This is a genomic window from Bradyrhizobium macuxiense (assembly GCF_007993935.1).
Lineage (GTDB): Bacteria > Pseudomonadota > Alphaproteobacteria > Rhizobiales > Xanthobacteraceae > Bradyrhizobium > Bradyrhizobium macuxiense_A.
Map to the genome: position 1 here is coordinate 1 of NZ_VITY01000016.1, position 211,619 is coordinate 211,619.

The 211,619-nt window shown below is 60.0% G+C and carries 185 protein-coding genes, 1 tRNA gene, 7 pseudogenes and 2 riboswitches; of the genes and pseudogenes, 138 read left to right on the plus strand and 55 right to left on the minus strand.

Features of this window, described 5'->3' with window-relative positions:
• Positions 1-574 precede the first annotated feature (574 nt).
• From FBZ93_RS33005 to FBZ93_RS33030, 6 genes are all read left to right on the plus strand, one after another.
• Positions 575-1,528: an ArdC family protein gene (locus FBZ93_RS33005; protein ID WP_146991576.1), complete on the plus strand. Its 954-nt coding sequence runs from the start codon at positions 575-577 to the stop codon at positions 1,526-1,528.
• Positions 1,529-1,637: 109 nt separating this feature from the next.
• A complete protein-coding gene (locus FBZ93_RS33010; protein ID WP_146991578.1) occupies positions 1,638-3,755 on the plus strand; it encodes a ParB/RepB/Spo0J family partition protein in 2,118 nt (705 codons plus the stop codon).
• 183 nt (positions 3,756-3,938) lie between these two features.
• A complete protein-coding gene (locus tag FBZ93_RS33015; protein ID WP_146991580.1) occupies positions 3,939-8,258 on the plus strand; it encodes a strawberry notch-like NTP hydrolase domain-containing protein in 4,320 nt (1,439 codons plus the stop codon).
• Positions 8,258-9,319 (plus strand): DUF7146 domain-containing protein, encoded by a 1,062-nt coding sequence (locus tag FBZ93_RS33020; protein WP_146991582.1) that lies wholly within the window; start codon positions 8,258-8,260, stop codon positions 9,317-9,319. Before FBZ93_RS33015 ends, FBZ93_RS33020 begins: the two co-directional genes overlap by 1 nt.
• Positions 9,320-9,661: 342 nt before the next feature.
• Entirely contained in the window at positions 9,662-10,585 is a 924-nt protein-coding gene (locus tag FBZ93_RS33025) for a DUF2493 domain-containing protein (RefSeq protein ID WP_146991583.1), read from the plus strand.
• Between the two features lie 142 nt (positions 10,586-10,727).
• Complete coding sequence (locus FBZ93_RS33030) at positions 10,728-11,210, plus strand: hypothetical protein (protein ID WP_146991585.1); 483 nt, start codon at positions 10,728-10,730, stop codon at positions 11,208-11,210.
• Between the two features lie 19 nt (positions 11,211-11,229).
• Here the strand turns inward: FBZ93_RS33030 and FBZ93_RS41465 are convergent, their stop codons facing one another.
• A complete protein-coding gene (locus FBZ93_RS41465) occupies positions 11,230-11,346 on the minus strand; it encodes a hypothetical protein (RefSeq protein WP_433995463.1) in 117 nt (38 codons plus the stop codon).
• Between the two features lie 421 nt (positions 11,347-11,767).
• On the opposite strand from FBZ93_RS41465, the gene FBZ93_RS33045 reads away from it, so the two are divergent.
• The 3 genes from FBZ93_RS33045 (at position 11,768) to FBZ93_RS33055 (ending at position 13,201) form a co-directional block, all read left to right on the plus strand.
• Positions 11,768-12,088: a DUF736 domain-containing protein gene (locus FBZ93_RS33045; protein ID WP_018454792.1), complete on the plus strand. Its 321-nt coding sequence runs from the start codon at positions 11,768-11,770 to the stop codon at positions 12,086-12,088.
• Between the two features lie 143 nt (positions 12,089-12,231).
• The gene (locus FBZ93_RS33050) at positions 12,232-12,384 is read left to right on the plus strand and encodes a DUF3363 domain-containing protein (RefSeq protein WP_146991587.1); all 153 of its coding nucleotides are present in this window, start codon (positions 12,232-12,234) and stop codon (positions 12,382-12,384) included.
• A gap of 559 nt (positions 12,385-12,943) precedes the next feature.
• On the plus strand, positions 12,944-13,201 hold the full coding sequence (locus tag FBZ93_RS33055) for a hypothetical protein (RefSeq protein ID WP_146991589.1): 258 nt from the start codon (positions 12,944-12,946) through the stop codon (positions 13,199-13,201).
• 16 nt (positions 13,202-13,217) lie between these two features.
• Here FBZ93_RS33055 and FBZ93_RS33060 read toward each other — a convergent pair whose 3' ends face one another.
• Both FBZ93_RS33060 and FBZ93_RS33065 read right to left on the minus strand, forming a co-directional pair.
• Complete coding sequence (locus FBZ93_RS33060; RefSeq protein WP_146991591.1) at positions 13,218-14,531, minus strand: AlbA family DNA-binding domain-containing protein; 1,314 nt, start codon at positions 14,529-14,531, stop codon at positions 13,218-13,220.
• Between the two features lie 94 nt (positions 14,532-14,625).
• Entirely contained in the window at positions 14,626-14,868 is a 243-nt protein-coding gene (locus tag FBZ93_RS33065; RefSeq protein WP_246667748.1) for a helix-turn-helix domain-containing protein, read from the minus strand.
• Positions 14,869-14,974: 106 nt separating this feature from the next.
• On the opposite strand from FBZ93_RS33065, the gene FBZ93_RS33070 reads away from it, so the two are divergent.
• From FBZ93_RS33070 to FBZ93_RS33110, 8 genes and pseudogenes are all read left to right on the plus strand, one after another.
• A complete protein-coding gene (locus FBZ93_RS33070) occupies positions 14,975-15,466 on the plus strand; it encodes a hypothetical protein (protein ID WP_146991593.1) in 492 nt (163 codons plus the stop codon).
• A gap of 578 nt (positions 15,467-16,044) precedes the next feature.
• On the plus strand, positions 16,045-16,260 hold the full coding sequence (locus FBZ93_RS33075; protein ID WP_246667749.1) for a hypothetical protein: 216 nt from the start codon (positions 16,045-16,047) through the stop codon (positions 16,258-16,260).
• A gap of 125 nt (positions 16,261-16,385) precedes the next feature.
• The gene (locus FBZ93_RS33080) at positions 16,386-17,534 is read left to right on the plus strand and encodes a nucleotidyltransferase family protein (RefSeq protein ID WP_146991597.1); all 1,149 of its coding nucleotides are present in this window, start codon (positions 16,386-16,388) and stop codon (positions 17,532-17,534) included.
• Positions 17,535-17,892: 358 nt separating this feature from the next.
• Positions 17,893-18,174, plus strand: a complete 282-nt coding sequence (locus tag FBZ93_RS33090; RefSeq protein ID WP_007594540.1) for a helix-turn-helix transcriptional regulator — start codon at positions 17,893-17,895, stop codon at positions 18,172-18,174.
• Positions 18,175-18,196: 22 nt separating this feature from the next.
• Positions 18,197-18,340: pseudogene (locus tag FBZ93_RS41475) on the plus strand (replication initiator protein A); the annotation flags it as partial.
• Between the two features lie 95 nt (positions 18,341-18,435).
• Complete coding sequence (locus tag FBZ93_RS33100) at positions 18,436-18,900, plus strand: DUF2840 domain-containing protein (RefSeq protein WP_146991599.1); 465 nt, start codon at positions 18,436-18,438, stop codon at positions 18,898-18,900.
• Entirely contained in the window at positions 18,897-19,409 is a 513-nt protein-coding gene (locus FBZ93_RS33105; RefSeq protein WP_146991601.1) for a S26 family signal peptidase, read from the plus strand. The genes FBZ93_RS33100 and FBZ93_RS33105 overlap by 4 nt, the downstream gene beginning before the upstream one ends.
• 173 nt (positions 19,410-19,582) lie before the next feature.
• A complete protein-coding gene (locus FBZ93_RS33110; RefSeq protein ID WP_246667750.1) occupies positions 19,583-20,302 on the plus strand; it encodes a lytic transglycosylase domain-containing protein in 720 nt (239 codons plus the stop codon).
• Positions 20,303-20,473: 171 nt separating this feature from the next.
• Here FBZ93_RS33110 and FBZ93_RS33115 read toward each other — a convergent pair whose 3' ends face one another.
• Positions 20,474-20,692, minus strand: coding sequence for a hypothetical protein (locus FBZ93_RS33115; RefSeq protein ID WP_146991603.1), 219 nt, complete (start codon positions 20,690-20,692; stop codon positions 20,474-20,476).
• A 387-nt stretch (positions 20,693-21,079) separates the two neighbouring features.
• Between FBZ93_RS33115 and FBZ93_RS33120 the strand changes: the two genes are divergently transcribed.
• The 15 genes from FBZ93_RS33120 to FBZ93_RS33190 all read left to right on the plus strand — a co-directional run bounded on the left by FBZ93_RS33120 (position 21,080) and on the right by FBZ93_RS33190 (position 36,535).
• Positions 21,080-22,843: a relaxase/mobilization nuclease domain-containing protein gene (locus FBZ93_RS33120; protein ID WP_146991605.1), complete on the plus strand. Its 1,764-nt coding sequence runs from the start codon at positions 21,080-21,082 to the stop codon at positions 22,841-22,843.
• Between the two features lie 36 nt (positions 22,844-22,879).
• The gene (locus FBZ93_RS33125) at positions 22,880-24,865 is read left to right on the plus strand and encodes a conjugal transfer protein TraG (RefSeq protein WP_146991607.1); all 1,986 of its coding nucleotides are present in this window, start codon (positions 22,880-22,882) and stop codon (positions 24,863-24,865) included.
• Positions 24,866-24,871: 6 nt separating this feature from the next.
• Positions 24,872-25,300 (plus strand): CopG family transcriptional regulator, encoded by a 429-nt coding sequence (locus FBZ93_RS33130; protein ID WP_146991609.1) that lies wholly within the window; start codon positions 24,872-24,874, stop codon positions 25,298-25,300.
• A 129-nt stretch (positions 25,301-25,429) separates the two neighbouring features.
• A complete protein-coding gene (locus FBZ93_RS33135; protein ID WP_146991611.1) occupies positions 25,430-26,764 on the plus strand; it encodes an MFS transporter in 1,335 nt (444 codons plus the stop codon).
• 226 nt (positions 26,765-26,990) lie between these two features.
• Positions 26,991-27,905 carry a P-type conjugative transfer ATPase TrbB gene (gene trbB, locus FBZ93_RS33140; RefSeq protein ID WP_208764094.1) on the plus strand — a complete coding sequence of 305 codons (915 nt, stop codon included), beginning with the start codon at positions 26,991-26,993 and terminating at the stop codon, positions 27,903-27,905.
• 1 nt (position 27,906) lies between these two features.
• Positions 27,907-28,233 (plus strand): TrbC/VirB2 family protein, encoded by a 327-nt coding sequence (locus FBZ93_RS33145; protein WP_146991615.1) that lies wholly within the window; start codon positions 27,907-27,909, stop codon positions 28,231-28,233.
• The gene (locus tag FBZ93_RS33150) at positions 28,233-28,496 is read left to right on the plus strand and encodes a VirB3 family type IV secretion system protein (protein ID WP_146991616.1); all 264 of its coding nucleotides are present in this window, start codon (positions 28,233-28,235) and stop codon (positions 28,494-28,496) included. Before FBZ93_RS33145 ends, FBZ93_RS33150 begins: the two co-directional genes overlap by 1 nt.
• A gap of 10 nt (positions 28,497-28,506) precedes the next feature.
• Positions 28,507-30,948 carry a conjugal transfer protein TrbE gene (gene trbE, locus FBZ93_RS33155; RefSeq protein WP_146991618.1) on the plus strand — a complete coding sequence of 814 codons (2,442 nt, stop codon included), beginning with the start codon at positions 28,507-28,509 and terminating at the stop codon, positions 30,946-30,948.
• The gene (gene trbJ / locus FBZ93_RS33160; RefSeq protein WP_146991620.1) at positions 30,945-31,676 is read left to right on the plus strand and encodes a P-type conjugative transfer protein TrbJ; all 732 of its coding nucleotides are present in this window, start codon (positions 30,945-30,947) and stop codon (positions 31,674-31,676) included. The genes trbE and trbJ overlap by 4 nt, the downstream gene beginning before the upstream one ends.
• Entirely contained in the window at positions 31,673-32,044 is a 372-nt protein-coding gene (gene trbK-alt / locus FBZ93_RS33165) for a putative entry exclusion protein TrbK-alt (protein ID WP_146991622.1), read from the plus strand. The genes trbJ and trbK-alt overlap by 4 nt, the downstream gene beginning before the upstream one ends.
• Positions 32,041-33,276, plus strand: coding sequence for a P-type conjugative transfer protein TrbL (trbL, locus tag FBZ93_RS33170; protein ID WP_146991623.1), 1,236 nt, complete (start codon positions 32,041-32,043; stop codon positions 33,274-33,276). The genes trbK-alt and trbL overlap by 4 nt, the downstream gene beginning before the upstream one ends.
• A 92-nt stretch (positions 33,277-33,368) precedes the next feature.
• The gene (gene trbF / locus FBZ93_RS33175) at positions 33,369-34,052 is read left to right on the plus strand and encodes a conjugal transfer protein TrbF (RefSeq protein WP_146991625.1); all 684 of its coding nucleotides are present in this window, start codon (positions 33,369-33,371) and stop codon (positions 34,050-34,052) included.
• Positions 34,049-35,083 (plus strand): P-type conjugative transfer protein TrbG, encoded by a 1,035-nt coding sequence (trbG, locus tag FBZ93_RS33180; RefSeq protein ID WP_208764092.1) that lies wholly within the window; start codon positions 34,049-34,051, stop codon positions 35,081-35,083. The genes trbF and trbG overlap by 4 nt, the downstream gene beginning before the upstream one ends.
• Positions 35,080-36,291 (plus strand): TrbI/VirB10 family protein, encoded by a 1,212-nt coding sequence (locus FBZ93_RS33185; protein ID WP_146991627.1) that lies wholly within the window; start codon positions 35,080-35,082, stop codon positions 36,289-36,291. The genes trbG and FBZ93_RS33185 overlap by 4 nt, the downstream gene beginning before the upstream one ends.
• A gap of 4 nt (positions 36,292-36,295) precedes the next feature.
• Complete coding sequence (locus FBZ93_RS33190; RefSeq protein ID WP_146991629.1) at positions 36,296-36,535, plus strand: DUF2274 domain-containing protein; 240 nt, start codon at positions 36,296-36,298, stop codon at positions 36,533-36,535.
• Here the strand turns inward: FBZ93_RS33190 and FBZ93_RS33195 are convergent.
• Positions 36,508-36,693, minus strand: a complete 186-nt coding sequence (locus FBZ93_RS33195; RefSeq protein ID WP_146991631.1) for a hypothetical protein — start codon at positions 36,691-36,693, stop codon at positions 36,508-36,510. The two genes, FBZ93_RS33190 and FBZ93_RS33195, sit on opposite strands and share 28 nt — an antisense overlap.
• Before the next feature lie 1,551 nt (positions 36,694-38,244).
• Between FBZ93_RS33195 and FBZ93_RS42010 the strand changes: the two genes are divergently transcribed.
• A complete protein-coding gene (locus FBZ93_RS42010; protein ID WP_433995467.1) occupies positions 38,245-38,877 on the plus strand; it encodes a class I SAM-dependent methyltransferase in 633 nt (210 codons plus the stop codon).
• On the opposite strand, the gene FBZ93_RS33210 is transcribed toward FBZ93_RS42010, so the two are convergent.
• Positions 38,840-39,832, minus strand: coding sequence for a hypothetical protein (locus FBZ93_RS33210; protein WP_146991637.1), 993 nt, complete (start codon positions 39,830-39,832; stop codon positions 38,840-38,842). The genes FBZ93_RS42010 and FBZ93_RS33210 overlap by 38 nt on opposite strands.
• Before the next feature lie 137 nt (positions 39,833-39,969).
• Here FBZ93_RS33210 and FBZ93_RS33215 point away from each other — a divergent pair, with 137 nt between their 5' ends.
• The 5 genes from FBZ93_RS33215 to FBZ93_RS33235 all read left to right on the plus strand — a co-directional run bounded on the left by FBZ93_RS33215 (position 39,970) and on the right by FBZ93_RS33235 (position 47,066).
• Positions 39,970-40,875: a tyrosine-type recombinase/integrase gene (locus FBZ93_RS33215; protein WP_146991638.1), complete on the plus strand. Its 906-nt coding sequence runs from the start codon at positions 39,970-39,972 to the stop codon at positions 40,873-40,875.
• Between the two features lie 813 nt (positions 40,876-41,688).
• Positions 41,689-42,726: a cytochrome-c peroxidase gene (locus FBZ93_RS33220; protein WP_146991640.1), complete on the plus strand. Its 1,038-nt coding sequence runs from the start codon at positions 41,689-41,691 to the stop codon at positions 42,724-42,726.
• A gap of 150 nt (positions 42,727-42,876) precedes the next feature.
• Entirely contained in the window at positions 42,877-43,128 is a 252-nt protein-coding gene (locus FBZ93_RS33225) for a hypothetical protein (RefSeq protein ID WP_146991642.1), read from the plus strand.
• Positions 43,129-43,184: 56 nt separating this feature from the next.
• Positions 43,185-43,850, plus strand: a complete 666-nt coding sequence (locus FBZ93_RS33230; protein WP_146991644.1) for an FkbM family methyltransferase — start codon at positions 43,185-43,187, stop codon at positions 43,848-43,850.
• Between the two features lie 111 nt (positions 43,851-43,961).
• Positions 43,962-47,066: a multidrug efflux RND transporter permease subunit gene (locus FBZ93_RS33235; RefSeq protein WP_146991646.1), complete on the plus strand. Its 3,105-nt coding sequence runs from the start codon at positions 43,962-43,964 to the stop codon at positions 47,064-47,066.
• 181 nt (positions 47,067-47,247) lie between these two features.
• Here the strand turns inward: FBZ93_RS33235 and FBZ93_RS33240 are convergent, their stop codons facing one another.
• From FBZ93_RS33240 to FBZ93_RS33250, 3 genes are all read right to left on the minus strand, one after another.
• Positions 47,248-47,904, minus strand: coding sequence for an anthranilate synthase component II (locus FBZ93_RS33240; RefSeq protein ID WP_146991648.1), 657 nt, complete (start codon positions 47,902-47,904; stop codon positions 47,248-47,250).
• On the minus strand, positions 47,901-49,295 hold the full coding sequence (gene pabB / locus FBZ93_RS33245) for an aminodeoxychorismate synthase component I (RefSeq protein WP_167529325.1): 1,395 nt from the start codon (positions 49,293-49,295) through the stop codon (positions 47,901-47,903). Before pabB ends, FBZ93_RS33240 begins: the two co-directional genes overlap by 4 nt.
• A 114-nt stretch (positions 49,296-49,409) precedes the next feature.
• Positions 49,410-49,769 (minus strand): Dabb family protein, encoded by a 360-nt coding sequence (locus FBZ93_RS33250; RefSeq protein WP_146991766.1) that lies wholly within the window; start codon positions 49,767-49,769, stop codon positions 49,410-49,412.
• Between the two features lie 750 nt (positions 49,770-50,519).
• Here FBZ93_RS33250 and bioD point away from each other — a divergent pair.
• The gene (gene bioD / locus FBZ93_RS33255; protein WP_146991767.1) at positions 50,520-51,161 is read left to right on the plus strand and encodes a dethiobiotin synthase; all 642 of its coding nucleotides are present in this window, start codon (positions 50,520-50,522) and stop codon (positions 51,159-51,161) included.
• Positions 51,152-52,417: an adenosylmethionine--8-amino-7-oxononanoate transaminase gene (locus tag FBZ93_RS33260; RefSeq protein WP_146991652.1), complete on the plus strand. Its 1,266-nt coding sequence runs from the start codon at positions 51,152-51,154 to the stop codon at positions 52,415-52,417. The genes bioD and FBZ93_RS33260 overlap by 10 nt, the downstream gene beginning before the upstream one ends.
• Before the next feature lie 198 nt (positions 52,418-52,615).
• Here FBZ93_RS33260 and fcl read toward each other — a convergent pair whose 3' ends face one another.
• On the minus strand, positions 52,616-53,653 hold the full coding sequence (fcl, locus tag FBZ93_RS33265) for a GDP-L-fucose synthase (protein ID WP_208764093.1): 1,038 nt from the start codon (positions 53,651-53,653) through the stop codon (positions 52,616-52,618).
• Positions 53,634-54,719, minus strand: a complete 1,086-nt coding sequence (gmd, locus tag FBZ93_RS33270; RefSeq protein ID WP_146991656.1) for a GDP-mannose 4,6-dehydratase — start codon at positions 54,717-54,719, stop codon at positions 53,634-53,636. The genes fcl and gmd overlap by 20 nt, the downstream gene beginning before the upstream one ends.
• A gap of 879 nt (positions 54,720-55,598) precedes the next feature.
• Between gmd and FBZ93_RS33275 the strand changes: the two genes are divergently transcribed.
• The 4 genes from FBZ93_RS33275 to glmS all read left to right on the plus strand — a co-directional run bounded on the left by FBZ93_RS33275 (position 55,599) and on the right by glmS (position 61,873).
• Positions 55,599-56,858 carry a glycosyltransferase gene (locus FBZ93_RS33275; protein ID WP_433995464.1) on the plus strand — a complete coding sequence of 420 codons (1,260 nt, stop codon included), beginning with the start codon at positions 55,599-55,601 and terminating at the stop codon, positions 56,856-56,858.
• A 119-nt stretch (positions 56,859-56,977) separates the two neighbouring features.
• Positions 56,978-58,219, plus strand: a complete 1,242-nt coding sequence (locus FBZ93_RS33280; RefSeq protein WP_146991660.1) for an MFS transporter — start codon at positions 56,978-56,980, stop codon at positions 58,217-58,219.
• Positions 58,206-59,057, plus strand: coding sequence for an alpha/beta fold hydrolase (locus FBZ93_RS33285; RefSeq protein ID WP_246667751.1), 852 nt, complete (start codon positions 58,206-58,208; stop codon positions 59,055-59,057). Before FBZ93_RS33280 ends, FBZ93_RS33285 begins: the two co-directional genes overlap by 14 nt.
• A gap of 989 nt (positions 59,058-60,046) precedes the next feature.
• Positions 60,047-61,873, plus strand: coding sequence for a glutamine--fructose-6-phosphate transaminase (isomerizing) (gene glmS, locus FBZ93_RS33290; protein WP_146991768.1), 1,827 nt, complete (start codon positions 60,047-60,049; stop codon positions 61,871-61,873).
• Positions 61,874-61,992: 119 nt separating this feature from the next.
• Here glmS and FBZ93_RS33295 read toward each other — a convergent pair whose 3' ends face one another.
• From FBZ93_RS33295 to nolL, 4 genes are all read right to left on the minus strand, one after another.
• Complete coding sequence (locus FBZ93_RS33295) at positions 61,993-62,379, minus strand: response regulator transcription factor (protein ID WP_146991662.1); 387 nt, start codon at positions 62,377-62,379, stop codon at positions 61,993-61,995.
• A 93-nt stretch (positions 62,380-62,472) separates the two neighbouring features.
• A complete protein-coding gene (locus tag FBZ93_RS33300) occupies positions 62,473-63,150 on the minus strand; it encodes a response regulator transcription factor (protein WP_433995465.1) in 678 nt (225 codons plus the stop codon).
• Positions 63,147-65,816 carry a PAS domain S-box protein gene (locus tag FBZ93_RS33305; protein WP_146991663.1) on the minus strand — a complete coding sequence of 890 codons (2,670 nt, stop codon included), beginning with the start codon at positions 65,814-65,816 and terminating at the stop codon, positions 63,147-63,149. Before FBZ93_RS33305 ends, FBZ93_RS33300 begins: the two co-directional genes overlap by 4 nt.
• Before the next feature lie 363 nt (positions 65,817-66,179).
• On the minus strand, positions 66,180-67,292 hold the full coding sequence (gene nolL, locus FBZ93_RS33310) for a nodulation factor fucose acetyltransferase NolL (RefSeq protein WP_146991770.1): 1,113 nt from the start codon (positions 67,290-67,292) through the stop codon (positions 66,180-66,182).
• Positions 67,293-67,473: 181 nt separating this feature from the next.
• Between nolL and FBZ93_RS33315 the strand changes: the two genes are divergently transcribed.
• The 3 genes from FBZ93_RS33315 (at position 67,474) to FBZ93_RS33325 (ending at position 70,168) form a co-directional block, all read left to right on the plus strand.
• Complete coding sequence (locus FBZ93_RS33315; protein ID WP_146991664.1) at positions 67,474-68,499, plus strand: phospholipase D family protein; 1,026 nt, start codon at positions 67,474-67,476, stop codon at positions 68,497-68,499.
• Positions 68,500-68,717: 218 nt separating this feature from the next.
• Entirely contained in the window at positions 68,718-69,908 is a 1,191-nt protein-coding gene (locus FBZ93_RS33320; protein ID WP_246667752.1) for a tellurite resistance TerB C-terminal domain-containing protein, read from the plus strand.
• A complete protein-coding gene (locus FBZ93_RS33325; protein WP_246667762.1) occupies positions 69,905-70,168 on the plus strand; it encodes a BREX system ATP-binding domain-containing protein in 264 nt (87 codons plus the stop codon). The genes FBZ93_RS33320 and FBZ93_RS33325 overlap by 4 nt, the downstream gene beginning before the upstream one ends.
• Here FBZ93_RS33325 and FBZ93_RS33330 read toward each other — a convergent pair.
• Both FBZ93_RS33330 and FBZ93_RS33335 read right to left on the minus strand, forming a co-directional pair.
• A pseudogene (locus tag FBZ93_RS33330) lies at positions 70,130-71,767 on the minus strand (DEAD/DEAH box helicase); the annotation flags it as partial. The gene FBZ93_RS33325 and the pseudogene FBZ93_RS33330 overlap by 39 nt on opposite strands.
• Positions 71,736-72,923 carry an ATP-binding protein gene (locus FBZ93_RS33335; RefSeq protein WP_246667753.1) on the minus strand — a complete coding sequence of 396 codons (1,188 nt, stop codon included), beginning with the start codon at positions 72,921-72,923 and terminating at the stop codon, positions 71,736-71,738. The pseudogene FBZ93_RS33330 and the gene FBZ93_RS33335, both read right to left, overlap by 32 nt.
• On the opposite strand from FBZ93_RS33335, the gene FBZ93_RS33340 reads away from it, so the two are divergent.
• The 11 genes from FBZ93_RS33340 (at position 72,900) to FBZ93_RS41790 (ending at position 84,373) form a co-directional block, all read left to right on the plus strand.
• Positions 72,900-73,442 carry a DEAD/DEAH box helicase gene (locus FBZ93_RS33340; protein WP_146991665.1) on the plus strand — a complete coding sequence of 181 codons (543 nt, stop codon included), beginning with the start codon at positions 72,900-72,902 and terminating at the stop codon, positions 73,440-73,442. The genes FBZ93_RS33335 and FBZ93_RS33340 overlap by 24 nt on opposite strands.
• A gap of 35 nt (positions 73,443-73,477) precedes the next feature.
• On the plus strand, positions 73,478-76,876 hold the full coding sequence (locus FBZ93_RS33345; protein ID WP_146991666.1) for a TM0106 family RecB-like putative nuclease: 3,399 nt from the start codon (positions 73,478-73,480) through the stop codon (positions 76,874-76,876).
• Positions 76,877-76,940: 64 nt separating this feature from the next.
• Entirely contained in the window at positions 76,941-77,672 is a 732-nt protein-coding gene (locus FBZ93_RS33350; protein WP_146991667.1) for a hypothetical protein, read from the plus strand.
• A 135-nt stretch (positions 77,673-77,807) separates the two neighbouring features.
• A complete protein-coding gene (locus FBZ93_RS33355; RefSeq protein WP_146991668.1) occupies positions 77,808-78,392 on the plus strand; it encodes a hypothetical protein in 585 nt (194 codons plus the stop codon).
• A gap of 37 nt (positions 78,393-78,429) precedes the next feature.
• Complete coding sequence (locus FBZ93_RS33360; RefSeq protein ID WP_246667754.1) at positions 78,430-79,410, plus strand: restriction endonuclease; 981 nt, start codon at positions 78,430-78,432, stop codon at positions 79,408-79,410.
• A 455-nt stretch (positions 79,411-79,865) separates the two neighbouring features.
• A complete protein-coding gene (locus tag FBZ93_RS33365) occupies positions 79,866-80,744 on the plus strand; it encodes a DUF4238 domain-containing protein (RefSeq protein WP_146991669.1) in 879 nt (292 codons plus the stop codon).
• A gap of 219 nt (positions 80,745-80,963) precedes the next feature.
• The gene (locus FBZ93_RS33370; RefSeq protein ID WP_146991670.1) at positions 80,964-81,254 is read left to right on the plus strand and encodes a hypothetical protein; all 291 of its coding nucleotides are present in this window, start codon (positions 80,964-80,966) and stop codon (positions 81,252-81,254) included.
• Between the two features lie 310 nt (positions 81,255-81,564).
• Entirely contained in the window at positions 81,565-82,392 is an 828-nt protein-coding gene (locus FBZ93_RS33375; RefSeq protein WP_146991671.1) for a type IV toxin-antitoxin system AbiEi family antitoxin domain-containing protein, read from the plus strand.
• Positions 82,389-83,372, plus strand: coding sequence for a nucleotidyl transferase AbiEii/AbiGii toxin family protein (locus FBZ93_RS33380; RefSeq protein WP_146991672.1), 984 nt, complete (start codon positions 82,389-82,391; stop codon positions 83,370-83,372). Before FBZ93_RS33375 ends, FBZ93_RS33380 begins: the two co-directional genes overlap by 4 nt.
• 325 nt (positions 83,373-83,697) lie before the next feature.
• The gene (locus FBZ93_RS33385) at positions 83,698-84,222 is read left to right on the plus strand and encodes a hypothetical protein (RefSeq protein ID WP_146991673.1); all 525 of its coding nucleotides are present in this window, start codon (positions 83,698-83,700) and stop codon (positions 84,220-84,222) included.
• A 25-nt stretch (positions 84,223-84,247) separates the two neighbouring features.
• Entirely contained in the window at positions 84,248-84,373 is a 126-nt protein-coding gene (locus FBZ93_RS41790; protein WP_283810869.1) for a hypothetical protein, read from the plus strand.
• Positions 84,374-84,616: 243 nt separating this feature from the next.
• Here FBZ93_RS41790 and FBZ93_RS33390 read toward each other — a convergent pair.
• Positions 84,617-84,692, minus strand: a tRNA-Ile gene (locus FBZ93_RS33390).
• Between the two features lie 1,250 nt (positions 84,693-85,942).
• Between FBZ93_RS33390 and FBZ93_RS33400 the strand changes: the two genes are divergently transcribed.
• Genes FBZ93_RS33400 through FBZ93_RS33410 form a run of 3 tightly spaced genes read left to right on the plus strand, consistent with a single transcriptional unit; the run spans position 85,943 to position 88,740 of the window.
• Complete coding sequence (locus FBZ93_RS33400) at positions 85,943-86,992, plus strand: aromatic ring-hydroxylating dioxygenase subunit alpha (RefSeq protein ID WP_146991674.1); 1,050 nt, start codon at positions 85,943-85,945, stop codon at positions 86,990-86,992.
• A 3-nt stretch (positions 86,993-86,995) separates the two neighbouring features.
• Positions 86,996-87,748, plus strand: a complete 753-nt coding sequence (locus FBZ93_RS33405) for a GntR family transcriptional regulator (RefSeq protein WP_146991675.1) — start codon at positions 86,996-86,998, stop codon at positions 87,746-87,748.
• Positions 87,749-87,759: 11 nt separating this feature from the next.
• Positions 87,760-88,740: a PDR/VanB family oxidoreductase gene (locus FBZ93_RS33410; RefSeq protein WP_146991676.1), complete on the plus strand. Its 981-nt coding sequence runs from the start codon at positions 87,760-87,762 to the stop codon at positions 88,738-88,740.
• Positions 88,741-89,305: 565 nt separating this feature from the next.
• Here the strand turns inward: FBZ93_RS33410 and FBZ93_RS33420 are convergent.
• Complete coding sequence (locus FBZ93_RS33420; RefSeq protein WP_349643274.1) at positions 89,306-90,940, minus strand: NEL-type E3 ubiquitin ligase domain-containing protein; 1,635 nt, start codon at positions 90,938-90,940, stop codon at positions 89,306-89,308.
• 783 nt (positions 90,941-91,723) lie between these two features.
• Between FBZ93_RS33420 and FBZ93_RS33425 the strand changes: the two genes are divergently transcribed.
• From FBZ93_RS33425 to FBZ93_RS33495, 15 genes are all read left to right on the plus strand, one after another.
• On the plus strand, positions 91,724-92,824 hold the full coding sequence (locus FBZ93_RS33425) for a hydrogenase small subunit (protein WP_146991678.1): 1,101 nt from the start codon (positions 91,724-91,726) through the stop codon (positions 92,822-92,824).
• An 11-nt stretch (positions 92,825-92,835) separates the two neighbouring features.
• Complete coding sequence (locus FBZ93_RS33430; protein WP_146991679.1) at positions 92,836-94,626, plus strand: nickel-dependent hydrogenase large subunit; 1,791 nt, start codon at positions 92,836-92,838, stop codon at positions 94,624-94,626.
• Positions 94,627-94,648: 22 nt separating this feature from the next.
• Positions 94,649-95,368, plus strand: a complete 720-nt coding sequence (gene cybH / locus FBZ93_RS33435) for a Ni/Fe-hydrogenase, b-type cytochrome subunit (RefSeq protein ID WP_146991772.1) — start codon at positions 94,649-94,651, stop codon at positions 95,366-95,368.
• Between the two features lie 12 nt (positions 95,369-95,380).
• The gene (locus tag FBZ93_RS33440; protein WP_146991680.1) at positions 95,381-95,965 is read left to right on the plus strand and encodes a HyaD/HybD family hydrogenase maturation endopeptidase; all 585 of its coding nucleotides are present in this window, start codon (positions 95,381-95,383) and stop codon (positions 95,963-95,965) included.
• A gap of 30 nt (positions 95,966-95,995) precedes the next feature.
• Positions 95,996-96,286, plus strand: coding sequence for a HypC/HybG/HupF family hydrogenase formation chaperone (locus FBZ93_RS33445; protein WP_146991773.1), 291 nt, complete (start codon positions 95,996-95,998; stop codon positions 96,284-96,286).
• Positions 96,287-96,499: 213 nt separating this feature from the next.
• Entirely contained in the window at positions 96,500-96,943 is a 444-nt protein-coding gene (locus FBZ93_RS33450; protein ID WP_146991681.1) for a hydrogenase accessory protein, read from the plus strand.
• Positions 96,940-97,800 (plus strand): hydrogenase expression/formation protein, encoded by an 861-nt coding sequence (locus FBZ93_RS33455; RefSeq protein ID WP_146991682.1) that lies wholly within the window; start codon positions 96,940-96,942, stop codon positions 97,798-97,800. Before FBZ93_RS33450 ends, FBZ93_RS33455 begins: the two co-directional genes overlap by 4 nt.
• A 109-nt stretch (positions 97,801-97,909) precedes the next feature.
• Positions 97,910-99,007 (plus strand): nickel-dependent hydrogenase large subunit, encoded by a 1,098-nt coding sequence (locus tag FBZ93_RS33460; protein ID WP_146991683.1) that lies wholly within the window; start codon positions 97,910-97,912, stop codon positions 99,005-99,007.
• Positions 99,000-99,341 (plus strand): hydrogenase maturation nickel metallochaperone HypA, encoded by a 342-nt coding sequence (gene hypA / locus FBZ93_RS33465; protein WP_146991774.1) that lies wholly within the window; start codon positions 99,000-99,002, stop codon positions 99,339-99,341. The genes FBZ93_RS33460 and hypA overlap by 8 nt, the downstream gene beginning before the upstream one ends.
• The gene (gene hypB / locus FBZ93_RS33470) at positions 99,341-100,285 is read left to right on the plus strand and encodes a hydrogenase nickel incorporation protein HypB (RefSeq protein WP_146991684.1); all 945 of its coding nucleotides are present in this window, start codon (positions 99,341-99,343) and stop codon (positions 100,283-100,285) included. The genes hypA and hypB overlap by 1 nt, the downstream gene beginning before the upstream one ends.
• Positions 100,282-102,561 (plus strand): carbamoyltransferase HypF, encoded by a 2,280-nt coding sequence (gene hypF, locus FBZ93_RS33475; RefSeq protein ID WP_146991685.1) that lies wholly within the window; start codon positions 100,282-100,284, stop codon positions 102,559-102,561. Before hypB ends, hypF begins: the two co-directional genes overlap by 4 nt.
• A 1-nt stretch (position 102,562) precedes the next feature.
• Positions 102,563-102,799, plus strand: coding sequence for a HypC/HybG/HupF family hydrogenase formation chaperone (locus FBZ93_RS33480; RefSeq protein ID WP_146991686.1), 237 nt, complete (start codon positions 102,563-102,565; stop codon positions 102,797-102,799).
• Positions 102,796-103,944 carry a hydrogenase formation protein HypD gene (hypD, locus tag FBZ93_RS33485; RefSeq protein WP_146991687.1) on the plus strand — a complete coding sequence of 383 codons (1,149 nt, stop codon included), beginning with the start codon at positions 102,796-102,798 and terminating at the stop codon, positions 103,942-103,944. Before FBZ93_RS33480 ends, hypD begins: the two co-directional genes overlap by 4 nt.
• The gene (gene hypE / locus FBZ93_RS33490; RefSeq protein WP_146991775.1) at positions 103,935-104,981 is read left to right on the plus strand and encodes a hydrogenase expression/formation protein HypE; all 1,047 of its coding nucleotides are present in this window, start codon (positions 103,935-103,937) and stop codon (positions 104,979-104,981) included. Before hypD ends, hypE begins: the two co-directional genes overlap by 10 nt.
• A gap of 485 nt (positions 104,982-105,466) precedes the next feature.
• Positions 105,467-106,609 (plus strand): MFS transporter, encoded by a 1,143-nt coding sequence (locus tag FBZ93_RS33495; protein WP_246667755.1) that lies wholly within the window; start codon positions 105,467-105,469, stop codon positions 106,607-106,609.
• A gap of 182 nt (positions 106,610-106,791) precedes the next feature.
• On the opposite strand, the gene FBZ93_RS33500 is transcribed toward FBZ93_RS33495, so the two are convergent.
• Both FBZ93_RS33500 and FBZ93_RS41490 read right to left on the minus strand, forming a co-directional pair.
• Positions 106,792-108,105: a DUF2130 domain-containing protein gene (locus FBZ93_RS33500; RefSeq protein ID WP_146991689.1), complete on the minus strand. Its 1,314-nt coding sequence runs from the start codon at positions 108,103-108,105 to the stop codon at positions 106,792-106,794.
• A 19-nt stretch (positions 108,106-108,124) separates the two neighbouring features.
• Positions 108,125-108,337: an XRE family transcriptional regulator gene (locus FBZ93_RS41490; protein WP_246667756.1), complete on the minus strand. Its 213-nt coding sequence runs from the start codon at positions 108,335-108,337 to the stop codon at positions 108,125-108,127.
• Positions 108,338-108,690: 353 nt separating this feature from the next.
• Here FBZ93_RS41490 and ald point away from each other — a divergent pair, with 353 nt between their 5' ends.
• From ald to FBZ93_RS33585, 16 genes are all read left to right on the plus strand, one after another.
• A complete protein-coding gene (gene ald, locus FBZ93_RS33510; protein WP_146991690.1) occupies positions 108,691-109,803 on the plus strand; it encodes an alanine dehydrogenase in 1,113 nt (370 codons plus the stop codon).
• A 345-nt stretch (positions 109,804-110,148) separates the two neighbouring features.
• The gene (locus tag FBZ93_RS33515) at positions 110,149-110,343 is read left to right on the plus strand and encodes a 4Fe-4S binding protein (RefSeq protein ID WP_074124755.1); all 195 of its coding nucleotides are present in this window, start codon (positions 110,149-110,151) and stop codon (positions 110,341-110,343) included.
• A gap of 11 nt (positions 110,344-110,354) precedes the next feature.
• Complete coding sequence (locus FBZ93_RS33520; protein WP_146991691.1) at positions 110,355-110,552, plus strand: hypothetical protein; 198 nt, start codon at positions 110,355-110,357, stop codon at positions 110,550-110,552.
• Positions 110,546-112,042, plus strand: coding sequence for a Fe-S cluster assembly protein SufB (gene sufB / locus FBZ93_RS33525; RefSeq protein ID WP_146991692.1), 1,497 nt, complete (start codon positions 110,546-110,548; stop codon positions 112,040-112,042). The genes FBZ93_RS33520 and sufB overlap by 7 nt, the downstream gene beginning before the upstream one ends.
• 69 nt (positions 112,043-112,111) lie before the next feature.
• A complete protein-coding gene (sufC, locus tag FBZ93_RS33530) occupies positions 112,112-112,864 on the plus strand; it encodes a Fe-S cluster assembly ATPase SufC (RefSeq protein WP_146991693.1) in 753 nt (250 codons plus the stop codon).
• A gap of 18 nt (positions 112,865-112,882) precedes the next feature.
• Positions 112,883-114,223 carry a Fe-S cluster assembly protein SufD gene (sufD, locus tag FBZ93_RS33535; protein ID WP_433995466.1) on the plus strand — a complete coding sequence of 447 codons (1,341 nt, stop codon included), beginning with the start codon at positions 112,883-112,885 and terminating at the stop codon, positions 114,221-114,223.
• The gene (locus FBZ93_RS33540) at positions 114,220-115,467 is read left to right on the plus strand and encodes a cysteine desulfurase (RefSeq protein WP_146991694.1); all 1,248 of its coding nucleotides are present in this window, start codon (positions 114,220-114,222) and stop codon (positions 115,465-115,467) included. Before sufD ends, FBZ93_RS33540 begins: the two co-directional genes overlap by 4 nt.
• Positions 115,468-115,938: 471 nt before the next feature.
• Positions 115,939-117,441 (plus strand): nitrogenase molybdenum-iron protein alpha chain, encoded by a 1,503-nt coding sequence (gene nifD, locus FBZ93_RS33545; RefSeq protein ID WP_146991695.1) that lies wholly within the window; start codon positions 115,939-115,941, stop codon positions 117,439-117,441.
• A 69-nt stretch (positions 117,442-117,510) separates the two neighbouring features.
• Positions 117,511-119,067: a nitrogenase molybdenum-iron protein subunit beta gene (gene nifK, locus FBZ93_RS33550; RefSeq protein ID WP_146991696.1), complete on the plus strand. Its 1,557-nt coding sequence runs from the start codon at positions 117,511-117,513 to the stop codon at positions 119,065-119,067.
• A gap of 109 nt (positions 119,068-119,176) precedes the next feature.
• Positions 119,177-120,850 carry a nitrogenase iron-molybdenum cofactor biosynthesis protein NifE gene (nifE, locus tag FBZ93_RS33555; RefSeq protein WP_146991697.1) on the plus strand — a complete coding sequence of 558 codons (1,674 nt, stop codon included), beginning with the start codon at positions 119,177-119,179 and terminating at the stop codon, positions 120,848-120,850.
• A gap of 9 nt (positions 120,851-120,859) precedes the next feature.
• Entirely contained in the window at positions 120,860-122,266 is a 1,407-nt protein-coding gene (gene nifN / locus FBZ93_RS33560; protein WP_146991698.1) for a nitrogenase iron-molybdenum cofactor biosynthesis protein NifN, read from the plus strand.
• The gene (nifX, locus tag FBZ93_RS33565) at positions 122,263-122,658 is read left to right on the plus strand and encodes a nitrogen fixation protein NifX (RefSeq protein WP_146991699.1); all 396 of its coding nucleotides are present in this window, start codon (positions 122,263-122,265) and stop codon (positions 122,656-122,658) included. Before nifN ends, nifX begins: the two co-directional genes overlap by 4 nt.
• A gap of 7 nt (positions 122,659-122,665) precedes the next feature.
• The gene (locus FBZ93_RS33570) at positions 122,666-123,136 is read left to right on the plus strand and encodes a NifX-associated nitrogen fixation protein (RefSeq protein WP_146991700.1); all 471 of its coding nucleotides are present in this window, start codon (positions 122,666-122,668) and stop codon (positions 123,134-123,136) included.
• A gap of 9 nt (positions 123,137-123,145) precedes the next feature.
• The gene (locus FBZ93_RS33575) at positions 123,146-123,346 is read left to right on the plus strand and encodes a CCE_0567 family metalloprotein (protein ID WP_146991701.1); all 201 of its coding nucleotides are present in this window, start codon (positions 123,146-123,148) and stop codon (positions 123,344-123,346) included.
• Between the two features lie 14 nt (positions 123,347-123,360).
• Complete coding sequence (fdxB, locus tag FBZ93_RS33580; RefSeq protein WP_076861925.1) at positions 123,361-123,654, plus strand: ferredoxin III, nif-specific; 294 nt, start codon at positions 123,361-123,363, stop codon at positions 123,652-123,654.
• A gap of 435 nt (positions 123,655-124,089) precedes the next feature.
• Positions 124,090-124,500: a Rieske (2Fe-2S) protein gene (locus FBZ93_RS33585; RefSeq protein WP_167529326.1), complete on the plus strand. Its 411-nt coding sequence runs from the start codon at positions 124,090-124,092 to the stop codon at positions 124,498-124,500.
• A 10-nt stretch (positions 124,501-124,510) separates the two neighbouring features.
• Here FBZ93_RS33585 and FBZ93_RS33590 read toward each other — a convergent pair whose 3' ends face one another.
• A complete protein-coding gene (locus tag FBZ93_RS33590) occupies positions 124,511-125,101 on the minus strand; it encodes a hypothetical protein (RefSeq protein WP_146991702.1) in 591 nt (196 codons plus the stop codon).
• 378 nt (positions 125,102-125,479) lie between these two features.
• A complete protein-coding gene (locus FBZ93_RS33595; RefSeq protein WP_246667757.1) occupies positions 125,480-127,210 on the minus strand; it encodes an ATP-dependent Clp protease adaptor ClpS in 1,731 nt (576 codons plus the stop codon).
• A gap of 273 nt (positions 127,211-127,483) precedes the next feature.
• Here FBZ93_RS33595 and FBZ93_RS33600 point away from each other — a divergent pair, with 273 nt between their 5' ends.
• From FBZ93_RS33600 to FBZ93_RS33630, 7 genes are all read left to right on the plus strand, one after another.
• Positions 127,484-127,804 (plus strand): HesB/IscA family protein, encoded by a 321-nt coding sequence (locus FBZ93_RS33600; protein WP_146991703.1) that lies wholly within the window; start codon positions 127,484-127,486, stop codon positions 127,802-127,804.
• A 17-nt stretch (positions 127,805-127,821) separates the two neighbouring features.
• Positions 127,822-128,109, plus strand: coding sequence for a NifU family protein (locus tag FBZ93_RS33605; protein WP_146991704.1), 288 nt, complete (start codon positions 127,822-127,824; stop codon positions 128,107-128,109).
• Complete coding sequence (nifS, locus tag FBZ93_RS33610; protein WP_146991779.1) at positions 128,106-129,314, plus strand: cysteine desulfurase NifS; 1,209 nt, start codon at positions 128,106-128,108, stop codon at positions 129,312-129,314. The genes FBZ93_RS33605 and nifS overlap by 4 nt, the downstream gene beginning before the upstream one ends.
• A complete protein-coding gene (gene nifT, locus FBZ93_RS33615) occupies positions 129,311-129,535 on the plus strand; it encodes a putative nitrogen fixation protein NifT (protein ID WP_146991705.1) in 225 nt (74 codons plus the stop codon). Before nifS ends, nifT begins: the two co-directional genes overlap by 4 nt.
• The gene (locus tag FBZ93_RS33620; RefSeq protein ID WP_146991706.1) at positions 129,532-130,395 is read left to right on the plus strand and encodes an SIR2 family NAD-dependent protein deacylase; all 864 of its coding nucleotides are present in this window, start codon (positions 129,532-129,534) and stop codon (positions 130,393-130,395) included. Before nifT ends, FBZ93_RS33620 begins: the two co-directional genes overlap by 4 nt.
• Before the next feature lie 409 nt (positions 130,396-130,804).
• A complete protein-coding gene (locus tag FBZ93_RS33625; RefSeq protein ID WP_146991707.1) occupies positions 130,805-131,107 on the plus strand; it encodes a hypothetical protein in 303 nt (100 codons plus the stop codon).
• Entirely contained in the window at positions 131,104-131,547 is a 444-nt protein-coding gene (locus tag FBZ93_RS33630; protein WP_146991708.1) for a type II toxin-antitoxin system VapC family toxin, read from the plus strand. Before FBZ93_RS33625 ends, FBZ93_RS33630 begins: the two co-directional genes overlap by 4 nt.
• A gap of 342 nt (positions 131,548-131,889) precedes the next feature.
• Here the strand turns inward: FBZ93_RS33630 and FBZ93_RS33635 are convergent, their stop codons facing one another.
• On the minus strand, positions 131,890-132,933 hold the full coding sequence (locus FBZ93_RS33635) for an NEL-type E3 ubiquitin ligase domain-containing protein (protein WP_246667763.1): 1,044 nt from the start codon (positions 132,931-132,933) through the stop codon (positions 131,890-131,892).
• 29 nt (positions 132,934-132,962) lie between these two features.
• The gene (locus tag FBZ93_RS41495) at positions 132,963-133,241 is read right to left on the minus strand and encodes a recombinase family protein (protein ID WP_246667758.1); all 279 of its coding nucleotides are present in this window, start codon (positions 133,239-133,241) and stop codon (positions 132,963-132,965) included.
• Between the two features lie 640 nt (positions 133,242-133,881).
• Here FBZ93_RS41495 and nifB point away from each other — a divergent pair.
• The 8 genes from nifB to FBZ93_RS33685 all read left to right on the plus strand — a co-directional run bounded on the left by nifB (position 133,882) and on the right by FBZ93_RS33685 (position 139,105).
• Positions 133,882-135,429 (plus strand): nitrogenase cofactor biosynthesis protein NifB, encoded by a 1,548-nt coding sequence (gene nifB, locus FBZ93_RS33650; protein WP_146991711.1) that lies wholly within the window; start codon positions 133,882-133,884, stop codon positions 135,427-135,429.
• Positions 135,430-135,440: 11 nt separating this feature from the next.
• Positions 135,441-135,665 (plus strand): 4Fe-4S binding protein, encoded by a 225-nt coding sequence (locus FBZ93_RS33655; RefSeq protein ID WP_146991712.1) that lies wholly within the window; start codon positions 135,441-135,443, stop codon positions 135,663-135,665.
• A gap of 428 nt (positions 135,666-136,093) precedes the next feature.
• Positions 136,094-136,417, plus strand: coding sequence for a nitrogen fixation protein NifZ (locus tag FBZ93_RS33660; RefSeq protein ID WP_146991713.1), 324 nt, complete (start codon positions 136,094-136,096; stop codon positions 136,415-136,417).
• Complete coding sequence (locus tag FBZ93_RS33665; protein ID WP_146991714.1) at positions 136,414-136,653, plus strand: nitrogen fixation protein NifZ; 240 nt, start codon at positions 136,414-136,416, stop codon at positions 136,651-136,653. Before FBZ93_RS33660 ends, FBZ93_RS33665 begins: the two co-directional genes overlap by 4 nt.
• A 15-nt stretch (positions 136,654-136,668) precedes the next feature.
• The gene (locus tag FBZ93_RS33670; protein WP_146991715.1) at positions 136,669-137,025 is read left to right on the plus strand and encodes a DUF3024 domain-containing protein; all 357 of its coding nucleotides are present in this window, start codon (positions 136,669-136,671) and stop codon (positions 137,023-137,025) included.
• Between the two features lie 33 nt (positions 137,026-137,058).
• On the plus strand, positions 137,059-137,328 hold the full coding sequence (locus FBZ93_RS33675; RefSeq protein ID WP_146991716.1) for a hypothetical protein: 270 nt from the start codon (positions 137,059-137,061) through the stop codon (positions 137,326-137,328).
• Positions 137,329-137,393: 65 nt separating this feature from the next.
• Entirely contained in the window at positions 137,394-138,527 is a 1,134-nt protein-coding gene (locus tag FBZ93_RS33680) for a DegT/DnrJ/EryC1/StrS family aminotransferase (protein ID WP_246667764.1), read from the plus strand.
• 356 nt (positions 138,528-138,883) lie between these two features.
• On the plus strand, positions 138,884-139,105 hold the full coding sequence (locus FBZ93_RS33685) for a hypothetical protein (protein WP_146991718.1): 222 nt from the start codon (positions 138,884-138,886) through the stop codon (positions 139,103-139,105).
• Between the two features lie 514 nt (positions 139,106-139,619).
• Here FBZ93_RS33685 and FBZ93_RS33690 read toward each other — a convergent pair.
• Genes FBZ93_RS33690 through FBZ93_RS33705 form a run of 4 tightly spaced genes read right to left on the minus strand, consistent with a single transcriptional unit; the run spans position 139,620 to position 142,353 of the window.
• The gene (locus FBZ93_RS33690) at positions 139,620-141,098 is read right to left on the minus strand and encodes a ThiF family adenylyltransferase (protein WP_146991719.1); all 1,479 of its coding nucleotides are present in this window, start codon (positions 141,096-141,098) and stop codon (positions 139,620-139,622) included.
• Positions 141,095-141,628 (minus strand): hypothetical protein, encoded by a 534-nt coding sequence (locus tag FBZ93_RS33695; protein WP_146991720.1) that lies wholly within the window; start codon positions 141,626-141,628, stop codon positions 141,095-141,097. Before FBZ93_RS33695 ends, FBZ93_RS33690 begins: the two co-directional genes overlap by 4 nt.
• Complete coding sequence (locus tag FBZ93_RS33700; RefSeq protein ID WP_146991721.1) at positions 141,621-142,076, minus strand: hypothetical protein; 456 nt, start codon at positions 142,074-142,076, stop codon at positions 141,621-141,623. The genes FBZ93_RS33695 and FBZ93_RS33700 overlap by 8 nt, the downstream gene beginning before the upstream one ends.
• The gene (locus FBZ93_RS33705; RefSeq protein WP_146991722.1) at positions 142,069-142,353 is read right to left on the minus strand and encodes a hypothetical protein; all 285 of its coding nucleotides are present in this window, start codon (positions 142,351-142,353) and stop codon (positions 142,069-142,071) included. The genes FBZ93_RS33700 and FBZ93_RS33705 overlap by 8 nt, the downstream gene beginning before the upstream one ends.
• A gap of 362 nt (positions 142,354-142,715) precedes the next feature.
• On the opposite strand from FBZ93_RS33705, the gene FBZ93_RS33710 reads away from it, so the two are divergent.
• Positions 142,716-143,972: a helix-turn-helix domain-containing protein gene (locus tag FBZ93_RS33710; protein WP_146991723.1), complete on the plus strand. Its 1,257-nt coding sequence runs from the start codon at positions 142,716-142,718 to the stop codon at positions 143,970-143,972.
• A gap of 44 nt (positions 143,973-144,016) precedes the next feature.
• Entirely contained in the window at positions 144,017-144,481 is a 465-nt protein-coding gene (locus tag FBZ93_RS33715; protein WP_146991724.1) for a hypothetical protein, read from the plus strand.
• A gap of 748 nt (positions 144,482-145,229) precedes the next feature.
• On the opposite strand, the gene FBZ93_RS33720 is transcribed toward FBZ93_RS33715, so the two are convergent.
• From FBZ93_RS33720 to FBZ93_RS33740, 5 genes are all read right to left on the minus strand, one after another.
• Entirely contained in the window at positions 145,230-146,789 is a 1,560-nt protein-coding gene (locus tag FBZ93_RS33720) for an ABC transporter permease/substrate-binding protein (RefSeq protein WP_146991725.1), read from the minus strand.
• The gene (locus FBZ93_RS33725) at positions 146,786-147,586 is read right to left on the minus strand and encodes an ATP-binding cassette domain-containing protein (RefSeq protein ID WP_146991726.1); all 801 of its coding nucleotides are present in this window, start codon (positions 147,584-147,586) and stop codon (positions 146,786-146,788) included. The genes FBZ93_RS33720 and FBZ93_RS33725 overlap by 4 nt, the downstream gene beginning before the upstream one ends.
• Before the next feature lie 768 nt (positions 147,587-148,354).
• Entirely contained in the window at positions 148,355-149,092 is a 738-nt protein-coding gene (locus tag FBZ93_RS33730; protein ID WP_283810871.1) for an OmpW/AlkL family protein, read from the minus strand.
• A gap of 389 nt (positions 149,093-149,481) precedes the next feature.
• Positions 149,482-149,895, minus strand: a complete 414-nt coding sequence (locus tag FBZ93_RS33735; RefSeq protein WP_146991728.1) for an ArsC/Spx/MgsR family protein — start codon at positions 149,893-149,895, stop codon at positions 149,482-149,484.
• Between the two features lie 7 nt (positions 149,896-149,902).
• The gene (locus FBZ93_RS33740; RefSeq protein WP_146991780.1) at positions 149,903-150,337 is read right to left on the minus strand and encodes a hypothetical protein; all 435 of its coding nucleotides are present in this window, start codon (positions 150,335-150,337) and stop codon (positions 149,903-149,905) included.
• Positions 150,338-150,772: 435 nt separating this feature from the next.
• Between FBZ93_RS33740 and nifH the strand changes: the two genes are divergently transcribed.
• The 8 genes from nifH to FBZ93_RS33780 all read left to right on the plus strand — a co-directional run bounded on the left by nifH (position 150,773) and on the right by FBZ93_RS33780 (position 158,381).
• Positions 150,773-151,657, plus strand: coding sequence for a nitrogenase iron protein (gene nifH / locus FBZ93_RS33745; protein ID WP_146991729.1), 885 nt, complete (start codon positions 150,773-150,775; stop codon positions 151,655-151,657).
• A 142-nt stretch (positions 151,658-151,799) separates the two neighbouring features.
• Positions 151,800-152,510, plus strand: coding sequence for a nitrogen fixation protein NifQ (locus tag FBZ93_RS33750; RefSeq protein WP_146991730.1), 711 nt, complete (start codon positions 151,800-151,802; stop codon positions 152,508-152,510).
• Positions 152,511-152,822: 312 nt separating this feature from the next.
• Positions 152,823-153,971 (plus strand): homocitrate synthase, encoded by a 1,149-nt coding sequence (gene nifV, locus FBZ93_RS33755; RefSeq protein WP_146991781.1) that lies wholly within the window; start codon positions 152,823-152,825, stop codon positions 153,969-153,971.
• Between the two features lie 222 nt (positions 153,972-154,193).
• On the plus strand, positions 154,194-154,550 hold the full coding sequence (gene nifW, locus FBZ93_RS33760) for a nitrogenase stabilizing/protective protein NifW (RefSeq protein ID WP_146991731.1): 357 nt from the start codon (positions 154,194-154,196) through the stop codon (positions 154,548-154,550).
• Positions 154,551-155,031: 481 nt separating this feature from the next.
• Positions 155,032-155,589: a hypothetical protein gene (locus FBZ93_RS33765; protein ID WP_146991732.1), complete on the plus strand. Its 558-nt coding sequence runs from the start codon at positions 155,032-155,034 to the stop codon at positions 155,587-155,589.
• Between the two features lie 14 nt (positions 155,590-155,603).
• Positions 155,604-156,713 carry an electron transfer flavoprotein subunit alpha/FixB family protein gene (locus FBZ93_RS33770; protein ID WP_146991733.1) on the plus strand — a complete coding sequence of 370 codons (1,110 nt, stop codon included), beginning with the start codon at positions 155,604-155,606 and terminating at the stop codon, positions 156,711-156,713.
• A 9-nt stretch (positions 156,714-156,722) separates the two neighbouring features.
• Positions 156,723-158,030: an FAD-dependent oxidoreductase gene (locus tag FBZ93_RS33775; RefSeq protein WP_146991734.1), complete on the plus strand. Its 1,308-nt coding sequence runs from the start codon at positions 156,723-156,725 to the stop codon at positions 158,028-158,030.
• A gap of 51 nt (positions 158,031-158,081) precedes the next feature.
• Positions 158,082-158,381, plus strand: coding sequence for a ferredoxin family protein (locus tag FBZ93_RS33780; protein ID WP_146991735.1), 300 nt, complete (start codon positions 158,082-158,084; stop codon positions 158,379-158,381).
• 1,143 nt (positions 158,382-159,524) lie between these two features.
• On the opposite strand, the gene FBZ93_RS33790 is transcribed toward FBZ93_RS33780, so the two are convergent.
• The 6 genes from FBZ93_RS33790 to FBZ93_RS33815 all read right to left on the minus strand — a co-directional run bounded on the left by FBZ93_RS33790 (position 159,525) and on the right by FBZ93_RS33815 (position 169,189).
• Positions 159,525-160,073 carry a carboxymuconolactone decarboxylase family protein gene (locus FBZ93_RS33790; RefSeq protein WP_146991737.1) on the minus strand — a complete coding sequence of 183 codons (549 nt, stop codon included), beginning with the start codon at positions 160,071-160,073 and terminating at the stop codon, positions 159,525-159,527.
• 6 nt (positions 160,074-160,079) lie between these two features.
• Positions 160,080-160,634: a peroxiredoxin gene (locus tag FBZ93_RS33795; protein ID WP_146991738.1), complete on the minus strand. Its 555-nt coding sequence runs from the start codon at positions 160,632-160,634 to the stop codon at positions 160,080-160,082.
• 389 nt (positions 160,635-161,023) lie between these two features.
• A complete protein-coding gene (locus FBZ93_RS33800; RefSeq protein WP_146991739.1) occupies positions 161,024-162,241 on the minus strand; it encodes a TIGR02679 family protein in 1,218 nt (405 codons plus the stop codon).
• Complete coding sequence (locus tag FBZ93_RS33805) at positions 162,238-166,368, minus strand: TIGR02680 family protein (protein WP_146991740.1); 4,131 nt, start codon at positions 166,366-166,368, stop codon at positions 162,238-162,240. Before FBZ93_RS33805 ends, FBZ93_RS33800 begins: the two co-directional genes overlap by 4 nt.
• On the minus strand, positions 166,365-167,672 hold the full coding sequence (locus FBZ93_RS33810; RefSeq protein WP_076862005.1) for a TIGR02678 family protein: 1,308 nt from the start codon (positions 167,670-167,672) through the stop codon (positions 166,365-166,367). The genes FBZ93_RS33805 and FBZ93_RS33810 overlap by 4 nt, the downstream gene beginning before the upstream one ends.
• Positions 167,669-169,189, minus strand: coding sequence for a TIGR02677 family protein (locus tag FBZ93_RS33815; protein WP_066503903.1), 1,521 nt, complete (start codon positions 169,187-169,189; stop codon positions 167,669-167,671). The genes FBZ93_RS33810 and FBZ93_RS33815 overlap by 4 nt, the downstream gene beginning before the upstream one ends.
• Positions 169,190-169,728: 539 nt before the next feature.
• Here FBZ93_RS33815 and FBZ93_RS33820 point away from each other — a divergent pair.
• The 3 genes from FBZ93_RS33820 to FBZ93_RS33825 are packed head-to-tail and all read left to right on the plus strand — an operon-like array spanning position 169,729 to position 173,184.
• Positions 169,729-170,712 (plus strand): AAA family ATPase, encoded by a 984-nt coding sequence (locus tag FBZ93_RS33820; RefSeq protein WP_066503906.1) that lies wholly within the window; start codon positions 169,729-169,731, stop codon positions 170,710-170,712.
• 14 nt (positions 170,713-170,726) lie between these two features.
• Entirely contained in the window at positions 170,727-171,530 is an 804-nt protein-coding gene (locus FBZ93_RS41880) for a hypothetical protein (RefSeq protein ID WP_349643275.1), read from the plus strand.
• On the plus strand, positions 171,478-173,184 hold the full coding sequence (locus FBZ93_RS33825; RefSeq protein WP_349643276.1) for a S8 family peptidase: 1,707 nt from the start codon (positions 171,478-171,480) through the stop codon (positions 173,182-173,184). The genes FBZ93_RS41880 and FBZ93_RS33825 overlap by 53 nt, the downstream gene beginning before the upstream one ends.
• 613 nt (positions 173,185-173,797) lie before the next feature.
• Here the strand turns inward: FBZ93_RS33825 and FBZ93_RS33830 are convergent.
• Entirely contained in the window at positions 173,798-174,001 is a 204-nt protein-coding gene (locus FBZ93_RS33830) for a hypothetical protein (RefSeq protein WP_146991741.1), read from the minus strand.
• Positions 174,002-174,019: 18 nt separating this feature from the next.
• Positions 174,020-176,371, minus strand: a complete 2,352-nt coding sequence (gene metE, locus FBZ93_RS33835) for a 5-methyltetrahydropteroyltriglutamate--homocysteine S-methyltransferase (protein WP_146991742.1) — start codon at positions 176,369-176,371, stop codon at positions 174,020-174,022.
• Positions 176,372-176,483: 112 nt separating this feature from the next.
• Positions 176,484-176,683, minus strand: a riboswitch (cobalamin riboswitch).
• Positions 176,684-176,817: 134 nt separating this feature from the next.
• A riboswitch (cobalamin riboswitch) is annotated at positions 176,818-177,039 on the plus strand.
• A 115-nt stretch (positions 177,040-177,154) separates the two neighbouring features.
• On the opposite strand from metE, the gene FBZ93_RS33840 reads away from it, so the two are divergent.
• Entirely contained in the window at positions 177,155-180,031 is a 2,877-nt protein-coding gene (locus FBZ93_RS33840; protein ID WP_146991743.1) for a ribonucleoside-diphosphate reductase subunit alpha, read from the plus strand.
• A gap of 21 nt (positions 180,032-180,052) precedes the next feature.
• Positions 180,053-181,198, plus strand: coding sequence for a ribonucleotide-diphosphate reductase subunit beta (locus FBZ93_RS33845; RefSeq protein ID WP_146991744.1), 1,146 nt, complete (start codon positions 180,053-180,055; stop codon positions 181,196-181,198).
• Between the two features lie 417 nt (positions 181,199-181,615).
• On the opposite strand, the gene FBZ93_RS33850 is transcribed toward FBZ93_RS33845, so the two are convergent.
• Positions 181,616-181,900, minus strand: a complete 285-nt coding sequence (locus FBZ93_RS33850) for a hypothetical protein (protein WP_146991745.1) — start codon at positions 181,898-181,900, stop codon at positions 181,616-181,618.
• 187 nt (positions 181,901-182,087) lie between these two features.
• Between FBZ93_RS33850 and FBZ93_RS40865 the strand changes: the two genes are divergently transcribed.
• Complete coding sequence (locus tag FBZ93_RS40865; RefSeq protein ID WP_167529328.1) at positions 182,088-182,228, plus strand: hypothetical protein; 141 nt, start codon at positions 182,088-182,090, stop codon at positions 182,226-182,228.
• A gap of 97 nt (positions 182,229-182,325) precedes the next feature.
• On the opposite strand, the gene FBZ93_RS33855 is transcribed toward FBZ93_RS40865, so the two are convergent.
• A complete protein-coding gene (locus FBZ93_RS33855) occupies positions 182,326-183,228 on the minus strand; it encodes a host specificity protein (protein WP_246667759.1) in 903 nt (300 codons plus the stop codon).
• An 831-nt stretch (positions 183,229-184,059) separates the two neighbouring features.
• On the opposite strand from FBZ93_RS33855, the pseudogene FBZ93_RS33860 reads away from it, so the two are divergent.
• Positions 184,060-184,635: pseudogene (locus FBZ93_RS33860) on the plus strand (inner membrane-spanning protein YciB); the annotation flags it as partial.
• A 598-nt stretch (positions 184,636-185,233) separates the two neighbouring features.
• The gene (locus FBZ93_RS40870; protein WP_167529329.1) at positions 185,234-185,374 is read left to right on the plus strand and encodes a hypothetical protein; all 141 of its coding nucleotides are present in this window, start codon (positions 185,234-185,236) and stop codon (positions 185,372-185,374) included.
• Positions 185,375-185,404: 30 nt separating this feature from the next.
• Here FBZ93_RS40870 and FBZ93_RS33865 read toward each other — a convergent pair whose 3' ends face one another.
• Positions 185,405-185,593: a hypothetical protein gene (locus FBZ93_RS33865; protein ID WP_146991747.1), complete on the minus strand. Its 189-nt coding sequence runs from the start codon at positions 185,591-185,593 to the stop codon at positions 185,405-185,407.
• 956 nt (positions 185,594-186,549) lie between these two features.
• Here FBZ93_RS33865 and FBZ93_RS33875 point away from each other — a divergent pair.
• Positions 186,550-186,840, plus strand: a pseudogene (locus FBZ93_RS33875) (ATPase, T2SS/T4P/T4SS family); the annotation flags it as partial.
• A 48-nt stretch (positions 186,841-186,888) separates the two neighbouring features.
• Here the strand turns inward: FBZ93_RS33875 and FBZ93_RS40875 are convergent.
• Both FBZ93_RS40875 and FBZ93_RS40880 read right to left on the minus strand, forming a co-directional pair.
• A complete protein-coding gene (locus tag FBZ93_RS40875) occupies positions 186,889-187,101 on the minus strand; it encodes a hypothetical protein (protein ID WP_167529324.1) in 213 nt (70 codons plus the stop codon).
• An 844-nt stretch (positions 187,102-187,945) separates the two neighbouring features.
• On the minus strand, positions 187,946-188,110 hold the full coding sequence (locus FBZ93_RS40880) for a hypothetical protein (protein ID WP_167529330.1): 165 nt from the start codon (positions 188,108-188,110) through the stop codon (positions 187,946-187,948).
• A gap of 96 nt (positions 188,111-188,206) precedes the next feature.
• Between FBZ93_RS40880 and FBZ93_RS33880 the strand changes: the two genes are divergently transcribed.
• Positions 188,207-189,025, plus strand: coding sequence for a hypothetical protein (locus FBZ93_RS33880; RefSeq protein ID WP_146991749.1), 819 nt, complete (start codon positions 188,207-188,209; stop codon positions 189,023-189,025).
• A gap of 11 nt (positions 189,026-189,036) precedes the next feature.
• Positions 189,037-189,387, plus strand: coding sequence for a hypothetical protein (locus FBZ93_RS33885; RefSeq protein WP_146991750.1), 351 nt, complete (start codon positions 189,037-189,039; stop codon positions 189,385-189,387).
• A gap of 179 nt (positions 189,388-189,566) precedes the next feature.
• On the opposite strand, the gene modC is transcribed toward FBZ93_RS33885, so the two are convergent.
• Entirely contained in the window at positions 189,567-190,733 is a 1,167-nt protein-coding gene (modC, locus tag FBZ93_RS33890; RefSeq protein WP_146991751.1) for a molybdenum ABC transporter ATP-binding protein, read from the minus strand.
• Positions 190,730-191,287, minus strand: a complete 558-nt coding sequence (locus FBZ93_RS33895) for a substrate-binding domain-containing protein (RefSeq protein WP_146991752.1) — start codon at positions 191,285-191,287, stop codon at positions 190,730-190,732. The genes modC and FBZ93_RS33895 overlap by 4 nt, the downstream gene beginning before the upstream one ends.
• Before the next feature lie 382 nt (positions 191,288-191,669).
• Here FBZ93_RS33895 and FBZ93_RS41795 point away from each other — a divergent pair, with 382 nt between their 5' ends.
• The 3 genes from FBZ93_RS41795 to dctA all read left to right on the plus strand — a co-directional run bounded on the left by FBZ93_RS41795 (position 191,670) and on the right by dctA (position 197,344).
• Positions 191,670-191,801, plus strand: coding sequence for a hypothetical protein (locus tag FBZ93_RS41795; protein ID WP_283810872.1), 132 nt, complete (start codon positions 191,670-191,672; stop codon positions 191,799-191,801).
• 1,566 nt (positions 191,802-193,367) lie between these two features.
• A complete protein-coding gene (locus tag FBZ93_RS40885; RefSeq protein WP_167529331.1) occupies positions 193,368-193,523 on the plus strand; it encodes a hypothetical protein in 156 nt (51 codons plus the stop codon).
• A 2,507-nt stretch (positions 193,524-196,030) separates the two neighbouring features.
• Positions 196,031-197,344, plus strand: a complete 1,314-nt coding sequence (gene dctA / locus FBZ93_RS33905) for a C4-dicarboxylate transporter DctA (protein ID WP_146991753.1) — start codon at positions 196,031-196,033, stop codon at positions 197,342-197,344.
• A 368-nt stretch (positions 197,345-197,712) separates the two neighbouring features.
• On the opposite strand, the gene FBZ93_RS33910 is transcribed toward dctA, so the two are convergent.
• The 3 genes from FBZ93_RS33910 to FBZ93_RS33920 all read right to left on the minus strand — a co-directional run bounded on the left by FBZ93_RS33910 (position 197,713) and on the right by FBZ93_RS33920 (position 200,274).
• Positions 197,713-198,153: a VirK family protein gene (locus FBZ93_RS33910; protein ID WP_146991754.1), complete on the minus strand. Its 441-nt coding sequence runs from the start codon at positions 198,151-198,153 to the stop codon at positions 197,713-197,715.
• 639 nt (positions 198,154-198,792) lie between these two features.
• Positions 198,793-199,464: a hypothetical protein gene (locus FBZ93_RS33915; RefSeq protein ID WP_146991755.1), complete on the minus strand. Its 672-nt coding sequence runs from the start codon at positions 199,462-199,464 to the stop codon at positions 198,793-198,795.
• Positions 199,465-199,524: 60 nt separating this feature from the next.
• The gene (locus FBZ93_RS33920; protein WP_146991782.1) at positions 199,525-200,274 is read right to left on the minus strand and encodes a hypothetical protein; all 750 of its coding nucleotides are present in this window, start codon (positions 200,272-200,274) and stop codon (positions 199,525-199,527) included.
• A gap of 636 nt (positions 200,275-200,910) precedes the next feature.
• Here FBZ93_RS33920 and FBZ93_RS33925 point away from each other — a divergent pair.
• Both FBZ93_RS33925 and FBZ93_RS33930 read left to right on the plus strand, forming a co-directional pair.
• On the plus strand, positions 200,911-202,245 hold the full coding sequence (locus FBZ93_RS33925; RefSeq protein WP_146991756.1) for a hypothetical protein: 1,335 nt from the start codon (positions 200,911-200,913) through the stop codon (positions 202,243-202,245).
• A 1,314-nt stretch (positions 202,246-203,559) separates the two neighbouring features.
• Complete coding sequence (locus FBZ93_RS33930) at positions 203,560-203,904, plus strand: hypothetical protein (RefSeq protein WP_246667760.1); 345 nt, start codon at positions 203,560-203,562, stop codon at positions 203,902-203,904.
• A gap of 448 nt (positions 203,905-204,352) precedes the next feature.
• Here the strand turns inward: FBZ93_RS33930 and FBZ93_RS33935 are convergent.
• Positions 204,353-205,022: pseudogene (locus FBZ93_RS33935) on the minus strand (transposase); the annotation flags it as partial.
• 534 nt (positions 205,023-205,556) lie between these two features.
• On the opposite strand from FBZ93_RS33935, the gene FBZ93_RS33940 reads away from it, so the two are divergent.
• From FBZ93_RS33940 to FBZ93_RS33950, 3 genes are all read left to right on the plus strand, one after another.
• Positions 205,557-205,973: a hypothetical protein gene (locus FBZ93_RS33940; RefSeq protein ID WP_146991758.1), complete on the plus strand. Its 417-nt coding sequence runs from the start codon at positions 205,557-205,559 to the stop codon at positions 205,971-205,973.
• Positions 205,974-206,000: 27 nt separating this feature from the next.
• Positions 206,001-206,861: a MaoC/PaaZ C-terminal domain-containing protein gene (locus FBZ93_RS33945; protein WP_146991759.1), complete on the plus strand. Its 861-nt coding sequence runs from the start codon at positions 206,001-206,003 to the stop codon at positions 206,859-206,861.
• 1,003 nt (positions 206,862-207,864) lie between these two features.
• Positions 207,865-208,797 carry a TauD/TfdA dioxygenase family protein gene (locus FBZ93_RS33950; RefSeq protein WP_146991760.1) on the plus strand — a complete coding sequence of 311 codons (933 nt, stop codon included), beginning with the start codon at positions 207,865-207,867 and terminating at the stop codon, positions 208,795-208,797.
• 124 nt (positions 208,798-208,921) lie between these two features.
• Here FBZ93_RS33950 and FBZ93_RS41505 read toward each other — a convergent pair.
• Positions 208,922-209,832, minus strand: a pseudogene (locus tag FBZ93_RS41505) (transposase); the annotation flags it as partial.
• Positions 209,833-210,324: 492 nt separating this feature from the next.
• Here FBZ93_RS41505 and FBZ93_RS33960 point away from each other — a divergent pair.
• Positions 210,325-211,101, plus strand: a complete 777-nt coding sequence (locus FBZ93_RS33960; protein WP_146991761.1) for a class I SAM-dependent methyltransferase — start codon at positions 210,325-210,327, stop codon at positions 211,099-211,101.
• A 79-nt stretch (positions 211,102-211,180) separates the two neighbouring features.
• On the opposite strand, the pseudogene FBZ93_RS42015 reads toward FBZ93_RS33960, so the two are convergent.
• Positions 211,181-211,324, minus strand: a pseudogene (locus tag FBZ93_RS42015) (IS630 family transposase); the annotation flags it as partial.
• Between FBZ93_RS42015 and FBZ93_RS42020 the strand changes: the two are divergent.
• The gene (locus tag FBZ93_RS42020) at positions 211,265-211,441 is read left to right on the plus strand and encodes an MFS transporter (RefSeq protein ID WP_146991762.1); all 177 of its coding nucleotides are present in this window, start codon (positions 211,265-211,267) and stop codon (positions 211,439-211,441) included. The pseudogene FBZ93_RS42015 and the gene FBZ93_RS42020 sit on opposite strands and share 60 nt — an antisense overlap.
• The last annotated feature ends 178 nt before the right edge of the window (positions 211,442-211,619 follow it).

The window sequence follows — 211,619 nt, forward strand, 5'->3', positions numbered from 1 at the left end:
CTGGTCCCGTTCCTCTTTCGAGGTCTCAGTCGTTTCCGACACCGGTAAGTCGGGCAAGTAAGAGCCAAACCAGTAGGCTCCATTCTTTCGAACACTCCCTTCTTCTTCACGCCACAACGGCGCACGCCATCCGGCTTCGATCCCGCGCGCAGAGACTGCGGAGCTCCTCGCCGGGGACACTCGGGAAAGGGGCTCGCCTTCGGCGATCGCTATCACTGCCCCTGTCCCGGGTGCCGCTGTTAACCGGTCTCGTCGCTGCACTCGGACCCGCGTGCCCCTTCGGGTCGCTATGCTCACGCTCTCCGGGTGCCATTTCAGTGGGACGATGCGCGTTCGCGCACGCCTGATCAGGGCCTGCGGCCCTAAGAAGTCAAGGCCACATCCCATGAAGAAAGGGGACGTTAGGTGGGTCGCTCCGCAGATTGTCGCATTCTCTCACTTGCGAGCGAGCGGCGGGGCGTCACGCGTCGTCGTTTCCGCGCAAGAGGCCGAGAGTAAGAGAGCTGAATGGGGTTTGCCGTGACGGGTCACAGGCTGCGAGAGAGGCTCGCGGCGCCCGTCGCGGAGACCGGCGATGTCCAGACACTATCCTCGGGTGCGTACCGGTGAGGACCGGGCAAGCCTTTATGACGAAATCACCAACAAGATCATCGGTGAACTTGAGGCCGGCCGAGTGCCGTGGGTCCAGCCTTGGGGCACCACCGCGAAGGCGTCTTTGGCCATGCCGAAGAGCGCCGCGACCGGCCGTCAATACAGCGGCATCAACATTCTGATCCTCTGGGGTTCTGCGACCGAACGCGCATTCACAGGCCAGAGCTGGCTTACTTTCCGCCAGGCTCTGTCGCTCGGTGGTCACGTCCGCAAGGGCGAGCGCGGGACGACCGTTGTCTATGCCGATCGCTTTGTACCGGTCGACGAAAAGCGGCGCGCGAGCGAAACCGGCGACGAAGCGCAGGCCATCCCATTCCTCAAGCGCTTCACGGTGTTTAATACTGATCAGTGCGACGACTTGCCTTTAGAGATCGCAACGACGGCGCCGACCCCGCCGCCAGGCCTGATCGAGCCGCAGGTCGAATCCCTTATTAAGGCGACTGGGATCGATTTTCGTATTGGCGGCAACCGCGCATTCTATGTGCCGGCAGAAGACTATGTGCAGGTGCCGCCCCCGCAAGCCTATTTCGAGCCGATCAATTGGCATCGAACGGCCTTGCATGAGTTAGGGCATGCCAGCGGCCATCCGTCGCGTCTCAACCGTGACTTATCAGGGGACTACGGTACCAAGAAATACGCCTTCGAGGAACTCATCGCCGAGATCTCGTCTGCGTTCAGTTGCGCTTCGCTCGGTATAGTGCCGACGGTGCGCCACGCCGACTATATCGGCTCCTGGCTTGAAGTGCTGCGAGAGGACAATCGCGCGATTGTGCGAGCTGCTTCACAAGCCAGCAAGGTCACGGACTATCTCCTTGGATTCTTGCCGGAACGTGCTGTCGACATGACGACCGAGAGAGCGGACCAGGAGGCTGCGTGAACCTCTCACCAGCCGGGTCGAACAAGAGAGTGAGAGGGAAGCTGTGGTTTTTCGCGACGGGTTGGAGGCCGAGAGAGAGGCTCCCGGCCGCCCGTCGTGGAGATCAGACATGACGAAGGCTATCCAAAAGATCACGCTGTCACCCTCGCGCGACATCCCCTTCAACAAGCTGGTGCTCAGCCAGTCGAACGTGCGGCGCGTCAAGGCAGGCATTTCGATCGAGCAGCTCGCCGAAAGTATCGCGCAGCGTACGCTCCTGCAAAGTCTCAGCGTGCGGGCGGTTGTGGACGCGGAAGGTGTTGAGACCGGTATGTTCGAGGTGCCGGCGGGCGGCCGGCGTTATCGCGCGCTGGAACTTCTCGTCAAGCAGAAGCGCATGGCGAAGACGCAGGCCGTTCCTTGCGTGGTCCGCGAGGGCGGAATCGCTGAAGACGACTCGCTTGCCGAGAATGACGAGCGGGTAGGGCTTCATCCGCTCGATCAGTTCCGAGCCTTCCAAACCTTGAGTGGCGCCGGCATGTCCGAGGAGGATATCGCGGCCCGGCACTTCGTGACGCCGGGCGTCGTCAAGCAACGACTGCGGCTGGCGTCCGTGTCGCCAAAGCTGCACGAGATCTATGCCGAAGACGGCATGACCCTCGAGCAGCTCATGGCCTTCTCTGTCACAGCCGACCACGCCAGACAGGAGCAGGTCTGGGAGAACGTCAGCCGATCCGGCTATGATGAGCCATATCAGATCCGCCGATTGCTGACGGAAAATACCGTGCGGGCGTCCGATCGCCGCGTGCAGTTCATTGGCCTGGATGTTTACGAGCAGGCAGGCGGAGGCGTTTTGCGGGACTTGTTCGAGCACGATGATGGCGGCTGGCTTCAAGACGTCGCTTTGCTCGATCGCCTCGTGACGGAAAAACTCAAGGCCGAAGCCGAGACGATCGCTGCCGAGGGATGGAAATGGATCTCAGTGGCAGTCGATTTCCCCTATGGCCACACCAATGGCTTGCGCGAACTCGAAGGCAAGCCTGTCGATCTCACCTCCGAGGAGCAGGCCACCATCGACGCTCTCAACGTCGAGCAGGCAAAGCTTGAATCCGAGTATCAGGATGCGGATGAGCTGCCCGAAGAGGTCGACCAGCGCCTCGGCGAGATCGAGGCGGCACTGCTGGCGTTCGAAGACCGGCCGGAAACTTACGATCCGGCCGGGATTGCCCAAGCCGGCGTCTTCGTCAGCATCGATTCCGAAGGACGGCTTTCCGTCGATCGGGGCTATGTTCGGCCTGAGGATGAGGCGCCTGCGGCCGATTTCGATGTCGAGCGGGGCACCGATGCGTCGCCGGATGAAGGGCAGAAGGTTGGTGCTTCCGCAACTCGCACGGCGATCTCGGTCGCCGGCGCATCGACCGAACCGGAGGAAGATGATGAGGACCCGGCCAGGCCGTTGCCCGATCGGCTCATCATCGAACTGACGGCGCACCGTACGCTGGCATTGCGGGATGCGCTGGCGGAAAATCCTGAGGTCGCGTTCCAAGCGGTGCTGCACAACTTCGTGCTGACGGCCTTTTACCGGTTCGCCTCGTCCGGGAGCTGCCTTGAGATCGGGCTGCGCACGCCGACCTTTCCCGCTCAAGCCCCAGGATTGAGGGAGAGCGTGTCTGCCAAAGCCGTCGAGGCGCGACATGAGTCATGGAAAGCGCGGTTGCCGAAGAGCGAGAACGATCTCTGGGACGCGCTCACGGCCCTCGATGGCACCGCGCAGGCGTCCCTGTTCGCTCATTGCGCGTCTTTTGCAGTCAACGCCCTCTATGAGCCGGAAAACCGCTACAATCAGGGCCGTGTCTCCGCCCATGGCGTTCGCACGCGGCTCGACCAAGCCGATGTCGTGGCGCGCGCAGTCGGGCTCGACATGGTGGAGGCTGGCTGGAGACCGACCGTTGACAGCTATCTCGGCCGGGTCACCAAGCCTCGCATTCTCGAAGCGGTGCGGCAAGCCAAGGGCGAATCTTCCGCGCAACTGATTGACCACCTGAAGAAGGCCGACATGGCCAAGGAGGCCGAGCGCCTTCTCGATGGCTCGGGCTGGTTGCCGGAACCGCTGCGTCTCGTCGACTCCAGTGCGGCGTCGCTGGAGCAGGAGGGCGAAGCGGGCCCGCTGCCAGAATTCCTGGACGACGAGGAGGATCCGGTGAACGCCCGCAACGACGATCCGCAACAGCTCGACGCAGCTGAATAACCTCGTGGAGCGGGATGGCCCCGGCCGTTCCGCAGTTGCGTGGGGACCGGTGTGCAGCACCGGTCCCCATTTTTTTGAGAACGGTTGAGAGGAAGAGTGGGGCCGGGAAGGGTTTGAATCGCCGCGGTCTTAAGGAGAGCACCGGGCGGTTCGACCCGTTCCTGCTCTCCGAAAGAAATCCCCATGACCGAATCCCTCGCCGGCGGCCCTGCCGCCGCGCCGCTCTCGATGCGTGCCGCTGCATCTATCACCTCCGCTGTGGTCAGGGCTGCGCGACAGCTCTTGACCGATCTCGAACGCGGTCGCCGCATCGATGCCGCCGTCCTGCGCAGCGTCATGGAGGCGGCCTTCGGCGCCTCCGACGCGGACGGCGCCTGGAACTGGAAGACTGCCTATGACGCCTGCGAGGCGGCAACCGTTCTCTTCCTTCGCAAATTCGGTCCGGCCATGCGGACCAAGGCTGGTTCGACGGCCGCGATGCTGCCGATGCTCGCGAAAATCGCGAGCTGTCTGCCGACCCATACGCGGCGTTCCGAGGACAGCCAGGCGCTTCAACAATTCTCGACGCCGATCCCGCTGGGGCTGGCCGCATGTACCGCAGCCGCCATTACGTCGGCCGACCGCGTTCTAGAGCCCTCCGCCGGGACTGGCTTGCTCGCCATCTTTGCCGAGCTCGCCGGTGGCGCTCTGGTGCTGAACGAGTTAGCCGAGTCCCGCGCATCGCTGCTCGATCATCTGTTCGCCAACGTTAAGACCACGCGCATCGACGCTGCCCAGATCGATGATCATCTCGAAGCAGGCGTCCTGCCGAGTGTCGTCTTGATGAACCCACCGTTCTCGGCGCTGGCGAACGTTGACCGACGAATGGTGGATGCCGCGCTCCGGCATGTCGCTTCGGCTTTGGCGCGTCTTTGCGACTGTGGGCGTCTGGTCGCCATCACCAGCGCAAGCTTCGGGCCGGACAATCCGGCATGGCGAGATGCCTTCGTTCGCCTTCAGGAACGCGGGCGAGTTGTTTTCTCTGCCGCGGTCGACGGAGCCGTTTACGCGAAACACGGAACGCAAACCGACACAAGGCTGCTTGTCATTGACAAGCAGCCGGCGACAGACCCGAACGTCTTTCCGGCCTCGCTCGGCATGGCGGGCGATGTCGCTACCTTGCTCGGCTGGGTGATCCAGCATGTGCCTCCGAGGCTGGCTGTTGCCGCCCCCGTCGTGATCGACGTCGCCAGGCGCCCTGCGATGTCACGATCCCTCGCCTCTGCATCACGCCCATTGTCTACTTCGAGTCGCGCCGCGTCAGAAGGTGTAGAATTCCCATACGAGACAGTCGAATGGTCGCCGCCGGAAGGCGCCCGGCTCACAGATGCGCTTTATGAGGAATACGGATTGCAGTCGATCCGCATTCCGGGCGCGCAGGCGCATCCGACCAAACTCGTGCAGTCGGCCGCAATGGCGTCCGTCGCGCCGCCAAGACCTTCCTATCGGCCCCACCTGCCGGCCAATCTCGTGGCGGATGGCACCCTGTCGGACGCCCAGCTTGAGAGCGCCATCTACGCCGGTGAAGCGCATTCCGAATTTCTCGCGGGCTCCTGGACGGTGGACGCGACCTTCGATGTCGTGGTGGCTGCGCGCGACGACGCGGAAAATGCTGTCCGCTTTCGCCGCGGCTGGTTCTTGGGCGATGGTACCGGCGCGGGCAAGGGTCGGCAGGTCGCCGGCATCCTGCTCGACAACTGGCTCAAGGGCCGCCGGCGGGCAGTCTGGATCAGCAAGTCCGACAAGCTGATCGAGGACGCGCAGCGCGACTGGTCCGCGCTCGGCGTGGAGCGGCTGCTCGTGACGCCGCTGTCTCGATTTCGCCAAGGCACCCCGATTCGGCTTTCGGAAGGCGTCCTATTCACCACCTACGCTACGCTGCGCATCGATGAGCGCGGCGAAAAGCTTTCGCGCGTCAGGCAGATCGTCGAATGGTTGGGCTCCGACTTCGACGGAGTAATTGTCTTCGACGAGAGCCACGCCATGCAGAATGCGGTCGGGGGCAAGGGCGAACGCGGTGACCAGGCCGCCTCTCAGCAGGGACGTGCGGGCCTTAGGCTCCAGCACGCCTTGCCAAATGCTCGCGTGGTTTATGTATCAGCGACCGGGGCCACCACGGTCCACAACCTCGCTTATGCCCAACGCCTCGGCCTGTGGGGCGGCGCTGACTTCCCGTTTGCCACGCGTGCCGAATTCGTCGAGGCGATTGAGCAGGGTGGGGTCGCAGCCATGGAGGTGCTGGCGCGCGATCTCAAGGCACTCGGTCTCTACGCAGCCCGTTCACTCTCCTACGAGGGCGTCGAGTACGAACTCGTCGAACACCAGCTTGTGCCCGAGCAGGTTCGCATCTACGACGCCTACGCCGACGCGTTCGGCATCATCCATAACAACCTTGACGCCGCGATGCGGGCCGCCAACATCACCGGCGAGACCGGAACGCTGAACGGACAGGCCAAATCCGCGGCACGATCCGCCTTCGAAGGCGCGAAGCAGCGCTTCTTCGGACACTTGCTGACCTCGATGAAGACGCCGTCGCTGATCCGCTCGATCGAGCGCGATCTCGAGGCTGGCCACGCCGCCGTCATCCAGATCGTTTCGACAGGCGAGGCGCTGATGGAGCGCCGGCTCGCCGAGATCCCGACCGAGGAGTGGGGCGACGTCCGGGTCGACATCACGCCGCGCGAGTATGTCCTCGACTATCTCGCCCATTCCTTCCCGGTCCAGCTCTACGAGCCCTTCACCGACCAGGAAGGCAATCTCTGCTCCCGGCCTGTCCATCGTGACGGCCAGCCGGTCGAGAGCCGGGAGGCCGTCGCCCGCCGCGACCGCTTGATCGAGAAGCTCGTCTCGCTCCCGCCGGTCCCTGGTGCGCTGGATCAGGTCGTGCAGCGCTTCGGCACCGACATGGTCGCCGAAGTGACCGGCCGATCGCGCCGCATCGTTCGCAAGGGCGATCGGCTGGTGGTCGAAAACCGCGCCGGTTCGGCCAACCTCGCGGAGACTTCGGCCTTCATGGACGACCTCAAGCGGATCCTCGTGTTCTCCGACGCGGGCGGCACGGGGAGGAGCTACCATGCCGAACTGTCCGCCCGAAACCGTCGCTTGCGGGTCCATTATCTGCTCGAGCCCGGCTGGAAGGCCGACGCCGCGATCCAGGGTCTCGGCCGGACCAATCGGACCAACCAGGCTCAGCCGCCGCTGTTTCGCCCCATCGCGACCGATGTGAAGGCCGAAAAGCGCTTCTTGAGCACAATCGCCCGCCGGCTCGACACGTTGGGCGCCATCACGCGCGGCCAGCGCCAGACCGGAGGGCAGGGCCTATTCCGGCCCGAGGATAACCTCGAAAGCCAGTACGGCCGTGACGCATTGCGTCAACTCTACATGCTGCTGGCGCGAGGCAAAGTCGACGGCTGCTCGCTCGAGAGATTCGAGGATGCGACCGGCCTGAAGCTGACCGATACCAACGGGCTCAGGGACGACTTGCCGCCGATCACGACCTTCCTGAACAGGTTATTGGCCCTCACCATCGAGCTACAGAATATCCTGTTCACCGCGTTCGAGCAGCTATTGACGGCTCGGATCGAGGGTGCGGTCGCCTCCAGCACCTATGACGTCGGGCTGGAAACGCTCCGTGCCGAGAGCTTTGTCGTCACCGACCGGCGGACAATTTATGCGCATCCGGGCACCGGGGCCGAGACTCGGCTGCTCACGATCGCCCAGCGCCAGCGCAACCAGCCTGTGGATCTGGATGACGCTTTCGCTCGTCTTTCCGATCGTCATGCCGTCCTGCTGATCAATGAGCGCTCGGGACGATCCGCCGTGCAGGTGCCAGCGGCGAGCTTCATGCTCGACGACGGCGAGGTCGAGCGGCGCGTCCGCCTGATACGGCCGATGGAGCAGCACAGCGTCTGCCTCAACATGATGGCGGAAAGCCACTGGGTCGAAGCCGATCGCGAACGCTTTGCTGCCGCCTGGCGGGCGGAGCTCGCCGAGGTACCCGAGTTCACGGAGAGCACGATCAACGTCGCGGCGGGCTTGCTGCTACCTATCTGGAAAAGCCTCCCGAATGAGTCGACCCGGGTTTATCGGCTCCAGACCGACGCTGGCGAACGCATCATCGGCCGCAAGGTCTCCGCCGCCTGGGTCGCAAACGTCCTTGCGGCGGACGCGCCGGCGCTGGCGCCGGCCGCTGCCTTTGCCGCGCTGATGGAAGGACGCACCGTCCTCGATCTCGCGGAAGGGCTCCAGCTTCGGCGTGTTCGGGTGATCGGCGCATACCGCATCGAGCTGTCGGGATTCAACGACACGATGCGCGATCGACTGCGGGCCTACGGCCTCTTCGGGGAGATCATCTCCTGGAAGCTGCGCATGTTCGTGCCCACGGACGCATGCGGCGTCGAGATCCTGTCGAAGGTGCTTGAGTACTATCCGGTTGCGCGCATCAGCGGGCGGGAGGCCGCGTGATGCCTCGCGAGCCTTGCGAACTGGCATGCCGCCTCGCGCGCGAGGCCGAGGCGGTATGCCGACACTATCTCTCCAATGGCAAGCGGGAGGGGCGTTACTGGCTGGTCGGCGACGTCCATAACGCACCGGGCCGCTCGATGTTCGTGCGGCTCCAGGAATCGCGGAAAGGACCCGCCGGCAAGTGGACCGATGCTGCCACCGGCGAGCATGGCGATCTCCTCGATATCATCCGCGAAAGTCTTGGTCTGCGCGACTTCCGCGAGGTGGCCAAGGAGGCGAGGCGCTTTCTGGGACTGCCTCGTACCGACCCGGAATTCGTCTCGAAGACTGATCGTCCAGCGATGCCAGCCGGATCGCAAGCGGCCGCCCGCCGGCTCTTTGCGATATCCAGCCCGATCCAGGGGACCGTGGTTGAGGCATATCTTCAGCGTCGCGGGATAGCCTATGTGCACCATGGCGGCAGCCTGCGCTTTCACCCACGCTGCTACTATCGACCGGACGAGCACTTGCCGACCGAGACCTGGCCCGCGATGATCGCCTGCGTCACCGATCTCGATGGACGGATCACCGGCGTGCACCGGACCTGGCTCGATCCCGACGGCTTCGATCGGATTCGGCTCGGAAAGGCTCCGATCGATACGCCACGACGCGCGATGGGCGACCTCCTCGGTAATGCCGTTCGCTTCGGCGTGTTGGATGACGTGCTCGCCGCTGGCGAGGGGATCGAGACCATGCTGTCGTTACGCTGTGCGCTACCGACCATGCCGATGGCTGCTGCGCTTTCGGCCAATCACCTCTCAGCCATGTTGCTCCCATCTGGCTTGCGTCGTCTCTACATCGCACGCGATGCCGATGCTGCCGGAGATGTGGTGCACGCCGTTCTGACCCAGCGCGCAGCAGACGCCGGCATTGAAGCGATCGCGCTGTCCCCCCGGCTTGGAGATTTCAACGAAGATCTGCACGTCTTCGGTATCGAGGCTCTACGAGCGGCCTTGGGCATTCAGCTCGTACCGGAGGATGTCGCCCGTTTCCTGCATGCGTCAACGGTGGCGGCGGAATAAGCCACCGTCATTCGCTCGATCGTGATAGGTCTGTCAAAGGCGAGTCCAATGCCGGAAGAGGACGCGACCTCGGCCTTCTAGAGGGCGATCGGACCGCAGGCGGCCCGGGCCGGCAATGGCTGCATCCGGCTATTTTCCGCCGCGCGCCGGCTATGAGATGACACTTTAGCCATCGGACCGGCGCGCTTTGCATCGCGAGGCAAAATAGCCGGCCTCCGCCATCCTCCGCTGCCGCTTCGGCCCTCCGTTTCACTCCGGGTTCTGGTCCGTTCCGCCCGCCGTCTGAGTGATCGCCACGAAGGCCGCGATGGGCGCGGCCGATCCGGCAGAGGGCCTCTTCCCATGACTGACCATGACGACATCGAGCCGCCGCACGCCTCGTCTCCAACCGACCACGTCCTGAGTGAATTGCAGCTCTTCGGCTATCGTCCGTTCGACGACCAACCTGATCCAAGACCGCTTCCCGAGAGCAGAATGATCGCCGGTGCGGTTGCCGATATCTTCGACGCCTTGGTTGCGACCTTGAGCGACACGCGGCTTGAGCCGGATCTCAACGAGCTGCTTTGGTCGACCGTCAACCTGTTTCACCGTGCCGTCGATCGCATCGAACGCCAGCTCGACGACAACGAACAGATGCAGCACAAGAGCCAGCGCGAGCAGAATGGCTCCGAGGTGCGATCGGTCGAACTCGAGCGTCTGACCGCCGAAGGCATCACGTTCATGGAGCGCCGCAATTGCCTGGAACTCTTCCGCGACCAGGCGATCGAACGATTTGAGGCCCACACCGGCTCGTCATGGCGACCGCGATCTGGATCACTGGTCAACCACCGCACGCTCACCGTAGCGATGATCGACTCCCGCGACTTCATCGCCGCCAAGCGTCGTTCCGAGACCGAGGTCATGTTGCCGCCAGGGCCGAAGGTCGCCCTAACCGGTGGGCTCGACTTCAATGACCATCACCTCATCTGGGATCGTCTCGACAAGGTTCATGCCAAGCATCCCGACATGGTTCTGCTCCATGGCGGCTCGCCCAAGGGCGCTGAACTGGTCGCCTCCAAATGGGCGTCTACTCGGAAGGTGCCACAGATTGCCTTCAAGCCGGACTGGACCAAGCACGCCAAAGCGGCGCCCTTCAAGCGCAACGACGTCATGCTCGAACTCCTGCCGATCGGCGTCATGCACTTCCCGGGCACGGGAATCCAGGACAACCTCGCCGACAAGGCGAAGCGCCTCGGTATCCCCGTTTGGAAGTTCGGCGGCGCGTGAGCGCCGTCTTGCTCGCTCGAACGCAACCGAGGCCGGGTTTCAGGCGCCGCAACTCCGCCTCGTTTCGACAATATTTCAACGGTTGCGCCGTGGTGGTGGTGGAAGGCGCGACCGTTACACCTTTGCACATGGAGCCACCACCATGCTTGCCCTTGGGCTCGTCCTCAACACCGTCGGCATCGGCTTGTTCTGCTGGCTGGTCTTTGCGCTGGCGGTATATGCCTTGCCGTTTTTCGTCGCACTGAATATCGGAATGATGGCGTTTCATGGCGGCGCCGGCGTCGTCGGCGCGCTGCTCATCGGAATTGCCGCCGGCGCACTGACACTTGCCTTTGGTCAGACCGCCCTCGCTGTTACTCGATCCGTGGCCTTGCGCGTTGCGATCGCAGCCGCATTCGCTGTTCCAGCCGCCATCGCCGGCTACAATGTGGTGCTTTCGCTTTCGCAGTTCGGGGAGCCTTCGTCCGCTTGGCGGGAGGTCTGGGCTTGCGTGGGCGCGATTTGCGTCGGCGGCACGGCGTGGACGCGCCTGACCGTGTTTGCGGAGACCCGCTCGTCCGAGCCAGCTAGGCTGGTGAAGCAACCGTCTCAACCTATTCTCACAGCCGCCGCGCGCGAGGCATGATCCTTCGTCGCTTTCCTCGTCAAACAGGCTCTCCTAGATCGGTGCGTTCAACGAGGGGGCGTCGAGCTTGAACGAGGTAATCGCGGCCCTCTTCGGCGCACTTCGACCAGGCTGCGCCCAATTCGGTTCGGCCCACATAGCTGCGGTGGCGCGGAGCTCCGCTCCGCCTCGATCGTTCTTTCGCGGACGATACCGTCCTTTGCGGCAGATTGTTTCCCTTTCTACGCCTAATCGTTCCGACCTCTTGTGCAGCTCAACCGGGATTCGCCAAATCTTCTCCCGAGATTGCGGTTCAGCACGCGGACGCACGTGGCCTCTTTGATGGCTTGATCTGGCCGAAGACCGGCTTCGCCTCGATCGTCTGAGCCGCAACGCCGTTGATGCGACTTTCTTCCCCTGGGCTTACGCCCATTCCTCGCGAGGCAAGAAAGTCGCCACAACGGCGTCTTCCGCTGCGCTCCAGCCCGCAAGCGGGTGCGTCGCCGATCGTCCTCGGCCTTTAGATCGCCATCGAGGCCGCGGTGGTCGCGGGCTCGAAACACAACAGGAGAAGTGACATGGCTAACATCGGTTCGTTCAAGAAGGTGGGCAACGATTTCCAGGGCGAGATTGTCACCCTGAGCCTGCAAGCCAAGGGCGTACGCATCGTCGCCGAGACCAACCGCTCCAACGACAACGCTCCCAGCCACCGCATCTACGTGGGCCGGGCCGAGATCGGCGCAGCCTGGTCGAAGCGCTCCGAAGAGGGCCGTGATTACCTCTCGCTCAAGCTCGATGACCCCTCGTTCAACGCACCGATCTACGCGAACCTGTTCGACGACGAAGGCGGTGAGGGCTACACGCTCCTCTGGTCGCGGCCCCGCAAGAACGGCGAGTAAGATCGCTCCACCAAAGCCCCGCCCGACGATCGGGCGGGGTCTCCTAATCCGAAGCAAGAGGCTTCGATCAAGTCGAACCGGCGGAAGAGGCCGGTCCCGGCCGTTGGCGGCTCAGCGCCGAGCTTGAGACATAGCTCAGGCGCATGGGCGAGCGCGGCGACATCATCAAGACCATGCATCGCGAACTCGCCATCGCGGGAATATCGCGAAGCCCGACGGCTACCATCTTCGATCCGGAACAGGGCGGCAAGCGCCTGGTGGGGCGCGTCGTCCGTGAAGGTTTTCGGATGAACTGAGAGAGCGCCGCTATGTCTTGCTCGATGGCGTCGACGGGTGAACGGATTACGTTGAGATCGGACGTCTCTCGGGTGTGTCCCAGCTAGGACACTCGCTCGCCCCATGTCCGGGCCGAACGTTGTGTCAGTAGCAAGCGCTTCGAAGTCCGGAAGGTCGGCGAGTCCGGCGCCTTGGTGCGCGGTTCTAGTCAAAACGTCAATCTGCTTCGTTACCTAATCGGGATTGCCAGAGCTAGTTGCGGGAAGGCGGGCGGGTGAACGATGCAGCCATTGTCCGGTGCTGTCAGACAATCGGTCGAACCGGGCTCGATCGCAACCATTCCGCCCATCGATGCTCCGCCGGCCGGGCAGAAAAGGCCGTCCATGGGTCTTTCGCGGCGGTGGTGATCTCTTGCGGCATCGGTCGCCTCGAATGGTCGACAAGCTCTCTAGATAGAGTCTAACATGGCATTCGACAAAAAACGCCAATGGACCGGCGCACTAGGGTGCCACCCATGGGCTCGGTAATCATTGATGGTGCGGAATCGCCAAGGACTTCGCGGGGCCGCTAGCTACTGCGTTGGCAGCAACCACGGCTGCCGCCATCACGTATCGCTTCGCGAAGATCCAGGCGGGTATAGCGGCCTCTCAAAGGGACATTGCGCGGTCCCAGCGCGACATTGCTTACGATAAGTTCAAAGGCGATCTGTTTGCCAGGAGATACGAAATCTACTCCACCGCAGAAGAGTTGATTGACTTCATTTTGCCGAGCCCACCGGAACGGCCAACGGGCGGGGCAGATAGCGCGGCGCGCAAAACGACAAAATCGAGCAAGTAGCCCTCCAACGGCTCTGTCAGTTTTGCAAATTGTCCCACGGCGCCTCACACCTTTGGTTCCAAGTCGAGCCGCAAGCATCATAGAGGTCCCTCACAATCATCGTGAGAAGCTCATCGCGGGGCGTATCGGACGCAAGCGAATAGCGCGGGAGGGTCAGAGGCAACTCGTCTTTCACAACTGCTCCCCGGTATTCCCGGTCTCCCCAAAAGACGCTCAGAGGAGCGGCAGTCCAAACCTCAATTTCTAATCCGTACTCGACCGCGTCCCAAGCGAGATGTTTTCGAAGATGGTCTACCTGGCAAATAGCCCCGACCGTCAGACCCACCAACCATCCGACATAGATGCGCGCTGCTGTACTTCCTTGATACGCGTCCTGTCTGTGTTCGCACATCAGAAATTCAACGACGCCATCAGATCGCAACAAGCGAGAGATATAATCGTAATTCGGATCGATGTCGGCCACCAAAGACCTGAGTCGAACTCGTGGCTCGCCGCCGCATTGGCGAAGTGGGAAACCACAATCCACTTCGCCTTGGTCGACCTTCAAACGAAAACCCCGACCCTTCCACCACAGTGGATGCCTACGTGTCAGATCAGGAACGGTCTGCGGCGTCGTAGGAGCGGCCGTAACACGGAGGACTAAAGGAGGAATTCCAATTGGTGTGCCCTGTGCTGTTCGCAGCAATCGTTGATATTCCGCAGACGCGTTCGTCCGCCTTTCCGCAAAGGCTACTTCCAAACGATCGGCGAAGCGCAGCGTTTCAAGGGTGTGATCCTTGATTTCGCGGACGGTCATTCTGGCTGCTCGTTCCCCACGGCGCACATAGAATTCTCTCGTCGTGGTTAAACGATGCGGCCCGGCCAGCGACTTGCCGACTCGCAAAACGACATAGCCTGATCCATCTTTACTGACGGATATCGCCCGAGCGTTGATCGTAGGAAGTCTCGGCTCGATGACGTCTTCCGCGGCATCAAGGAGGCGGCGAGTAAGACCTTCGCAATTGGGGAGAGCTTCAAGTGACTCTGCCCGCCTGGGTTCATCCTTTGTCTCGTGAATGCCAACTATAAGCGTGCCACCATCTGCGTTCGCGAAGGCAACGACTTCCGCTAGGAGTTGATCCCGTGCATAGTCACCTAACCGGTCGCCCTTTTCTATCCAGCGATCCGCCGCTGCCGGCTGTCCTTTCGTAGGCACGAACGGCAAAGAACCTTTAAATTCAAGCTCGCCCGTTTCGCGGGCCTCCGACGCAATCAAAGCATCAAGGTCTGCTATCGATATTTCAGTCAAAGACTTGCGAAGAATAGACAGGGTGCGCCTCTCAAAATACACGGTTCAAAATATTACCCAGCCCTTTTTGTCCGCCGTGCAGCTTGTAACACCTGCACGCTACGGTTCAAAGTACGCGTTCGATGTGCCATTAGCTCTAGGGTCGTCGAAGCCTCACACCTTTTCCTTTTTGATCTGCGTCCAAGAATTCCACGCCTGCCTTGATCGGCGCTTTTTGGATGGCCTGCACCGTGCTCAGCCGGGAATCCACGATGCCCTTTTCAAGTCTGGCAACGGCATCGAGCGAAACGATGGCCTTGTCTGCAAGCTGCTGCTGACTCCGGCCGAGAAGCGCCCTAGCGGCTCGAATCTGTCGAGGGGTGATCATAAAGACCACCATCGACCCACCTTAAGGGTATAAATCACCCTTATTAGGTGTAATTGGCGTTGGCCCGGTTTAATCGTCCGTGGATAACGCGAGCGACGCTCGATCAGTGAGGCAAAACATGCATTTCTTGGTTGGTTTGGGAATACTCGCGGGCCTCGTATGGTTCGCGTTCGGCACGGGCCCGGCTCGCATCCTTGTCGGAGCAGCGTTGCTGGTCGCAGTCACGTTTTTCGGGTTTATCGTCTATGTCGCGATGCTCGACGGTCATCGTCAGTCGGTGGAGCAGCCCGCATCGGCGGTCCCGGAGTTGGGCTCCCCAGAACACAAGGCAGTAGTAGGGCGGACCCCCGCCTCGGATGACGATTACTCAAAGCGTGCCGACCGTGAGTACGACGACCAGATGGTGTTGAATGCGGTCGAACGCGCGCTGGATGCCGTCAGGACCGACGCTGACCGCGCAAGTTTGGAAGACGCTCTGGCACGAGCGGCGAGCAGCGCTATGAACAGTGCGATCGTGAAGACGGGCGAGCTTGGTGCCGTACAGGCAATGTGCAGGGCGAAGCACATCGCGAATTGCACGTACGATGCGGCGGTGGCGTACAAGAAGTAGAGTCCTGATACGTGAAGACACTACTCGGAATGACACGAAGACCGAATCCGGTCTGCGACCCGGGCTGCCAGCGACGGGCTGGAGTCAGCAGAAGACGCGGGGTCCAATCGAGTCCTTCTCCGAGCGGGCTAATTTTCTTCGATAGCGGCCTTGTTTTCGAAACCACTCGACCGCGCGCTGTCTTCTTTTGCGCGTTCCGCCGTCGTCCACAGAAGTTGGCTTGCTGTTTAGGAGCGTCGTGAAGTGGCGCTCCTCCTCCATAACCTGTAGCGTGGTCCAGCCGACCTCGTCGACGTGCCGCTTGCGCCACCCCTCCATGAACGCGCCATCAACTAGTTCAGCGGCTCTCGCGTGGTCTACGTTGGCGACGACAATTCTGAGGGCGAGAGGCCGTGCAACTCTCTTGGCGTGCGTGGCGCATCTGCTCGGTTTAGGCTTCTGTCGCTCGACTTGGCCGATGCGGATTGTGAGAACGAGGCGGCTCGCAATCACCTCTTCGCGGATTGGGATGCCGTCCGTCTCGGCTTGAGCATCACGACGTCGGATCCGGTGACAGTCTAACGGAGGTCTATCGGTGCATGCTGACGCTGAACAGCAGTCGGTTCGCCTTGATCGAGCGGTCCCGCGATTTCGCGTTGCCTTTGCGCCCCGTTCTGGAGAGGGCATATGACCAAGTGGTCACCGGCAGCGTCGGCGGGGGCACTATCCTGGTCGGTCGGCATGAAGCGCCGAATCGGAAGCTGAAGGGACTGGATTGCCGGACCGGTTCCTCCTTCCCGCAAGGTTGTTCGTAGGGTGCGCGTGCAACCCATTGAAATACTAATAGTTATACTAATTTGGCGATTTTAGTATAACTTCCTTTGCATTCGGTTCTCATAGTTATACTATTTCCACGAAAGTAGTATAACGGAGGCCTGCCATGGCGCCGAGCCAACGTCTCGATATCACCTACCAGACGCTCTATTCCGAGCTGGTCCAGCGCAGCCTCGATGAGAACTTCATCTCGGAATTCTCTTCGAACGGCCGATTCGTGGCTGTCGAGGTCAAAGGCAAGAAATACTGGTACTTCGACACGCCCAAACCCGACGGCGGCGGCCAGGATCGCCGCTACGTGGGTCCCGTGGACGATTCCGAGATCACCAAGAGAGTCGAGGCGTTCAAGGATCTGAAGGCCGACCTGAAAGGACGTCGCCGCCTCGTTTCCACATTGACGCGAGAGGCCTATCTTCCGCGCCCCTTGCCAGTGACGGGCCAAGTGGTGGAGGTGCTCGGGAAGGCCGGCTTCTTCCGCATGAGGGGAGTGCTCATCGGCACCGTTGCCTATCAGTGCTACTCCGCTGTGCTCGGCAGACGACTTGACGCGGTCGCGATGCAGACCGGTGACGCCGACTTTGCGCAGTTCCATGAAACTTCGGTGGCCATCAAGGACTCCATGCCACCCATCCTGGAGGTGCTTCGCCAGGTCGACCCGACGTTTCGCGAGATTCCGAGCCAGGCCGACGGTAGGGTCTCCACGCAATTCGTATCGAGGGATAACTTCAAGGTCGAATTCCTGACACCGAACCAGTGGTCAGACGACCAGGCAGGAAAGCCTGTCCCGATGCCGGCGCTCGGCGGCGCCGCGGCGTCTCCGCTCCGCTTCCTCGACTACCTGATCTATCAGCCCGTCCGCGCGGTACTGCTGCACGGTGCCGGCGTGCCGGTCCTTGTCCCGTCGCCAGAACGATACGCCATCCACAAGCTCATCGTCGGATCCCGCCGGAAGGAGGATCGCGATGCGACCGCAAAGAGCGCGAAGGATCGGCTTCAGGCCAGATCGATCATCGAGGCGATGACCGCAAACCGGCAGCATGCCGATATTGCTTCTGCCTTTACGGAAGCTTGGGATCGCGGCGATCAGTGGAGAGCGGCGATCCGCACAAGCATCGCGACCTATGACGATGACTTCCAGAGCTCGCTCCGCACCGAACTAGCCAAGGGGGTGATCGAACTCGGCTCCGACCCCGCCGGCTACGATCTTTCGGACGAACTCGCCAAAGCGGAAGCCTCTCAGCCCCGCCCAAAATGAATTGCGGGCCGATGCAGCGCGCGCACACGCTGCGACGCAGCCGTGCCCATTTCGCCGCAGCGACCTATTGCAACATCGCAGCGACTCTGTTCGACGAAAAGGGCATACCGGCTGGTGCGGGGACAACGCACGATTTGCGCAGCCAAACCATCCGTCTCGCACAATGCGGCCTCGCGTTGGCGCGCGGAGGCGCAACTTCTGCGGCCCAAGCGCAAAGACGAGGAGCGGCATCCCTAAGAGGTGTCGAAAACCGACTCCCCGATATTCGGCATCCCCCTCCGAGAACTTGCTTCTCCATGATGACCGCGCACACGCCGGCGTCGCCATGCGTGATGCACTGTCACCTTGGAGTTCTCAAATGCCCGATCCAATGGCTGGTCTACCCCCGCGCTTCCTGCGTACGCCGGAGGCCGCGCGTTATCTTGGTCTCTCGGGTCGCACGCTTGAGAAGCACCGGACGTACGGTACCGGGCCGACGTATCGGAAGATCGGCGGACGTGTCGTCTACGCCGTAGATGATCTGAAAGCGTGGGCCGACCTCGGCGCCAAGACGTCCACGTCGGATCCCGGCAAGGGCACTGTGCTGCCGGCCAAGAAGCATCCGGTCCTACGTCCCTATGCAGGCCAGGAACGTCGCTGATCGACGCATGAGAGCAGTAACAATGCGGTGCAGGCACAATTCCGAGCGCGGCCAGCTTGACCTCTTTCGAGCGCTGCCCAGCGATCCGGCGCCCCGCGAGGTGCAGGATCTGATGGCTTTTCCGTTCTTTTTGCTCGCAAAGACGAAGCGCATTGTGCCAATCGATTTGGTCACCAGTGTTGCTTGCCTTTGCACGCAGCACATGCAATTCGCCGACCCCAGAGCTCACGGCTCCCGGTTTCAGCTTCAGGGAGCCTCGGCATGAACGATCTCACCGAAGTGGAAGTTCTGTGGCTCGAGAAGCGCATCGAAAACCGCGTTCGGTTCGGTCGTATCGTGAAGGAACGCAGGCTTGACCGTCACCGGCGTGTCCTGTCATTTGCGCCCGGCAGCATCTTTGCCTTCGTCCGGTGGACTTCCAACGACTTTGGCACGATCATTTCGCGGATCGATATTCTGCGCGCGGTCGCACCGGGACAGCGCTGCTCGACCGTGCCGTATGTGAGACCCGGCGGCCAGATTTTGCTGCGTCTGTCTGGCTGGCCGAAGGTCGAGAGGGTGCTGCAGATGACCGATTCCGTGGAGGCGCTCGGGATCGATCCGGCCGATGTAGCGCCCGATCACTGGCATCACGTTCATAACCGTCTGTCGGTCAACGAAAAACCGCGTCCCTACACAAAGGCGCGCCACCAAGCCTGGCTCCATCGTCAGAGAGTGATGCGATGACGGGCCGCTTGAAGATTTTGACCGCAACGCTTGGGATCGCTGCTGGGCTTGTCGCGACAATCACCCTGGAGCCGCCCCCGCTCTACATTTGGAATGCCTCGGCGAGTGCGCCGATCGGTCTCTATCGCTTGCGGCCAGCATTGCGCTTCGACGTCACCGAGCTCCTCGCCTTTCGACCGCCGGAGCCGCTTGCGACCTTTCTCGACCTGAACGGCTATCTGCCCATCGGCGTCCCCATGCTCAAGCGGGTATTGGCGCTGCCCGGGCAGACGGTCTGCAGAAACGGGCTCACGATTTCGGTCGACGAGATTGCGGTCGGCGAGGCCCGGGATCGCGACGGACGGGGCCGGCCGCTGCCGAAATGGCAGGGCTGCCACGTCGTCGGGAAGGGCGAGCTCTTTCTCATGAATTGGCAGTCGGACGACTCTCTTGATGGCCGATATTTTGGATTTCTTCCGGCGTCGGCGGTGATCGGCCGCGCGCTCCCGGTGTGGACGTGGGAGGAGTGAACGTGCGTGTTCCATGTGTTCACCCCGCCATTGCTCTGTTCGATCGATTGCGGGGTCATTCCTCCGTCCCGGCCAATGTTTGCAAAGCCGACGCGCGCAGCAGCGGTCTAGGGCGGCCGAATGGCCGACACCAAGCAGCTTTACCCTGGGCGCGCGCGAGCACGACAGCATGCTTGGCTCGGTCGGGCGTGCGTGCTTGGGCTGTCGCGTCGCTGCTGTTCATTTTCGCTCCGTCGTATAGTGGTGCTTTGGCCGAGAACGGACCGGCGGCTCGAGCGGTCCATCAAGCGGAAAGCCCGTTCGCCGCCTTTATGGAAGAAGCGTCACGACGTTTTGCGATCCCGGTGGACTGGATCGGGTTTGTGCTGGACAGCGAAAGTTCGGGGCAAGTGCACGCCAGATCGCTCAAAGGTGCGATGGGCCTTATGCAAGTCATGCCCGCGACTTGGGCCGAACTGCGCCTGCGCTATGACCTAGGCAATGATCCGTTCGATCCGCGCGACAACATTCTGGCAGGCACGGCATATCTGCGTGAATTGCTCAATCGCTATGGCTCGCCTGGTGTGTTTGCCGCATACAACGCGGGACCAATTCGCTACGAGGAGTTTCTCGCGGGCCATTCCCTGCCTGATGAAACGCGAGCCTACGTGATCAAGCTTGCAAGCCGCCTGGGCATCGAACTACCTCCGACGTGGATCGCTGACCGGCAGGCGTCGGCAGCTGCAATGTTGTTCATCACACGATCTGATCCCATGCATAGGGGCGATCGGCAGCCAGCGCTCGTACCTTCGAGCGACACAACGACTGCATTCTCGTCGCGAGATATTTTGCAGATGGGCCCCAAGTCCACTGGGGTGTTTGTCGCCCGATCAGGTTCGGGAGCATCGCGATGATCAGGGCAGGTCGGCAAGCGGTGGCGAGCTTCAAGGAACGATTGGCGAAACGGCAAGACCAGTGCGCAAACGCGACGTATGTATCCGAGGCCTGCACATGAGGTCGGATATCAACGAGCCTGATGCTCTCGCGCTGGGTATATGCTGGCAATGCGCCTACCGCACGAGCTCCTATTCCGTACGGGGAACACCTTTGGGAGCTTTCGCGATCACTGCTTCGGCACGTTCGATCGCGGCACTGAACTCTGCGCTCTTCCACGTATCGACCGAATGGCCGTCATCGAACGACTCATCGGAAGCTTCCCGCGCTCGTGCGACCAACTCACGAAGCGCGGCAAGGGCTTCCGAGAGCAGTTTGGCATCCGCTCTGTTTCGGGAAGATTGCGTCACCTCTCTATCTCCATCTCATCGCGATTATGGATCGTCAGGCAGTCTCGTTACAATAGATCACCGTCGCTATTGCGCCGGGTCTGATCTCGAGTGCTTCGCAAACCTCTGCTCAGGCGGCGGCAGCGCCAGGTTCTGCGCATATTCAGTTCCACGGCAGCAGTTCGTCAATTCGGCTTACGGGCTGCCGGAAAGGCGGAGAGCGAGCACGAGCACGACAGGTCGACGGCGAGATAAAAGGGGCTCGCCGGTCGAACCGCAAGCCATTGGCATGGCTTGGGTTTCGGCGTGCCGGTCGGTCGGGGCGCGTGCCGCGCCTCGCATTTTGACGAATGCAATCAATGGCTTTTTCGGCACGGCGTGCGCTCTTGATTGCTGGGAGGTCCGGTCATGACCGCAGGCGACAGCGATCTGCGTGTTCGGCCCGGGCGCATCCGCAGCACGCGCGCGCCGAAGCAAAAGAGCTTCATCAACCAGGTGTTGCGCGCAGCAAAGAAAGCCGGACACACCTCGGGACAGGCCGCGGCTGGTAGGCGTTCTGTGGCCTATGGGCGCTCGACATTTGGCCGCGGCCGGCTCGCCTTTAGTCGCTGCCGGTTGTTCAGCCCGACAAGGCGCGTCGTGGTAAAAGCGCGCGTCGTTCGCCACAAAGGGCGAGCCTTCCGCTCAGCGCCACTGACCGCCCATCTTTCATATTTGAAGCGCGATGGCGTGACTCGAAGCGGCGGGAGGGCCGAGATGTTCGAAGTCCGCAGCGACCGTGCTGACGGCGCGGCGTTCGCGGAACGCTGCAAGGACGACCGCCACCATTTCCGGTTCATTGTCTCGCCCGAAGACGCTGGTGATATGACCGATCTCAAGGCCTTCACCCGCGATCTTGCCGGGCAGATGGAGACCGATCTCGGCACGCGGCTCGATTGGGTGGCCGTCGATCATTGGAATACGGACAACCCTCACGTCCATCTTCTCGTTCGTGGCGTAGATGAGGAGGGAGCCGATCTCGTGATCTCCCGCGACTACATCAGCCGGGGTCTGCGCTCACGCGCCGAGGAACTTGCCGCCATTGAACTAGGTCCGAAACCGGAGCATGAAATCCGCATTTCGCTGGAGAGGGAAGTCACGGCAGAGCGATGGACGCGGCTCGATCAGGAGATCCGGCTGGCAGCCGACGAAACCGGCTATATCGATCTGCGTCCTGAGAATCCCGGCAGGTCCGATCCCGAAATCCGCCGCCTGATGGTCGGCCGCCTTCAGCATCTGGAGAAGACCGGCCTCGCTGCACCCGCGGCACCAGGGGAATGGACGATCGGGCTTGAGGCTGAGCGTAGTCTGCGCGACCTCGGCATGCGCGGCGACATCATCAAAACCATGCACCGCGCCTTTACCGAGCGTGGGGAACCGCGCGGTGTTGCCGACTTCGTCATCGAAAGTGGACAGCCGACGTCCCAGATCATCGGACGGCTGGTCGATCGGGGATTGCATGACGAACTGACTGGCGAGGCCTTCGTCCTGATCGACGGAACGGATGGACGTGCACACCACGTCCGCTTCCGTGGAATCGAGGCCTTTGAGTATGCACCACCGACCGGTGGTATCGTCGAAGTCCGACGCTTCGGTCCTGCCGGCGATCCGCGCCCCACCTTGGTCCTCGCGACTCGTTCCGATCTCGATCTTGCTGAGCAGGTCGCCGCGAAAGGCGCGACCTGGCTTGACCACCGCCTGGTCGAACGCGAGCCCATGCCGCTCGCCATGGGTGGTTTCGGCCGCGAGATCCGCGACGCCATGGAAGCCCGTACCGAGCATCTGATTCAGGAGGGGCTGGCGCGGCGGCAGGGCCAGCGCATCATCTTGCAGCGCGACCTGCTGAACACGCTCCGCCGACGCGAACTGGACGAGCTGGCAGCAAAAGTCTCGGCCGACACCGGCCTGCCTCATATGAAGGCTGCCTCCGGAGAGCATGTGGCGGGCGTCTATCGCCAACGCATCACGCTCGCCTCGGGTCGCTTCGCCATGGTCGATAACGGACTTGGCTTTCAGCTCGTGCCCTGGTCTCGCGAACTTGAAAAGAGGCTGGGCAAGAACGTCGCCGGCGTCGTGAGGGACGGCGGCGGCATCGAATGGGGTTTTGGTCGGAAGCGCGACCTCGGCCTCTAGCTATCTCAGCATTTTAGTTGCGGAAAGGCGTTCGGGATGTCCGGAACCAAGATCCTTTGGGGACAGGTGATCGTTGTCGGCCTGATCGTTTTGCTCGCAATCTGGGGAGCAACCGAGTGGGCGGCTTGGCGGCTCGCATATCAACCGGAGCTTGGGCGGCCCTGGTTCGAGCTATCAGGCTTCAAAGTCTATTACCCGCCCATCTTCTTCTGGTGGTGGTTCGTCTACGATGCCTATGCACCACAAGTCTTTGTCGAGGGTGCCTTCATCGCAGCGTCGGGGACCTTCGTTTCGATTGCCGTGGCGATCGGCATGTCGGTTTGGCGAGCGCGCGAAGCCAAGAACGTCGAGACCTATGGTTCGGCGCGCTGGGCCGATGTACGGGAGGTGAGAGCGGCCGGACTTCTCGGTCCGGATGGCGTGGTGCTGGGCAAGCTCGACCGCGACTACCTTCGCCATGACGGACCAGAACACGTGTTGTGTTTTGCGCCCACCCGGTCGGGTAAAGGTGTCGGTCTCGTCGTTCCCTCGTTGCTGGCTTGGCCGGGCTCGGCCATCGTCCACGACATCAAGGGCGAAAACTGGCAGCTGACCGCGGGCTTTCGCTCGCGGCATGGCCGCGTCCTCTTGTTCGACCCGACCAACCCAAAATCCTCGGCCTACAATCCGCTGCTCGAGGTCCGGCGCGGCGAGTGGGAGGTTCGTGACGTGCAGAACGTCGCCGACGTCCTGGTCGACCCCGAAGGATCCCTCGATAAGCGGAACCATTGGGAGAAGACCAGCCATTCGCTGCTGGTCGGCGCCATCCTTCACGTCCTCTATGCTGAGGCAGACAAGACTTTGGCAGGTGTGGCCGCCGTTCTGTCCGACCCGAAGCGGCCGATTGAGGCGACGTTGAAGGCGATGATGACCACGCCGCACCTTGGTGAGCAGGGGTCTCATCCCGTGGTCGCCTCGACCGCGCGCGAGCTCCTCAACAAGTCAGAGAACGAACGCTCGGGCGTCCTGTCCACTGCGATGTCCTTCCTGGGTCTTTACCGCGATCCCGTCGTGGCTCAGGTGACCTGCCGTTGCGACTGGCGAATCGCCGACCTGATTGCGGATGCCAGCCCCACGACGCTTTACCTCGTGGTTCCGCCCTCCGACATCTCGCGGACAAAGCCGTTGATCCGCCTGGTGCTGAACCAGATTGGTCGTCGCCTGACCGAGGACCTGCATGCCCGCGACCGCCGGCATCGCATCCTGATGATGCTTGACGAGTTCCCGGCGCTGGGGCGGCTTGATTTCTTCGAGTCTGCACTCGCCTTCATGGCGGGGTATGGCATCAAGAGCTTCTTGATCGCGCAATCGCTCAATCAGATCGAGAAGGCCTACGGGCCCAATAACGCGATCCTCGACAACTGCCACGTGCGCGTCAGCTTCGCGACCAATGACGAGCGGACCGCCAAGCGGGTATCCGACGCGCTGGGCACGGCGACGGAGATGCGCGCGATGAAAAACTATGCGGGACATCGGTTGAACCCCTGGCTGGGGCACCTCATGGTCTCGCGGCAGGAGACGGCAAGGCCGCTCTTGACGCCTGGCGAGGTCATGCAGCTTCCGCCGATGGACGAGGTCGTCATGGTGGCGGGTACGCCACCGATCCGGGCGAAGAAGGTTCGCTACTATGAGGATCGGCGGTTTACTGAGCGTGTCTTGCCGCCACCCGACCTGCCGGCATCCGGGCGATCATCGCGAACGGACGGATGGTCAACGCTTGAAAGGCTCAAGCCAGCGCCGCTTCCAGGGGACAGGGAGCAAGGAGAGGAAGACACGGCGAATAGCGGTCTCCGTCGTGAGCCCGAACTCCCCGATCACGTCGCGATCGTCAAGGAGAAAACCGAACCGACGCCGGCAGAAGAATTTTCCGTCGTCCTTGACGACGACGAGGATGCGGTCCGCCAGTCCCGGCTCATACGCCAACAGATGCGCGGTGTCGCGCGTCAAGTCGCCATGGATCCGAATGACGGTATGGAGCTCTGAGGAAATATGCGCGACCGGATGAACGTATATTTCCCGCCAGAGCTTCTGAAGCAGATTTCGGATCTGGCGGACCGCAAGAACCTTTCCCGGTCTGCAATCGTTGAAGCGGCTGTCGCTTCATTTCTGTCGCCGGACGGCGCGGACCGGCGGGAGGCAGCGTTCACTCGGCGTCTGGACCGGCTGTCACGTCAGATGCAGAGGCTGGAGCGTGACGTCGGTCTGACGGCCGAGACTTTGGCCCTCTTCATTCGCTTCTGGTTGACGGTCACGCCACCGTTACCCAACGACGCGCAGGCGGCCGCGCAGCTTAAGGGCAGGGAGCGTTTTGAAGGATTCGTCGAGGCGCTCGGCCGCCGGTTGCAAAAAGGGCAGAGCTTCCTGCGTGAGATTCCAGAAGAGATCGTCCGTCAGGAACCAGTCGGCGAAGCTGACTGAGGCCCTCGGCACCTTATCGGCCACCCCCTCCTTTTTCTACGCCAGCCTGCGACCGCAGCAATTTAGCTGAGCCGACAAAAAGCTGGACGCGCTATCGGCCCGAATGAGCTGAGAGCAAAAGGGGCCAGCATGCAAATCTCAATAGCATGGCGTCGAACTGCGCGCGTTTTTCTCCCTTTTGCTGCTGGATACTATCTTTCGTACCTGTTTCGAACGATCAACGCTTTGATCGCCGACCATCTCAGCTCGGATACCGGGCTTGGGACTGCTGACCTCGGGTTGCTTACGTCAGTCCATTTCCTCATTTTCGCGGCGGCTCAGATCCCCATCGGCATATTGTTGGACCGCTTTGGTCCGCGTCGCGTCCAGAGTGCTCTGCTCTTGCTCGCCGCGGTGGGGACCGGACTTTTCGCGGTATCGACAGGCTTCCTGTCACTTTTGATTGCGCGTGCAATGATCGGGCTCGGCGTGGCGGCGTCGCTCGCAGCAGGGCTGAAGTCCATCGTTCTTTGGTTTCCCAGGGAACGAGTTGCCTTGCTTAACGGCTACATGATCATGCTGGGATCGCTAGGAGCGGTGACCGCTACGGCTCCTGTCGAACACCTACTCGCTTGGATGGGTTGGCGGCAGCTATTTGAGATCCTGGCGGCCGCTACCGGTGCGACGGCAATCCTCATCTATTTCGTGGTTCCTGAACGAGGCATTGTCCCATCGACAGCGTCAATTCCGGTCACCCTTAGCTCCGTTTTCGCCGATAGGCGTTTCTGGCGTATTGCTCCGTTGTCGGCGACTTGCATTGGATCGGCCTGGTCTCTGCAGGGATTGTGGGCATCGCCGTGGCTGATGGACATAGAGGGGCTCGATCGCGCAAATCTCGTCAGACAGCTCTTCATAATGTCGATCGGACTTTGCGGCGGTGCTTGGTTGTTCGGTACGACGGTCCATCACATCAAACGGAGAGAAGTTGGGGTGGAGACGATACTGGCGATGGTTGCGGTGCTGTTTATCGCAGCCGAGTTAGCATTGATCCTGCGAGCCCCTCTGCCATCCATCTTGCCCTGGTCCGTTGTCGCAATTGTCGGAACGGCAACCGTGGTCAGCTTCGCGGTGATAGCGGATTACTTTCCGCCAGAGTTTGCCGGTCGCGCCAACGGCGCCTTGAACGTTCTGCATTTCGGTTGGGCATTTCTCGCACAATACGCAACGGGCCTTATCCTGGAGCAATGGTTCACGACCGATGGACATAGGCCCATCATCGCCTATCAAGTCGCGTTCGGTCTCAACGTGGCAGTGCAGATCGCGGCATTACTCTGGTTCGCGCTTCCCTGGCTCCGATGCTCCGCTTCGTGGATAAGTTCGTTTTCCTTCTTCGTGCCGGCTAACATTTCCGACGCCATCGAATCGGTGGGTTTGTATGAGAGTTCGGTCGTACTAATTCCTACGGATGACGATGGTGAGTGGTGAGCAGCGACTCACAGCGAGCTATCCGATCGCGTAGGTCTCAATTTTCAGTTCAGTGGACTTTCTTTTTCTACGCCGGTCTACGATCACCGAAAGGGCTTGTTGCGCCAAGTCCACTGCTGCCCTTGTAATTATCCCATCTGAGGGCGCTCTGTGGAGCCCTCGTTCGTTGGGGACAGCGGTGGCAATCCATTCCTTTCAATCGGAAGCGAATTCGCGCGGTGCGAGAATGCTGCGTAGCGCACTTGGCGCGGCGATTGCCGGCTACCTCGAAGATGAAATGATTATCGAGGTCATGCTCAATCCAGATGGGCGGCTGTGGATTGACCGGTTGTCAAACGGCCTGATCGATACCGGCGAAACTCTGTCCGCAGCGGATGGCGAGCGCATTGTTCGCCTGGTAGCGCATCACGTTGGTGCCGAGGTGCATGCCGGCGCACCACGGGTTTCTGCCGAACTGCCTGGCAACGGGGAGCGCTTCGAAGGTCTCTTGCCTCCGGTCGTTGCTGCACCGGCCTTCGCTATCCGCAAGCCTGCGGTCGCGGTGTTTACGCTCGACGATTACGTAGCCAAGGAGATCATGACCTCGGAGCAGGCCAGGATCCTCAAGAGCGCGGTCGCCGCACGTAAGAACATCCTCGTCGCCGGCGGGACATCGACGGGCAAGACAACGTTGACAAATGCGCTCTTGGCCGAGGTGGCGAAGACGTCCGATCGGGTCGTGCTGATCGAAGATACCCGAGAACTCCAGTGCAAAGCGCCAAATCTCGTAGCTTTGCGGACAAAAGATGGTGTCGCCACACTATCAGATCTCGTTCGGTCCTCGCTGCGACTGCGTCCGGATCGTATCCCGATCGGTGAAGTCCGCGGTGCCGAAGCACTCGATCTGCTCAAGGCCTGGGGCACCGGGCACCCCGGCGGCATCGGCACCATTCATGCGGGCACTGCGCTCGGTGCACTGCGCCGGCTCGAGCAACTCATCCAGGAAGCGGTCATCACGGTTCCGCGCGCTCTCATAGCCGAGACTATCAATCTCGTCGCCGTCCTTGCGGGTCGCGGTGCCGATCGCCGCGTCGCCGAGCTAGCCGTCGTGTCAGGGCTCGGGGCCGCTGGCGACTACAGCCTTTCATCAGCAGGAGACTGACATGCGTCAGCAATTTCGCTTTCTTCGGGATGCGGCCTCGCTTGCCGCGTTCGGCACGGTTCTTTTGGCGGCAGCACCGGCATGGGCGGCTGGCTCGAACATGCCGTGGGAGCAGCCGCTCAATCAGATCCTGCAATCGGTAGAAGGCCCGGTCGCCAAGATCATCGCCGTCATCATCATCGTTGTGACCGGGCTGACGCTCGCGTTCGGAGATTCGTCGGGCGGCTTCCGTAGACTGATCCAGATCGTGTTCGGTCTGTCGATTGCGTTCGCGGCGTCGAGTTTCTTCCTGTCGTTCTTCTCCTTCGGCGGCGGCGTGGTGATTTGATGGATGAACCTGTCGTCGGCTTTGTCGTGCCCGTTCACCGTGCTCTGACCGAACCAATCCTGATGGGTGGAGCACCGCGATCGGTCGCGATTGTCAACGGTACGCTTGCCGCGGCCCTTGGGCTTGGATTGCGGCTCTGGATCGCGGGCCTCGTCCTCTGGTTGCTCGGCCACATGGCCGCCGTCTGGGCCGCCAAGCGCGATTCAGCCTTTGTCGATGTGGTGCGCCGACATCTGCGCATTCCCGGTCATCTCAACGCCTGAGCCCTTGATCATGATGAATCTCGCCGAATATCGCCATTCTAACGCCCGGCTCGCCGACTTCCTGCCATGGGCTGCCCTCGTCGACGAGGGAATCGTCTTGAACAAGGATGGCTCGTTCCAGCGGACAGCTAAATTCCGGGGACCTGACCTCGACAGCGCGGTGCCGGCCGAACTTGTCGCCGTCGCCGGCCGTTTGAACAACGCCTTGCGGCGGCTGGGATCAGGCTGGGCCGTCTTCGTTGAAGCGCAGCGTCATTTTGCGGGCGCCTACCCGCCGAATAGCTTTCCGGATGTCGCGTCAGCGCTGGTCGATGCCGAACGCAGGGCTCAGTTTGAAGAGGCAGGCGCCCACTACGAGTCCAGCTATTTCCTGACCTTCCTCTATCTACCGCCTGAGGAGGGGGCCGCGAGGGCAGAACGATTGCTCTATGAGGGTCCCGATCGCGCCGTTGGAGCCGACGCGCGCGAGCTGCTTCGTGGATTTGTCGATCAGACCAATCGCGTGCTGCAGCTTGTTGAAGGGTTCATGCCCGAATGCGCCTGGCTCGATGATCAGGACACGCTGACCTACCTGCACTCAACGATTTCGACCAAGCGTCATCGCGTTCGAGTGCCGGAAATTCCCATGTACATCGATGCGCTGTTGGCCGACCAGCCGCTGACCGGCGGGCTCGAGCCGATGCTGGGTTCGGCCAATGTCCGGGTTCTGACGATCGTCGGCTTTCCGGGCGCGACGACGCCGGGGATTCTGGACGACCTGAATCGCCTCGCATTCTCGTACCGCTGGTCGACCCGCGCGATCATGCTCGACAAGACTGATGCCACGAAGCTCCTGACCAAGATTCGCCGCCAGTGGTTCGCGAAGAGAAAGTCCATCGGCGCCATTCTCAAGGAGGTCATGACCAACGAGGCGTCGACGCTGCTTGATACTGACGCTCACAACAAGGCGCTGGACGCCGATGCGGCGTTGCAGGAACTCGGTTCGGATCAGATTGGGCAAGCCTTCGTCACAGCGACCATCACCGTGTGGGACGGCAATCCCCATGCTGCCGATGAAAAGCTCCGCCTGGTCGAGAAGGTCATTCAGGGTCGCGATTTTACCTGCATGATCGAGACGGTGAACGCAGTGGAAGCCTGGCTCGGCAGTCTGCCCGGGCACGTCTACGCCAATGTGCGGCAGCCACCGGTTTCGACGCTGAACCTCGCTCATATGATTCCGATGTCGGCCGTGTGGGCGGGCGAGATGAGGGATTTGCACTTCAAGGGGCCGCCCCTCCTATTCGGCAAGACCGAGGGCTCTACACCGTTCCGATTTTCGCTCCACGTCGGTGATGTCGGACATACTCTCGTGGTGGGGCCGACGGGGGCTGGCAAGTCCGTGTTGCTGGCACTGATGGCGCTGCAGTTCCGCCGCTACCCGAATGCTCAGGTCTTTGCGTTCGATTTCGGTGGTTCGATCCGGGCGGCCGCGCTCGCGATGGGCGGCGACTGGCATGATCTCGGCGGCGCATCGTCAGACGGAGCCGGCCAACCGGTTGCGCTGCAGCCGCTGGCCTGGATCGACGATCCTTCCGAGCGTGGATGGGCGACGGAATGGATCGGTGCGATCCTTGCGCGGGAAAAAATCGAGATCACGCCGGAGGTCAAGGATCATCTGTGGTCGGCTCTGACGTCGCTCGCCTCGGCGCCGATGCAGGAGCGCACCCTGACGGGCCTGTCGGTCCTGCTGCAATCGAACTCCCTGAAACGTGCGCTGCAACCCTACTGCCTGGGCGGTCCGTCCGGACGCCTGCTCGATGCCGAATTCGAGCGCCTTGGCGAGGCCTCGGTCCAGGCGTTTGAGACTGAAGGGTTGATTGGAACGAGCGCGGCCCCGGCCGTGCTGGCCTACCTGTTCCATCGTATCGGGGACCGCCTCGATGGCCGGCCGACGCTTCTGATTGTCGACGAGGGTTGGCTCGCCCTCGACGACGATGATTTTGCCGGTCAGCTCCGCGAATGGCTGAAGACACTGCGAAAAAAGAATGCGTCTGTCATCTTCGCCACCCAATCGCTCTCAGACATCGATGGGTCCGCAATCGCGCCGGCGATCATCGAAAGCTGCCCAACGCGCCTGTTGCTGCCGAACGAACGGGCGATTGAACCGCAGATTACTGCCATCTATCGCCGCTTCGGCCTCAATGACCGGCAGATCGAGCTTCTGAGCCGGGCAACGCCAAAGCGCGACTACTACTGTCAATCGCGTCGCGGCAACCGGATGTTCGAACTTGGCCTTGGTGATGTCGCACTCACATTTACCGCCGCCTCTTCCAAGACAGACCAGGCTGCGATCGCGCAGCTCCTCGCCGAACACGGACCTGAGGGCTTCGTGCCGGCCTGGCTTCGGCACCGTGGCGTCGCCTGGGCCGTAGACTTGATCCCCAATCTTGCAAATCTGGAGAGATCGCTATGAGGCGTCTTGGCCTATTGGCGGCCGCTGGCACCATTGCGCTGGTGCTTGGCGTCGCGGTGCCCGCACGGGCGCTCATCGTCTTTGATCCCAACAACTACATTCAGAATGTCCTGACCGCCGCGCGGGAGCTCCAGCAGATCAACAACCAGATCACATCGTTGCAGAACGAGGCGCAGATGTTGATCAACCAGGCAAGAAATCTGGCAAAGCTGCCGTATTCATCGCTGCAGCAATTGCAATCGTCGATCCAGCGCACCCAGCAATTGCTGAGCCAAGCCCAGCGGATCGCCTACGACGTTCAGCAGATCGATCGCGCGTTCTCGACCAGCTATGCGCCGGTCACCGGCAGCCAGTCCAGCCAATTGCTGATCACAAACGCTCAATCGCGATGGCAAAATACTTATGCGGCAACGCAAGACGCGCTCCGGGTTCAGGCCGGCATCGTTGGCAACCTCGATACCAATCGCATCCAAACGTCCGCACTCGTAACTTCAAGCCAAAGCGCCAGCGGTGCCTTGCAGGCAACGCAGGCCGGCAATCAGATTCTCGCGCTGAGCGCGCAGCAGCTCGCTGACCTCACCGCAGTCATGACCGCACAAGGTCGGGCGCAGAGTCTTGAAGCGGCGCAGCGCGCCGCGGCCCAAGACCAAGGCCGAGAGCAGCTCCGACGGTTTTTGACACCGGGCCAGGGCTATCAATCCCAAGACGTGCGGATGTTCCACCAATGACCGACGTAAACGCATTCAAGGCGTTGTCGCTGCTTACGACAATCGGCGTATTGGTCGCCGCTGCCTGCACGATTCAGCTTCGTGGTGGCAACGAGTCTCCGCCGCTGCCGGAGACGTCGCCGACGACAGGTGCAACCAGTTCCGACCTCGTACGCTGCCGCGGTGTCACCTCGGAGGAGGCGGCGGGTTACCGGCATTGTAAGCAGGTTTGGGACGAAAACCGGCGTCGTTTCTTCGGCAGGAAGGATGGCGCCGCAGTTCCTGGCCAGGATGATTCCGCCGCGAGCTTAGCGCCCGCCCCAAAGGATCAGAGCCGGATCCTACAAGGATATCCGCCCCTGGCAACACCTGAGGCGAGCAAGCCATGACTGGTACCGGGATTATCGACCAGTTCCTGGAAACGTTTACGCGCTATATCGATAACGGCTTCGGGCTGCTGGGTAGCGATGTCGGATATCTCGCGACGACCCTTGCCGCGATCGACATTACGCTCGCCGCGTTGTTCTGGACTTGGGGAACAGACGAGGACATTATCGCGCGCCTCGTCAAGAAGACGCTCTTCGTCGGCGTTTTTGCCTACCTCATCGGCAACTGGAACAGCCTTGCGCGCATCGTCTTCGAGAGCTTTGCCGGTCTTGGATTGAAAGCGTCCGGCTCGAGCTTATCTGCGTCGGATTTCCTGCGACCAGGGAAGATCGCTCAAGTCGGCCTCGACGCCGGCCGACCGTTGCTCGATTCGATCTCGAACCTGATGGGTTACATCAGTTTTTTCGAGAATTTCGTCCAGATCGTCGTTCTCCTGTTCGCCTGGGTCGTGTTGCTCCTCGCCTTCTTCATTCTGGCGGTCCAGCTCTTCGTGACCCTGATCGAGTTCAAGCTGACGACGCTGGCGGGCTTCGTCCTCATTCCTTTCGGCTTGTTTGGCAAGACCGCGTTCGCGGCAGAGCGGGTGTTGGGCAATGTCATATCATCCGGAATCAAGGTCTTGGTCCTGGCCGTCATCCTCGGCATTGGATCGACCCTGTTCTCTCAGTTCACCTCTGGCTTTGCTGGCGGCCAGCCAACCATCGAAGACGCGATGACGTTGGTCCTTGCGGCGCTCTCCTTGCTCGGCCTCGGTATCTTCGGTCCGGGAATCGCAAACGCCCTGGTCTCTGGCGGACCGCAGCTCGGCGCCGGTGCCGCGGCCGGTACGGGACTTGCCGCTGGCGGTGTCGTTGCCGCCGGTGCGGGCCTCGCCGCCGGAGGTGCTGGTCTCGCTGGCGGCGCGATTGCAGGCGCTGCGCGCGGTGGCGGCGCCGTCTTGAGTGGAGCATCCGCGGCCTATCGAAGTGGCGGCCTTGCTGGCGTCGCGGAGGCGGGCGCTTCGGCGGCCATGAGCCCGTTGCGTCGTGCAGCGGCTACGCTCGGCGGCGGTGGGCAGGCAGACGGGCAAGCCGCAAGCACTTCGGCAGAAGGGAAAGCGCAGCCCGATTGGGCGCGGCGCATGAAAAGTGCCCATAGCATTCGGCATAGTGCGTCGACAGCCGGCCGCGCGGTGCGCTCCGGCGACCACGCTGGCAGCGGTTCCTCCGTCGACCTGTCCGAAGGAGAGCACTGACACGCGGCATGCGCCTTACCACACACCGCGGGCCGATGCCTAATCCCGGACACCGCATGACTCGAAACCGATCACTTAGGGGGCAGTTATCAATGTTCAAACGACCATCCGTTCACTACGGGCGCATGCCCGTGCCGATTACGCCTTACCAGAAGGCTGCGCAGGTTTGGGACGAACGCATTGGGTCTGCCCGCGTGCAGGCCAAAAACTGGCGCTTGATGGCGTTCGGCTGCTTGATGCTGTCCGCCGGCCTTGCCGGGGGCCTCGTCTGGCATTCCAGCCGAGGATCGATCACGCCTTGGGTGGTTGAAGTCGATCATCTCGGTCAAGCCCAGAGGGTTGCGCCCGCCAACATTGACTATCAGCCGAACGACGCGCAGATCGCCTACCACCTCGCGCACTTTATCGAGGATGTCAGAGGCCTGCCCTCGGACGGTATTATTCTGCGCCAGAACTGGCTTCGGGCGTACGATTTTACGACCGATCGTGGGGCGGCAGCGCTCAATGACTATGCGCGCAACAATGACCCTTTTGCCAAGTTGGGTAAGGCGCAGATCTCCGTGGACGTCTCGAGCGTCATTCGCGCGTCGTCTGAAAGCTTTCGGGTCGCGTGGACGCAACGCAGTTACGACAACGGCTCGTTGAGTTCGACCGAGCGCTGGACTGCAATTCTTACCATCGTGATCGAGACGCCGCGCGACGCCGAACGCCTGCGCAAGAATCCTCTTGGCATCTACGTCCGCGCCATCAACTGGTCAAAGGAGTTGGGTCAGTGACCAAGACGCCGTCTGACACTCATTCGAAACCTCCTATCCCGCACAGCAGGCTAAATTTGCCTTGGTCCGCGTTCGTGACCTCGAAGCGAGCAATTCTGGCCGCTCTTCTGCTTTGCTCATCGGCGCTCGGTGGGTGTGCGACCTACATTCCGCCGCAGATCAGTTATGATGCCGAAGTCCCTTCGTTGCCGGCGCCTCCAGCGCCTCTCGATGACACATCGCGACCGCTTCACGTTCCACCGCTCTGGAAGCCGGCTCTCGGCGGCAAGTCGGGAGGAAAAGAAGAGCCCGAACCTGTGAGCCGGGTTGAGACGGCAAACAGCGCGGCCCGGGTCGAACCGCGCAAGCGGGGGTATTTCAATGCAGCGCAAATCTACGCTTACAGTCCCGGGGCGCTTTATCAGATTTACGCCGCACCGGGGCAGATCACGGATATTGCGCTCGAGGAAGGAGAGCAGTTGACGGGATCCGGACCGATCGCGGCCGGCGACACCGTCCGCTGGGTCGTGGGCGATACTGAGAGCGGGAGTGGCGACACGCGACGGGTCCATATCCTGGTCAAGCCGACCCGCGCATCGATCGAAACTAATCTTGTCATCAATACCGACCGCCGCACCTACCTGATAGAGCTTCGCTCCCGCGAACGACCATACATGCCATCCGTCGCTTGGTACTATCCAGAAACCGTGCGCGAACGATCGCGTTCAGTTGCCCTAAGACCCGTTCTTCCGGATCAGGCGCACCGCATCGCCCGCTACGCGATTGAAGGGGACAGCCCGCCCTGGCGACCGGTCGCTGCATATGACGATGGCCGCAAGGTCTATGTCGAATTCCCGCAGGGGATCGTGCAAGGCGAGATGCCGCCGCTCTTCGTCATTGGGCCTGATGGCAAGGCTGAGCTCGTCAATTATCGCGTCCACGGCAACGTATTGATTGTCGACCGGCTGTTTGCAGCGGCCGAACTCCGGCTAGGCGGCGAGCATCCGCAGAAGGTCAGGATTGTCAGGACTGACGGGAGGCCGTCGTCATGAATACCTCGAGTGGAAACGAACACGAACAAGCCATTCCGCCGCAGACACAAGACGAGCAATCCAGAAGCTTTCGGTTGAGAGCAGAGCATCCGCGTGTGACGCGGTTGTCGCGGAAAGTCCTGGCGGGAGGGAGTGCTGTTGCATTGCTCGTTATCGGCGGAGCCGTCTTGTGGTCGCTGCAGAATAGTCGTCCTCGAAACCAAGCGGCCGATGAGCTCTACAGCACCGACCATCACAACGTTGCCGAAGGCATTACCACGCTGCCGAAGGACTACACCGGCGTTCCACGTCAACCGATACCGCAGCTTGGTCCGCCGCTTCCTGGGGACCTCGGTCGACCGATCCTCGCGGCTCAGGGCCAGTCGCCGACGATGGGCGGTGATCCGGACCAACAGCGCCGGGACCAGGAGACCGAAGCAGCCCGTATCAGCCATTTGTTCGCTTCGAGCAGCGGGAGAGAAATGCGGCCGACCTCATCTACCGCTCCGGGAAGCGACCGTGTCCCGCCGCCGAGCTCAACGAGCACCAGCGGCGACGGATCTGCGCAGAACGGTCAAGATACGAAACTCGCCTTCGTGAACGCATCCGTAGATCGTCGCACAGTGAGTCCTGACCGCATCACTAAGCCAGCTTCGCCGTATCTCTTGCAGGCTGGCACTGTGATTCCGGGTGCCCTGATCACAGGAATCAGATCTGACCTTCCAGGTCAGGTCACGGCGCAGGTGACGGAGAATCTCTACGATACTCCCACCGGACGGTTCTTGCTTGTGCCCCAGGGGGCCCGTTTGATCGGTATCTATGACAGCCAGGTCGCTTTCGGCCAGTCCCGGGTACTGCTGGTTTGGACCCGTCTGATCATGCCCAACGGTCGCTCGATCGTACTTGAGCGACAGCCTGGTGCGGACAACGCAGGTTATGCAGGTCTAGAAGACCAAGTCGACAATCATTGGGGCGAGTTGTTTAAGGCAGCCGCCCTATCGACTTTACTTGCTGTCGGAACAGAGCTTGGCTCCGGCTCCGACACGAACAGCAACGACAGCGCAATCATCCAGGCGTTGCGGCACGGTGCAGGGGATTCGTTGAACCAAACTGGCCAGCAAGTAGTTCGGCGCAGTCTCAACATCCAGCCGACATTGACCATCCGTCCAGGTTTTCCGGTTCGGGTGATTGTCAACCGCGATCTTCAGCTCGAACCATACAAAGGATGATGCCGTGCCAAAGCTTAGAATCTCGGAAATTCCAAGTGACAGGCCAGTCAGAGTAACTGCCGAACTGCCCGCAGCGGTTCATCGCGATCTTCTCGCGTACGCGGAAGCGCTAGCGCGTGAGACCGGTCAGGCGATTGATCCACTTAAACTGATTGCGCCGATGCTCGGGCGTTTTATGGCCACTGATCGTGGCTTCACGAAACTGAGGCGTCTATCTCAGGCACGCGATACGAGCCTCGGATAGCGTTCGGTCAGCAAGTCAATAAAATTGAGCACGTCGGGTTCTTCGCTCTCTGCTCCACAGTGAGCGAAATAATCGATGCCATGATCGTGGCCAGCCAGGATGTTGCCGAGGTTGAGAAGACAGCGCGCCGAACGTCCTTCGCCGAACATGAAAACCATGCAGTCTCCACTCCGCATGCGTCGCAATGTATCGCTTAGGGGGGCGAGAACGCTGGGCGCTCGATCGCGAGCACGGCAGGCACGATGTCGTTCTCGCCCGACCCGCCGAGAGCGCGGCAAGTTTGCATATTTCCTCCGCCAAGTCGCGTCTCCTAGAAGCTTACCGCCACGCGCGGATCTTGCGGTGATCCGACGAGGCATCAAAGACATTTATGGGGGTATCAGTCGGACGAGAGTAATACGAATGAGTGCTTGTCGACTGCCGTGGACCTACTGATATTCGGTCGTGGCTCTCCGCACGGGGACCTCGGTTTCGCGCCGCGAGCGGAGCTCATTGGTATTGACGCCGACAATTTTGGTCGGCTCCGCCATCGCCGCACACCGCATTCCGCTTCTCGGCCTCCTACGAACGATTAGCTCGCATTTTTGCGCGAGTCTCAATTGGTCCACGAAACCTTCAGAGAAGGCGTGTAGGAAGGGCTCGGTACGACCGATGTTGAGGGATCAAGGATGTACTTCGTTGCGTGTGTTTCGGTTACGGAAACCGACGTTTTGCTGGCTCATAGATTGGATTATCGCAAAGGACATCGAGAGGGAAATTTTCTGCTGCCTGTCTGTTCGCAAACCGCGCGGAATCCATGACCTCTGCTGAACGGCAGGTAATGGTTCGAGAGTGAACTCCTCGCCCAATCGAAAATAATTCCAGTGAGCGAAATTTATTTGCGATTAGCGGAGAGAGTGCCAACAACTGGCGCATGTGTAACGTTCTGCTCGCATTCTCAAACTGTGCTGCAGACGTGGACACGCGCATATATTGGCCCGGAGTTCACTCAACCAGATTCGATCCCGCCACGCACCGGCAGATTATAGTGTTGTGAGACTGAGGGCACTCAAATGGTCGACTCCGAATTGGCTGCCATATTGCGTGCGGTTCTGGACGAGGTTTGTGAAGGTGTATCCCGTCACGAGATCGGCATCCGAACTCACGTCGCCTGTAAACTCCTCGAAGCAGCGACGCACGGAGAGACATCGGTCGATGTCCTCAGGCAAATTGGCCGAGCGGCGTTGACCGGGGCGCCCACGATGTGGCGGTAGCCGATTGTCTTGGTCGGCTCCGTCCAGACTTCCGCGAAGTGGGGCACAATTCCACGGGCGGGCGACAAGGTACTGTTTGTACATTCCGTACAGAGCTTGCGCTTCAACTCGGATCTTAAACTTGGCCGGCTGGGCGCTTTCCTCGCCGAATAGAAGGGCGTTTGGGAGATATTGCTATCGGCAGGACTATAGCGCGGTGAACGGATTTTACCTCCAACGTGCCGATTGGTGTGTGCCGCGGCAGATCTGCAACGTTATGTCGACCTCCGTGACCAGCGGTTGTTCTATTGTCTTTTCTTCTCGGACTAGTAGTATAAGTGCTTTCGGCTATCCAACAGCACATAACTCGGAATTATTGACGCTACACCGGTGACTGCAGGATTCAGACGCGACGAATTACGGAACCGCTATAATGTCGATGCTATCGAAGAGGATCCGTGGCACACTTACACTGGGATGAAGACGGCTAATCTTCTAGCCAGCCTTCTTCCCAGCATTGGTTCGTCGGGCGCCCGCGTCCTAAACGCCGGGGCCGGAGTGTACGCCATTCCGGTCGCCTCAGAAGATCAGTTCTTTGTGGACCTCTTTGCCGCTCCCTTGAAGGGACGCAAAAACGCCGTCTGCGCCACAGTCGAACAGCTACCCTTTAGGGGGGCAGCTTTTGAGTGCGTTGTATGTGTCGGAGAGGTTTTGTCTTATTGCGATCCAGCGGCCGCTCTTCGTGAATTCGCTCGTATCCTCTCTCCAAGGGGGCATCTGGTACTCGATTTTGGAAGCACGCGCAGCATCGCTCATTGGCGCACCGAGCTCTTTGGCCGAGCTGCCGATATTATAACGGATCAATACAATGGTTCGTCTGAGAAAGTGTGGCGTTATAGTCCACTCTACATTCGAGATCTTCTTAGAAAGAATGGCCTTGATGTTCGCCAGACCCACGGGATCCACACATGGTCGACGCTCGCAAAGCGTCTCGGAGCGAGCGAGGCACGAGCGTTGAAGCTGCAAAGGTGGCTTGAAATTGTGAAACTTCCATCGGGCTGGGCCGACATACTCACGATCGTTGCCGTGAAAGAGACATCCGGGAGATAATGACCAGGAGAAGGCGCCTGGATGTATCTGTATCTTCTCCAAGGCAATAGACCGCAGCTACCGCGAGCACAAAAGGGACGAGCATCCAGCTGCTGCCCAGTAGCGACTGAGCTCCGAGCATAACAAGGATAACGATCAGGACCCTGGGCATCTTTGGTCCGAATATCTTTCCCAGCAAAGCAGTGATTTGCGGCTGACGTTTGGCAATGCGAGTCAGCAGCGAACGCCTGTCGTCCCCCTGCGTACCGAAGGTGTCATCACCGCCGATTTTAGAGACCTCAGAGGAGTACAACGCATTGATTAGCAGCTCCCGCTCGCGGAATCTCTCCGTATCCAAGAATGGGCGATCCCAACGTAGATAGTGCTTGAAGTAGATGCATCTAAGAATGGTTCTGAGTTCGAAAGAAGACAAATCCTTTCGCCCGCTAGGTAGCGAGACCATCAAGTCTGCGGGGTAGCTGATCGCGCCATCGTAGCTTTGAAGGACCGGATATCTATAGGAGAAATCGACGCATCTAAAGCCTAGCCGTTTGAAGTACGAAATCAGCTTCTTGTCGGCGACCCACTCGTCTGAGGCAATTCGCTTTCTGGCGACCTCAAACACAATGCTGAACTCCGGGCGGTAGTTCTGGGCCAAGTGATCCCTGATGCTTTCGACCGCCTCACTCGGCAGCAGACCTGAACGGCTCTGGTCTCTCAAGCAGAGATACTCGAAGAAGAAGATGTGCTCTTCCCGGAAGTAGCTGTACTGCAAGTATCCGATCACGTCGCCTTCGTTTTGAATCGCAAAGCAACGAAACTCGTCCGCCAGCGCCTCTCTGCTATGGTCGATCCAATAAAGTATCTGGCGCTCTGGATTTTGCGCTTCGGCCAATATGCTTTCTCGGTAAATGCTGAGAGCTGCATTAAGCCGACGGACACCTCGGTCCGTTCTGTCGATCGCCTTGAGCTCCATAGGAACAATAATTCCGAGTTATGTGACTCTCGGATGGCAGTTGTGATCGCGTTTACCATGAACCAATCTCAACCCATCACAATGTGGGTCGTCTTGCGGTAGAGACGGCCTTCACTACGTGAATGGAGTTATGTCCGATGCTGATCAGCACGGCAGTTGCCGAATTCTTGCGGTATTGCGCGATCGACCGGCAGTTGTCGGTGCACAGCATTGAAGCCTATGCTACGGATCTGAACGATTTTCATCGATTTGTGGGTGTCGGTCGTTCGGTGGAATCGGTAAGCAGCGCGGATCTAGGAGCGTTTCTTTCCGATCTGCTGGAACGTCGGTGTCTTTCGATTTCGACTGCGCGTCGACGCTTTGCTTGCCTGCGAACTTTCTTTCGACGGATGGTTTCGCAGGCCGCGGCAAATCCCTTTGATGGCTGGCGTCTCGAACTTCCACGACGAAAGCGATTGCCCCGCTGTCTCTCGCGGTTGGAAGTTCGGGGGCTGCTATCAAATTTGGCAAGCTCACGCAGGGGGCGCTCCTCGTCGTCAGCGTCGGTGCTAACCGCGGTTCGGCTAATGATCGCAACCGGTATAAGAGTGGGTGAACTCTGTAAGATACTCATTTCCGATGTCACCCCGGAGGGGACAAGCGTCAGGATTCGTGGAAAAGGATCAAGGGATCGGCACGTGTATGTGAGTGACGCTGCGCTTCGCCATGAACTGTTGCAACTTCTCAAGAGCCAGACGAAGCAGCCGACCCGCGACGGGCACCTCTTTGTGAATAGGCTTAGGCGACCGATGCGACCTCAATCGGTGCGAGTTGCGCTCCGCCGGCACTACGAAGTCTCTAGCAGCCGACGACGCGTTACGCCGCACATGCTGCGTCATACGGCTGCGACTCTATTGATCGAGCGCGGCGTCGACATTCGTTTCGTTCAAAAGCTGCTTGGGCATTCAAGTATCTCAACAACTGAGATTTATACCCACGTATCGGATGAAGCGCTCAGAACTAGTCTGGAGAGGGCGGACGTCCTGGCTAACCTGGCAGCCTGATCTCATCGAAAGTGGACGGTTAGGGTCGAACGAGCAGACTTATGAAGGGCAACGTCTCAGGCAAAGGCGAATGAGCCGTGTCGGTGCGGTCGTGCCGAACGTTTCCCAACATTCGCGCTGTAAGGTCCTCCTGGGTCATTCAGACGGAGCTTGATCGGATTGGCTGTTCGCCGATCTCCGAACGGAACGCCGGGCGGTCCGGGTGTTATGGCAACTACACCATGGCGGCCGGTCGGTCCGTCAAGTCTCGGCCTCACTCGCGTACCGGTGTGGCTTTAGATCACAACTATCAACGTTTGCCGGCGCTCGCAACGTCGCGCCGATAGTCGGAAAAAGTGACCAACTTTTACAAACGTCGCTAACCGCGATCTCCGGATTAATAAGGCATTGCGTCGCTGCTGCGAGATAGACGCGGCAGCAAGCCCGGCGTTTGTACGAAAGCTCACGCCTCCGAGTTGTGAAGCTTCCAAACGTTGTCGCATGCCGACACCCGAGAAAGACACGCTGCAGCGATGCTCCTCTGCGGCTTGGCTCAATTCCTGCAATGGCTGCAGGAAAAGATGTGGTGGGTGCGTGTTTCAGGAAGGATGTTCAGTAGCTTGGCTTACCTCCGACAGCCCGCTGATCCTCTCACGGGCAGAGCCGGCTCCGATCTCGCAGCTCACGCCAACGGTCGCGAGAAGTCTGAGATCAGGATGTGATGTGGGGGCGCCCTCGAGAGGTCCATGGTCGATGATGGAGGTGCGGCCGCTGCCGCCTGACCTACCAATGAAGTTTGCGGAATTAATCCGGAGAGCTGGAGGCCTTTACATTATGCGTAGACTATCTGCCGCTACGGCTGTGCTGCTGGTCGCATCCCAAGCTATCGCACATGACGATGTGATGTTGGCTGCAGGACGAATTTTCAAGCCGATTCCCTCGGCTACGCCAGCAGTTAACGACAATCCCGTCACTGACGAGAAAGTCAAGCTCGGCAAGATGCTGTTCTTTGATCCCCGCCTTTCGGCCAGCGGAATCATCAGCTGCAATACGTGTCATAATCTTGGCACCGGCGGCGTAGACGCTGGACCGACCTCGGTCGGTCACGGCTGGAAAAAGGGCGCGCGTCGCGCGCCGACCGTCTATAATGCGGTTTTCAATGTTGCGCAGTTCTGGGACGGACGCGCGCCAGACCTCAAGGAGCAAGCCAAGGGACCGGTGCAGGCGACAGCGGAAATGAATGCAACGCCGGATCACGTCATGAGTACGCTAAACTCCATGAACGTGTATGTCGCTATGTTCAAGACGGCCTTCCCGGATAGTACGCCGCCGGTCACCTTCGAAAATGTCGCCAAGGCGATCGAGGCTTTTGAAGCGACTCTTACGACGCCGGCGGCGCCGTTCGATCAGTACCTCAACGGCGATGGCAGCGCTCTCAACGATCAGCAGAAGGCTGGATTGAAGCTGTTCATGGATAAGGGGTGCTCGTCCTGCCACAATGGGGTTAATATTGGTGGGCAGGGCTATTTTCCATTTGGTGTGATGGAGAAGCCAGATACCAAACTGCGCCCTACAGCCGATAAGGGGCGGTTCGCGGTTACCAGGGTCGCTAGCGACGAATACGTGTTCCGCGTTGCGCCCTTACGGAATGTCGCTTTGCGAGCCCCATATTTCCATTCGGGTCAGGTTTGGAGTCTCAAGCAGGCTGTGGGCGTTATGGGCGAGGTCCAGCTCGGTGAAAAGCTTAGCGACAAAGAGGAGAACGATATTGTTGCGTTTCTGAATTCGCTGACCGGGCAGCTACCTAAGATCGAGTATCCGATACTGCCAACGCGAACCAACGAGACGCCACCACCCTCCTTAGGCAGATAGTGTCGTTCTTCAACCAAGGGAATCGTACGTATTGTCAATTGATCGACCTGTCAGGTCGATCCATTCTCGGCAGGCTGTGGCCCGAGCTGATCCAGCATACTCCGGTCTCTCAAAGCTGTCCGAACTTCCGTGTGCGGCAGGATCTTGATCGTGAGCGACGAAGCTATCGATCAGCAAGGTCAGGGTTTCGGCAATCACCTGGCGGCCGAACGCTGGCATCACGCTGTCCTCAAGCTCAGGCTGGCTTCCGTTTCTACAAACCTTGGTATAGGTTTTGCAACCCGTTCTATATCGCCCGCTTACCTCAGTAGAATTGAGCCACTCGTCTGGTTATTTGTACCTTCGACGTCGAAGCTGGATCATTCGAGGGCAGTCGGTGGTCGGCACAAGGCCGCAATCTGACTTGATGCGTTTGATGGATCTTGTTGCGTGCCATTGAGGGGTGAGGACGGAGTAAAATGGAAACACGTGAGCCCGCGTCCGCGTTGGAGGTCCATCAGCGTATTGTTTCGTTCCTTCAGAAGCCAGATCCTGTGATCTTGGACATTGGCAGCTACGACGGAACTGATTCGTTGCGCTTTCTTCAGCTTTGCCCAGAAGCTCATCTCTACTGCTTCGAACCGGATCCGCGGGCAATCGCTCGCTTTAAGAATAACATTGGTCTCTATCTCGAGAAGATTCGTCTATTCGAGATCGCGATCAGCGACAAGAATGGCAGGGTCGACTTTCATCCAAGCAACGGAGATGAAGAAGCAAAGGATTGGGCACTCTCTGGATCGATACGGCGACCAAAGAATCATCTTGCCGAGTATGATTGGGTTCGGTTCGATAGCCCGATATCGGTTGAAACGCGACGCCTGGACGACTGGTGCGCCGAGGCCAATCTGAACAAGATTGATTTGATCTGGATGGATGTGCAAGGAGCGGAGGCTGATGTCTTCGCTGGCGGCAGGCAGACCTTAAACAATACGCGCTTCATCTACACCGAATACAGCGACAAGGAGCTTTACGAAGGTCAGCTGACCCTTCAAGCCATGCTAAAGCTTCTACCATCATTCGAAGTGGTCGCCCAATATCCTCGCGCAGTTGAGGGTGATGTGTTGCTTAGGAACATGAGCCTTTAGAGCAGCCGATTCCGCTTCCCTCACGCTACAGGCCTTAGCCGCAGTCGCCGCATTGATGATAGAGCGCTGACTTGGCGAACTTGCGTCGGTCTATTGAATGCGAGCGCCGCGATGGCATTTACCGATCTTTTCATCAAACGTCCGGTGTTGTCCATCGTCGTCAGTCTGCTGATCCTGCTGATTGGCCTTCGCGCGGCCGCCGTTCTGCCGATCCGGCAGTTTCCCAAGCTGTCGAATACAGTCGTCACTATCACGACGTCTTATCCTGGCGCCTCTGCGGACATGATCCAGGGGTTCATCACCACCCCCCTGGAGCAGGCGGTCGCTTCGGCCGAGGGCGTCGACTACATTACGTCCTCCTCGGTCCTCGGCACTTCGACGATCCAAGTCTACATCAAGCTCAATTTCGATTCCAACGAGGCGCTCACTGAAGTGCTCTCTAAGGTCAACTCGGTCAAGTATCTGATCCCGAAGGAATCCAACGATCCTGTCGTCACGAAGTCGACCGGCCAGACGACCGCTGTCATGTATATCGCCTTCTCAAGCGAGGAACTGACGGCCAGCGCGATATCCGACTATCTCTCGCGCGTGGTGCAGCCGATTATGTCAACCGTAGATGGTGTCGCAGCGGCAGACATCCTGGGCGGCCAGACTTTTGCGATGCGGCTATGGCTCGATCCTGCAAGATTGGCGGGACACGGAGTGTCGCCAGCTGAGGTTTCGGCTGCAATCGTCGCCAACAACTTCCAGGCCGCGGCCGGTCAGGCCAAGGGCTATTTCATCCTTTCCGATATCACGGCCGACACTGATTTGCGAAGCGTCGAGGACTTCAAGCGCATGATCGTCAAAGCCAATGACGGCGGCTTTGTGCGCATGGAGGACATTGCGACGGTCGAGCTTGCCGCGCAGACCACGGACGTCAGCGTCGCCATGAATGGCGAGCACGCGATCTTCATCGGCGTGCAGCCGAGCCCGCAAGGAAATCCGCTGAACGTCGTGCGAGGTGTTCGAGCGTTGTTTCCCGAACTCGAGCGCAATCTGCCGCCGTCGCTGAAGATGAAAGTGGCCTACGACTCCACCAAGTTCATTCAATCGTCGATCGATGAGGTGGAGAACACGCTCATTGAGGCCGTCGTGATCGTTGTACTGGTCATCTTCCTGTTCCTGGCTTCGCTGCGGTCGGTCATCATTCCCGTCGTCACCATTCCGCTGTCGCTTATCGGCGTCTGCAGCATGATGCTGGCGCTGGGATTTTCATTCAATCTCCTGACCCTCCTCGCGATGGTGCTCGCGATCGGTCTCGTGGTGGACGACGCGATCGTCGTGGTGGAAAACATTCATCGCCATCTGGAAAAAGGCGCGCCGCCCATGCAGGCCGCTACGAAGGGCGCGCGCGAGATTGTCGGCCCCGTTGTCTCCATGACGATTACGCTGGCCGCCGTGTATGCGCCCATCGGCTTTCTCGGCGGCCTCACCGGTGCGCTGTTCCGCGAATTCGCACTTACGCTGGCGGGTTCGGTGATCGTGTCCGGCGTGATCGCTTTGACGCTGTCGCCGATGATGTGCTCGGTCTTCCTGAAGAGCGCTGAGGAGGGGCGCGTTGCAGCATTTGTGAATCGCGTGTTCGACGCCATGACACGCTGGTACGGCCGCAAGCTCGACCGCTCGCTCGACTATCGCCCGATTACCGGACTATTTGCGCTGACCATGCTGGGCCTCGTCGGCTTTCTCTACACGCATATTTCCAAGGAACTTGCACCTGAGGAAGACCAAGGCATCGTATTCGCAATATCCAAGGCGCCGAAATACGCGAACATCGACTACCTGGACCACTACGGCACCAAGCTCGACAACGCGTTCCAGAAGTTTCCCGAGACCGACTTGCGCTTCGTGCTCAACGGCATTAGCGGTCCGCAAGGCGGCATGGCCGGCATGCTGCTCAAGCCTTGGTACGAGCGCAAGCGGTCATCGATCGCGTTAAAGCCGTTAGTCCAGGCCGAGTTGTCTAAAATCGAAGGCATCAACGCATTTGCTTTCAGCTTGCCGCCGCTTCCGGGTGGTTCGGGTGGCCTACCAGTGCAGATGGTGATCAACTCGACGCGTGGTTTCCAGTCCGTCTATGAGCAGATGTCGAAGCTGAAGGATGCGGCGCGCAAGAGCGGCCTGTTCATGGTCAGCGACTCCGACCTTGAATTCAACCAGCCGGTGGTACGAATCAAAGTCGATCGCTCCAAGGCTAACAACCTTGGCATCACCATGCAGAATGTCGGTAGCGCGCTCGCGACCCTACTTGGCGGGAACTACGTCAATCGCTTCAATCTGCAGGGCCGCTCCTACCAGGTGATCCCGCAGGTGGCGCGCGAGAAACGCCTGACGCCGGAATCACTGGGCAGCTATTTTCTGAAGACTGCGACAGGCTCGATGCTGCCGCTGTCAACCGTAGTTTCCATCGAGACAGGAACTGATCCGAACGTGCTCACCCACTACAACCAGCTCAATTCCGCAACCTTCCAGGCTGTACCGATGCCCGGCGTCACGATCGGTCAGGCTGTGGACTTCCTGGACGGGGAGGCAAAGAAACTACCCGCAGGCTTCAGCCACGACTTCCTTGCCGACGCCCGCCAATATGTGCAGGAGGGCAATCAACTCGCCATCACCTTTGCATTTGCACTCATCATCATTTTCCTGGTGCTTGCGGCGCAGTTCGAAAGTCTGCGCGATCCCCTCATCATCATGATCAGCGTACCGATGGCAATCGTTGGCGCCTTGATTCCGCTATTCTTTGGTGCTGCGACCATGAACATTTACACCCAGGTCGGCCTGCTGACACTGGTCGGGCTGATTGCCAAGCACGGTATCCTGATGGTCGAGTTCGCTAATGAGCTGCAGCTCAAGGAGAGACTCGATCGCCGCGCGGCCATCGAGATGGCAGCGCGCGTCCGACTTCGTCCAATCTTGATGACCACAGCGGCGATGGTGATGGGCCTCTTACCCTTGTTGACCGCAACCGGGGCTGGCGCCGCGAGCCGCTTCTCGATCGGGCTCGTGCTCGTCGCGGGCATGTCGATCGGCACGCTGTTCACGCTCTTCGTGCTGCCGGCGGTCTATGTCGCGATCGCGTCCGATCATCGCGCCGACGCGAGTGTCGACCACGCCAAGAGCGCCGCCGAACTCGACCTCACCGGGGCAGCCGATGCCCATCTGGCCAATCGATGACGCTGACACTACAAGCGCAGCAGCCGCGGACAGCTCTTCCTGTTCGCCCGCGCCACGAATTGCTACCGCCAGTGCGACCCGGGGTCGCTCGATTGCTGCGCTAGAGCGATCAAGTCACCAAGGTTACGAGCAGAACTCCTACTAGCCGGCCAGACTGAACCAGCGGCTGCAGTGCGCGCGATCATATCCTGGGCCGCGGCTCGGATGCGTCCTTCAAAAGAGTTGTTGCCAACGCTTCGTGGGCGTCGATCCTCCTGCTTGCGAAGGCGTTTGCGATTTGCAAGAAGCTCATCAGCAGCATGGACCCATGTTGGGTCAATATCGATTCCGGATGAAACTGTACGCCATAGGTTGGCTGATAGCGATGGGCGAGGGCCATGATCTCGGTTTCGTCGGAACGTGCCGTTACCTCGAGATGTTGCCTGGATGCTTCATCCAGCTCGACAACGAGCGAATGGTAGCGACCGACGCAAAGTGGGGACGGGAGTTGGCTGAACAGCCCTCGGCCGTCATGCGTTACGCAGGAGGACCGACCATGCATAGGACGACGAGCGCGCACCACGCGTCCGCCGAAGACGCTCCCTATACACTGATGTCCAAGGCAAATGCCGAGAATTGGGACGCGACCTGAAAGTTCGCGCACCACAGCGGTCGATATCCCAGCCTCCATTGGCGTGCAGGGACCGGGCGAAATGACCACTGCGCACGGCCTGAGGGCGACAATGTCGGTAAGGCTGAGCGCATCGTTCCGGATTACCTCCGTTGCTTCACCAAGCTTACGGAAATAGCGGGCGATATTGAAGACGAACGAATCGTAATTGTCGATGATAACAATCAAAATGCACCGGGTGTTGTGCCCTGAAAGGCCTCAAAGATTCGCTGTGCCTTGGCGAGCGTCTCCTCGTATTCGGCCTCTGGATCCGACATCGCCGTTACCCCGCCACCAGCATGAAACACAGCCAGATCATGATCGATCGTTACAGTGCGGATCGCGATGTTTGTATCCATGTGCCCGTTGAAGCCGATGAAGCCGATCGCCCCACAATAGACCTCTCGCGCTACCTGCTCGATGTCCGCGATGATTTTCATCGCTTGCACTTTTGGAGCGCCGGTCACGGAGCCGCCCGGAAAGCAGGCACGAAGCAGACTAACCGCGTCCTTGCCTGCCGCAAGTTCGCCCCCCACGATCGAGACGAGATGATGCACTGAAGCGTACGATTCGAGGTCGCACAGCGCTGGAACCTCGACCGAATCCGCAGTGCAAACGCGCGACAAATCGTTGCGCAGGAGGTCGACGATCATAATGTTCTCGGCACGGTCTTTTTCGGATGCAAGGAGGATTTCAGCGCGGCGCTGATCTTCTTTCGAGTCGGCGGAGCGCGCGATCGTGCCCTTGATGGGACGCGTTTCAACCTGTCGTCCATCAAATTGCAGGAATCGCTCCGGGGAGCTCGACGCAATGGTCAGTTCGCCATAGCGCAGGAGGGCTGCAAAGGGCGCCGGGTTCAATGACCGCAGCTGGCAGTAGAAGGTGAGGGGGTCGAACAGGGGCGACACCCTGGCATTGAAGCGTTGCGCAATGTTCGCCTGGAATACGTCGCCGGCTAGAATCAGCTCGACGACGCGCTGGACCGCCGCAATGTAGCTTTCACGGCTGAAGTTCGAATGCCATGCGCCCGCCGTGCCAGGGAGTATAATTCGGGGAGACTTTGGCCTGGCAAGCAGTGCCGCAAACTCGTCGGCGCGACGACGCGCGCGCTCGGTTCGTCGAGCGGGGTCTTGCTCCGGCCATCCGGTGGAGACGATCCAGCACCTGTTGTGGTGGTGGTCGAAGCTGACGACCACGTCGTAGAAATGCAGAACCGACTGGGGCAAACGCTGACCGGGATCTGCCGGCGCCGGCAATCGTTCCAATGTCCTGTTCAGATCGTAGGCAAAAAAGCCGGCCGCACCTCCCTGGAAGGGCGGCAGATCGGGGCGATGCTCTTCTCGGTATCTGGCGAGAAGGGTGCGAAGCACTTCCCACGGGTCACCCTTAAGGGTCTCTCCATTCCAACTTGCCTGTCCATCGGTGACCAAATAGGTGCTGAACGGTTCGCAGGCCAGATATGAATAACGCCCAAGTGCCTCATGCCGCGCCGCGCTATCAAGAAAGGCAAGGTGTGGCCGCTGCGCAAGAGATCGCAGCGCCTTGATAGGCTCGATCCACTGCAATTCGCGGACGTCCATAATGCTACCGATCACCGACGGCTGGCAGACTCTGAGGCTCGAACCGATCGTGATCGCGTCCCGAGAAAAGCCAGGTTTCGTCCGAAGCGTACGAACCCTCGGCTGATCATCAAATCAGTGCGTGCCAGCCGGTCGGCTGCGCCGAGCAATTTGACTTAGCCCTGCTGTTCCAGCGAAATGCACGTCCGTTGATAGTTCGTAATCAGCGGCAAAACGCAACTCCCGAAGTGGTCGTACGCACCGGATCGCTTCCAGATATAGATCGTGCGCTTTGTACGCTGCGAGATCCCGCTCGCTGTCGAATTCACCATAGACAACGACATCGATATCGTTGCCGAGTTGATCGCTCTTGCGGTTACGTGCAATTTCGAGTCGGCGTGCATGTGGAATTGTAGTTAGAACCGATAGACCTTCGATGATTTGGTCGATATCGGCCTTATCCTTGGCCGTGAAGAACACGATGTGACGGATCATGATGCCCGAAAAGATGACGCTGCAAGTCGGCCGCATCCTTAGCTCGGGATCAAGCTCAACGCAATGCTGGCGCTGCCGCCTTGCGTCAGAAGCGTTTGACCCTCGTCTCGTAGCTGGAGCCTGCGACAGAAGCTCGCAAGAAACTTCTTCTTGATCAGGCATGGGAATTGCCTGGCGCCAAATGGTCTGAATGTGGCGCGCGAGCAGGTGACAGGCTGGATCGACGTTGCGCGCTCGTCCTTTCGACAGCACCAAAGAGTGCACTCAACGCATCAAAGGTGGTTCGTGGCCGCTTGTGGTACGCATCGTACTGTTCTGAGGCCCTTAGGACACACCTTTCGAGCGCGTGCGCAGATCGGTCCGGTTCGTACGGCGATGGCACGCCTACGGCGAGCTAAATCTGTCAAACAACTATTGCGTTTGACGAAATGGTCCTCGCTGCGAGGTTCGATGGTCAACGTTAGGTTCACATTCGAGGTATGTCGAGAAAGGTTTGACTGCGAAGGGATCATTCCGGAACAGTTGAGTGGCCGTCGTTGAGGTAAAACGATTGGAGAGCGACTGTGAAATAACGAAGAGCCCTCTGCTCGGCTTTTGGCGGTAGACACTGATCGCTCCAGGTGGAGCGTAGTCTGCCGATATCCTCGCCAAGACCTGGGGACGGCGCTTCTGGCGAATTTCAATGACACTCAATGTCGTCGAGGATGACGTCTATGCTCGACGTTCTGGTCGAGGAGATAAGAGGTGAAGGTGAGGCTGCAGCAGATCGTGGTGACTGGCACGGATACCGGAATTGGAAAGACGGTTTTCTGCGCGGGGCTCACCAATCTCCTCGGCGCGAGCTACTGGAAACCGATTCAGGCGGGCCTCGAAGGAGAGACCGACACCGAGGTTGTTGCACGGCTCGGCAGTCTCACGTCCGATCGCATCGTGCCGGAGCTTTACCGCCTGCGAACCCCCACTTCGCCCCATTACTCCGCCGAAATCGATGAAGTTCGCATCGACACGGATTCGCTCGATGTGCCTGACACCGGGGAGCGGCCGCTTGTGATCGAGGGTACCGGCGGGCTGATGGTGCCGCTGAGTGGCGGCGCATTTTACATCGACATCTTCGAGCGATGGCGGCTTCCAATCGTGCTTTGCGCGAGCACTGCGCTGGGAACGATTAACCACTCGCTGCTCTCAATAGAGGCTCTCCGAAAGCGTAACGTCGACATTCTCGGAATAGCTTTCGTTGGTGAAAAGAACCCGGAAGCTGTGAGGGCAGTTTGCGAGATGGGCCGGGTGCGTTGGTTAGGGCGCTTGCCCTGGATTGCTCCTCTGTCGTCAGACACGCTGCAGGCCGCGTTCAACGCCTCATTCTGTCGAGATGATTTCAAGCCATGGGGCTAAAGAAGAGGTCGCCGATCTGGCATCCGTTCACGCAACACGCGCTTCAAGACGAGATGATCAAGATCGTGCGCGGTGATGGAGCTTATCTTTACACCTCAGATGGGCACCGCATCGTAGATGCAATCTCCTCCTGGTGGGTCGTAACCCATGGCCATTGCCATCCGCATATCGTCAGCGCGATTCAGGAGCAAGCTGGCAAGCTCAACCAGATCATCTTTGCCGGGTACTCCCATGATCCGGCCGAGGAGGTTGCGGCGCTGCTGTTGAAACTCGCGCCGCGCGGCCTCGACCATGTCTTCTTCTCCGACGGTGGTTCAGGCAGTGTGGAAGTCGCCTTGAAAATGGCGCTCGGCTATTGGCATAATATTGGCAAGCAGCGCATACGCATTGTCGTGATGCAACATTCCTATCACGGCGACACGGTTGGGGCGATGTCGGTTGGCGCCCGCGGCGTATTCAACGTGGCCTACGGGCCTCTACTGTTCGACGTGACCTCGGTTCCGTTCCCAGCAAGTGGTCGTGAACAGGCGACTCTCGATGCGCTCGAGTCCGTATGTCGAAACGAAATTCCTGCAGCCTTTATCGTCGAGCCTCTCGTGTTGGGGGCGGGCGGCATGTTGATGTACCCCGCCTGGGTGCTCAAGGAGATGAAACGGATCTGCGAAGCATCTGAGGTTCTGTTCATCGCCGATGAGGTTATGACCGGTTGGGGCCGCACCGGATCTTTATTCGCCTGCGAGCAGGCCGACATCACGCCAGATATCGTTTGCTATTCGAAGGGAATCACCGGCGGTGCGCTTCCACTCGCGGTGACACTTTGCCGCGGCGACATTTTTGACGCGCACTATTCGAAAGATCGTACGCGTACCTTCTTTCATTCGAGTTCATATGCCGCGAATCCGGTAGCCTGCGCTGCAGCAAAGGCCAACCTGGATCTTTGGCAGGATAGCGCATCTCGTGATCGCTTGGCATCGGTCGCCACGATGCAGGAGCAAGCGATTGAGCCATTCCGCACTGATCCGCGCTTTGCAAACGTCCGCCGGACCGGGACCATCACAGCACTCGATCTGGGGGCGGGGGATACGGGCTATCTCGCGACCATCGGTCCGAAGCTTCAGGCCTTCTTCGAGGCGCGAAATCTGCTGCTGCGCCCGCTTGGTAACACCATCTACGTGATGCCGCCGTACTGCATTGCGGCATCAGACCTCGACGACATCTACACCGGCATTCGCGAAGCAGCCGATGCGTTGATTTGAGGACGCCCAGCGCGTCGCGACATGGGCTCTCGCAACTCCGGCGATCGTGGGATGATGACATTTTCGAATCCTCATCTCGGCACCCGGTAAGCGTTCTGCGCCCGACCGCATGCGTCTGGACGGCGACGATCTCCAGGTGCGCCATTGCGGTCGTGAGACGATTATGCTCGGCGGCGGATCCGCAGCGCCTTTGCTGCGCTACTCTTTGATGGCGCGGGATTTTGCCAAGTCAATCTCGCTGCGAGCGACATAGTTATTTTGTTCCGGACGAGCAAAACGACTTTGGCGGCATCTCTGTTTCTCATCGAGATACGCCCGGTACGCGAGGGCGATGCCATCCTCGAGCGAGGTGGTGGCACGCCAGCCGAGCTTGGCCAGACGGCTGACATCGAGCAGCTTGCGGGGCGTGCCGTCCGGGCGCGAGGGGTCGAAGCTGATCTCGCCCCGATAGCCGACGACAGCCGCGACCACGAGGGCGAAATCGGCGATGGTGATGTCCTCGCCGGTGCCGATATTGACCAGCTCCGGCGACGAATAGGTCTTCATCAGATGGATGCAGGCGTCGGCGAGATCGTCGACATAGAGGAATTCGCGGCGCGGCGTGCCGGTACCCCACACCACCACGCTGCCAGCGCCCGAAACCTTGGCCTCGTGGAAACGGCGGATCAGCGCGGCGACGACGTGGCTGTATTCGGGATGATAATTGTCGCCGGGACCGTAGAGGTTGGTCGGCATCACGCTGATAAAATCGGCGCCGTACTGGCTGCGATAGGCCTCGGCCATCTTGATGCCGGCGATCTTGGCGATCGCATAGGGCTCGTTGGTCGACTCCAGCGGGCCGGTCAGCATCGAATCCTCGCGCAGCGGCTGCGGCGCCAGCCGCGGATAGATGCAGGACGAGCCGAAGAACATCAGCTTCTCGCAGCCATTGGCATGCGCCGCCTGGATCACGTTGGTTGCGATCGCCAGATTGTCGTAGAGGAACTCGGCCCGCAGCGTGTTGTTGGCGACGATGCCGCCGACCTTGGCGGCGGCGAGGAACACCGCCTGCGGCCGCTTCGCGGCGAACCAGGCATTGACCGCGGCCTGATTGCGCAGATCGACCTCGCTGCGCGACACCGTCAGCAGATCAGCCTGTTCGCGCGCCAGCCGGCGCATCAGCGCCGAACCGACCATGCCGCGATGGCCGGCGACGAAAACCGTCTTGCCCTTCAGGTCAAACGCCGTGCTTGCCATTGGCCGCATCCTGCCTGGCCTCGAGGAGATCGCTGGCGACCATTTCCTTCACCAGTTGCGCGAACGGCGTCTTCGGCGCCCAGCCGAGCTTGGCGCGCGCCTTGCTGGCGTCGCCGATCAGAAGATCGACCTCGGTCGGGCGGAAATAGGTCGGGTCGATCTGCACCAGCGTCTTGCCCGACGCCTTGTCGACACCGATCTCCTCGACGCCCTTGCCGCGCCACTCGATGCTGCGGCCGACCTCGGCAAACGCCAGCTCGACGAATTCGCGGACCGATCGCGTCTCGCCGGTCGCCAGCACAAAATCGCCGGGCTCATCCACCTGCAAGATCTTGTGCATGCCCTCGACATAGTCGCGGGCGTGGCCCCAGTCGCGCTTGGCGTCGAGATTGCCGAGATAGAGTTTGTTCTCCAGGCCGACCTCGATGCGGGCCACGGCGCGGGTGATCTTGCGCGTCACGAACGTCTCGCCGCGGATCGGGCTCTCATGATTGAACAGGATGCCGTTGCTGGCGAACATGCCATAGGCCTCCCGGTAGTTCACCGTGATCCAGTAGCCGTACAGCTTGGCGACGCCATAGGGCGAGCGCGGATAGAACGGCGTGGTCTCCTTCTGCGGCACCTCCTGCACCAGCCCGTAAAGCTCCGAGGTCGAGGCCTGATAGAACCGTGTCTCCTTCTCCATGCCGAGGATGCGGATCGCCTCCAGCAGGCGCAGCACGCCGATGGCGTCGGCATTGGCGGTGTATTCCGGGCTCTCGAAGCTGACCGCAACGTGGCTCTGGGCGGCGAGGTTATAGATCTCGGTCGGCCGGATCTGCTGCACCAGCCGGATCAGATTGGTCGAATCCGTCATATCGCCGTAGTGCATCAGGAACGGCACATTGCCGGCATGCGGATCCTGGTAGAGATGGTCGACGCGCGCGGTGTTGAACGAGGACGACCGGCGCTTGATCCCGTGCACGGTATAACCGAGGCCGAGCAGGTATTCGGCGAGGTACGCGCCGTCCTGCCCGGTGACGCCGGTGATCAGCGCAACGCGCCGCTTTGAGTCCTGAGCCGTCATTGCCTCTCCGGTTGCGCGGACAGGCGTCCTTAGCAACGTCATTTGCGAAGTAATTTTCGAAAAGATCTAGATAGGCGGGCCTGCTATCACGTGCACATGGAGGGGAGCGATATTTCACTCTAACCATACACATCATATCGGCGTGTACATCATATACATTGATTTATATGGCATTTGTTGAGGCGTCAGGAGCGAGGATATCGCGGTTGTGGCGCCAGAGGCCAACATGCAACAAACGTATCTCAGTGCGCATGCGTTTTTGGCCGTTTCGAACGATGTGATCATGCCCGAGAAGCGCCCAAGTCCGCAGCAAAATCTTCTCCGAATTAATCGGGCGGCGCGGCGGAATTGTTTCGCAGTTGCAGGCGATGTCTGCATTTGGCGCGCAGTGCCCTCCCGAGAATCGGGCTTAGGAGCGGGGGCGCTTCACTCCAGCAGAATAAAATCAAGTCTGCGAAACCACTAAAAAACAGCTTGAATCTCACGCAGCGTTAGGTTGTAGGCTTGAAACTATGCCCAAAACAACACGCTGGCGTCAACAATTCGTGGGCGGGTTCACAGTCGAACTTCACGCCTCACTTGAGATGCATACCTCGAACGCAGCAAGGCGAAGGCGCCGTAGCGAAGCAAGAGTCGAGTTGCTCTCGAGCGGTTGCCTGCGCCAGATGGTCCGAGGCAGATCCGGATTTAACACGCCGAGAAGATCTCGCCAGCGAAAGCAAGCTAATGTGGAAGCGGTGTAGCTGGGCGCGACGGGTTATGACCGAAGCACGCGCGGCAATGAGCGTCTAGATCATGTGTGTCAGAGACGTTTCTGTCTCTCGGGCTGCGCGGCGAGGGCCGCAGACCTTCAAATGCGAGACGGTTACGGAGATGCCGGTGACTTCTTATGACTTTCTCCTCGCCTCGTGGGGTACGTTGGGAAATCTCAGTCCGTTGCTCACAGCAGGCCGTCGATTGCGCCAGCGTGGTCACCATGTTCGGGTGATGGCCGATCCGACCATGCGAACTGAAGTCGAAGCCGCCGATTTCGAATTCGTGACATGGCTCCGCGCTCCCATGGGTGAGGCCGCAGACCCAACAGATGTCTCGGACATACGAGATCGGATGCGCAGGGTCGTCTTTGAACCCTGCTCCGCTTATGCGGCTGATATTCGGGACGAGATTGGCCGCGCGCCAGCGGACGCTGTGCTCGGCCTCGATCTGCTGTTTGGTGCGGCGCTCGGAGCGCGAGCATGTGGCGTGCCATTCGCATTTCTCTCGCCTCACGTCAGTATTCGGGTCCTGCCGGGGGTGCCGCCGGCTACTTCAGGATTGACGCGACCGAAAACGCCGGAGGAGCGCAACGAACTCAACGCAGCCTCTGCAGCTCTCTCTACGGCGATGAATGCATCTCTTTCTATCCTCAATCGAGCCCGGGTCGAATTGGGTCTTCATGTTCTTGCAGACGCTATGGATCTGTTCGACGAGGCTGATCGAGTTCTGCTGGCGGTCAGTCGGGCTTTCGATTTCGAGGCAGATTTTCTTCCGGATAACTTCCGTTATGTCGGGCCCTTGCTCGATATGCCGAATTGGTCAAAATCGTGGAAGGCGTCCTGGCCGGCGCTCCAGGATCGTCCCCACGCGCTGATCGCTTGCAGCACGGGGGCGCAGGGCCAGCGTGACGTGTTTCAACGCGTTATCAATGCCGTTGGGACTATTGATGTGGAAGCCGTTTTCACAACGGGTCCGAGTCTGGATGTGTCCGAACTTCACGCTCCGAAGAACGTGCATTTGGTGTGCGGTGCTCCCCACGACTGCGTCATGAGGGACGTGTCTCTGGTCATATCCCAAGGCGGCCACGGAACTGTTACCCGTTCACTGATCAACGCGTTGCCGCAACTCATTCTGCCAATGGGACGAGACCAATCGGCTAACGCGGCGCGAGTCGAGGCGAAGGGAGTAGGGCTTCGGTTACCACCGACGGCCTCCGAGCCAGAGATAGCGGCAGCGATCAAGCGGCTGATCACGGAACCGGAATTCAAAGTCGCAGCCCGTAAGCTCGGCGAAGCCATCAAGGCCGATATCGATCGATCGCGCCTCGTCAACGAGATGGAGTTCCTAGCCGCTGTTGGGCGCCGGCGACGCGGCAGCTCATGAAAACCACGTCGAGTACTGATCCCACGTTCAGCGAGGCAGACCGCGATCGATGCATTGTCTCTAGCGGATGAACATACTGCGCTGGCGCTAGCTCTAAGCCCATCAAGAGAAACCTAACCTTGCTCATTCATCGCAATTCGTTCTCTTGCACCTTGTTGCTGGCTCTTATGGCGTCATTGTCGACGTTTGGCATTGACATGATCGCTCTAAGTCTCCCGGCGACAGGAGCTTATCTCGGGGCGACAGAAGGCGACGTCATTCTGGCGATGAGCGCCTATGTCATGAGTTTTGGAATGACGCTTCTCGTTTGCGGACCGATATCGGATTGCTTGGGCCGCAAGCCGATCGTTCAGTTCGGTTGCGTACTCATGGTAACTGCAGGCATGGGGTGCGCCTTCTCCAATTCCCTGTCGCAGCTCATGTTCTTTCGCACGCTCCAGGGAATTGGTGCTTCTGCTGCCGGGATTGCTGCAATCGCAATTGTCAGGGACCTCTTCGACGGCGAAACCGCAAGGAGAGAGATGACCAACCTCGTTTTGGCGATCTACGTTGTTCCGATGATTGCACCAATCGCCGACATTGCCTTCCTTGCACACGGTTGGCGGGCCATATACGTCGTGCCTATCGTCGGAGGATTGCTGCTGCTCGCGGCAATGGCCTGCTTCAGCGAAAGCGCAAGGGTCGATCCGAACGTTAGGCTTGGTCTTGCGACAGTTGTCCAGAATTATCGTCGCGTGCTGCGCCATCCTGTCTGCGTCGGCAGCATCCTTTGCGACGCTGCGGCGGCAGGAGCCGTATTCGCCTGCGTCACCGGATCATCGCTGTTCTTCTCCAATATTTTCGGTCCCAACGCGTATGGTGCGATCGTTGGAGCGAGCTCGATGTCGATTGTGACCGGCGCCTGGCTCAACAGGAGCCTCTGCGGTCAGGGGGCGTCGTCCACGCAACTGCTTGCGGCGGGACTCGCACTCTCGACGAGCATGGCGATAGCTTTGCTTTTCATGGCGCTTGTTGGAGACAAATCGGCTGTTGTCGTCGTGTTGATATTGGTTGGTGTAGGGTCGTCGTTCGGCTTGATCGCGCCTCACGTTATCCACGAAGCGCTGCGGCCCATGCCAGGAATCGCAGGATCTATCAGCGCTGCAAGAGCATTCGTACAGATGGCATGCGCCGCGTTGTCCAGCGCCTTGGTCGTCGCGCTCTTTGACGGGCATTCGCTACATTCGATGGCGGTGGTGATGCTTGCTTTTTCGTTATTGGCGGTCGGCGCCTACATGGGTGTCGTTCGTCCCGCCAATGCGTCGTCGTGGTCGGGCCGAATGCAAGCTCGGTTCAGGAGGAAAGACCGTGATCTCCCATGAGTTCAAGCCTGCTTTGTTGAACCGCGATGGTGTACGTTTGGGGCATGTTGAGGTCGGACCTGCAGTCGCGCAAGACCCGCCGCTGCTCCTGATCAATGGTTGGACAGGTGACCACGGCATCTTCTCGCCACAGCTCGTCCATTTCGCTCAAAAACGGCGGACCGTGGCGGTCAACCTTCGGGGACATGGCTCCAGTGATGCACCCGATCAGGAGTATACTGTCGCAGGATTTGCGGACGATATCGCTTGGCAATGCGCTCAACTGGAGCTGCTCAAGCCGGTCGTGATCGGCCACAGTATGGGAGGACGGATTGCGCTCGAACTGTGCGGCCGCTATCCGGACCTGGCCGCGGGGTTGGTCATGATTGATACAATTGTCATGCCGTCTCCGATCTTGCGCAAATCTCGCCAGGTTAAAGCGCTCCTGGACGGCGTAGGCGGATCCGACTATCTGGCGATCTTAAAGGCGAACGCGTGGGAACTGGGCTGCGATTTCGATGATGCCGCTCGACGAAAGGCGATCTATGAGACCTATGTGCTTCCGCCGTGCTTGAGAATAGCACAGCATGTGGCCTATTCGGTGATACGGAACGCCATTTTGGACTATGACCCGATGCCCGCCGCAAAAGCCTGCCGGGTTCCCATGGCCTATATTGCCGCTGATGTTCCGCTGGTGAATATGGCGCGCGGCCTCGATCGGCTGAAGGAGATCTGTCCACAGCTGGTCACAGCGAAGACGATGCTCGCTGGACATTTCAACACGATCGAGGTTGCAGATCAGGTCAATGCCATGCTCGATCGCTTCTTGGATGTCGGTCTCCGCAGACGCAGAGGTTGATTTAGAAGCCTTAAGTCAATCTGGAAAAGCTGGTGCGGCGAGGAAGCCGCGACCGTCTGCCTTCAATCTCACCTGGCTGAGTGAGATCGGATTTGACAGCATTTGCGTGTGTCTGCACGAGAAGTATAGCGCCGGTGCCATTCCGCAGGGAGCGCGAAGGCGTCCCTATGGCTTGGCCCTGTGCGCGGTACGGCTGGCGTCAGTAGGAGGCGGTGACAAACGCTCGTATAGTTCTTCAAACTTTTCGATATCGGAGCATTACCTCCGTACAGTTGAGCCGTCGTTCTCAATTGACGTAGTCTCGTCCCTATCGAACTGGCACGGCTTGCATCAGTCCTTAATGCCACCTTCCTTAAGGGCCGGATCCCGCCAAAAAGGTTATTCGCGATACGCATGACGAGACGCATAGCGGTCACGCCATTCAGCCGCAGAACATATCCGGAGAGAAGATGAGAAGCGGAGTGTTCTTGAGATATCTGGCGGGAGCACCATGAATGGCGCTTGATGGGGCAAGATGAGGGGGCTGCGATTATGAAGTTCTATTGCAGGACAAGCGGTTCGCGGCCCTCCATCGAGTCCCGCCCATCCCAAGGGCCAGTCGACTTGCAAGACGTGTCCACGCAGCCCGTCCAATGCGACCCTGACTGCCACCTTCCTTATCGCGCAAAGGATCTGGTTATGCCCGAACTGGCTGTCATGCGCGATCATCGAGACTTACCTGAACGTTCGGCTCATCTCGGACCCGCTCTCGTCCGCTGCCGTGTCTCGGCTTAGCCAGCGGTGTGCGCCAAAGCAGCGGAGAGGCTGATTGAGCCTAGATGGCTAAAGCCTGTCATGTAGCTCGCACTTTACACGACGCTGAGGGTTGGATGAGAACATACAGCCCGGGTGCACCCGCGCCAGCCTTCCACAGCGAATCCGCTATCAATTAATTGTTCCATGGTTCTGAAGTTAACGTCGTGGTTTGAAGTTGGGGCGCATTGGTCAGTATGTGCGGAGTTATTGGCATCCTAGGTCGTGGTCCGGTCATCGGACATTTGGTCGATTCACTTCAGCGACTGGAATATCGCGGATATGATTCAGCGGGCGTTGCGACGCTCGAGGGTGGCCATCTTGAGCGCAGGCGCGTCGAGGGAAAGCTGAAAAATCTTGCGGAGAAGTTGCACTGCGATCCGCTGTCGGGTCACGCCGGTATTGGCCACACGCGCTGGGCCACCCATGGCAAGCCCACCGAGCGCAACGCACATCCACATATGGCGGACAACGTTGCAGTCGTCCACAATGGAATCATCGAGAATTTCCGTGTGCTACGTGCCGAACTGGAACAGAATGGCGCGGACTTCACCTCCGAGACCGATACCGAGGTGGTGGCACATCTCGTCGAATCCTATTTGAAGAATGGTTACTCGCCGCAGGACGCGGTGAAGGCATCGTTGCCGCGGCTGCGCGGTTCCTACGCGCTGGCGTTTCTGTTCAAAGGCCACGAGGACCTCATGATCGGCGCGCGCAAGGGATCGCCGCTTGCGATTGGGTATGGTGATGGCGAAATGTATCTGGGATCGGATGCTATCGCGCTTGCGCCCTTCACCGACAGCATCATGTACCTTGAAGACGGCGACTGGGCCGTGCTTACCCGTGCGAACGGCGTCATTTATGACTCGAGCGGCAGTATCGTCCACCGCGAAGCGTCAAGCCATGGCACGTCGTCGCTCCTGGTCAACAAGGCGAATTATCGTCACTTCATGGCCAAGGAAATACACGAACAGCCGGAAGTCGTCGGGCAGACCCTGGCGCACTATGTCGATATGGCCGGCGAGCGCATAGAACTGCCTTCCAAATTGCCGTTCGACTTTAACGCCATACAGCGCATTTGGATCACGGCTTGTGGTACGGCGAGCTATGCCGGCCAGGTTGCCAAATACTGGTTCGAGCGACTGGCGCGCCTGCCGGTCGAGATCGATGTGGCCTCCGAGTTCCGCTATCGCGAGGCGCCTTTGCGCAAGGGGGATCTCGCGATCTTCATCTCGCAGTCTGGGGAGACCGCCGACACGCTGGCCGCGTTGCGCTACGCCAAGGCGCAGGGTCTGCACACGATCTCTGTGGTCAACGTGTCGACGTCAACGATCGCACGCGAGAGCGAAGTCGTGCTGCCGACCTTGGCGGGGCCGGAGATCGGCGTTGCGTCGACCAAAGCCTTCACCTGCCAACTGATGGTGATCGCGGCGATTGCGGTCGCAGCAGGCAGAGAGCGAGGCGAGTTGTCCAAAATCGAGGAAATCAAGCTTGTCCACGAGCTGATCGAAGTGCCGCCGCTGATAGCGGCAACACTGGCCATCGAGCCGCAGATCGAGAAGCTTGCGCATGATATCGCCAAATCGCGCGATGTCGTCTATCTCGGCCGCGGTACGTCGTCTCCCCTAGCGATGGAGGGCGCGCTCAAGCTGAAGGAAATCTCCTATATTCATGCAGAGGGCTATGCCGCCGGCGAGCTCAAGCATGGTCCGATTGCGCTGATCGACGAGACCGTGCCGGTGGTGGTGATCGCGCCTTACGATCGGCTCTTCGAAAAAACCGTCTCGAACATGCAAGAAGTCGCGGCTCGAGGTGGTAACGTCATCCTGATAACTGATGCGAAGGGAGCCTCGGAAGCTGCAATGGGCTCCATTGTAACAATTGTGCTGCCGGACATGCCCGCAACCTTTACGCCCATGGTCTATGTTATTCCGCTGCAGCTTTTGGCCTACCACACTGCCATCCTGATGGGCGCGGACGTTGATCAGCCACGCAATCTCGCGAAATCGGTCACGGTCGAATAAGCGGATAGTCGCTGGAAGCGCTCCTTGCGGCTTGTGCATGTTCAATTGTTCGTTCGGGCGCGCATGCCGGCAAAGCGGTGCTCAGATCAGATGCAGGGTAGAGCGGACGGCTCGTTGGCTCAGCTTCCGGCGCCGCCGCGGTGCTTCTCCAGTGCGGTATCAAGGCACTTGATCAACATATGTGCGGCGAAGGGCTTTGCCAGGAACCCGATCGCTCCGGCACCCAGCGCAGCGGCACGAACCCGGTCATTGGGAAATGCCGTGATGAGAATGAAAGGCGCGTCGTAATCCCGAGCCCGCATCTCCGCGACTAGATCCAAGCCGCTCATCACCGACATCTGCACATCCGTAATTACACAGGACGTTTCATCCAGCTGAGGCGACTCCAGGAACTCCTTGGCCGACGCAAACGTATGGACGATGTAGCCGCGCGACTTGAGCAGGTTCTCTATCGCAGCACGGACTGAGGCGTCATCATCGACAACGGAAATCAAAGGCGTTGACAAGACCAGCCCTCCTGACGCTGGAAAGCGCTTGCCGACGGCATCAGCACCTTGGACGATAAAGTGGGCATGAGGGGCGAGCTTGTAAAATCATACTTAGGTTTGTTCGCCGCGGTTGGCATGAAGTCCGAGTTTCTCAGCCATTCTGATCAAATCGGCGAGCGACCGCGCACGCATCTTTTTCATCACGTGTCCCCGATAGATCTTCACGGTAATCTCGGCGAGCCCGAGCTCAGCGGCTATTTGCTTGTTCATTAGGCCAGTAGCTACCAGTTTCAATACCGCTTGCTCGCGTGGGCTTAAGGTATCGAACAAAGACCGCAGGTTCGCGACCGTCTGCTCGGCCTCCCGTCTCTTGCGATCCCGTTCGGTCGCCGCCACCACCGCATCAAGAAGTTCCTGCTCGCGAAACGGCTTGGTGAGAAAATCGACCGCTCCCCCCTTCATGGCCCTGACGCTCATGGGAATGTCGCCATGGCCGGTGATGAAAATAATCGGAATATGAATGTTCGACTTTGCCAGCTCAGCCTGGAACTCAAGCCCGCTCTGTCCCGGTAGACGGATGTCAAGAACCAGACAGCTGACAACATCCGGAACGTTGCTCTGCAGCATTTCGTGGGCTGATCCGAAAGCCACCACGTCCAGACCCACCGATTGAAAAAGGTTCGCGAGCGACCGACGCATCGAAGCGTCATCCTCGACAACGAACACGATCGCACTTGTCGGCCCCGCAGCCTTCCTGCTTTCTCGCGGCGAGTCAAAGCGCCCAATCACGATACGACCTCCTCATGCAATGGCAGAACAAATTGAAAGGTCGCGCCCGGCTCCTGCTTGCGAACGATTGACAGGCGCCCTCCATGAGCTTCGACAATGGAACGGCAGATCGAGAGACCCATTCCAAGGCCGCTCGATTTGGTGGTGAAGAATGGATCCAAGATGCGGTCGGTGTCATCCTCGGCGATCCCGACGCCGCAATCGGTCACCGAGAGCTGCACCCGCCCCATATCATCCCGGGATGACTGAATCACGAGTTCGCGCGTGCGGTCATCAACCGCTTGCATGGCTTCGATCCCGTTCATCACCAGATTGATGATCACCTGCTGCAGTTGAACCCGGTCCGCCAGAATCGCGGGAAGCGACGGCGCCAACTCGGTCCGCAAGGTGACTTGGTGATTAGCCAACTCGCGCGTCACCAGTGTGATGGCATCCTTAACGACGTCGTTGATATCGATCGTGACCATCTCGATCTCACCTTTTTTCGCATGTGCGCGGACGCGGCGGATCACTTCGCTTGCTCGGATCGCATCTTCGATGATCCACTCCACCGAGCTGCGCGCGGCAGGAAGGTCAGGGGTCTCGCGACCCATCCAACCGAGGCACGCATCGGCGTTGCTGATGATGGCGGCGAGCGGCTGATTTACTTCGTGGGCGATGGAGGCTGTCAGCTCGCCCAGCGTCGTCACGCGCGTCACATGCGCTAGCTCCGCCTGGGCCTTCCGCAGCTCTTGTTCGGCCTGATCTGCCCGAATCATCGCGGTGATGTCGGTGGTGACGCCCCTATAGCCAAGAAAGTTGCCGCTGATGTCAAAAAAGGGCTTGCCGCTGGTCCGGACATAGGTCGGAGAGCCGTTTCGGTTGACGGTGCGATAGATCAGATCTCGAAATGGGAGATGTGCGTCTAGCGTCGCCTGATGTTGTCGCCACTTCTCGGGTTCTTCTTCGACGTCGCGCGCAATTTCCCGGCGGGGCAGGCCGATGAGCCCTTTAGCCAAGACGCCGGCGGCGCTGGCGTGCTCCAAAAATTGGGTAAGCAGGTGGTCTGGTCCGGTTTCCCATAGCCAGTCGGACGCCGTTTCGGCGTAGTCGCGAAAGCGTTGTTCGCTTTCGCGTAGCGCAGCAAGAGTGTTTTCTAGCCGTTCCCTGGCTGCGTGCTGCTCGGTGACATCCATGTGCGTTCCGATGAGCTCGACGGTGGAGCCATCGCTTCCCACCACGGCGTGCGCAATTGCGTGTATGTGCCTTATCCCGCCATCGGGAAGGCAGATCCGGAAGTCATATTCGAAGTTCCCTGTCCTCTGTTCGATAGCCAGGCGCTGCACGTCCTGCTGCAGCGCCAAGTCGTCTGGATGGATACGCGACCGGATGGCCTCAAGCGATACAGGCTCTTCCGGATCGAAGCCAAATAGACGGCTCACTTCGGCGGAGCGGTATGCAAAACAGCGGCGGTGGCAGTCCCAGGACCAGGTGCCCGTGTGACTGAGCTGCTGCGCGTCGGCCAGATAGGCTTCGCTCCGGCGCAGCTGCTGTTCGACCTGCTTTGTTGCGGTGATGTCCGTTGCTGCCCCGACAAACTCGATATCGCCAGTCGGAGTTCTCGTGGCCCGTGCCAGCGCGTGAATGTGCTTTACCGACCCGTCAGGCATCAGCAGTCTGTATTCGTGCTCGAAATCCTCGCCTTGAAACGCTCGATCGAGAACGTCTTGAACGGAAGCCTTATCTTCCGGGTGGGTGCGGTCAAGGACGAGCTGCTGTGTCGGTGTGGCCTCAGGGTCGTATTCAAAAATACGAAAATTCTCCCTGGACCAGAAGACCTCGCCGGTGGCGACGTTCCAGCCGAAGCTGCCGGTGTGGCTCAATTCCTGCGCCTGGGCCAAATGGGCTTCGCTCCGGCGCAGAGCAAGTACCGTCCGCTTTCGCTCAGTGATATCTTCGCAAGCGATGAGGACGATGGGCTTGTCGTCAGCCCACAGCATGGCTTTGGCGTTTTCGCGCACCCACAGAACCGAGCCGTCCTTCCTGACCTTCTGGATGTCCCAGGTGTGCGATTGGCCGATATCTGTAAGGCACGCTTCGATGCATTTGCGGACGACCTCGCGATCTTCGTCCCGAAAGATCTTCAGCACGGATAGGCCGACTATTTCCTCGGGCGCATAGCCGAGTTGTGTCGCACCGAAGGTGTTGACGTTGAGGACCGTTCCGACTTCATCGACCATGAAGTACATGACCGGATTATGCTCAAAGATCGCGCGCCAGCGTTTCTCGCGGTCGCGCAAATCGGCCTCGCTGTGCCGTAGCTTGGCTGCGATCTCACGCGCAGTCTCCCTTTCGTGGCGAACGTTTCTGATCAGGTGCGTTCCGACAATTGATGCGGTAAGGAAAGCGACAAGCACCAGAAGGTCTTGGGGGTCATCGATCCGGAGACTGAAGGTTGGTGGCGTAAACAAGTAGGCCAAAGCCGCGACGGAGACGATGGAAAGCGCGGACGATGCGATGAAGCTGCCCATTAGCGAAAACAGCAATATCACCACCAGATAGGCAAACGCCGTCGCTGCGAAGTGGCTGTGAACGTATGCGGAAGCTAGCGTCACCGCCGCCAGCGTAATGCTTCCGAAAATAAGCTGCGTTACTGAATGTCCGAACTTGCTGAGCTGGTTATACATGCTTGTAGCCGTCCGCCCTTCTCTGGCGGAAGAGATTAACATGTTGGGCAAAAATGCGGCAGTTCCTTTCGCCCCGAACAGCACTTGTGGGCGGTGCCGAGAACGGTCGGCGGTCACTGAACTCAGCATGAGCCGAAGGAAGGTGCATTACAAACGTTCGTATAGTTCTCTTAAACCTTTCAATATCAAATGCTCAGAATGGTGCCTGAGCGTGCGTCTCAAGCTTTTGGCCCGCATCTCCACCCCGCCCCGACCGATTGCTGGAACGGATCGTCGTGGACTGGCCTGCTGTAAACGTGGTTACACGGGCGCCCGCGGTGTTGCGCAGATTGATGCTTCTGTCACAGAGCCGAAAGGACTTGATTAGTTGGTTGCCGACTGAGCTTTGACTGCTTCCGAGCGTGGCGACGTTCCGGCCACAATCCGAGACAACCATCCGAGGTCGCGCACAAGGAAGCGAACGGTCATCGCGATGACAACGATGGACACCCCAAGCATGCCGGCAACGGAGAGTCTGGTCGAGAGATCCCATAGTTCTCCGAACTGAACGAAATCCATGAGACGAAAAACGGTGCCCTGGAGCAGGTAAAGAAGCAGCGTACTCTGGCCCAGCTCCACCGCGACAAAACGAGCCACTCGATTTGAGGAACTGAGTTTCCAGAGCTGAACGATTATTTCAAACGCGATCCAAGAGGCCGCTGCAGAACCAGCGAACATCAGCAACACTTGCTCAGCCGAGGCAGTGTCGTGAATCAGAGCGAGATTGTTGTAGACGTAAGTCTCTTTGCTCCAAGCAAGAAAGCACGTGCAAGCCATTGCAGCGAGGAAGAACATCAAGAGAGATTTGTTGCGTGGAAGAATGCGCGTCCGACATTCGGTCGACTGGGAGAGCAAGAATCCGAGGCAGAAGAACGGGTAAGTGTACCTTATCGAGGGCGCTATCGAAACGGTGACGGGCAAGACTGCGACCGCAATTGCAGACATGCATACGATCCACATCGCTAGGCGACGGAAAATCGTTAGAAGAACCTTTACGACAAGGAAAGAAGCAAATGTCGCCCATATAAACCAGTAAGAGCCGACTAAATCGTTCAAGAAGTCTCCGCCAACTATACTGCTCGAGGGCAAAACCACCGCCGCTTTGGCCGCCTCCAAAAGGGCCCACCAGAACAGTGTTGGCAGCAGCAATTGTGTTGCGCGCTCATTGACGCTACGGGCGAATGATTTTCGCAGGAGGGCTCTCGAAGACAGATATCCGCTTATCGCCATAAAGAGCGGCATATGAAACATGTAGATCGACTTGAAATACGGCGAATCCCAATAGCCATTGCCTCGGTAGATGACGTATTGCAGCAGATGTCCAACGATCACCAAGATAATGAGTATGCCTTTGGCAAAATCGAAGCTTAGATCTCGCTTGTCTGCTCCGGCCGCGTGTGAGCTGTGGCCGGTCGATAGAATTGCGTGATAAAGCATAAAACCCCTGGCTTGGTTGTGCCGCAGCATTGTTGCGGACTACCGTTCCTGAAAGATAGTTGTGCGGTCTCTAGGCAGACGACTTCGCATCAAGGTGTTTACTTAGACGGGGTAGGGGTGTCCACGGCCTGCGGTCGCGGGGATTCGCGCCACGATCGGGCCGACCTGATATCGAGAGAAAATGGCGAAATTTTACGATGAAAAGAGCGTCATTGCCCCGATTCGGAAGATCGCGAAAGGGGGCAGGGACCTGCGGGTCGCTGTTGCCTTCTGGGGAGCCGACGGAGCCAAAACGCTGTCGCTGAAAGGCGCCAGGAACGGTCGCATCATCTGCAATCTCGAATCTGGCGCCTGCAACCCCAAGGAAATCCGGAAGCTTCGTCGGGCGTCCAAAAAATTCAAGATGAAGAGCCACCCGCGACTGCACGCGAAGATCTATTGGTCGCCGCAAGCGGCGGTGATCGGCTCGTCGAACGTTTCCGCCAACGGTCTGGTCGTCGGGGCCGCCGAGGCGAAGGGATGGCGCGAGGCGAACCTTTGGGTCGATCAGGCGGATCTGCTTTGCGACGTCGGAAAGCGGTTCAACGATCTTTGGAAGGAAGCGAAGCCGATCACCGACCAGGGCCTCAAGGATGCCGGGATAAAGTGGAAGGAGCGGGCGAAGGAAACGAAGATCCTTTCGATCGAGAACAAGACGCTGCTGAAGGCGTTCGTCGAGGATCCTGCGGCCTTCCGCGACCAGAAGATATTCCTCGCGATGTATGACGAGGATGTCAGCGAAGAAGCGGCTGCGGCCGAAAGAAAATGGAAGTCGCTCAAGTCGACGGAGCGTTTCGCCGATGGGCTGGTCGTGAAGTCGAGCGGAATGGCCGCCTACGAGGACTGGCGCAAGATGCCTGCGGGGGCCTGGCTCATCGACTGCTCGTACATGGATCAGAAGAGGCCGAGGTACGAAGGCATCTTCCGCGTGTGGGAGGGCGGCGTCGTGAAGCTGTCCGAAAGCAACGTGCAGTTCGCCTACCGGACACGTTCCGTGCTCGTCGGCTCCAGATCTTTCAGGCTGTCGGATGACGAGAAGCGAGCCATCGAGGAGCACGGAAAGCGTCTCTTTAGGGCGACACGCCGGCGGCCTGGTCTGTTGCTCGAGCTGGAAGCGGTGGCAAGGATCTGCGGACTCTCCCGCAATGCGGCTTCTCGGCGCCGCTGATCGGCGGAGCCAGGTTGCCGCCGCGGACTAGCGATGGCCTTCCTTTGCAGAAATTCCCATGACCTCGACGGTGCCGGTCTTCCAGCCAGGTTGGTCCTCAAGCACGACGGAAGGCGACGAAATCTCCCGAACCATTGAGGCAGCTCGTGCAGGATTGTACTGACGAACTCGATAGCTTCAGCCGATTGCTGGGAAAACGGCCAGACGCGAGAAATTCGGTGCAGGCTGCGCTCATGCTTCCGCCCGATCTCTTGTCGGAAACGGGTTTCGAGGCATTGAACCAGTTCAAGGCCCGCCTGTCGGAGGTGATGGGCGGCCAGGGTCGCGCCAGCACCAAGATGCGGACGGTCCTTCAGGCGGCGAATTTCGAGGTTCAGGAACAGGGCAAGGTATCGCCGGGGCTCGCCGACCAATTGAGCCAGGTGCTTGACCTCGTCGATGTCGCCATCGAGCCGGATCGCCGGTTCGGGAGCGCCGTCCCGCAGTTGGACGATCAGGTCTTCCTGTTCAGCGCTCCCGGCGGCGGGCATGTCGATCCCGAGCGTCCGGCTTATCGGACGATGAAAGCTCAGGTCGAAGTCGCCGTACTCGCTGCAGCAGCGGACGGCCAAACGTCCGGAGACGAGATGTCGCGCGTGATCGCCGGCATCCGGGACGGGAAAGAAGACCTCAGCGCGATCGAGCGGGCCCGTCTTATTGCCTTCGCCGTGACGACCTTCAACAGCCCGCCGAAGCTGTCGAGGGTGATGAAACGATTGGCGGAGCGAAGCGACGCCGAGCGCGAGGCGATTGCCAACGCCGCGCTTGCCGTCGTAAGGGGCAGCGGCAGCGTCGACCCGGACGAGGTCAGATTCCTCGAGCGGCTCCACAAGGCTTTGGGCCTACCCAAGGAGCGCGTCTATTCCGAGCTGCACCGAGCGGCACCGCGAAACGATGAACCGGTAGCGATCTCGGAAGAAAGGCGCGAAGCCGGAATACCGATTCCCAAGGAGGCGCCTCCGAAGCCCGATTTCACGGCAGGCGTGAAGATCGACGCCGTGCGTCTCGCCCGAACTCAGCGCGAAACGGCGGTGGTTTCCGAGCTGCTCGCGAACATCTTCGAGGAAGAGCCGGCGCCTTCCACGGTCGAGACGCCGGTCGCCTCTGCGGCGAACGGCGCATCCTTCGAAGGCCTGGACGGGCCGCATACCGAGCTGCTGGAGCTGATCGAACTGAAGGGATCCATACCGAAGGTCGAATTCGAGGAGCGGGCTCGCGCGATGAAGCTCCTCCCCGAGGGCGCACTGGAGCGGATAAACGACTGGTCCTTCGACCGCTTCGACGAACCTCTTTTGGAAGAGGGAGACGAAATCGTCATGGCGCCGCAACTGCGACCGCGATTGGCTGAACTGAGAGAGACGACGACATGAGCAAGGCTCCGAAGGCGATAAAGCCGAAGGAACGGGATACGATCATCCAGGCGCTGAGCGCGGGCGTCGTTCCGCGAATAGGTCTTCCGCATATCCAGGTCGGCAGAGCCGCGGAGATCGGAGCCCTGCTGCGCGACATCGACCGCATCGCCGACGGCGGAGCCGCCGTCAGGTTCGTGATCGGCGACTACGGCGCCGGCAAGACTTTTTTCGCGAACCTCATCCTTGTGGACGGGATAGGTGATCGGCAGAGTCCCTAGCGTCCGTCCGCCGACCGTCAGTCGCCATTCTTCGCCGGACTCGAAGACCGCGAAGAAGTTGCGCGACTGCGCGGTCTTTTCGCCCTCCTGTCCGAGCATCAGCGTGCCGTCCTCGGCCTGCTCGACGAAACGCACGTCGCGGGATCCGAGATGGCGCAGCAGGTTCGCGAAGTCGGCGGGAGCGATGGACGCGAAGGGCCCGGGCCCGGACAGAAGATCGTATAGCGGTTTGGGCCTGATTCCTCCCCGCTCAACGATCACAGAGAGTATCTGATGGATCAACGTCGATGCGATCTCGGGCGACGTGCCGGCCTCTTCGACGAATCCCTGAAGAAGCAGTCTGACGACGGCGACCGACCTGATCGTGTTGGGGCGAAGACGGTCGAGAATTCCGGACTTCTGGTCGATGTTGGGCTCTCTCAGGTAGATGCGCAGGACCGACGGGGTGCCGCGGCGTCTGCCGGTCCGGCCCAGCCGTTGCCTTAGCGACGCCAGCGAACGCGGCGCCCCTATCTGGGCGACCGACTTCACCGAGCCGATGTCGACGCCAAGCTCCAGGGTCGAAGTGCAGACCGCCGTCGTAGGCAGCCTCCCGTCCTTGAGGCGGTCCTCCAGCTCCTCCCGCAATACTTTCGAAAGACTTCCATGGTGGGGATAGAATTCGTTCGGCACGTTCAGCTTTTCGGAGCGTCGTCGTAACCGGTCGGCGGTCGATTCGACGGTTCGCCTCGATCCGCCGAAGACGAGATTGTTTTCGCCTCGCAGCGTCTCGAAAAGATGGTCCGAGATCGAATCTAGTGCGATCCGACGGGGCAGATCTTGTTCGCTCCCTGTCCCGCCCTCGGCGTGATCCGGATCGTCCAGATCGAGTGGCTCGACGTATCCTCTGACCTGAAGCCTCAACTCGGGCGCATCAGACTTCGCCAGAAGTTCTGCGACGCGATCTGGATCGGCCGGTCGCAGCCAGGCGCGCGCTTGTCCCAAATCGCCGATGGTCGCCGAAAGACCCACCCTACGCGCAGGGCGCGCCGCCATCGCGTCGATGCGCCGGAGCAGGCTCGCGACGTGAAGGCCCCTCGGCCCCTGCAGGAACGAGTGGAGTTCGTCGACGACGATGAAGTCGGCGGCCGAGAGCAGCCTTTTGGCGTCCGCAGGGCGACGGACGAACATCGCTTCGATGGACTCCGGCGTGATGAGCGCGATCCCGTCTGGTTTGCTCATCGCTTTCTTCTTGTCGGCTTGCGGCGCGTCGCCGTGCCACCTGACGACCGGGATCTCCATGCTTTCGCAGAGCTCCTCCAGACGCCGGAATTGATCGTTGATGAGAGCCTTGAGCGGACTGACGTAGAGAACCGAGAAGCCCGAAGCCTTCCGGTCCGCGATCGAAGTCAGGATCGGCAGAAACGCCGCCTCTGTCTTGCCGGCGGCGGTCGTCGCCGCGATAAGGATATCGCGGTCGCCGTCGAGCACCTCCATGATGGTGCGGGCCTGGATCTCACGCAGTTCATCCCAGCCCTGGTCGCGAATCCAGCGGCGGATCTTCGGATGGAGCCTGTGATAGGCGGATTCAAGTCCCGATGCGGAGGCTGGTGAGCTCATCGCCATCTCCCGCTTGCGGGCCCCCCTCCGGGACCATCTCCTCCTGACCGTGGAGGTCGGCCGCGACTTGCACCTGCCCCAGCAGATCCTGCCATCTGGCGCCCGGATTCTGTTCCAGGACGGACAGCAACTGGACGAACGCCTTGACCGTCGTCCGTGGCGTGCGGAAATAGGCTTCGCCGATCCGGCGGTCGCAGTGATGCATGAACGCGGGCAACGCCTCGTCCGGGACCAGATATTTGGAAGGATCGCCGGCCGCGAAGACGTTTCTGATGTTCGACAGCAGGACGAGAAGATCCTCAGGCGTCAGACTCTGAAGATTGATGACCGGTCCCGAAAGATCGACCAGGCCTCCCGTTGCGAACTGGTTCTCCGCGAGCCGCGACTGCAACGCTTCGTAGCTGTACAGCCCTCGTCTAGTGTCCATCAGGAACTGCGGCGTGCCGCACATCATGAAGCCGATGCTGGACGTGTTGCCCTGCAGCGCGTCGTTGACGATGCGGAGGATCTGCTCAAAATTCAGCTTCCGCGCCTGGGCGCTCTGCAGCTTGTAGATGTTCACCATCTCGTCGAACATGACGAGAAGCCCGGCATAGCCCGCCACCTTCGTCAGGCATGCGAGGGATTTCAAGGAATCGTACACGCTGTCGTCGTCGACGATCGTCCTGACGCCGAGCGATTTGTTGGCTTCCGTCTTGGTCGAGAATTCCCCGCGCAGCCACCGCAGCGCCGCCGTCTTGAGGTCCTCGTTCGACGTCTCGCTGCCGCGCCAATATGCCTTCAGGACGGTGGCGAAATCGTAGCCGCCGACGAATTCCTGTATCGGCGCCAATTTTTCGTCGATGACCTTTTCGACCGCGATCTGCCGTTCTCCCGCTTCCTTCACGCCGTCCGTCACCAACCGTTCCACGACGGCCGCCAACGCGCCGCCTTCCGGCTTCGTCCGCGTAGCCATGTTGCGGACCGCTTCGGAATACAGTGCCCTGGCCTGGCCACCGCCGGCATGGATGCGCCGGTCCGGTGCCAGATCCGCATGGACGGTGACACACTTCCGCTCCAGCGCGATCAATCTGATGGCCTGGTCGTCTTCGCCGGACGACGGTGGGTCGTACTGGAGCTGGACGAACAGACGATGACGTTGGTGGTCGCGCCGCATCCGGGCGGTGTCGTGCCACGCTTCGAGCCTGCGGCCGGTGAGCCGGCGCACGACCGCCTGGTTGCGGAGATGCGATCGGTCTATCTCGCGAACGATGTCCCGCCTTACCTCGACGAGAAGGCTAGAGGCCTGCTGTCCGACGGGCGCGAGATGTTCAGAAATCTGGATCTGGAACACCGATGGCTCGTCCCCGAGGATCGGGACATGCACGTTTTTCTCTGGCGAGGTTCTCAGGCGACGGCCGTCTTCAGTGCGGCCTTGGCGATGGCCGGCCTCAAATCCGGCGTTCACGAACTGGGCGTGTCGGTGTCCAAGATAAAACAGGAAGAGCTCCGGCCGATCTTGGACAAGCTCGCGCAGATGCGGGAGATTGATCCAGAGGACGTTTCGGAATTCGTCGCCAATATCAAGGTCGGAAAATTCAGAGAGCAGGTCCCCGAAGGATTGGCGCGGTCGCTCTGGGCCAAGCAGAACCGCGCAAAGATAGCCGACATATCGGCGATGGCCGGCGGCAGGTAGCCGTCCGAGCTTCGGCCGCGAGGGGGAGGGACAATATGTACCGAACGAGCGGGAATCTTTTTCTCAGCGCCGGCGACCTCGTCGGGCACTTGAATTGCCGGTACCTGACCGCGCTCGACGTCAAGGTGGCGAACGGCGAACTGACCAAGCCGAAGATCTGGGACCCGGTGCTCGAAACGCTGGCGGAGCGCGGTGCCTTGCACGAGCGCGATTACGTCGATCATCTGACTTCGACCGGTACGGTCGCGACCTCGATCGACGGTGTGGGCGTTGACGCGACGGCGGTCGCTGCCACCCGCGAAGCTCTTGGCAGGGGCGACCCCATCATCGTGCAGGCGGCGCTGCAAAGCGGCGTGTGGAGCGGCAGGGCCGACGTCCTTCGCCGCGTCGAGAAGCCCAGCAGGCTAGGCGCGTGGTCGTATCAGGTCACCGACACGAAGTTGTCCCGCGAAACGAAGGGCAACACGATCCTGCAGATATCGCTGTATTCCGATCTCCTTTCCGAGATGCAAGGTTGCGAAGCGGACTCGGCTTTCGTCGTCACTCCGGGAACGGATTTCACGCCTGAGGAATACCGGGTTGCCGACTACGCGGCCTATTACCGCCATGTCAGGGCCAGCCTCGAGAAGGCCGTGTCGGGTCAGGACGCCGTCGCCGCCTATCCGGAGCCGATCGAGCATTGCGAAATCTGCCGTTGGCGCGTTCATTGCGACGAGAAGCGGAGGGCCGACGACCACATGTCGCTGGTCGCGGGCATCAGCAAGTCCCAGATCGGCGAATTGGAAAGACGAGGGGTCCGCACGACCACGGAGCTCGCGGCGGTGCCTCTGCCGCTGCAATGGAGACCCGATCGTGGGGCTGCCAAGAGCTTCGAAAAGATACGCGAGCAGGCGAGAATCCAGATCGAGGGGATCAAGGCCGGCAGAACCCTGTACGAGACGCTCGCTCCTGCGGCAGGGTTCGGATTGGCGCGTCTTCCGGAGCCGTCGGCGGGCGATATCTTTTTCGACTTCGAGGGAGATCCGTTCGTCGGCGACGGCGGCCTCGAGTTCCTGTTTGGATACGTCTACGCCGATGCGGACGGGTCGGAGCGATACGTCGGAGACTGGGCCTCCGACAGGCAGGAGGAGCGGGCGGCCTTCGAGCGTTTCGTCGACTTCGTGACGCTGCGTCTGAAGCAATATCCGGACCTGCACATCTATCACTTCGCTCCGTATGAGCCGGCGGCGATGAAGCGCCTGATGGGTCGTTACGCGACGCGCGAAAACGAGGTCGACAATCTTCTTCGCGGGGAGATCTTCGTCGATCTCTTCTCGGTCGTACGTCATGCCATCAGAGCCAGCGTGGAAAGCTATTCGATCAAGAAGCTCGAGCCGCTCTACGGCTTTGTCCGTAACGTGCCGTTGGCCGACGTCGGAGCCGTGATGACCCGGACGCAGGCGCGTCTCGAACTTGCGGATCCTTCAGGCATTCCCGAAGCCGACAAGATCGCCATCAAGGGCTACAATTGTGACGACTGCGTCTCCACAAAGGGTTTGCGGAACTGGTTGGAAATGGTTCGAACGGCCGTGGTCGCCGACGGGGCGACCATCGAAAGGCCGGCGGCCCCGACCGCCGAGATCAGTGCCGAGCTCGACGAGTGGCAGAAGAAGGTTGCCGCGCTCGTGGCGAGGCTTACCCTCGGCGTGCCGGACGACATATTACAACGTAGCCCGCAACAGCAGGCCCGCTGGCTCCTCGCCTTCATGCTCGACTGGCACGGCCGGGAGAAGAAGGCCGTCTGGTGGGAATACTTTCGGCTTCGCGACCTGTCCGCCGAGGACCTGCTTCACGAACGCGATGGCCTGTCGGACATGACATTCCTGAAACAGGTCGGCGGCACGGCCAAGGTACCCGTTCATCGATACGGGTTCGCGCTCCAGGACACGGACATCCGCGATGGCGACGAACTCAGGAGCATCGGAGGCGACAAGTTCGGGCGCGTCGTGGAGATTTCGCTCGAAGAACGCACCATCGATATCAAGAAGCGAGGAGATACCGCCACGTTGCATCCCGAGGCCGTCTTCGCCCATAGCTACGTCGACACCCAGGTGCTTTCCGATTCCCTCATGCGGCTCGGCGAGTATGCCGCGGACCACGGCATGGAGGGCGTCGGCGAGCACAGAGCGGCCCGAGATCTGCTGATGGGCGTCGCACCCCGCCTGCGCGGACAAGCGCTCCAGATCGCGGGAGAGGAGACCCTCGCCGCGGCCATTCGAGCCGCGCTGAATCTCCAGGAAAGCGTCCTTCCGGTGCAGGGACCGCCCGGCGCGGGCAAGACCTACACGGGTGCTCGCATGATCTGCGCACTGGCGAAGGGCGGCAGGTCCGTCGGTGTCACCGCGAACAGTCACAAGGTGATCCGCAATCTTCTCGACGAGGTCGTCGTGGCGGCCCGCAGCGAGGGTATTTCGATCGGATGCATCCAGAAGGTATCCGACCGAGAGGACGACCAGCCGCCGCTAAGGTTCACGACCGACAATGCGGACTTTCTCGACGCCCTGCATTCGGACTGCAAGGTCGGCGGAGCGACGGCTTGGTTCTGGGCGAGAACCGATGCCGCGAGCAGCGTCGACGTTCTTTTCATCGACGAGGCCGCTCAGATGTCGCTTGCGAACGTCCTGGCCGTGTCACAGGCCGCCAAGAGCATCGTTCTGCTCGGAGATCCCCGGCAACTCGAGCAACCTATCCAGGGCAGTCATCCGGACGGCGTCGACGTCTCTTCCCTCGATCACATTCTCGGCGTCCACGCGACCGTACCGGTCGACCGCGGCCTCTTTCTGCCGGAAACGTGGCGACTTCATCCTTCGATATGCCGCTTCAATTCGGAGATGTTCTACGAAAGCCGTCTATATCCTCGCCCGGGACTGGATAACCAGTCGATTCGGTCCAGCGGGCGATTGCAAGGAACGGGTCTTCGCTACCTTTCCGTGGAGCACGAGGGCAATCAGAGCTCGTCGCGGGAAGAGGCCGACTGCGTTCGCGACCTCGTCATGGACATTATGGGAAGCGGGACGACCTGGATAAACCGCGAAGGCATCGAAGCGCCGGTAGGCTTGGGCGAGATATTGATTATCGCTCCCTACAACGCTCAGGTGTTCGAGTTGCAGGAGCGCCTTCCCGGCGCCCGCATTGGCACCGTGGACAAATTCCAGGGGCGAGAGGCCCCGATCGTGATCTATTCGATGACGACGTCAAGTCATGCCGATGCACCCCGCGGTATGGAGTTTCTGTACAGCGCCAATCGCTTGAATGTCGCGACCTCGCGCGCGAAGTGTATTTGCGTGATCGTTGCATCGCCACGACTATTCGAAGCGGAGTGTCGAACGCCGAAACAGATGCAACTGGCGAATGCGTTTTGTCGATATCTGGAATTGTCGATACGACTGAATTAACAACGAAGCGTGTCTTGCGTCGAATATGCGAAGGTCGTCGCGTATGCGGATAACGGGACGCCCCATGGCCAAACCATCTGCTCTAAAGCTTGACCTCGTGCCTCGCACCTTGTGGGGTCACAATCTTCGCTCGTCGGAACACGGGCTTGGTCCACAGCGATGGAAAGCGCTTCGCCGCCGCTTATTGAACGAAGCTGGCGGTAAATGCTCCATCTGTGGATCCAGCGATAGGCTGCACGGTCATGAAGTGTGGAAGTATGAGGAGGGATTGAAGCGCGGCAAAGCAACGCTGGTTCGCGTCGAGATCATTTGCTGGTCTTGCCATGCCATTGCTCATTGGGGAAATACGGTTCGCCTGATCCTCAGCGGCGCGATAAGCCACGAGACTCACATGGCGCTCCGCAAACACTTCCGCCGGGTCAATCGCTGTCGGCAGGTGGATTTTGACCGTCGCACCAAACGCGCGCTGTCCATCCACCAGCGGCGTTCAGAGGTCGAGTGGGACATCGATTGGGGACCGTATCAAGATGCGGTGGCTGAGGCGAAGGGCGCAAGAACTCGCTGGAGGGAGCGCCAGTCCACTTCTGAGCAGCCGCCAACGCGAAACGATTCTGACGCTGGACCAGGGCATCATTCACCTGCTCGTTGCCCAGCGTGCAATGCCGCGGACTCGTTAGACCTTATTGACGAAGATTCCGACGACATGAGCGAGGGCCAGGCTTCGGATTACCTAGCCGGAATGTTCGGCTCATCCGTCTGTCGCGAGTGCGGCCATGTCGTTGATTGGGAAATCTGATGTCCGCTCCGCCTCCGACTCTTTGACGGAATTCGCGGCCTGCGCGACCGCAAGTCGGACATATCCCTCTCGACAACCTGGCGTTTTGGCGTCAATTTTGGCGTAAGAAACTCCGTCCTGCCCGAAGGAGATGCAATGAGACCGCTTCTCGTGATAGCTGCGCTAATTTCGAGTTTGGCCCCCGCTCAGGCTGACGATGCGCCCAGCCGGATCGACACCATCACCAAATCGGCGCGGGACATGATACCCGCGATGCGTTCATTGCCATCCGTCTCGATGCCATCGATGCCAGATTTGCCGCTGCCTGATTTTTCCGACACGACCGGCAAACTCATGACCGAGTTCAATACCTTCACGCAACAAGTTGGCGATGCACTGCCGCTCCTCGAACAAATGGGTTACGAGGTCACGACTTTCAAAGTGACCTGGGGACTTCCGCCGAAGGCAAGGTTGCGGTTGAAATCGAATGGCAACGCGGAAATCCAAAGAGTGAACGCCATCGCCGCAAAGGGCACGAGCGGCGGCGCTCTGATCTCTGCTCTCATTACGAGCGCCGCAACGGCGAAGCGCATCCAGAACACCATGAAGCTCGGCACAGCTTACCTCGATGTAGATTTCGCCATTCCGCCTCGGGTCAATATGAAATTCGTAAGCCTAAAGGCGAATGAGAAAGGGGAATTGCCGCGCGATACGGACGATTTAGAGATCAGTTGCAAATAGAGTACCTACATCGCAGCTATGCCCGTTTGGAGGGGCCGTGTTCGACAATGTAACTGACGGCATTAAAAAGTGGCTGATTGGCGTCTTCGCCGCGGCAATCAAACACACTTCCCGGCCGGAGGATCGGGTGATTGCGATCCGATGGCTCAGCCAGTCGCGCGATGTTGTTGCGAGCGACATCGGCACCATCGACAAATTCAAACGACTGAACGCGCTCATCAATTCGCGCACGGCCATCGTAGCAGTTGCGAACAGTGTCTCGGAGGCAGTCTCGAGCTACCGCAAATCGAACCTGCCTTGGTCCATGAAGATCGCGCTGCCTGCAACCCTCGCCGCGATTCCGTTGGTTGGTGGTCATGCGGCCGGGATCGCAGCATTTGGCGGCGCTCTCGGCGTCCCGGTGCTTCTACTGATTTTTCTCGGAACCGCGGGCATCACCTCAATCATTGAAGCTGTCGTGACAAGCCCAGAGGCCCAAACTCACGTTGCGGAAATTATCGACGTGATTATTTCAGATGAACGGTTGCGTCGCACCAGCGCTGAAATGAAGGCTGCGATGAAAGAGCAGCCGATGGATCCCACCCGTTTCGCAATGCCGAAGGAGGAGATGGCGCTGCGACAGCATTTGCTCGACATGGATCCGTTCAATTTTGAAAGACATAGCATGAGCTTTTTTCAAAGGGCGGGACTCGAAGCGTGGGCTACACGAAAATCGAACGATTTTGGCGTGGACGGTTTTGCCGTCCACCCTGACGGATTGATTATCGTGCAATGCAAGCGAAACTCGGCGGAAAACAAAGTGGGCCGTCCAACCGTCCAACAATTCAAGGGAGTCGCTGAAGAACAAAGCGCTCACCGTGGTTTCATCATTACGACATCCAGTTTCACCGATGACGCCATCCACTCAGCGGCTCTGACAGACAGGATCGTGCTTATTGCGATGGATGATCTGGTGCGCTGGCACTTAGAACCACCGTCATTCGATTTCCACCCGCCCGTTGGGGACATTTCAGCTTAGTCGAGACTGGCACCAATTGATATTGGACGGGCGACAGGCATCTGCCGCGAGCCGACACAGCGAGGACAAATTGGAGCGCCATACCGAAAAGCATCCTTACAGCTGTCTTGAGGCAATGCGAGGCGCGTGCATAACAAAGGATCGTCGCCAATCGGTGGGACGGTCAACAATCGGTGGTTGCTCCCAGCCGGCCAGTGGGGTGCCGCTGTTCGAATTGGTCTACTTTGCTTCGGTCCGGTGGACGGAGGCCGTCCGCATCAACATCGCACGATTTCAAATCATGAGCGAAATTGTTGCTCTCAAGCTACCGCGTCAAATCATGAAGTGGGACGAGGAGACATCAACGCGGGAGTACCGATAGAGGCTGTTGATGACTCTCCATCGTGTCTATCAACGACCGATATCTGCAAGACCTCGTCTCAACGTCTGAGAAGTGAGCGCTAAGGATCTCTCTCATGAACACGACAAAGAAGCAGCACTTCATACCTGAAATGCTTTCAAAGCGCTTCGCCCGCCCGGACGGCAAATTCTTTTTCCATGATCGAAGATTGGACGACAATCTAATTCGGCCATCTACTCCAAATAATATTCTACACCAGCGCTATCTGTACTCGCCCGTGAACGCTGCAGGCGAGCGAGATTTTTCTCTTGAGGTGCGATATAGCCGCCTTGAAGCGGCGGCGAGTGAGCTTTTCGATCAAATTGAGCAGAAGCTCGATGCAGGAAAAAGTCCGGTTCTTTCGGCCCAGAGCCGTCGCTTGCTTGATCACTTCATCTATGAACAGTGGCGACGTGTGCCGGATATGCATGCGCGAGTACTGAACTACGAGACCTTTCGCTCGCGGATCGAGACTGCGATCGTGAACTACGAGCAAAGAAAGGGACCGTTGCCCGAGGACGAGAAGGCCCGTCTCATTGATAGCCTCGATAATCCAGACCTCCTGAAGGGGATCCCAGGGCGAGCCCTCAAGAAGTCAAGCGGCGAGGTGCTGAGGGCCTTTCAGGAAAAGTCACTGGTGATTGCTGAAGCTTCGCGCAATTCCGAGTACATAATCGGCAGCTCCAATGTTATAAAGACGTCCAATGGTCCGACGGACCTCCGCGATGCTTCCGTCGAAGTATGGTTGGCCTTTACGCCCCGATTTGCGGCAGTTCTCCTGGGGCGGGCGGACCTGCCGACCCGTGTACAAGTTAGCGCCGATCAAATTCATGATGTCAATCGCGAGGTCGCAGCAAAGAGTTCGATCATCGCGAGCAAGAATCTAACACTTATTCAGGCATTGAGGCCGGGAAGCGCTTTGCAGCAGCCCTCAAAGCCGGATAGTCGGGGCTGATCTCGCCCTGCACCGAGAAGCTTGCTCGTCAGATTAGTGTCATCGGCCCTCCGCCATTTGACGCCGATCCGTCATTTTCCTAGCTCCTCTGCAATTCGTCACTGCCAGGTCGGAAGATCGACTAGGCTCGTCGTGCTCCAGCAGGTCTTCCGGCTCCTGAGCGTGCCTTGCTCAAGCACTACTGCGGAACCGGCCGATGAGCCAAGAGGGGAGAGGGGAATGATGGCGATCGGCATGATCGCGATCGCCCGCGCCGTGGGCAATATGATCGGCACCGAAATGATCGGCGCCGATCTGCCAATGTCGGATGACATGCCGGTGCCGCCGAGCAGCAGCATCTGCATGTCGAGTGGGCTGAGAGGGCACCGCAGCGGGCGAGGGAGCCTCATCGACATGTCGACGAAGCCGCTATCACGGCTTCGGTGGACGCACGCAAGAAGTCCGCTGCTTGCCGTCAAGTTTGGCCGCTTCAGCCAAAGGCATTCGCGCGAGGCGGCGCCGGGCCATTGATCCGGAGTGTTCCCTGGTTAGCAGCAGCACAGAAACGGCCGGTGCGATCATGATCGTCACCGGCATTCGTGCCGCCAATCGTTGAGCGGCCGGCAGCGGCACCGGGGGTAATGCTGGCGGCGCATGATGGCGCCAGGTTTAGTTGCTGATTTGCGGGCTCATCTGAGACGGTGGTCGGTTGAGCATATCCCGGGCAATTCTGTTCGATGTAGATTTTGGGGTATTATATACCCTAAAATTAGCATTGAACTTACGATTTCTTGCGCAGTGCATGATTTGGGGTATAATATACCCCAAGGAGCGCGCCAAGATGGTAGGCCCGAAAGGGAAAGTTGAAAGGTTTCTATCTTCACACCCGGTCTTCACCCGGACCGAGTTTCGCAAAACCGTGTCTCCCGGCCAGCCGCTCTCGTCGTCGGACTCACTGCTTAAGTACCACGCCGCCTCTGGACGAATACGTCATGTCGCGCCGGGTGTGTATGCCTCCGTCCCGCCGCACCTGGATCCGGCGAACTTCCATCCCGACCGGATTCTGGTCGCATCGCGCATACGCGCCGATGGTGTCCTCGCGTACCACACCGCACTCGAACTGCACGGGCTCGCCTATTCGGAAAGCTCTCAGACCCAACTCCTAAGCAGAGGTCGCCCGGGCGAGATGAAAACGCTCGTTGGTCCCGTCAGGTTCGTCGCGCAACCCGCCTCGCTGCGCCGTCGCTCCGAGGAAATGTCCGGCACGATCACGATGGACCGCCGCGGTCTCGACGTTATCGCGACCGGCGTCGAGCGAACGCTTGTCGACTGCATCGAGCGCCCGGACCTGACCGGCGGTGTCGAGGAACTCGCAAACGCGCTCCACAGCGTTAAAGCGTTCGACGTCGGCAAATTCGCGAAGTTCGCGCTCGTTCGCGACAACCAGACGCTCGTCGGCGTGTGCGGTGCCTGGCTTGAGAGCCGGAAGGATGACCTCTTCGTCGACACGCAGGTACTAGACGAACTGAAGGGGGCCGCCCCGCCGGCACCGCGACCCGCGTTGGGAAGTGACGCCCAAGGTCATGCGAAGGAAGGCTGGAACGTCATCCTGCCTCCGGATTTCCTCAACCCGTCCTTCGAAGGGATGTCGCCGGAGATGATGCCGTGATCTCGATCGAACGCCTCGAAAAGATTGCCACCGACGTTTCCTTCCAACCGGCCTCGGTCGAGCGCGTCATCCGGTTGATCGATGTGCTCCACCAGATCGCGAACGACCGCGAGCTCGGAAAGCTGCTCGCACTCAAGGGCGGCACCGCGCTCAACTTGTTCTATCTCGCACTAGACCGACTTTCCGTCGACATCGATCTGAACTACGTCGGTGCCGCGGATAGGGAAGCCATGCTGCGGGATTCCGAGATCGTCAACAAGCGACTTCCCGCGCTTCTGCAGAGCAAGGGGTACGAAATCGGCCGCGATCCTTCTGGCGAACACGCCGGCGGCAAGTGGCGCTTCAGGTACGTCTCGGCCTATCAGCGCCCGGGCACGCTGGAAGTGGACGTGAACTACCTCTTCCGGACACCGTTCTTCGGCTGGGAAAGGCTGAATTCCGCAAAGCTCGGCGACTACGAAGCGAAGAACGTCGGCGTGGTCGACCTCCACGAAATTGCCGCCGGCAAGATCGTCGCCTTGGTGGCCCGGCGGGCGTCGCGCGATCTGTACGACGCCTGGAGGCTGCTGCAGAACGAAAACATCGACTGGACGCAAGTTAAGGTCGGAGCGCTTGCGATCGGCGCCGCCTCCAGGGATCTGGATTGGCGCACGGTGTCGCTGAAGGACTACAAATACGATCTCAACGACCTGAACAACAAGCTGCTGTCCGTGGTCAAGAACGGCATGTTTGACGCGGAGGGCGGCCCGCAGAAATGGTGCGACCGGATCCTAGCGGAATGTCAAGAAAAACTGGCGCCGCTCTTCAAGCACGATGACGGAGAGCTGGCCTTCCTCGACGCGCTCTATGACCGCGGAAACATCGAAGTCGATACGCTTCCTGCGAACGACGATGTGAAAAAACGCATCGAAGCCTTTCCTGCGCTCCGGTGGAAAGCGCAACATATCGCGCAGCACTTGGGCCGGAAGCCCGGCATCTGACTTACGAACCAGACGTCACCACGCCCCTGTCGAGGCTAGGGATCCCTCTCCAAGCCGACGATCCGCTGACTAACTCGTTCGCCACGGTCCGCGTTATGCGTGATCGTTAAATTTTGAAACGTCGCGACGAGAAATAGCTCCGGTTCATATCGCCGAACAGAATCCGTTGCTTTCGAACCAATGGCTCCCGCGATTTCGAAGGATTCGTTGACGAAGAATCGACGGATGTCCCGTCGGGGTCCCGGCATTCTGTTTTGGCTCATCATCCGCTAAGTCTGAAGAAGGTGCCATCCCAGGCCCTTCGAGGGCCGGCGTCGCGACCGTCGTGGAGGTTTGGCAGGCTTGCACGAACAAAGTAGGCTACAATGGCAGCCTGACCGAGAAGCGAGATTTTCTGGCACGAACCGCGAAGGGCAGTGGACTAGCCTTTGCCGGCAACGCCACTGCGGCAGAGTTAGATGCCGTTCGCGCGGTGCGACGCGCAGTTTGCGAGCGGGCCCGTCAAGCCAGGCATCGAGCTGAACGGAACGACGGCTACAAAGGCCTATTGAGCAGGCGCCTGGCTCTCAGAACATATGACAGTGCCTTCCGCGTCCCGCTGTCGGACTACGAACGGTGGCTACCGCAGCAAACGGCCGAAGCGTTCAAACTGTACGGTCAAGAGGGTATGCCGCTCGTCGTGATCGAAAACGAGGCTTTCGATCTGGTCCCATCGTTGGACGATCGGGAGCTTGCGGACCTAGTCTACCAACTGGACCACGATGTCCTGCGCGCACAGAAAGAGCCCGACGACCGGTCGCTAGACCAGGTATTGGAACGACTGGCGGAGTTGGACAGCAGTCAGGGCTAGACTCCCAATTGACGGTAAGCTGACGATGATCATCATCTTCGGCGCCGTAAGCATGCTGCCCGACAGCATCACCACCATGCTGATGATCATTGGCATCATGAGCATCGTCGGCAGTGCCGACGGCCGCGGCCAACAGCACCAGCACCAGTAGGTATCGAACTTGCTTCGCGCCGCCGATGCAGGCATCAGCGTCAGCGCTTGCTGGCCGCACGAGATTCCGCGCCAAGGATTTACGCTTACGGCAGAATCTTTGCGGCGTTAATGTTGGCCTTTGCTGATTTTGTGTTTCGCAGCAACATCTTACAGAATCGCGTCGTTCGGATGGTCCGGAATCGAGTCGCTCTTATGGCCCAAGCGAGTCGTTCTTAAAGTGGACCAACATACTTGAAGCCACTGGTGGGCCCGGCAGGACTCGAACCTGCAACCAGACCGTTATGAGCGGCCGGCTCTAACCATTGAGCTACAGGCCCCGCCGCCTGGCGGGCCGCATGATGCGGCCGGCAACGGTGCGGGCCCCGTTTACAGGCTGCGTCGGGTTTCGGCAATCTCCGACCCACGGTTCAGCAACGCAGGATCACGATTTCACAAATCCTCGTTGGTAATTCGAGCACCAAGCCGTTGAACCAAGCTGTTGAAATTCGCTGGGAGCTCGACTGATGCCTTCGACTTTCGGGACGTTGTTCGCGATCTCAGTATCGGCCAGCCCCTTCGACTTAGCCGACTGAATTGCCTTTCGGTACGTAGTGTATCCGGTAGATAAAAGCTGTCTGCGATCGTCGACACGACGCCCTCACAACCCAATTTGCATGCGTGTGAGAACATCTCCGGCCCGTCGACTTCGAAGCTCTCACTGAACTGGATGGCGGTGCCGACGATCAGCTTCTTCAGTACAGCTTTGCGCTCCCGCAGCGGCAGCTTCGCAGATCTCGGCCGCTTAGAGGTTTCAAGCTCTCGCTCGAAGCGCTCATGGATCGCCTGCGGTCTTTCGACGCCGCTAATCGGCGCTTTCCTTCCTGACCCTGCAGGCACGCATAAGCGTCGACAGTTGATGCTGCCTCCAAGTTCCCATGCCGTTTGGACCCCCCTGGCGCGGGCGGCGCCGAGACAAATAGCCCTTGCTGCTTAGGGATGTCGAAAATTGCCTCCTCAATGTTCGCTATCCCCCTCCGAGAGCGCGCTTCTCTATGATGACCGCACGCTGGCGCCGCCGTTCGCAGCGCACCTGTCACCCTGGAGCTCTCAAATGCCTGATCCGATGGCCGGCCTATCCCCGCGCTTCCTGCGTACACCGGAGGGGGAGCTCGCGGCCCGTTTTGAAAATTGGCCGATCGCATCGAAGCGCTCGAACAGATCGCCACGCTCTACATGATCGAAACGACGTGCGGCGGGATGAGCGCGAGCCAGTGCCCCGTGCGCCAAGGACCCAGCCCCTGGGTGGCGTTGCTTATGGGCTAGCTGCTCGACGAACGGTTTGCGCAACTTCGCCAAGGCAAAGCTCGCCGAGGAGAACCGGTACGGTCTGAAACCACTGGGCCGGGCTTTCCTCCTCTCCGGACGCGCGCGATCACATTTGCCGGAATGATGTATACAAATGATCCATAGAAATCATCAATATTTGGGATATTGTCGCCTGTTTCCGACGAAATATACTCATATTCACCGCGCACTTTCGCCACATGTATACTGTACGTATCCTCGACGCGAGGGAAGGAGCGAGCGAATGGGTCACTGTTTTCCGATGAATGCTTGGTATGCCGCCGCTTGGGACGCCGACGTGAAACAGGCGCTATTGCCGCGCACGATTTGCGGCAAGCACATCGTGATGTATCGCCGCAGCAACGGTGAGGTGGCTGCACTGGAGGATGCCTGTTGGCATCGACTGGTGCCGCTCTCAAAAGGTCGGCTTGAGGGCGACACTGTCGTCTGCGGCTATCATGGGCTAAAGTTCAGCGCGCAGGGCCGCTGCACCTTCATGCCCTCGCAAGAGACGATCAACCCGTCCGCCTGCGTGCGTGCCTATCCTGTCGTCGAGCGCCATCGTTTCATCTGGTTGTGGATGGGCGATCCGGCGCTGGCTGACCCAGGGCTGGTGCCCGACATGCACTGGAACGACGATCCTGCTTGGGCCGGCGACGGCAAGACCCTTCACCTCAAATGCGACTATCGTCTGGTTGTAGACAATCTCATGGACCTGACGCACGAAACCTTCGTGCACGGTGCCAGCATCGGCAATGCCGCCATCGCTGAAGCGCCGTTCGACGTCACTCATGGCGAGATGACCGCCACCGTGACGCGCTGGATGAGGGGGATTGCTCCGCCGCCATTCTGGGCCAAGCAACTGCAAAAGCCTGGCCCGGTGGACCGCTGGCAAATCATTCGTTTCGCGGCGCCGTGCACCATCAATATCGACGTCGGTGTTGCGCCCGCCGGAACCGGCGCGCCCGAAGGCGATCGCTCGGCCGGCGTCAACGGGATTGTTCTCAACACCATCACGCCCGAGACGGAAACGAGCTGCCACTATTTCTGGGCATTTGTGCGCAATTATCGGTTGGGCGAACAGCGCCTGACCACCGAACTCCGCGAAGGCGTTTCCGGCATCTTCCGCGAGGACGAGCTCATTCTCGAGGCGCAGCAGCGCGCGATCGACGAAAACCCCGATCGAATTTTCTACAACCTCAATATCGATGCGGGCGCGATGTGGGCGCGCCGCCTGATTGATCGCATGATCGAGGCGGAAAATCCGCCGCCACATCGGCAGGCTGCGGAGTAGGGCATGGCCGAGCGAGACAGTGATCGCTCCGTCTCACAGACCGTGCGCGCGCAGCTCCGCCTGCGCGATCTGATCCTGTCGGGCGATCTGCGGCCTGGCGAGCGGATCTCCGAATTGCAGGCAGTGGAAACGACCGGCGCCTCGCGCACCCCGGTACGAATGGCGCTGGTTCGGCTGGAGGAGGAAGGGCTTCTCGAAGCGATCCCTTCCGGCGGCTTCACGGTGAAGGCGTTCTCCGAGCGAGATGTCCTGGACTCGATCGAACTGCGCGGCACGCTGGAAGGTCTGGCCGCGCGCTTTGCTGCCGAGCGCGGGGTCTCGTCGCGCGATCTCGAGCCACTGAAAGGATGTCTCGACGAGATCGACGGCCTGGTGCAGCAGGATCGGATCTCGATCGAGGCCTTCTCCTCCTACGTCACGCTGAATGCGCGATTTCATGCGCTATTGACCGAACTGTCGCGCAGCCCGCCCCTGATCCGGCAGATCGATCGCGCGTCCGCGCTGCCATTTGCCTCGCCAAGCGGCTTTGTCATGACCCAATCAGAACTGCCGCAGGCGCACGAGACGCTCTTGATTGCGCAAGATCAACACCGTGTCGTGATCGACGCAATCGAAAATCGCGAGGGTGCGCGGGCCGAGGCGATCATGCGCGAGCACGCGCGGCTGGCGTCGCGCAATTTGCGGCTGGTGCTCAAGAACAAGACGTATTTTGACCTGCTGCCGGGGCTGGCGCTGATCAGGACCGCAGGCGATTAAAGGAGGAGCGCATGCGCTTCATCGAGACCTGGACTCCCGCAACCCTGATTGCGACTCGCGATCTGACTTCTTCCATCCGCGAGTTCCTGATCAGGCCGGAAAGTTTCGACGGTGCGGCCTACCCGGTCGGCAGTCATATTGATGTCGCCGTCACCGTCGATGGCCGCCCCGAGACGCGGTCCTACTCGCTGATCGGTGAAGCCGACCGCGCCGGCTACCGTATCGCGGTGCGGCGTGCGGAGGATTCCCGCGGCGGCTCGCACTATATGTGGTCGCTCGCGCCCGGGGCGCGGCTGACCATCACATTGCCGAGCTCGCTGCTGCCAATCGACTGGGCGCGCCGGCATTATTGCCTGATCGCCGGCGGCATCGGCATCACGCCGCTGATTGGGGCCGCACAGGCGCTCGCCCGCCGCAAAGCCGAATTCACGTTGCATTATGCGGTACGTTCGCGTGAAGATGCCGTCTATCTGGACGTTCTGGGTACCTTGCTAAACGAGCGCCTCGTTGTCCATGCAGGCGATGAAGGGCGCCGGCTCGATCTCGACTCGTTGTTCGCCTCGCTGCCGCCTGATGCCATGCCGCTGTTTTGCGGCCCGATGCGGATGCTTGATGCTGCGCGCCGGGCCTGGACCGGCGCGGGGCGTGCGTTGTCCGACCTGCGCTACGAGACCTTCGGTTCGAGCGGCTTGCTGCCGACCGAAGATTTCCGGGTGCGCCTCGCGGACCGCGGCATCGAGCTTGAGATTCCGCGCGATCGCTCAATGCTGGATGCGCTCAATGCGGCTGGTTATGAGGTCATTTCGGATTGCCGGCGCGGCGAGTGTGGCGTCTGCGCCGTCGACCTCGTCCATATCGACGGTGAGGTTGACCATCGTGACGTCTTCTTCAGCGAGAATCAGAAGCGCGCTAACGAGAAGATCTGCGCATGTGTCTCGCGCGCCCGCGGCACCATCACGGTCGATATGCTGCATCGCCCGGACGCGGTCTAGGCTCGCCACAACGCCTTCCACGACAACAGTCGTGGTTTCGCGGCGGGCCGCCGCGGCCGGCAGCAGAGTGGCCTTGCCGTTGAGGGGGCTCGCCACTACGGCCGCGGGGTCTACTCCTGAGGATCCTGGGCTCTCGGCCTATGAGCGGCATCCGGTGACGTATTGGCGCCTGCTTGTTGGCGCCTGCTTGATGCTGGGGCCGAATGCGCCGGCCGGAAAGAAGACCTCGGATTGTCCCGCGCAGCTCTTTGGATCGCGAACCGGTAGCGCAGCCCGCACCGTCTTCGACACGAGAAAAATGGATGGCGGACCACGGCTGCCGCAATTTGTCTCCCGGCGGAGCTGCCAAGTGGGAATAGCCTCTCGTCTGGATCGTGCGACCGAGAACGATTGTCTCCCCTGTGTGATGTGATGTGATCGCCCGCGCGCATCACGCAATGCAAAATTGACGACGACGTCTTCGCCGGATGGCCCATCCGGCGCGCGGGGCCTCCGAAACGATCACGATCGCAGCGAGGTCGCTTGCAAACAGGGTTGGTGGCCCCTCGCAAGCGAACGGCGCGCTTCACAGCGCGAGGCCACGGTCCCCAAGCACCCGGCTCGTTAGCTCGCCCTTGATTTCGCAGGCGATTTCCTTTGTGATCACGGCTCCGAGCTGCAGTTTGGCATCGGCGTCGTCGGTCAGGTCAAGATCGGCGAGCCGTTGCCTCAGGCGGCTCTCGAACTCCTCGCCCATGGCATCGATCAGCCGGTCCCGCGTCTCTTCATAGGCGTCGGGCGCGATGCGCCTCACCACCTTGTCCCACGGGATCCAGCCTGTTGCGAGAAAGTCGGCGAACCCCGCCGCCTCCTCATTGCGCACCTGCGTCTCGGCCGCAGAGAGGTCGTCCTCAGTGACGTAGGCGACATCGAAGAAGCGCATGTCCGGGGCGATGTGCCGTAGCTCCAGCCGCTCGCGCAGCTTGACCTGGTAGGCAAGATGGACCTCGAGCTCATCGACGAAACTGAGCGAGCGGACCTTCTCGTGGGCGATTGCCTCCAGCGCCTTCAGGCGGAACACGACGCGGCCGTGCTGGACGAGTTCGTCGAGCCGCTCGTCATAGGCGCCCTCCTTGACATCAGCTTCCAGCCGTGCGGTCTGCATGCCATTCCATGTCCAAGTGATGCGATCTTCGCAGGTCTCGCTCGCTCCTAACGCGAGCCGGAAGTATTTCTTGCGCAATCGCGCCCTGATCGCCGCCTGCCGCAGATCGTCAGCCACCGCCTGCCGGAATGCGCCATTGCTATAGCTCACGGTGTGCTGCAGCCTGTCGAGGAAGCCCGCGTATTCCTGCGCGCCCGGCTCATCAGTGAAGGTCTGCCAAGCGGCCACCACCTCAGTCTCGCCGTCCAGCCAGTCCGCGACTATCTCGGGCAGAGGCCGCGGCTGAGCTTGCTCCGATCCTCCGCCGATTGAGAAGTAGACGTGCGGGCCGGTATAGCCCGGCGCATTGCCGGCTGCCGCCAGATTGGTCCGTACCCGCTCGGACAGCGGGTTACCCACCAGATCTACGACGCAGTCAGGGCCCAATCGTGTCAGCAGCGTCTCGGGCAGGCTGGTCAGCTGGTTGTTGCTCGCGTCGAGAAATTCGAGCCCGGCCGGGAGGCGTGCCGGCAGATTGGTCAGCCGGTTGTGGCTGGCGTTGAGCTCCTGAAGCGTTGCCGGAAGGTTATCGGGCAGATTGGTCAGCTGGTTGCCCTGGACGTTCAGGCGCAGCAGCCCGGCTGGGAGGGTGGCGGGCAGGTTGTTCAGCTGGTTGCGCATGGCGTAGAGCAGCCGGAGGCCGGCCGGAAGCGGATCCGGCAGGCTGGTCAACCGATTGTCGCTGGCTGCGAGCACCAAGAGATCGCTCGGAAGGGGATTGGGCAGGCTGGTCAGCTGATTGCCCCAGACGCTCAGGCGCTGGAGCGCGGCGGGGAAGGCGGCGGGCAAGGCTGTCAGGGACAGCAATGAGAGATCCAGCGGCGCATGGGCCGCGGCCGCGTCAAGCCAGGTTCTCGTTCGTCTTACAGCCTCTTGCAGATTGTCCTGTTCGCCCTGTCCCTCTTCGGCAGCCCAGCCCTCCAGGACCTGGTCCTGCGATGTCTCGCGAGCAGCCCGTGCTTCCCGGTTCGTCGGATCGCGGGCGGGGCCGGCGACAGAGGAACGTGTCCTGGTCAAAGCCCCGACCCACTGCGTCGCGGCCCGGGTGAGGCCGCATAGGCAGCCTTGCTGTTGGTCTCGTTCGGAAGATTCAGGAGTAACGCCGTCCCCCGGCTGGTACTGTCCTGGGTTCATCAATGCCGTCTCTTCGGTCGGCAAATCAGGCAATGCGCCGGAGCGGCGCTTCTTTCAGGACCGTATCCTGCAATTTTGCTTGGCTTCAACCCCGCGTTGGTCAGGATCAATCGAGCAAGCCTCATTGTAAACTCCTGACCCCGTGACGTTTGCTGCGTCGTTCAACTGCAGAGTCTTCTTCAGCAATCGGCGTGCCGCACGCGAAAGTGTTGCAGCCGTGCCTAACGAACGAAAAACAACCCCTCGCCGCTACAGCGGCGGAACGATCGTGCTGCTTGGTGCGGTTTCTCACATCGGCGTTTCAAATCAGACAGGAATGGCACGAAAGAATGGGCGACCGCTTGTCCATCGTACAGGACTTGAACATCATGCTCGAGCATGACGTGCCTTCCTGCGACCTCACGACCGAGTGCTCGTCATGGGTGCATCACCGGGCATCGTGCGCTTTGTAGCATCGACGCTTCGTGCGGGCGTTCGCGGACGTCGCGAGCACCGTCATCTGGTTGCGGGGCAAATCGTTTGTCAGCTAGCGCAGGGCTCGCCAGTCTCACCGCAATTGGCAGAGGGACGGGGTAATATCTTTCAGTGCCCAGTGCGATTGGCCTGCTTCTTGCTATCCGAACGTCGGTAATTCGTCACAGCCGATAACAGATCACTGGAGGGGCGATGGGCGCGGCAACGGAGACGTTCTACAATGTGATCAGACGTCAGGGTATCACGCGTCGCGGCTTCTTCAAATTCTGCAGCTTGACGGCAGTGAGCCTCGGGCTCGGCCCGCTTGGGCCAAGCCATATTGCCAACGCGCTCGAGACCAAGCCGCGTATGCCCGTGATCTGGATGCATGGGCTCGAATGCACCTGCTGCTCGGAGAGCTTTATCCGCTCGGCCCATCCATTGGTCAAAGACGCGGTGCTGTCGATGATTTCGCTCGATTATGACGATACCATCATGGCGGCGGCAGGACATCAGGCCGAAGCCATCCTTGAGGAGACCCGCGCCAAGTACAAAGGCCAGTATGTGCTTGCCGTCGAAGGTAACCCACCGCTGAACGAAGACGGAATGTTCTGCATTGATGGCGGCAAGCCGTTCGTCGAAAAGCTCAGGTCGATGGCAGACGATTGCATGGCGATCATCGCTTGGGGCACTTGTGCGTCCTGGGGCTGCGTGCAGGCGGCCAAGCCGAACCCGACAAGGGCTGTGCCGATCGATAAGGTGATCACGAACAAGCCGATCATCAAGGTGCCCGGCTGCCCGCCGATCGCTGAGGTCATGACGGGCGTCGTGACCTTCATCACCACGTTTGGAAAACTTCCCGAGCTCGACCGCCAGGGGCGGCCAAAGATGTTCTATTCCCAGCGCATCCACGACAAGTGCTATCGGCGTTCCCATTTCGATGCCGGCCAATTTGTCGAGGAGTGGGACGACGAGGGCGCGCGCAAGGGCTATTGCCTCTACAAGATGGGCTGCAAGGGACCGACCAGCTACAACGCCTGCTCGACCGTTCGCTGGAACGGCGGCATTTCCTTCCCGATTCAGTCCGGTCACGGCTGCTTCGCCTGCGCTGAAGACGGCTTTTGGGACAGGGGCTCGACTTATGACTACCTCACGACCATCAAGCAATTCGGCATCGAGAAGAACGCCGATCAAATCGGCATGGCAGCTGCCGGCGTGGCCGGTCTTACCGTTGCCGCGCATGCGGCGGTCACAGCCGCGAAGCGGCTCACCCTTAAACGGGATGGCGCAGCTCAGGACAATCATCGAGGCTAGGGGCGGACAAGGTGGGCGTGAAGACACCCAATGGGTTCAAGCTCGATGGGTCCGGCAAGCGCGTTGTCGTCGATCCGCTAACTCGGATCGAAGGTCATCTGCGTGTCGAGGTCAACCTCGATTCGGACAACGTGATCCGCAATGCGGTCTCGAGCGGAACGATGTGGCGCGGTATCGAAACCATTCTGCGCGGGCGCGATCCGCGCGACGCTTGGGCTTTTACCGAGCGGATTTGCGGCGTTTGCACCGGCACCCATGCGCTCACCTCCGTCCGCGCGGTCGAGAATGCGCTTGGCATCACGATTCCGGAGAATGCCAACTCGATACGCAACATCATGCAGCTCTGCCTGCAGGTCCATGATCATCTCGTGCATTTTTATCACCTGCACGCGCTGGATTGGGTCGACGTGGTCTCAGCACTCAAGGCCGATCCCAAAGCGACCTCGAGGCTGGCGCAGTCGGTCTCGTCCTGGCCGCTTTCATCACCGGGCTATTTCAAGGATCTGCAGATCAGGCTCACAAAGTTCTTCGATTCAGGGCAGCTCGGCCCGTTCAAGAATGGCTATTGGGGGCATCCGGCCTACAAGCTTGCGCCGGAAGCGAACCTCATGGCCGTGGCGCATTATCTGGAAGCGCTCGATTTCCAAAAGGAGATCGTCAAGATCCACGCCGTCTATGGGGGCAAGAACCCGCATCCGAACTGGCTGGTTGGCGGCATGCCCTGCGCGATCAATGTCGATGGCACCGGTGCAGTGGGTGCAATCAACATGGAGCGGCTCAACCTGGTGTCCTCGATCATCGACCGTTCGATCGAGTTCGTCGAAAAGGTATATCTGCCCGACGTTGCGGCGATCGGCTCAGTCTACAAAGACTGGCTCTATGGCGGCGGTTTGTCGGCCAAGAGCGTGATGTCCTATGGCGACATCCCCGAAACCGCCAACGACTATTCCGCGACCAGTCTCAAGCTGCCGCGCGGCGTCATCCTTGATGGCAATCTCAAGGAGGTCTTGCCGATCGATCACGGTGATCCCGAGCAGATCCAGGAATTCGTCGCGCACTCCTGGTACAAGTACTCCGACGAGTCCGGCGGGCTGCATCCCTGGGATGGCGTCACTGAGCCGAATTTCCAGCTCGGGGCCAAGTTCAAGGGTACGAGGACCGACATCAGGGAACTCGACGAGGGCGGCAAGTATTCCTGGATCAAGGCGCCGCGCTGGCGCGGCAACGCTGTCGAGGTAGGACCGCTGGCGCGATACATCATAGGTTATGCGCAAGGCAAAGCCGAATTCAGGGATCCGACCGACAGACTGCTCAAGACGCTCGATCTTCCGGTGACGGCGCTTTTCTCGACGCTCGGCCGCACCGCAGCGCGCGCACTCGAATGCCAGTGGGCGGCGCATCAGCTGCGCTATTTCCAGGACAAGCTGGTGGCCCACATCAAGGCGGGTAACACTTCAACGGCCAACACGAGCAAGTGGAAGCCGGAAAGCTGGCCAAGGGAGGCCAAGGGATACGGTTTCACCGAGGCACCGCGAGGCGCGCTCGGCCACTGGATCAAGATCAAGGACACCAGGATCGACAACTACCAGTGCGTCGTGCCGACGACCTGGAACGGTTCGCCGCGGGATCCCAAGGGCAATATCGGCGCATTTGAAGCCTCGCTGATCGATACGCCGATGGCCGATCCAGAGAAGCCGCTGGAGATTTTACGCACCATCCATTCCTTCGATCCGTGCCTGGCGTGCTCGACCCACGTGATGAGCCCGGACGGCCAAGAAATGGCTTCGGTCAAGGTTCGATAGGGAGGCTGCCGTGCTGGACAAGATGCCGCAAGCCGTTACCATCCGTATTGCCAACGATGCGGCACGGCGTGATCGCAGCGTCGAGCGAGATGTCGTCTATCCCTATGAACTGCCGCTGCGGTTGTGGCATTGGGTCAATGCGGCAGCCATTCTGGTCTTGGGCATAACCGGCTACTTCATCGGGACCGGGACAGAGGTAACGCCGGGAGAGGCAAGCGACAATTTTCTGTTCGGCTATGTCCGTTTTGCGCATTTCTCCGCAGGCTATGTGCTCGCGATCGGCTTCCTGCTGCGCATCTATTTGGCCTTGGTGGGAAACTCCCATGCAAGGCAGATCTTCTACGTGCCGATTTGGCGGCGGTGCTTTTGGAGTGAGCTCTGGCGCGCGGTGCGCTGGTACGCCTTGCTTGCAGCCGAGCCGGAGAAACATCTCGGGCACAATCCGCTAGCCCAGCTCGCGATGTTCTTCATGTTTACGCTGACGACCGTGTTCATGATCGTTACAGGCTTTGCACTTTATGCGCAGGGCTCCGGCAACGACAGCTGGCAGTATAAGTTGTGCGGCTGGGTGTTTGCGATCTGGCCGAATAGTCAGGACGTTCATACCTGGCACCGTCTTGGCATGTGGGTGATCGTGTGCTTTGCGCTCGTCCACATCTACGCGGCGATCTGGGAAGATGTCATGTCGCGCCGGAGCAGCATTTCCTCCCTGATTTCGGGCGAGCGCGAATTCCGTGATTGATTGAGGATGCCGATGCTGACCCCGCAGAACCCAGAACGGATCCTGGTGCTCGGCATCGGCAACATCCTGTGGGCCGACGAGGCATTCGGCGTGCGGGTGGTGGAAGAGTTCCACCGCCGCTACGCCGTCCCTGACAACGTCACCGTCCTCGATGGCGGTACGCAGGGACTCTATCTGGTCAATTTTCTCGAGGAAGCCGACTACTTGATTGTGTTCGATGCCATCGACTATGGACTTGCGCCCGGTCAGTTGAAGCTCGTGCGAGACGACGAGGTGCCGAGGTTCACCGCCGCCAAGAAGATGAGCCTGCATCAGACCGGCTTTCAGGAGGTCTTAAGTGCGGCCGAGCTGCTTGGCCGCTGCCCGCGAGAGCTCGCGCTCATCGGCTGTCAGCCGATGGATCTGGAGGATTGGGGCGGGCCGCTGACCGCTCCGGTGCGCACCCAGATTGCGCCCGCGATCGAACTGGCTTGCGAACTGTTGATGCAGTGGGGGGCGCCGGCAAGACGTCGGACCGCGCCGTTGCCTAGCTCGGAACGTCTGCTCGCGAACGATATCGACCATGCAAACTATGAGATGAGGGCGAGGCCGATCTAGCGGCTCGCAGGTTACGATGTGCTGGTTACAATGTGCCTTGGCCTGCCAATGACGATTATTGAGACCGACGGCATCCGGGCCCTGTGCGAGTATGGCACTGAAAAGCGGTTCGTCTCGGTCATGCTGCTGTCCAAGCCGCCGGTCGGCGCCAAGGTGCTGGTCCATATCGATACCGCGGTGCGGGTCCTGGAGGACGATGAGGCGCGGCTGATCGCAGAGGCGCTCGACGGCCTCGATGCGGCCCTCAATGGCCACGACTGCGATCGCTTCTTTGCGGACTTGATCGGTCGCGAGCCGCTTCTGCCCGAGCACCTCCGCTAGCCGGCGTCGCCCGCCGTCCTGCCCATTTGCGATTGTTCAACTCGCCATTGTTCACGGATAGCATGCGTCGTGCCGAAACAAGCTCTGCGCCGAGGATCTCAAGCGGCTTTGCACTGCTGATCCGAGCGGAACGCAAAACTGCGACGAAACGGTGATTGGCACACACCTTGCTAACACCCCATCCCGTGGACCGCGACGATAGAAAGGAGCCTGATGGGTTTTCAGTCGGGAAAGCATGATCTGACGTGGCTCGGCCTGATCGAAGCCGTGACCGCAAGCATCGACGCGCCGCTGGCCGTGGCCCTTCTTTTGGGGACGATCGCGGTGCTGCTGTCGGCTGGCGATCCCTTAACCTGGATCGAGGCGATCCACGTCACAGTCTCGCCTTCTGAATTGTTCCAGGCGTTTCAGCGGCGCGTGGTCGGCATGGTGACTGCCCGATACGCTGAAGGCAGGCTGGCCAAGCGGTTCGGCCTGCGCGTCCAGTCGACGCTGATCCTGTGGCTCCAGGGTGAGACGCATGGCCCGATCGTCGAGACCGAGGTCTGGAAAATCTGTACCAGCCGCATCTTCCGACTGATTGATCACCTGCGCGAAGGCGTGTCTGTCGTCAAGAACGTCATTCCTCAGCCTGCACGAGCAAACGTCGCATCATGAAAGCAGGTTTTTCCTTTGCGCAAGGCGCCGAGCATCCGCTGGGCGTGCTTCCGACTGAAGCGGAAAGCCTCGAGGCAGGCCATAACGGGCCGACGATTGCTGCCGCGCTCGCCAAGCTCGCTTCGCTCGATGGCGTCGAGCTGGCAAGGAATTGTCCGAATGCCGTCGCACTGTTGTCAAACGTCGCCGCTGCCGTTGCCGGCCAGAAGAGCGCCGCACAAACGCAGCTGTTCAGGCTTGCTAATCTCAGCGATCTTGAGCGCAAGCTGATTGCCGACGTGCTTGGGAGGGGCGAAATCGCCGGCGTCGTCGCGCTGCCGGATGGCTCCGTGGCACAGATCCAGGAATCGGTGCTTGCGGGAATCTGGCGCGTGCGCATCGGGGCCGACCCGGCGCACGAATATATCGAAGTTGGCGCGATACCACAGATCGTGCGGCGCGCGGCAACCGACCTGACGGCGACTGATCTTACGATCAATGCGGCGCCGGAAGGCGCGATGAACGTGCTGCCGGTGCTCGCGGAAATCCGTGAACGGGCGCTGGCCTGGCGGCCCGGCATGCGCGCTCACATCATCAATTTCACACTCCTGCCGATGAGCCCGGTCGACCGGGCGTTTCTGCAGCAAAGCGTCGGCAACGGGCCGATCCTGCTCACCTCGCGCGGCTACGGCACGTGCCGCGTGCAGGCGACCGGCATCCAAAACGTCTGGTCGGTGCAGTTCTTCAACTCCATGGACAGCATCATCCTAAATACGCTTGAGGTTGGCGGCGTGCCGACGGTTGCGTTGGCAGCCGACGAGGACTTCGAGGATTCCGGCGAACGCATGCAGGAAATCATCGAGGCTTACTTCAAATGACGGGCCTCGTGAATTTTGCCGTCCGGCAGTCTCTCGGAGACGACGCGCGCATGGGGTGCGGCATCTGCTGGATCGTCTACGATCTGGCAGCGGGCACGAGGGGCCGCGCATGAGCCTCGCCATCCGCAACCAGATGCAGGTCACCGTATCGCTTGCTGACGACGCAATTGGCGCGGTCGAAATCCTGCCACGGGTCCAGCCGCCACTGGCGCGGCTGTTCGCCGGAAAACCGGCCAGTTCGTTGCTCAATGTGCTGCCGCGGCTGTTTTCGTTGTGTGCCGCCGCGCACCAGGTGGCATTCCTGTCCGCGATCGGGGCGGCGCGCGGCGCAGGCCTCAACCTTGCGACGAGGCAGCATCGTATGACCCTGGTCGTTGCCGAGCGACTGGCGGAACTGCTCCGGGGCCTGTTTGTCGCCCATCTCGCGCAGGACCCCACAAGTGCCGACGCGATCCGCGCCCTGATCCAGGACGTGTTGGTGCTTGTCGGCAGCGCAAAGGCCGGATGCCGCCTCGCTCTCAGCGAGGCAGCAGTGCGCATCGCAGCCGCGTTGGCTGCGCTCGGCATAGCGAATGAAGACGGCGCGCCGATGCCCGGTAGCCCGCTTGCACTTCGCATCGCCGCGCTCGAGGAGGTCATATTGAAGCCTGTGCCGATGCAGCATTCATTCCTGTCCGCTGCCGACGACCACGACATCATTGAACGGCTGCTCGTGAATGACGTGAGCGCTTGCCATTGCCCCGACCTGGAGGGCCGTATTCCCGAGACGGGTCCGTGGGCGCGCCAAATGAAGCGTGGCCGGCTTTCGTCAGGCCGGTCGGCCCCAGCCGAGCGGCTGAAGGCGAGGATCGCCGAAATCGTCGGGCTGTGCGCTTGGCTCAAAGCCGGGGCTCATATCGAGATAGCGCAGGATGGAATCGTCGAAAGCTACGGACTGGGACCGCGCCGTGGTGCGGCCGCGGTCGAATGCGCCAGGGGACGTCTTTATCACGCGGTTGAGCTCGACCGTCAGGGGCAGATATCGCGCTTCGAATGTCTTGCGCCGACCGAATGGAATTTCCACTCGCGCGGACCGCTTGTCCGCAGCCTGCAGGGCGCGGGGCTGACGGCGAGGCCGCACGCACGAGCTGCCATTCGCAGGGTGATTGAATCGCTCGACCCGTGCGTCGCCTTCACCCTCAATTTTCGCGACGTCGGCGATGCATGAAATGGCGCTTTGTGAGGGCATCATCGAGATTGTCGAGGAAGAGGCGCGCCGGCGATCGTTTTCGAAGGTGAAGACCGTGTGTCTGGAGATCGGAGCGCTGAGTTATGTCGTTCCGGAAGCGATGAAGCTCAGCTTTGCCGCCGTTGCTGCGCGGACCATCGCCGACGGCGCGGTTCTCAAGATCGTTGAGCAGCCTGGCCTCGCCTGGTGCATGGCCTGTTCGGCAAGCGTCGAGATTGCCCGCCGCTGCGAGCCGTGCCCCCGCTGCGGCAGCTACCAGCTGCAGGTGACTGCCGGCGAAGAGATGCGGGTCAAGGAGCTGGAGATCGACTGATGTGTAGCATATGCGGCTGTAGCGAAGGCGCGCCCTCCACCGAACCCACCCACGCGCAGGGTGCGCATGCCAATGGTCATCGCCATGCACATGATCACGGTCACCACCTTGATCATGTGCATACCGGCCAGGACGTGCATCATTCTCACCGCCGTCAGCATCACCGCCATCGTGATCACGGCCGTCAGCAGGCTCATGGCGGACCGGGGCTTGTGGATTGCGCGGCTGACCCGGCCGGTTTGAAGGTTGCGGGCATGAGCAGCGAGCGGGTCATTCGGGTCGGGCGCGATATCCTCGGCAAGAACGTCAGGATCGCGGCCGACAACCGCGCCAAATTCCTGGCCGATGACATGCTCGTGTTCAACCTTGTTTCAAGCCCTGGCGCAGGAAAAACCTCGCTCCTCGTCCGCGCCGTCTGTGAGCTCAAGCGGAGCTGGCCGCTTGGAGTCATCGAAGGCGACCAGCAGACCTCGAACGATGCCGAGCGCATTCGCGCGACCGGCGTGCCTGCAATTCAGATCAATACCGGCAAGGGCTGCCATCTCGATGCTGCAATGGTCAGCGAGGCCTATCGGCGCTTGCCGCCATTCAAGCGCGGTATTCTCTTCATCGAAAACGTCGGCAATCTGGTTTGTCCCGCGGCGTTCGATCTCGGCGAGGCCTGCAAGATCGTGGTGCTCTCGACCACCGAGGGTGAAGACAAGCCACTCAAATATCCGGAAATGTTTGCCGCATCGTCGCTCATGCTGATCAACAAGATTGATCTGGCGCGCCTGGTCGATTTCGATTTGGGCCGGACCGTCGAGTATGCGAGACGCGTCAATCCAGGGATTGAAGTGCTGACGGTTTCAGCGCGTACCGGCGAGGGCCTTGCCGCGCTCTACGCCTGGATTGGGAAGCAAGCGGCAGATCAGACCCATCCCGTCGCGGGCACTACGCCATGAGCGAGGCAATCGCCGGCGAGGGAACGCGGCTGCGCGTGCGCGTCAGCGGCGCCGTTCAGGGCGTCGGCTTTCGTCCGTATGTATATGGTCTCGCTGCCCGTTATGGGCTCGCCGGGTTCGTCGCCAACGATCCCGGCGGCGTCATCATCGAGGTCGAGGGCCACGGTACGTCCGAGTTTTTGGCCGCTTTGCCGCTCGAAACGCCAATATTGGCCCGCATCGATCACATCTCGGTTCAGGAGATCGGTGCGCTTGGGGCCAGAGACTTCTCGATCCGCCGCAGCGAACAGGGCAGGTCGTCGACGCGGATCGTCGCCGATGCCGCAACATGCCAGTATTGTCTGGATGAGTTGTTCGACCCAACAAGCCGCTATTACCTCTACCCCTTCATCAATTGCTCCCATTGCGGCCCGCGCTACACCATTGCCGAACAGCTCCCGTATGATCGCCGCAACACTGCGATGAAGGTCTTCGCGATGTGTGCCGCCTGTGCGGCTGAGTATGCCGATCCGGCGAGTCGTCGTTTTCACGCCGAGGCGATCGCGTGCCCGATATGCGGCCCTCGGCTCAGTCATGGGATCGCCGATATTGCCGCGGCGATCGCCGGCGGCCAGATCGTGGCGATAAAGGGGGTTGGAGGGTATCAGCTGCTTTGCGACGCTGCCGATCATGACGCGGTGCGGCGTTTACGTAAGCGGAAGCAGCGCGACCAGAAGCCGTTCGCGGTCATGCTCGGTTCCATAGAGCAGGCCAATGAGATTGCGGAGACGAACGCCGCCGAGCTCGCTCTGCTCGAATCGGTAGCCCGCCCGATCGTTCTGCTGCGCTCGCGCAACAATCTTGCGCCTGCGATAGCCCCCGGCCTGTCGCGCGTCGGCGTCATGCTGCCCGTGGTCCCGCTGCATCACCTTATCTTCCATGCGCTTGGTTCGATTGGCGCAAGGCCTGCTGGTGGCGGTCCGGTCGTCGGGAGTGGCGGTCCGGTCGTCGTCACAACCAGCGCCAATCTCGGAGGCGAACCGCTCCCGATCGACAACGGGGAGGCGCTGCGGCGGCTTGCCGGCATCGCCGATCTTATTGTGACTCATGATCGCGATATCCTGACGCGTGCCGATGATTCCGTAGTGTCGGTCGTGGCCGGACGGTGCCAGTTCATTCGCCGTGCCCGTGGCTATGTTCCCGAACCGATCCGGCTTGCGAGGTCCGTGCCGCCCTTGCTCGCGGTCGGCGGCGCGCTGAAGTCGACTGTCACCGTTACGCGGGGCAACGAGGCATTCGTCTCCCAGCACATCGGCGATCTCGATACGGCTGAAGGCATTCGCTTTTTCGAGGAGACGGTCCACCATCTCACGTCGACCCTGGACGTCAGACCTGTCGTCATGGCCCATGATCTGCATCCCGACATGGCGTCCACCCGCTTTGCGGAAGCAAGCGGCTGCGCTCTGATCGCTGTCCAGCACCATCACGCGCACGCTGCTGCCGTCATCGCAGAGCATGGTCTCACCGCGCCTACGCTCGCCCTTCTGCTCGACGGCTATGGCTATGGCTGCGACGGCGGCAACTGGGGTGGCGAGCTCTTGTTGTGCGAAGGCGCCCGGTTTCGACGCATCGGGCATCTTAAACCCTTGCAAATGCCTGGCGGGGATCGCGCAGCCCGCGAGCTCTGGCGGATGGCGAGCGCGATACTTCAGATGCTGGGACGGGGACATGAAATTGCGCGTCGCTTTGCGTCGCAGCCGCAGGCCGAGCAGCTGCGGGCATTGCTTGAGCGACCTTGTGGGACCACCACGACCAGCGCGGGCCGGCTGTTCGATGCAGCAGCGGCGCTGCTCGGGGTAGCCACTTTGCAGAGCTATGAGGGCGAGGCCGCGATGAAGCTCGAGGCGCATGTGCGGCAGACTGCAGTGCTCGAAGCGGGTTGGATGATCGATGGCGGCGTGCTGTCATTTCGTCCGCTGTTTGCCCGCTTGATTGCAAGCGATATCGGCGCCACAGAGGGTGCCGAGCTGTTTCATGGCACGTTCGCCGCCGCCTGCGTTGATTGGGTGGTACGCTCTGCGCAGACAACCGGCGTCACAACCGTCGTTCTGAGCGGCGGTTGCTTCCTGAACGCGGTGCTCGCAGATGAAATTCAGCGCGGCTGCATTGCGGCCGGCCTCACTCCGCTGTTGCCACGGCAGGTTCCGCCTCACGACGGTGGCTTAAGCCTCGGGCAAGCGTGGATCGCCGCCCTTCAGACTGCTGAGCAGCCGCAAGCTCTGGAAGGAACAGCCTGATATGTGTCTCTCGGTACCGGCTGAGGTCGCCGAACTCCTTCCCGGCGACATGGCCATCGTGTCCATCGATGGCGTCAGCCTGGAGATTTCGATCGCGCTCATCGATGATCTCGTCGTGGGGGACTACGTCCTTGTCCATGTCGGCTACGCCCTGGCCAAAATCGACCCCGCGGAAGCCAGCCGCACGCTAGAGCTCCTGCAGGAGCTAGGTAGCGTCGGGCAGGAACTCGGATCATGAAATATGCCGACGAATTTCGCGACAAGACCATCGCCCAGGGGCTCGCGCAGGCGATCGGCACTGAGGCCGATCCACAACGGGCCTACCGGTTCATGGAGTTCTGCGGTGGGCACACGCATGTGATCTCCCGCTATGGCCTGGACGACTTGCTGCCGGCGAATGTCCGCATGATCCACGGGCCGGGCTGTCCGGTCTGTGTTCTCCCCACCAGCCGGATCGACATGGCGATCCGGCTCGCCGCCCGGCCGCAGGTCACGCTCTGTGTCTACGGCGACCTGATGCGCGTGCCCGGCTCGCAAGGACAATCCCTGTTGCGAGCCAGGGCGCTCGGCGCTGACATTCGGATGGTCTATTCGACGCTCGATGCGATCCGGATCGCCGAACAGGCGCTGGATCAGGAGGTGGTCTTTTTTGCCATTGGATTTGAGACCACGACGCCTCCGACGGCAGTGATGATCCGGCTTGCCAAGAAGAAGCGGCTGAAGAATCTCAGTGTGTTCTGCAACCACGTGCTGACTCCCCCGGCGATGCAAAGCATTCTCGAGAGTCCCGATATCCGGACAGTCGGCCGGGCCGAAATCGACGGATTTATCGGACCTGCGCATGTCAGCGCCATCATCGGTACGGAGCCTTACGGGCGTTTGGCCGAACAATTCGGCGAGCCGATCGTGATCGCGGGATTTGAGCCGCTCGACGTGATGCAGGCCATCCTGATGCTGGTTCGGCAGGTGAATGACGGCCGATTCGAGGTGGAGAACCAATATAGCCGTGCGGTGAGGCGTGAAGGCAACCACCGCGCCATGGAAGAGGTGTCCAACGTTTTCGGGCTCCGCGACCAGTTCGAATGGCGTGGGCTCGGGCTCATACCTGATAGCGGGCTTAAGCTGAAGCGGGCTTACGCCAAATTCGACGCCGAGATGCGTTTCGTGATGCACGAACTGCCCGCCGCCGACAATCCGGCGTGTGAGTGCGGGGCCATCCTGCGCGGCGTGAAAAGGCCTGTCGACTGCAAGCTGTTCGGAACGGTCTGCACGCCGGAAACCCCCACAGGGTCCTGCATGGTTTCATCGGAAGGCGCCTGTGCCGCGCACTGGACGTATGGCCGGGGCCGCGATTATCAGGTGCGGCGGGCGTCATGCGAGTGAAGTCCTATCAGCGCAAGCTCGATATCAAGAATGGATGCGTCGACCTGTCCCACGGTTCCGGGGGGCGCGCCACGACGCAGCTGGTGCTCGGCCTGTTTCACGAAGCGTTCGGCAACGAATGGCTCGCCCGTTGCAACGATCAGTCCGCCTTCGGTGTCCGCTCGGGCAGGATGGTGATGACGACTGACAGCTATGTTGTTTCACCGCTGTTCTTTCCCGGCGGCAATATCGGGTCACTCGCGGTGCACGGCACAATCAACGATGTCGCGATGGCCGGCGCGCGGCCGCTCTATCTGGCGGCAAGCTTCATCATCGAAGAGGGCTTCCGATTCTCGGAACTGAAGGCGGTTGCGGATTCGATGGGCGCAGCAGCGCGTGCTGCCGGCGTTCACATCATCACTGGCGACACCAAGGTCGTCGAGCGGGGCAAGGCGGATGGTCTGTTCATCTCGACGACGGGCATAGGCGTTCTGGCCGCCGGGCTCGACCTGTCCGCCGAAAGGGCAACGATCGGCGATCGTGTGCTGGTTTCCGGCAGCCTCGGCGACCATGGGGTTGCGATCATGTCGCGACGCCAGAACCTGGCTTTCCAGATCGACATTGTCTCGGATTCCGCGGCTTTGCATGATCTCGTGGCCGTCATGGTTGCGGCCGGCGGCGCCGACATCCGGGTGATGCGCGACCCCACGCGCGGCGGTCTTGCCGCAACGCTCAACGAGATTGCGCATCAATCGAGCCTCGGATTCCGCCTGCAGGAAGAGGCTATCCCGGTAAAGCCGGCGGTTGCGGCAGCCTGCGAACTCCTTGGGCTTGATCCGCTCCATGTCGCCAACGAGGGCAAACTCGTTGCAATCGTGGCGCCGGATATGGCGGATGCCGTGCTTGCCGCCATGAAGGCGCATCCGCTCGGGTGCGATGCGGCTGATATCGGCGAGGCGGTGGCTGATCATCATCATTTGGTGCAGATGTCGACCAGCTTTGGCGGCGGACGAATTGTCGATTGGCTGTCGGGCGAGCAACTGCCCCGGATTTGTTGAGGGCGCCAGCGTCGGGGCGAAGGATTGGTTCGGCTTCCGGGACGTCTCATTAGTTCTCGACAGCTGTAGCAGGCATCCGAGCAGCGCGTTGAAAACGCATGATCGGAGGCCTTAGTTTGTGTGCACGCCGCATCGCGCGACTTCGACCAGGGAGGAGCCGCGGCATCGGCTTTGTCTGCTTTGCGACATAGCCGACCAGCGTTGTTGTGGCTGCGACTGACATGAACAATGTGCAAACGCAGCGCGGTCGCCTCGGTCGCACCCGCCCATCCGAGAAAGCAAGCGGCAGCACGCTATCGAGCCTTCGACGCCGCTCTGAGGCTCGCACCATGGGACGCCGCGCGTCATCTTCACAATGGCATCACACTTGCACCGAGTGGAATGTTCAGCCCGACGTATCATCGTCGAGCCGTGCATCGCCCGTAGGCGAGCGCCCAAAGGTGGTCGGCGCCACGCTTGCGGGCTTTTTCTCGCCGGAGTGCCCCGTGTTATCGTCTATCGATCGGCCAGCCGGCTCGCTCGCGACCCGATTAGCATTTTTTGTTGCCGGATTCGGCTTTGCCTCATGGGCACCTCTGGTGCCGCTCGCCAAGGAGCGGCTTGCGGTCGATGATGGCGTGCTTGGTCTGGTGTTGCTCTGCCTTGGCGTTGGATCCGCCGTCGCTGTGCTTGTGACCGGCGCGCCGAATGCGCGTTACGGCAGCCGGACCATCATCCTTGGTGGTGGTCTTGGCCTTGCGTTCGGCCTGCCGTGGCTTGCTGTGGCCAGCACGCCTCTTTGTCTCGGCGCCGTGCTGTTTGCTTTCGGTGTTTCGCTTGGCTCAATCGATATAGCCATGAACGTTCATGCAACCGAAGTGGAGCGCGCCGCCGGCCGTCCGTTGATGTCCGGCTTCCATGCCCAGTTCTGCATCGGCGAAGTCGCTGGCTCCGCTGTTATGACCACCTCCCTCTCGCTGCGGACTGACGCGCTTGTTTCAACATTGATCTGTTCGGCGCTGATGACGATTGCAATTGTATTGGCCTGGCCGCGGTTTCTCGCAACAGCTCAGACCGAGCAACGGCTCGGGCTCGTCCTGCCCGATCGCGGCGTGTTGCTGATAGCGACGCTTGCGGCCATGACCTTTCTTGTCGAAGGCGCAATGCTCGACTGGAGCGCCTTGTTTCTTGTTGATCGAGGCCTTGTCTCGAAGGCGCATGGCGGCTTCGGTTACATGTTGTTTTCCATTGCCATGACAGCAGGCCGCCTTGGCGGAGATGCCGTCGTGACGCGATTCGGCGATCGCGCCACATTGCTGTTCGGAACTCTGCCGATCATGACGGGTTTCGCGGCACTACTAGCGGCGTCCGTTGGGGCGATTGCCATGGCGGGATACCTGCTTATCGGATTGGGTGCTGCGAATATTGTGCCGGTGCTGTGCCGCCGGGCCGGCAAACAGAAGACGATGCCGGCTCGCCTTGCGATCGCAGTCACCACGACGGTCGGCTACACGGGTATGCTCGTCGGTCCCGCTATCGTCGGCCTTGTCGCAAACATGGCTGGCCTTCCATTGGCATTCGCAATGCTGGGCCTGCTCCTGTGCACCGTTACGCTCACGGCGCCGATCGTGGTCGCGGACCGTCACTGAGTTGTGGTGTGGATGCCTCTTGCAAATTTGGCCTTTGATAGTTCATCCGCTGCCTCCGCAAGCTGCCGTCTTTTCACGAGGCGACTTTCCACGAGCCGACGGCGTGTCTGGCCATTCAGGCGGCACGGGAACGCTATACTGGCCCAAGGGTTCGAATACGCGCCTGGCGTGCCGGCTGTCATTCATCCTGCCTTTCGTTCGGGTTCGACGTCATTCTCCAGCAGCTGGATGTCCAAACTTGGGATCTCCGGCATGGCCTTGCCCGCGATGGCCTGAAGGTCTCCGACCATCCCGACCGTCGAGTCGACAACGGCCAAAATCTGCGTTTCCCGCTTGGCCCACTGCCGCCCCATGAATTTTCGTTCCTTGTCGAGATCATCACGCATGTCGTTGAACTTCTCAACTACGGCTTCCACCCGCTGCCTGAACTTCGTCCCCGTCAGGTAATGGTAGACCTGCTCCATCTTCGTTTGCTGGCCTTGCTGCAGGAGGCGCGAGCCGGTGACGTCGATAAGTGCCTGGCGGAGGGCCACCGCGACCGGCAGAGCACATCGGGGGTGCGTCACCCATATTCCATCAATCAGGTCGAAATGCTCAACATGTTTTGGAAGCGCCTGCGATACGATGAGCGCAACATCGGCTCCGCAGCGGCGCTGATCGTCCCGGAGCTTGCCAAGCCACCCGTCGCTCCAAGCCTTGGTGCGCTTGGATTCCCAGAGGATAATGCCTGCGGCCTGCCCAATAGAGCCATTGACCTGCTGCACAACGTCTGCGCCAAGTTCGCCTTTGCCCACTGGCTCAATCAGGTCAGTTGGAAAGCGGCCGCGAAGAAGACCTTCCAGCTCAAGCTCCAGGACTTCGCCCTGCGATTGTTGTGATCCTTGCTCAGCTTTACGCTTTAGCTCCTCGATTGTGCGGGACATCGACTCGATTGTCTGGTCTTTTTCCGCGACGCGCAGTCGAGCGGCTTCGTCAGCTTCCTGCCTTGCCTTTGCCTGGATCTGTTCAGCTGAAGCCTGAACACGTTTCTCAACGGTCAGATCAAGCTCGCGCTTCTCGTCATCGAGCGCTCGTTGCTTGCGGATAAGTTCGGCCTGTGCCTGCTGCGCCTCGGCAAGCTTGGCGTTGTTGGCCTCGAGAATCTGCCGGAGCTCGGCCAATTCGGTTGTACGTGCCTGCAGTTCAGCTGCGGCCGCATCGCGCGCTTTCTTGGCCTCCATTGCGACAAGTTGGTTCCGCTCGGCCGCCAACCGTCGAGCCACCTGGTCGTCGATCAGCTCGCGATCCTTCTGAAGCTGTTCGCGCTCCTGTCGCAGTGCTTCGGTCTTGCGCGCGACCTCCGCGTCCTTGCTGGCGAGCTGTTCTTGGAAGCGCTGGCGGGTTTCCGCGAGAAGCGGGGCGGCGAGCGATTCGGTTAGCCTAATCTCGTGGTTGCAATTCGGACAATGAAGGGTGGGCTCATGGGCGCTGGTGGCCGCGGTCGCACTAAATGTCATGAACCCTCCCGGTCTGCGGCTAGGCCGGGATAAACGTGATCCGCCCAGCTTCGCTCCGCTTCCGATATGGCTTTACCGTTATTTCAACGTCTTGGTCGAATGCCGTAATCACGCGCAGCAGCTTTTCCACTGAAACCAGCTTCAAAGGCCAACGAAGCAGCTTGGACAGACCGGGGCGCTTCATGTCGACCAGCCCAGCGGTTTCAATCTGGGTGGTCTTCGGCTCCGCCATCAGCCGCTTCAGCTGAACAACGACAGCGGCTTTGAGATGGTGCTCCTGGCATTCGGCAGACCGGGATCAGCGAAAATGTTGCCGAACCCTCAAGCTATGGGTGGGCAACGTCTTCTTTCTGCTCATCATCGGACTTTCTTCGCTGCCCTTGTGGATCGTTTCACGATCTCGACAGTTGCTGGACCGTGGCAAGCTCCGCAAAGATGTCATATCCATCCAGCCGGGATCCGTTTGTCCGAAATCCTGCGTAACAGCTTAAACGTTGCAGAATTTCTGCGCCATCTGGCCGCCTCCTCATCAGTATTGCAGCGTCCTTCCGACTAGAACGGAAGTCGAGGCAGGGAGGATTGCAAATGAAGCTCGGTGTTCCCAAGGAAATCAAAGCGCACGAATATCGCGTGGGCCTGACCCCGGGAGCCGTCCGCGAATATGTGGCAGCCGGTCACGGCGTGATGGTCGAGACCAACGCCGGCGCCGGTATTGGCGCAACCGACGACAATTATCGCAACGCCGGCGCAACTATTCTGGAGTCTGCGCGCGAGGTATTCGCCTCGAGCGAGATGATCATAAAGGTCAAGGAGCCCCAGCCGTCCGAATGGGTTCAGCTGCGAGAGGGCCAGATCCTCTTCACTTACCTGCATCTGGCTCCAGATCCGGAGCAGGCCAAGGGACTGCTCAAATCCGGCTGCACCGCGATCGCCTATGAAACCGTAACTGATGCGCATGGCGGCCTTCCGCTGCTGGCGCCGATGAGCGAGGTCGCGGGCAGGCTTGCGATCGAGGCGGCAGGTAGCGCCCTGAAGCGGTATGCGGGCGGCCGGGGGCTGTTGATCGGTGGCGTGCCAGGTGTTCCGCCGGCTCGCATCGTGGTGATCGGTGGGGGCGTCGTCGGGACGCATGCGGCGCGCATGGCGGTCGGTTTGGGCGCTGAGGTTACGATCATTGATCGCTCGATACCCCGGCTTCGTGAGCTGGATGAACTCTTCGAAGGGCGCGTTCGTACCAGGTTCTCGACGATCGACGCCGTGGAGCAGGAGGTGTTCGCGGCGGACGTGGTCATTGGCGCGGTGCTTGTTCCGGGCGCGAGCGCACCGAAACTTGTCAGCCGCGGCATGTTGAGCTCGATGCGCAAGGGAGCGGTGATCGTGGATGTCGCTATCGATCAGGGCGGCTGCTTTGAGACGTCACACCCGACAACCCACGATGATCCGACTTACGAGGTGGACGGCATCATTCATTATTGCGTAGCCAATATGCCCGGAGCCGTCCCGCTCACCTCGAGCCAGGCCTTGAACAACGCCACGCTGCCATTCGGCTTGGCGCTCGCCAAAAAGGGATTTGCTGCCGTGCTCGAAAATCCGCACCTGCGCGCAGGCCTAAATGTCCATCGGGGCCGGCTGACTTACAAGGCTGTGGCCGAGAGCCTCGGCCTGCCATTCTCACCGATCGAACAGGCTGCGGCCTGATCCCAGAGGCCCCCTAGGGGCGTTTCCTCCCTGACTTGGGCCACTCGTTCGGAGTGGCCCCTTTTTTTGGACTCCTTCGACCTCTTGAGCGCGGATTAAATTGCTCTGGGACCTAGAGCCAATTCGCTCAGCTATGATAGCTGCCCGGTGTGGGCGGCGGACCAGTTACGCGCTGAACAAGGACAGCATCGAAATCAAGCCTCTGTGTTGCGGACTGTAGGGTTTGCGACAAGCTGTCCAAGTCGTAACATGCGACGGAAGATAGCCGAGATAAATCAAGGCTCGGCGCTTGGCACGAGGCTTGAAGGGATGAGGCCGTCCCGCATCTCCTGTCCAAGGAAGCGCATGGCCTACAAGATAATCGCGTCCCAGTGCACCGTCTGTGGCGCGTGTGAGTTCGAATGTCCCAACGCCGCAATCAGTCTCAAGAACGACATCTATGTGGTCAATCCGGCGAAGTGCACCCAATGCGATGGGCATTTCGACGCGCCGCAATGCGCGGCTGTCTGCCCGGTGCCCGACACCTGCGTGCCGGCCTAGAGGAGCGGTCGATGAGCGGGTCCTCGGCGCGCAGCAAGGTCAAGACGCTATTGGAGACGGCGAGCTATGTGCTCGGTCGCCTGGTTCAGCCGGTTTTGAGCCCTGAGCTCGCGACTTACGCGATCGCCTTTGCGGCTAGGAGAGCACGCCGCAGCTGGCGCTGGAAATCGCCGGAATTGTCCCTGGGCGAGCGGAGCGGGCAATGGTAGCAGCACGAGAGACGGTTGAGCGCGTCGCTCGCATCGGCGTCGATCAGTATCGATACGGGTTTGAGACGCTGATCGAATCCGACAAGGCCCCAAAGGGGCTGTCGGAAGACACCGTCCGCTTCATCTCCGCAAAGAAGAGCGAGCCGTCCTGGATGCTGGAATGGCGCCTTCAGGCGTATCGCTGCTGGCTGACGATGACCGAGCCGACCTGGGCCCGCGTCCACTATCCGAACATCGACTACCAGGGCATCTACTATTACGCGGCGCCGAAGCCGAAGAAGCAGCTCGCCTCAATTGACGAGATCGATCCGGAAATCCTCAAGACCTATGAGAAGCTCGGCATCCCGCTGCGCGAGGTCGCGATCCTGGAAGGCGTCGAGCCGCCGCCGGGCGGACCGCCGTCGGCCAATCGCAAGATCGCGATCGATGCCGTGTTCGATTCGGTGTCGGTTGCGACCACCTTCAAGGCGGAGCTGAAGAAGGCCGGCGTGATCTTCATGCCGATCTCGGAGGCGATCCGCGAGCATCCCGAGCTGGTGCAAAAGTATCTCGGAACGGTGGTGCCGATCTCCGACAATTTTTTCGCGAGGCTGAACTCGGCGGTGTTCTCCGATGGCTCGTTCGTCTACGTGCCGCCGGGCGTGCGCTGCCCGATGGAGCTGTCGACCTATTTCCGTATCAACGAGCGCAACACCGGCCAGTTCGAGCGCACGCTGATCATCGCCGACAAAGGCTCCCACGTCTCCTACCTCGAGGGCTGCACGGCGCCGCGGCGCGACGAGAACCAGTTGCATGCCGCCGTGGTCGAGCTTGTCGCGCTCGACGACGCCGAGATCAAATATTCGACGGTGCAGAACTGGTACCCCGGCAACTCGGAAGGCAAGGGCGGCATCTACAATTTTGTCACCAAGCGTGGCGACTGCCGCGGCAAGCATTCGAAGATCTCCTGGACCCAGGTCGAGACCGGTTCAGCGATCACCTGGAAATATCCGAGCTGCATCCTGCGCGGCGACAATTCGAGCGGCGAGTTCTACTCGATCGCGATCTCGAACGGTTTCCAGCAGGTCGATTCTGGCACCAAGATGTTCCATCTCGGCAAGAACACGTCGAGCCGGATCATCTCCAAGGGCATCGCCGCCGGCAAATCGCGGAATACCTATCGCGGTCTTGTCAGCGCAAATCGGAACGCCGCCGGCGCGCGCAACCACACCACCTGCGACTCGCTTCTGATCGGCGACAAATGCGGTGCCCACACTGTGCCCTATGTCGAGGCCAAGAATTCTTCGGTAACATTCGAGCATGAGGCGACCACGTCGAAGATTTCCGAGGACGTGCTGTTCTACTGCATCCAGCGCGGGATGTCGCAGGAGGAAGCTGTCAGCCTTGTCGTCAACGGCTTCATCAAAGAGGTTCTGCAGAAACTGCCGATGGAGTTCGCAGTGGAAGCACAGAAGCTGATCTCGATCTCGCTCGAGGGATCGGCCGGATAGTTACAGGATTGGCGAGCCCTGCCGAAAGTGGCTTGCCGGTCCGATAATGTACGTCAGGGAATAGCTCGAATGCCGTTACTCGAAGTTCGAAATTTGCACGTCTGTGTCGAGGGTCGCGAAATCCTCCACGGGCTCGACCTCACGGTCAATGCGGGCGAGGTGCACGCCATCATGGGGCCGAACGGCTCGGGAAAATCAACGCTCAGCCATGTCATCACAGGCAAGCCCGGCTATCAGATCACCGCAGGCCGGATCCTGTTCAAGGGCGAAGACCTGCTCGCGCTGGGGCCGGACCAGCGCGCCGCCAAGGGGATCTTTCTTGCCTTCCAATATCCGGTAGAAATTCCAGGTGTGACCACCATGAACTTCCTGCGTACCGCGCTCAACGCGCAGCGCAGGGCGCGCGGCCAAAGCGGATATTCGACGCCGCATTTCCTGAAGAGGGCTCGCACGGTCGCCAAGCAGCTCAACATTCCACAGAGCATGCTGAAGCGCGGCGTCAATGTCGGCTTTTCCGGCGGCGAGAAGAAGCGTAACGAGATATTGCAGATGGCGCTGTTCGAACCTGTTCTGTGCATCCTGGACGAGATAGATTCCGGTCTCGATATCGATGCGCTGCGGATCGTGGCCGAGGGCATCAACGCGATGCGCTCACCGAGCCGATCGATGATCGTGATCACGCATTATCAGCGGCTTTTGAATTACGTCGTGCCGGACGTCGTGCACGTGATGTCGAAAGGGCGGGTTGTGAAGAGCGGCGATAAGCAGCTCGCGCTGGAGCTCGAGGCCTCTGGCTACGCCCAATTCGAGGACGCGGCCTGACGCGCAGGGGATTTTCGGATGGATCTGGTTCTGGCTAAAGCTATGCCGGAGGATAAAGCTAATGCGGAACGGGCGGTGGGGAATGTCTTCGCGGCTGCGCATGGGCGCTTGCCCGGCGCGGGCCGTATCGCCGATATTCGAGCGAGGGCATTTGAGGCTTACGAGCGGGTCGGCCTGCCACACCGGCGCGTTGAGGAGTGGAAGTACACAGATCTTCGCGTTCTGATGCGCGATGTGCTGCCGCTCGCACAGCAACCAGACGCGCCCGCGTTAAGGCGGGCGCAGGCTGCGGTCGAGCAATCGGCATTCGAGCCCGCGATCAAGCTGGTGCTGGTTGATGGTATGTTCGCGTCTGATCTATCTGATGTCGCCAGGCTCGGAAAGGGCGTCGACGTAGGGACGCTGCGCGAGGTTCTGGAGACTTCGACAAGCGACGCAATGGCCGGCTTGGTGCTGTCGACGACGGCTGATGCGATGATCTCGCTTAATACCGCGATGGCAACCGACGGCGTCGTGATGACGATCGCGGAAGGCAGAGTGCTGAGGCGTCCGCTTCATGTCATTCACGTCGCAACCGCGTCCTCGGCATCTCACTTTACACGCTCGTATCTCCACCTCGGTGATGGCGCGCATGCGACCGTGGTGGAAAGCTTTGTCTCGGCCGAAACCGCGTGCGGCTATCAAGCCAACAATGTCACGATCGCGCTGGTTGGTGATCAGGCCAGCCTCTCGCATCTTCGCGTGAAGGCGGATGCGGCCGATGCAGTGAACATCTCCTCGGAGATCATCGCAGTCGGTGCCAAGGCGAAACTCAATCTGTTCAACATGATCCACAGCGGCGCGGTCAGCCGCTATCAGGGTTTCGTCACGCTGGCGGGCAAAGGGGCTGAGCTTGCCGTGAACGGCGTCAACCTGCTCAGGGAGACGCAGCACGCAGACACGACACTCGTGGTTGATCATGCCGCCCCGAATTGCGTTAGCCGTCAGAATTTTCGTGCGGTCGTCGATGGGGCCGGCCGCTCGGTGTTCCAGGGTCGAATCATCGCTCGTCCCGAGGCGCAAAAGACCGACGGCAAACTGACGATGCGGGCGCTGCTCCTGTCGGACCAGGCCGAGGCCGACAATAAACCGGAGCTCGAGATCTTTGCCGACGACGTGAATTGCGGCCACGGAGCGACATCAGGCGGGCTGGATGAGAGTCTCCTGTTTTATTTCGGCTCTCGTGGTCTGTCCGAGAACGATGCGCAGGCGCTGCTGATTCAGGCGTTCCTGGGTGAGGCGATTGAGGGGGTCGCCAACGAGAATTTGCGCGATTTTGCGACCGCGCAAACCGAGCGCTGGCTCAAGGCGCGGCGATGAGCACGCATCCTGCGGTCAGCAATGATGGCTACGACGTCGACCGTCTGCGCGAGGAGTTTCCCGTGCTGGCCACAACGGTCCATGGCCAGCCGCTCGTTTATCTCGATAACGCCGCATCCGCGCAAAAGCCGAGGGCCGTGCTCGACCGCATGATGCAGGCTTACTGCAGCGAATATGCAAATGTGCATCGCGGGCTGCATTACCTCGCCAACGCCGCGACCGAGGCCTATGAGGGCGCGCGGGCCAAGGTAGCGCAGTTTGTGAACGCACATCGAACCGAAGAGATCATCTTCACCCGCAGCGCTACCGAGGCGATCAATCTGGTTGCTCAAACCTTTGGCCGTGAGCGCATCATGCCGGGTGACGAGATCGTTCTCTCGATCATGGAGCACCACTCCAACATCGTGCCATGGCACTTCCTGAGGGAGCGCCATGGTGCCGTGATCAAATGGGCACCGGTCGACGACGAGGGCAACTTCCTGATCGAGGAGTTCGAGAAGCTCCTTAACCCGCGCACCAGGATCGTCGCGATCACCCAGATGTCGAACGCGCTCGGTACGCTGGTTCCGGTGAAGGACGTGGTCCGGCTGGCGCATGACCGCGGCATTCCGGTGCTGGTCGACGGCTCACAAGGGTGCGTCCATCTGGACGTCGATGTCCGCGACATTGATTGCGATTTCTACGTCATGACGGGCCACAAACTGTATGGGCCAACCGGCATCGGCGTGCTTTACGGTAAATATGCCAATCTGGTTGCGATGCCACCGTTCAATGGCGGGGGTGAGATGATCCGCCAGGTTTCGCGCGAGGGCGTCATCTATGGTGATCCACCGCACCGGTTCGAGGCGGGCACGCCGCCGATCGTCCAGGCGATCGGTTTGGGCGCGGCTATAGACTTCATTAATTCGATCGGCAAGGCACGGATCCGCGAACACGAGGGCGCTCTGCTCGCTTATGCGCAGGAGAAGCTACAGAGCATCGATTCCCTGCGCCTCATCGGAACGGCGACCGAGAAGGGCGCGATCATGTCCTTTCACATGAGGGTCGCGCATCCGCACGATATCGCGACCGTCATTGATCGCTCTGGCGTTGCGGTGCGCGCCGGGAGCCATTGCGCGATGCCGCTGCTCGCGCGCTTTGGCGTGCCTGCGACGTGCCGCGCTTCCTTTGCCCTCTATAACACATTTGAAGAGATCGATGCGCTGGCGCGCGCGCTGATCAAGGCGGAGCGCCTGTTTTCCTGAGTGTCCGAGCTTGCCACGATCTGGCTCAGCGCGGCCCGAGAGGAGTGGGCACAGGACGGGTAAGACTACGCAACGAAGCGCACAGCACCGCGACCGACGAAGCCGAGCACTTGCCGGCATTTGACGCCTTGGACGGTGTTGGCAAGCTGGAATGGGCTGGGCAGCCGTGCGGTTCGCTCGCCTCGTCTCGCGTCCGCTCAAGTCGTGCCCGCCAAATCGCGCTAGTCTTCGGCGTTTTGCTTGGCCCATGTCACGCCGAGCTCGCCGTGTTTTATTTCGAACACGGCCGAACGGGCACCTTTCTGGACCAGGTGCGATGTCGGGTTCGCAACAACCGTCCGTCCCGGCGCGTGGTGCACGCTAAGCGCTTGGAAATGCGCTGACTTTTGTGTTCACGCTCTGCTGGCACGCGCGTTGCAAAAGTCGTGGCAAGAGCCGCCGTTGCAACAGGAAATCCTAAAGGACATCAGCATGAGTCTCGCCACGACCTATAGCACCGCACAGATCAGGGTGCGCAACAAAGAGCTGATCGAGGAGGTGCTGAAGGTCTATCCGGAGAAGACCGCGAAACGGCGCGCCAAGCACCTCAACATTCACGAGGCCGGCCGGTCGGACTGCGGGGTCAAGTCCAACATCAAATCCATACCCGGCGTGATGACAATTCGCGGGTGCGCCTACGCGGGTTCCAAGGGTGTGGTCTGGGGGCCGATCAAGGACATGGTTCATATCAGCCATGGCCCGGTTGGCTGCGGCCAATATTCGTGGGGCTCGCGCCGCAACTATTACGTGGGTACGACGGGCATCGATAGTTTCGTGACCTTGCAGTTCACCTCCGACTTCCAGGAAAAGGATATCGTGTTCGGCGGCGACAAGAAGCTCATCAAAGTCATGGATGAGATCCAGGAGCTGTTCCCGCTCAACAACGGCATCACCGTCCAGTCGGAATGCCCGATCGGCCTGATCGGCGACGACATCGAGGCGGTCTCCAGAGCGAAGTCCAAGGAATTCGGCGGCAAGACGATCGTGCCGGTCCGCTGCGAGGGTTTCCGTGGCGTATCGCAGTCGCTCGGCCATCATATTGCAAACGACGCGGTGCGCGATTGGATCTTCGACAAGGGTGGCCCGGAGAGCAAGCCCAGGTTCGAGCCGACCCCCTACGATGTCGCAATCATCGGCGATTACAATATTGGCGGCGACGCCTGGTCGTCTCGAATTCTGCTGGAGGAAATCGGTCTGCGCGTGATTGCCCAGTGGTCCGGCGACGGCTCGCTGGCCGAGCTCGAGGCAACGCCGAAGGCAAAGCTGAACATCCTGCATTGCTACCGCTCGATGAACTATATCTCGCGCCACATGGAAGAAAAGTTCGGTATTCCCTGGTGCGAATATAACTTCTTCGGGCCTGCAAAGATCGCAGAATCGCTGCGCAAGATCGCGGGCTATTTCGACGACAAGATCAAGGAGGGCGCCGAGCGGGTGATCGAAAAGTACCAGCCGCTTGTGAACGCTGTGATCGCAAAATATCGCCCGCGCCTGGAGGGTAAGACGGTGATGCTGTTCGTCGGCGGATTGCGTCCGCGTCACGTGATCGGCGCATACGAGGACCTCGGCATGGAAGTCGTCGGCACCGGATATGAGTTTGGACACAACGATGACTACCAGCGCACCGCCCAGCACTACGTGAAAGACAGCACGCTCATATACGACGACGTCAATGGCTACGAGTTCGAGCGCTTCGTCGAGAAGATCCAGCCCGACCTGGTCGGCTCGGGAATCAAGGAAAAATACGTGTTCCAGAAGATGGGTGTGCCGTTCCGGCAGATGCACTCCTGGGACTATTCGGGCCCGTATCACGGCTATGACGGGTTTCCGATCTTCGCGCGCGACATGGACATGGCGGTCAATTCGCCGATCTGGAAGAAACTGAAGGCGCCCTGGAAGGACGTGCCAAGGCCGCAGCTCTTGGCCGCCGAATGACGCGAAACAACCCTGCTCTCTGCCAAGAGACGGGACGACGTTAATCACGATACCTGAAAGGCTTTTACCATGGCGCAGAGTGCAGACCATGTGCTCGATCACTTCGACCTGTTTCGCGGGCCGGAATACCAGCAGATGCTGGACAACAAGAAGATGTTTGAGAACCCTCGCGATCCTGCCGACGTCGAACGCGTCAAGGAGTGGACGAAGACATCAGAATATCGCGAAAAGAACTTCGCGCGGGAGGCTCTGACGATAAATCCGGCCAAGGCCTGCCAGCCGCTCGGTGCGGTGTTCGCCTCCGTCGGTTTCCAGGGCACGCTGCCTTTCGTCCATGGCTCCCAGGGCTGCGTGGCCTATTACCGCAGCCATCTGTCGCGGCACTTCAAGGAGCCGAGCTCCTGCGTCTCCTCGTCGATGACGGAGGACGCCGCGGTATTCGGCGGCCTGAACAACATGATCGATGGGCTCGCCAACAGCTATAATATGTACAAGCCCAAGATGATTGCGGTCTCCACCACCTGCATGGCGGAGGTGATCGGTGACGACCTCAACGCCTTCATCAAGACGTCGAAGGAAAAAGGCTCGGTGCCAGCTGATTTCGACGTCCCGTTCGCACACACCCCGGCGTTCGTCGGCAGTCATGTCACCGGCTATGACAATGCACTCAAGGGGATCCTGGAGCATTTTTGGGACGGCAAGGCCGGAACAGCAGACAAGCTAGAGCGCAAGCCGAACCGCAAGATCAACCTCATCGGTGGCTTCGACGGCTATACTGTCGGCAACCTTCGCGAGATCAAGCGCATTTTCGAACTGATGGGTATCGAATACACCATCCTCGCCGACAATTCAGAAGTTTTCGATACGCCGACAGACGGCGAGTTCCGGATGTATGACGGCGGCACCACGCTGGAGGACGCCGCCAACGCCCTTCATGCCAAGGCCACGATCTCCATGCAGCAGTGGTGCACGGAAAAGACGCTGCCGTTCATCGCCGATCATGGCCAGGAGGTCCTGGCTTTCAACTATCCGGTGGGCGTATCCGCAACGGATGAATTCTTGATGGCGTTGTCGCGCATCAGCGGCAGGGAGATCCCGGAGCAACTCGCTCGAGAGCGCGGTCGCCTGGTCGACGCGATGGCTGATTCCAGCGCGCACATCCATGGCAAGAAGTTTGCGATCTATGGCGATCCGGACCTCTGCCATGGGTTGGCTACTTTCCTGCTCGAACTCGGCGCCGAACCAACCCACGTGCTGTCCACCAACGGCAACAAGGCCTGGGACGAGAAAATGCGGGCGCTATTTGCGAGCTCGCCTTACGGGCACAGCTGCCACGCCTATCCGGGTCGAGATCTCTGGCACATGCGCTCGCTGTTGTTCACCGAGCCGGTCGATTTTTTGATCGGAAACACCTATGGCAAGTATCTGGAACGCGACACCGGCACTCCATTGATCCGCATCGGCTTTCCGATCTTTGATCGCCATCATCATCACCGCTCGCCGGTGTGGGGCTATCAGGGCGGCATGAACGTGCTGGTGAAGATCCTCGACAAGATCTTCGACGAGATCGACAAGAAGACGAACGTTCTAGGCAAGACCGACTTTAGCTTCGACATCATTCGTTGATGATGAGCAACGCGCGTGCCATCGCCGGACAATATCGGCGGTGGCAGAAGCGCAGGATGGGCAAGCCTTACACATCAAGTCTTGCAGATAGCGTGAGAGGAAAAGACGGATGAGTTCGCTACCAGCCACGGTGCTAGATGTCTTCAACGAGCCGGGCTGCGCCAAGAATGCCAACAAGTCGCAGGCCGAGCGGAACAAGGGCTGCACCAGGCAGCTGCAGCCCGGCAGCGCCGCCGGCGGCTGCGCCTTCGACGGCGCCAAGATCGCGCTGCAACCGTTTACCGACGTTGCCCACCTGGTGCATGGCCCGATCGCGTGCGAAGGCAATTCGTGGGACAATCGCGGCTCGGCATCATCGGGGGCGACCTTGTGGCGCACTGGATTCACGACCGATCTGGCCGAGACCGATATTGTATTTGGAGGCGAGAAGCGGCTCTACAAGGCGATCAAGCAGATCATCGACAAATGCGACCCGCCGGCCATCTTCGTTTATCAGACCTGCATTCCCGCCATGATCGGCGACGACATCAACGCAGTCTGCAAGGCCGCTTCGCAAACATTCGGCAAGCCGGTTATCCCCGTCAATTCGCCGGGCTTCGTCGGTTCCAAGAACCTCGGCAACAAGCTGGCCGGCGAGGCCTTGCTCGAGCATGTTATCGGAACGCAAGAGCCGGACTGCACCACGCCCTACGACATCAATCTGATCGGGGAATACAATCTGTCCGGCGAGCTTTGGCAGGTCAAGCCGCTGTTTGACGAACTCGGCATCCGTATCCTGTCCTGCATCGCCGGTGATGGCAGATATCACGAAGTCGCCTCCTCGCACCGGGCACGCGCTGCCATGATGGTATGTTCGAGGGCGATGATCAATGTCGCGCGCAAGATGGAGGAGCGTTACGGCATCCCGTTCTTCGAAGGCTCGTTCTATGGCATCCAGGACTCCAGCGACGCACTGCGCGAGATTGCGCGGCTCCTGGTCGAGCGCGGCGCGCCGGAAGATCTGATCGGGCGCACCGAGGCGGTGATTGCGCGTGAGGAAGCGCGGGCCAGGGCCGCAATCGAGCCGTACAGGCCGGGCTTCAAAGGCAAGAAGGTCTTGCTGATGACCGGTGGCGTCAAGTCCTGGTCGGTCGTTGCCGCGCTGCAGGAAGCCGGGCTCGAACTGGTCGGAACCAGCGTAAAAAAATCCACAAAAGAGGACAAGGAGCGAATCAAGCACTTGATGGGGCAGGACGCCCATATGATCGAGGACATGACGCCGCGCGAAATGTACAAGATGCTGAAGGACGCGAAAGCGGACATCATGCTCTCGGGCGGCAAGTCGCAGTTCGTCGCGCTGAAAGCGGCGATGCCCTGGCTCGATATCAACCAGGAGCGCTGCCACGCCTATATGGGCTATGTCGGCATCGTCAGGCTGGTCGAGGAGATCGACAAAGCGCTGTTCAACCCGATGTGGGAGCAATTGCGTCGACCGGCGCCGTGGGACGGTCGTGCCGACAATTGGCAGACCAGGGCTATGGCGCAGCTCGACGTGCGGCCGATTGAGATCGTCGCCGATCGGACACTGACGCAGAAGACCCCGCGCGCGAGGAGGATTTGCTTCTGTAACACGGTCGACCTCGGCACGATCGAAGATGCGATTCGCTCGCATAGCCTGACCAGCGTTGAAGCGGTCACACAGCATACCCCCGCGGTCGGTGGCTGCTGCAGACGCCGGATCGAGGACATCCTGGCGGGCAGGCCGATCTCCTGGTGGCCGGCCACGCTGCAGGCCGCGGAATAGGGTGGCGTCATGGTCCTTGTCACTGCATCAAAGAAGGCCTGTGCGGTCAACCCACTCAAGATGAGTCAGCCGATCGGCGGTGCTTTCGCCTTTATGGGGCTTCGCGGAGCGATGCCGCTTCTGCATGGCCCGCAAGGATGCACGTCCTTTGGGCTCACACTGTTTGTGCGGCATTTCCGGGAGCCGGTGCCGCTGCAGACCACAGCGATGAGCGAGGTGACGACCGTGCTCGGCGGCTATGAAAATGTCGAGCAGGCGATCCTCAATATCCACAATCGCGCCAAGCCCGAGATCATTGGGATCTGTTCGACCGGGGTGACGGAAACCAACGGCGACGATGTGGACGCCTACATCAAGCTGATCCGCGAGAAGCATCCGCAGCTCGCCAAGCTTCCTCTGGTCTATGTCTCGACGCCCGATTTCAAGGACGCATTCCAGGACGGCTGGGCGAAGACGGTCGCGCGCATGGTCGAGGTGCTGGTCGAGGCGCCCGCGACCGGGACCGAGCGCAATCCTGCGCAGGTGAATGTCCTTCCAGGATGTCACCTCACGCCGGGTGATCTCGACGAACTAAGGATTATCTTTGAGGATTTCGGCCTGCAGCCATCCTTCCTGCCCGATCTGGCGGGTTCGTTGGATGGGCATATCCCCGATCAGTTCACGCCGACGACCATCGGCGGTATTGGGATCGATGACGTCGCGCGCATGGGCCGTGCCGGCTGGACGATTGCGATCGGTGCGCAGATGCGGCGGGCGGCAGAGGCCATGCAGGCCAAGACCGGGGTGCCATTTCGCCTGTTTGAACGACTGTGCGGCCTGATCCCCAATGATGACTTCATCGCCTTTTTGAGCGAGATCAGCGCCCGCCCTGTGCCGTCAAGATATCGGCGGCAACGCGGGCAGCTCGTCGATGCGATGCTGGACGCGCATTTCCAGATCGGCGGCCGCAAACTTGCGATCGGTGCCGAGCCTGACCTGTTGTTTGACCTGTCCAGCATGCTGCACGAGATGGGCGCGCAGGTGACGGCGGCCGTGACGACCACGCAGTCGGCGGTGCTGGAGCAGATCAAGACCAAGGAGGTGCAGATCGGCGATCTGGAGGATCTGGAAGAGCTTGCCAGGACCAGGGATTGCGATCTGCTGATCACGCATTCGCATGGTCGGCAAGCCGCGACACGCCTTAAGATTCCGTTCTATCGGGCGGGCTTTCCGATGTTTGATCGGCTCGGGTCAGGACACCAGCTATCCGTCGGCTATCGGGGCACGCGCGATCTGATCTTCGATATCGCCAACCTGGTGATCGCCGACCGCGAGGAAAATCATGCGCCGACGCCCGATAGCTGGCGGAACTCGACGCTGCCGTTAAGGGGCGGCCGCCGAAGCTCCATCGACTCAACAGAGAGGTCGATTGCATGAAAGTTGCGTTCGCTACCCAAGATCTCAGGCGCGTCGATGCGCATTTTGGCTGGGCGAAGAATATCGCCGTCTACGATGTCGGGCCAGGCGGGCACGTGTTTCTGAAAGCGGTCCAGTTCGACGGCGAACTGAAGGAAGACGGCGACGAGGACAAGCTGGGGCCCAAGATCGAGGCGATCAAGGATTGCGCTATCCTCTATGTCGGTGCCATCGGCGGCTCCGGCGCTGCGCGGGTGGTGGCCAGAAAGATCCATCCCATCAAGGTCAATAAGCCCGAAAGTATCCAGGTACTGCTGGAAAAGCTCGAGCGCGTGCTGAAGGGAACGCCGCCGCCATGGCTGCGCAAAGCCTTGGCCAAGGACAAGAAGCGTACATTCGATTTCGACGAATGAGGATCACATGACCGAGGCTGCAGACGTAATGCAACCCGCTGGCGGGTTCGATGCACCATTCGTCAAAGAGCTGGTCAAGATTTGGCGGGCTGAGGACATGGGTGGGGCCTGGACCGGCAAGAGCGATCTCGACCTGCTCGAGCCTTATATCCTGGACAAGGAGAAGCGACGGGCACTGCCGATTGTCGGCGATCCAGATCCCGATACGGTCTGGCGGCTGGAGCTGTTTTTCAATGCCGTCGCGCTTTCGATCGAGAAGGCGACCGACGTGATGATCCAGCCGATGCTGAAGATGCACCATGAGGGCTTTGGTCGCATGGTGCTGATCGGGGGGCGGCTGGTCGCGGTGAACAAGCAGCTGCGGGATGTGCATCGCTTCGGATTCGACAATCTCGCAAAGCTTGCGAGTGAAGGTAACAAGTATGTCCGGGACGGAATCAAGATGATCAGGAAATTTCCCGATGTGGCGAACTATTGAGGGCCGCGCATGAGCGATCGCGAGATACTGATAGCTGAATTGAAGAAACTGTCGTCCAGAGCGCTGCAGGCCAAAATGGATCTGCACGATCTTTCAGAAGAATTGCCTGTCAACTGGACCTCGATCATGGCGGTGGCCGAGAGGGCGCATGATGCCTACGCCGAACTCGAGCGCAGGAGCCAGGACCTGAAGGCGCTGGAAAAGGCGTAGAGGGGATCCCCATCATGTCATTTGCAACGCGCGATGGCCGCGACTGGACGCCCGACTATTTGAGCGCGATCGATGCCAAGAAGTGCATCGGCTGTGGCCGCTGCTTTAAGGTCTGCGGTCGTGATGTCATGACATTGAAGGGCATCAACGAGGAGGGCGAACTTGTCGACCTCGACGACGATGATGAGGTCGAGAAGAAGATTATGGTCATGAATGACCAGGGCGCCTGCATCGGCTGCGGCGCCTGCGCCAGGGTTTGCCCGACCAATTGCCAGACCCACGTTTCCGCCGCAGCGGAAGCGGCTTGAGGCGGCCTATGTCCGCCTCTCCCGGAAGTAGGATAATCGTGGGCAAGATGAACGTCGCAATGGTGCAGCTTGGCGAAAATCGCAGCGCCTTTCGATACCGGGCATGTCGTGGAGTGCTGCGATCTGAAGGCCACGAGCTTGATGGTTCGCGCAAATACTGAAGAACCTCATTTGCCGCCGAAGTGCGAATTTGGCCAGCCCAGCAACTAGCCGGAAAACCGAAACGCGACGATCAATTTCCATGGCAGCCGCGGAGCTGCATCTGCGGTGGAGCGAGACAGCGCGAATGCTCGCGTGGTTTGTTGATCATGTCTCTGGTCCAATCGGGTGCGGACGCCACTTCGGGCGCCGCGGATTGGTAAAAAAGTGGACGATCCGCGGCTCTGCGATTGCTGCAGGCCTGATCGCAGGATGATCAATCAAAGGTGTGTGGTTATGACCAAGCAAGCGGTGCAGCCCAATACCGTCTATGCGATTTGCGGCTTCAACGACATTTCAAGCCGCCGGGCGATGGGCTTCCATCTCATGATTGTCGGCGAGGACGGTAAGCACAGGCCGTGGTCCATCATTGTGGTGCGTTGGGGCAAGAAGGTGCTTGGCTATCTCAACAAATGCCCACACAACGACGTCAATCTGGACTGGGAGCGCAACGAGTTCTTCGATCCATATGGAATCCGGCTGATGTGCGGCAAGCACGGCTCAACCTTCGAGCTCGGCACTGGCCGCTGCATCGACGGCCCTTGTAAGGGCGGAGAGCTCACGCCGGTCGCGCTGACAGTTCTGGACGGCGACATATGCGTCATTGGCGTGCGACTTGTCGAGGAGGATCGTGCCGGCGAGAGCTGAAGCGGCGCGCTCAGACCGGCCGGTTCTCGTTGCGGTTCTTCACAGGTGCCATTCGCTCCAGTCCGTCTTGGTAAGAGATCTCATCATAGGATGCATCGAGATCCCTTGCCGCATCGAGCAGGTAGTCGAGCTTGCCGCCCGCGTCGAGCTTCTTGATGTCATCCTTGTTGACCCCGACCAGATCCATCATCTCCTTCCAGACTGTGGATTCATCGCATGGCAGCACGTGGAAGGTGACATTACCCAGCTTGATGCGGTATTTCGCCAACAGGTCAATGTTGTTGCAGAATATGAAGTAGCGCCCCTCCGGGCTGAGCGCCCCGTCAAGCACGTCTGCGACGTCAGCAAGATAAGCGAAAGAGTGCAGATAGCCGGCCAGCATCTGAATAGTGCTTTCCCCTTCCTGCGCGACCGTCAGAACCTGCTCGATCGAATAGTCCGGCGGCCGCTTCTCGTCCGCGAGCTGGGCCTGGAACTTCAGCGCGATATCGCCGCGGAAGCCAAACCGGCCCGGCTTGGTGGTCCCGCCTTTGAGTACGGCGTTGAGCAGGCGCCCCTCCTTCTCCAGCCGGCCGAGCGCGGTGTTCTCGATTGCAGTCATGAAGATCGTCCTCAATCTGAGCTGATCGCCGGACACTTTTTTGCCGGCGTGACAGGCAATGCAAAGGTCTTGCCGTTGCAAGCGCGACGGTTCATCGGGGTATTCCTGGAGAAAATGCGGGAAGTGGGCCGCGATCGCCGAACAAGCGCGTCAGAAACGCGACGCGCGTTGCAGCGTCAGTGCTTCGAAAATGTAAGCATTGTCGGACCGCGTGGGCTACGGCTATCGGATCTCGGTCGTGAAACTGGTCGTTTTCGTTGCAGTGCTTTACGGTTTGGTCCGCCGGCGTCCTTCGGAGGATGAGCCTCATCTAATCCTGGCAGCCGCGCTCGGTGTCCTGCTCTTGCGGGTTTGCGGGCGTGCCAATAGGCGTCAGGCTTAATGCCGCGCTTTCCTTGACTTTCGAGACGATTCGATTGCGCCAGTCGCCCCGCTTCGAGCCCCCGCAGCCATCGCTTGGGAGCCGCCGAGCAGCTTCGCGTTGAGCCGCCCGCCGGCGAACAACATATCATCGAGCGCTTCGTGGATATCGGCTGTGATCACTGAATGTCCGCCGTCACGCGCAATGCTTGATTGCGTGATGCGCCGCATCAGCTCCTTGATGAAAGTGACACTGGCGCCTTCGGTGCTGCGTACGGCCTCAGTAATGATCTCCCCCTCAAGCGGCAGGCCTCCGCTGTAAAGCCGGATCAGCTTGCCGCGGCTGGCTGCATCCGGCAGCGGCATTTCGATCGCCTGGTCGATGCGGCCGGGGCAATCGGCGAGGGTGACCTCGAGTTGGTCGGGGCGGTTGGTGGTGAGCACGAAGAGGATATCGGCATCCTCCTTCAAGCCGTCCATTTCATTCAGCAGCTTGCTCAGCAAGGACACCTCGCATGCTGCCAAAATGCTGCGGCTGCTCGCGGTCCGATCGACGTCGTCGATCACCACCATTGTCGGTTGCAGCAGGCGCGCCAGTGCCATATAGGCGCTCAGCAGCTCGAGCTGTTCGGCGGTGATGATCAGCGTGGTGTATCCCGGCAGGTTAGTGGCGAGATAGTGGACCGTGTGGGTCTTGCCGGTGCCGGGCGGGCCATAGAGCAGAATGCCCTTGCGGGTCGACTGGCGGAGCCGGCGGAGTGCATCGCGCGCATCGACGAAGTCCAGCACGCTGCGATCGAGCAGCTTGAGTGCCCGTTCGGGCAAGATGACGTCCTCACGCTTGACCTTCGGCAGCCGATGTACCGTCACACCTCTGATGCGGCCAGGGCAATCCGCGCCCCCGTCGAGCGAGATGATCTTGCCACGATAGGAGCACGCGGAGTGGATGGTCCGTTCCAGTTCATCAAAGCAGCATTGTACGAAGCTGTCGCCGGTCTCGCGCGCAGGAACGATTATTTCGATGCGGATCAGGGCCTCGCGGCCAAATTCGCGATCATGGGAGAGCACGACGGCGTATGGGAATTCGCTCGCTTGGCAAAGCCACAAGCCGTTACGCAAGCATTTGACTGGCGCCAACTCGCCGGTATCGATCTCGTCAAATTGCGGCGGCACCAGTGAAATCGCATCAGATCCACGGCGTTTCATTCGAGCGAGTGAAAGCGCCTCATCCCAATGCCTTTCATACGCGCCAAAGAAGCGGATTGGGTCGGCAAAAAGCCTGTCGATAGCGACCTGAACATCGGCGCGCATGTAGGCCGGCAGGTGCCGCACCGTGGTGGCGAGTTCTCCGGGCAGGAAATCGAAAAAGTGCCAGTCCAGCGCATCACAGGCGTATTCGAATTGCACATCGGACAGGTCGGCTGTGTCCGCCTTGCCAGCGGCTTCGCTCGTGATCAGCAAGGGAAATCCTGCGGCGCGAATGCGATTCTGTGCTTCCTCTATCAGCGCTTTCGCAACTGAGGGTGGATAGGGGCCGCAGACGGCCTTGCCCTGCTGCCAGACGAACTCGGCAAGTGCACTGGCATCTCGCTGCTGCTTTCCGAATACCTCGCGCAGCAGGCGAACGACGAAACCGACAGGCGTGTCGTCGTCATTGTGAAAAACAAGCTGAATGGATTCAGCGTTTACACAGACCGGGTCCATCAAAACCCCCGGTGAGCGTTCGTGTTCTTCGGGCATATGCGTCATGCGAATCGTCCTCGTCGAACGTGATCACCGGGCCGGGCCGCCGGCACGAGGCGCGATGCAAATTCGCTGCCGTGACGCGCCTCATGCTGGAGCAGCGCAATCCATAAGGAACCAGCCGGCTCGCCGCCGCGCCGTCCATACTCTTGTCAGGAAGCCGACACGCGTTGCAAAGCAAACGGCGCGGTCCGAAAAGGCCAGTATTGTCAGGGGCGGCGGGCTGGCACGCGAATTGCCACTTCGCAAGCGCCAGCTCAGTTAAGTGGAGGGTGAGTGATGATCAATCTGACAGACAGCGCGTTGAATGCGGTCAAGAGCGTGCTCGCAACGTCGGCGCAGCCAACGCGCGGGCTGCGGATCATGGTTGAGGCCGGTGGATGCGCCGGGTTCAAATACGCAATGGACCTGGCTGAGCAGGCGAAACCCAACGAGACCGTGATCGAGCGGGACGGCATCAGGGTCTTCGTCGACGATATGAGTCGTGATCACCTCGCCGGCACGACCATCGACTTCGTGGTGAAGCTGGAGGGCTCGGGATTCACCTTCGATAATCCGAATGCCGGCTCGATCTGCTCCTGCGGCAAATCGTTCAGCTGATGACAAGGGACCAAAGCATGCTTGTCCCCGAGCCACTGAAGCACCCGCTGCTTACCGAGACGGATCAGGAGCAACTTATTCGCGCCGTGATTGAGGAGACCCGGCCCAATCTGCGATGCGATGGCAGCGACGGCCGTTTGGTCGAGATTGGCCGCAGCAGGAGCATGGTCAAGCCGACTGGCACATCCGTGCTCTGCAAGCTTTCTTTCGCGACGCTCGAAAGCATTCAGGCGCGGCTGATCGAAAAGCTCGGCAAATTCGTCGGCCTGATCCCCGTCGCAGCTGCGGCCAAGGCGCGGAACTGAGCGAGGCCTGGATGCCGATCTATCTCGACAACAATGCCACCACACGAGCGGATCCCGCTGTCGTGCAAGCCATGTTGCCGTACCTCGCCGAGCAATTCGGCAATGCCTCCTCTGCTCACGCCTTCGGCAGCGAGGTCGCGAAGGCCGTGAAGCAGGCACGCCGCAGCTTGCAGGGATTGTTAGGCAGTGCCTACGATCACGAGATCGTTTTCACCTCCGGCGGGACCGAGGCAAATAACACCGCCATCCTCTCTGCGCTTGCGACCCAGGACGGGCGCGACGAGATCGTCACCACCTCCGTCGAGCATTCCGCCGTCCTTGCCCTGGTCGAGCAATTGGCGACAAAGGGCGTCAAGACCCATGTGATCGGCGTGGACTCGCGCGGGCGGCTCGACATCGAGGCGTTTCGCAGCGCACTTGGTCCACGCACGGCGATTGCGTCGGTCATGTGGGCCAACAACGAGACCGGCACGATTTTCCCGGTCGAGTTCCTGGCCGGGTTGACGCGCGCGGCGGGCGCCCTGTTTCACACCGATGCGGTGCAGGCCATAGGGAAGGTGGCCATCGACCTGAGTGACAGTGCTTTCGACATGCTGTCGCTGTCTGCCCACAAATTGCACGGTCCCAAAGGCGTCGGCGCGCTCTATTTGCGCAAAGACACAAAATTCAGACCACTGATCTGGGGCGGATCGCAGGAGCGAGGGCGCCGCGCGGGAACCGAGAACATCCCCGGCATCGTCGGTCTTGGCAAAGCTGCAGAGCTTGCGGCGGAGCGGCTCGAGCCGGAGCGCGCTCGCATTGGTGGCTTACGCGATCGCCTGGAGCAGGCCATCCTGCACAATGGCGGTTGCTCGGTGCTCGGCGATGTCGGCAACCGGCTACCGAACACGACCAACATCGCCTTCGAGCATCTCGAGGGCGAAGCCATTGTGCATCATCTCAATCGTGCCGGCATTGCCGCTTCGGTCGCATCGGCCTGCAGCTCCGGCTCATTGGAGCCATCGCATGTTCTGCGCGCCATGGACGTGCCGGCAATGAGCCTGCGCGGCGCGGTGCGCTTTTCCCTGTCGCGCGAGACCACGGTCGAAGAGGTCGCCGAGGTCGCGCACGTACTGTCCGACATCATGGCTCAGCTGCGCGCCATGTCGCGGGAGTATTCAAATCCACCCAGCGATGCGTTGCAGTCCAGGGAGTTGACGTCATGAAGATCATGATCCGCCGCTCTCCGGACGCGGGTTTGTCGATTTACGTGCCGAAGAAAGATCTCGAAGAGCCGATCGTGGAGTCCGAGCATGAGACGCTTTGGGGCGGTTGGATCAGGATCGCCAATGGCTGGGTACTCGACCTGCCCGAGATGGCAAGCGACACGCCTTTGCCGATCACGATCAACGCCAGGAAGCGCGGCGAGGATGGTAACGACCGATGAAGGCGCCTCCCCGCATCGATTTTGCCGGTGCAGCCGATACGGAGGCGATTCTCACTGAACTGGCGGCCAGGCTGAGTGCGGGCAGCGTTATTCCCTACCTTGGACCTGGCCTTGCCGAATTGTCCCGGCCGGATGTGCCGACGACGCCTGAGGCATTGGCCGCTTTCTTTGCCACCAAGATTGCACTGCCGCGCCGGGCCAAGGGCAATGTGTGGGCATCGGCGCAATATATCGAGAGTAACAAACATCGTCTCACCCTGACGAGGTTAATGGCTCAGGCCTTTGCTGTACCGGTCGAGCCGACGGCGCTGCATTATCATCTTGCGTCTCTATCGCCGCCGATGATCGTCGACGCTTGGTACGACGGCGCCATGCGTGCGGCGCTCGGCGAGCGTGACGGATGGGGCGAGGTGCAGGGCGTCAGCCGCGCCGGCCTCTACACGGACCACTTTTACCGCTTCTATGATTCGGCGGGCCAAGAGGTCGACAGTGCCGTGGCCGGCAATTGGGCGACGGTGCTGTACAAGCCGCATGGTAGCGTAGAGCCGGCCAAAAACTTCCTGATCTCCGACGCCGATTATGTCGAGGTGCTGACGGAGATCGACATCCAAACGCCGATTCCCGACATCATCAAGGAAAGGCGGACCGGGCGGAGCTTTCTGTTCATCGGCTGTCGCTTCAATGACCAGCTGTTACGTGCCTATGCGCGGCAGATCACCAAGCGCTCGTCCGATGTCCATTACGTGATTGTCGATCCGCAAGCGCTTTCGCGCAACGAACTCTGCTTTCTCGCCGCGCAAGGCTTGATGCCGCTCGCAATTGAGCTCCCGCGCGCGGTGGAGCTATTGCTCGCCAGTTAGCCGGCGCTGCCAAGTTCAAGCCGAGGACGCCGGCCGAGCTGTCGGGAGAGAGGGGCGATAGGTGCAGCCCTGGTTGAGCGGGATGCTGCGCGCCCTCAGCCGGCGAATGAATGGGGCCGGAACCGGTATCTCTCGCTGCCACCAAACATGTATATCAATGGCCTGGGAGGGGCGGAGCGGAAGGCAGTGAGCATGGACGTAGTCGCTCGCAACGAGACGAATTCAGGCGCACCGAAAATACCTTTGTGATCGCCTGCCGCAGCAAGCCCATTTCATCACGGTCGAAGCTCCTAGCATTCTAATATCCCCGCGACGGTCATTTTGGTCTGTCGAGATAAGTGCGCCTCTCAGAGCCTTGCGCTTCCCAGTAAGCGCGGCTATATATCCAGATATAGCATTGAGGCAATCGATGAGCAATAGCGCGCAGAAGAGAGCCATCGAGAACTATCGGTCGCGCCTGACGAAGCGCGGCATCGCGCGGTTCGAGATCCAGGCGCTCGACGCTGACCGTGATCTTCTCCGAACCCTTGCCCGGAAATTGACGGAGGAGGGTCCGGAAGCCGGGCAGCTTCGCCGAACCATACAGCAGGCGGTGGCGGGTGAGCCGCCAAGAGCGGGCGGTATTCTCGCGGCGCTGCGTCGCTCGCCGCTGGTCGGCGCCAATCTCGACCTGAGCCGGCCGCGCGAAGAGGGGCGTAAGGTTGACCTGTGACGCGCTACCTCCTCGATACCAACATTATCAGCAACGTTATCAAGCCGGAACCGTCGAGATCGCTGCTCGCCTGGATGGGTGAGCAGAAGGATGAGGATCTCTTCATCTCCGTGCTTACGGTTGCCGAAATCCGTCGCGGCATTCTCCAAAAGCCAAAAAGTCGAAAGCGTGAGGCGCTTGACACTTGGTTCGCCGGACCCGAGGGCCCGCAGGCTTTGTTCGCAGGCCGAGTTCTCTCATTCGACGAGAAGGCTGGCTTGATATGGGCGCGGCTCATGGCCGATGGGAGAACCAAGGGGCGACCTAGAAGCGCACTCGACACGATTATCGCCGCTGTTGCGGAAGCCAACGACTGCGTCGTCGTGACGGACAACGAAAAAGACTTCTTCGGCATTGAGATCGTCAACCCGATTGGGGACGGCGACGGGGGACGCAAATGACAGTATCAGCCCTCGGCGGTCAGCCGCCCTTTGCAGCGAGCGAGGGGGGCGGTTGCAAGACGGCCGTGCCATGTTGCTGACCGATCCAATGACAGGCAATTCAGTTCCGGCGGCGATCGTTGGTTCGGCCGACACGATTATCGCCGACCCCGACCGAGCGTTTTGATCGCGAACAGTGGCGACGAGATCGATCGGTTGCCGCAGAGGCTACGCCACGGGCGCTTGACGCTTGCCTAAGCATAGTGGCGATCGACACATCGAGACCGTGCCAGCGAACCTGTTGGACCGAAGGTTCGGGGCCGAGCGTCTCTACCAGAAGTGGATCGCCGATCTCACCTATCTTTAGAGGCCGCGGTCCCTGCGCACCTGGCGCGTCAGCGCGCCCTTGATCTCTCGGGCGATCTGGTCGCGGATCAGGGCTCCGAGCTGTATCTCAGCCTCGTCGCCGGTTAGGCCATCGGCTATGAGCCGTTGCTGCACGCGGTTGGGGAGTTCTTCCTCCATCGCCTTGAGAAGCCGTTCCTGCATCGCTGAGTGGGCCTCGGGCTCGATGCGGCCCAGCACCGTCTCCCAGGGTTGCCAGCGGGTTGCCAGATAGTCGTCGAACTGCGTTGCCTCCTCATGTCGCACCCGCGTCTCGGCCACGGCGAGGTCGTCGTCGGTGACATGGGATACTTCGAAGAAGTCCATGTTCGGGGCGAGGAGCTGCAATTTCAGCCGCTCGCGCAGTTTGACCTGATAGGCAAGATAGACCTCGATCTCATCAACAAACCGAAGCGAGCTGACCTTCTCGCGGGCGATCCGGTCGAGTACGCCCAAGCGGAACAGGACACGAGCCTGCTCGAGGAGTTCGTCGAGCCGATCATCATACGCCCCGTCCTCGACATCGGCGGTCAGGCGCGCGCTCTGCATATGGTTCCAGGCCAAAGTGATGCGATCCTCGCAGCTCGCGCTCGCCCCCAAAGCCTGTTGGAAGTACAGCTCGCGCAATCGTGGCCTTGTTGCCACCTGCTGCAGATCCTCAGCCACCGCTTGCCGAAACGCGGCGCTGCCATAGTTCACGGTGCGTCGGAGCCGGTCGAGAAAGATGGCATATTCCTGAGCTCCTTCTTGTTCGGCGAACCCCTGCCAGGTCGTCATCACCTCCGGCTCACCGCCAACCCAATCCGCCACGACTGCGTGCAACGGTGGCGGCTGACTTGGCCCCGCCTCTCCGCCGATCGAAAAGAAGACTCGAGGACCGACGTAGCCCGGCGCATTGATTGCCGTTGCTAGGTTCGTCAGCACCCGCTCGGGCAGCGGGTTGTCGTCCAGGTCGACCCTGCACCAGGGTCCCAGCTGCGTCAGCAAAGTTTCTGGCAGCGCATGCAAACTGTTTGACCACATCGTCGCCAAAGCACAATCCACCGCCGGACTTACCGTCCTCGACGCGGCCGAGCAGCCCACGGCGCGTCTTGTCGGCCAGGTCTTTCAGGAAAAGGGCGCTCATCGTGCCCCTTGAGACTGACGTGCAGATGCGGCACGTCGCCTTCGGACAGCGTGACGATACGCACCCCACCGACAGCCATGCGGTTGAATAGTCCGGCGATGTCTTCCTGATCGGGTGAGAGGCGATCCATCGCTTCGGCCAGCACAATAAGGAACTTGCGGCGGATCGCGTCGCCGATCAGCTCTTGAATGCCGGGGCGCAGCAACGACGCGCCAGAGATCGCGATCGGTATAGCTGTCGATGACTCTAACCCTGCTTTTCGGCGTCAAGGCAGCAGACCCGCAACTGATCCTCAACCGAGGCGTCTCGCTGGTTATCCGGCAAGTAGCAGGCGTAGGGCGCGACCCTCATGAGGCGACCTCCTTACTCCGGGAGGCGGTCTCGCGTTCGGTTGTCCGTTTCGGCTTGAACAAAGTCACGTGCGGCCTGTCGCGCCAGCAGCCGGACCAGATTGACGAGGCGTGGATCGGGCTTTGACGCCGCGGGCACGGCCGGTTCGTGGGCCACGTCGGCAACCACATCGAAGCTTTTCGGCTGTTGTACGTCTCGGTCGCGCCACGATCGCGTCCTCGTCCTCGTGCGGAATACGCCGCTTGGAGACAATGATGCCAAGAGATGGCACCTTAGCAAAAGCGCGATCGCAGGCGTGATGTGTGTCGGAGTTCCGACATGCGGCAGCGTCATTGCTATATCTGCAACAACGCCGATCGCATCTTTTAAGTCATTGACACGGATCAGAAATAGCAGCGCCGGCCGCGATGGCACACGGGTTGCTAACTGCTCTCCTTGTGGCTCGCTCAGGACTGTTCCTGAGAAGCCTATTCGCCGTGCAGGGAGAACTGAATATGAACGCGGTCGCGGGGCGCGGAAGACGTACCGGAGTTGCGGAGTATATCGGCGAGATCGCCGAGCATAAGGGTTGCCGCACCTCGCCCGGCGGCACCAGGACGAACTGCGGATCACAGGCCGGCCAGGGCGATCTGCCGAAGACAATCTGGGAAAAGGTGAAGAACCATCCCTGCTACAGCGAAGAGGCGCATCATCACTACGCCCGCATGCATGTCGCGGTGGCACCGGCCTGCAACGTCCAGTGCAATTACTGCAACCGCAAATACGACTGTGCCAATGAATCGCGTCCGGGCGTGGTGAGCGAGAAGCTCACTCCTGAACAGGCGGTGAGGAAAGTGCTTGCGGTCGCTACCAGCATTCCGCAGCTGACCGTGCTCGGAATCGCCGGCCCCGGCGATCCCTTGGCCAATCCGGAAAAGACCTTCAAGACGTTCGAGCTCGTCGCCAAGGCGGCGCCCGACATCAAGCTCTGTCTATCGACCAACGGACTGGCACTTCCAGACTACGTCGATAGCATCGCTCGCGCCAAGGTCGACCACGTCACCATCACCATCAACACGATCGACCCCGAAATCGGCGCCAAGATCTATCCATGGATCTTCTTCAACCACAAGCGCTACACCGGCATCGAAGCTGCGAAGATACTCACTGATCGCCAGTTGCAAGGTCTTCAGATGCTCACGGAACGGGGCATCCTGTGCAAGGTCAATTCGGTGATGATTCCTGACATCAACGACCAGCACCTGGTCGAGGTCAACAAAGCGGTGAAGTCACGGGGTGCCTTCCTGCACAACATCATGCCGCTGATTTCCGCATCCGAGCATGGCACTGTATTCGGTCTCAACGGTCAGCGGGGCCCAACGGCGCAGGAATTGAAGGCGCTGCAAGATGCTTGCGAAGGTGAAACGAACGTGATGCGGCATTGCCGGCAGTGTCGCGCCGACGCGGTCGGCCTGCTCGGCGAGGATCGCAGCGCGGAGTTCACCACCGAGGGGATCATGGCCATGGACGTCAAATATGACGCTGAAATGCGCCGGGCCCATCAAGCCAAGGTCGAGGATGAGCGCGCGGCCAAGGTCGCGGCCAGGGAGGAGGAGCTTGCGGAACTCGCTGGCCGGAAGAGCGAGATCACGCTTCTGGTCGCTGTCGCAACCAAGGGTTCGGGCCTGATCAATGAGCACTTTGGCCATGCCAAGGAGTTCCAAGTTTACGAACTCTCGACATCCGGCGCCAAATTCGTCGGCCACCGCAGAGCCGATGTCTACTGCCAGGGCGGACACGGCGAGGAGGATAGGCTTTCAAACATCATCGGCGCCATCAAGGACTGCCATGCTGTGTTCGTAGCCAAGATCGGCGATTGCCCGAAAAGCAATCTGATCAAGGCCGGCATCGAGCCGGTCGATCAATACGCGCATGAGCTCATCGAGAAGTCGGCGATCGCCTGGTTCCGCTGCTATCTCGACAAGCTGCGAACGGGTGAGATCCTGCACGTCAAGCGCGATGATGCGGCAATCCGTCAGAAAGCACTGACCTCGGCGGCGTGAGGAGATAGCGAATGCCGTTCAAGATCATCGCTTCGCAATGTACCGGCTGCTCAGCCTGCGAGCCCCTATGCCCAAATGTTGCAATCTACGAGAAGGGCGGAACTTTCACGATCGATCCGAAGAAATGTACCGAATGCGTCGGCTATTTCGACGAGCCGCAATGCGTTGCGGTTTGTCCGGTCGACGACACCTGCGTCGTCGACACCTCATGGCCGCGCCGCCAGGCGTCGGCCTAAATCGGAGAGGCCCATGAACGTCACGCTTCGATCGGGCGCTGAAAAGCTTACAAGTTTTCTGCTGCGCCTTGCTGGCACCCAGATTCCGAATTTCGTTCGCCGTCATAAAAGGCGCTCGCTTGCGATTGTTCGCCGATATCGGCGTGGTACCAGCACCCGCGGCCCGGCGAGCAAGTCGCCGAGCGCAATGGCCGAATGTTGCTTCTCAATGCCGAACGCTGCTTGCTGCGCGGCGGTGTCCCCATGGATTTGGCCGACGCTGATCCCCGTCATCGACCCGTCTTTCGCCGAGCCAGGCGGCCGGTCCGGCCATCGCACGGACCGCCCATTAGGAGAGGAAAGCTGCCGATGAAGCGGGCACAGCGGGCAATTTGCTTGGCTTGCGCGCGCGTGGCAGCTCGTTCTTAAAGTCCGCAAGGGATCGGTGCATGAACAACATCGTCCGCGATAGTGACGTGGTCGAGCTAAGCGGGCTTCCTTGCTTCAGCTTTGGTGAAAAGGTGCGCGCCAACCGCTCGATCCGCAATGACGGTACCTATCCCGGCAAGGAGATCGGCGAGGTTCTGGTCAAAAAAGGCGAGGTTGGTCACGTCGTCTCCATCGGCACGTTCCTGCAGCAATTCTATATCTACGGCGTCGCATTCCTTGAAAGCGGCTACCGCGTTGGCATGAAGCGAAAGGAACTCGATGCGCTTGGTCCGGGTGAAGAGCTCGATGATCCGCCATTGCCGGAGGAAGAGGCCTTGTCATGATTGAGCCGGGCGTTCCGAAATATCGATCAGGCCAGCGCGTCAAAACCGCGGTCGACGTCATTAATGACGAATCTTTTCCCGATGCGCCGCCCGATGGGGTCTTGATCGGCGCCGGACGGGTGGGCGAGATCATGCGAGTCCGCATGCATACGGAAGCGAACGTGCCGATCTATCTCGTGGATTTCGGTGAGCACCTGATCATCGGCTGTTTTGAGGACGAAATCAAAGCGCTTTGAAGGGAGGCGTTGGCGATGAATGCCGCGGTGATGAGAAAGGTAGTCGGGCTGATCCCTCACCCGAACGAGGTCGATCGCAAGCGGATCGAGCGCGCTTTGGACTCGCGCAAGCGCTATCGCTTTGTCTCGCCGCATGTGACGCCGGTAAGAGGGGGCTATCTCATCGAGAGTCCCTGCTGCTCGGGCAATATCGATAGGAACGGTGGTCTGATTGACGTCGCGCTGATCCATTATGATGTCGCGAGTGGGGCCTGGAAGACGTTCTTCAAGAATCATGCGCGAGGAATCTGGGAATTCTACAGCATTTACCACCGGCTGGCCTCAGCACTCGACGAATTGAACGCGGATCCCGAGCGGCTGTTCTGGCAATGATGCCCGTTCTGGACCAGTCAAACAGGAGCCATAATGGCGCTCGGCCCCGACGACCTGATCGAAATCGAACGGCTAATTGCGGCAGCTGATGCCGATACGGGCCCGGTTGTCGAACTACGGCGCCGCTTTCCGCAGCTCGCCTGCGTACGCTGTGATGCGTCTGACGTCACGGAGCAGCCGTTCCGGCGCTTTGCGCGTTTTGACCTGCATCTGGTCGATGGATCCGACCACTGCATGCAGATTACGGCCGACCCGGCGCGGGCGATCGGCATCGTGCTGGCCAAAAGGAATGCCGGGCGGTGACGGGCCTTGGACTAGCAAGGGATCATGACGAGGCCACGGGTGCGGGGGAGGCGGATCAATCCTTCATTTCGCTCTCCGACCCCGATATTACGTTCGCGGAACTCTCTGCCGTGGAAGCGCTGCTGTGTTCGCCGCGAATTTCCAATGGGCCGGTTACCGAGGCATTCGAGCAGGCTTTCGCCGCCCATCTTGGCCGCAAATATGCCGTTGCCGTCCCGAGCGGCACGCTCGGGCTTCTGCTTGCCTTGAAAGCTCTGGGCATCGGGCCCGGACAGGAGGTGATCGCCTCGCCCTATTCGATGCGTGAGACGGTCCATGCCATCCGTCTTGCGGGTGCACGGGTGGTATTTGCCGACGTCGACTATTGGTCGGGCGCCTTGGCTCCGGCGAAGGTGGAAGAGCGTATCACCGCCAGCACAGGGGCGATTATTGCCGGCAATCCTAACGGCCATCCGGCGCCATGGTCGGAACTACGCGCGATCGCGCAGCGCCATCAGCTGCCGCTTTTGGAGGACTCCACCGAGGCGATCGGATCGAGATACAAGGGCGAACTCGTCGGCCGCTTTGGCGATATCGCGGTGTTCGACTTTGCCCAGCCGCTGGCGTTGAGCTGTGGCGAAGGCGGAATGGTGGTGTGTGACGATATCGAGGTGGCCCTCGGCTTGCGTCGGCATCGCGCGCACCGGCTGGATGAGCGCTCCTCTGTTGTCGTCGGCAGCGTGGCACCTTACCAAGCCGGCATGAGCGATCTCACAGCAGCGTTGGGACTTGCGCAATTAAAGCGCCTCGATGACATCCTGCAGCGGCGCCGGCTGGTCGAGCAGCTGTACACTGCGCACATGCAATCATTTGAGGGCATCAAGCCGCCCTATATCGGCCCCGATGTGACCGAGGTGAGCTGGTTGCTCTATCTCGTCCATCTCGGGACGCGCTTCACGCGATCCAGCCGCGACGCCATTGTCGATGATCTGCGCGTCGAGCAGATCGAAGCCGCCGCTTATTGCCATCCATTGCATTTGCAGCGCCATTATTTTGATCTCGGCTATCGGCGTGGCGATTTCCTGGTCACCGAGAAGATCGCCGATCGCGCCGTGGCGCTGCCGTTTCACGCCCATCTCACGAGCAACCAGATCGAGTTTATCGTGGAGACGATAAAGAATGCGTCGATCAACGTCGGCGCTGGCGCTGCGATCTATTGAACACTCATCGTCCCATACACCCAAGGGAAGATTGAATGGCCATAGTGACGGTTTGCCGTTGCGCGAGACGATTGCGGTCACCATGCGGCACATCGCTTGCGGCGGTGCTGTGGCCAGGAGAGCACTGTTACGAATGCGGGGACAGACCCTATGCAGCTGCTGCCAGCTATTCGTCCCGGAAGCTCGCAAACGACTGTCGTAAGTCGCCAGCGGAGAAAATCGGACGCTCGACACCAGGGTAGACGACCGCGCCACGTCGCGGCTTGACGCCAAAAGCCATAGTGCTCGGAGCCGAGCACGTGACGGTCAAGCTCCTCGGCCTCGGCGCAGGTCTGAAACTCAAAAAAGGAAACTGAATGGATTCGCAGCAGGTCATCATCCACGTCCGCTTCGCTCCGAACGGGACCGTGGTCCAGATCAGCGGGCGGCCGGCGAGGCTCACACCGCACCAGTGGTTTGATGTCCTCAATGCGCGTGCCGGCCATGCCTATCGTCCGCTGGCCGGCGGCCGTGGCGTATTTCGGCTGACCCGGGCTGCGGTTGATGCCTTCAGGCAGGAAGCTGTGACGGCGAGATGAGCGAAGGGATCATCGGCAATATGGGGAGCCATGATATTGAGGTGTCCGCCGTCTGTCCGGTCGATGCCATTGTGAAGCGGCCGGCCCATCGCAGCAACTCCATCACCCGCCGCAGATAAGTGACGCTGGGGCATCACGCCAAGGCGTAGTGGATCTTGGGTATCCCATCCGCGGAGGATGGGAGCACCGCGAACGCTTGCTTCCGCCTTACCTCGTCCGCGCACTGGAGGGCCAGCACCTGATGCCGGACGCCGAGAACCCGACGTATTTCAATATCCACGGCGTGCCTTACAGAGGCGAATTGGACGAAACGGGCGGCCGCCGACGCGTTCGCATCTACCCCGAACGTGGCTGAAGAACGCGCATACGTCGCCATCCAAAATCTTCAAACGTCCGCTCGCTTTGAACGGAAGACGAAAACTGTTCCCGCGAAGGGATCATGGGGGGCACACGCCGCGGGTTACCCGGGAAACGTAGGCACACGGGCCGCTGAAAAGCTCCTCACGGGAAGGGGTTAGTTCCCGTGACCACGGCTCGACCGGACGTGATCTATGTTGGCGGCTCGCGCGACACAGAAGCAGTCCTTCCGACGCTCCTCTTCAAAATGGACCCCGCGGTGAGGCCCCCATAGAAGATTGAGCTGAAATCTTGGCGCCGGTAGCGTGCTGCCGGTGGTTACATAGCGGAAGAGCTCCGTGACGGTCATGCAAGCACTTAGACAAGAGACGAATGGAACGGCCGGAGCAACTCCTTCCTTTTGCGATTCAGCCGAGAGAAAGTTCAAGACAGCTTCTGACGTAATGGAACAAATTCGCTTGCCGCGGCGCTCTTGGAGCCATGGCCTTTTCTCTACTGCTGCCGCAGCTATCATCTCGTCGGTAACGATCGCGTCGGGATCGTTGGCTACCCTTACGGGGAGGCCCGTCGCTCTTGCATTCAATTCCGAAAGATTTCTGACGGGCTTGTGAAACACGCAAAGCAGGCACGCAGTTTCCGCTTGCAACGGATGGCAACTGACTTGGCATGTGAGATCGCCGCCAACCGCTCCGTCGATGACAAGACCAGGCCATAGGTTCTGCACCTGATGCCGAGGATCTACCTCGTCGAGACCGGCCAACACGATGTCGGGGAGACTGCCGTCATATTCGTCTTCGAGCCCCTTTACATCGACTACTCGGTGGGTGGCGTCCAGCTTTGGTTTCAAAAGGTTCGCAACCATCTCGGCTTTGGCACGCTCATATCCGCCCTCGCCCAAAATAATCGATGTGCCGAAGTTTTCGCGGCGAAAGTCCTGGGGGTCGACGGCAATCGCTCTTCCCGACACCGGCAAGCGCGACAACAGATAGGCAGTTCCGCTGCCGATCGCGCCGCATCCGATCAGCATGGCGTCGATCGTGAAAGGCTCGAGATCCGGTCCTGTGTCGTTATCTGCCAGCTCGTATGTCCACAGCGAGAAGCTGGTTACATCAAGCAGTGCGCCTCGTTCCGGTCGAAGTTTGATGAGGCGCTTGAACACTTCCGCCACGCCGAGACATGCGGCTCCTACCGCTGCGATAGCGTTAGCTCGTCGACCCGCGTCTGGTAAGTCGCCGCCGAGCGACGAAACTCGAGCCAGCCAGCCGCCGGAATTTACGACCGTCCAGGGCAAATCCCTTCGCCCTTTTGCTCCGACCGACAGAATTGCGTCGAACTCATCGAGTCTATGGGTTTCGGGCAGGATGCGCGGGCGCCGCTTCGGAACAAACTGTTCGATCAGGCGATCGATTTCGGCGCGCAGCGCGGTGCACTCCGGCGGCAGCATAACCGATACGTTTTCGCAGACACGAACTAGCAACAGAAACGAAGCTCGAAAGGCCTCTTGGCCATTTAGTGTTTGTAATGTTGCGGCCTCGCCGCACAACAATGCCCGCTTCTTGGTGAAATCCTGAGCATCCTCGCCTCCGAGAGCTACCGCTACCGCGGCTGGCCGGCTAAACTCAATGGCGTCGGTCATCGCTGCGAACCCGCGTTAAGAATTCGAGCATGGCCCGTATCGGACAGCGATAGCCTCCGCTGCGCCTCTTCGGCCGATAGACGGCGCCAGCCCCTGCCAGGCTGGAAAAGGTGAATACCGCAGTCGGCAAGGGTGGTGACGCGCCGCAGCGCGTAGTCCGGCGCGACCAGCGACAGCATGCCGGGCACGGCGATGCCATAACGGCGATCAGTTTCGGAGAGGTCGGTGCCAAAATACGGACCATGGGAATGAATCTGCCCGATCAATCGAACGCCGTCTTCGATGGCGAGATCCGTCAGGTCATTGATGACGTCCGAACCGATCATCAACAGCCGCGGCTCTTTGCGCACATGCGGACCACGCAAGACGCCGACATGCGTCACCACAGCGACGTCGCCCTCATAGCGTCCCAGCCACATCGCCACACCTTCGTTGCCATGGATGCCATCGCGAGCCATCTCGGACATGGATTCCGCGAATACCTGGCGCCCGATACGCCAAAGCTGGGGTTCTTCAAAGAATTTAGCCATTGCAGCGTCCCGAGTAGGTGTTGTCGAGCTCTTGCTGAAGAAAGCGGATGACTTTGAGAATGATATTGCCCGTGCAGTTCCAGCGACTGTCGCTCGTGGCCCATTCGGGATGCGTGACGAAGCCCTCGGCAGTCCAGTTGGCGCAAATGTCGAAGCTCCCGGGACGAAACCCGTTTGCCATCGGCCAAGCCTTCGCGATGTCGAGCCGCCCTGTCGATGGATCGACGAATTTCACGGAAGGTGGTTTTTCGCCCGGGTAGTCCAGCCAGAATAGCCTGGCGACGTAAAGATCGGCCTCGTGGCCGGCCGGCGCGACGGTCACCCAGAGCTCGAGATCGCCGCGCCGGTCGAATTTCCACCGTTCCGCGCCTCGCGCCTCGGACGCGGCCTTCAAGTCATCTTCGAAGTTCAGGATCGCCAGAGATTTCCGGCGCGGCTCGTTAGCCATAGACGACCTGCTGCGCCAGCTTCAGCCGAAGAATGTCTTCTCGGCCGGCGATTTGCCCCAGGGTCCGATTGAGATCCTCGAGCTTGGTCTTCTCATGGTAGAAGACGTAGGAGGTAACCGTCCCGTCCGGGCCGGTCCCCTCCGTAAGCTCGAACGCGATCAGCACGCGAGCCTTTAGCTGAGCCAGTGTTTCTTCCCGGCTTACGCCGGTCTGTTTCAGGTCATCCCGGGCAGCTGGGTAGGCAACCACAATTTCCAGTTTGGATTCCGGTTCCATATCAATTTGCCTTTCTTGCCGATCCTGCCGGCAACTTCGTTATCGGACTGCAGTATCAGTCGGATTTGGATGTCGAAATTCTAACTTCGGCTGTCATTTTTGGCATTGCGGCGTTCGGGTTTGGGAACGCTACATTCGACCGATCTCGCCGTATTCTGCAGGTTTTCCCGCAATATTGGCCTTTTGCCTGCAGCAGGATAATAGCGCTCCTCCGACAAATTTCAAGCGAAATGTTCGAATTTCGAACGCGCAAGGTCAAAATTGACAAATTTAGGTGAATCGGGTAAAGGCTATTTGCCGGCTCCGGCGGAGGACGCTGGGGTTACCCCAGCGTCCTCCGCCGGAGCCAACCGGGAGAGAGCATGCCCCTCACGCAGCAGGAGTTAGGAAGGCGTCTAAGGGACGCCCGCGAAGCCGTGTCGTTTACCCAGGACCAAGTTGCCGACCATCTTGGTGTTTCGCGCTCGGCGATCGCACAGATCGAGCTTGGCAATCGTGCCGTTGGGAGCTTGGAGCTTGACCAACTGGCGCGGCTCTACGGGCGAGACATTCGCGAGTTCTTCTCGGAGGACTTCCGTCAGGAGACTGCTCTGGTTGCCTTCCGGCTTGCCGAGGCATTAGCTGATGAAAATGCCGCCGATGCGCTTCGCGACTGCATGTCTGTCAGTCGAGAGCTTACGCATCTCGAAAAACTGGTGGGAGCCAATCGTGATCTGGCTTCAATGGTCCGTTATGGAGTTCCCAGTCCTCGCTCTCGCTACGATGCAATTAGGCAAGGGAGTTCCGTGGCCGAACAAGAGCGGCGCCGTCTGGCCATAGGCGATGCTCCGATTGAAGATATCAATGAGCTCCTTCAAGCGCAGGGCGTGCGGACGGCGATGGTCAGCCTTCCTGAGGACGTTTCCGGCCTGACGCTCCTCGATCCTGATATTGGTCCGTTCGTCGCTGTGAACTGCGAAGAGCATATTCTTCGGCGGACCTTCTCGTTTGCCCACGAGTACGCACACGTACTTCTCGACTCGGATGTCAAGGGCACCATCAGCCGAAATAGTCAGAATACCGAACTCATGGAAGTTCGAGCCAATTCTTTCGCTGCAAACTTCTTGATGCCGGAGGGTGGAGTTCGCGAGTTCCTGGGGACCTTGGGAAAGGGCGGACAGGCGCGCCTGTTTGCCGAGACGCCAACGGGCGACGATAGTGCGATCGGGATTGAGGCACGTGGAACGGGCTCTCAGGAGGTGCGTCTCCACGATGTGGTCTTGTTGGCCCACCGCTTTGGCGTTAGTCGAACCGTCGCATTGTACCGGTTACGTAACCTGCACATCCTTTCAGACCGTGAACTGCAAGTGCTTCTGGCACAAGAGCGCGAAGGGAGAGGACGCGAATTAGAGCGACTGATGCGACTGCCGAAGCCCGCCCACGATGAAGAGCGATATCGCTTTCACTATCGCTTCCTGAGTTTGGCGCTCGAAGCCTATGAGCGCGAAGCGATCAGTCGTTCGAAGGTTGAAGAGCTCTTCGCGGCCGTGCTGAAGCAGCCGAAGTCGGCCATCTCTCTGGATGAGTTTCAATTGATTGAGCGAGAGAAGCCAACCGGCGTTTCCATTCCTGGGGGGTAGTATTGCCGCCGGTCCCGCGTCGCATCGTTGTCACGGATGCGAACGTGCTAATCAATCTGATCCATTCAGATGCACTGCGCCTGCTTGGATCAATTGATGGGTACGAGTTCCTTGTGCTCGAGGAGGTCGTTGCCGAGATCACCGTTCCCGAGCAGGCAGCAGCTTTGACAACGGCTTTTTCGCGCGGCTGGGCACAACGAGAACGTCTCAAAGACCTTCAAAGTCTCAGCTTGTTCGCCGAGCTATCCGCGATCATGGGCAAGGGAGAAGCGGCGTCACTCGCTGTGGCCGTCACGCGAAGCATTGATATCGCATGCGATGAAAAGAGGGTGTTTCGGCGCGAAGCAATCAAGCGATTGGGTGAACGTCGCATATTGACCACCCCCGGCATCTTCTTGCTCGCAATTCGAGCAGGTGTCATTTCGATCGAGGAGGCAGACCATGCAAAGGCCTTATTGGCCCAAAGACGGTTTGAAATGTCGTTCGCGTCATTTCGCGATGTTCTGTGATGTTGTGTCGCTACGACGTGATGCTCAGGATCGGCACTGTATGAGTGCTGCGGGCGTGGGGTAGAGTCGAGTTCCAAACAACCCGATTGACTGGCGCGAGGCAGGGTAGCTGCGATCTCGCGCAGGAGCTGCCCCTCCGAGCGGGCGAACAAGAGATCCGGCGAACGGCTGATGGTCCGTGAAAATGTTTTGGTCCTGGCAAGCGGACACTCCCGGCAATGAGGTCGCAACGCGGCAATCAGTATCGGCTTGAGGCGTGCAGACTCGGCCGCGATCTGAGTCTTGCTGGCGTCGGGTGCCGTACTCGCTCGACCCATGGTTCGATATCAAGCATCGCTCGCAGCTCGTCGTGCTGACTGAAGGAGAGCGGCACGCAGGCCGACAAAGCGCGTGCGATCGTGCGCGACCACGGTATCGTCCTGGGCGAACAGGAAAGGACGAGATCTCACAAGCAAACGTCCTCAGCTATCGTTAATTCTCATGGCGGCCGGCCGCTTGCCGCCTACCCCTACCACCGCGTTACTCCGCGAGCCCTTCTTGAGGGCACGAACGCACAGCATTCTGGCTCACCAGGCGCGAGGTCGACGTCGCGGCGGAAAAGAGCGGAGTCTACCGAATTCGACGTGTCTTCCATTTCCGCAGCGCGCCCAGATGTTCGAAATCGCGCGCCTTGGTGCAAGAGCTTCTGATGAGCCCGTCAGACTTCCTCCGCACAAAGTTGGCAATCGGCCAGCCGGAGGGCCTGCGCCTACTGCCCACCGATCCTCTGCCACAGCCAACGCGCCACCGCGGCGGGCGAGGAGTTCGCATTGCTGCCACTGGCGCGCAAATTGGCTTCGCGCATCGTCGCAATGTCGATCCGCTCAAGGAGCGGCTTCAGCGCCTCCTGCAATGCCGCATCATGCGCGCGCCGCGGTGCCAGCAGCAGGACCGCATCATAGGGCGGGATCGCGTGCTTGGGATCGGCCAGCGTCTCCAGGTCGTATTCCTTGATCCGCCCCTCGCTGGTATAGCCAGCGATGACGTCGACGTCGCCACTAGCCACTGCCGCATACATGAAATCCGGCTGCATCTGTCGTTGCCTGCGGAATGAGAGGCCGTAAGCCTTTTGCAGGGCGCTCCATTCGGGGCGCGAGAAGAACTCGTAGTCGCCCGCAATCGACAGCATCGGCGCGTGCGCAGCCAGGTCAGTGATTGAATGAATACCGAGTGCATCGGCGCGCTGCCGCGGCATCACCAGCGCATAAGCGTTCTCGAAACCCAGCGCACCGAGCAGGGTGACGTCCTGCTTTGCCAGGATCTCCTTCAACTCGGCAAGCAACCTTTCGCGCGGCGGCATATCGGTGCGGTGAAACTGGTTGAGCCACAGCGTGCCGGAATAATCCACATAGACGTCGATGTTGTTGGCCGCGAGCGCCTGGAAAATCACGCTGGAGCCGAGGCCTTCGCGCGTCGAGGCCTGCAATCCCGCCGCCTGCAGCCGCTGCTCGATCAGCGCGGAGAGCACATATTGCTCGGCAAACGTTTTGGCGCCAACGACGTAGGTCGACGGCGCCCGTGCCATCGAAGGTATCAGCGTGGCCGTGACCAGTACGGCGATCCCGACACTGCCGAGCATGGTGTGGAGGCGCTTGCGCTCGCGCAATCCACGTTCGATGAGCGTCAAGAATTGATCGACCGCGAGCGCCAGCAGCGCCGAGGCGACGCAGCCGAACAGCACGAGCACCCAGTTCTGGGTCTGTAATCCGGCGAAGATGTAGTTGCCGAGGCTGGTCTGCCCGATCGGCGTCGATAATGTCGCGGTCCCGATCACCCACACCGCCGAAGTGCGGATGCCGGCCATGATCACCGGCAGCGCCAACGGCAATTCCACCGTGAACAGCGATTGCCGCGGCGTCATGCCGACCCCTTGCGCCGCTTCAAGCAGCGCGGGATCGACGCCGTTCAGCCCGGTGATGGTGTTGCGCAGCACCGGGAGCATGGAATAGAGCGCCAGCGCCAGCATAGCGGGCAAAAATCCGAACGCGGAAAAGTCGAAGCCGAACCAGCGAAGCGTCAACGACGCAATGGCGAGCAGAAGCGGGTAGAACAGCGCGAGCAGCGCCAGTCCCGGCACGGTCTGGACGACGCTGGCGAGGCCCAGCAGGATGCCGCGGATCACGGCATGGTTGCGTGCGAGGATTGCGAGCGGCAGGCTGATCACGAGCCCGAGCGCCAGCGCTGCCAGGCTGACCTGAACATGGCTGCCGAGGTAGTCCGGCAGGTGCGCCGCCGCGTCGCGCCAGCGGGGGTCGGCCAGGAAACTCATCCCGCACTTGCTCCCGGGAGCAGGGCGTTCAGCCGCTCGGCCTGCCGCCTGGGCGTGCGCAACAGCTCCGCCACATAGGGTTCGTTGTCGTTTGACAGCTCAGCCGGCTGGCCTTGCGCCACAACCCGTCCGGCCCGCATCACCGCGATGCGATCGGCAAGCAGCAAGGCCGCCGTCATGTCGTGAGTGACCATGACCGTGGTCAAGGCGAGCCTGCGATGCAGGGCGCGGTATTCGTCGCCGAGGGTGTCGCGGGTCAGCGGATCGAGCGCGCCGAAGGGTTCGTCCATCAGCATGATACGAGGCCGGGCGGCGAGCGCCCGCGCCACGCCGACACGCTGCTGCTGCCCGCCCGACAGTTCATGCGGAAGGCGATCGCGATGGAGGGAGCAATCGAGTCGCACCAGCTCGAGGAGTTCATCGACCCGCGCGGCGATCTCGGCGGCGGGCCAGCCGAGCAGTCTCGGCGTGACGGCGATATTATCGGCGACGCGCATATGCGGAAACAGCCCGCCGCTCTGGAACACGTAGCCCATGCGCCGGCGCAAGCGCACCGGATCGACGTCGCGCACGTCCTCGCCCTCCACCATGACGCGGCCGCTGTCGGGGGCGAGCAGGCGGTTGGCGAGCCGCAGCAGGGTGGATTTGCCGGAGCCGGAGGCGCCGACGATCGCCAGGAATTCCCCCGCGGCAATATCGAGCGAGACATCGTCTACGGCCGCGACGCGTTCGGCGTCATGACCGTTGGCAAAGCTCTTCCTGACATGGGCGTAGGCGATCAGCGGTGCGAGTGCCATGGTTGGACTGGACCAGTGCGCTAGTCTCTCGAATCCGAAGTTCGCTTCATTCTGTGGTGGACACGTTAGCGAACTTCGGATTCGAAGGACACTGGCAAGCTTATGCGGCCCGCCGTGACGCGCGGCAAGACGCTTGGTGGTCTAAGACTTCGAAATTGGTAGTGGGCTGCTGGCATTTCGGTACGAAACGTACCGTTATGACTTCATTGGAATACGCTTGCCGAGGGGCCGCGCTCGTTCGTCCGTGCCGTACAAAGTCCGTTCGCGCGGCGATCGCGAACAATCTGCCAGCGTAACGTCCTCCAAGGAATGTAACGGATTATTGCACGTATTGATCTGAACAGGCGGTTCATTGGACCCAGCACTCGACGAATTCTGCGCCCGTGCGCTTCCGCATGCTCAAGCTAAGATCACCAAACAACACGAGAGCAGGGGTGCCATTTCCTTCAACATCGAGCGCTGCAACAAGTATTCCAAAACTTCGCCATTGAGATGATCAATCGCCCAACGGCAGAATTTGCGGCGTCTTAAGGAAGCTTGATCCGTCCTCGCTTTGATCTTGGGCGCGAACTTAATCGATCACTCTTAACGCAATTCGATCGCATCTGTTACCTCGTGCTGGCTTCGTCAATTGCGCACAACCGAAGCGAATGCGGCGTCGGGCCCGGCTCCCGGCGCTGCGCGTGATGACGCTTCTTCGAATCGTCACCTCGCTCGACCTCCTCGTGTAAGTAAATCTATTCGACTTTCTCGGATCGTGCTCTTGACTCAGAACTTATACGTGACGCCGCCACTGACCAGCCATGGGTCGATATTAGCGCGCCCGGTGACGGGGATCGCGCCGTTTACGGTCGCCGAATAATCCGGCCGCAGCCACAACTTCTTCACGTCAAAGTTGAGACCCCAGTGGCGATCGAGCATGTAGTCGAAGCCGAATTGGATCGCGGGGCTAACTGTGTTGTTGACGTGTAAATCTGTCACCATCAGGCCCGCAAACGGCGCCTTGGCCGCGGATTGGTGGAGGAACGCGGTGTAGTTGATGCCGGCGCCGATATACGGCTTGAACGGGCCGAATTGAGTGAAGTGATATTGCAGGGTCAGCGTCGGCGGCAACAGCGACGTTTTGCCGATATCAAGTCCGCTCAGCATCCCAGTTCCGCTGATCTGATGTCTGGTCACGGCGAGAATGAGTTCAGCGGAGACGTTGGGGGTGAAGAAATAGGTGATGTCGAGCTCCGGTACGACTCGATCGCTGATCGAGAGCCCGGAATTCGGTGACGACAGGGGCGGCACGGCGCCGACATTGACCGAGCTGCCTTCGGAATCCGGCAGCACGCCGAGCACGCGCAGGCGGATCATGAGGGGATTGAAGGGTTCGACCAATGGAGGTCTAGCGTAGACCCGCGCCGGTGCGAGATCCACAGCGTGTAGCGACATGGCGCCTCCGTCGACCGCTGCCGCAAGCAGGAGCAGGGACGCCTTCGTCAGAATTGTTTTCGCTTTCATCAAAGTCTCCATTCCTAAGTCCGCGTGGATAGTCACGCGAGCCCTCTGTCACATGATCGGGATGGCGAGGGATTTGATGCGGATCAAATCGACCGGCTCACGGACGCAATTAAGTCGCTTAGTCGCTAAGTCGCGTCGGTAATGCGCGGTTGAAGTTTCTCAAGCTTGCATTGCGCCTGTCATGTCCTGCCGCATGCGCGGAAGGTTCGCTTTGCGCGACGCACAGATCTGCCCCGAGCGGTCTCTCTCCCGACCTGCAGCGCTTGATAGAGCCACCTCTCATCTTCCAATCTTCTCAGCGAGCGTTGCGCGTCGCGCGCGTCCGCAAAGAACGAGGAGAGGGAGCGTCGGTCTTGTCTATCGGCATGGCCGGAGTTTGTGCAATCGTCTCACTTGGACGGACAGTCCATGAGCGTTCCCTCGCGCGAGCATCCTTCGAGATCATCCGGCGCGGTCCGCCCAAGCAGCGACAGCACGGGCTCACGATCAAATCCCGCGCATCTTTCGCCGTCGGCGTCGATCAGAGGGCGTCGGATCAAAAGTGGATCGCCGAGCATCAGCGCAAGTGCGCTCGCCGCATCGATCGTGTCGGGATTGACGTCGCCTGACTTGATGCGCGGCGCGGCACGGTTGAACCAGGATGCGACCGGCGTATGTCCGAAGAACGAGCGCAGTTCCTCCGTGCGCCACGGCTCTTTCAAGATGTCCTTGGCAATCACGCGGTGGCCTGCGGCCGTCAGCGAGCGGATTTGTCGGGCGTTGGTGACGCAGCCGCCCTTTTGATAGAAGATGATCGTTGCCACGGCTCACCTATTCGAGCGCGCCAGGCTGAGCGATCGGCGCGACGCCACCGCATTCGAGAACGGCATCGACCTTGTTGCGGACTGCTGTCAAGGTCGATGGCTTGCCGCGCACGTCAGGCGCGCCGTCCGTGATGCCGCCGACCGTGGTGGCCTCGTCTGATGCGTCGCAGACGATCGGGATTCGAACGCCAGGACATTGGGCCGCCATTTCGCCGATCGGCGCCGGCTCCTTTTGCTCCAAAAGACAGCCGCCGAGCAGCACCACATTCGGTTCCGGCCAATCGACGCCCCTGGCAGGAGCGTTTTCCGGCGTTGTAAGCTGGTGCGTCTCGATTCCATCATGCGACATGAATCGCAGGGCCGCGCGGGCGATCTCGTCATCATCGATCACGAACACCGGTCGCTGGTCCATCCATGTTGATGTTTCGCTCCCGACCTGCATTGTCGCGTTCCTCCGCCAACGATCCACCGCAAAGACCGATTGGCAATTCCCGTTCCACGCTTGAATGCATCGAAAGTGCCCGCGGCAAGCCGGCCTTGACCCGTTTGATGCTTGCGATGCTTGTTCGGTTTCCGACAGGCGCACGAGTCCTGTCAGGTAAAAAGCAGCAGGGACCTTCCGCCGGATAAGCCGGGATCTTCCGCCGGGTCGTGAGTTTGCAGAACGTATTCAGGCGCTTAACGAGCACGGATAGGCGTTGGCACGGCCGTTGCTATAGGGATGACGCAACACTGAGTGAGGGCTGAGTGCACGCAGACGCACAAGACGAGCGATGCGCTCCTTCCCTTGAACCCGTGGCCCCCGTTTCTGAGAAAGAAACAAGCTCGCGCACAGAGCAGCGCGCAATGTTTGGCAAATCGGTTGATGGAGAGCAACATGTCTTCACTGAGGCAAATCGCATTCTACGGCAAGGGCGGCATCGGAAAATCGACCACCTCGCAGAACACGCTGGCAGCGCTCGCGGAGATGGGTCAAAAGATCCTGATTGTGGGCTGTGATCCAAAGGCGGACTCGACCCGCCTGATCCTGCATGCCAAGGCGCAGGACACGATCTTGAGTCTGGCAGCGAACGCCGGCAGTGTCGAGGACCTCGAACTCGAGGACGTGATGAAGATCGGCTACAAGGACATCCGCTGCGTGGAGTCGGGCGGGCCCGAGCCGGGTGTCGGCTGTGCGGGGCGCGGCGTCATCACCTCGATCAATTTCCTGGAGGAGAACGGCGCTTACGAAGGCATTGACTATGTCTCTTACGACGTGCTCGGCGACGTTGTCTGCGGCGGCTTTGCAATGCCAATCCGCGAGAACAAGGCGCAGGAGATCTATATCGTGATGTCCGGTGAGATGATGGCGATGTACGCCGCCAACAACATCTCCAAGGGCATTCTGAAATATGCCAACTCCGGCGGTGTGCGGCTGGGCGGCCTGGTCTGCAATGAGCGGCAGACCGATAAGGAGCTGGAACTGGCGGACGCGCTGGCCAAGAAGCTTGGAACCACGCTGATCTATTTCGTGCCGCGCGACAACATCGTCCAGCATGCGGAATTGCGCCGGATGACGGTGCTGGAGTATGCGCCGGACTCTCAGCAGGCCGATCACTATCGCAATCTCGCGACCAAGGTCCACAACAATGGCGGCAAAGGCGTCATCCCGACGCCCATCTCCATGGACGAGCTCGAGGACATGCTGATGGAGCACGGCATCATGAAGGCGGTTGACGAGTCCATAGTCGGCAAGAGCGCCGCCGAACTCGCTGCCTCGTAAAGGTGGCGACTCGTGGCCTCGTAAGGGCGCGCGAGCGGGTGCCGGTCTCCCCAATTTCCCCCATCCCCGGGAGACCGGCATTCCGGCGAGAGCGCGGTGGGATACGCCGGCACATACTTGGACCCGCGGTGGAAAGGCCGGCATGTTTGAAGCGAAGTTGCCTCCGCTGTTGATTGGTGGTGCGATCGGCGCGAGCGAAGACGTGCATAAGGGAATTGCAACCTACCGCCTGCTGACTGGGGTTCCCCCCGCAGACGCCGAGATAGCTGCCGACAGTGATTTCGATCGCCACGTGCTGGCGTCTATTCTGGCGGCTGCCTCGATGGACGGTGGCCCACTTCCCGAGAAGGCCGGCCTGGCTGGCCATGAACTGGCGGCGTTGCTGGAACAGTACTTCCCGTCGATTGAGATCAAAACCGAACAGTCGTGTTCTGAGTCCAATGTGACCGACGAGGTCGCAATGGTGCGTGATCTCTTGCTCGCGCGACGGTCGACGGAAGGGGATATTGGCCGCTGGCTGGCTGCGATGATCGCGCGACGCGCCATCGAGCCGGATCACTTATGGGAAGACCTCGGATTGCGCAACCGAGGCGAACTCTCTCGGCTTCTAAGTCGCCATTTTGCGCCGCTCGCGGCGTGCAATATCAACAATATGCGATGGAAGCGGTTCTTCTATCGCACGCTATGCGAGGACGAGGGCCTCGTGATGTGTACGACGCCGGTGTGCACGCAATGCAACGACTTCAACGTCTGTTTTGGCGATGAAAGCGGTGAGAGCCGGATGGCCGAGCGCCGGCGCGACGTTCTGTTGCAGGCGGCGAGCCCGATCGTCGCCGGTGACTGGCCCATCTGAGGCGGGCGCGGGATCATCTGTTGGCCGGCTTTCCAGTCGATGACTGCCCAGGCTTCGCGACCAGGAGCCGACCCGTGTGGCAAGCCCGGGTCGACCCCCGCTCAGGGAGGCGCAAGTCAACTTGACGAGCTTGTTCTGCTACGATGTCGCGTTTGCGACAATCCAATCCCGACAAAAACCACATATCGGTCAATCGGTTGATGTGGTCGCCGGCGTGGCATGCCGGTTGCTGAAGCACATTCCGTGGTCAGACATAGCAAGGAGTTCCTCGTGATCGTTGCCGCAACTGTTGCCAAACCGTCGTGGTCCGAGATGGCGCCGGCCAAGCCGATCGTGCTCAACGACACGACATTGCGCGATGGCGAGCAGGCGCCTGGCGTTGCGTTTACCGCCGAAGAAAAGCTGGCGATCGCGCGGGCGCTGGCGCGGGCCGGGGTCACCGAAGTCGAGGCCGGAACGCCCGCCATGGGCAGTGAGGAGATCTCGGCCATCCGCGCCATCGTCGAAGCCGGTCTCCCGCTCACCACCATTGGCTGGTGCCGGATGCGAGAGGCCGATGTCGATGCGGCGATCGAGGCGAAGGTATCCATGGTCAATATGTCGATCCCGGCCTCCGACGTGCAGATCGCGGCCAAGATTGGCGGAAATCGCGAATTGGCGCTGGAGCAGATGAAGCGAGTGGTTGGCTACGCCTGTGAGCGAGGGCTCAAGGTCGCTGTCGGCGGCGAGGACTCCTCCCGTGCCGATGTCGAGTTTCTCATCAGACTGGTCGCAACTGCAAAGGCGGCAGGTGCGCGGCGCTTTCGCATTGCCGATACGCTCAGCGTGCTTGATCCAGATTCAGCTTACGCGCTGGTCGGACATTTGCGTGCGGCCACTGATCTCGAGCTCGAGTTTCACGGTCACGACGATCTCGGGCTTGCGACCGCCAACACGCTCGCTGCCATCAAAGCCGGTGCGAGCCATGCCTCGGTGACGGTCATTGGGCTCGGCGAGCGTGCGGGCAACGCGCCGCTGGAGGAGGTCGCAGTCGCGCTCAAACAGCTCTACGGACGACAGACCAGCATCATACTTCCGGAGCTCGAGAACGTCGCTGCGGTGGTCGCGGCCGCGGCAGCACGTGCGATTCCTCTGAACAAGGCGATCGTAGGTGAGCATGTATTCACCCACGAATCCGGCATTCATGTCGACGGTCTGTTGAAGGATCAACACACCTATCAGTGGCTTGACCCCCATTTGCTAGGTCGCTCCAACCGTTTTGTGATCGGCAAACATTCTGGACTTTCGGCGATCACAACGCTGCTCGACGAATTGCAGCTTGCCGCCAGCGCCGATGAGGCAAGACAGATTCTGTCGCGGGTACGGAAATATGCCGTTGAGAACAAGCTGCCGGTCGAGCGCGAGACATTGGTTGCGATTTGGCGCGACGTCTGTGAACGCTCATTGAGCCATCGCGCGTGAGGCCACGTCCAGCATTGTCCCCGCCGGCCATTGCAGGCGTCCAGGTGGCCGACCTCGCGCGGCGCCTCGAGGAGGCGATGCAGTGCTACTCGACCGCCTCGCGTTTCTGAAGCCTTGGGTGGGCGATACGTTGGGGCACTGCAAGGCAAGGTACGGCAGGATTGTGCGGCTGCGCCGGATCCCGGCCGCACGCCGGCGGCTTAACAGAAGGAAGAGTTTTCGATGAGCGACACACGGGCGACAGCCGGCATCATGGAGCGGCTCAACGCGGCCGCTTCAGCAGAGGAGTTTTTTGCGCTCCTTGACGTCGGTTACGACCCCAAAATCCTCAACGTCGCACGCCTGCATATCCTGGGGCGCATGGGGCAATATCTCGCCAAAGAACAATTCGCCGGCGTCTCGGAACCAGAGGTCATGGCCCGGTGCAAGGCAATGCTGGAGCAGGCCTATGCCGATTTCGTGGTGTCGTCACCAATCGACCAGCGAGTGTTCAAGGTTTTGAAGGATGCGGTCGCAGAGCCCAAGAACGCAGAGCCAAAGAAGTCCGCCGCCTTCGTGCCATTGAGTGTCCTGAAGTAGCCGCGCCGTCACCTCGGTGCGGATTGTTCCCGCGCCACGTTGCTGTTACGGCCCAGTTGTGCGGTCTTCGTCTTCATCAAGGTCAACTCTCTGCACCAATGCGCAAGGCGGCGTTGTTGGATTCGCGACCATGTCAGGAGTTGTCGTGCCGGTGATGTTGTAGGTTATCTTCACCAAATCATCTCAAACCATTGCTTTGACGTCTGATTTTCGATGGCGCCACGATTGGTACGACACTTGCTGTTCTGCTGCCAAGTCTGTCGTTGACGACGGCTCTGCCGACCTTTTGTTCCAGATGAGATTTGGAGGAAGATCAATGACGTTGCCTTTGCTGCTCACTGCCAGTGCCGCGATCATCTCCTGGATCACGCTCGCGCTAGCTCCGTTCGCAATTGCCTTCGACGTAATCGAGGTCAGGGATTGAGCGGGAGGTGGCGATCCATCGGTAACTCAAGCATCCACGCGACCGTCTGGAGAAGGCATGCATACGGCCGTCTGCATCAAGCACGTCACTGATTTTGCGCTGATCTTCCAACACCCCATGACCGGCAGCATCATGTGTCAGGAGGACAGATCATCATGGTGGTGTGCGATTTCTTTGCACCGGAAGACGTGCACCAATTACACGACGGGTTCGGCGATAAGATTACCGCGCTCACCACAGTCAGCGCGTAGCGTCAGGTCGAAGGCGGCGCGCGAGTGTTGCGCACAAATCGGCGCTGCCTGGTCAACGATGCTGGAAGCGATGAGCCGGACTGGTCGCGGCGGCACGGCCGACGCCGTGCGGCTGGCGCGGGCGCCGGCGGTGACATGGGGCGCGAAGGAGGCCGGAGCCAAGGACATCTTCAAACATGACCTGTCGAAACGTGACCTGTGCGGCAACCGGCCATGGCCGAGCGCTCCGTTTTGCGCTGGGGCCGCACCGGGAAGGCGGAGCCGGTGGCGGCAGCCGAGAAACCGGTCCGGCGCTGATCAATCCATCTTCAAGGGGCAACCGAAGCTAGAGCGCGATCCTGTGGCGCAGGCGCGCTGGTTTTGAGGGAATTCAAAGGTATGAGCAACGTCACCAAAGCTGCCACGCCGGCCGTGGGCGGCCGTGCCGCAGCCAGAAGAGAATTGCCGGAGCACTTTAAGGCCTATAAGCACGTCTGGGTCTTCGTCGAGCAGGAGCGCGGCCAGGTACATCCCGTTTCCTGGGAGCTCATGGGGGCGGGCCGCAGGCTTGCCGACAAGCTGAAGGTTGATCTCGCCGCAATCGTAATCGGTCCGGAGGGGGAGGCGACGCGCAATGCCGCGCTCGAATCGTTCTGCTATGGCGCCGATCTGAGCTATCTCGTGCCCGACAACATTCTGTCGGAGTATCGCAATGAATCCTATACCAAGGCGCTGACCGAACTTGTCAACGCCTACAAGCCAGAGATCTTGCTGCTCGGCGCCACCACGCTCGGCCGCGATCTGGCGGGATCTGTCGCGACGACGCTCCTGACAGGGCTGACCGCCGACTGCACCGAGCTCGACGTCGATGCTGATGGTTCGCTTGCGGCCACACGTCCGACCTTTGGCGGCTCGCTGCTCTGCACGATCTACACCTTGAATTATCGGCCGCAGATGGCAACCGTCCGCCCGCGCGTCATGCCGATGCCCGAACGTGTCGAGCGCGATGCGGCCCGCATCGTTATCCACCCGCTTGGTCTCGTTGAGGACGACATCGTCACCAAGGTGCTGTCGTTCATTCCGGACCGCGATTCCGAAACGTCCAATCTTGCCTACGCCGATGTCGTGGTCGCCGGCGGCTTGGGGCTGGGATCGCAGGACAACTTCCACCTGGTGCGCCAGCTCGCAACGGTCCTCGGCGCCGAGTATGGTTGCTCGCGCCCTCTGGTGCAAAAGGGCTGGGTCTCGACCGACCGGCAGATTGGCCAGACCGGCAAGACCATTCGGCCAAAGCTCTATATCGCTGCCGGCATATCCGGCGCGATCCAGCACCGGGTCGGCGTCGAAGGCGCCGATCTGATCGTCGCAATCAATACCGACAAGAATGCGCCGATATTCGATTTCGCCCATATCGCCATCGTCAACGACGCCCTGCAGCTGTTGCCGGCGCTGACGGCCGCATTTCGAGCGCGGCTTTTGCCGCATTCGCGCGCCCGGATCGCGAGTTAGGAGATTGTCATGATCGAGGAGAGGTTCGACGCAATCGTGGTCGGCGCCGGGATGGCAGGCAACGCGGCGGCACTGACCATGGCCAAGCGCGGCATGAAGGTCCTGCAGCTCGAGCGCGGCGAATACGCCGGATCGAAGAATGTGCAGGGTGCAATCCTCTATGCCGACATGATGGAAAAGCTGATACCGGACTTTCGCGAGGAGGCGCCGCTCGAACGTCACTTGGTCGAACAACGGTTCTGGATGATGGACGATCGCTCCCACCTTGCCATGCAGTATCGCTCCGAGGACTTCAACGAGGAGCGGCCGAACCGCTATACCATCATTCGCGCGCAGTTCGATAAATGGTTCTCATCAAAAGTGCGGGAGGCTGGCGCGACCGTATTATGCGAGACGACAGTCACGGAGCTCGCGCGAGACGATCATGGAAGGGTGATTGGCGTTCGTACAGATCGCCGCGACGGCGAGATACACGCCGACGTCGTGGTGCTGGCCGAAGGGGTTAATGGCCTGCTTGGGACGCGTGCGGGCCTGCGCGCGCGGCCTGAGCCCGACAAGGTGGCATTGGCGGTGAAGGAAATGCACTTCTTGCCGCGCGAGACGATCGAGGCTCGCTTCAATCTCGAGGGCGACGAAGGGCTCGTGATTGAGGCCGCGGGCACCATTTCCCGCGGCATGACCGGAATGGGTTTCATCTATGCCAACAAGGAGTGCATTTCGCTCGGTATCGGTTGCCTTGTCGCCGACTTCCAGCGCAGCGGTGAGACGCCCTACGGGTTGCTCGATCACTTCAAGAGGCATCCGTCCGTGGCGCCGCTGATCGCAGGCTCCGAGGTCAAGGAATATTCCGCCCATCTCATTCCTGAGGGCGGCTACAAGGCGATCCCGCAGCTCTATGGCGAAGGATGGGTGGTGGCAGGCGACGCGGCGCAGCTCAACAACGCCGTCCATCGCGAAGGTTCCAATCTTGCGATGACCTCAGGCCGGATCGCCGCCGAAACAATCTTCCAGGTGAAATCGCGTGGCGATCGCATGACTGCAAAAAATCTGTCGCTCTACAAGAAGATGCTGGATGATTCCTTCGTCATCAAGGATCTCAAGAAATACAAGGATTTGCCGACGCTGATGCACACCAATTCGCAAAACTTTTTCCTCACCTATCCGCAACTCCTCTCAAGGGCGATGCAGAACTTTGTGCGTGTCGATGGTACGCCAAAGGCCGAGAAGGAGAAGATGACACTGAAATCCTTTGTCAAGGCGCGGTCGTGGACAGGTCTGTTCGGCGATGCATTCCGTTTCGCTCGCGCCTGGCGCTGACCAAGGTCGAACCGGACAAACAAAGTCGAGCCGAACAAAGGAGGCTAAAACATGAATGCCGAGCTGCCCTCAGTGCGCGTCGAGGACAAACTGTACTACAACCGGTATCTTGTCGACGTCGGCCGACCCCACGTCAAGGTCCGCGCGCACACGACGCCTTCGCCGCAGCTCCTTGCACTTTTGAAAGCGTGCCCCGCGCGCTGCTACGAGCTCAACGACAAGGGGCAGGTCGAAGTCACCGTCGACGGCTGCATCGAGTGTGGCACCTGCCGCGTCATCGGCGAGCCGACCGGCGACATCGAATGGAGTTATCCGCGCGGTGGATATGGCGTGCTATTCAAGTTTGGATGAGGGGATCAAAGATCGCGGTGTGACGCCATTGAGCGAGACGATCCCGCCACGGCTTCAATTCGCCTATCACTGGCTTGAGGCCGCCAGGCGGCATAGTTACTCCAGGTCGAAATCCGGCGAGCTCAGGCACAGCGAAGGCGTGGCAGCGCCACTTTCTCAACTCGAGTTGGCGCGCACATCTGTTCGAACTTACCGGCCACACATGCGCGGGGACAAACCGAGGTGTTCCGGAGATCATATGAAATTGGCTTATACCAAGCAGCATCAAACGAGCAGGCTTCCTTGGTCAGTGTCCGGAAGGCAATAAAGCCGTCGCGACCAGAGCGCAGGAAAATCCTTATCACCTGCCATACCCAACTGTGCTCATCGCGCGGCTTCCATAGCCCTTCCTTCAGATAGCGATCGAAAGACGTTCCTCAACTACGACATCAGAGGATTGGCAGAGCGCAGCATATGAGAACGTTGTGCGGGTTAACCTGCTGCGGCCGCAGTCCCGCTTTCAATCGCCGAGATTCGGATCCGCGAACGCGATCGGAAGCCGAGCCCAATGCGCCATCGGAAACCTGCGCTGTGGCGCGCTTGGTAACAATCTCCAAGCCAACCCTGACCTAGCGTCAGATTTGCATTCCGCGTTCGTGCTGTTAGGTTGAGAGCGGCTGGGGGCCAATCTTAGGTAACGCTCGAATGAAAAAATGGTTGTTTGTGACTGCGAGCGCCGTGGCGCTTGCAGCGGCGGTTCCGACTTTCGTTGCTGAGGCCGCCGGACCGGTCGACAGCAATGCGCAGGTCGTGAATGAGTCGGATATTTGCAGCGCCAGCCCGGAGATGGCTTGGCTCTGCCGAACCTTTTATTGCTTATGCGACCCGCAGTGCAAACTATAATGAACTAACAAAATCAATCTGGCAGAAATTGAGGATAGTGTCCTAGTACACTGGCCGCTTGAGGGCATAGCGGCCCCGTCCTCTTCCCGTGGGGCACTGTCAGATGATGCAAGGCGTGCCATTTTCAGTGTTCTCTCGATCGCCAATTCCGCTCGAGCGATTCAGGCCTCGTTCACGAAGGGGTGAGGGTAGCCTCTGGGCAAGCATCGAGTTCCGAATGCTGCCCTCACCCACCTGGAAAGAGCGGGCAGTGAGGTTAGATCACCCCGTCGTCGGAGCAGCGCCGTGCCCCGCCGCTTCGATCGCAACTGCCGCCGACTGCACGATGGCTGCAAAACGCGCCGCAGTCTGGATCGTCTCAGTACTGACGCCTGCCGCACGTAGCGCCTTCTCGTGCGCGTCAATACAGGCGCCGCAGCCGTTTATGGCCGATACCGCCAAGGACCACAGTTCGAAATCTGACTTGTCCACGCCGGGATTGCTGATCACGTTCATCCGCAGCCGCGCCGGCATCATCTTGTACTCCGGGTTGGTGGCGAGGTGAACGAAGCGGTAGTAGACGTTGTTCATCGCCATCACGGAAGCTGCCGATCTCGCTGCCGCGATCGCGACTGGGGTCATCACGGCGGCGGCAGCCGATTCCATCGCGGCGATCACGGCCGGATTGCGGGTGGCTATCGCGCTCGCCAACAGTAGCCCATACTGGCGCTGCGGCGACAGCGTCTCATCGGCGACCATCGACATCAGGTTGAGCCTGATGTCCTTTGCGAAGTCGGGGATTTGTTCCTTCAACTGCTCGATCGACAACATGCTGCCTCAAGCAACGTTCAGCGTTTCGCCGCCGATCTCGCGATTGCACGGGCAGAGTTCGTCGGTCTGCAGCGCGTCCAGAACGCGCAGCGTGTCCTTGGGGCTGCGGCCGACATTGAGATTCGTCGCGTAGACATGTTGGATGGTATTGTCAGGATCAGTGATAAAGGTATAGCGGTAGGCGACGCCCTCGGGCGAACGCACCCCAAGGCCATCGACCAGCGCCCCTGTGGTATCGGCAAATTGCCAGATCGGCAGATTGTGCAGGTCCTGGTGTGCGCGTCGCCAGGCGAGCTTGCAGAACTCGTTGTCGGTCGAACCGCCCAGTACGACCGCATCGCGGTCGGCAAAATCCTTGGATAGCCGGGCAAACTCGGCGATCTCGGTCGGGCAGACGAACGTGAAATCCTTCGGGTAGAAGAAGATGATCTTCCATTTCCCGGAAAAGCTGTCTTCAGTCAACGTTTCGAATGCACTCTGTCCTTCTTCCTCTGGCGCGTGAAAGCCAGGCTTTACGCCTGTGATTTCGAACGACGGCAACTTGCTTCCAATTCCAAGCATATTGTCCTCCCAAGTTCGTCTCATGGCGGAAGCCGTGCTTCCGCCATGAGCGAAGCAAGCTATGTGCCACGTGATCTCGCGAGGCGATTGGTCTAGCAGCAAGCGGGACACTTGCTGTGGGGGATCTGATGCCATTGGCATGTTGGTCGTTCACTCGAGGAATCCCGTCGCGGCTTGTTCGGCAGCACTTTGGCCTCGTACTACGCGAGCGTAGCGTTGCTCGCCTCCGGATCCCCGATGCAGGTTCCTTGAAATCGCCATAAGCATGTAAATTGGTGAGGAGCAATCGCGTGCGCGAGAGTCTCCGTTAGGGCCGAACCGACGAGATCTGCTCACCCTCGACGCACTCGCAGTCGATCGTCCGGACAGAAGTGCGTTCTCGGATTTAGTCAGGCGTGTAGCGACTCTTTGCCTAAAAGATCAATGATCCGCTCGGCAATGGCCTCTTCTTCGATCTTGATTCCGGTCTTTATCATGGCCGCGGTGAGATCTGCATCCCATGAAGCGATGACTGGCCGGCCGCTCAGTGGTATCGCGAGCTGAGGAGCGCTTTTGGACGCGGCGACGTAGTCTGCCGCTGAGAAGTGCCACGGTACGGCGCCGTATTTCGCTATTACGTAGTTGGCGATCATAATTCCTGGCCAATCATAGTCGCCATGATACCGAAGGTCTGCTCCCGATTCCTTGAGCTGCTTGAGAATGGTCCGCTGAGCCGCACCGAGATGGCCGTCGACGCAAACGACCGGAGGGCAGGCGGTCCCGAGTTGGTCGGCGAGGATTGCGACGAGATTCGGATTCTCGCACACCAAAATGGATCTTCTCGCCACCGTCCATTCCGACGGCCGCCGAGCGAGAAGCCGCAGTGATGCGTATTGTGGTTCTCCGGGTGAGACTGGCAATCCGCTGCACGGCACATTCAAGAACAGGGCAGGCTTGGCCAGTTCGTTCACCAGGATGCCGACCGCAGCCCATGTATCGCGGTCATCGCCTGTGTCGGTCGATGAGCGGCTTCGAAGGACGGCCAGCGTGAGAGTGGCGACCGGGCGGGCGCTGTCGAGGCCGTGAGCGTCTCCGAGATGCTCCGCCGCGATTTGGGCCCGCGGTACTCCCGCAGCGGGAAGCCGTCTGAGGATGTCTTCGGTTTGTCTACAGATAAGGGACGCGGAATCCGGTTGATTGCCTGATAGGCGCTTCAGGACGCCAAAGTTGAGCGGCGAGGCCAAATAGGCGATCAGATCGGTGTGCGAGCAGCCGGCCAGAACGGCCGCCCAACTTTCGCGAATCCTGTTCAATTCGGTTTCGCGGTGGATGATCGGACCGTCAAGAAGTTCGAGTGCGGTTCGAAGGGATGGTGCGATACCGGCATCGGAAAGCGCTCGGTCGACTGCGCTGACGTCGATGGAGATTGAGGCTGCCACGCCGCCTCTGCGGCCGACCAGGGACGCAAGTGCGGTGCGTTCCGTTTCGTTCAGCCTGCCCACCTGGATCGATGGGAGCTGGCCATCGGCCGGTCCGAGTTCGTAGCGCCTGCGCAGCCGCGCGCGCAGATCGGAAAGCTCGGCGCCGCCGAGGAGCCGGACTAGTCGTTCGTCTATAGTTGATGTCATGCGCTACGATTTAACATCAGCCGCGCCGGCTCTTCCATCCTTGAGCGCGTCTTTCCGTTCCATCGCCAGCGGGAGACGTGAATTGCGTCGAACTTGTCGTGTCTCTGGAGTTGGCAGATCGCGACGCCCGGAAGCGTCTTGTAGCAGGCCCATTCGCGCTCGCTCGTGATAACGAAATCCAGATCGAACTCGTGGATCAGGCCCATGCAGTGCGCCCGGACGCCGTCGTCGATGCCGGCGTACGCTTCGTCCAGCAGGACAAGGCGCGGCCGGGTGCTGTGCTCGTCGCCGTAGAAGCTTGCGACGGCTGCGAACATGGGAATGGTGAGACCCAACGCACGTTCGCCGCCGGAGGCAGGCTGAGAAATGGAAATCCACCTACCCATTGCATTGCGCTCGACGACGAAGCGGTGCCACTGGCGATAGTCGAGGGCAGCCGAAAGCTGCTCGCGGAGACTGCTGCCGCCCGACTCTTCGGCCTTGAGCCGCTCTTGCTCGATGCGTCGCTGCAGCATGGCCCCGATGGCTTGCCTGTCATTCTCGGTCCACAGATCCGCGTTCGTCTTGAGGAGACGCTTACGGGCGTCCTCCAGATCGGCTGGGGCACCTTGCGCTTCAGTGAGAGGGATCCACCTTAGGCGGAAATAGGTGCCCGTTGAGGTCGGGCGCTTTTCAATCTCCGCATTCACACGGTCCACATACTGCTCGGCGTCCTGGATGAGATTCCGGATTTGGACGGACATCTCCGACTGGAGGTGGTCCTCCAGAATCTTCGTCTCGCTTTCGGTGAGAAGGGTTCGGCGCTGCGTGATCTCGGTGTCGACCTGGGCAAGGACCTCAGCGGGAGACAGTCCGGTCTTGTTCTGGACTGCGATGGTGACCACCAGGCCGAATCCATCGACATTGTTACTGTAGGGGACGTATCCTAGTTGAGCGAGTGCATTCTGGAGATCGACGAATTCACCGTAGATTTTGGACTGCAGGCCGTCCCACTCGTTATCGCGGATGTCGCTGAGCGCTTGGTTCAGTTCTGCGGCAAGCCCCCGCGTCTCGTCGACCGTCCATGTCCGGCCGGTGTCGGGGAACGCTACGTTGGGGGCGCCGGCGGCCATCAAACCTGTTGCTGCGAGCGTTTGCAGATTGCTTGCGGCTCGCTGCCGCTCCTCTACGCGCGTCGCCAAAGCTTGGGTCGCAGTTTCGTGCGCACCGACCGCCCGGGTATGGACGGCCACCGCCGAGAGTCGGCGCCCGTCCGTGCTGTCCACGTCGGCCCTGGCATCATTGAGACGCTTTTGCGCGTCAATGAGGCGGCGTTCCCACTGTTCGGAGGTTGCTCCCACACTTTCCTTGAGAGCATCGTATATGGCGCGCGCCGATGTCGCCGATATCGCCGCGGCTTTGACGTCTTCTGCTGCGGCATGATGGCGGCTCCGGGCGGTTTCCGCACGTTCGTTGGTGTCTTGAAGGTTTTGCGCGGCGCGGATGGAATTCGAGCAATGTTCGACGACCACGAGGTGGGCTTCGCTGAGGCTATCGCAGGCAATCCGGGCCTGTTCGAGAGCCCGCTTGTCGCACGGAAGAGCGGTGTCGAGCGCGGCCTGCTCGGCGGACTCACTGCACGCTTTCAGAGCCTGTCGTGCGACCACTGTACCGTTTGCCCTTGCTGCGACGTTTTCAGTGGCCCGGTGTAGATCGTTGGTTGCCGAGCGCACGGTGTCGTGCGACTTGCGGAGATTGGTGTCCGACGGGCAGGTCCTCTCGACCTGTTCGATGGCCTCCGTCGTGGCGGCATTGCTCGTGATGGCGGTTTGGAGATCGGCAAGTTGCTCGCCCAGAGCGGCCGCGGTGGCCTCAAGCTCTTCGATCTTTTTCAGTCTGGCTCTCTCCCGAGCGGAATGGCCAATGTACGTGGCGCGGGATTTCTCCCATGTGCCCGAGAGAGCGCCGAGGCGGAAGTGGCCGGCCGGCGATACCCACATCTCGGCGCCATCGTCGATGTCGGTGCAGGAGACTGCGCACAGAAAAGTCTCGACGGCATCCTGGACCGACGGTTCTCCACAGTGGACAAGCCAGTCGGCGAGGGTCCTACCGGTGACCAAGGGCCTCGAAACAAGCGACACGTCATGCTCGGTCTCGCCGATGAACATCCTGCCGTCGGGGAGGATCCACGCGTCGAGAAGTCCGGATGCCTCAAGTGCGGCTTCGAGGCCAGCCCGAACGCCGTCGTCGGCCTCCGATACAAAGTCAACGGCCTGCCACAAGGCTTGGCCCTTGCGGTCCTTGCGATCAGCCCTGCGTGTGTACGGGATGTGAGGGCGCTCGAATGAGCCGGTTTGCAGATCCGCGATCTGCTTTGCCATGGATTCCAGTTCAGCGCGTACCGCAGCCTTCTGATGTCTCAGCGTGGCCAGCGCCTCGGTCAGCCGTTTGTATGCAAGTCGGCACTCGGCTATGAGCTCGCGCGCGGCCGGGTTTTCGCCTTCGAGCGAGTGAGCCCATTCGACGAGGGCATCCACTGCGTCCTCGGTCGCTATTGCCATGAGATGTCCGCAGGCGCCGATATGGCGGCGCCACGCCGTACCGAGAGCGTTGATCTCACCGTTCAGCGCATTCTCGGCGGCAACAAGAGTCTTGCCGGCTTCGTCAAGCAGACCACGGGCAGTATTCTCGTCGCGCTCCGCGTTCGCCAGCGCCGAAATCTTGTTGTCGACTTCGCGAAGCAGCTCGACAACCGCATCGATGCTGCTTCTGCGGCCCCTGATCGCGGTCAGTAGACTGCCACGCTCGGATTGGAGAGAGGTCTGCCCATCGAGCCCAAGTTCGTTCGGCCACGCGGAGTAGGACTTCGCATGCTCAAATTGTGCGATCATGCCGACGGATCTGGCGAGATCGAGCGCCTTGCTTCGATTGAGGGCAAGCGTTTCCATCGCGCGGTCAAGGTCGGCCCTTGCCGTTTGCCGGCGTTCGGACTCCGTCTTCAGATCTGCAGCCGCCGTTGCGGAGCGTTTCTCGGATGCAGTCAGTCGCCCCTCGGCCTCTTCCGCCAGGTTCCGTTTGGTCGCAAGATCTGCCGCCTTGAGGCCGTCGGGATGTTGAAGGATGCCTTTATACGCCGCATCCGCCGCCTCGACTTCGCGTTTCGCGGCGATGTTGGCGGTTTCAGCCGCTGTCAATTCATGAAGCGCAGAGGCCAATTGCGCGGCGGCCTTGTTTACCTCGGCGCTTGCTTCTTCAAACTTGGTTCTTGCGGTACGGACCTCGCGCGCAAACGTACGAATCCGCGCGCCTGCGTAGCGGCGGTAGGTTTGCTCGAATTTTCCAATGGCGGCGTGGGCCAATTCATAGGATCTGAGCTGGCTGCGATCCTCTTCAAGGCGGCTCATGGCTTCCGCGATGGTGTCGATCATTTCAGCCGCGACCGGAGGTAGGGCGGCAGTCAGGGCGTTGGAAAGACGCGTCTCGTCGGGGGTCTTTGTGAGCTGCGGATGGCGAAGCTGAATCAGGGTGTCGACCAGGATGCGGTAACGTTCCTCTCCAAGTTGGAAAAGTCTTTGATCCACGGCACGGCGGTAGTCGTCGGCGCGGTCGAAGAAGTGTCCGCCTTTGTCGGAGAGCTCATCCTTCAGCTGCGTTCGGCGAAGCACAGCTCTTTCAGGCGTGATGAACGAGCAATCCTGACCGACACGACTTCCGTCGATGATGAAGAACCAGCTTTCCACGTTCGCGCGGTCTTCGACCGCTTCCAGTCCGCACGCAAGCGTGACGAACTGGTTGTTGCCTTCCTCGTCGACGCGCCCGAACTCGACCCATACATATCCGACGCGGCGCTTGTGCCTCCCCATGAGGAGATTCCACGCCATCTTCTTGGTTCGATCGCCATCCGGCTCGACGCGGAACGGGCTCAGATTGGCGTCGAAGAGGAATGGTAGCGTGAGTGCCAAGAGTTTGGACTTGCCGGCGCCGTTATTGCCCCGATACACGATGTGTCCGTCGATGAACCAGAATTCCTCCACGTCATAGAAAAATATCTCCACGACGCCGGTCCGCAAAGGCTGCCAGCGCTTTTTTCCGGGAAGCGGCAGGACGGGGCCGGTGCTTTGAGGGTTGAAAGCAAGAACGGAGTTCATTCGTCGGCCTCCTCGGAAACGTCGGGCAGCCGATCGTTGTCATCGCGATGCTTGATGTCCGGGTCGCCCAGTTTGTAGCGAGAAAGCGCCGGCAGAACCCCGATGCGGTCGCCTTCGATGGTGATGAGCTTGAGTTGGCTGAGACGGTAGATGGCAATCGCCGTCAGCTCCCGCGCGCCGGCTTCGCCCTGGGCGCTGCGCCGCCAATATCGGCCGTATCGCTCGGCCGATTCGGCCACGAACCTTTCGATTCGCAGGCGATCGGGAACGCCGCCGCCGGCATGTGCCAGGTGGTCTGCCACAAGGAGCGTGACGTGAGCATCGGTGCCGTCCGCCGGCATCGCGACGTCGCTGCAATTGCCGTCCGGATCGCAAAGTGCAATGCCCTCGGAACGGAGTTCGACGACAAGGCCGGTGCCAAGCGCGAGGCGGTTGGCCATCGCGCCGCGCTGATTGATGAAGTACTGCATGTCGGCCTCGTCAACTGTGCCGTCGTACACAACGGGATCGTCGAGAAGGCGCCTTGAGATGCGGTGCCGGCTGACATCGCGGCGGCCCTCGTCGGTCTCCGGCTGAATTTCTGCCGTGATGGCGGAGATCCGATCGACGGTTGTCCTCGGTTCATCGTTCTCAGGCCACGTGGATGGCCCACGAACGCATGCAAGAATGCTCGCAAGCGGCCCGCGATTAACATCGTAGAGGACGTCGCGGGACCGATCTTCCGACTGCCCGGACTTGACGAACGACTCGGCGTCTCCATCGATGGCATTGAGTACGCCGAGTTCGCCGAGCGCGACGCAGGCCGATGCAAGGTTGCGTCGGTCGTGGATGTCTGCCATGTCGAGAATGAAACCGCGGTTGAGGAGATCGGTATCCTTTGCAAGGGACAGGATTTGATCACCCAGGGCAGAAAGGGTGATCTGTGGTTCGCTCCGCGCGAGCACCGCGCACACCAGACAGAAGATCGCGTAGCGCCTGCGGTTGAAATTTGCCCATCCTCGCGTTGGATCGCTTGTATCGCTCGGGCGTTTCCACAGTCTGGCGTAGTCGCGCTCTACGCGCAGCGGCCATCCGGCCTCGCGGGCGAACCACTCCCTGAGATACGCGGAGTGACGTCGCACCAGACGGAGAGCCTCTCTTGCTTCGGCGGTTGTGGGCGTCAGTAACGGACGCATCAGGAGCGCGCGAACGGCCTCCCTGCGCTCGGCGTGTTCCTGCGTCTCCTGCTGGCGCAGGATCTCGCGTCCACCAGGGCGGCCGGTCTGAACGGGTGCTTCACGCCGCGTGGACGAGGCGGCGCTCATGCGGCATCCGTCGGTGTGATGGTGATGCGGTGGTCACGGCCACAAAACACGCCGTCTTCGGTGACGATTTCGGCTTCCGTGTCCGCGTCGAGCGGTTCAAGCCGGATGAGATAGAGACCGTCGTTGGACTGGATCTCGGTGACGCCATCGTCGCCGGCGGCCTTGGTCGCGATGGCTTCGCCCAATAGATCGAGGAAAAATCGGAACTCGTGCGAGTTTAGACGCCAGAGCTCCGAGAGGAGCAGGGGACACCCTGTTGCAAATTTTTGTCTGGCTGCTTCGATCTGCGCATGCTCTTCACCGACCTGTGCTTCGAGCTTCTTGCGTCCGGCGCTTCGATCATGAACGTGCGGGAGCCGTCCGCGGGGCATGCTGTAGCCGGTCTCGCGGAGCCGCAGCGGAACGACGATGGACGGCGCCTTATGCCACGGAATGACACCGGTAACGTCAGCAGCGGCGGTGTTTTCGGCGTAGTGACGCGCTGGGTTGAGCGCAAACGCGGCTCGCGCAAGTCGGTGGGCGTCTTCGTCACCGTCGCAGTCGAGGAACCAGTGAGCGAGGCTCTTGAAGTCGGCCGAGCGGTCGCTGCGGCCGCTTCGGCGTTCGTTGATCGCGATGATTGCTGCAAGCAGTTGCGGAATCGCGGCGCGGGCGCGACTTCTGAGCTGTTCGCTCTGGGACCGCTCGCCGTTCGACCCGCCGACGAACCACATACGCAAGCCCTGCCACCGCTCGTCCCACATCTTCAGTTCCGCTTCGTAGGCCGCCAGCTCTTCGCCCGGAGGGGCGTTGCGTGCCTGACGGCGGGCCACCGACTGGAGCATCGCGTCGATACGCAACTGAAGGGCATTGATGTCTTCCGAAATCGCACCGCTTCGGCTGACCAAGTCGCCAACGAATTGGCGGATGTACTCGATGAGACGCTGCTTGTAGTTCAGCACAGCGTCCACGTCGCCGTCCTGCAAATCGACACCGCGGAGGACGCCGGCCATGAAGGCTCGCGCGGTCTCGGCCATGTTGTTGAACACGGTCATCAGACCGTTGAGGGTCTCGTAGATCTTGGCGACGTCAGGATCGTTGCTTCGGCCGAGGTGGATCAGCGTGAGGAGGCTCTTGCCGATGTCTTCAAGCGCGACCGTCTGCAGTTCGCCGCGGCGCTGCATTTCCTTCGCGAAGGCGCTGAGCGCCATCTCGACGGAGACGCCGCCCTTCGAAAGCCGGTAGAGCATGCGGCGGCGATAGAACCCGCTCAACGAGGTAACGCGCGAATTGTCGGCCTGGCAGTCGAGATTGCCCCACTCGGTCAGCTTGTCGAGGATGGCGTCCAGTTCGGAGGTGGTCGGCGGCTCGCCCAGCCACTTTGCTTGCGCGAGAATCTCGGAAGGCCGGACGTAAAGCAGCAGTTGACGCTCTGCTGCCGCGCACACATCCAGGACGCACCGGTACAGCGCCGCATTATCAGCGGTGACGTGACGGAAAAGGTCCTGATGCGTGGCGATCTCGAATTGACCGCTCATGCATGCCCCATAACCACTTGAAATACCTCGCAATGGTGACCCGATGAGCGGCGTCCGTCAAAGCAAATCGGCTGTAGACGACCGCCAAACACAGGAGGCCGAACGTTTGCCCGTTCGGTGATGCCATGGTCTGGCACGGTCGTTCTGTGGCGACGGCTACCCATGGTTGTTTGCGCCGATCTCCCAGGAGTCATTTAGGCCGCACCCGCAGTGGCATTGGCCAGCGCGATCGCGGCTGCTGGTTCTTGACCAAAGATGACCAATGAGTATAATGTTCTCGTTATGTTCTGTCACTATCGAAGGTGCATGTTTCTGCCCGCGGCAGGGTAGCCACGCTCCGTCCAGGGATATGACCGGAAACACTTAACCACTCATCGGTAGACTAGTGATTAGCCTTAAAGCCCTGCCGGGGTCGCTGAATCCTGTGAAATCAGGGCCGGCTCGAATAGATGTAAGCGCTTTTGTCCGATACAGCCCCAGGCTTGATCGTTAGTGTCGGTCTTGGAGGAACTCCGCGCTGGAAACAGAAGTAGGGAAGAATGTCGACCGCTCGCCACATCGTCGCGTTGCTGCGCTGCCATATCGACGGAGACGACGACCGCTTCCTCTCCGTGGCGACGCAGCTTGCCGCGCACGAGGCGAGGCAAGGACACGGCAAACTCGCCCAGGAACTGCGCGAGCTGATCGACGCGGCAAAGGGCAAGACTGCGCATGTCGGCCGGCGCGGTGCGGGTCCCGTTCCTCTCGCGCAGCCAAAAGGCGAACTGAGTAGCCTGTTGTCGGCGCGATATTCGGATATTCGCCTCAACAGCATGGTATTGGGGCCAAATCTAAAGGAGCGCTTGACGCGAGTTTTGACCGAACAGCGCCAACAGGAGCGCCTGCGCGCCCGCGGCCTGACGCCTCGACGGAAGTTGCTGTTAATTGGACCTCCGGGTTCGGGCAAGACGATGACGGCGTCCGCTCTTGCCGGCGAGTTGAAGCTACCGCTATTCACAATTCTCTATGAGGGCTTGATCGGCAAGCTCATGGGCGAAACGGCGACGCGTCTTCGCTTGGTGTTTGATGCTGTTGCAGTTCAGCGCGGCGTATACTTCTTTGACGAGTTCGATGCGATCGGTTCACAACGATCGCACGCGAACGATGTCGGCGAGATCCGGCGCGTGCTCAATTCATTCCTCCAGTTTTTGGAGAACGATGACGGCCCGAGCCTGATCGTTGCTGCGACCAACCACCCAGAGCTGCTAGACAAAGCCGTTTTCCGGCGTTTCGACGACGTCATTATTTATGGATTGCCGGACCCGGAGATCGCTCGCGGCATATTGGAATCGCATCTGACGGGATTTGACGTCTCGGACGTCAATTGGTCGTCGATTTTGGAAGCCACTGCGGGTTTGAGCCAGGCGGAAGTATCACGGGCTGCCGACGAGGCGGCGAAGATCGCCGTACTCGAGGACAGAAGCGAGATCAGGACGCCGACGCTGCTCTCGACATTGGCGGAACGCAGAGCCGCCACGAGTTGAGGTGCAGACGATAGATGGCACGACCGCCGCGCAATCGGCCGCATTTTCATGTTGAGGGTGGCGGTGAAGCAGAGCCGTACACATCACCTCGCATTGTCATCACAGGACTGCCTCCCGCCCGGGTAAGAGCGCAGCACGCAGAGAAGCTCGGCCACGCGATCGGTGCAGCCGTCCAGCAGGCCCGGCAAAAACTTGGAACCCGCGACCAAGCGATCGCTGAAGGCGAGAAGGGGTTCTATCTCGAATTCGAGATCCCGGCGGCGGAACAGGACGCTGTGGAAGGTCTTGAGAATAGGCCTGCCAAAATTGAGCTCGTTGCCGTTAGGCCTACCGCCGATAATCAGGAAATGGTTTCGGCCACCGTGTTCGTACCTGAGCGCTCGGCCGAATTCTTTGCCAAGAAGGTCGAGACGTATCGCGACGAGAACACGAAGTCGGGAAAGCCCAGGAACGAAGCCTTGGTCGCGCGAATCGAGGATGTCCGCCTTGGAGCCGTTCGTTCGCTCTTCACCGATGACATGGCGCTTTTTCCGATGGTTGGGCGTCAGGCGTGGTGGGAGGTGTGGGTTCGCGACGGTCGTTTGGAGACCCTTCGGCACGTCGCACAACGCCTCAATGTGACCCTGAAGGAACATGCCATCAGCTTCCCCGAGCGCGATGTGATTCTGGCGCTTGCCAACGAGGAATCGATGGCGAGGCTCGTCGACAATAGTGACGCCGTAGCCGAACTGCGCATTGCCAAGGATATGCCGACTCTTTCTCGAGATGCGCCCGGTCGAACAAGCAGACTGGGCGGGCAATCTCGTCGATCGTGTTAACGCACCTGATGCGGTGGCGCCGGCCATCTGTCTTCTCGACAGCGGGGCGACCCGGACGCATCCGTTGATCGAGCCGGGCTTAGATGCCGTCGACCAGCACGCCTATGACAAGGGCTGGGGCGTAGGCGATAGCTCTTACTGGAATGGTCATGGCACGTCGATGTCAGGCGTCGCACTCTATGGCGATCTTGAAGCGGCGCTTAGCCATGGTGGTCAAGTTGACCTGCGCCATCGATTGGAGACGGTCAAAATCCTGCCGCCAGCTGGCCAGAACGATCCCGAACTTTATGGAGCAATCACGGAAGTCGGTATCAACAAGGCTGAGGCACAGGCTCCGCGTCGTCGGCGGGTCTTCTGCATGGCGGTGACGAGCCAAGTCGGTCTTGGTCGCGGTCGCCCTTCTTCGTGGTCGGCGGCCATCGACCAGCTTTGCTATGGAGGTGGCGACCGTCGACGCCTCATGGTGCTCGCCGCTGGGAATCTGCGAGGTGACATTGCGGCTCCGGACTACCCGGACCGGAACGACCTTGAAGAGGTCGAGAGCCCCGCTCAGGCGTGGAATCCGCTAGTTGTCGGAGCGTACACCGACAAGATCGGCATCTTTCATCCCGACTTCAATGGCTGGCAGCCAGTGGCGCCCGCCGGCGAATTGTCTCCGGCGAGCCGAACGTCTGGTGTTTGGGATCGTCAGTGGCCGATCCGACCGGATGTCGTGTTCGAAGGCGGCAACTTTGCCCATGACGGTGTCAATCCGGCGTCAGCAATCGACGACCTCCAGCTTATGACAACGCACTATCGTCCGCAAATGCGTCTCTTCGAGACGTTTGGCGATACCAGTGCGGCCGCAGCATTAGGCTCGCATCTTTGCGCCGGAGTTTTGGTTGCCCGGCCCCAGCTTTGGCCAGAAACGGTGCGAGCTCTCGCGGTGCACTCGGCCGAGTGGACGCCCGCCATGCGCGCACGGATCAAGCGGGCTGCTCAGGCACAGAAGGCGGCCATGCTTCGCCGATACGGATGGGGTGTGCCTGATATCGGTCGCGCTGTGATGAGTGCGACTGACGATGCGACCTTGATGGTCGAAGATGCTCTTCTCCCGTTCCGAAAGGATGGTTCGACCATCAAGACTCGCAGCATGAACCTCCACCGCTTGCCGTGGCCCCGAGACGAGCTGCTGGAGTTGGGAGAGCAAGATGTCGAGCTGCGGATCACCTTGTCCTATTTCGTCGAGCCCAACCCCGGAGAGCGAGGATGGACGAGACGACACCGCTATTCATCTCACTCGCTGCGTTTTGCAGTGAAGCGGTCATTGGAGAGTCTCCAGCAGTTTCGCCAACGTATCAACAAGGCTGCGGAGGCGGAAGAGGAGGGGCAGGCTGGAGCCGCGGCGGGTGGCGACAATTGGGTGCTCGGTACGATCCGCGATAAGGGATCGATCCACTCGGATATTTGGCGCGGAAGTGCGGCGGAACTAGCCGAGCGCGATGCGATCGGGGTGTTTCCCGTCAGCGGCTGGTGGAAGGAAAAGCCTGCCCTTCAGCGTTGGGATCGCTCGGCACGTTATGCGCTGGTCGTCTCCGTGAGAGCTCCAGGAGCAAACATCGACATCTACACGCCGATCGCCAACATGCTGGAAATTCCAGTACCTGCTTCATGAGCAGTTGCGGCGCGGGATAGTCGCGTTTTGTGAGTAGAAATCACCAAACGTTGAAATTTTTGATTTTTTGCCTTGACTGGCGGAAAGGGTGACTGCCGAACCGGACCATCAGCGTGTTTGGCTGAGATCAAGAAAGGTGCCGAAATTCACACCGGTCGCGGGAGAGATATCGATAGTTGAAATTAAGATAGTGCGACCAACACCAAAAAGTTCAAGCCGTCACGCACCCTCATCGGCGGGCGTCTGCCCTTGATCCCGAGGTCGGGCAGCTCTCGCTTGGCTTGCAACTCCTTGGAGCGCCTCGCCCAACGCGCCAGTACGCGACCCCGACGGATAGCGAGTTTTCGTGGCTTGCGGGCTGACGCCTCCGACCATTTTTGCAAACGAACCGAACGGACCCAGTGGTTTAAAAACGTCAGTTTGCCGCTTACAGTCGCGAGAGCCAGCTCCGGCATTGTCCGAGAAGACGCACTATTTTCTTGATTGACCATTCGGCACGACCGGCGACAAACCTGAATAACAGGCTTTAGAGGCAAGACAAGCAAGTGGCCCCAGCGGCCGCGTGGCACCAAAATGTGGCGGAGTGGTCACGTGAACCGGAGAGTCTTGCGAGTCAGACGCCATGTCCGGCGGACGCACCGAGGTGAAGCGCCAGAACCTGTTCCGGCGTTTCGTTCACCTCGATGGTTTGAGTGTTGCCGCCGACGAATTTTAGGATCGTCTTGTCGCCCTCGCGCGACATGCCGCTAACGAGCGAGATGTTGACATAGTAGGGCTCCGCTTTGCCATAGCGGGTGCATTTGATCCAGAACTGCATCGGCAGCCTCCGCGACAATCAGCCTGCGGCCCGCAGCTCGCGCGCGGCCGCAACCATATTGACGAGCGCCGGCCTGACCTCGTCCCATTTGCGGGTTTTCAGGCCGCAATCCGGATTGACCCAGAGCTGGCCGTCGGACAGGCGCTGCCGCGCCAGCTTGAGCAGCTCGGTCATCTCGGTCACCTCAGGCACCCGCGGCGAGTGGATGTCGTAGACGCCGGGTCCGATCTCGTTCGGATAGCGGTAGTTCCGGAATGCGTCCAGCAACTCCATCTTCGATCGCGATGTCTCGATCGAGATCACGTCGGCATCCATCGTGCCGATCGCGTCGATGATGTCGTTGAACTCGGAGTAGCACATATGGGTGTGGATCTGGGTCTCGTCCCGGACGCCGGACGAGCAGATACGGAAGCATTCCACGGCCCAGTCGAGATAGGTTGTCCACTCAGTGCGCCGCAATGGCAGACCTTCGCGCAGGGCGGCCTCGTCGATCTGGATCATCCCGGCGCCGGCGCCTTCGAGGTCGGTGACCTCGTCGCGGATCGCAAGCGCGATCTGGCGGCAGGCTTGGCTGCGCGGAATGTCGTCGCGGACGAACGACCAGTTGAGGATGGTGACCGGGCCGGTCAGCATCGCCTTCATCGGCTTTGCAGTCAGCGACTGCGCATACTGCCACCATTCGACCGTCATCGGCTTCGGGCGTGACACGTCGCCGAACAGGATCGGCGGCCTGACATAGCGCGAGCCGTAGGACTGCACCCAGGCGTTCTCGGTGAAGACGAACCCTAAGAGCTGCTCGCCGAAGTACTGCACCATGTCGTTGCGCTCGAACTCGCCATGGACGAGCACGTCAAGACCGATGCTTTCCTGCCAGCGCACGGTGCGTGCTGTCTGGTTCTGAAGGAAGGTCTTGTAGGCGGTATCACTCAGATCTCCCTTGCCATGCGCGGCGCGTGCTTTCCTGATTTCGTGGGTCTGCGGGAAAGAGCCGATCGTCGTCGTGGGAAAAGCTGGCAGGTTGAAGCGCGCATGCTGCACCTCGGCTCGTTCCTCGAACCGACTGGCGCGCCGGAGCATCGCCTCGTCGATGGCGGCGATGCGGCGTGCCACCTTCGCATCGTGAATGCGCGGCGAGGTCTTGCGCGCGGCTGCGGCGGCGTCGGATGCCTTCAAAGCCTTTGTGATCGACCTGCGCCCGCTTGCAAGTGCCGTCCCGAGGGCAGCCAGCTCCTCGATCTTCTGCACGGAAAAGGCAAGCCAGCTCTTCACCTCGGCGTCGAGCTTGCCTTCCAGGGCGAGATCGATCGGCACATGAAGCAGCGAGCAGGAGGGGGCGATCTGCACGCGGTCCTTGCCGCGCTTTGCGACGACTGGCTCAAGCCGGTCGAGGATTCTGCTCAGATCGGCGCACCAGATGTTGCGGCCGTCGAGCACACCGAACGAGACGACGCGGTCGGCGGACAGGCGGGCGAGGTCGTCGAGCTGCCCGGGCGCGCGCACCAGGTCGAGATGCAGACCGGCCACGGGAAGCGCGAACGCCGTGTCGCGGTTCTGGCCGAGGCCGCCGAAATAGCTCGCCAGCATGATCTTGATCTGCGGCACTGCCCTGGCAATTTCGGCGTAGGCACGGCGCAGCGCGTCCTGCGCCGCCCCGTCGAGATCAAGCACCAGGCAGGGCTCATCGATCTGCACCCATTCCGCGCCGCGGCTGGCAAGCTCCCGCAGCACCTCGACATAGACCGGCAGCAGCCGGTCCAGCAGCGACAGCGGCTCGAAGCCGGCCTCCTTGCTCTTGGCGAGCTTGAGGAAGGTGACCGGACCGACCAGCACGGGTCGGGTCTGGTAGCCCAGCGCCTTGGCTTCCTCATATTCCTCGATCGGCTTGCGCGAGAGGAGGCGGAATTGCTGATCTTTCGCGAGTTCCGGAACCATGTAGTGATAGTTGGTGTCGAACCACTTGGTCATTTCTTGCGCCGACACGTTGTGGCCATGATGGGCATGGCCGCGGGGCGCATCGTGCGGGTTGCCTTGGACATCACCCTGGCTGCCGCGCGCCATTGCAAAATAGGTCGCAAGCGGCACCGGGCCGCTGGTCCAGCCATAGATCGCGGGGATCGCGCCCACCATCACCGAGGTGTCGAGCACCTGGTCGTAGAACGAGAAATCGTTCGACGGGATCACCGAGACACCGAGCTTCTTCTGCCGCGCCCAGTTGGCGGCACGCAATCCGATCCCGGCTTCGATCAATGCCTTCTCGTTCGATGCGCCAGACCAGAAGCTTTCGAGCGCAAGCTTGAGTTCGCGGCGTGGACCGATCCGCGGCGTACCAAGAGTTGCGATCGCAAGTGAGGAGATAGATGTAGAGGACATTGGCTTAACCCCAAAAGTTGGGGGCAAAGGCCGTAGTGACACGTCTGGACTCGCAAAGACGCATGGAGGCGCAAGCGGGTCGCAACCGCACCACCGGGACACCCCGCCCGAGGACGTTTATGTTGTCGAGGCAGGTCTCCTGGCTCGCGGGTCCTAGCTGTCGTCCGGCCTTCCCGAAGCTTGCGCTTCAGTGGCTGAAATGGACGATGGCTCGCCGCTTACAGTTGCGGGGGCAGCGCCGGCATCGCACCGGCTTCCCTCTTAGCTTCGAGAGAAACTGCCTCTCGAAGAACCACGACGAGGTCACTTACAGACAACATCGCGGGCGCGTCAACTCACGTGAGTTGATGGGGCTCCGTCCACAGACGCTCACGAGCCTTGGGATGACGCTTCCAAAAAAATTGGAAAGACCGTCTTGCGGCCGTTGACATCCTGTCTCAAATCGCACCAGATATGGACGTCACGGTCCGCCATATCGCTAGATTTGGTGGCTAAGAGGGAAGCCGGTGAACTGCGGATCGATCCGTAAAAATCCGGCGCTGCCCCCGCAACTGTAAGCAGTGAGTTGCTCTCGCCCTGTTAAGTCACTGATGCCGCGAGGTATTGGGAAGACGAGGGAGCAACGGCGACCTGCGAGCCAGGAGACCTGCCGCGACACCAACACGTCCACGGGCGGGGTGTCCCGGCGGTCGCTTGCACAGCCATGCCGGCGACGCTTGTCTGCCGGAATGACGCAGCGTCCTCTCGACATCCAGCCCCAACAAGCATCACGGGGTCTGCACGATGTCTCTCTCTCTCGATCGCGAAACAAAGCCCGCGCCACTCATCCTGTTGCGCCCGGAATCGCTCGCCGCGCCGGAAGCCGCGCCTCCGATGCAGGTGATCCGCCGCAATGGCACAGTGTCGAAATTCGACGCCAGCAAGATTGCGGTGGCTATGACCAAGGCGTTCCTGGCGGTCGAGGGACATGCCGCGGCCGCCTCGCGCCGGGTGCATGAGATCGTCGAGCAACTCACCGCGGAGGTCGTCACCGCGCTGTCGCGGTGGATGAGCGAGGGCCGCACCTTCCACATCGAAGACGTGCAGGATCAGGTCGAGCTGGCGCTGATGCGCAGCGAGCACCACAAGGTGGCGCGCGCCTATGTGCTGTACCGCGAGGAGCGCACGAGGCAGCGCGCCGAGCAGGAGGCGGCGAAAACGGCAAAGCCGGCGGCGGGACCAGCGATCCAGGTCACGCTGCGTGGCGGCACCAAGCTGCCGCTCGACCACGCCCGGCTGGCGCTGATCATCAACGAGGCCTGTGCCGGCCTAGACGGCGTCGACGCTGCGCCCGTTATCGCCGAGACGGAGCGCAACATCTATGATGGCATCGGCCAGGACGAGCTGGCGCTCGCCTCGGTAATGGCGGCCCGCACCCTGGTGGAGCAGGAGCCGAACTACACCTATGTCAGCGCCCGCCTGCTGCTCGACAAGCTGCGCACCGAGGTGCTGTCCTATGTGCACGACGTGCCGACCAGCGCGTCACAGGCCGATATGGCCACCCGCTATGCCCAGTATTTCCCGGCCTATATCAAGACTGGCATCACGTCCGAACTGCTGGACGCCGAGCTCGGCCGTTTCGACCTCGCGCGGCTCGCCGCTGCACTGAAGCCCGAGCGTGATCTGTCGTTCCAGTTCCTCGGTCTACAGACGCTGTACGACCGCTATTTCCTGCATGTCCGCGGTAACCGCATCGAGCTGCCGCAGGCCTTCTTCATGCGCGTCGCCATGGGGTTGGCGCTGCGCGAGATCGACCGCGAGGCCCGCGCGATCGAGTTTTACGATTTGCTGTCGTCGTTCGACTTCATGGCCTCGACACCGACGCTGTTCAACTCCGGCACGCTGCGGCCGCAGCTTTCGTCATGCTTCCTGACCACCGTGGCCGATGACCTCGACGGCATCTTCAAGTCGATCAAGGACAACGCGCTGCTCGCCAAATATTCCGGTGGGCTCGGCAACGACTGGACCCGCGTCCGCGGGCTCGGCGCCCATATCAAGGGCACCAATGGCGAAAGCCAAGGCGTGGTTCCGTTCCTGAAGGTGGCCAACGACACCGCGATTGCCGTCAACCAGGGCGGCAAACGCAAAGGCGCGGTCTGCGCCTATCTCGAAACCTGGCATGTCGACATCGAGGAATTCCTCGACCTGCGCAAGAACACCGGCGACGACCGCCGCCGTACGCACGATATGAATACCGCCAACTGGGTGCCCGATCTGTTCATGCAGCGTGTCGAGTCCGACGGCGAATGGACGCTGTTCTCGCCGGACGAAACGCCGGATCTGCACCATCTCTATGGCAAGTTGTTTGCCGAGCGTTACGCCTATTACGAGGCCAAGGCCGCGCGCGGCGAAATGCACCTGTTCAAGCAGATCCGCGCCGTCGACGTCTGGCGCAAGATGCTGACCATGTTGTTCGAGACCGGCCATCCCTGGATCACCTTCAAGGACCCGTGCAACCTGCGCTCGCCGCAGCGCCATGCCGGCGTGATCCACTCCTCGAACCTCTGCACCGAGATCACGCTGAACACATCCGACGACGAAACCGCCGTGTGCAATCTCGGGTCGATCAACCTCGCCAACCACATCCAGGACGGCCGGCTCGACGATGTCAGGCTGAAGAAGACCGTGACGACGGCGATGCGGATGCTCGACAACGTCATCGACATCAACTTCTACACCATCCCGGAAGCGCGCTGCTCCAACCTGCGGCATCGCCCGGTCGGTCTCGGTCTGATGGGGTTCCAGAACGCACTGCATATGCTGCGCATTGCGGTAGCGTCCGATGCCGCCGTCGCCTTCGCCGATACCAGCATGGAGGCGATCTCATATCATGCGATCTCGGCCTCGGTCGATCTTGCCGCCGAGCGAGGACGTTATCCATCCTTTGAAGGCTCTCTGTGGAGCCAGGGCATCCTGCCGATCGATTCGATCGACTTCGTTGCCGATGCCCGCGGCGGGGTTGCGATGGATCGCACCAGCACGCTTGACTGGGCAGCCCTGCGCGGCCGCGTCACCTCGGTCGGCATGCGCAACTCGAACGTGATGGCGATCGCGCCCACGGCGACGATCTCCAATATCTGCGGCGTCGTGCAGTCGATCGAACCCGCCTACCAGAACCTCTATGTCAAGTCCAATATGTCTGGCGACTTCACGGTGGTGAACGACCATCTGGTCCGCGACCTCAAGGCGCGCGGGCTGTGGGACGAGGTGATGGTCAACGACCTCAAATATTTTGACGGCAGCGTCGGTGCGATCGACCGTATCCCAGCCGATCTTAAGGCACTCTACGCGACCGCCTTCGAGATAGAATCGCGCTGGCTGGTCGAGGCGGCCGCGCGGCGGCAGAAATGGATCGATCAGGCGCAGTCCCTCAACCTCTATATCGCCAATCCCTCCGGCAAGAAGCTCGACGCGCTCTACCGTCTGGCCTGGTCGCTGGGCCTGAAGACCACCTATTACTTGCGCTCGCACAGTGCGACCCATGTCGAGAAATCGACGCTGAAGGGTACCGACGGCAAGCTCAACGCCGTCTCGCCAGTGGCGCTGACCGCGCCGGTCCCCGATCTATCGGACGCCATTGCCTGCACGATCGACAATCCCGACTGCGAAGCCTGCCAGTAAGCGAAACAAAGGATCAACATGATGCTCGACTTTTCAGAAACTGCGACCACAGACCGCCAGGAGCGCCCGCTTTTCACGCCGCCGTGCTTTACGATGGCGCCCGCCGAAGAGAACGAGGCAACCGGCCTCGGCACGATCGACCGCCATGGCGGCCGCGTCTCGGTCGACGAGAAGCGGATGATCAACTGCCGCGCCGACGTCAATCAGCTGCTGCCGCTGAAATACAAATGGGCATGGGAGAAATACCTCGCCGCCTGCAACAATCACTGGATGCCGACCGAGGTCTCGATGCAGGCCGACATCGCGCTGTGGAAGTCGCGCGACGGCCTCTCGGAGGACGAGCGCCGCGCCATCAAGCGCAATCTCGGCTTCTTTGCGGCCTCTGAAAGCCTCGTTGCCAACAACATCGTGCTGGCGATCTATCGCCATCTTACCAACCCCGAATGCCGGCAGTATCTCCTGCGCCAGGCCTTCGAGGAGGCGGTGCACACCCACACCTTCCAGTACATCGTCGAAAGCCTCGGCCTCGACGAGGGCGAGCTGTTCAACATGTACCGCGAGGTACCCTCGATCACCGACAAGGCGGCCTGGGCGATCAAGCACACCCAGCATCTCGACGATCCCGATTTCAAGATCGGGACGCCGCAGGCCGGCCAGGCGTTCCTGCGCGACCTCGTTGCCTTCTATGTGATCTTCGAGGGCATGTGGTTCTACACCGGCTTCGCGCAGATCCTCTCGTTCGGCCGCCGCAACAAGATGGTCGGCATCGCCGAGCAGTATCAATACATCCTGCGCGACGAGAGCATCCACCTGAACTTCGGCATCGACGTGATCAACCAGATCAAGATCGAGAACCCGCATCTGTGGACATCGGCGTTCCAGGACGAAGTCCAAAACATGATCCGCGAGGCCGCCGAACTCGAGGCCGCCTATGGCCGTGATACGATGCCGCGGGGCTTCCTTGGGCTTAACGCCGCATTGTGCGAGCAGTACATGCACTTTATTGCCAACCGCCGCTGCGCGCAGATCGGCCTGACGCCGGTGTTCGCGGAGGCGGAGAATCCGTTTCCGTGGATGTCGGAGGCGATGGACCTGAAGAAAGAGAAGAATTTTTTCGAAACCCGCGTCATCGAGTATCAGAACGGCGGCGCGCTCGATTGGGGATGAACAAACTTGCGGTGACCATTGCCTGTGCATACGGGGCATACGAGCCGGACTGTTGTAATGCCGGACATCGCCCCTGACGCGCCATGCTGCGCCACCGGACCACTTTGATCATTTTGCGAGCGAAGTGGTCCGGAATGCTCGATTGGTTCTGATCGTTGTCGCTCCGTTCATCGCGCGATTGGGTATGCTGCCTTTAAACCAAGCAAGCAGCGTGCCGAACCGGGGCTGCGCCTACTGCGAGCATGTCAACGCGAGGATGCCTTCGAAGGGACTTGAAGCTTACGCAGCGTCATGTCGTACATTTCTAGCCCTAGCGTTTTGCGATTGAGCAAAATGGGGCCTGGGATGGTAACAAACGCAGGTAGCGGACAAAATCCGACGATCGTTGGACCGCTTCAACGAGCCTTGGTGGCGGACTTATCTTGGTCGCACGATCTTGAACGAGGTCATCTGGTGAAGTCTTCCAAACCCGCGGCGGGACCAGCGATCCAGCTCGCGCGGCATGCCGGCATCAAGGCACGACCACATGCGGCCGGCGTTGCTTAGTGTGCCGATGCTCGACGACGGAATTTCCTGCATGCCGGCGGTAACTGCATCGAGCGGCCGCAGGACTTCTTCTGCGGTTCGTTGCAATGGATGCGCCGCAATGACAAAAGCAACAAGGTCCGCCTCGACAACCGGGCCACGGCGCAGATTGACCACTTTTCCGGTCCGCGTTGTGGAATTCCAGAACAAGAAGTGCGACGTGGAGGCCGGGCCCCCGACAACGAGAAACGGCTACATCCATGCCGATCGTCGTCAGCGGGGAAGCCGTGAAGCTACTGAGAATGTCAGGTCAAGTCGAAAAAAAAGGAAGGACCCTCGGATATAAGACCGGTGGAGGGACAGGATGAAGGCGACGCAAGGGGAATTGCAGGCGCTCAGGCTATTGCGTGCATTCTCGAAGATCGATGACGAAGACAAACGAAAAGCCGTGCTTGAACACGTCGAAGCCGAAGCCGTGTCTTCGAAGAATCCTAAAAAGAAATAATCGACAGTTTCGGCCGCCTCGTCGCCGAGACGGCCGACTGGAAGAAACGCGGCAATGCCAAGACGCTGGCTCAAGTGGCACAACCGAAGAGGCCCGGTCAAATCAGGTCCATTTCGACCAGTCCAAACCGCTGTGCCGAGATGCTAGCTCGTCGGCGGGCCCAAATTGAGGCGATCGAAGTACCAAGACGGATCTCCCCAGACGAATCTGTCTCGATATATTCTTCGTTCGAATTATCGTCCTGACTTCCTTCAACAGGATCCTCGGTCTCCGCCTGGAGATACAGTCGAGGCTTGTCGGCACGCTGCCATTCATCCTGGTCGTTCTTCGTCCACTTATCAGCATGTTGTCTAGGGTCGAGCACGAACTGGTTCCCACCCACGTCAACAAAGCCCATCTGCTCCAGACGGGGCTTCGCTTCATCGTTAGCCGGACGCGACATGATCAAAGGCCGCTTGCCGTCAAGCCGAAGTTGATGTTCGAGCAGGACATCGCCCGCGTTCTCAACGAGCGGATGAGTAACTCGGAGAGCGACGACAGATGAGATGTGTTTACGACCCGGAAAGTGTTCCTCCTGCCACGCCTCGCCTTTGATGCGGACGCCTGGATCCGTCCTTAGGAGTCCGACACTCTTATCGCCCAGCTGGTAGCTGAAGTACCGCGAACCCGTCTTGTGATCTACGGTCGCGCCGGCTCTAGCGACCATCGCGGTGCGCTCGGCCTTGGAGGACACGAAATCCGAGTAATCTTGCGGGTTGTCGGCTATCTGCTTGACATCGTCACCGTAAAAGTTCCTCAGTTCTTGCCTGAATGTATTCCTGTTCATCTCGTAAATAGGAGGCTCGGAGGTGAGGGAATACGTACGTGTCGCCGACGATGAACCAGTCGCTGCGTCTGCAAGCGTCTGCCTGAACATCCGGTCATCCGCTTCCTGCCCGGATTCATCGGCTTGGCCCGCGCTTGTGGATGGGATGAACGGTCCAGTGATTCTGCCATACATGAGATTAGTTCTCCTATCGACAGCATTGGGTCCTGGTTGATGTCGGTCTGCTCAAGACCAGTCAGCAATTTAGGCGAGCGAGCTGACAACAAGCTGATGTAAAAGAACGGTGCATGGCTGCAGGTCCTGACGTATTCGCACTCGTCAAGCTGACCGGCTATTTCGGGCCTTCCAGGTTTTCTTTAGGTCTGCACGCGGTCGCACAGCCGCTCTCCGGCCGAAACCGACATGCGGGAATACGCACGTTAACTTATCATCGGTTCACCAGATGGTGCTGACGCTCGAACGCGAGCCTTCATCGGAAGGCCGCCGAGGTCCCCGGTGCATCGAAGTGCTTGTTGATCCCAGCCAGCTACCGGACCTGCTTTGATCTGGCGCTCAATCGGTCAAAATCACCGTGTGCAGAGGTCCTGGCAGGCGCGATCCCAGAACGAACCAGTTGGCCGAACGCCTAGAAGCCTTTGTCGTCCAGCAAGGCTCCCTTCAATACAAGCCATCTATCTAGACGTCGACAGCAACGGATCCGGACGGCAGTGGAGACATAGTGTTCCGTCAGGATTGATAGGATCCTTCACGTTGATTTGGCGGAAGCTCCAGTTCTTCCGCCGGGGGGCGCACAATTTGACCCCGAACGCGTCGAATAGACCTCTATATCATCGGGCGACTTGGTGATGCTGCCTTGAACGGAGCAGGCACCGTGCCGAACCAAGGCTGCGGCTACCGCAAGCATGCCATGAGAGGATCATCTTCGAAGGGGCTTGAAGCTCACGCAGCGTCAGATTGTACATTCCGAGCCCTAGCGGTTTCCGAGTGAGCAAAAAGGGTCAGAGGATGGCAGTCAGCGCAGGTGATCGACAAGACGAACCGCATACGATGCTCGACTTCGCCACCGAGCTCGGTCCGCTGATCATCTTCCATGTTGTGAACATGAAATTTCGGCTTATTACGGCTACCGCCGCATTCATGGTCGTGACCGTCTTGGCCGGGATCGCATCCCTCATGGTGAAAGGTCACATGCCGATCACGTCGCTGATCACCAGCGTCGGCGTGCTGGCGTTCGGTACGCTGACGCTGGTGCTGGATGACGATACGTTCATCAAGGTCGAGGCTACCGTCGTCAGCGGACTGCTTTCGACGCTTCTCGGTGGCGGACTTCTGTTTGGCCGCTCTTTCATCGTGGTGACATTGGATCGCATCTTCAATCTGACAACACAGGGCTGGCGTATCCTTACCTTTCGCTGGGCGATGTTCTTCGCAGGCATAGCGATCTTGAACGAGGTCATCTGGCGAACCCAGACCACGGATGCCTGGGTGAATTTCAGGACGTTGGGCGTGACGACGTTGAGTCTGCTCCTCGGTTACATTCTGATGCCGCTGACCGAGCGCTACTATGCCGGGGCTGGGTCGCCTTCCGTTCAATCATCTTTTGTCCAAGTCCGCCGACGACTGCCCGAGTCGGAATTCAGGGGAGATGTCGAGGGCGGGCCGGTCGAACAAGAACCGATTGACCGACGCGGCGAACGTTGCGACTGAGCGGCCCCCGTTTCGGCATGATTCAGAGGCTGCTGATCGGATCCAAATCGAACAAAGAGATGCGCTGGTCGACAAACCGCAAGCATCGGCATTCCTTCCCGGCAATATTCTCGCCTGCGCGTTCCCGCAACTCGAAACCCTTAACGTCCAAAGCGCGTCGGTCAGGTAAAACATTCGCCGGTGCTACGAACGACGGCATCGCCAATTCGACCGGCAATCAACTGGTCGACGAGCAACGATCTGATGGTCCGACCCATTAACGCCCAGTCCTGGGCCAGGCTTGTCATTTGGCCGGGCGGCGCAGGATCGTCACAATGGTACCGATCGGAAGAGTCCAACTGGACGTCCCGCACCGGACATCCATCCCGATCATCGTCAGCGGCGAAGCCGTGAAATGCGAAGAGTGTCAAGTCAAGCCGAAATAGAAGGACGCTTCCCGCGCCTTCGGATATAAGACCGGTGGAAGAATAGAATGAAGACGATGCTGCGAAATTTGCAGGCACTCAGGCTATTGCGTGCATTCTCGAAGATCGACGACGAATACAAACGAAAAGCCGTGCTTGAACACGTCGAGGCCGAAGCCGAGCCTGAGAAGAATCCTAAGAAGAAATAGGAGCCGGGCCGGCTCGTTTAGCGGGTGAGCCTAGCCGTCGTCCCCGTGGTCGAGATGCTCCTTGACGTTTATGGAGGGGAGCACCAGCGGCTTGGTCTTCCGGGGCTGCTCGTACCGGGACGCAAGATCCAGGAGCCGCCGCTTGATAAATGGGTCGGCCCGATCGGCAAGGTCGCGAACCAGACGAGCCCGCTGCCTGTTGAATTCATCGTCCAGCATGGGATCACCAAATAAGCCCGTTTGTACGGCGGATCGTTCAAGATAGCTAGCTGTTGAATGGCGTGTGGTTAAGCGAGCCGGGCCTGATGAAATTATGAAGCCGGGACGATGCTCACACCGGCGGCGATGGCGCAGTTTACCGTAAGAGAGCTGGATGGGGCCGATGCGTGACGGACGCGTTGGCGCTGCGATCGTCAAGGCGATCCAATCCGACAAGGCCAGTCGGCGCCCGGCGTCGGCCACAGGCCTTGTCGAGGCAGGTCCCTGTGTGCGACAGCAAGAGCTGCTAAGTCTTTGATTCATCGTGCTCTGTTAGGTGTTCCCGCCACGTTTCGCTCAGGATTGCGCACGATTCATCGCGATTTAGCTGCGGAACTCTCAAGATAATCAGAGCTAAAAAGGGTCGCTCGCCGGCATCTTTCGGCTTACATTTTGACCAAATTGTCAGGAGACGAGTATGCCTGCCCGCACCGAAGGCGCCGGTCGCTCGCACGCTGATTTCATGCGAGCGGCGAATGACGAGCTGACAAAATTCGAGCACCGCGAGCGCGAGTTTCGAAAAGAAGACCGCCACGAACGAGCCACAAGATTGCAGTTGCCCGTGGAAAGGTACAACAGCGAGGATTGGCGCGTAAGGAAGCCATCAAGGCCAATTCATAGAACCTGAGAGGTGATCGACCTCGCCTATACGATGTCGTGCGCAACTCGATACATGACGTCGGCAGCGATAAATCAGGCGAACGCGCCGTGCCGCCGACGAAGCGGACATCGACATGGAGCGTATCGCCTTGCTGAGCGTCACCTCCTCAGATCAGCAGGCCCGGCATCCACGACCAACCTGATTCAAGGAGCCGCCGACGTGGTGCAGGAAGGCTGCGCGTAAGGCGTCTCCACCCGCTCCGTCAGTCTGGTGCAAGCGTTGAGCATGACGCGGATCACCAACGAACTGCTCTTTCGAGATCGCCGGCACCACCGATCGCGTGGTCCTGATCGAGGACACGCGCGAGCTGCAGTGCCGCGCCCCGAATCTGGTCGCGCTGCGCACCAGGGATGGCGTCGCGTCCCTGTCCGATCTGGTCTGATCCTCCCTGCGTTTGCGCCCCGACCGCATTCCGATCGGCGAGGTGCGGAGCAGCGAAGCCTTGGAGCTCCTCAAAGTCTGAGGTACCGGCCATGCCGGGGGGATCAGAACGATTCACGCCGGCGCGGCGCTGGGCGCGCTTCGCCGCCTTGAACAGCTGCTTCAAAGCTGATGAACTGGATAACCTCTGTAAGCGAGCCGCGACATCCGATGATCAGGGCGTGTCGCACCAAATTCGGTGAAAGCCTTCTTTTGCCATCCCGAGAGCGATGATGATGTCAACGTCGCCGCGGTTGTCGATCGTGCGCAGCGTCTTCTTGACCCCGCTCACGCTCAAGCCCGTCATCGACGCGGCGATTTTCAGGATGCATCCGTCCGCGCTGCACCGTCTACGGAACGGACAGGCGTCCAGCAGCTGGGCTGACATCGTACGTTTCGGACAGGGTGTCTGATTGCGCGGTCAACGTTTGATTGTTATCAAGAATTGTTCAATCGTCGCTATTAGAGGAGGTTTAATGTCGAAAATAGCTCCCTACCACACTGACTCGCCCGAATATCCGCCGTCCCACCGTAACGTCTATCACGACCGCGACAATTGCCCCGCCGGAAAGACGATCAAGCAAGCGCACCGCAAGGCAGGTAAGGCTGAGAGACCGCGCTGCAATGACTGCAAGAAGCTCGACTGATCCAAGGTCCGCCGTCCAATTTTCCACGCCTACCGACGGACTGCAGCGCGCGGCGACAGGCCCAACGCGTTAACAATTTGCGGTAGGCGAATCTCTCCGCCTTTTGACGGTGGAGCGACAAGACATGGACCGGATAATCCGCACCTCGCCCCGAGGAGAACGCGAGACAAGTTGATCTGCCCGGCAACCACAGCAAGGGAGCGCGTCGGCTGGAGCATCGTGGCCGCACTTGAGCAATTTGTTGAATTTCTCAAAAAGAGCCGTGCGTTCAAAAGTCTGTCGCCGGGTCGAAGCGCTGGTGGCCCAACGCTGGCGCTGCCTCGAGGTGAGCCAGGCCCGCCGGGCCGTCGTCCTTGATCCGAAGGGGGAGCTCTATTCTACGATGAGACCGCGGCATGGCGCGAAAAGCACGTCGGACCGGTCTGCCGCATCGTGCTCTTTGCTTACCGTTCGGAGGAGAAGGCTCAGCGCCTTCTGGAGCATCGGCTTGACCACGCTGGCGTGGTCCGCTCGCAGCACCAGCACGCGCCTCTGTTTTCGAAGGCTCGATCCATAACCTGCGAGATCGGATTTCTCTATCTTCTGTTACTTAAGCCGATTTTTGGCTTCAAGATTTTCGGATGTTTTCAATGATTTGTTGCGGGGGACGCGATGATATTCCGGACGAAGGGCAATCGCCCATTTTTGTTCAGTGCATTGTTCGTATTGAGCGGATGCGCCATTGCGCCGGTCACGGATGACGTCGCGCATGTTTCAGCATCCAATATTGCGAGGCAGATTCGCTGTGAAGCACGGCAGGCTGTCATTGACGCGCTGCTCGGCTATCTCACGAGCTCCGACAACAACATGAACAAGAACAAGCTCGACGATTACTCCTTTGCCATCGGTACCGAGCTGAAACGGGCCTACAACGAGAATCCCGAGGCGATCAGAGCCTTCGATCCCTCTCAAGTGACCGGTTTCGCCCATACGGTGACAAAGCTGCTCTACAGCACGGGCATTGCCTACTATTACGATCTGACGGGCCTGGAGACGAACAACATAGATCCGGCTGCGAACCTCATCCGGCCGACCCCCATGACATCACTGGTGACCCTCGGCCTCACCGGAAACTTCGACAGGCAGAGACAGAACGAATGGTCGTTTACGATCACGGACAACTTCGGAAACCTCGTTCAAAAGACGAGTGGGAGCTATTGCGCGAACCATCTGGTGAGAACTGAGGATTACGTCTACCCGATCGCGGGAAAGGTCGGGCTCGCCAAGTTGATCAAGGAATTCACCTTGATGAGCCTGTTTGAGAATCTCGATGAGCTCAACAAGGACGTTGCGACAGTGAAGAAAGGGCCGCCGAGCATGGTGCAGCAGCTTCAGTTCACCACGGCCATCGGCGGCGGGGCATCGCCCAAGATCGTCTTCGCGCCCTCAGGGCCGCAGCTGCAAGTCACTGATGTGAGCTTTCCCGTTACCGTGTCGCGCAAGGATACGCACCAGCTGACGGTGGGCTTATATCTGGACAAGGGTGAGGCAAAGATCCTCGATGTGGCCCGAGGTCCGATTTATGAAGGTTCGCTCATCACCGCTTCAGGTGGAAGAGCTGAACTAGGCGCCGCGCGGGCAGTTCAGCAGTTTCTAGCACTGAAGATTTTCAAGCCAGCACTATAAGGGAGTCTGATATGGCAAAAGTCAAAAAGGCGAAGACCCGCAAACCATCGCCTGCGCGGAAGGCACGGAAAGCGAGCAAGAAGGCCGCTCCGCCAAAGCCTGCCCGTTCGGGAGGAACCCACGTCGACTTCGGAGTGCATGGCCTCGGAAAGATCATGGCTGCCATACACAACGCCGGCCTGGGTGATGAGCTCAATGCGCACCTTGCGGGTTCCGGACAGTTCGTCAAGGTGCACCGCAAAAGCCTGACGGCGATCAAGGGCTTTGTGAAAGAGAGGCCGGAACTCGCGAATTTAGCTCAGACTATCGGCGATTGCGACTGTCCACCCGACGATCCGGGATGCGTTTACATTCCGGGGTAAGTCGGCAGGCGCTGACGAGCCTTCAAAGGTGCGTGATCGTGCCCGCCGTGTCGTCAGCACGTTTGCTGAACTTCTGTTCCTGACCTCCTCTCGTCAAAGGACATGCTGGGTCGAGGCGCTGCGGCAGGCGTCTGGACCGAGGCCGGCAGTCGCGGGCTTCATCCTATTTTATCGTGGCGTCACCTCACGGTGCTTGTCGGTCCAGCATCTGTCGATAAGCTCGAGGTCGAAATGGCATGCAGTGGCCGTTCAGTGGCCGAGACCAGAGAGATGCGTTCGATTTTGGCGAATATGTTCATTCCATCCCTGAGGCCCAGTGCATGAAAGGCGCGGCAGGTGATGCGCGCGAGGATCTGTGCGGCTGAATCTCCAGTCTCGAGCGCAAGCACCAATGTAACCTCGGCCGCGCTGAACGGCAAAGAGGCCTTGATGCGCGCTGGAAAGACATTGAGGATGGAGCTTGCGCGGGGTGCCTCGCGAGCGATGCTGACGTCGCCGGCTGCGATGCGCAGCCTTTGACGTGCGCCGGGTCTGAGCGGTGGTCCCGGCACCAACAGGCGCGCACCTTTGAGGCGGAGTATGATGAGCCCATAACGTCCGTCATAGCCGCCGACCACGGCGTCAAGGCTCACAGCGGCTTCGTCGCGCCCCGCAAGCCACTGCGCTGGATCCGTCTGCAAGACATGCAACGGCCCAGCCGCAGTCACCCTTCCGTGTTCCACCATGACAAGATGATCGGCAAAGCGTTCGACGTCAGCCAAATCGTGGCTGACATAGATCATCGGCAGCTTGAGCGTTTCATGCATGCGCTCGAGGAACGGCAGAATCTCGCGCTTGGCGGAGCGATCGAGCAAGGTAAGCGGCTCATCCATCACAAGTAATCGGGGCTGGGACAACAGCGCGCGGGCTAAGGCGACGCGCTGCCGCTCGGCGGCGGAGAGATGTGAGGGAGAACGGTCAAGGAGCGACGCCAAGCTGAGCAAGTCGACCACTTCCTCAAAACCGATCAGCATTGGTTCCGATTTAGGCGCGGCATTAAGCAAATGGCATCTGACAGACAAATGAGGAAAAATGGTCGGATACCGGAACACATAGCTGACGCGACGCAGATGCGCCGGGCGGAACGTGGTCTCATCCTGCCACACCTCGCCGTCGATCTTGCAGAAACCAGTCAGCAGTGGCTGGAAGCCAGCGATGCAACGCGCCAGCGTGGTCTTGCCGCAGCCTGGTGGGCCGAAAATAGCCGTCAAGCCAGTTGCCGGTACGCTGAATTGCGCATCGAGCGGAGTGCTCGCGAGAGAGCCGCCGAAGGCGACTTCGATACGGCCCGGTTTTGCTGTCCTCACGTGCTCGTGCCCGGGCGGTATCGTTCGATCAAGGTTACGATCAAGACTACCGCATGCCCTAACATCACGATGCTGCCGGCAGGCCAGCTTGTCTCGCTTGAGGACGACGTCTGCCCCGCGGCTGTGCCATAAGGAGCGGGGGCAGGATTGCAGACCATCGGCTTTATGATGCGCGGCATTTTGAGCGCCTCCGTGTCATTCATCAACGCCGCAACCGAATTGCGCGACGCGCGGCCACCGATCGGACAGGTGAAGTTGCTTGGCGGAACTGCGGCGCCATGGCCGATCACTCCGCTCGGGCGGGAGTCGTCGGCAGGCAGAGACACCTGAATTGCATCGGCTTGGATAGTCTGGATGTAGAACGATCGGCTCGTACCATAGCTCACCAGGGCCTCGTGTCGGGTCTTCGGTTTAAGCGGCGCTGCAATTTCCTGGGCGGGTAGCGCTAGGTGCGCTCTGACCGCCACATTGATGTTCACCGCTCCAGCGCTTCCGAGCGTGAGCAGCATCAGAGCTGCAACGATCAGAATCAACTGGGCTAGTCTCAGCTTCATCGGGAACCCCGAGCGCGAGCTGTCGCGCCGCTTCCTTGCGGCGGCTCTTGGCTCCTCATCACAGCAATCTGCGTGCCGCTCGAGGAATGTGCGCGCGTTGCTTGATCGTGGTGAAATTCGCAAGCACAGCTGGCGCAGCGTCCTGGAATGGCCGCGCGGTATCCGTCCAGCTTCCGACGTTGGTGTCTCCAACCGGACACGGACAGCCGACGAGAGGCGGACTCGAACTCGACGGCGACGCCTTTGGGGGCATCTGCATCGACGCGAGGACCGGTTCGATCATCGGCAGTGGGTCAATTGCACCGGACTACCGCCACCGCCAACGAACCGTCAACGCGGGCGAGGTCGTCCGCCTCCTCGCTGGATCGCTGGAAGTGACCGCATGGCCTCGATCGCTGTCGAGATCGGGACGGATGATCTGGTCGGGCAGGGCCGCCGGATAACTGAGATCAACCCGTTTGCAGCGCAGGACGAGACGGTCATGGCTTTGAATCTCTCTGCACCGTCGGTTTGAACATTCGTGGCCCGACCAAGTGCTTCGAGACGTACGAGGAAGAATATCGTCGCACCCAGCGCGCAAAAAGGGCTTGAAGCGTACGTAGCGTCAGGTTGTACAATCGAAAGCGGGCGGCTGTCGCCTCTCGAAGCGTCACGTCGGGGCAGTAAAGAATTCGAATGTCACTTGGAAAGCGCACTTCGCAAGGCCCTTTGTGTATCCTTGTGAAGAGCCCACTATGCGAAGTGGGATTGCTCGGCATAGGTGGTGCGGGTCAAGCTGCACCGAAGCAGGACGAGCAGTGCGAGATCCGAGCGGAACCTCCTGGCGTTGGCGCTGCTGGATTGGAGAGCGGACCCCGGGGCGAGGTGCGGTCTTCGATGTTCCGCGCGCCACTCTTCGCAGATGGTCGAATTTGGCTTGGCCGCACGTATCATGCACGTCAGGTGCCGACCGGGGTGAACTGCTTACTCTCTTCAAACGGCTATATCATCATCGACGCACTGGATTTGACTGACGCGGGATCACCCGGCATCCCGGCCCGGATTCGATCCTCTTGTCAGGATGTCGTTCGTTCAGCTCCCATCGCAGCAAAGATCGTTTGGGTCTGCGCGCGAGCCAAACCGGTCGTCGCCTGATGGTCAGATTATGAACAGTCGCCAGTCGCTCCCTCAGACTGATCGCGCGCTCAGGCCAGCAGCGCGAGCTTCGTATGCCAATTTCTGCCGCTGCTCGGGCCGCAAATCAAGTTGGTCTCGGCTGCGAGTATTGCGTGGCGTCAACTAGCTGAGAGCGCTGCTTTGATCTGGGGAGGTAAGAGAGCGCGTCCCCTGCCGTCTATGCTTCAAGAGCTTCGGCTCGCTTTCTGGTTGATAGGCCATGTTGCACATCGCGCAAGACAATAGCGAAGGACATCCAGCTTAAGAGAAATATGGTGAATCAAAAGCGACGCACTTATTGGATCTGCATGGCATATCGCTTTGCAGTAGCCCTCGCTGTTCTAGCGACAACAACTGTACACACAAAACACGCTCGAGCGCGAGATCTGAGGCCGGAAGAGACATTGGCGTCTTGCAGGCCGGACTTTATACGCTTCTGTGACCACTTTACTGGGCGTGATGACCCAGACGCCGCTATGTTTTGTCTCAGAGAGAACTTTAAAACTCTGCGTGAAGAATGTCGTCGCGTGGTTCCAGGCGCGACGGAGAGAACGGGAGGCTTGCGACGAGGTGGCATTAACAAACGGCCGCCTCTGAGCGTCTCCGCTCGGAAGAGAGCGTCCGAGCTGCAAGATCGCGACAGTATCGCGACAAGCCGTCGAACTGATGGGACCCAGACTGTTGTTGCGCCGAGGGAATCGAAGCGATCGGTAGGGAAGAAAGAGACCTCGCCCCGCCAAGATTGGTAGCTGGTCCCCTGACGGACACGTGACTGCGAGCATAACTAATTGTCATCCGGCCATCGATAGATGGCACACGTCGCGACAGTGGGGCTACGATGCGGTCTGGAGTACGGTCTTGGGCGGCCGCCGCAGTTGCGATCATTGGAGGCGGTGCAGGCAACTCCGCGAACCTTGATCCAACAGTGAAGCTGCCATCGCCCCTGTGGAGTTGGTGGGCGAAGTTTCTGTTCCAGTTTTATCGAGTGGCGCTCGATCTGATTGGTCTTCTGCCGCACGCCGCCGAGTTCACGGTGCCCGCGAAGATGCGGGAGGCGGTGCCTTTGTTGCGGGATTGTTGACGGGGAGCGGTTCGGCTTGACATCGAGGAGCGGTCATCGGATCGAGGAAGAAAGGCCGTCTACGTCAGCTTCCAACGATCTTTCTGGAATCGGCAATTGTGCCGATTACGGCATTCTCTAATGAAACTGCACTGTGATGGCGAAGAAGTGCGCTTAAGGCAACTCTCAGTAACGATATGCCATGGTCCAGAAAGCATCCAAACATTCATCGCACGGTTTGACGGCACCGACCGCGAACTTATTTCAGAGCCGGAAAGTCAAAGGAAATGTTTTCGCTAACAGCTTCTCAAAGGCAGAATGCTGTTCAAGAAGGCGATTCTCGATGAGTTTCCGATCCGCATCAGGTAATTCTGCCTGAAGCAACTTACGACAACGCCAAATGTGGTTGCGTACCGATCTGATCTCACTGAGCTTATCATCAACCGAGCTCATCGCGCACGCCGACTAACTTCCGACTAACCCTTGAAATGACCAATCGTGCCGCTACGCGACAAGCCACCGCCCCATCACGCCGCGTTATGCCGACTGGTTTCGTGTCTAAGCTTTTGCAAGGCGCGGGCCAATTTGCTTCGGGGACATTGCGAATAGTTCGGTATATGCGAGGCGTTCAATCGATATCACTCTGTCACCGCGCGTTTGATGGTCATTTGTGGTAGATCACGAATTTTATCCGCATTGTCGGCGTGCCCGTTGGGGAATTCCTGCACCGCCCCGGGGAGGTTGGGTACACACCACATAGCAGCTAAGGACTTAAACCGAGGCTGGGTCGCGGCGGAAGCCGCAAGTCCTTAAGGAGTTTCTAAGGCAATGCGCTCGTGGAGTGATAAAGGTACCGATATTGTGACGCTTCAGTGCCTTGCGAATTTTGCGAGTGTTCGATTGGAGACGTCATGCTCCGTGAGTCGCGGAATCTCACCGTATGCAGGCCTCGAAGAGGTCTGTGGTTGCGAGCAGCATCGCTCTCAATTGACGCGGAATGCGGTCTCTATCGATTGCGGGACAAGAAAGGAAATTGTCGTGCATGAGGCATTCGCGGTTATTGTCCTGACAACCGGTATTCGGACGAGATGTGCTCGTTTGATGAATCAGTTCCTAAAACACCAGTTTGCCTATCCGGCATTTTCCAGGCGTGAGTGTCGAGCAGCGACGGCCCATCGTCGCGCCGTGGTGAGTTTGGAGTTTCCGCCCCGCGAGCTTGATATTGACGCCGATGACGTGGCGGATCTCGCGGACGTCCGAGGATGTTGCACCTGCTTCTCAGGTGCATGACGTTCGAGCTTACTGCAAGATCTAAGATTGATGTCCTGATGGACCTCCCGGTCCGGAGGAGCTCTGCCGCTGTGACCGTCCGAGAACTATCGTTAGACACGTGATCGATCAACGAAGATGAGCGGAGACAGCGGACTGCCCGCGCCGAAAACTCGTCAGCAGACTTGGGAAACCCGCTCGATCCGGCCGCGCCGGCCCCGGTGATGCTTTGTCGCCGGCCGTGTCAGATTCGAACGGTGCTGAATTGAAAATCTCGGACCGGGCTCGTTCGCGGAAGCCGCTAGGCAAGCCCCCTGAGTGAGAGATTTCCATAGGAGGACGTGGTCCAGAGGGTCGAGACCGGCACGAAAAGCGCGCCGGCCTGTGAACTGCTTTGTCGTGTTCCCGCAATGTCCAGTTGAAGGCATCAATGTCGCAAGTCCGACTAAGGTGCAAGCGTCCCGCGCGAACGTCCGCAAAGCGCGGGGTATTTCGCCCGATTAAGGCAAAGCGCGCACTCTTAATTTGGCGGCATGCCATTTGCTGGATGGGGAGAACAAAATAAGCGGCGACCACTGCAAGCCTTGCAGCCGCCGGTCAGGGAGGTCGGACGTGGCGAAGAGATTCGTCGAAGGTGGCTTGATAAGGAAGATACGACAAATCGTTATCCTGCGAAGGCGTGCCGGCATTCGTTGGCCGTGCTCAGGATCCCGTCATCGCTACTCCCATGTCGTGGCACCGGCGAATAACCTCGATCCGGTCCATGACCGAAATGTCATCCGCTTTCCGATCGCCGTCAACGGACAGACCCGGCGCAGTGCGCACTATCGAACGACAGCCGCAAAATCCGACCAGCTTTGTGTAGGATCTGTCGCGGTTCGCGCGGTCGCGACTTTCGACGGTGACGAAATCGCGGCGGTCAAGTGCGATTATGCGGAAATCATCCGCATCCTGATTTATAGCTTGCTGCGGGCCGCGCTCCGAAATCCTGTTCGCCGTAGCTGCCTTCTGGCTCTATGCCGGCGCCTCCGGCGCCGCATTAGAGCCTCGTCTGTCTTTGAAAAGATATTGCTCAGGGCGCCAATCGCATGTTGGCCGGGTAAGGCGCGCCCCGGCACTTTCCCCTCGCTCGGTCTCACAAGGCCACAAACAGCATCGGCTGGCCTGAACAGGCGGGCTTCACGTAATCCCACCGAGAGGAGAAGATCTACCGCGTGGGGCTGCGCCGCGTGTCCTTGTTCGTTTGGGAAGGGACCATCATGGTAATCATCGCAGCCGCTCCGCCAGCGACGCCCTCGCGCTCCTGGTATAAAATCCCCTACGTCCAGGTGCTTATCGCAATCCTGATCGGCGTCATGGTCGGCTACTTGTGGCCTTCTGTTGCGACAAATGACTGGATCAAGGCGCTCGGCGACGGATTCATCAAGCTGATCAAAATGCTTGTCGCGCCGATCATCTTTTGCACCGTCGTGTCCGGCATTTCACACATTCAAGATGCCGGAAAGGTCGGCCGGGTCGGTATCAAGGCGCTAGTCTATTTCGAGGTTGTTTCCACTTTCGCCCTGTTACTTGGTCTGGTCATAGGCAATCTGTTCCCGATTGGCCATGGACTCGCGGTCAAGCCCGATGCCGCGGCTGTGGCCGGCCTGGTCAACAAATCAGAAGCGCAGAAGGGGGTCGATTTCGTCCTCAACATCATTCCGGACAGCGTGGTCGGGGCGCTGGCCCGGGGCGACATCCTGCAAGTGCTGCTGTTTGCCATTCTGCTGGGCTTTTCGCTGATGGCTCTGGGCGAGAAGGGTGAGCGGTTGCGTGGGATCATTGACGATGCCGCACACGCAGTATTCGGCGTCATTGCCATCGTGATGAAGGCGGCGCCGATCGGCGCCTTTGGCGCTATGGCCTTCACGATCGGCAAATTCGGACCAGCTGCGCTCGGCAATCTGGTCGGATTGATCATCCTATTCTATGCGACGGCCGCGCTTTTCGTCGTGCTTGTCCTCGGCCTGATTGCGCGCTTGATCGGCTTTTCCATCTTCAAGTTCATCGCGTATATCAAGGATGAGCTATTGATCGTGCTGGGTACGTCGTCTTCGGAAAGCGCGCTGCCGCAGCTGATGAAAAAGCTGGAACGGCTGGGTTGCTCGAAGCCGTTGGTGGGCCTGGTTGTGCCGACTGGATACTCATTCAATCTCGACGGTACCAACATATACATGACGTTGGCGACGTTGTTCATCGCTCAGGCGCTCGACATTAATCTGACCTTAGGCCAGCAGTTCACAATCATAATTGTAGCGATGCTTACGTCGAAAGGCGCAAGCGGTGTCACCGGCGCCGGTTTCATCACGCTCGCAGCGACCCTGACGGTTGTCAGTCCCGTGCTGGTGCCGGGCATCGCGATTGTCTTCTCGATCGATAAGTTTATGAGTGAGGTGCGTGCGCTGACAAATGTCACGGGGAACGGTGTTGCCGCAATGTTTGTGTCCTGGTGGGAAGGCGAACTCGACCAAGCGAACCTACGCAAGCGACTTAACAAGGAAGACCGACCCACCGATGTCGGGACATCCGAATAAGACGGGGTAAGTGGCAGTGTTTCTTCCGCGAGCAGTATCGGCGAAGGAACATGGCGCCGCTCGTGATTCTTCGATCGCCATCAGCGACATCGCCGCCGGCTGATGGATTGGCATTTCAGCTTGAATCTCGCGTTTCGTCTGGCAGTGGATGGCGGACGCAGATCGGGTGCCGGGAACGCGGAGAGCGCGCCCGGCCTATAGCTAGATGTTGCCGCCATGGTATCGGCGGAGTTCATGGCCTGATCTCGTGGCGGACGATACATCGGCTATCGCCCGGCAAAGTCACCGTGGACGAGAGTAGGAAGCGCGCCAGCCATCAGCAGGATGCGCGAAACTGCACACCGGTAGATGGCAGCGCTTTCTCCGATCTACCAGACGAACTTCGCGCCGTCCGGCAATTCGCAGATGAACTCGCCCTGGTTCACGGCTTCCGCAGCTCCGGCAGCCAGCTTGGACGCCCGCACGGTGAGCTTGCCGTCGCGGCCGAGGCTGTGGCGAATGTATTCGGTCACCGGATGTCCCGAGCTGTCCAGGGTTTGATGCGCATCGGCGAAGCTGATGCCGTTCTGTGCGGACACCCTGAAGGCGCGGATCGCCAGCCCGCCCTGCACGGCCGGCCCGGGCTTGCCGCCATCGGCGGCGGTGCACCGGCTCAGGTCCAGTATGACCTTCACATTCTTGCCGTCCTGCAGGGCACTTAGCACATCGGCGTATTTCGGCGAGGGCTCATCGGCCCTGGCGATTGCGCTCACGCCTGCAGCCGACAGCAGGGACAACAGGATCGACAGGTATCTGCCACTGAACTGCATATGGTATTCTCCTCGATAGGAATCAAATTGCGCGCAAGCGCCAACTTGCCCGGCGTCGTGTCCCTAACCAGCTTGGCAGAATCCGGACACCAGGCGCGTTTGCCTTCCGACAACACCACGCGTTGCAACCGCAAAGCTAGTCATTGCGAAGGGTAATCGAACGTCACAAACTCGTATGTGGGGTTTTCGAAATGATGCGACGATTTCCGCGTCCCCCGCTCAGAACGGAGCCCCTCATGCCGAGTCGGTCGCTACTGTGCGGCAGTATTTCGCGGGCCTATTGATGAGCTCGGCTACGCGGATCTCCGTATTCCGCAATCAGATCCATACGCACGCGCCCTCATGATCCGGGCGGAGTAAGACCAGACAGTCCAAGTTTGATGAGAAGATCCATGGACTGGATTATGTAGGTCGAAGCGAGATCAACTCATTCCGCCAATTTCAGGGCTCGGCAGGTTCGACAGTCATCGCACCGACCGTGCGACTGCCTATCGCAGGTCGCGCGGTGGCCGCCCATAGCGGAGGTCGTCTTAGCCGCCGACCAAAGACTGCTCTCGTAGTTGGACATTTGATGCAGTCGACCCGATTTAGCGTCACTAGCAATGGTGCCACCTCGGCCAGCGACATTGCATCCTCAGTCTAGTATGATCTCCGCATCTGAAAACTTAGTTCCAGGTCGCGAAGCAGGGTGTAGTTCCCTCGGATCCATTGATGCAGCTCGGTCGACCAATCCTTCTCGTTGCGCAGATATCCAGTGAAGGAAAAACTCAGTCGGTCAATGTAGGCCTTTAGAAATGTCGGCAGCGCAGGGATGCGGAAAACACGCCCGCCATCCATGATGTCAGGTAGTGGGCCACGCAGCACGAATTCGTTGTGGACGGTGACGAGCGCCCCTGGCCGGGTCTGTCGCCGCAGCATCTCATAACTGCGCCAGGACACACGATCAGTGCCTGCGACGAACAGGACGATCGGGACGACATAACGGCGCACCGTCTCCTTCATGAAGCGGATCTCTTCGCACGTCTTGAAGAATTCGTCGAAGGCATGAAAGCCGAGGTCAATCACCTTAGCCACCCGATCGTTGACGATAAGCGGGTCGATCAGCTGGATCTTGCCATAGGTATCGATCACATCGGCGGTCTCGGTGATGTGGGGGAGGTAATCGAGCAATGACGGTTCCCTCAGATTGACATCGAAAGAGAGCGCCGTGCCGTTCTGCAGCACCAGGAACTCGCTTACGAGGCGAGCGATCAGGGTTTTGCCGACCTGCGGGCTAGGAGAGCAGATGATGTAGATGGGCGTTGCTAACATAGCCGCAGAATCAATCGAGTTTCGTACGTGGGCTCAGCCCGTCGCTCGCCGAGTACGCGGCTAGTGTTCGCCGCCGCGGGTCACCGATTTGGTGCCGGTCAATTCGGTCAAGTTGATGCGGTCATATTCGCTCCAGACATTTGCGAGCCAGTGACGGACATAGCCGCGCAGCACGAAGGAGTAGTTCGCCGGCTCATCGCGTCGGCCCTTGTTTGCGACGAAGTCGACGAAGGGCACGGAGGCGACTTCGACCTGCTCATAGGCCATCGCGTCAAGCTTGGGTATGGTCAGCTCGGTCGCATACTTGATGCGATGGAAATAGGAGTTGTAGGTCGACTGGTCCCACTGGAAGAACTGGGTGTCGTTGATGAAGTTCTTCACCAGGAAGTATTTCGCGCCGCTCATGAAGTCGGCGGTCTCGGCGATCTCGTCCAGCGAGGCGATGGAAGGCCCCAGGATATGGAACACGGCAAATGTGATTTGGCCGGACCGCGCGGCATCCAAAAATCCGATGTCGCGCAAGGAACCCAACGCTGAGGAGAGCAAACCAGCGCGAGCATCGATCACCGTGACGGACAGCCCAGAATTTAAGGTGTCGAAAATCTTCATCTGATCCGCGGTCGTCGTCATGTCGACGATCTCGGTGATGTCAGGGTGAAAGCGCTTCAACGTTCCCCGCGGTGACTCCGTGTCGAAAGCGCGTGTCTGCACGGTATTGTTGCTGAAGTAGTCGAGAAGCGTTCGCGATACCGTCGTCTTTCCAACGCCACCCTTGTCCGCGCCGACCACAATCACAACTGGCTTCACCATGGAATTCCCCTTAGACACTCGCTCTCGCGCCGACGCGAAATGCGCCAGCGGCAGGGGTCTGCTTTGGATGCGAACATGGCGGAACGAGGGACAAGTGACTCGTTGAGGCGTCATCAAAGCGTTTGGTCGACAGCTTTCACTACCAGTCGTCAGCAGGTAGGATGCAATGACGATGAAAGAGCGGAACGATTAGCAGCCACAAATGATGGCTCCAATGGTTTGCGAACATACGAGCGAGCCTCGGCAAAAGACCGACCGTTGGGATGAAATCTCGCCGTTCGAATATGAATCACTATTGATGGCTTGAATCGCACGTAGCGTCAGGTCGTAGACTTGGCAAAGCGGTGACGTAAGCTATGGCTCGCACGCGAGCGTCGATGACTAACAGGCAAATCAAGAGAGCTCCTGCGAATGGATTAGTTTGTTGCGACGCAGTCGCCTGGAAGATGAGGATATCCCGGTGCATGGGCCGCGCGCATTCTCATGATGTTAAGTGCGGGGATGTGGCGCCGGGATGCGTGGTGACGGAGTTGGAATCGAATTTGCTCGTGTTGGACCTGCGCGGGAGCCAGGCAACAAGAGGGTCGAAAACGCCAAAAGCTCTCAACCACTGCTCTCGCGCTGTGGAGGCTGTCAATGTCTAGTCTGGGGCAGGACCGAGATAACGACCAGATGCAACCGCGCAAAGCACCGGCGGTGCACCTCGGAAAGGATTGTGCGTTGAGGCTTAATGCAGCCCTAAGCGAGATTTATTCTGCTTGCCACATCAACGACTTCTCGACCGCAGTGGTCAAGCATGGCAAGCAATTGCGGATAGTCGCGGATCGCGCAATGTTCCTACAAAAGGCTGCCGCGGATTTCCAACTTAGGTTTGTGGCAAGCTTTGAGGAAGACATTCGTGCCGGACAATCGTGGGGGTACGCCAAGACATGCAACGCGGTAAGTTGGGAGGTCGCAGGTCAACCAGGCATCGAAGCCTGCAAGGCGTTGGCGGCTCGAGTATCGAGGCTGGATAACGATCTGATAAGGAAAATGGAAGTCAAGGCGCTTTCGCTCTTGGCATCATCGTTCGGTCGGCGCTCCTGGATCGCCGAATGTCGTGGCGGAACGATCAGAATCGCCGAATTTTTCCTGGATGAACGCGGAACAGTTCAACGGCTGAACAGCCAGCATCTGTCGTTGCTGATGAATGGTTTCAGCAAGTGGCCCCAAGAACCGACCTCTCGCAAGGCCGCGGCCTCAATAGCGAATGAGGTCATTCGCCGCGGGTGCCGCCGCGCGCGGCTCTCTGATTTTTCTCCGCAAGGATTATCGACGCTGGTGAACGGGTTCAGCAGGTGGGACGGGGAGGAGAGGGCGTGCAAGGCGATAGTCGCTGTTGCCGGTGAAGTTCGGCGCCGCGCTGATCGCGCCGACATCGGACTCTCTGAATTTGTTCCGCAGGGGCTGGCGGCCCTCGTGAACGGGTTCAGAAAATCGCCGGAACAGAAAGATTGTCGTCAAGCCACAGTTGCAATCGCCGGCGAGGTTTTAAGCCGCGACGGCCAACTGTCTCGTTTTGTGCCGCAAGAACTCGCGAACTTGCTGAATGGTTTCAGCAGGTGGCCGGAAGAGCCCCCTTGTCATAAAGCCGCGATCGCGATCGCCCGTCAGGTTCTTAGCCGCGGGGATCACATTGTTTGCTTTAATCCGCACGACTTGGCGAAGCTGGTGAACGGCTTTAGCAAGTGGCCGGAGGAGACCGCGTCTCGTCAAGCCATAGGCGCGATCGCGAACGAGGTACTTTGTCGTGTCTCCCGGCTCTCTCAGTTTGCTGAGCAGGATCTCTCGAACCTGGTGGACGGTTTCAGCAAGTGGCCGGGAGACGCTGTCTGTTGTCAAGCCACGATGGTGATCGCGGCTGAACTCGTTCGCTCCGCCGACCGGCTCTCTGACGCAGCAGGGACTTGCAAATCTGGTGAACGGGTTTAGCAAATGGCCGCAAGAGTCTTCGTGTCGGCGGCCGCAATCGCAATTGGTCGTGAGGTCCTTCGCGGTTGCGATCAAGTCGGCGATGTTGCTCCGCAGGATCTGACGAACTTCGTGAGCGGCTTCGGCAAGCGGCCAGAAGAGACTACGTCTCGCCAAGCAATAGTCGCAGTCGCGAATGAGATTCTTTGTCGTGTCGCTCAGCTTTGTCAGTTTACCGAGTAGGATCTAACGATCCTGGTGATGGTTTCAGCAAGTGGCCGGAAGATCCTGCATGCCGCCAAGCCACAGTCGTAATCGTGAGTGAGGTCGTTCGTTGCGCCGACCGTCTCCCGGACTATACCCAGCAGGGACTTGCGATGGTGAACGGTTTAAGCAAATGGCCCCAGGAGGCTGCCAGTCGTCAAGCCGGATTCGCGTTTGCTCGTGAGGTCCTTCGCTGCGCCGACCACGATGGGCGGCTCTCTGATTTCAATCACCAGGGTCCATGAGAACGCCGAAGAAGCCATGCGTCGAGGGTTCGATGGATTCGAGGTCTTTGGCCACTCGATCGCGCATTGCGCGAAGGGGTGATCAATGGGAAGCGGCCGAGTTCATGAGCCCCGAGCGTCAATTGGCATAAGGGGCGAGCAGCTCTTGTCGGCCAGAGTTTTGACGCCAAGCGAGCCACCGGCTAGCTAAGATGAACGGCGTTTGACCAGGGAGCATATTGGAGCAGCGCGCCGTTCGTGCTCAAGACGGGACCTCCTCACATGCCGCTCCCAACGAGCGCTGGTACGCGGATGAATTGGAGTTCACCATGCTAGCGTGGTGAGACTGTGCCTTGGCCTTCATGCGCGTAACCTTCATCGCGCGGTCGTCAGCTGGGTGAGCACAACAGCTGGAATCTCCAGCGAGATGATCAGAGTTATGATGGTGCATTTTGTTGAGCAGCGGTTTGCGGGATGTACCATGTGACGGTCGACCGACAAGGGGTCTGCTTTTTCGCTACCAATCGTACTCTATGATCGCCGCCGCCCTAAACCATAGGCTCGGTATCCCGTCTGGAATGGCGCGATGGCCAAAGCCCTCGTTAAGAACTTCGAGCGCAGTGATGCCCCGATCAATCCGCTGTCCACGCATAATTGCGCTCTCAAGCATCGACCACTGGATCGAACATCCCCGCGTTACCGGTTGCGGTGCGTGGGCGAGCAATGCGATCGCGTTTTCATGTCATCGCGGTTCCAGCTGCCAAAGGCAGCCCAGAAACCGAATCGATGATGAAGATTGGGGGTACCTTTCATCCTTCCTTTTCGGTACGCTCACACGATGAGCTCAATGTCGAAGCTTGTGGCGGTAGGGGCAATTTTCGTAGGGGAAACCCTTTCGATAATCGCGGAGTTGGTCGCCTCAAAGCAGTTTGGAAAGGCCGGCGAGTATCTGACAACGCTCCTGCCGATGTTCCTGCTGATAACAATCGGTGGTACCCTGCTCGTCTGCGGATACGCACTCGGCTACATGCATCTCAAGAACATTTGGATAATTGTCGCAATATCCGTGGGAGCGATTTTGGTGGTAGAACCGATTCTCACGTTTCTGCTCTTTCGGGAAGTACCGACAACCGGTTCGCTGATCGGGCTGGCGTTCGGCGCGCTTGGAACGCTTGCTGCGATATTTCTATAGGCGCTATCGTGAGTCGGGTTAACTTGGCGGGCTTCGGCGAGATCGCAGATTGAAAATTCCGTAACTTTGGTTCTGCTCAATTGGAACGCAAGGGCAGGGAACTTTGTTCTGGCGGACGTTGGCTACGTGCTAGTCAGGAGTGCCACATGATCGGCGGGTCGCGAGGGCGCCTCAGCTGAAGCCATCAGCGGGGGTGGAGCTCGTTTCTTCCGCAAGGGAGTTTTCCAGCTATTCCGGTGAGCGCTACTCGCTTGCAGCGAATAACCGCTAAGATCAGCTCGGATTTTAACTCTCAAGGAGCAATCATAGACCATTGGAACTTCGGTGGAGGCACCGCGATGATGCTGCAAACTGCACACAGCGAAATCCACGACGTGGACATCCTTTTTTGCGATCCGCATTTGTTGCCGTTCCGAGCGTCTGACTCTAAAAGCGAGCAGCATTTTCGGAGTCTGGCGAGACGGCGGGTCAGGAGCCTGAGATGGCCAAGCGCGTTCGGTGACAGCGGAGCCTTCGAGGTCTCTTGTGAGGCGTCGGCACCAACCAAACCAAGCGAAGGTGCGCTCGACAACTCAGCGTCTGGGATTTGACCCCCGAGCGGCCGTTCGACAACATCGATTGTCCAAGGCCCGTTGTGGGTGAGTGGGTCGACGAGCCGTTTTCCGCGGTAAAAAACCGGTCAGCAAAGACGTGCCGGAGCCTGGAAAGCGCTCTCTGAGGTGTTCCAGCAGCGGGACAGAACATTGTCAGGATGAACGTGGACTGCCAGCAGCAGACCATTGGTGTTAGGGACAATGTGGCGCTTGCCAGGAACGAGGCCCCCTGGCCCGCCGGCCTTCGTCGCCGGAGCCGTTTGGCTGTCGATAACGGCAGCCGTGGGGCCCGGCTTGAGCCCAGTTTCCGCCGCGCTTGCCGGACCAGGGCCCTGACGATCCTGTACCATCTGCTGGTGTCAACCCTTGGACCGTCGAGTACTGCGGGAACTCGCTCGGCAGAGCTCGCCATTGGCAGCCGATCGACAAAATGTAGAAGATCGTCTGGACGACCTCGCGCAAATCGACGTCCCGCGGGCACCCTCGCCGATGTCGACGTGGCATCTTCCGCGATATCAGCGCCCACACCGGTCAGATTGCTTGTGTAGCGCACCTAGCCAGCCTGATGGCAGCGAAGGGTTCGCGGAGGGCAAGGGAGTCATCGCGAGGTGGGGCCTGAGAGCGTGGAGCAAATCTGCAACCCGATGGACAAGAACCGGATCACGAGGCCTACCCGACCGAACCAGTGAGCAAATGATCTCGAGGTCAGCGGCTAACAAGTTCTGTTCCGCCAGCCGCCGCGACAATCGCCACGAAGCGACAGCGTTTCGTTCAAATGCCAGCTGATCCTTGTTCGGCTTCTGACAGCTGTACGACGAGTGTCGGGTCCAAAACACAGGGACGCCGCCAGCGGTTTCAAATCTCTCAGCGTAACCAGAAGCATAATGCATCTGAACGGTGTTGGCACGAGCGTTGCTATCGAGAAGCGGCAACATTGATTGAGCGCCGAGTGCATTCAACCGCGCAAACCGAGCGATGCTGTCCGTCTTTCAAACCCGGGTTGATTTCCGGGAGAGGCAGAGAGACAAGCGCGCAGCATGAGGGAAGATCTCATCCTCGTTGGCCGCAGTTTTTGGCCTGGGCGAATGCATTCCTTTGACAGAGGACGCCATCGCCAGCAGCCGAGCATCAGGGTTCTCTGTCGTCGAGCTCCAGAACGCGCAAGACGATGTGGGTCTCGTTTTTCCGGGCACGCACATCCAAGCCGGCGAGCGCCTCATGGCACGCGATCTCAGACGACAGGCTATCTGGTATCGCTCATCTCAGGTCGTTAATGAATTCGCTAACGAGCTCGAAGACATCACGACCGCGCTCAATGAGGTCGTCATCACCTCAGGCAAAGAAGCGGTGTCCGCGGGCGCCCATCCCGCGAAGCCCGAGGTCATGAGATGCCGTTCGCAGATGGTGAAGGAGAGGGGCGAGAGCGCAGCCAGCCAGATCTTGTTTGAGGGGAGCCGGCGCTCCTCCCTGGCGTGACGCCAAGGGACAACCGACAGGGACCCGATGCCAATCGACTATCCCGCAGTACTAAATCTCAAGACCGAAGCCGCTCCCTATTCGTGGAGCGATCGCGAGGTGATGCTTTACGCGCTTGGTATCGGCATGGGATCCGATTCCCTGAACGATAAAGAGCTGCAGTTTGTCAACGAGGCATTTGCAACACCCAAGCCCCTGAAGGTCGTTCCGACCTTTGCTTCGGTCTGCGTCTGGGGGGCGCGACCCGGAATCATCAACCTCAACCGCGCCATGGTCCTTGATGGCGAGCGCGACATCACATTTCACAAGTCTATCCCTGTCGCGGCCAGCGTTACCGCGGATGCGCGCGTGCGCGGCGTGTACGACAAGGGCAGGGAGAAAGGCGCTATCATTCAGAACGAAGTCGTCGCTAAAGATGGCGACGGTGAGAAGATCGTCACGATCGTTTCTTCAGTCTTTGCTAGGGGCGACGGCGGCTTTGGCGGGCCATCGGAGGGAATGCCCGAGCCGCACCAATTACCCCGCCGAGTGCCGGACAAATCAGTTGATATCCAGATCCGGCCTGACCAAGCGTTGATCTATCGTCTGTCGGGTGATCGAAATCCCTTGCATAGCGATCCGGAATTCGCGCATCGGGCCGGTTTTCCAAAGCCCATTCTCCATGGCATGTGCACGTACGGACTGACCTGCAGGGCCGTGTTGCAGACGTATGCCGACTACGACCCCTCTGCCTTCCGTCGTCATCGCGTTCGCTTTTCTGCGCCGGTGTTCCCGGGTGAGATCATTACAGTTGACCTCTGGAAAGATGGCAATTCGATTTCGTTCGAAGCGCACGTTAGAGAGCGCCAAGTTGCCGTCGCCAAGTATGGGCAAACGCTGCTTGGCTGAATTTTCGTGACGCGCTTCGCCCCCAAAAAAGACACGCGGCAAAAGACCCTTTGCCTAGGTGGTATGGAACCCTCATGCAAGAACGCCGAACTTGATCAGGAGATTCGCGCAAGATCGCGCGCTCGGGCTTGCTCTGTCCTGCTCGGTACCATCTCCTATGCGCAGTTGCAATGCGTCTGCGCAACCCATTCCTCTTATCGGAAAGCCAAGCCGATTGTAGTGGCCTCGCTGCGGGGCGTACAGGGCCATTGGGTTCAATCAGCGTATAGTTCTTGCTGGTCAGCCCGCCCCGTGACCGTCCCATGGATCTGCCTCCTGTTCGAGGTGATGCGCGGTCCGCACTGATGCTGGAGGATAATCGAGGTTATCGATCATCTGGACAGCCGCATCACGAGCACCAGCGGATGCATCTAGCCTCAAGCTAGAGCCGGATAGATTGGCGCAGACCGCTACATCCTTTTGTCGACTCCTCCTGCAATGCGCGCGTGGTCCATAGATCGGCGTCAAGACTGTTTTCCAGCTGGATGTCGTCGACCTCCATGGGATGAGATCAGCCCACCAGGAAAGGTAGGTGCAGTGGCAATAGAGACATGAAACACTAGCCACCAAAGAACAGGAGGCAACCTGAGGCAACCTAGAGGAGGCAACCTGTGAACGGGAGGCAATATGGAGCAAGCCATAACGATCGATCATGAGCGAGCGAGAGGCGTCACCTTGAAGCCCGATTAAAGGTACAAGGAGGGGTTCAGTTATCCGGAATGTTGGTTCCGTTTTCTGGTCCTCTTACTGGTATTGCAGGCAACTGCTCCTACTCAGTGCGCGATCACGTAATCTGAATGCAGTTTCTGAGGTCAATCATCGCTGCGAAATTCGAGAAGACGCTTAGGCGACACACAATAGCCGAATTGCATGTTGGTCAGATCGGTTACCAACGCCACGAATGCCTTTGGTGTCACAGCTGAATAGCTTTGTCGGGTGCAAAAGCAAGTTGGAGAATGCGACCATGAGTGAAATGGCTTTGATCAATAACGTCATTCCGCGTACCGATGTCGTCAAACGCGCGGGGCGCATCGGCGCTGAAATCCTGAATATCAAGCTGTCGGGCGATTTGCCGGACCAGACCATCGCTGCGATCAATGCCCTGATGCTTGAGTACAAGGTCATCTTCTTCCGTGAGCAGGGGCATCTCGACGACGCAGAACAAGAGCGCTTTGCTCGTCGCTTGGGGAAGCCTGTGCCGCCTCTTCCGACGGTGGGTGCTATCAAGGGAACGATTTCGGTAGTTGAGATAGATTCGGTGCGCGGAGGTCTCCGGACTGACTGTTGGCATATCGATATGGCCTACATGGATGCCTATCCCAAGATTATGGTGCTGCGAGGCGTTGTGATCCCACCAACCGGCGGCGACACGGTGTGGTCAAACACCGCGGCCGCATATCTCGACTTGCCACCGCCGCTGCAGCGACTTGCCGACGACCTCTGGGTTGTTCACAACAACGCGTTCGATTTCGCCATATTTGCCCGCCCTACCGAAGCCGATAAGAAGCTTTATGAGAAGATCCTTACAAGAGCGAGGTTCGAGACCGAGCATCCCCTCGTACGTGTCCACCCCGAGACCGGCGAGCGCACGCTGGTGCTCGGCATGTATACGAAACGCTTCGTTGACGTGCCGAAATATGACGGCCAGAGGCTATTCGATCTATTCGAGTCTCATATTACTGCGCCGGAAAACACTCTGCGCTGGAACTGGAAGCAGGGCGATGTCGCCATCTGGGACAACCGAGCCACAATGCATTACGCGGCCAAGGATTACGGGGACCAGCCTCGCCTCGTCTATCGCGCAGCCATCGATGGCGAGGTGCCCGTCAGCATCGACGGCCGGCGCAGTGTAGCACGTGTCAAGGTCATCGAGCCGCCGCCCGCGAACGTCGTCTAGCGCGTTCGCAAATTTCACGGAGATCCAGCGGATGCGGACTCTTGTGCGCGTTCGCTGCTTGCGGTATCGGCAGGTCAGACTGACACGCGCGGCTAGGCGAAGGAGTTTCTTCGTTGAGGCGGATCTCCTTCACCAAACCACAAGCTGGGTTTCTGATCAATTGCTCTGCGCGATGCGCATCATCAATATGCCAGGCTTGGCGCAGCGCTCTGCGAACCGGTGCATGCAGATGCTTCGGCAGGTGTTCGATGATGTAGCGTGCCTTGTGAATTTGACAGCGTCGGATCGGCGCGTGTGGCCCAAAGCTCCGGCGGATCGTCTTCGTCAGCGCCTTCGCTCCGCCAACGATGAAGACACGACTGCCTCCTGGATTGAGGCCTCGGCCGATCAGGTTGTTGGGCGGTCGCTTGCACAGTCGCAGCGTTCTCCGTCACGCCTTCCACGACAGCCAGTTGGTGCTTGCGTCCCTCGCTATCGATCACCACCGCGGCGACCAGCGTCAGTTCTTCGCGGATGTGCAGCCCGTCGGTCTGGATGGCGAGCAGACCGAGTTGCGACCGATCGGACGGCATCCATTCAGCCATCCGCGCAGCCGACAACTCGACGAACGCGACACCGCCGATTTGGATCGGCTGTCGCCAAGTGCCACCGGCACATCGCCCTCAGGCAGGCGAATGGCGCGGCAAAAACTTGCGGGTCCAGACGTTCAGCAGCATCAGGTTCGTCGCCCACTTGCCGAGCTCCGATCGGGCGGCCTCCCAGATCGGCAATGCGAGCACACCGTCGCGTCCGCGCATACGCGGTCGCCGGACCGGGACCATCCCGCCGTGGAAAGCCAAGCGGCCCATCGTTCCGTCCCACGTTGGCCGTCTCGTTCCTTCAACCGCCCGTGGCGCAGTCCACAGAGCTGCTCGACGTCCTCTTCCATCATCCCCGCCAGCGTGCGATGCCCGCCGTCAGGCAGAAATGGTCGAAGCTTTCCCCGACTGAGTTTGCGGGGGCGCTTCCACCATCGCGGTCGCGTTCGGCTTCGATGTCGTGATAGTCTTCTTCATGGCGTCGTTTCCTCCGCGGATTCGACACTTGGAGCTTGCAGGCTCGACCCGTGCAACCGCGCTCCTCCTATCTCAACATCGGTGGGACACTCCAGCCCTCGGTCAACTACCAGTGTTAGCGATTGATCTACATGAGAAACATGCCAAGTATCGGTTGAATAGCTTCACTAGCGAAGAGTTTGGCATGCAACATCAACCAGAATCTGTGCTCTCCAACAGTGCTGATCGACGCGCTGACTGGTCGCCTACAGTACTGCCGTGCTTTCAGATATGCTGGAGCCGCGACCTTTCCTTCCTCGCTGGAACGCCGGCGCGATCACTGAGCGCGCAGCTTTCGAGGACTCTAGGGGCGGCGACCCCGCGGCAGGGTTATCAGACAATCAGCATCTTCGACGTCACCTCGCCGGCAGGTTTAGCCGCTCGCACATTTTGAGCAGCCCCGTGGACAAATGACCAGACTACGGAGGCAGGCATGATCGTAGCGAGTGAACTGTATCGTGGCGCGGCGCCCTACTACGCACGGCACGTGAAACCTTATTCAGAAGACATTTTCCGATCATTGTTTCGGGTTTGTAGGCTTGCCAGCAGCAGTCGTGCCCTCGATCTTGGTGCCGGCACAGGGCTGATCGGAATTCGCCTGGCGCACTCGATAGCGCACGTGGCTTCAGTCGATCCAAGCGACGAGATGCTCCAGGAAGCCAAACGAATCGCGAAGGCCGCAGGAGTGAGGAATATAGAATTTATAGTGTCGAGGTCGGAAGACCTAAACGAATCAATGTCGTCATTTGATATCGCAACGATTGCGTGCTCTTTCCCTCACATGGATCGAGAGACGGTGTTGGCAAAGCTAGCCCAAATGCTCAAGCCGGATGGTTGCGTAGCGATCATCAACCGGGAGCGGGATGGCTCTGAACCTGGAGAATGGCGCACTGCGATGTTGAGCGACATCAAAGAGTTCTGGGGAGGAACCTTGCCGGCAGGTCCTGGAACCGTTCGACCTGACCGGGACGTTCTTCGCGCTTCCGATTTCAGTGAAATCACAGAGCTTCGTCACTATTACGAGCATCACTGGAATATTGATGACCTTCTTGGCTATCTGCACTCAATATCCTTGGGTGCGCCAGGTGTTCTCGGGACCCGTCGTGACGAGTTCACGACGCGTATCCGTCGGTTGTTACTGACCTATTCGGCAACTGGTCCCTTCACGGAACGAGGCCACGTCACCACGTTGCTCGGATATAGACCATAGTTCTCAGTTGTCATCGAGAATGACCTAACACTGTTCGGCGACTTTCGCCGCCGATCACCGCTGCTGGAGCATTTTCCGATCACGTTGCGTCGTAACCGGCTGCGACGAGATAATTTTTGACATTCCTCAGGTGAGAAGTGTTTGAGAGAGCGCTGGCGATTGCTTGCCAGAGATCGGGTATGGTGCGCGCTGCCGCGGCGCGCAACAGCGCCTTCAACTCAGCTACAATGCCGCGCGCTGCATAGGCCCGGCCATCGGCGGCATCATGGTTGCGACCGCGGGCGCGGTGGCTACGTTCGCGCTCTCACGCTGCTCGCCTTCACTAAGCAGTCGTCCGTGAAGAATGCGGATTGACCTGAAAAATAAGAAAAAATGGTCTTGAGAAAGTATTCGATTTTGCAGGAAAGCGGTGTGTGGGACCTGGCTTTCCTGCGTTTTGGGATTTCGTTTTTGGGCGGTTCGTGATTCCCTGACGGCGTCGTCGACATTGGGGAATGCGATGAGCAAACCGCGGGATG

Bases quoted from the DNA above. Each gene is read 5' to 3' on its own strand.
- FBZ93_RS33620 (WP_146991706.1), top strand. From the start codon at position 129,532: ATGAAGGCGCCTCCCCGCATCGATTTTGCCGGTGCAGCCGATACGGAG.
- FBZ93_RS33820 (WP_066503906.1), top strand. From the start codon at position 169,729: ATGTCGACCGCTCGCCACATCGTCGCGTTGCTGCGCTGCCATATCGAC.
- sufD (WP_433995466.1), top strand. From the start codon at position 112,883: ATGGATCTGGTTCTGGCTAAAGCTATGCCGGAGGATAAAGCTAATGCG.
- FBZ93_RS33770 (WP_146991733.1), top strand. From the start codon at position 155,604: ATGAGCAACGTCACCAAAGCTGCCACGCCGGCCGTGGGCGGCCGTGCC.
- FBZ93_RS33845 (WP_146991744.1), top strand. From the start codon at position 180,053: ATGCTCGACTTTTCAGAAACTGCGACCACAGACCGCCAGGAGCGCCCG.
- FBZ93_RS41490 (WP_246667756.1), bottom strand. From the start codon at position 108,337: ATGGCGGAGCCGAAGACCACCCAGATTGAAACCGCTGGGCTGGTCGAC.
- FBZ93_RS33455 (WP_146991682.1), top strand. From the start codon at position 96,940: ATGAAAGCAGGTTTTTCCTTTGCGCAAGGCGCCGAGCATCCGCTGGGC.
- FBZ93_RS33050 (WP_146991587.1), top strand. From the start codon at position 12,232: ATGGGCGAGCGCGGCGACATCATCAAGACCATGCATCGCGAACTCGCC.
- FBZ93_RS33445 (WP_146991773.1), top strand. From the start codon at position 95,996: ATGTGCCTTGGCCTGCCAATGACGATTATTGAGACCGACGGCATCCGG.
- FBZ93_RS33185 (WP_146991627.1), top strand. From the start codon at position 35,080: ATGAATACCTCGAGTGGAAACGAACACGAACAAGCCATTCCGCCGCAG.
- FBZ93_RS33345 (WP_146991666.1), top strand. From the start codon at position 73,478: ATGTACCGAACGAGCGGGAATCTTTTTCTCAGCGCCGGCGACCTCGTC.
- FBZ93_RS33005 (WP_146991576.1), top strand. From the start codon at position 575: ATGTCCAGACACTATCCTCGGGTGCGTACCGGTGAGGACCGGGCAAGC.
- FBZ93_RS33130 (WP_146991609.1), top strand. From the start codon at position 24,872: ATGCGCGACCGGATGAACGTATATTTCCCGCCAGAGCTTCTGAAGCAG.
- trbJ (WP_146991620.1), top strand. From the start codon at position 30,945: ATGAGGCGTCTTGGCCTATTGGCGGCCGCTGGCACCATTGCGCTGGTG.
- FBZ93_RS33750 (WP_146991730.1), top strand. From the start codon at position 151,800: ATGTTTGAAGCGAAGTTGCCTCCGCTGTTGATTGGTGGTGCGATCGGC.
- FBZ93_RS33690 (WP_146991719.1), bottom strand. From the start codon at position 141,098: ATGACCGACGCCATTGAGTTTAGCCGGCCAGCCGCGGTAGCGGTAGCT.
- FBZ93_RS33100 (WP_146991599.1), top strand. From the start codon at position 18,436: ATGAACGATCTCACCGAAGTGGAAGTTCTGTGGCTCGAGAAGCGCATC.
- FBZ93_RS33045 (WP_018454792.1), top strand. From the start codon at position 11,768: ATGGCTAACATCGGTTCGTTCAAGAAGGTGGGCAACGATTTCCAGGGC.
- FBZ93_RS33915 (WP_146991755.1), bottom strand. From the start codon at position 199,464: ATGTTAGCAACGCCCATCTACATCATCTGCTCTCCTAGCCCGCAGGTC.
- FBZ93_RS33710 (WP_146991723.1), top strand. From the start codon at position 142,716: ATGCCCCTCACGCAGCAGGAGTTAGGAAGGCGTCTAAGGGACGCCCGC.
- FBZ93_RS33235 (WP_146991646.1), top strand. From the start codon at position 43,962: ATGGCATTTACCGATCTTTTCATCAAACGTCCGGTGTTGTCCATCGTC.
- FBZ93_RS33865 (WP_146991747.1), bottom strand. From the start codon at position 185,593: ATGCTGGACGATGAATTCAACAGGCAGCGGGCTCGTCTGGTTCGCGAC.
- FBZ93_RS41880 (WP_349643275.1), top strand. From the start codon at position 170,727: ATGGCACGACCGCCGCGCAATCGGCCGCATTTTCATGTTGAGGGTGGC.
- FBZ93_RS33730 (WP_283810871.1), bottom strand. From the start codon at position 149,092: ATGAAAGCGAAAACAATTCTGACGAAGGCGTCCCTGCTCCTGCTTGCG.
- FBZ93_RS33595 (WP_246667757.1), bottom strand. From the start codon at position 127,210: ATGACGCATATGCCCGAAGAACACGAACGCTCACCGGGGGTTTTGATG.
- nifV (WP_146991781.1), top strand. From the start codon at position 152,823: ATGGCGCCGGCCAAGCCGATCGTGCTCAACGACACGACATTGCGCGAT.
- metE (WP_146991742.1), bottom strand. From the start codon at position 176,371: ATGTCCTCTACATCTATCTCCTCACTTGCGATCGCAACTCTTGGTACG.
- FBZ93_RS33950 (WP_146991760.1), top strand. From the start codon at position 207,865: ATGAGTGAAATGGCTTTGATCAATAACGTCATTCCGCGTACCGATGTC.
- trbF (WP_146991625.1), top strand. From the start codon at position 33,369: ATGTTCAAACGACCATCCGTTCACTACGGGCGCATGCCCGTGCCGATT.
- FBZ93_RS33695 (WP_146991720.1), bottom strand. From the start codon at position 141,628: ATGGCTAAATTCTTTGAAGAACCCCAGCTTTGGCGTATCGGGCGCCAG.
- FBZ93_RS33520 (WP_146991691.1), top strand. From the start codon at position 110,355: ATGAGCGGGTCCTCGGCGCGCAGCAAGGTCAAGACGCTATTGGAGACG.
- FBZ93_RS33020 (WP_146991582.1), top strand. From the start codon at position 8,258: ATGCCTCGCGAGCCTTGCGAACTGGCATGCCGCCTCGCGCGCGAGGCC.
- FBZ93_RS33195 (WP_146991631.1), bottom strand. From the start codon at position 36,693: ATGGTTTTCATGTTCGGCGAAGGACGTTCGGCGCGCTGTCTTCTCAAC.
- FBZ93_RS33480 (WP_146991686.1), top strand. From the start codon at position 102,563: ATGTGTCTCTCGGTACCGGCTGAGGTCGCCGAACTCCTTCCCGGCGAC.
- FBZ93_RS33015 (WP_146991580.1), top strand. From the start codon at position 3,939: ATGACCGAATCCCTCGCCGGCGGCCCTGCCGCCGCGCCGCTCTCGATG.
- FBZ93_RS33720 (WP_146991725.1), bottom strand. From the start codon at position 146,789: ATGAGTTTCCTGGCCGACCCCCGCTGGCGCGACGCGGCGGCGCACCTG.
- gmd (WP_146991656.1), bottom strand. From the start codon at position 54,719: ATGACGGCTCAGGACTCAAAGCGGCGCGTTGCGCTGATCACCGGCGTC.
- FBZ93_RS33925 (WP_146991756.1), top strand. From the start codon at position 200,911: ATGTCTAGTCTGGGGCAGGACCGAGATAACGACCAGATGCAACCGCGC.
- nifE (WP_146991697.1), top strand. From the start codon at position 119,177: ATGAGTTCGCTACCAGCCACGGTGCTAGATGTCTTCAACGAGCCGGGC.
- FBZ93_RS33260 (WP_146991652.1), top strand. From the start codon at position 51,152: ATGGGGCTAAAGAAGAGGTCGCCGATCTGGCATCCGTTCACGCAACAC.
- FBZ93_RS33080 (WP_146991597.1), top strand. From the start codon at position 16,386: ATGGCGCCGAGCCAACGTCTCGATATCACCTACCAGACGCTCTATTCC.
- FBZ93_RS33910 (WP_146991754.1), bottom strand. From the start codon at position 198,153: ATGCAGTTCAGTGGCAGATACCTGTCGATCCTGTTGTCCCTGCTGTCG.
- trbK-alt (WP_146991622.1), top strand. From the start codon at position 31,673: ATGACCGACGTAAACGCATTCAAGGCGTTGTCGCTGCTTACGACAATC.
- FBZ93_RS33450 (WP_146991681.1), top strand. From the start codon at position 96,500: ATGGGTTTTCAGTCGGGAAAGCATGATCTGACGTGGCTCGGCCTGATC.
- FBZ93_RS33460 (WP_146991683.1), top strand. From the start codon at position 97,910: ATGAGCCTCGCCATCCGCAACCAGATGCAGGTCACCGTATCGCTTGCT.
- pabB (WP_167529325.1), bottom strand. From the start codon at position 49,295: ATGGACGTCCGCGAATTGCAGTGGATCGAGCCTATCAAGGCGCTGCGA.
- nifD (WP_146991695.1), top strand. From the start codon at position 115,939: ATGAGTCTCGCCACGACCTATAGCACCGCACAGATCAGGGTGCGCAAC.
- FBZ93_RS33945 (WP_146991759.1), top strand. From the start codon at position 206,001: ATGCCAATCGACTATCCCGCAGTACTAAATCTCAAGACCGAAGCCGCT.
- glmS (WP_146991768.1), top strand. From the start codon at position 60,047: ATGTGCGGAGTTATTGGCATCCTAGGTCGTGGTCCGGTCATCGGACAT.
- hypA (WP_146991774.1), top strand. From the start codon at position 99,000: ATGCATGAAATGGCGCTTTGTGAGGGCATCATCGAGATTGTCGAGGAA.
- nolL (WP_146991770.1), bottom strand. From the start codon at position 67,292: ATGCTTTATCACGCAATTCTATCGACCGGCCACAGCTCACACGCGGCC.
- FBZ93_RS40865 (WP_167529328.1), top strand. From the start codon at position 182,088: ATGAAGGCGACGCAAGGGGAATTGCAGGCGCTCAGGCTATTGCGTGCA.
- FBZ93_RS33090 (WP_007594540.1), top strand. From the start codon at position 17,893: ATGCCCGATCCAATGGCTGGTCTACCCCCGCGCTTCCTGCGTACGCCG.
- FBZ93_RS33120 (WP_146991605.1), top strand. From the start codon at position 21,080: ATGACCGCAGGCGACAGCGATCTGCGTGTTCGGCCCGGGCGCATCCGC.
- FBZ93_RS33725 (WP_146991726.1), bottom strand. From the start codon at position 147,586: ATGGCACTCGCACCGCTGATCGCCTACGCCCATGTCAGGAAGAGCTTT.
- FBZ93_RS33125 (WP_146991607.1), top strand. From the start codon at position 22,880: ATGTCCGGAACCAAGATCCTTTGGGGACAGGTGATCGTTGTCGGCCTG.
- FBZ93_RS33920 (WP_146991782.1), bottom strand. From the start codon at position 200,274: ATGGTGAAGCCAGTTGTGATTGTGGTCGGCGCGGACAAGGGTGGCGTT.
- FBZ93_RS33370 (WP_146991670.1), top strand. From the start codon at position 80,964: ATGATGGCGATCGGCATGATCGCGATCGCCCGCGCCGTGGGCAATATG.
- FBZ93_RS33315 (WP_146991664.1), top strand. From the start codon at position 67,474: ATGGCGAAATTTTACGATGAAAAGAGCGTCATTGCCCCGATTCGGAAG.
- FBZ93_RS33885 (WP_146991750.1), top strand. From the start codon at position 189,037: ATGGCAAAAGTCAAAAAGGCGAAGACCCGCAAACCATCGCCTGCGCGG.
- nifW (WP_146991731.1), top strand. From the start codon at position 154,194: ATGAGCGACACACGGGCGACAGCCGGCATCATGGAGCGGCTCAACGCG.
- FBZ93_RS33805 (WP_146991740.1), bottom strand. From the start codon at position 166,368: ATGAACTCCGTTCTTGCTTTCAACCCTCAAAGCACCGGCCCCGTCCTG.
- FBZ93_RS33410 (WP_146991676.1), top strand. From the start codon at position 87,760: ATGCGCTTCATCGAGACCTGGACTCCCGCAACCCTGATTGCGACTCGC.
- FBZ93_RS33135 (WP_146991611.1), top strand. From the start codon at position 25,430: ATGCAAATCTCAATAGCATGGCGTCGAACTGCGCGCGTTTTTCTCCCT.
- FBZ93_RS33840 (WP_146991743.1), top strand. From the start codon at position 177,155: ATGTCTCTCTCTCTCGATCGCGAAACAAAGCCCGCGCCACTCATCCTG.
- FBZ93_RS33405 (WP_146991675.1), top strand. From the start codon at position 86,996: ATGGCCGAGCGAGACAGTGATCGCTCCGTCTCACAGACCGTGCGCGCG.
- FBZ93_RS33810 (WP_076862005.1), bottom strand. From the start codon at position 167,672: ATGAGCGCCGCCTCGTCCACGCGGCGTGAAGCACCCGTTCAGACCGGC.
- FBZ93_RS33215 (WP_146991638.1), top strand. From the start codon at position 39,970: ATGCTGATCAGCACGGCAGTTGCCGAATTCTTGCGGTATTGCGCGATC.
- ald (WP_146991690.1), top strand. From the start codon at position 108,691: ATGAAGCTCGGTGTTCCCAAGGAAATCAAAGCGCACGAATATCGCGTG.
- FBZ93_RS33250 (WP_146991766.1), bottom strand. From the start codon at position 49,769: ATGATCCGTCACATCGTGTTCTTCACGGCCAAGGATAAGGCCGATATC.
- FBZ93_RS33600 (WP_146991703.1), top strand. From the start codon at position 127,484: ATGATCAATCTGACAGACAGCGCGTTGAATGCGGTCAAGAGCGTGCTC.
- FBZ93_RS41795 (WP_283810872.1), top strand. From the start codon at position 191,670: ATGGCCTCGATCGCTGTCGAGATCGGGACGGATGATCTGGTCGGGCAG.
- FBZ93_RS33075 (WP_246667749.1), top strand. From the start codon at position 16,045: ATGCTGACGCTGAACAGCAGTCGGTTCGCCTTGATCGAGCGGTCCCGC.
- FBZ93_RS33305 (WP_146991663.1), bottom strand. From the start codon at position 65,816: ATGTATAACCAGCTCAGCAAGTTCGGACATTCAGTAACGCAGCTTATT.
- FBZ93_RS33685 (WP_146991718.1), top strand. From the start codon at position 138,884: ATGGATTCGCAGCAGGTCATCATCCACGTCCGCTTCGCTCCGAACGGG.
- FBZ93_RS33795 (WP_146991738.1), bottom strand. From the start codon at position 160,634: ATGCTTGGAATTGGAAGCAAGTTGCCGTCGTTCGAAATCACAGGCGTA.
- FBZ93_RS33790 (WP_146991737.1), bottom strand. From the start codon at position 160,073: ATGTTGTCGATCGAGCAGTTGAAGGAACAAATCCCCGACTTCGCAAAG.
- FBZ93_RS33575 (WP_146991701.1), top strand. From the start codon at position 123,146: ATGAGCGATCGCGAGATACTGATAGCTGAATTGAAGAAACTGTCGTCC.
- hypF (WP_146991685.1), top strand. From the start codon at position 100,282: ATGAGCGAGGCAATCGCCGGCGAGGGAACGCGGCTGCGCGTGCGCGTC.
- cybH (WP_146991772.1), top strand. From the start codon at position 94,649: ATGCCGCAAGCCGTTACCATCCGTATTGCCAACGATGCGGCACGGCGT.
- FBZ93_RS33605 (WP_146991704.1), top strand. From the start codon at position 127,822: ATGCTTGTCCCCGAGCCACTGAAGCACCCGCTGCTTACCGAGACGGAT.
- FBZ93_RS33780 (WP_146991735.1), top strand. From the start codon at position 158,082: ATGAATGCCGAGCTGCCCTCAGTGCGCGTCGAGGACAAACTGTACTAC.
- FBZ93_RS33655 (WP_146991712.1), top strand. From the start codon at position 135,441: ATGCCGTTCAAGATCATCGCTTCGCAATGTACCGGCTGCTCAGCCTGC.
- nifN (WP_146991698.1), top strand. From the start codon at position 120,860: ATGGTCCTTGTCACTGCATCAAAGAAGGCCTGTGCGGTCAACCCACTC.
- FBZ93_RS33440 (WP_146991680.1), top strand. From the start codon at position 95,381: ATGCTGACCCCGCAGAACCCAGAACGGATCCTGGTGCTCGGCATCGGC.
- nifX (WP_146991699.1), top strand. From the start codon at position 122,263: ATGAAAGTTGCGTTCGCTACCCAAGATCTCAGGCGCGTCGATGCGCAT.
- dctA (WP_146991753.1), top strand. From the start codon at position 196,031: ATGGTAATCATCGCAGCCGCTCCGCCAGCGACGCCCTCGCGCTCCTGG.
- sufB (WP_146991692.1), top strand. From the start codon at position 110,546: ATGGTAGCAGCACGAGAGACGGTTGAGCGCGTCGCTCGCATCGGCGTC.
- FBZ93_RS33515 (WP_074124755.1), top strand. From the start codon at position 110,149: ATGGCCTACAAGATAATCGCGTCCCAGTGCACCGTCTGTGGCGCGTGT.
- FBZ93_RS33220 (WP_146991640.1), top strand. From the start codon at position 41,689: ATGCGTAGACTATCTGCCGCTACGGCTGTGCTGCTGGTCGCATCCCAA.
- trbB (WP_208764094.1), top strand. From the start codon at position 26,991: ATGCTGCGTAGCGCACTTGGCGCGGCGATTGCCGGCTACCTCGAAGAT.
- FBZ93_RS33880 (WP_146991749.1), top strand. From the start codon at position 188,207: ATGAACAAGAACAAGCTCGACGATTACTCCTTTGCCATCGGTACCGAG.
- FBZ93_RS33400 (WP_146991674.1), top strand. From the start codon at position 85,943: ATGGGTCACTGTTTTCCGATGAATGCTTGGTATGCCGCCGCTTGGGAC.
- FBZ93_RS33705 (WP_146991722.1), bottom strand. From the start codon at position 142,353: ATGGAACCGGAATCCAAACTGGAAATTGTGGTTGCCTACCCAGCTGCC.
- FBZ93_RS33830 (WP_146991741.1), bottom strand. From the start codon at position 174,001: ATGCAGTTCTGGATCAAATGCACCCGCTATGGCAAAGCGGAGCCCTAC.
- nifT (WP_146991705.1), top strand. From the start codon at position 129,311: ATGAAGATCATGATCCGCCGCTCTCCGGACGCGGGTTTGTCGATTTAC.
- FBZ93_RS33815 (WP_066503903.1), bottom strand. From the start codon at position 169,189: ATGAGCGGTCAATTCGAGATCGCCACGCATCAGGACCTTTTCCGTCAC.
- FBZ93_RS33325 (WP_246667762.1), top strand. From the start codon at position 69,905: ATGAGCAAGGCTCCGAAGGCGATAAAGCCGAAGGAACGGGATACGATC.
- FBZ93_RS33960 (WP_146991761.1), top strand. From the start codon at position 210,325: ATGATCGTAGCGAGTGAACTGTATCGTGGCGCGGCGCCCTACTACGCA.
- sufC (WP_146991693.1), top strand. From the start codon at position 112,112: ATGCCGTTACTCGAAGTTCGAAATTTGCACGTCTGTGTCGAGGGTCGC.
- FBZ93_RS40870 (WP_167529329.1), top strand. From the start codon at position 185,234: ATGAAGACGATGCTGCGAAATTTGCAGGCACTCAGGCTATTGCGTGCA.
- FBZ93_RS33365 (WP_146991669.1), top strand. From the start codon at position 79,866: ATGAACACGACAAAGAAGCAGCACTTCATACCTGAAATGCTTTCAAAG.
- FBZ93_RS33800 (WP_146991739.1), bottom strand. From the start codon at position 162,241: ATGACATCAACTATAGACGAACGACTAGTCCGGCTCCTCGGCGGCGCC.
- hypB (WP_146991684.1), top strand. From the start codon at position 99,341: ATGTGTAGCATATGCGGCTGTAGCGAAGGCGCGCCCTCCACCGAACCC.
- FBZ93_RS33570 (WP_146991700.1), top strand. From the start codon at position 122,666: ATGACCGAGGCTGCAGACGTAATGCAACCCGCTGGCGGGTTCGATGCA.
- FBZ93_RS33765 (WP_146991732.1), top strand. From the start codon at position 155,032: ATGCATACGGCCGTCTGCATCAAGCACGTCACTGATTTTGCGCTGATC.
- FBZ93_RS40880 (WP_167529330.1), bottom strand. From the start codon at position 188,110: ATGCGCGACGTCATCCGTGACCGGCGCAATGGCGCATCCGCTCAATAC.
- FBZ93_RS33635 (WP_246667763.1), bottom strand. From the start codon at position 132,933: ATGTGGTCAAACAGTTTGCATGCGCTGCCAGAAACTTTGCTGACGCAG.
- FBZ93_RS33930 (WP_246667760.1), top strand. From the start codon at position 203,560: ATGTCGAAGCTTGTGGCGGTAGGGGCAATTTTCGTAGGGGAAACCCTT.
- FBZ93_RS42010 (WP_433995467.1), top strand. From the start codon at position 38,245: ATGAAGACGGCTAATCTTCTAGCCAGCCTTCTTCCCAGCATTGGTTCG.
- FBZ93_RS40875 (WP_167529324.1), bottom strand. From the start codon at position 187,101: ATGTCAGCCCAGCTGCTGGACGCCTGTCCGTTCCGTAGACGGTGCAGC.
- FBZ93_RS33065 (WP_246667748.1), bottom strand. From the start codon at position 14,868: ATGGTGGTCTTTATGATCACCCCTCGACAGATTCGAGCCGCTAGGGCG.
- FBZ93_RS33540 (WP_146991694.1), top strand. From the start codon at position 114,220: ATGAGCACGCATCCTGCGGTCAGCAATGATGGCTACGACGTCGACCGT.
- FBZ93_RS33340 (WP_146991665.1), top strand. From the start codon at position 72,900: ATGACGTTGGTGGTCGCGCCGCATCCGGGCGGTGTCGTGCCACGCTTC.
- FBZ93_RS33025 (WP_146991583.1), top strand. From the start codon at position 9,662: ATGACTGACCATGACGACATCGAGCCGCCGCACGCCTCGTCTCCAACC.
- FBZ93_RS33895 (WP_146991752.1), bottom strand. From the start codon at position 191,287: ATGAAGCTGAGACTAGCCCAGTTGATTCTGATCGTTGCAGCTCTGATG.
- FBZ93_RS33825 (WP_349643276.1), top strand. From the start codon at position 171,478: ATGCGCCCGGTCGAACAAGCAGACTGGGCGGGCAATCTCGTCGATCGT.
- FBZ93_RS33335 (WP_246667753.1), bottom strand. From the start codon at position 72,923: ATGCGGCGCGACCACCAACGTCATCGTCTGTTCGTCCAGCTCCAGTAC.
- FBZ93_RS33590 (WP_146991702.1), bottom strand. From the start codon at position 125,101: ATGACTGCAATCGAGAACACCGCGCTCGGCCGGCTGGAGAAGGAGGGG.
- fdxB (WP_076861925.1), top strand. From the start codon at position 123,361: ATGTCATTTGCAACGCGCGATGGCCGCGACTGGACGCCCGACTATTTG.
- nifH (WP_146991729.1), top strand. From the start codon at position 150,773: ATGTCTTCACTGAGGCAAATCGCATTCTACGGCAAGGGCGGCATCGGA.
- FBZ93_RS33670 (WP_146991715.1), top strand. From the start codon at position 136,669: ATGAATGCCGCGGTGATGAGAAAGGTAGTCGGGCTGATCCCTCACCCG.
- hypE (WP_146991775.1), top strand. From the start codon at position 103,935: ATGCGAGTGAAGTCCTATCAGCGCAAGCTCGATATCAAGAATGGATGC.
- FBZ93_RS33740 (WP_146991780.1), bottom strand. From the start codon at position 150,337: ATGCAGGTCGGGAGCGAAACATCAACATGGATGGACCAGCGACCGGTG.
- FBZ93_RS33625 (WP_146991707.1), top strand. From the start codon at position 130,805: ATGAGCAATAGCGCGCAGAAGAGAGCCATCGAGAACTATCGGTCGCGC.
- FBZ93_RS33350 (WP_146991667.1), top strand. From the start codon at position 76,941: ATGGCCAAACCATCTGCTCTAAAGCTTGACCTCGTGCCTCGCACCTTG.
- FBZ93_RS33675 (WP_146991716.1), top strand. From the start codon at position 137,059: ATGGCGCTCGGCCCCGACGACCTGATCGAAATCGAACGGCTAATTGCG.
- hypD (WP_146991687.1), top strand. From the start codon at position 102,796: ATGAAATATGCCGACGAATTTCGCGACAAGACCATCGCCCAGGGGCTC.
- FBZ93_RS33500 (WP_146991689.1), bottom strand. From the start codon at position 108,105: ATGACATTTAGTGCGACCGCGGCCACCAGCGCCCATGAGCCCACCCTT.
- nifK (WP_146991696.1), top strand. From the start codon at position 117,511: ATGGCGCAGAGTGCAGACCATGTGCTCGATCACTTCGACCTGTTTCGC.
- FBZ93_RS33030 (WP_146991585.1), top strand. From the start codon at position 10,728: ATGCTTGCCCTTGGGCTCGTCCTCAACACCGTCGGCATCGGCTTGTTC.
- FBZ93_RS33425 (WP_146991678.1), top strand. From the start codon at position 91,724: ATGGGCGCGGCAACGGAGACGTTCTACAATGTGATCAGACGTCAGGGT.
- FBZ93_RS33145 (WP_146991615.1), top strand. From the start codon at position 27,907: ATGCGTCAGCAATTTCGCTTTCTTCGGGATGCGGCCTCGCTTGCCGCG.
- FBZ93_RS33700 (WP_146991721.1), bottom strand. From the start codon at position 142,076: ATGGCTAACGAGCCGCGCCGGAAATCTCTGGCGATCCTGAACTTCGAA.
- FBZ93_RS33585 (WP_167529326.1), top strand. From the start codon at position 124,090: ATGACCAAGCAAGCGGTGCAGCCCAATACCGTCTATGCGATTTGCGGC.
- nifB (WP_146991711.1), top strand. From the start codon at position 133,882: ATGAACGCGGTCGCGGGGCGCGGAAGACGTACCGGAGTTGCGGAGTAT.
- trbE (WP_146991618.1), top strand. From the start codon at position 28,507: ATGATGAATCTCGCCGAATATCGCCATTCTAACGCCCGGCTCGCCGAC.
- FBZ93_RS41790 (WP_283810869.1), top strand. From the start codon at position 84,248: ATGATCATCATCTTCGGCGCCGTAAGCATGCTGCCCGACAGCATCACC.
- FBZ93_RS33665 (WP_146991714.1), top strand. From the start codon at position 136,414: ATGATTGAGCCGGGCGTTCCGAAATATCGATCAGGCCAGCGCGTCAAA.
- FBZ93_RS33230 (WP_146991644.1), top strand. From the start codon at position 43,185: ATGGAAACACGTGAGCCCGCGTCCGCGTTGGAGGTCCATCAGCGTATT.
- FBZ93_RS33105 (WP_146991601.1), top strand. From the start codon at position 18,897: ATGACGGGCCGCTTGAAGATTTTGACCGCAACGCTTGGGATCGCTGCT.
- FBZ93_RS33210 (WP_146991637.1), bottom strand. From the start codon at position 39,832: ATGGAGCTCAAGGCGATCGACAGAACGGACCGAGGTGTCCGTCGGCTT.
- FBZ93_RS33855 (WP_246667759.1), bottom strand. From the start codon at position 183,228: ATGTATGGCAGAATCACTGGACCGTTCATCCCATCCACAAGCGCGGGC.
- FBZ93_RS33660 (WP_146991713.1), top strand. From the start codon at position 136,094: ATGAACAACATCGTCCGCGATAGTGACGTGGTCGAGCTAAGCGGGCTT.
- trbL (WP_146991623.1), top strand. From the start codon at position 32,041: ATGACTGGTACCGGGATTATCGACCAGTTCCTGGAAACGTTTACGCGC.
- fcl (WP_208764093.1), bottom strand. From the start codon at position 53,653: ATGGCAAGCACGGCGTTTGACCTGAAGGGCAAGACGGTTTTCGTCGCC.
- FBZ93_RS33375 (WP_146991671.1), top strand. From the start codon at position 81,565: ATGGTAGGCCCGAAAGGGAAAGTTGAAAGGTTTCTATCTTCACACCCG.
- FBZ93_RS33150 (WP_146991616.1), top strand. From the start codon at position 28,233: ATGGATGAACCTGTCGTCGGCTTTGTCGTGCCCGTTCACCGTGCTCTG.
- FBZ93_RS33010 (WP_146991578.1), top strand. From the start codon at position 1,638: ATGACGAAGGCTATCCAAAAGATCACGCTGTCACCCTCGCGCGACATC.
- FBZ93_RS33775 (WP_146991734.1), top strand. From the start codon at position 156,723: ATGATCGAGGAGAGGTTCGACGCAATCGTGGTCGGCGCCGGGATGGCA.
- FBZ93_RS33355 (WP_146991668.1), top strand. From the start codon at position 77,808: ATGAGACCGCTTCTCGTGATAGCTGCGCTAATTTCGAGTTTGGCCCCC.
- FBZ93_RS33070 (WP_146991593.1), top strand. From the start codon at position 14,975: ATGCATTTCTTGGTTGGTTTGGGAATACTCGCGGGCCTCGTATGGTTC.